The sequence below is a fragment of the Pelomonas sp. CA6 genome, assembly GCF_022549225.1.
Lineage (GTDB): Bacteria > Pseudomonadota > Gammaproteobacteria > Burkholderiales > Burkholderiaceae_C > Roseateles.
Map to the genome: position 1 here is coordinate 110,003 of NZ_JAKZFD010000008.1, position 171,726 is coordinate 281,728.

The following is a 171,726-nucleotide window of genomic DNA, read 5'->3' on the forward strand; positions in this document are numbered from 1 at the left end:
GCGCGTAGCCATTGCTGTCGGTGCGGTTGGCGTTGTCCATGCCGCTGTCGATGTCGTAGCGGCCGGTGGTGGCCGGTGTCTTGGCGGGATCGAAGGGATTGACCGCCATGCGCTGGAAGCCGCGCATGTGGGAGCGGTCGCGCGTGTCGTCGGCGCTGAACTGCAGCGTGAAGGGCATCGCGGTGGGGAAGAAGCCCAGGCTGACGCGGCCGGCCTTGGTGTCCTGGTCGGAGACGTCGGAGCCGTCGTTCAGGTTCTTGCCATAGCCGTCGCGTTTGAGCGCGGCCAGCGCGATACGGGCGCGCCACTGGCCGTCGGCGCTGGCGCCACCCAGCGAACCGCTGGCGTTGAGCTGGCCGTGGGTGCCGGCGGCCAGGGTGATCTGGCCTTCGGTCCGCGTGGACAGCGGGCGCGACACATACTTCACCGCGCCGCCTATCGTGTTCTTGCCGTACAGCGTGCCCTGGGGCCCGCGCAGCACCTCGATGCGCTGGGTGTCGAAGACCTCCAGCAGCGCGCCCTGCGGACGGGCGATGTACACATCGTCCAGGTAGATGCCCACGCCCGGGTCCACGCCCCACAGCGGATCGGCCTGGCCCACGCCGCGGATGAAGGTGGTCAGCGTGGTGTTGCTGCCGCGCGCGGCATAGATGGTCAGGCTGGGCACCTGGCCCTGCAGGTCACCCAGGTTCTTGACGTTGAGCGTCTCCAGCGCCGCGGCCCCCAGCGCGGTGACGGCCACCGGCACGTCGCGCAGGCTTTCCTCGCGGCGGCGCGCCGTCACCGTCACGGTGTCCAGCCGGGCCGTCTCGGCGCGCGGCTCGTCGCGGGGCGGCGTGGCCGGCTCGGCGGACTGGGCCTGCGCCGGCAGCGCGCAGCAGGCCAGCAGCGCGGCCAGGCTCAAGGGGGTGTGTGCGCGGCGCAGGCCGGCGCGCAAGGACGTCTGGTTCATGCTTGTCTCCTGTCTGCCGTCGGCCATGCATGGGCCGCGGCTTGCAGCAGCGGCTGGTTGCAAATGCCGTGCCGCCCGCACCGGGCTGCGGGCAAACCATGACTGCAGCGGCCACCAGGCGCCCCTGGCTTGGGCGACGCAGCCCGGTCAGGCCAGGCCAGCGTCCGAAAGGCAGACAGTCCGCCTGCGGGCATGGCGTCGGGCTGTCTGTATTCCGGTCGGTGTCTGCGGCGCGAACAGGCGAACCCGGCTACGCATCTGCCCGAGGTCCGGAGGCCGCGGCGCTGTGCACAATGGGCCCGCCCGCACCGGGTCCGACAGCACAACGACACGAGGAGAGCTTCCATGTCCCGCTTGTTCCCGAACGCCGCCCCCGCCTCGTCCACGCCACGAGGCGCGCCCCGGCGCCGTGACCTGGTGTGGCTGGCCCTGATGGCCGGCCTGGGCCTGGCGGCGCCGGCCGCGTCCGCGGACAGCTGGCCCAGCAAGCCGGTGACGGTGATCGTGCCCTTCCCGGCCGGCGGTGGCACCGACGCCTTCGCGCGGCCGCTCAGCGCGGTGCTCACCCGTCAGCTGGGCAAGCAAGTGCTGATCGACAACAAGGGCGGCGCCGGCGGCACGCTGGGCGCCACGCTGGCCGCCAAGGCGGCGCCGGACGGCCACAGCTTCTTCATGGGCGCGGTCCACCACGCGATCGCACCGGCCATGTACCCGCGGCTGGACTACAAGCTGGAGGACGACTTCGTGCCGGTGGCGCTGCTGGCCAGCGTGCCCCAGGTCATCGTCGTGAACCCCAAGAACCTGCCGGCGAAGGACTTGAAGGGTCTGCTGGAGCAGGTGCGCAAGAACCCGGCGCGGCTCAACTACGGCTCGGCGGGCAATGGCACCTCGCACCACCTGGCCGGGGAGCTGTTCAAGCAGCAGACCCAGACCTTCATCACCCACATCCCCTACCGCGGCGCCGGCCCCGCGCTGCAGGACCTGATCGCCGGTCAGGTGGACCTGATGTTCGACGGCCTGGGCTCGTCGGCCCAGCACATACGCGCGGGCCGCGTGAAGGCGCTGGCCGTCGCCGGCCCGCGCCGCGCGCCGGGCTTCCCCGACCTGCCCACCACGGTGGAGGCTGGCGTGCCCAGCTACCAGGTGGCCACCTGGTACGGCCTATGGGCCCCCAAGGGCACGCCCAAAGAGGTGGTCAGCGCGATGCAGGCCGAGCTGAAGAAAGCCTTCGCCACCGACGAGATCCGCCAGGCCTGGACGCAGCTGGGGGCCGAGACGCCCAACCTGTATGGCGAGGCCTTCGGCAAGTTCGTCGCCGCGGAGACTCGACGCTGGGCCGAGGTGGTCAAGACGTCCGGCGCGAAAATGGACTGAACATGAAGACCTCCACCTCCGCCAACCTCTTCGCCGCGCTGCGCGCGGGCTTCCCGGCCGACCTGGACCAATGCGCGATCGAATGCGCCGACGCGCCCGGCGACGAACCGCTGCGCTACAGCTGGCGCGACCTCGAACGCGGCACCGCGATGATGGCCAACCTGCTGCAGAGCCTGGACCTGCCGCCGGCCAGCCGCATCGCCGTGCAGACCGAGAAAAGCGTGGAGGCGCTGATGCTCTACCTGGCCGTGCTGCGCGCCGGCCACGTCTACCTGCCGCTGAACAACGCCTACCAGGCCGCCGAGCTGGCCTACTTCATCGACAACGCAGAGCCGGCCGTCTTCGTCTGCTCGGGCCGCCACCATGGCTGGGTCAGCAAGCTGGCTTTCCAGCGCGGCGTGGCCTGGGTCTTCACGCTGAACGAGGACCGCAGCGGCACGCTGCTGGACCGCGCCGCGCAAATGAGCGACCAGCACGAGCCCGCGCCCAAGGACGGGGACGAGCTCGCCGCCATCCTCTACACCAGCGGCACCACCGGGCGCAGCAAGGGCGCGATGCTGTCGCACCGCAACCTGCTTTCCAACGCCCAGGTGCTGAAGGATTACTGGGGCTGGCGCGGCGACGACGTGCTGATCCACGCGCTGCCCATCTTCCATGTGCACGGGCTCTTCGTCGCGTCGCATGGCGCGCTGCTGGCCGGCGCCCGCATGATCTGGTTCGCCAAGTTCGACGCGCGCGCGGTGATTGGCCGCCTGCCCGAGGCCACGGTGTTCATGGGCGTGCCCACGCTGTACGTGCGCATGCTCGCCGAACCGGCGCTGACCCGCGAGGCCTGTGCGCGCATGCGGCTGTTCATCAGCGGTTCCGCGCCGCTGCTGATCGAGACCTTCCAGGACTGGCAGCGGCGCACCGGCCACACCATCCTGGAGCGCTATGGCATGAGCGAGACCATCATGCTGAGCTCCAACCCCTACGAGCCGCCCGCCGGGCGTGTCGGCGGCACCGTGGGCCTGCCGCTGCCCGGCGTGGGCCTGCGCATCGTCGACGACGCGGGCCAACCCTGCGCCCGCGACGAGATCGGCCACATCCAGGTGCGCGGCCCGAATGTCTTCGCCGGCTACTGGCGCATGCCCGAGAAGACCGCCGAGGAGTTCAGCGCCGACGGCTGGTTCAAGACCGGCGATGTCGGCAAGATGGACGAGCACGGCTATGTCACCATCGTCGGCCGCAGCAAGGACCTGATCATCAGCGGCGGCTACAACGTCTATCCGGCCGAGGTGGAGGGCTTCCTCAACGAGCTGCCCGGCGTCGCCGAGTCCGCCGTGGTGGGCGTGCCGCACCCGGACCTGGGCGAGGGCGTGGTCGCCATCGTCGTCCCCCGCCCCGGCGGCACGCCGCCCGACGGCGACGCGCTGATCGCCGCGCTGAAGGGCCGCATCGCCGGCTTCAAGGTGCCCAAGAAACTGCTCGTCCTGCCCGAGCTGCCGCGCAACGCCATGGGCAAGGTGCAGAAGAACCTGCTGCGCGAGCGCTGCCAGGATTTGTTCGCATGAGCGCGCAAGGCCAGCCCCAGACGCCGGCGCCGACCACCGGCCTGGCGCCCAACAGCCACTGCCCGCGCTGCGGCGGCGACTTCCGCTGCGGCGCCGTGGGCGGCGACGCGCATTGCGACTGCTTCGGCACGCGGCTGACCGACGCGCTGCGCCAGCAGCTCGCGCGCGACTACCCGCAAGGCTGCCTGTGCATGGGCTGCCTGCGTGAGCTGATCCGGCTCAGCGCTTCTTCAGCTTGACGAACTGCGCCGCCACCATCTCCGACATGGTGCGCGCCACCGCCTCGGGGGGCTGGCTGGGGTCGTCGAACAGCAGTTCCTGCGCCGCGTAGAGCGCGTCGATCGACAGCCGTATGGTCAGGCGCGATTGCGCCGCGTCGGCCTGTGGATAGGCCTCGGCGAACGCCGCCATCACCAGGTCGGTGACCGCCTCGTGCGAGGCCATGCGCACATGCTGCAGCGACGGCACGGCGCGCAGCGCGCGCATCACCCAGACGCCGCCCGAGGTGTGCTCGGTCAGGTGCAGCGTGTCCAGGAAGACCTGGGCCACGCTGGCCGCGAAGCGGGCCTCGCCCAGCCGCATGGTCGCCGGGGTGGACCAGGGCGTCAGCAGCTCGTTCTGCTTCCACATCAAGCGCCGGCCCAGCTCATGCAGGATGGCGTACTTGTTCGGAAAGTACTGGTACAGCGCGGGCGGCGTGATGCCGGCGCGCTGGCACACCAGATTGGTGGACAGGCGCTCGATGCCCACCTCGCCCAGCAGATCCGCACAAGTGCTGAGGATGCGCTCGAAGGTCTCGACCGCACGCGGCTGCGTGGGCGCCTTCTTGGGCGCCAGCTCGGGCAGGTCCAAGCGCCGGACGGTGGATTCTGTCTCGCGACGATTGGAACGACGAGTGGGCATGGCGATGGTCATGGCCCGTGCAGTCTAGTCGAGCTCAGGCTCCGGGTATGCCCTGAACCTCCGATACCCACACCTGAATATAGTGATCGCTATATTCATAGCACCACACGAGGGTGCAGGAGGAGACCATGCCCCACCACCGCCTGGGCCGGAGCCACCGGCTGCTCGCATTGCCGGCGCTGCTGGCCTGCGCCGGACTGCATGCGCAGACCGCCACCAGCAGCAGCGCCGCAGCGCCCGCCGACGAAGCCAAGCCCAAGCTCGAGGCCGTCGTCGTCAGCGGCCAGGGCCGCCAGCAGCAGCTGCAGAGCGTGCCCATCGCGATCCAGGTGATGAGCGGCGAACAGATGCGCCAGATGGGGTCCTCCAACCTCGCCGACGCCGCGCCCCATGTGCCGGGACTGCAGATCGACGCCACCCAGGCCACCCAGCCCATCGTGATGCTGCGCGGCATCGGCACCAGCGACTTCGGCATCGGCACGGACTCGCCGGTGGGCATCTATGTGGACGGCGTCTACGCCGGCAAGACCGGCGGCGCGCTGCTGAACTTCAATGACCTCAAGCGCGTCGAGGTGCTCAAGGGCCCGCAGGGCACGCTGTTCGGCCGCAACAGCGCGGGCGGCGCGATCTCGCTGGTCAGCAACGACCCGGTCTTCGAGCGCCAGCTGATGACCCAGGTGCGACTCGGCACCGAGGGGCTGCGCCAGGGCCAGATCACCGCCAACACGCCGCTGGGGCAAGACCTGGCCCTGCGCGTCAACCTGGTCAGCCGCCACAGCAACGGCTGGCTGCGCGACCAGACCGGCGTGCGCGCCGGCGGCGACCAGAGCTGGGGCGCGCGCGCCTCGCTGCTGTGGCGCGCCAGCGAGGACACGCGCGTGATCCTCTCCGCCGAGCACGAGCGCCTGAACCAGCGTGCGCGGCCGGCATTGGGCCTGGTGAATCCGCTCGCCAGCGATCCGGGCGCTCCCTTCCCGGCCGACCCGGCGCGCTTCAGCGACCCGCGCCGCGCCAGCCGCTTCGCCACCGACGTCAGCGACGACCGCGAGACGCGCGACTACAACGGCGCCACGCTGCGCATCAGCCACGACCTGGGCTGGGCCGAGCTGCAGTCCACCACCGCCTACCGCGCCTTCGACTCGCGCAACCGCCAGGACAACGACGGCACGGCCCATCCGGGGCTGTACCTGTCCACCACCAACGCCGAGCACAACCGCAGCTGGCAGCAGGAGTTCCGCCTCGCCGGCAAGACCGGCATCGTGGACTGGCTGGGCGGCCTGAGCCTGTACCGCGAGGACGCGCGCCAGAGCGCCTATGTGGACAGCACGACCACCGCGCTGGACCTGATGTCGGCCAACCTCGCCGGGCTGCCGCTGTTCAGCACCGTCAACGCGCTGGCCGAAGGCGCCGGCGTGCCGGGCATCTCGCTGCTGGGCAAGCCCTGGAGCGAGGTGATGCACAACCGCGGCCGCTTCGAAGCCGCCGCGGTCTATGGCGACCTGATCTGGCAGCTGACGCCCGCCACCCGGCTCACCACCGGCCTGCGCATCACCCGCGACCGCAAGCGCTTCAGCTGGGAGCAGCCGCTGCGCAGCGCCGCGTCGCTGGACCAGGACCTGGCCGTGCTGGACGCCGCCCAGCTCTTCGACGGGCTGGTGGCGGCCGGCGCGATCAGCGCCGAGCAGGCCGCGCTGATGCAGGCCAAGCTGCGCGGCAACGCGCTGATCGCCACCAGCGGTGCCACGCCGGGCCCGCTGCAGATCAGCCGCAGCTGGAGCGACACCAGCCCGCGCCTGGTGCTGGATCACCGTCTCTCGCGCGAGCTGATGGTCTATGGCTCGCTGACGCGCGGCTACCAGGCCGGCGGCTTCAACACCCTGCAGGTCAACTCGGTCTATTCGCCCGAACGCGTCACCAGCCTGGAGATCGGCGCCAAGGGCCAGCAGCCCGAGCTGGGCCTGAGCTGGGCCGCGTCCTTCTTCGCCTACCGCTTCGACAACCTGCAGACGTTGCAACTGGTGCCCTCGGGCAGCGGCATCCCGGCCTACCAGGTGGTCGTCAGCGACCAGCGCGCCGAAGGCCTGGACCTGGAGGCGCGCTGGCAGGCCGCCTCGGCGCTGCAGTTCTTCGGCAACCTGGAATGGCTCAACCAGCGCTACCGGCGCGGCACCAGCAGCCTGGGCCAGGACCTCAAGGGACAGCCCGCCGGCGCACCGCGCCTGCAGCTGAGCCTGGGCGCCGAGGCGCACACCGCGCTGTGGGGCGGCCAGCTCAGCGCGCGCGTGCAGGCCAGCTACACCTCGGCCCAGCGTTGCAACGATGACTCGTACGTCATCGGCACCTGCCTGCAGACGCCGACGCTGCGTGTCGGCGAAGCGCGCAGCCGCGTCGACGCCCGCCTGGCCTGGGACAGCGCCGACCAGCTCTGGGGCCTGGCATTGATCGGCACCAACCTCGCCGACAAGCGCTACATCAACCGCATCGGCTACGAAGCGAGGCCGCTGGGCGGCGCCTACGCCACGCTGAGCCGCCCGCGCGCGGTGATGGTGGAAGCCAAGGCCAGGTTCTGATGCGCGCCATCCCTGCCTTCGCGCTGGGCGGCGCGCTGCTGCTGGCCGGCTGCGGCGCGCGCGAACCCGCCCCGCCGCCCGCGCTGGCGCGCATCGAGCAGGCCCGCCCCGCCGACGCACGCCTGGCCCAGGCCTATGAACGCAGCTGCCTGGCCTGCCACACCCGCCCCGAGTCCGGGGCGCCGCTGACCGGCCATGCCGCCGCCTGGGCGCCGCGCCTGGCCAAGGGCATGCCAGCGCTGCAGCGCAGCGTCGCGCAGGGCCTGGGCGGCATGCCCGCGCAGGGCCTGTGCCCCGACTGCACGCCGGCCGACGTCGAACAGCTGATCCTGTTCATGAGCCATGCTTTGTGAGATCCCGAGAATGACCCGACGCCGAGACTGGCTCAAATCCGGTGCCGCGCTGATCGCCGCCGGCAGCACCCCGCTGGGCGCGGCCGCGCAGGCCGCGCCCAGCAGCACACCCGCACCCACGTCCGCCCCCGCGGCCCCGCCACCGCCCACGGCGGCTCCCACCGCGCCGCGCACCTGGAGCAACTGGTCCGGCCTGCAGCGCTGCCAGCCGGCGCAGTGGCTGATCCCGGCGAGCGAGGACGAACTGCGCCGCGCGATACGCCAGGCCCCCGGCCCGCTGCGCTGCGTCGGCGCCGGCCACTCCTTCACGCCGCTGGTGCCCACCCAGGGCACGCTGATCTCGCTGGACCGGCTGTCCGGCCTCATCGCGGTGGACCGCGAGAAGCGCCAGGCCCGGGTGCGCGCCGGCACGCGCATCGGCCAGCTCGCGCGCGAGCTGGACGGCCACGGCCTGGCCCTGCTCAACCAGCCCGACATCGACGTGCAGACCCTCGCCGGCGCGATCGCCACCGGCACCCACGGCACCGGGCGCCAGCTGCCGGCGCTGCACGACCAGGTGATCGCGCTGCGCCTGCTGACGCCGGACGGCGAGCTGCTGGACTGCAGCGCGCAGCAGCAGCCCGAGCTGTTCCAGGCCGCCAAGGTCTCGCTGGGCAGCCTGGGCGTGATCACCGAGATGACGCTGCAGCTGCGCCCACGCCACATGCTGCAGCGCAAGGTCTGGCTGGAGCCGACCGAGAAGCTGCTGGCGCGTGCCGACGCGCTGTCGCAGCAGCACCGCCATTTCGAGCTCTATCTGCTGCCCTTCACCGGCTATGCGGCGGCGATCACGATGGACGAGGTCCCCGAGGCCGCCGTGGAACGCGCCGCCGCGGCCGACGAGCATGTGCTGCGCGACCTGCAGCGCCTGCGCGACTGGCTGGGCCGCTGGCCCGGCATGCGCCGCTGGGTGGCATCCAAGCTGATCGACCCCAGCCAGACCGAGCAATCGCGCGACTGGTCGCACCGCCTGCTCAGCACCGTGCGGCCGACGCGCTTCAACGAAACCGAATTCCACGTGCCGCGCGAGCAGGGGCTGGCGGCGCTGAAGGCGGCGCTGGCGCGGCTGGAGCAGCGCAACGAGGTCTTCTTCCCGATGGAGTTCCGCTGGGTGCGCGGCGACGAGGCCTGGCTGAGCCCCTTCCATCGCCGCGACAGCTGCTCCATCGCCGTGCATGCGCTGGCCGGCGAGGCGCACGACTACCTGCTCGGCGAAATCGCGCCGCTGCTGGCCGGCTTCGGCGGCCGCCCGCACTGGGGCAAGCTGCATGCGCTGGGTCCGGAGCGACTGGGCGCGCTGTACCCGCGCCTGCGCGACTTCCTGGCGCTGCGCGAACAGCTCGATCCGCGCCGCCGCCTGCTCAGCCCGGCGATGAGCCAGATGCTGCTGGGCCAGGCCTAGGAGGACACGATGAGCACGACCACCCCCCCCCGCCGCGCGTCGCGCCGCCGCCTGCTGCTCGCCGGCACCGGCGTGCTCGCGCTGGGCGCCTGGGCCGCCCGTCCGTCGGACCGTGGCGCGCCGCACGACGATTACTTCCAGGCCCTGTCGCGCGCGCTGCGCGAAGCCGGCCTGGCCCAGCCCGTGCTGGTGGTGGACCGCGCGCGGCTGCGCGGCAACCTCGCCGTCATCGCCGGCCACTGCCAGCGCAACGGCGTGGCCTTGCGCGCGGTGCTGAAGTCCCTGCCCAGCCTGGCCTTGATGGACGAACTCGCGAGCGCCTGGCACAGCGAACGCGTGATGGCTTTCAACGCCGAGCAGACGCGCCAGATGCTGGAGGCCCGGCCCCAGCGCCAGCTGCTGCTGGGCAAGCCATTGCCCGCCGCCGCCGCGGCGCGGCTGCTGCGCGAGCTGCCGGCCGAACGGCGCCAACGCGTCGAATGGCTGGTGGACACGCCCGAGCGCCTGGACCAGTACCGCCAGCTCGCGCAACAACAGGGTCAGGTCTTGCGCATCAACCTGGAGATCGACGTGGGCCTGCACCGCGGCGGCTTCGACCCCGAGGACGAGGCCAGGCTCGGCCCCGCACTGCAGGCCCTGCGCGCCGGCGACGGCCCCAGGCTCGCCTTCTCTGGCTTCATGGGTTACGACGCCCACCTGGCCGCGCTGCCCGAGGTGGCCGGCCTGCGCGAGCGCGCCCTGGCCGCGTCGCTGGCGCGCTACCGCCAGGCCTGGCTGCTCGCCCGGCACCGGCTGGGTCCGCTGGCGCGCGAGACGCTGACGCTGAACACCGCCGGCTCGCCCACCTACCGCTGGCACGACGCCAGCGGCACGGCCAACGAGGTGGCGGTGGGTTCGGCCGCGCTGCTGCCCAGCGATTTCGACAAGCCGCAGCTGGCCGATCTGCAGCCCGCCGCCTTCATCGCCACGCCGGTGCTCAAGACCTGGCCCCGCTTCTCGTTGCCCGATGGCCTGGGCGCCATCAGCGATCTGCAGGCGCTGTGGGATCCCAATGCGCGCCGCGGTGTCGCGATGCACGGCGGGCACTGGCTGGCCGACATCGTTTCGCCGGCGGGCCTGGCTCCCAGCGGTTTGTGGGGCCATTCGTCCAACCAGCAGATGCTGGCCGGCTCGGCCGCGACGGGCCTGAAGGCGGACGACTGGATCTTCCTGCGCCCGCGCCAGAGCGAGGCGCTGCTGCTGCAGTTCGGCGATCTGCAGGTGTACGACGGAGGACATATCGCGACGCGCTGGCCGGTACTGCCGGCCTCGGCCTGAAACACCGCCGCTTTTTTTCCAACAGGGCCGTCACGGCGGCCTCGATGGATGGGGGCTTGGCAACACCCGGATTCATCCGCCCATCCCACGACCACAACCACAACTGCATCGCATCCAAAACAAGCGAGAGACCGACCCGATTTCCACGACTTCATGGCAGCACTTTGAACAGGGAGGCCCTCCGCTGCCACTGTGTACGGCGCATTTTTCCTCAATGACGGCACCCGGGCCGGCAAGGCAGGGGCGCTGATTCGGTCTTGCGCGTCTCCCATTCGCATGGGATCCATGTCCCTTCCAGCGGAGCGTACGGCAAGGCTCACCACAAAGGAGAACTCCATGTGGATCGCTATCAGGAAGATCAGGAAGTTATGCCTGGCCGGGCTGTTCGGCCTCTGTCTCGCCGCCCCGGTGGCGGTCACCGTGGTTTCCGTGACCCCGCAGCACGCGCGGGCCGCGGCGGTCGTCAAACCGGTCGACCAGTTCCTGCAGATGGCCTACCAGCTGCTGACCACCCTTCCCCAGATCGGGCTGGAGCGCGCGCTGCAAGGCGTCCATTCCGCCTTCGAGATCGTCAACAGCCTGGTGTCCACGGAAGACGGCGACCATGATGTCTGGCAGACCTTGGTCAGCATCTTCGTCGCCCAGGCACCCGATGCACCGATGAGCCCGGCCGAGGCCGCCGGCACGGGCTATGGCAATCTGCCCTTCAAGCAGATTCCGCTGCAGATCAACCGCCTGGCCTATTTCCAGTGGCAGAAGGTCACGCTGCCGGCGGACGTCGCCACCTGCGCGGATGGCACCCCGTACAGCTTCTTCGTCAACCTGACGCCCGCCAGCACCAACCTCCAGATCACGCTGGAGCCGGGCGGCGTCTGCACCGACTGGGAGTCCTGCAGCGGCAACCAGCCGGTGCACAAGCCCGATGGAAGCCTGTCCAGGCCGGTTCAGTACCTCACCGACGGCCAGCGGTCGGGCCTGCAGGGGCCGATTCCCGAAGGCACGATGTGGTCGCTCAATGTCGCGGCGGCCATCCAGGGCAAGGAGCTGACGGGTTACGCCAAGATCACCCAGCCGCTGGCGTCCCGCTTCGGCGTGGGGCTGTTCGGCGCGGTGCTCACCGGCGCCACGCCGCTCGAAGGGCGGCGGCTGCGCACGCAGAACTGGAACATGGTCCATCTGCCCTATTGCACCGGCGACATCTACGTCGGCAACCAGACCCGCGTGCTCAGGCCGCTGGACGCCGAGGCCGCGAAGACGGCCAAGGATCCCCATGGCCAGGCCGTGCCCAACCCCATGGTCCGGCGCTTCCAGGGCCTGGTCGCGACACAGGCCGCGCTGGGTTGGATACGCGACTGGCTGCCGCGCCCCGCGCAGGTCTATGTCACCGGGCAGAGTGCCGGCGCCTCCGGCCTGGACATCCTGCGCCCGCTGTTCGCCGATTTCCTCAATCCGAGCTTGCGCAGCTACTTCGTCGTCGACGGCGGCCCGCTGACGCGCGGCCACCTGTATTTCAACGAGGCGATGTACGCCAACCCGGCCTATGCCGACTGGAAGGGCGCGTTGACCATCGCCAAGGCGCTGGAGGTGTTCACCGATCTGGACACGCAGAACCCGGAGAACAACTTCAAACCGGGCAGCAGGCATGTCCTGATGCTGCTGAACGAGGTGCTCGCGCGCAACGTCCCGGGCTACCAGCAGTCCGTCGTCGCGGGCGATTTCAACCAGTACCTGATCGACTCCTACAAGGTCAGGCCGGGCAACCGCACCCTGTATGTCGGCGCGTATGAAGACAAGATCCACTCCGCCTACATGTTCTCCAAGTACCCCCGGCTGATCCCCGATGGCGTGATGCAGGACGGCGACGCCAATCTGCGCTACGGCAAGCCCACGAGAATGCACTCGCCCTATGGCGTCTGGCTGCGCGACAGCTGGATGAAGGAGCTCCAGGCGATCCAGGCTCGCGTCGACGCGCAGGCCAACCCCAACGTCGGCTACTTCTTCATCAACGGCCGCACCTGGAATCTCTCCCACTGCCTCACGCTGGGGACCTATGACAACACGACCGACCCGGGCACCGGCGTCGACGCCTTCATGGCGCTGGAGCAGGTGCGCGGGGGATGGAGGGACGGCCAGGGCGTGATGCGCATGGCCGCGCCGCCCTCGCTGAGTTCGGGCAGTCTGTTCGCCCCCGAGACGCCGACGATCCAGCTGCTGCGCACCCTGCAGGGTTCCAACTCCGACTTTTTCATTCCGATCTGATCCGGAGACCCGGCGCGGGCGCCACGCGTGCCCGCGCCGGCCCCGGCCCCGGCCCAGACCCCGCACGGGAGGTGCCTCATGACTCTGAAGTCCCTGGCCGCGGTGGCGGCCTTGCTGGCCGGCGCCCTGGCCCTTTGGTGGTGGCAGGACGCGCCCGCGAATGGCGCCCTCCCGCCCCAGGCCGGTCGCGGTGGCGGCGCCTCCGCGACCGGCGCGGCGAGCGCCACCGCCTCTCCGCTCACGCCGCAGGAGCCCAGCGAAGACACCCAGAAGGCCCAGATGGCCTATCTGGCCCAGACGCTCAAGGACGCGGGCAAGAAGGCGCTGTCCCCCGAGGAGCTGCGCCAGGCCGACAAGACGCTGGCCTTCATGCAGTACCGCGCCACCCTCGAACCGCTGCTGGCCGGCGAGATCAAGAACCCGCGCCCCGAACAGCTGGCGGCGCTGTCAGAGCAGACCGGCGCGCTGCTCGACGACCACTACCTGCTGCCGCCGGAGGCCATCGCGATCAAGCAGCGGCTGCTGGAGATCCAGTACCAGGGCCAGGTCCCCAACGACAAGCGGGCTGAGCTCCAGCAGTGGGCGGCCGACACGATGCGGGCGCTCGCCGAGCGGGACGATCCACGGCGCAACCCGCAATACCTCGCCTGGCAACGCGCGCAGCAGGAGGTCACGCAGCGGGTGACCGGCATGAGCGTCTTCCCCGACGGCATGAGCCGCGACCAGTACCTGATCCAGGAAATGGACAAGGCCCACCGCCAGATCTACGGCACGGCCCCCAAGCCATGAGCACGCCACGAGCCCACCATGAGTACGATGACCTTCGCCCCCGACATGCCCTCCTTCCCCCAGGACTTTCTGTGGGGTGTCTCCACCTCGGCCTACCAGATCGAAGGCGCGCTGGACGCCGACGGGCGCGGCCCATCCATCTGGGACCGCTTCTGCCGTGAGCCCGGACACATCGCCCGCGGCGACACCGCCGAGCAGGCCTGCGACCATTACGCACGTCACGCGGAAGACGTCGAACTGCTGGCCGGGCTGGGCGTGGGGGCCTACCGCTTCTCGATCGGCTGGTCGCGCATCCAGCCCCAGGGCCATGGCGCCGCTCATGCGCGCGGGCTGGACTTCTACGAGCGCCTGGTCGACGCGCTGCTGGCGCGCGGCATCCGCCCCGTGCCGACGCTGTATCACTGGGACCTGCCGCAGGCACTGCAGGACGAAGGCGGCTGGCTGCGGCGCGAGACCTGCGCGCGCTTCGCCGACTTCGCGGCGCTGATGGCGCGTCGCCTGGGCGACCGGGTCACGCACTGGATCACGCACAACGAGACCTTCGAGCACAGCACCTTCGGCCATGCCCTGGGCACGCACGCGCCGGGCCTGACGCTGGGGCTGGATTCCTTCGCGGTCGCCCACCATCTGCTGCTGTCGCACGGGCTGGCGACGCAGGCGCTGCGCGCCGTGCTGCCACCCGGTGCGCAGGTCGGCATCGCGCAAAGCATGGCGCCGGTGCGCCCGGCCAGCGACAGCGCGGCGGACCGCGCCGCCGCGCAGCTGATGCAGCTGCTGCACCAGCGCCTGCACACCGACACCCTGCTGCTGGGCCGCTATCCACAAGAGTTGGAGACGCTCGGGCTGGACCTGTCGGCGCTGCGCGCGGGCGACCTGGAAACGCTCGCACAGCCGCTGGATTTTCTCGGCATCAACTACTACAACCCCAACCACATCCAGGCCACGCCCGCCGGCTCGCCGGTGCCGCTGATGGAGGCCGAGGCACCGGCCGGCTGCGAGCGCACGGAGATGGGCTGGCCGGTGATGCCGCAGGGCCTCACCGAGCTGCTGCTGGCGCTGCGCCGCACGCATGGCGACCGGCTGCCGCCGCTGGTCATCACCGAGAACGGCATGGCGCTCGCCGACACGGTCAGCGCCGACGGCCGCGTCGACGACCCGCGCCGCATCCGCTACCTCGACGCCCATCTGCGCGCGCTGCATGCCGCGATGGCCTCAGGCGTCGACGTGCGCGGCTACTTCGTCTGGTCGCTGCTGGACAACTTCGAATGGGCCGAGGGCTACCGGCCGCGCTTCGGCCTGGTCCACGTGGACTACGCGACGCAGCGGCGCCGGCCCAAATCCTCCTACCACTGGTACCGGGATCTGATCCGGGCACAGCCGGCCCCGAAGGCCCCGCAATGAACGAGCCCGGCCCCGCCCCGACCGAGCCGCAGCGCCCGGTCGGCAAGCGCTTCATGGGCTTGCTGGCGCTGTCCAACCTGGGCCTGTGGATGGCCTTCTTCGCGCCGATCCAGGTGCTGCTCGCGCAGCAGATGGAGCGGATCGCGCCGATGCACAAGGAAGAGGCGCTGGGCTGGGTCACCGGCGTGGGCGCGCTGCTGGCGCTGCTGGCCAACCCGCTGTTCGGCGCGCTGTCGGACCGCTGTGCCTCCCGCTGGGGGCGGCGCCGGCCCTGGAATCTGGGCGGCGCCGTGCTGGGCGCGGCCGCCCTGGTGATGCTGGGGCGCTCGCGCACGCTGGGCGAGGTGATGCTGGGCTGGTGCGCGGTGCAGATCACGCTCAACGCCATGCTGGCCGCGCTGAGCGCGGTGGTGCCCGACCAGGTGCCGGTGCCGCAGCGCGCGCTGTGCAGCGCCTGGTTCGGCGTGTCGCAACCGCTGGGCCTGGTGGTCGGCACGCTGGCCGTCACCACCGTGGCGGGCGGCATCGCGTCGGGCTATGCGCTGATCGCCGCGCTGCTGCTGCTGTGCGCGCTGCCCTTTGTGCTGGCGGTGCGCGACGTGCCCGGCGTGCCCGGCCCCGCGCGCGCGCGCGGGACGGCCTGGTTGGCAGGCTTCTGGATCAGCCCGCGCCGGCAGCCGGATTTCGCCTGGGCCTGGTTCACGCGCTTCCTGGTCAACCTGGGCAACGCGCTGGCCACGCTGTACCTGCTGTACTTCCTGCGCGACCAGCTGCATTACGAGGCGCTGCACCCCGGCGAGAGCGCCGAGGACGGGCTGATGGTGCTGGTGCTGATCTACACCGTGGGCGTCGTGCTGGCGGCCTTCGCGGGGGGCCTGCTGTCCGACCGCTCGGGCCGGCGCCGTATCCACGTGCTGCTGTCCGGTGTCGTGATGGCCGCCGGCTGCCTGCTGCTGGCCGGGCCGCCCCACTGGTCGGCGGTGCGCGTCGCCGCGGGCCTGATGGGGCTGGGCTATGGCCTGTACATCGCCGTCGACCAGGCGTTGGTCACGCAGGTGCTGCCGGCCGCGGCCGATCGCGGCAAGGACCTGGGCGTGCTCAACATCGCCAGCGCGCTGCCCCAGGTGCTGGCGCCCGCGCTGGCGGCGCTGCTCGTCACCCGGTTGGGCGGCTATGCGGCGCTGTATGTCGCCGCCGCGGCCGTCACGCTGCTGGGCGGCGGACTGGTGCTGCGCATCCGCGGCGTGCCCTGAGCGAGGTTCGCGCCGCGGTCGGCCTCAGCCCTTGCCCTGCTGCGCCAGCTGCGCGCGGACCGACGCGTTGACCACGCGCAGCTCCGCCAGCGTGGCCTCGATGGCGACGCGGCGCTGCTCCAGTTCGGCGATCATCTGATCGGTGCGTTCCAGCGTGTACTGCAGCTGGCGGGCGCGGCCTTCGCCGTGGTGGCCGTAGAGGTCGAGGTATTGCTTGATCTCCTCCAGGCTGGAGCCGATGGCCTTGCCGCGCAGAATGAGCTTGAGCCGCACGCGGTCGCGCTGCGAATACACGCGCGCGCCATTGATGCGCCGAGGCTCGATCAGCCCCTTGTCTTCGTAGAAGCGTATCGCGCGCGGCGAGAGATCGAACTCCCGGCACAGCTCGGTGATGCCATACAGCGGCTCCTGCGGTGCGCTGCTGCTGGCGGCCAGCACCTCCAGCGCCTCGGCCTTGCGTTTGCGATCCATGGTGACGGCCACGTCCAGTTCCAGTCCCCGCCTCGGCGGTATTGCCACGCCGTGCATCCTACGTCGCCCCGGCGACCTCGCAGCCATGGTAATCACCTATGGGTCATCATGGTGACGTTAACGGAACATTGCGTCCATTCTGGTCATGTTTCCAAAACGGGAGCAGAGGCATGGACGAGACAAGGACTGCGGCCTACCGCAGCGTGTTCAGACCCGGGCTGTTCGCCGACCGGCGCATCTGGGTCACGGGAGGAGGCTCGGGCATAGGCCGCTGCGTCGCACACGAGCTGGCCGCGCTGGGCGCCGAGGTGCTGATCTCGGGGCGCAGCGCCGACAAGCTGCAGCGCGTCGCCGCCGAGATCGCCGAGGACGGCGGCCGCTGCCGCTGGCGCGCCTTCGACATCCGCGACGAAGACGCGGTGCGGGGCCATGTCGGCGAGGCACTGGCCGAGGCCGGCCCGATCACGGGCCTGGTCAACAACGCGGGCGGCCAGTTCCCGGCGCCGCTGACGGCCATCTCCAAGCGCGGCTTCGAGGCGGTGCTGGCCAACAACCTCACCGGCGGCTTCCTGATGATGCGCGAGCTGTACGCGCAATGCCTGCGCCAGCACGGCGGCGCCATCGTCAACATGACGGCCGACTTCCGCAACGGCATGCCCGGCATGGCGCACAGCGGCGCGGCGCGCGCCGGCACGAGCAACCTGAGCATGAGCGCCGCGCTGGAATGGGCCGCGGCCGGCGTGCGCGTCAACGCGGTGGCGCCGGGCTGGGTGGCGTCCAGCGGCATGGACCGCTACGGGCCGGAGATGCGGCCGCTGATCCGGCGCCTGAAGGACCATGTGCCGCTGCGCCGCCTCGCCACCGAGGCCGAGATCAGCGCCGCCATCGTCTTCCTGCTGTCGCCAGCGGCCGCCTTCATCACCGGCGTCACGCTGCAGATCGACGGTGGCGCGTCGCTGAGCAGCCCCCTGCTGCCGGTGCAGGACGGCCGCCCCGGCGCCGCGTTCGAGGGCTTCCACCGCGCGGTCCTGCCGGAGGTCCTGAAATGAGCCGCCTGCGATCACGCCTGAATCCCGCGTCGGCCACTTTCGCCGCCAATGCGCAGGCCATGCACGCGCGGCTGTCGGCGCTGCGGGCGCTGGAGGCCCGTGTCGCGGCCGAATCCGAATCCAAGCGCGAAAAGTTCGAGCAGCGCGGCCAGCTGCCGCCGCGCGAGCGCGTGGCGCGCCTGATCGACCGCGGCTCCGACTTCCTGGAGCTGTCCACGCTGGCGGGCCTGGCCATGCACGACGACGACGGTCAGCAGTCGGTGCAGGGCGGCGGACTGATCGTGGGCATCGCCCAGGTCGCCGGCAAGCGCGTGCTGATCAGCGCCAACGACGCCGCGATCAAGGGCGGCACCATCGCGCCCATGGGGCTGAAGAAGACCCTGCGCGCGCAGCAGATCGCGCTGGAGAACCGCCTGCCACTGATCTACCTGGTGGAAAGCGGCGGCGCGAACCTGATGTACCAGAGCGAGATGTTCGTCGAAGGCGGGCGCAGCTTCGCCAACCAGGCGCGGCTGTCGGCGCTGGGCATTCCGCAGATCGCCATCGTGCACGGCTCGTCCACCGCCGGCGGCGCCTACCTGCCCGGGCTGTCGGACTATGTGCTGCTGGTGCGCGAGCGCTCCAGCATCTACCTGGCCGGCCCGCCGCTGGTCAAGGCGGCGATCGGCGAGGACGTCGACGACGAGGAGCTGGGCGGCGCCGACACCCACGCGCGCGTGACCGGCCTGGGCGAATACCTGTGCGAGGACGACGCGCATGCGATCGCCACCGCGCGCGAGCTGATGCAGCTGCTGCCCTGGGACGCCCGCGCCGCGCGCGCGCCGGCGCCGGCGCCGCTGTTCGCCGCCGAGGAGCTGATGGGCGTGGTGCCGGCCGACGAGCGCGAGCCCTATGACGTGCGCGAGGTGATCGCGCGGCTGGTCGACGCGTCGGAGTTCCTCGAGTTCAAAGCCCTGCTCGCGCCCGACACCGTCTGCGGCCATGCGCGCATCGAGGGCCACACGGTGGGCCTGATCGGCAACAACGGCCCCATCCAGCCCCAGGGCTCGACCAAGGCCGCCCAGTTCATGCAGCTGTGCGACCAGGCCGGCGTGCCGCTGGTCTTCCTGCAGAACACCACCGGCTACATGGTGGGCCGCGAGGCCGAGCGCGGCGGTGCGATCAAGCATGGGTCCAAGATGATCCAGGCGGTCGCCAACGCGCGCGTGCCCAAGTTCACCATCGTGCTGGGCGGCAGCTTCGGCGCCGGCAACTACGGCATGTGCGGTCGCGGCTTCGACCCGCGCTTCATCTTTAGCTGGCCCAGCGCGCGCACCGCGGTGATGGGCGGCGCGCAGGCGGCGCGGGTGATGGAGATCGTCCAGCGCGCCAAGCAGGAACGCACCGGGCGGCCAGTGGATGAGGCCGCGCTCGCCGCGATGAGCGCCCAGCTGCGCCAGCGCATCGAGCGCGAGTCCGGCGTGCTCTTCGGCACCGCGCGGCTGTGGGACGACGGCGTGATCGACCCGCGCGACACGCGCGCCGTGCTCGCGCTGTGCCTGGACCTCGCGGACCAGGCGCGCGCACGCGAACTGCGGCCCAACACCTTCGGCGTCGCGCGGCTCTGAACCTCGGCTCCGCGCCCCCGCGCCCCTCACTCAGGAGACTTCCGCCATGCCATGGACCCATGAACACCAGGCGCTGTACGACACCGTCACCCGCTTCGTCGAGAAGGAACTCAACCCCCATGTCGCCCAGTGGGAAAGGGACGAACAGTTCCCCGCGCACGAGGTCTTCAAGAAGCTGGGCGCGCTGGGCCTGCTGGGCCTGAAGTACCCCGAGGCCTACGGCGGCGCCGGCCTGGACTTTGGCTATTCCCTGGTGATGGCCGAGGCGCTGGGCAACTGCCATGTGGGCGGCGTGCCCATGGGCATCGGCGTGCACACCGACTTCTGCACGCCGGCGCTGGCGCGCCATGGCAGCGACGCGCTGCGGCGCGAGTTCCTCGCGCCGTCCATCGCCGGCGATCTGGTGGGCTGCATCGGCGTGTCCGAACCGGGCGGCGGCTCCGACGTCGCGGCGGTCCGCACGCACGCGCGCAAGGACGGCGGCGACTACGTGATCAACGGCAGCAAGATGTGGATCACCAACGGTCTGCAGGCCGACTGGTGCTGTCTGCTGGTCAACACCGGCGACGGCCCGGTGCACAAAAACAAGAGCCTCATCATCGTGCCGCTGGATCTGCCCGGCGTGACGCGGCAGAAGATCGACAAGATCGGCATGAAGTCCTCCGACACCGCGCTGCTGTTCTTCGACGAAGTGCGCGTGCCGCGGCGCCACCTGATCGGCCAGGAGGGCTCGGGCTTCGCGCTGCAGATGATGCAGTTCCAGGAGGAGCGGCTCTGGGGCGCGGCCTCGTCACTGCGCCTGATGGACCAGATGATCGACCAGACCATCGCCTACACGCGCCAGCGCCAGGCCTTCGGCCGCTCGCTGCTGGACAACCAGGTGATCCACTTCCGCCTCGCCGAGCTGCGCACCGAGGTCGAGGCGCTGCGCGCGCTGATCTACCGCGCCACCGAGCACTACGTCGCCGGCCAGGACGCCGCCCGGCTCGCCTCCATGAGCAAGCTCAAGTGCGGCCGGCTGATCCGCGAGGTCTCCGACGCCTGCCTGCAGTACTGGGGCGGCATGGGCTTCACCTGGGACAACCCCATCAGCCAGGTCTTCCGCGATGGCCGGCTGCTGTCCATCGGTGGCGGCGCCGACGAGGTGATGCTGGGCATCATCTGCAAGCTCGAGGGCACGCTGCCCAAGGCGGGTGCATGAACGGCGCGTTGCCCGACACCCCGTCGCTGCAGCTGCTGCCGCGCGGCGGCGGCGTGCTGGAGATCCGGCTCAACCGCGTCGAGGCGCGCAACGCGCTGTCGCTGGCCATGGTGGACGAGCTGCGCCGCGCGCTCGCCTGGGCCGAGCAGCAGGCCGACCTGCGCGCGCTGCTGCTGCGCGGCAATGGCGGGCATTTCTGCGCTGGCGGCGACCTGAAGGACATGGTGCGGGCGCGCGAGGCTGCGGCCGCGCAGGGGCCGGCCGCGCTGGAGCGGCTCAACGCCGCCTTCGGCGAGCTGTGCCTGGCCTTCAACGACACGCCGCTGGCCACTGTCGCGGTGCTGGAAGGCTCGGTGATGGGCGGCGGCTTCGGCCTGGCCTGCGTCGCCGACCTGGTGCTGGCCGCGCGCTCGGTGTGCTTCCAGCTGCCCGAGACCCAGCTGGGCCTGGTGCCGGCGCAGATCGCGCCCTTCCTGGTGCAGCGCCTGGGCTATGCGCAGGCGCGCCGCCTCGCGGTCGGCGCGGGCCGGCTGGATGGCGAGCAAGCGCTGCGCCTGGGCCTGGTGCACGAGCTGCACGACGCCGCCGCGCTGGACGCCGCCGTGCAGGCGCAGCTGCGCCAGATCGCGCGCTGCGCGCCGCGCGCGCTGGCCGCCACCAAGGCGCTGATGGCACGCGCGCAGCAGGTCGCGGCGCGGGACCTGGTGCCCGAGGCCGCGGCCGTGTTCGCGCGCGCCGCGCTGGGCGACGAAGGGCGCGAAGGCCTGGCCGCGTTCGCCGAGCGGCGCGCGCCGCGCTGGGCCACGGATCTGGGAGAAGCCGGTGTTTAGCAAGATCCTGATCGCCAACCGCGGCGAGATCGCCTGCCGCGTGATGCGCAGCGCGCGGCGCCTGGGCTATCGCTGCGTCGCGGTGTACGCCGAGGCCGACGCCGACGCGGCGCATGTGGCGCTGGCGGACGAGGCCGTCGCGCTGGGCGGACGCACGGCGGCCGAGTCCTATCTGCGCATGGACCTGCTGCTGGACGCCGCGCGACGCAGTGGCGCCGATGCCCTCCATCCCGGCTACGGCTTCCTGTCGGAGAACGCCGAGTTCGCGCGCGCCGTGGCCGAGGCCGGCCTGTGCTTCATCGGCCCACCGGCCGAGGCCATTGCGGCGATGGGCCACAAGGCCGGCGCCAAGCGGCGCATGATCGCGGCCGGCGTGCCCTGCCTGCCCGGCACGCTGGGCGAGGACCAGGACCCGGCCCGGCTGCGCCACGAGGCCAGCCAGCTGGGCTATCCGCTGCTGGTCAAGGCGGTGGCCGGCGGCGGCGGGCGCGGCATGCGCCAGGTCGACCGCGCCGAGGACCTGGAGGCCGCGCTGCACAGCGCGCGCCAGGAGGCGCAGAGCGCCTTCGGCGACGGCCGGCTGATGCTGGAGCGCCTGATCCGGCGCGGCCGCCACATCGAGATCCAGGTCTTCGCCGACCGCCAGGGCCAGGCCGTGCACCTGGGCGAGCGCGACTGCAGCACGCAGCGCCGCCGCCAGAAGCTGATCGAGGAAGCGCCCTCGCCCATCGTCGACGCGGCGCTGCGCGAGGCCATGGGCCGCGATGCCGTCGCCGCCGCGCTGGCCGTGGGCTATGTGGGCGCGGGCACGGTGGAGTTCATCGTTGACATGGACAGCGGCCGCCACCACTTCCTGGAGATGAACACGCGGCTGCAGGTGGAGCACCCGGTGACCGAATGCATCACCGGGCTGGACCTGGTGGAGTGGCAGCTGCGCATCGCCGCCGGCGAGCCGCTGCCGCTGAGCCAGGACCAGCTGGTGTTCAGCGGCCACGCCATCGAGGCCCGCCTTTATGCCGAAGATCCCTATGCGGGCTTCGCGCCGCAGACCGGGCGCATCGCCTGGTGGCGCCCGCAGCGGGCGATGCGCGCGGACGCCGGGCTGCGCGTCGACGACGGCATCCGCGAGGGCGGTGAGATCACGCCCTACTACGACGCGATGATGGCCAAGCTCATCGTCCACGGGCGCGACCGCGAGGACGCGCTGCGCCGCCTCGCCGCGGCGCTGGAGGACGCGCCCGTGCTGGGCCTGCCCACCAACGCCCGGCTGCTGCGCGACCTGCTGCGCGGCGAGGACTTTCGCGCCGCCCGGCTGCACACCACGCTGCTGGACGAATGGGCCGCGCAGGGCCACGCGCTGCTGCGCCGCCCCGAGCCCAACGACCAGGACTGGCTGCTCGCCGCCGCGCTGCGGGCCCAGCCGGAGTCGACACCCACCGGCCCCGCCGCCACGCTGGGCGGGCCGCGGGCCGGCTTCGAGCTGACGCTGCGCCAGCGCGACACGCGGCGCCGCTTCCGCGTGCGCCCGCAGCCCGACGGCTCGCTGCGGCTGGCGCGCCTGGACGGCCCGGCACCGGCCGCCGAACACCACGCCCGGCTGCTGGGCCGTGACGCCGACGGCCTCTGGCGGATCGAACTCGACGGCCTGCAGCGCGCCTGCGTCGCGTGGCGCGACGGCGCGCGGCTGCAGCTGGCCCGCGACGCGGCGGTGTTCGTCTTCGAGGAGCCCTCGCCGCAGCCCCAGGCCGCCGAGGCCGAGGACCCGCGGCGGGCCCTCGCGCCGGTGGCGGGGTTGGTCTCGCAGCTGCGCGTGCGGGTCGGCGACCGCGTGGACGCCGGCCAGCCGCTGCTCAGCGTCGAGGCGATGAAGATGGAAATGTGGCTGGCCGCCGGCTGCGCCGGCCGCGTCAAGGCCCTGCACGCGACCCCCGGGCAGGCCGTGGCTGCCGGCGCGCTGCTGGCCGAACTGGAACCGCTGCAAGAGGAACCCACGCCATGAGCGACCTCGCCATCCTGAGCTGCGCGCTGACCGGCGTGCTCACCGACCCGCGCCAGCACCCGGTGCCGGTCACGCCCGCGCAGATGGCGGCCGAAGCGCGCGACGCCTTCAACGCCGGCGCCAGCGTGATGCATGTCCACCTGCGCCAGCAGGACGAGGGCCGCCAGCACCTGCCCAGCTGGGACCCCGACCTGGCAGCGCAAGTGGTCGGCGCGATCCGCGCGGCCTGTCCCGGCGTGATCATCAACCTCAGCACCGGTGTGATCGGCAAGGACATCGCCGGCCCGGTGGCCTGCCTGCGCCGCCTGCGCCCCGAGATCGCCGCCTGCAACGCCGGCAGCCTGAACTACCTCAAGCTCAGGGACGACGGCCAGTGGGCCTGGCCGCCCATGGTCTTCGACAACCCGGTGTCCAAGGTCGCGGCCTTCCTGGACGTGATGGACGAATGCGGCACCCATCCGGAATTCGAGTGCTTCGACGTGGGCATCGTGCGCTCGGTCGGCATGTATGTGCGCAATGGCATGTTCCGCGCCCCGCGCATGGGCCGGCCCACCTACAACTTCGTGATGGGCGTGGCCTCCGGCATGCCGTGCGACGCCGACTTGCTGGCGCTGCTGCCACGCTATACCGAGGCCGGCGCGCGCTGGCAGACCACGCTGATCGGCCGCCGCGAGATCTGGCCGGTGCACCAGAAGACCGCCGAGCTCGGCGGCATGCTGCGCACGGGGCTGGAAGACAGCTTCTACCTGCCCGACGGCTCGCGTGCCTCGGGCAACGGCGCGCTGATCGAGGCACTGGCCCAATGCGCGCGGCGCGCCGGCCGCGCCATCGCATCGCCGGCCGAGGCGCGGGCGCTTCTCTGCCCCGCGAGCGAGCCGCCGCCCGAGCCGGCATGAGCCGCCATGGGGCGTCGCGCCGCCCCCCCCGCGCGCCCCCACGTCCCGCCCTTCCCGCCAACCCGCAACGCCCCTCAACCGCCCGCCCCGAGCCAGGAGTCCCCATGCAGCCTCACACGCCGCCCGCCTCCAGCCCCACAGGCCACCCGCCCTATCTGCTCGCGCCGGCACGCCTGCTCGCCACGGCGGCGGCACGGGCCGAGTGCCCGGCCTACCACGTGCGCACGGCAACGGGCTGGCACGCGACGAACTGGCGCGACTTCGCCGCCGAGGTGCAGCAGGCCGCCCGCGCGCTGGTGGACCTGGGCGTGCGGCCGGGCGACGCGGTCTGCATCCTCGGCTTCAACCGGCCCGAGTGGCTGGTGATGGACCATGCGGCCATGATGGTGGGCGCGGTGGCGGCCGGCATCTACTGGACCAGCGCGCCCGGCGAGGTCGAATACATCCTGGCGCACAGCGCCGCGCCGCTGCTGCTGGTGGAGGACGCCCAGCAGGCCGCCAAGCTGGCCGGCCGGCGCGCGGCCCTGCCCCACCTGCGCCAGGTGGTCGCGATGAAAGGCGCCCCAGCCGTGGACGGCGAACTGCTGGGCTGGGAGGCCTTCATGGCGCGCGGCACCGAAGCGCACCAGGCCGAGCTGGAGCGCCGCATGCGCCGAATCCGCGGCGGCGACGCCGGGACGCTGATCTACACCTCCGGCACCACCGGCCCGCCCAAGGCCGTGGTGCTGAGCCACGACAACCTGGCCTGGACGGCCGATGCGCTGGTGCGCGCCTTCCAGGCCTCGGGCCATGACCGCCTGATCTCCTACCTGCCCATGGCCCATGTGGCCGAGCAGATCAGTGCGGTGCACATGATGGCGCACGCCGGCGTCCAGGTGTTCTTCGCGCAGAGTTTGGAGGCGCTGTCCAGCCATCTGCCCGAGGTCCAACCCACCATCTTCGTCGGCGTGCCGCGTGTCTGGGAAAAGATGCAGGCCGCGCTGCAGGCCCGGCTGGCGGGGCTGAGCGGCACGAAGAAGCGCCTCGCCGACTGGGCCCAGCGCAGCGCGCGCGACTATCACGCGCGCCGGCTCGCCGGACAGGCCCCGGGGCTGCGCGCCGCGCTGCGCCTGGCGTTGGCGCGCCGGCTGGTGCTGAACAAGATCAAGCGCGCGCTGGGGCTGGACCAGGGCCGGGTGCTGATCTCCGCCGCCGCGCCGATCGCGCCCGAGTGCCTGCGCTTCTTCAGCGGGCTGGACCTGGTGATCGGGGAGGTCTACGGCCAGAGCGAGGTCAGCGGCCCCACCACCGTCAGCCTGCCCGGCGCGACCCTGCACGGCTCGGTGGGCCAGCCACTGGCGGGCGTCGAGGTGCGCATCGCCGAGGACGGCGAGATCCTGGTGCGCGGCCCCAATGTGTTCCAGGGCTATGCCGGCGCGCCCGAGGCCACGGCCGAGGCGCTGGTGGACGGCTGGCTGCACAGCGGCGACCTGGGTCGGCGCGACGAACAGGGCTATCTCTACATCACCGGACGCAAGAAGGACCTCATCATCACCTCGGGCGGCAAGAACGTTTCGCCGGCCAATCTGGAGGCGGCGCTGATGAACCTGCCGCTGGTGGAGCACGCGGTCGTGGTCGGCGATGGCCGCCACTTCCTCGCCGCGCTGCTGACGCTCAAGCCCGACGCGCTGGCCGCCTTCGCCGAGCGCCAGCAACTGCCCGTCGCCAGCGCGGCCCAGCTGTCCAATCACCCCGCGGTGCGGGCCGAGCTGCAGCGCGGCATCGACGCGCTGAACCAGGCGCAGTCGCGCGTGGCCGCGATACGCCGCTTCGTCGTGCTCGCCGAGCCGCTGTCCATCGCCGCCGGCGAGCTGACCGCGACCCTGAAGATACGCCGCAAGGCCGTGCTGGAGCGGCACGGCGCGCGGGTCGAGCAACTCTATGCCCAGGAGGCCCCGTCCCGATGAACCCCAATCAGCATTCCCATCCCGCCGCCGCCAGCCTGGCCGGCAAGACCCTGTTCATCACCGGCGCCTCGCGCGGCATCGGCCTGGCCATCGCCGAACGCGCGGCCCGCGACGGCGCCAACATCGCGCTGGTGGCCAAGACCGTGGACCCCAACCCGCGCCTGCCCGGCACCTTGGGCCAGGCCGCCGAGGCGGTGCGCGCGGCCGGCGGCCAGGCGCTGGTGCTGCCCACCGACATCCGCGACGAGGCGGCCGTCGCCGACGCGGTGGCGCGCACCGTGGCGCAGTTCGGCGGCATCGACATCCTGATCAACAACGCCAGCGCGATCAGCCTGACGCCCACGCCGGACACGCCGATGAAGCGCTTCGACCTGATGATGGGCGTCAACGCGCGCGGCACCTTCTGCTGCACCCAGGCCTGTCTGGCGGCGCTGCGCGACAGCGCCGCGCGGGGCCGCAATCCGCATGTGCTGAACATCTCGCCGCCGCTGAGCCTGCGCGACCACTGGTTCGCGCCGCACGTGGCCTACACCATGGCCAAGTACGGCATGAGCATGTGCACGCTGGGCCACGCGCGCGAGTTCAGGCCCTGGGGCATCGCGGTCAACAGCCTGTGGCCGCGCACCGCGATCGCCACCGCCGCGCTGCAGATGATTCCCGGCGTGGACCCGGCGCTGTGCCGCAAGCCCGAGATCATGGCCGACGCCGCCTGGCACCTGCTGCGCGAGGACGCGCGCGCCTCCACCGGCCAGTTCCTGATTGACGACGAGGTGCTGATGCGCCACGGCATCCAGGATCTCGACGGCTATGCGGTGACGCCGGGCAACCGGCGCCTGCTGCCGGACTACTTCATCGACTGAGCGTCGCGTCCCCGCGCCGCCGCGACACGGCCCTGCGAGTCGCGCCACACCAGGCCGGGCGCCATGCGGTAGAGCCAGGCCACCGCGCGCGACTTGCCCGGCAGGATCAGCGCGTCGTTGCGCGCCGTGCCGCGCAGGATGGCCTGCGCCACCTCGGCCGCGGGCGCGGGGCGGCCGGCGGCGGCGTCCAGGAAGCGGCGCAGCCAGGGCGCCTCGGGCAACTGCGGCAGATCGGCCGGCGCGCGCGTCGGATCAGCGGGCGTGTCCACCGCGGCCGGGCAGGCCACGCTGACGCGCACGCCGCGCTGCGCCGCCTCCAGCCGCAGGCTCAGGCTCAGGCCGACGACGCCGTGCTTGCACATCGCATAGCCGGCCAGTCCGGGCGTGGGCAGCAGGCCGGCCAGCGACGCGATGTTGACGATGTGGCCCCGGCCCTGCTCGTGCATCAGCGCATAGGCGGCGCTGCAGCCGTTCAGCACGCCCAGCAGGTTCACCTCCAGCATGCGCTGCAGGTGTTCGGCGCGCATCTGTTGGAACTCGCCGGCCAGTGTGAGTCCGGCGTTGTTGAACCAGAGGTCCAGCCGGCCATGGCGTTGCGCCAGGTCGCGCGCCAGCGAGCGCAGGCCGGCGGCGTCGCGCACGTCCAGCGCGTGGCATTCGCCGCGTCCGCCCAGCGTGGCGAGCGCCTGGCGCAGCCGCGTCGCGTCGCGCGCCACCAGCACCGGCAGCGCGCCGCGCTCGGCCAGCGCGGCGGCCAGCGCCAGCCCCAGGCCCGACGAGGCGCCGGTCACGACGGCCACGCGCCCCTGCCACGCGGGGTCGCCGCCAGTCTTCACGGACGGTGCAGCGGACTTCATCGGCCTGCCCTCCTGCCGCGGGCGCGCGGCCCGGCTGCGGCGTTTGACTACTTGTAGAAGGCCTCGACCTTGCCCTTGAGCTTGATCATCAGGGGTTGGCCGCGACGGTCCAGCGTACGCCCGGCGGGCACGCGGATCCAGCCCTCGCTGACGCAGTACTCCTCGACGTCGCCGCGCTCCTTGCCGTTGAACAGGATGCCGATGTCGTGCTCGAACACGGCGGGCACATGGTGGGGGCTGCGCGGGTCGATCGACAGGCGGTCGGGCAGCGCGGGCTTGGCGGTGGATTCGGTCATGACGGAAGCAAATTCGTTCGTTGGCAAACCCTGCATTGTCCAGGAGACGGCGCCCGCTCCGTGCGCGCTCAGCCCGGGGCCGGCGCGTCCTGCGCCACCGGCTGCGGCAGACGGGCTTCGATGCGGGTGCCCTGCCCCGGCGCGGACGCCAGCGTCAGCGTGCCGCCCAGGCTTTCCATGCGGTAGCGCATGCCCAGCAGGCCATGGTGCCCGGGCGGCACCGCCGCGGGATCGAAGCCGCGACCATCGTCGCGCACCTGCACCCGCATCCAGCCGCCTTCCAGCCGCAGCGTCAGCCAGATCTGCGTGGCCTGCGCATGCTGCAGTGCATTGCTCAGGCTCTCCTGCACCAGGCGGTAGACCGCGAGGCTGGCCTGCGCGTCGGCCCGCGCCTCGTCCAGCGCCAGGTGCAGCGTCCAGCCCGAACGCGCGGCGAACTCGCGCGCCAGGATCTCCAGCGCCGCGCACAGGCCCAGGTGCTCCAGCGCCGAGGGGCGCAGGTCCTCGATGATGCGGCGCTTCAGCGTGATGCCCTCATCGATCAGCGTGGCCATGTGGCCCAGGCGTTCGGCCAGCTCCTCGGGCTGGCCGCGCGCCAGCTGGCGGCGCGCGCGGCTGAGGTCCAGCTTGGCCGCGGTGAGCAGCGCGCCCAGCTCGTCATGCAACTCGCGCGCCAGGTGGGCGCGCTCGTGCTCGCGCACGCGGGTCAGGTGGTCGGCCAGGTCGGTCAGCTCGGCGGTGCGGCGGCGCACCTCGGCGTCCAGCCGGTCGCGCTCCTCGCCGAGCAGGCGCGCATGGTCGCGCCGCGCCTGGTGCAGGGCCTCGTTCTTCTTCAGGAAATAGAGCAGCCACAGCAGGCTCAGCACCGCCAGCGCATGCACGCCATAGCGGCCCAGCGCCAGCGCGCGGAAGATGGCGCGGCGCTCGTCGCCGATGCGGTCTTCCTCGTAGCGCGCCAGCCTCTCGGTGGCCTGGCGCACCGCGTCCATCTTCTCCTTGCCCATGTTGGTGGAGGTCACTGCGCGCCAGCCCTCGTGGGCGCCGCGCTGGTACATCTGCACCGTCTCGTCCAGTTCGGAGAGCTTCTCGTCGGTGCGCGCGCGCACGTCGCGCATCAGGTCGGCCCAGCCCGTGCTGGTGTACTGGCGCGACAGGCGCTTGAGCACTTCGGGAATCTGCGCCTGCGCGTTGCGCATGGGCTGCAGATAGTCCGTGTGACCGGTGATCAGATAGCCGCGCTGGGCCGTTTCGGCATCGGTCAGCAGGCTGCTCAGGCGCAGCGCGTCCAGTTTCGCGGCCTGGCGCACGCGCTCGGCCTGCAGCGCCTCGTCGGCCAGGCGGTAGGTGAACTCGGCCACGCCCATCACCGCCGCGCCGGCCACCATGGCCATCAGCACGGACAGCAGCCGATGACGGCTGGCACGCTGGAGCAGGGGGTCCAGCATGGGCCTCAGAGCGCCGCGGGCCGCGTGTCCGAGCCGCCCAGTTCGGCGCAGAAGCTCAGCAGATCGTCGAGCTGGTAGCTCTTGTCGAACACCCGCTCCGCCCCCAGCGCCAGGCAACGCTGGCGCATGTCCTCGGTGGCGTAATTGGTCAGCACCACGCAATGGGCCGGCATGCCCAGCTCACGCGCGGCGCGCAGCACCCCCAGGCCGGTGCCGGAGAGCAGGAACACATCGACGATGAACAGGTCCGCCTCGCCGATCGGATGCATGCGCATCCAGTTCACCGCCGAGACCTCGTCGCTCGCATGGCCGACCACCCGCACATGGCTCATTTCTTCCAGCGCCCCCACCAGGCTCTCAAGAATCACTGGATTGTCTTCAATGATGAATGCTCTGAGCGTGGGCATGGCGGTGCGGGGTCTGAAGGTCGCCCCGGCGCGATGCGCCCGGGGTGGCGGCAATGATCCCAGCAAAGGCCCCGCGACGGTGTAGGACGGCAGGCCTTTGCACGGAGAAAGGCAAAAAAAGGGGCGCCCCACCTGGGCGCCCCAACCGGGGGAAGACCCCCGTGGGGAGAAAAAGGTCAGCCGCGCACTTCGATGTTGTTGCGCACGTCCTTGACGCCGGAGACCGAGCGCGCCAGCTGCTCGACGCGGGTGCGCTCCTCGGCGTTCTTGGCCACGCCATTGAGCTGCACCACGCCCTGGCTGATCTCGACATTGATCGCCATCGCGCTGACCGTGGGGTCGGCGGCGATCTTGGTCTTCAGCAGGGTGGCCAGCGTCGCGTCATCGACCGCGGCGGCGCCCTGCTGGGCCTGCGGCTGCTGCGGCTGGGGTTCCTGCGGATTGGCGGCCATCACCGGGGCCGCGCTCAGCGAAGCCAGGGCCACGACCAGGGTCGACAACAGGGCGGGGGTCTTGGGGGTATGCATCGTTCACTCTCCTTCGGTTGATGAAACGGGGGGCGGGCCTCAGCCCTTGCTGACGGTCAGGCGGTTCTCGACAGAGCGCACACCGTCGACGGCCTGGGCCAGCGTGGTGGCGCGCTGCACGGCCGCGGCATCGGGCGCGGTGCCATTGAGCACGACGCGGCCCTCGCTGGTATCGACATCGATCTTTCGCGCCTTCAGTTGGTCATCCGCCATCAGCGCGGCGTTGACCTTGGTCGTGATCGTGGCGTCGCTCACCGCCGCGGAGGCTTTGTGCGCCGCGTCTTCCATGCCTTGCTCGGCCTTGTGCAGGGCCTGCTCGCTTTCCTTCTTGGCAACCTCGCCGGAGCGCTTGGCCGAGGCCATGCCTTCGTCCAGCTTCTGGCCCGGGGTCTGGCCTTCGTCGGGGCTGCAGGCCACCAGACCGCCCAGCAGGGCCAGCACGGCCACCAGGGCGGGACGGGAGATCGGGGTACGGAAACGCGTATGCATCTCGACTTTCCTTTCATGCTTTGAAACACCCCCGGCACCGCCGGACCGCGGTCCGGCGCCTCCCCGGGGAAGCCAAGGACGGAACATCCGAGGCCGTCCATGGAGCTAACTTTGAACCGCGGCGAACCGCGCCGACATCGGCCGGCACGCCGAGCGCATGTCGGACATGGCCGACACACCCTGCGCCCGTGTAGGACTTGTCCGACGGGTCCGGCCGGCCCCTGCTGTTAGGCTCGCCAGGTGTTCCATTGCAGCCGGCATGAACGCCCGGCCCCCGCCCATGATTCGCATCGGCATCGTCGACGACCACGCCATCGTGCGCACCGGCCTGCGCCAGTTGCTCAGCGAGAACGTGGACATGCGCGTCGCCGGCGAAGCCGCGAACGGACGCGAGGCGCTGGAGCTGGCGCGGGGTGGCGAGGTGGACGTGCTGCTGATGGACATCTCCATGCCCGACCAGAGCGGCGTGGACGCGCTGGCCGCGATCAAGGCGCGCTTCCCGGCGCTGCCGGTGCTCATCCTCAGCGGCTTTCCCGAAGCGACCTATGCGACCAGCCTGATGCGCCAGGGCGCCAGCGGCTATCTGAACAAGGAATGCGACCCCGACGAGATCGCCGCGGCGATACGCACGGTGGCGCGCGGCCGGCGCTATGTGAGCCCGGCGCTGGCCGAGCTGCTGGCCGACGATCTGGCCGGCGCCAGTTCGGACCGCCCCGCGCACGAAGCGCTGTCGGACCGCGAATTGCAGGTCTTCCTCCGCTTGGCGCGCGGCGAAACGGTGGGCGACATGGCCAAGGCCATGTTCCTCAGCGTGAAGACCGTCAGCACCTACCGCAGCCGCGTGATGGAAAAGCTCAAGCTGGAAACCAACAGCGACCTGACCTATTACGCGCTGAAGAACGGGCTCATCCAGTAGGAATGAACCCGCGGGGCCGCCGCGCCGGCGCCGCGGCGCGGGGTCAGGCCTTGCCCGGAGGCGGGCTCACTGGCAGCGCTTCGGGCAGCGGCGTTTCGGCCAGTAGCCAGGGCAGCGCCGATTCCAGGCCCAGCGCCTCGTCCTGCAAGCCATGCCGCCGTGCGCGCGCGGTCCAGCGCTGCCACAGGCTGAGCGGAGGCATTGCAGCCTCGGGATGGGCGGAGGGGACAGTGTCGGAAAGATAGGACATGGCAGCCTCGTCGTTCGCTTGCACCGCTGGACGGTGAGCCCACTGTGCCGCAAGCGCTCGCGCGGCGGCGTCGGCGAGGGCTGCCTGCGCGCGTAGGACAGGTCCTACACGGACACCGCCGCGGACCGCTGTCGGAGCCGTCCTACCGGTTCTTGCGGTGCCGGCCGGCCCCGACCTCGTGGACGCGGACCTATATTGGAGCCGTGGCCGTCATGGCCTCGCCCGTCTGAAAAGGAGCGTTCCATGCTGCACTACGCCGTGGTCTTTTTCGTCATCGCATTGCTGGCCGCCGTCTTCGGCTTCGGTGGCATTGCCGCCAGCGCGGCGGGCATCGCCCAACTCTTGTTTTATGGCTTCCTGATCCTGGCCGTGATCAGCCTGGTAGCCAGCTGGGTGCGCAAGAAGGGGTGAGACCGCGCCAGGCCTTGCGGCTCCGTCGGGCGCGGCTCGCGTGGAGCCTTCAGCGCAGCTGCGCGCAGGCCTGGGCAATGCGCCGCAGCGCTTCGTCCAGCGACTCATCCGACGCCGCGTAAGACAGGCGCAGATGGCCGGGCAGTTCGAACGCCGACCCCGGCACCAGGGCCACGCCGGCCTCGCGCAGCAAGTACAGCGCCAGGTCGGCGTCGGTGGCAAGCAGGCGGCCGGCCCCGTCGCGGCGCCCCAGCAGACCCTGACAGCCCGGGAAGGCGTAGAAGGCGCCGGGCGGCAGGTCGCAGCGCAGGCCCTCGATCCGGTTCAACCCCTCGACCACCCGGTCGCGGCGGCGGCGGAAGGCGGTGACGAAGCCGGGTAGGAAGTCCATCGGACCGTCCAGCGCGGCGATCGCGGCGGCCTGGCTGATCGAGCAGGCATGCGAGGTCGACTGCGACTGCACCAGATTCATCGCCTGGATCAGCGCCAGCGGCCCGGCGCCGAACCCAATGCGCCAGCCCGTCATCGCATAGGCCTTGGACACGCCGTTGATCGTCAGGGTGCGCGCGGCGATCTCCGGCGCCAAGGCGGCCGGCGTGGCGAAGGGCGCGTCGTCGTAGCGGATCTTCTCGTAGACATCGTCGGCCATCACCCAGACCTGAGGATGGCGTAGCAGCACCTCGGCCAGCGCGGCCAGCTCACGCGCCGAGTACACCGCGCCACTGGGATTGGCGGGCGAGTTGAGCATCAGCCACTTGGTGCGCGGCGTGATGGCCTCGTCCAGCTGCTGCGGCGTGAGCTTGAATCCGGCCGCCGCGCCGCAGCGCAGCAGCACGGGCGTGCCACCCGCCAGGCGCACCATCTCGGGATAAGACACCCAGGCGGGCACCGGCAGCACCACCTCGTCGCCCACGTTCAGCGTGGCCTGCAGCGCGTTGTAGAGGATTTGCTTGGCCCCGCCGCCGACCTGGATCTGATCGGGACTGAAGCGCAGGCCGTTGTCGCGCTCGAACTTGCGCGCGACGGCCTCGCGCAGCGCCAGCGTCCCGGCCACCTCGGTGTAGCGCGATTCGTGGCGGTCGATCGCCGCCTTCGCGGCCTGGCGGATGTGCGCCGGCGTCTCGAAGTCGGGCTCGCCCTGGCTCAGCGCGACGATGCTGCGCCCCTCGCGCTGCAGCTGGTTGGCCAGCCGCGTCATCTCCTTGGTCGCCGAGGGCCTGGCCCCCAGCACGCGCTCGGCGAAGAACGGATGCATACCCTGGTGTTCACTCATTCGACAGTCCCTACCCTCAACTTGAAAATCCATCGGGCGATCAGCAGCGGCACGAAGATGGTCGCCAGCAGCACCAGGCTGTAGGCGCAGGCCAGCGCCAGGCGGCCGCTGTCGATCTGCTGGAAGATTTCGATCGGCATGGTGTTCATGCCGCCGAAATACAGCACCACGGTGGCCGACAGCTCCGACAGCGTGGTGACCCACATCAGCACGCCGGCCGCCAGCACCGACGGCGCGATCACCGGCAGCACCACCTTGAAGAAGCTGCGCAGCGGCGCCACGCCCAGGCTCACCGAGGCCTCCTCGATGGCGTCCTTCAAGTTGTGCAAGGGCCCGGCGGCGGCCCGCACGCTGGCGGGCATGCGCCGCAGCACGTAGGCCAGGGCCATCACCGTCCAGCTGCCGGTCAGCACCAGCCAGCCGCTGTTGAACGCATTGACCAGCGCGATGCCCAGCACGGTGCCGGCAATGGTCAGCGGCAGCATCACCGCCAGATCCAGCGCCTGCGTCAGCAGCGAGGGCTTCTTGACGATCAGGTAGGCCAGCGCGACCGAGAACAGCAGCCCCACCGCCGTCGCGACGGAGGCGAGGAAGAGCGAGTTGTACAGCGGCTCCGGCGCGCGGACCAGCGCGACCTGCAGATGGGCCCAGGTGAAGTCGCCATAGCGCAGCACCGGCCCGACGGAGGGCGTGAACGCGGTGACCAGCACCACCAGCGCCGGCAGCAGCGACAGCGCGACGACGCCCAGCACCGCGCCACTGGCCAGCGCGGCCGGCGCGCCGCGTATGGGCACGGGCGCGGGGCTGCGCCCCGCCTCCATCTGGAAGCGCCGCCCTTGCACGCAGCGCTTCTGCAGCAGCAGCAGCGCCACCCCCAGCAGCACGAGCAGCGAGGCCATGGTGGTCTGCATCTGCGGGTTGCCGCCCATCTCGCTGACGAATTCGTTGTAGGCCTTGACCGCCAGCACCGGCGTGCGCGCCCCCAGCACCGCGGGCACGCCGAAGCTGCCGATCACATGGGTGAAGACCATCAGCGCGCCCGCCAGCAGCGAGGGCAGCAACAGCGGCAGCGTGACGCCCAGCAGCACCCGGCCCGGCGGCCGGCCCAGGCCAAGCGCCGCCTCCTCCAGATGGCGGTCCATGGACTTCAGCCCGGCCAGCACCGCAACGAAGGCATACACATAGTTGTTCAGCGTCATCACGAAGATGAGCCCCCACCACGAGTAGAGCGAGGGCAGCTCGACGCCCAGCGGCGCCAGCCACAGGTTCACCAGCCCCTGTTTGCCCAGCACGAGAAGCCAGGCGGCGGCCACCACCACGTCGGGGATCACCAGCGTGAGCAGCGGCAGCAGGGCCACCAGCCCGGCGCCTGGAAAGCGGAAGCGGGCCACGACCAGCGCCAGGCCGCCGCCCAGCAGCATGGCGCTCAGCGTGACCGCGGCACCCAGCCACAGCGTGTTGAACAGCACCGCGCGGTAGCTGGCGTCGCCGAAGAAGCGGCGGTAGCCGTCCAGGCCCAGGCTCCCGTCGGCATTGACGAAGGACTTGCCCAGCATGCCGGCCAGCGGCCAGACCAGGAAAATGCCCAGCAGTCCCAAAGCCACCAGGCCCAGCACCTGCCAGGCAGGATCGTGTCGCAGGGCCGCCCGCATCACGAGGCCCGCACGATGCGCGCCGGGCCGCGCGGCGCCAACACCACCGCGTCGCCGCGGGCCGGCGACGGCGCCCCCGCCTCGCTGCGCAGGTCCACGCGGATCAGGCCCGCGGCCGTCGCGACGAAGTAGCCGGTGACGCTGCCACGGAATTCGACGCGCTGCACCACGCCGCAGATCCGCCCCTCGCCGGCCTCGTCCGCGGGCGCGAACGCCAGCTCCTCGCTGCGCAGCGCCAGCAGCGCGCCCGGCGCGAGCGGAGCCTCACCGCGGGCCAGCAGCACGCCGGCCGGCGTCCGCACGCGGCACAGGCCGGCGTCGCTGGACAGCAGCGCGTCGATGCGAATGAGGTTGGCACTGCCGACGAAGTCCGCGGCAAAGGCGGTCGCGGGGCGGGCATAGACCTCCTGCGGCGTGCCCACCTGGACGATGCGGCCGCGGTCCATCACCGCGATCTGGTCGGACATGACCAGGGCCTCCTCCTGGTCGTGCGTGACGAACACCGTGGTGAGGCCCGCCTCCTTCTGCAGGTCGCGGATCAGGCCGCGCAGCTCGACGCGAAGCTTGACGTCCAGCGCCGACAAGGGTTCGTCCAACAGCAGCAGCCGGGGCTGGATGACCAGCGCGCGCGCCATCGCCACGCGCTGGCGCTGCCCGCCCGACAGCTCGGCCGGCGCGCGACCCGCCAGCGCCTGCAGGCCCACATGGTCCAGCATCGCCAGCGCCTGGGTCCGCGCCGCGGCGCGCGCCACGCCGCGCGCCTCCAGCCCGTAGGCGACGTTGGCCACGATGGAGCGGTCCGGGAAGAGCGCGTAATCCTGGAAGACCATCCCCACGCCGCGCCGGTGCGCGGGCACCGCCGTCACGTCCTCCGCGCCGAAGCAGATGCGGCCGGCCGTCGGCCGCACGAAGCCGGCCAGCATGCGCAGCAGCGTGGTCTTGCCGCAGCCCGACGGGCCCAGCAGGGTGAAGAAGCTGCCGCTGGGAATGCTCAGGTCCAGCTGCTCGAACAAGGCCTGCCCGCCATAACTCTGCACGATGGATTCGAACGACACCTGCATCTGCGCGCTCCGCGACACCCGGCCCGCGCTCAGCGGCCGCCCAGCAGCTGGCGCCACTGGGCGAGGAAGGCGGCGCGCTCCGCACCCATCCGCGCCTCGTCCAGCGCCACCACCTTGATCGCCGACAGCGACGGCAGATCGGCCAGCCGCGCGGCGTCGATGTCGCCGCGCAGCGGGCGCCGGTAGGCGCTCTTGAAGATCTCGATCTGCGTCTTGCGCGCGGCCAGGAACTCGTAGAGCCGGCGCGCTTCCTGCGGATGTTTGCCGCCCTTGATCAGCGCCATGCCCTCCGGAGACAGGAAGGTGCCCTCGGCGGGATAGACCAGGCGGATTTCCTTCAGCCCGCCGGCCACGTATTCGTAGGCGGCGTACTCCATCGTCACCGCGACGGCGAACTCGCCCTTGGCCACGCCTTCGTAGGCGGCCGAGGTGCTGCCCACGATCACCGCATTGCGCGCCACCTTGGCCAGCATCTCGCTGCCCAGCAGCTTTTGCAGCCCATACAGCGCCGCATAGGAAGCACTGCCCCGCTCGGGGTCGGGGATCACGATCTTGCCCTTCCACTTGGGGTCGGCGAGGTCCGCCCAGCCCTTGGGTGGCTGGCCGCCGGGCGTCTGGCGCAGATTGGCCATCAGCACCGCCACATGGGTGTTCGTGCCCAGCCACAGCCCGCTCGGCTCGCGGTAGGCCGCGGGCACCGCCGCGGCCTGCGGCGAGCGGTAGGGCTCGAGGAACTCGCGGAACTCGCCCAGCGTCGCCAGTCCGCCGGACCAGAAGAGATCACCCAGCGGATTGGCCGCCTCGGCCTTGATGCGCTGCATCAGCGCGCCGGTGCCGGCGCGGACCACGGAGACCTTGATGTCAGGGTTCTCCTTGCTGAATTGGTCGATCACGCGGTTCACCGTCTCGACATTGTTCGACGAGTACAGGACCAGCTCGCCGGCCTGCGCAGCGCGGCCGGCGGCTGCGGCGAGAATGAGTAAAGCACATATCTTCACCAGATTGCGGGACATAGAATCGCACCTCGTCGAATCAGCAAACCCAACGAGTTTTCATGCTATCCAGCGACTGGTTGTGCTTGATTGTGGATTCATGACAGTATTCCGGAGCCCACCAAACCCATGAGTTCAACTCATAGCACCCCGGCCGGCATGCCGCTGGTCGCCCTGCGCGCCTTCGTCGCGGCGGGTCGGCAGGGGAATTTCACGCGAGCCGCGGAGGCCCTGGGCGTGACCCAGGGCGCCGTCAGCCGCCACGTCGCGGCGCTGGAGGCCTTTGCCAACACCCGACTCTTCGTCCGCCGCGGCTCGTCCATCGAGTTCACGCCGTCCGGCCTGCAGCTCTTCGAGGCGGTCAAGGACGCGATGGCCACGCTGGAGCTGACCATGCAGCTGTTGGCCCAGCGCGGACACACGCATGACCGGCTGAAGGTGCGCACCTCCATGCCCAGCTTCGCGATGACGGTGGTGGTGCCCGCGCTGGGCGGCTATACGGCGCGCCATGGGGTCCAGATCGACCTGATCACCTCGCTGTCGGCGCCCCAGCCCGCGGACGACTTCGACGTGCTCATCAGCCGGGACCTCAGCCTGCCCGGCGCCGAGAGCTGGGAGCTGACCCGCGAGGAACTGATCTGCGTGGCCACACCGGCGCTGCTGGCCCAGCACGGCGCCCGCGCGAAGAGCCAGTGGCCCATGGTGGCGGCCCGCTCGCGGCCGGACGCGATGGCCACCTGGGCCGTCGCCGCCGACATGGCACCCGACAGCCTGCACGTGGTCGCCACCTACGACCATCTTTTCCTTGCGGTGACCGCCGCCATCGCGGGCACCGGCTTCCTGGTCGTCCCGCGGCTGGTGGTGCGCGACCAGTTGCGCGACGGCAGCCTGGTGCCGGCCAGCGAACTGTGCGTCGACTCCGGTGCCCGCTACGTGGCCTATGTGAACACCCACAGCGCCCATGCACAGAGCGCGCGCGAGTTCTGCCGCTGGCTCAAGGGCATGCTCAGGGAGCGCACGTAGCGCCGGCGTCGGCCAGCGTCAGCCGCGCCACCAGCGCCTGGAGCGTCTGCAGGTGCTCGGCCTCCTGCTGCACGGCGATGGCGAAGCGATCGGCGATCGCGTCATGGCCCGCGGCCCGCGCCAGCTGGACGAGCAGCTCCCAGCCCGCGTTGTCGAGCAGCTCGGCGTCCAGCACCACATGCAGCGCCTGCAGCACGGAGCTGCGCGGATCGTTGAGCGCCTGCACCAGGCCCTGGCTTTCCACGCCTACCAGGTCGGCGCAGGGGGTCTGCGCCGTCGGGTCGCCGCCCAGCGACTCGATGGCCTGGACCACCAGGGCGAAGTGCTGGGCCTCCTCGTCGCGAAAGCGCCGGATCGCCGCGACGTCCTCGGCCGACAGATCGCCGCCATCGGCCTGGCACTTCGCCAGCAAGCCGTCATACAGCCGCACGCCACCGCGCTCAAAGGCCAGGCGTTCGCCCAGCTTGTCCATCAGCACCTGCGGACGGCGGCCGGTCAACAAGTCGGCCCCCGTGTGAGCCAGGCCCGACAGGGTCCCGGGCAGAGGCACCGAGCCCAGCTTGTCGGCCTCGCGGGCATAGCGACGGCGCAGCTGGGCGTCGGCGAGGCCCGCGCGGGACTCGGCGGCCAGCGCCCCCGCGTCGATCGCGTTCGGCGCGATCGCATCGGCGATGGCATTGGCGCCCGACAGCATCTCGGCCGTATGCACCGGCGACATCTGGATGCCGGTCCGGTTGTGGCCCAGTTCGGTTCTTGCTTCCATGGTGATTCCTTTCGATGCTGCTCAAGCGGCGCGCTTGAGTTCGGTGCCGGGGCGCCAGCGGTAGCCGTCGGCGACCTGCTCGGTGGGCGAGCCCTCGGCGTTGAGTTGCTCGCGATAGTCGATGGATCGCCTTGGCTCCTGCGCCTTGTCGACGAAGCGGCTGCCGTCGGCACGCAGATCGACCTCGTCGGCCAGCACCTGGCGCACGAACTCGCGCTGCGATTCGATGGGGATGGGGTCGGGCAGTTCGTCGGGCAGGATCTCGGCCACGTCGCGGCCGTCCAGACGCTGGAAATGCTCGATGGCCAGGTGCAGCTGGCCCAGCTCGTAATCGAGGAAGCGCTCCCACAGCGCCCTTAGGCGCGGGTTGCTTTCCTGCTGCGCGCAGCCGTGATAGTTGTAGACCTCGGCGGCCTCGTGCAGCACCCATTTCTCCAGCCAGGTCTCATCGGGATCCATCAGGCATTCGTACTGCGTTGTGTGCTGCTCCTCGATGGAGGCGATCTCGGCATAGAGCAGCCGCGCCATCGGGTCGCTGAACAGCGGGCCGACGTTCATGTAGTAGTTGTGGGTCTGCTGCTCGGCCGCCATGATGGTCAGCGCATGCAGCTTGGACAGTGGCTGCGCGGCGCGGCGGTCATAGGACTGACGCAGGTCGTCCAGCGGGTCGCGATGCTCCACCACGGTGGGACGGCCCGGCAGGATGTCGGTGTAGCTCTGCAGGATGTTGTTGGCGTCCTTGCCCTCCAGCCGGTCCAGCAGCGCCGAGTAGCGGTACATGTGATCGAAGTCCTCCAGCAGGCCGAAGCGATAGACCTGGGCTAGGCCGGCATCGGGCTCGCGCAAGGCGACGCCGGCCGTCACGTCGATGGCCACCTGCTCGTAGGCGATGGTGGTCTCCAGCGGCGAGTGGTCCGCGCCGATCAGCCAGTTCACCGTCGTCGCCTGGTGCTGCTCGACGCGGCGCAGCTGCGCCAGCACCGGCTGCAAGTCCAGGTTCATGCGTGCGCAGGCATGCGAGAAGTTCAGCGCCTCCAGCTCCAGACCATTCAGCAAGATGATGTGGACACGCGAGTAGGCGTCGTCGTCGAGCTTGCTGATCGGCTTCTGGACCATGTCGCGCCAGGTGAAGCGCTGGCGGTCCAGCGCCACGCCTCGGTTGTCTCGGATGTTGAGTCCCATGGGCCTGCTCCTTGATGTGAAGGGCGGAATGCCGCCCGGCGCCCGGCTCAGGCAACGGGCGTTCCGGACCGTCGAGGGACAGGTACCGGGCCGCTCCCCCCACGCATTGCCGCGGATCGTTCACACCCGGCGTGCCCGGCGGCCACTTCAAATTCGTCGAAGCAGCAAGCCTTGCGGCAAGCGCGCGGCAGCGGACATCGGCCGATGGACCGCCCCCGAGCGACCGCTGACGCGGGCCTCGATGGCACCGGATTTGCCTTGACCGGTCGTCGGCAGGTGCCGATCAATTCTTAGGAGTTCACCATGACCCAGCAAAACCGCAACGAAGGCCAACGCAACGAGCAACAGGCCCAGGAAGAAACCCAGCGCAACCAGCAAGGCGGCCAGCGCGAGGAAGCTTCGAATCGCAACGAAGGCGCGAACCGAAACGAGGGCGGCCAGCGCAACGAGGGTGGTCAGCGCAACGAGCGCAACGAGGGCACCAACCGCGAGGAAGGCGGCCAGCGTCGTTGATCATGGATCAATGACCCACGGCCCGGCCTCAAGCCGGGCCGTTTCTTTGCCGGCCGCAGAACAGAGTCGCCGCACCGGCGCGGCCGTGGACGCTGCGAAGCGCAGGCTGAAGTCATGGCCTCGCGACAACGGGGTGACTCGGAGCTTGCGGCTCAACAGCCTGGAGGTCTACACCCTGCAAGGCTATGGCGCCATCCAGATGGGTCGGCATGTCTTTGCGCTGCTGGGCTTCGATCATCGGCCGGCAGAGAAGCCTTGCGGCCCCGGTGGCCGGAGCGTCAGCCACGGCCATCGGCATGGGGGGACCGCTCATTCACTCTGACCCGATGCCGCGTCCGGACTCGCCGGGGCCCCGTCGAGCGGGGTCAGCGGCTGTGTCTGCGGCGTGCGGCGGAAGGCCTGCGCGTCGAAGCCCAGCGACTGAGCTTTCTGCAGCAAGGCCTGCAGCCGCGGTTCGGGAAGATCGGGCCGGCGCGCCAGCACCCAGGCGTAGCGACGGTCCGGCGCTCCAACCAACACCTCGCTGTAGGCGGGGTCCAGCGCCAGGATCCAGTAGTCGCCATAGAACGGCCAAAAGAAGCTCACGCGCAGCTTGGCATTGCCGCTGCCGGGCACCACCTTGGCGCGACCCCGGGCCTGATCGACACGGCCATCGGCGATGCGGCAGCGGTTGGTGACCCGGACCACGCCGTCGTCCTGACGGTAGTGCGCCTGGGTGTCGGCGACGCACTGCTTCTGGAAGCGATTCGGCAACGAGGCGATCTCATACCAGGTGCCGGCATAGCGCCCCAGATCGACGGACGCCACCGTGGGCAAGTCCGGCGCTTCGACGGCCGCGGCGGGCAGACCGGCGAGCGCGCAGCAGCCCGTCACCACCAGCCGGGCACAGGCCCGATGGGGGCGCCGCAGGAGGCGGCCAAGGGCGGAGCCCGGGAGGAAGGCGGCGCGGCGATCAGACATGGTGAGACGGATGGGGAATGCGGCATAACACACGGCCGACGGCACCGCGGCAAGCCCCGCGCCCGACCGGCCTACGCATGCTTGTACGCCGGAGAACCGCGCTTGGATCACTGACGGCGGGGAACGCCACCGTTTCCGCGATGCGTCCGGGCCTGCCCGTCACCGGCTGTGCCAGGCCTGCAGCGCCCAGCCCTGCTCGGAGGCGACCAGGGCGTCGGTGAGGGCCAGCCGGTGCAGAAAGCTCTCGTCGTGCGACACGACGACCAGGGTGCCGCGGTAGTGGCACAGCAGGGTCTCCAGCGCCTCCAGCGAGGGCAGGTCCAGGTGGTTGCTGGGCTCGTCGAGCAGGAGCAGCTGGGGCGGCACCTGCGCATAGAGCACGCAGGCCAGCGCGGCCTTGAGGCGCTCGCCGCCGCTCAGCGCTCCGGCGGGCACCATGGCCTTGCGCGCATCCAGGCCCAGCTGCGCGAGCCGCATGCGCAGCTCGCCGTCGCTGGCCGTGCGATGGACCGCCCGCAATTGTTCGAACGCGGACGAGGTGGCGGACAGCTGCGTCAGCTGCTGGTCCAGATAGACCCGCGCCGGCGTGATCCGGCAGGTCCCGGCCAGCGGCGCCATCCGGCCCGCCAGCAGCTGGAGCAAGGTGGACTTGCCGCAGCCATTGGGCCCGAGCACGCCCACGCGCTGCGCGCCGCCCAGGCTGAGGCTGATGTGTCGGGTGGGCGCCGCCACCCAGGGCAGTGCCACCGCGTCCAGCTCCACACAGCGATGGGGCATGGCCGCTGGCGGCGGCAGCGCATGCAGCACGATGGGCATGGCGTCTTCCACCTGCTGGGCCGCGTCGCGCACGCGCTGGGCATGCTGCTGCTGCAGCTGGGCCTGCACCAGGCGCAGCCGGCCGGCCGAGGCTTCGCTGCGCTCCTTCTGGCGGCCCAAAAGGATCTTGGCCTGGTTGGCCTGCTTGCCCTGCCGATCGCCGCGCGCCTGCCTGCGCGAGCAGCGCTCGCGCTGCTCGCGCAGCGCGTCTTCGTGCTGCCGCCGTTCGAGCTTGCACTGCTGCAGCTGCGCCTGCGCGCTCTGCTGGGCCTGGGCCTTGCTATGCGCATAGAACGAGTAGTTGCCGCCATAGCTGCGCAAACCCTGAGGCGACAGCTCCACGATGCGCTCCAGGCCCTGCAGCAGATCGCGGTCGTGGCTGACCACCAGCAGGCCGCGTGGCCAGGCGCGCAGCAGATCGACCAGAGCCCGCCGGCCGGGCCGGTCCAGATGGTTGCTCGGCTCGTCCAGGATCAGAAAGCCGGCCTCCGACAGCAGCGCGCCGACCAGCGCGACCCGCATGGCTTCACCGCCGCTGAGCCGCTGCGCCGGCGTGTCCGGCGCCAAATGCGCCAGCCCCTGGTCCTGCAGCGCATGCTCAAGCCGCTGCCGGATGTCCCAACGCTCCCCCACCGCCTCGAAATCGGCCACGGCCGCACTGCCGCCCTCGATGCGCGCCAGCGCCTCGATCGTGGGCTGAACGCCGGCCAGCGCTGCCACCGTGGCACCGGGCCGGGGCCCGGCCTGCTGCGCGAGGTAGTGGACCCGCCCGGAACGCAGGCAGCGTCCGCTGGAGGGCTGCAGCTGGCCGGCCAGAATGCGCGACAGCACGGATTTGCCCACGCCATTGCGCCCGACCAGGCCGGTGCGGCGCAGGTCAAAGCTCTCGTTCAGCGAGGAGAACAGCGTCCTGCCGTCCGGCAGAACATAGGACACGCCATCCAGCGTGAGAAAGGCATTCGCCATGCGTGATTCCAAAGATGCCAAGAGCCCCCCAAAAGCCGTTTGGGGGTACTGCAGACGGCCGTCATTGCGACGGCGGCATCAATGGCGCATGGGACGACACCTCGGATCAGCGATTCAATGGCACCGGATTATAGGAAGCCGGCGGCGTGATGGCCCCGGCGCTGGCCGGGACCTCTTGCTCAACCGCACTGCCCCACAAACCCGCAGCTGGTGCAGAACTCGCAGCCGTCCTTGTGGATCAGCGTGGCGTTGCCGCACTCGGGGCACGGCTTGCCGCCTTGGGGCTGGAGCTGGTTGACGCGCGCGGCGCCGGCGTCGCGGCCCTGGGTGGGCGACTGCAGCAGGCCCATGTCGACCAGCGGGTAGCCCTGCTCGTCCAGCACGCCCAGCATCGCGTAGCGGTGGATGATCAGGCGCGCCACATAGGCCACGGTGGAGGGCCAGATCTGCTGGCGGCGTTCGCCGGTCAGACTGGGCACCGGGGCCATGAAGTGGCCCAGCGGTTCGCCGACGTTGAGCAGCTTGCGCAGCTTCATGCCGATCCAGCCCGGATCGAGCACGCGCATGTCCAGCGACAGCAGGCGCGCCAACCCGTCCAGCGCCTTGGGATAGTTGCCCGAGAAGCCCATCGCGCAGGGCCGCGTGACCCGGCCTTCGCCGCCCGGCATGGGCAGGCTGACCTCCTTGAGCGTCAGCGTGAATTGCTCGCCGCTGGCCGGGTTGTCCACGTCCACCGCCCAGGCCAGCGTGCCCTGGGTGCCGGTGCGCGGTTCTTCGAGCGCGAAGACGGCATCCAGCACCGGCGTCGCGCCGCCCTCCTGCAACGCGCCCAGCTGTTCGCAGCGCCAGCGGATCGCGGCCGCCGTGGCGGCCACCACGCCGGGGAAGAGGCGCGGCTCGCCGTTGGGCGGCATGGGCATCTCGAAGCTGCGCTCCTCGGCCACGGTGGCCAGCGCGTCCAGCTTGAGCTTGAGCCAGGCGGCATCGTTGCTGCGCATGTCCAGCGACAGGGTCTTGGCCAGCGCCGACAGGCCGCGCGGCTGCTCCGCGCCGTTGACCCACACCTCGAACGGCAAGGTGCGGCCGAACAGCCCGGCGTCGGGGCCCTCGGCCGGCAGTTCGCCCACGAAGAGCGCGAAGTCGCCATGCGGGTAGCGGATCATGGTGCTCCAGGCCGGGTTGCCCGCGGGCAGCTCGGGCCGGCTGGGCCAGCGCAGCGAGGCCAGCACCGGCTTGGGCAGGCGGTCCAGGCGCAGGCGTTCGTTGCCGCCCTGGCCACCAGACTGCTCGGCCTTCAGCGGCTGGGGCTGGACCTCGGGCGCGACCGACAGCACCGAACCCAACACGCTGTTGGGCCGGTAGGTGGCCAGGCCCTTGAGCCCGCTCTTCCAGGCCAGCAGGTAGAGGTCCTGGAAGTCGTCATAGGGATAGTCCGCCGGCACGTTGACGGTCTTGGAGATGGAGGTATCGACGCAGGGCGCCACCGCCGCCACCATGGCCTCGTGGTCGGCCGCCTGCAGCTCCAGCGCGGTGACGAAGGCCTCGGTCAGCGGCGCGTCGGGGCCGAACATGTGGCGGTACAAGCGCCAGGCGTGGTCCTCGACCGCGTACTCCTTGGTGCTGCCATCGGCCATGCGCTTCTTGCGCGTGTAGCTCCACGAGAAGGCCGGCTCGATGCCGTTGCTGGCGTTGTCGGCGAAGGCCAGGCTGATGGTGCCGGTGGGCGCGATGGACAGCAGATGCGAGTTGCGCAGGCCCTGGCCGCGGATCTTGTCCTTCAGCCAGGCCGGCAGGCGCGACGCGAAATTGCCGCCGGACAGATAGAGGTCGGCGTTGAACAGCGGGAAGGCGCCGCGCTCCAGCGCCAGGTCGCTGCTCGCCTCGTAGGCGGCGTCGCGCATGATCTCGCTGATGCGCCGCGCCATCTGGCGCGCCGCCTCGCTGTCGTAGCGCAGGTTCAGCATCACCAGGGTGTCGCCCAGGCCGGTGAAGCCCAGCCCCACGCGGCGCTTGTTGGCCGCTTCCTGGGCCTGCGCGGGCAGGGGCCAGGGGGTGATCTCCAGCACGTTGTCCAGCATGCGCACCGCGGTCTTGCAGACCTCGGCGAAACCCTGCTCGTCGAAGCTGGCGCGCGCCACGAAGGGGTCGCGCACGAACAGGCTCAGGTTGATCGAGCCCAGGCAGCAGCAGCCATAGGGCGGCAGCGGCTGTTCGGCGCAGGGGTTGGTCGCCGAGATGGTCTCGCAGTAGTGCAGGTTGTTGTCGTTGTTGATGCGGTCCAGGAAGAGCACGCCGGGCTCGGCGTGGTCGTAGGTGGAGCGCATGATCTGGTCCCACAGGCTGCGCGCGCGCAGGCGGCGATAGACCCACAGCCCGTCGCCGCGCTGGTAGGCCCCGGCGGCGCGCAGCTTGGTGCCCGGTTCGGCCTTGTGCACCAGCTCGATCTGCGCGTCGTCCTCGACGGCCTGCATGAAGGCGTCGGTCACGCCCACCGAGATGTTGAAGTTGCTCAGGTCGCCCTGGTCCTTGGCGTGGATGAACTCCTCGATGTCCGGATGGTCGCAACGCAGCACGCCCATCTGCGCGCCGCGCCGGCTGCCGGCGGATTCGACGGTCTCGCAGCTGCGGTCGAACACGCGCATGTAGCTGACCGGGCCGGAGGCATGGGACTGGGTGGAGCCCACCCACGCGCCTTTGGGCCGGATGCGCGAGAAGTCGTAGCCCACGCCGCCGCCGCGGCGCATGGTTTCGGCGGCCTCGGTCAGCGCGGTGTAGATGCCGGGGACGCCGTCCTCCGGCGTGGCGATGGAATCGCCAACCGGCTGCACGAAGCAGTTGATCAGCGTGGCGTGCAACTCGGTGCCCGCCGCCGACGCGATGCGCCCGGCCGGCACGAAGCCGCGCTCCTGCGCTTCGAGGAAGCGCTGGGCCCAGTGCTCGCGGGCCTCCGGCGATTCGGCCTCGGCCAGCGCGCGGGCGATGCGGCCGCGGACCTGCTGCAGGGTCTGCTCGTTGCCCTTGGCGTACTTCTCCAGCAGCACCTCGGCGCTGATGTCCTGCGCCGGCAGGGTCTCGGCGCTGTTGTGCAGCGCGACCGGGCCGGACGCGGGGGAATGATCGGTGGACGAGGCGGGGGTCATGCGTTTCTCCGGAACAAATGCGAGGCGCGAAGATCCACCCGGACCTTCGCGCCACAAAGCCTGCGGCCATGTTATCGCCCGGGTTTTACCGCCGACTTGAGCGGCCGCAGAGCCCACGGCCGGCGCGCGGTCCGCTTCGCTCTTGTGAGCGCACACTTGCCAGCGGCACCGCGCCTTTCTTTGCCCAGGGTCAGTCCTGGGACATTCCCTAGTTGCGCCCCGCCCCTCCAGGCGAGGGCGGGACCGGGCCTCAGAACGGGTTCAGCGACTTCTCGCGCCGGTAGTGCAGATAGCCCACGCTGGCCCCGGCACGCAGGCCCACGCCCAGGCGGATGGGCGCCAGCGTGATGCCCTTCAGACGCTGGTAGTTGATGCCCGCGCCGCCCACGTAGTACAGGCTGCCGTCCACGCCCGGGAAGCGCTGGTAGATGGCCGAGGCCTTGGGCAGGTGGTAGACCAGCGTGAAGACCTTGGACGCATTGGCGCCGGCGTCGAAGCCGATCGACGGGCCGGCCCAGTAGACCGGCGCGGTGACGCCGCTCTTCATGATCAGCTGCCCGTCACCGTAGCGCAGCCCCACGGTGAGCGCGGCGCCGGCCTCCTCGCCCTTGATGTAGGCATTGGGCCGGCCCTGCTCCTTGAAGGCCTTCTCGATCACCTTGGCCAGACCCTCGGTGGTCTGGCCGAAGAAATCGGTGGCGGCCTTCAGGATGGAATCCTGGTCATAGGTGCTGTCGTCCTGGCTCTCGGCGGCCAGCGCCGGCAGGCCTGGGAGCAGCAAGCCCGCCGCCGTCATCCGGCCGAGTCGGCCCAGGTAGTCGCGGCGCTGCAGATCGTCGGGAGAAATCTCAGGCATGGTCGGCTCCTTGTGGTGTTGTCGGAAACCCATAGGCTAGCGCGCCTGCGGCCGTCATGGTGCAAACGATGTACCGGGCTGTACGCGAACGCGGCCCGGCGGCGCTTCCCCTGCCCACGGGCCCTGCGCCATCGCCCGCAGCGCCCCGCGACCGGCTATGCTTCGGCTTCCGGACACAAGAAGCAACAAGACGCACCCAGGACGGAACGGCGCACGAGGTTCCGATGGAGGGGGCGGCCGCGCGGCGGCCGGTGCGCACCAGGGCCTGCGCGCTTGCGGGCGACAACAAGGAGATCCGACGGTGAGCGGTGATTTGTCCAGGCTGGCGCGAGGCCTCGAGTACATCGACATGGCTGCGGCGCTGTATCTGGCGGGCGGTGCCGACCACTCGGCCCTGCTGCTGGCGACCGCGGGCGAACGCCTGCTGGGCGAGGTGGCGCGCCTCGCGCAATCGGCGGCCGACGAGGAACTCGAAGCCATGATGGCCAACCTGCCCCACTATGAACCCGCCCCGGTGGAGGTGGCCGGGCATGCGCGCAACCGCCAGCTGCAGTCGGCGATGAGCCTGTCCGGCAGCAGTGCGCCCGACACCACCGCGGTGCGCCAGAACACCGCCGCGCTGCTGCGCGCCGCCTGGTACACGCTCGAAAGCACCGGGCTCGAATCCCTGGGCCCGCCGCGGCTGCAGGACGCCATCGAGCGCAGCACCATCTACGCCGACCTGACCGGTTGAGGAGCCGCCCATGAGCGCCGAACGTCGCCACTTCGCCCGTGTCGCCTTCAACACGCCGGCGACGCTGACCACCACCGACGACCGCATCCAGGTCCATGTGCTGGACCTGTCGCTGAAGGGCGCGCTGCTGCAGCTGCCGGCGGCCGACCAGGTGCAAGGCGGCCAGCCCTGCCTGCTGGAGGTGCGCCTGGCCGAGGGCGTGCGGGTCACGATGGCGGCGGAGATCGCCTTCGCGCAAGACCACCGTGCCGGTGTGCTGTGTCGTGCGATCGACATCGAAAGCGTCACCCACCTGCGCCGGCTGATCGAGGTGAACCTCGGCGAACAGGGGCTGCTGGAGCGCGAACTGAAGGCCCTGGTCTCGGCCTGATCGCGCGCCGGCCGGCTGGCGCGCTTGCTCAGCGCAGGATGAAGTCGCGCAGCAGCGCCAGCCCTTCGACCGGACGGTCGCGCCACACGCCATGCCCGGCACCGGGCAGCACCGTCAGGTGGCGCCAGGGCTCGGGAATGGCCGCGGCGATCTCGCGCGCGTCGTCCACCGGGCAGACCGGATCCTCCTCGCCGGCCAGCACCAGCACCGGGCATTGCGCCCGCGCCAGCCCGGGCAGCAGCTGCAGGTCTTGCTTCTCGTGGGCGACGAAATGCAGCAGGATGTCTTCACGCAGCAGGGTGCGCTCGCCGGCCTGCGGGTCCTGCGGCGGCCGCGTGTTGTAGAGGTGGCGGCACTGCACCCAGTAGCGCGCCCAGGTCTGCGCGGAGGGACGCGCCCAGAAGTCCTCGGCCGCCGCGCGCGCATCCGGGCCGCCCAGGCGCTCGAACATCGCCAGCTTGCGCGACAGCCCCATGTGGTGCGAGGTGCTGGACAACACCACCTTGGCCGCATGCGCGGGATGGCGCGCGATATAGCGTTGCGCGACGAAGCCGCCGAAGCTCTGGCCCAGCACGATGGGCTTGACGATGCCCAGTGCGTCGCACAGCCGCACGATGTCGTCGGCCCAGGTGTCCAGGGTCCACTCGGCGCTGGGGCGCTCGTCGCTGCGGCCGTGGCCGCGATGGTCGTAGTAGACGACCTGCGCGATGTCGGCGAAGCGGCCGAACAGCGGCTTGAAGGCGCTGTGGTCGAAGCCCGGCCCGCCATGCATGCAGATCAGCGTGGGCTTTTCGCGCATGCGCGGCCCGTCGGGCACCAGGCCCGGCCCCTCGACGTCGACGAACAGCCGCACGCCTTTTTCGATCTCGATCCGCATCGCCGCCCTCTCCTGCACGCAAAGACGGCCAGTATGCCGGCTGCCGCGCGGCTCGCGGCGCTACCAGTGTCCGCCGTGCCGCTCCAGCACGGCGCGCCACAGCGCCAGCGCGTCGTCGGACAGCGTCGTCTGGCCCCATTGCGGCAGGCGATCCACCGCGGTCTGCACCATCACCAGACGCAGCTGCGGGTCGACAAAGATGAGCTGACCGAACACGCCCAGCAGCGCGAAGCGGCGCGTCGCGCCGGGGAAGATCCAGAAGTGGTAGCCATAGCCCCAGAAGGGGTGGGCACGCCCGGGCTGAAAGGGTGCCGGATGGTGCTGCCAGCGCGTCGCCGCGTTGACGTAGAGCTCCGGCAGCACCGCCTCGCCGGTGTCGGGCCGGCGGCCGTCGTGGGCCAGCAGCAGGCCCAGCCGGCCATAGTCGCGCAGCGTGGCGCTGAAGCTGCCGCCGCCCAACTCCAGTCCCTCGCGGTCGGTGAGCCAGCTGGCCTCGTCCTCGGCCCCCATGGGCTGCCACAGATGCAGGGCCAGGTAGTGCGCCAGGCCCTGGCCGGTCGCGCCCTGCAGCACGGCAGCCAGCACGCTGGTCTCGGCGCTGGCGTACTGGAAGCGCTCGCCCTGCGCCACATCGCGCGGCCCCAGCTCCTTCAAGGCCGCCACCTGGCCGACGGCCCGCACCCGCGCCGCGAAGCGCGCCAGGTCGTCATGGCCGTCATAGCGTTCGCGAAAGCCCAGGCCGGAGGCCATGCGCAGCAGGTTGCGCAGCCGGGTCTGGCCGTAGACGCTGTCCGCCAGCGCCGGCACATAGCGCTGCGCCTCGTCATCCAGCGAGGCGATGCGCCCCTCGAACAGCGCCAGGCCCACGGCCAGCGATACCAGCGACTTGGCCATGGAATGGGCGACGAAGCGGTGCTCCGGGCCGCGCTGGTACTGGTAGCGCTCGAGCAGGATCTCGCGGTCCTTCAGGATCAGCAAGCCGGTGACGCGCTGGCGCTCGAGATAGGCATCGACATCCAGCGCCTGCCCCTGGGCCGAGGTCCAGCGATAGTCCGGCGGCTGCGGCGCGCGCTGCAGCGCCAGCACACGCCGGCCCGGCCTCAGCCAGCGCACCTGCCCGCCCAGGATGCCGGAGATCCCGTCCAGATGGCTGAACGAGCCCACCCGAACCCGTTCGTCGACGAACCAATTTGCGGCCGTGCCCACCGGGTAGCCCTGGTCGCGGCCCAGGCGCTCCTCGTCCGGCGCCGCATCGGCACCGGTCGACAGGGCCAGCGCCAGGCACAGGCCCAGCGCGCAGGACAGCAAAGCGTTCACGGGACCCCTGGCATGAAAAGGAGGCGGGAGCATGCCTCAGCGCCGTGACGAGAGCAAGAACCCGGCGCCCCGCACGGTCCCGGTGCGAATGCGCGCGCGTCGAACGCCGTGTGCGATTCGCTGACACCAAACTTGCGCTGAAGCAAGACCGCGCCCCCGCCCACGGCCGACGATGCGAAATTCAGGGTTTCATTCAACAAACAGGGAGTGCCCATGAGCAAGGCATATCTGATCGGCGGCGGCATCGCGTCGCTGACGGCGGCCGCCCACCTGATCCGCGACGGCGGCTGGCGCGGCGAGGACATCCAGATCCTCGAGGCCGGCGAGATCAACGGCGGCGCGATGGACGGCAGCGGCAATGCGCAGGACGGCTACGTGATCCGTGGCGGCCGCATGTTCAACTTCAGCTATCTGTGCACCTACGAGTTGCTGGGCTTCATCCCCTCGCTGACCGACCCGGCACGCACGGTGCTGCAGGAGTTCCAGGACTTCAACGAGCAGAACAAGACCCACGCGCAGGCACGCCTGGTGCGCGGCGGCGCCATCGTGCCCGACGTGGAGCGCATGGGCTTCTCGGCGCGCGACCGCCTGGACCTGATCCACATCGCCGGCGTCGACGAGTCCACGCTGGGCCGCAAGCGCATCGACGAGTGCTTCCAGCCCGAGTTCTTCCAGACCAAGTTCTGGCTGATGTGGGCGACGATGTTCGCCTTCCAGCCCTGGCACAGCGCGGTGGAGTTCAAGCGCTACCTGCACCGCTTCGTGCATGAGTTCCCGCGCATCCACACGCTGGCCGGCGTGGACCGCTCGCCCTACAACCAGTACGACTCGGTGATCCTGCCGATCGAGACCTGGCTGCGCGGTCGCGGCGTGCAGTTCCGCAACCAGTGCACGGTGCTGGACATCGCGTTCAAGCCTGGCCGCGAGGAGGTCACGGCGCAGCGCCTGTACCTGCTGGAAAGCGGCGGACCGCGCACCGTGGAGCTGCAGGCGGGCGACCTGGTCTTCATGACCAACGGCTCGATGACGGCCGCCGCCACGCTGGGCAGCCACACCGAGGCGCCGCCGCTGTCGGTGGCCAAGACGGCGGAATGGCTGCTGTGGGAGAAGATCGCGCGCAACCGGCGCGACTTCGGCAACCCCTCGGCCTTCTGCGACCACGTGGACGAGTCCTTCTGGGAGTCCTTCACCGTGACCTGCCGCGACCCGCTGCTGCTGCGCCTGATCGAGGAGTTCAGCGGCAACACGCCGGGCACCGGGGCGCTGGTGACGCTGTGCGACTCCAACTGGCTGATGAGCTTCGTGATCGCCAAGCAGCCGCACTTCCGCAACCAGCCGGAGGACGTTCAGGTGTTCTGGGGCTACGGGCTCTTCCCCAACCGGCCCGGCAACTTCGTCGCCAAGCCCATGGGCGAGTGCAGCGGCGCCGAGATCCTGCAGGAGCTGCTGGGCCATCTGCGCCTGCGCGAGCATGAGGCCCAGGTGCTGGCCGGCTGCAGCTGCGTGCCGGTCAAGCTGCCCTACATCACCTCGCAGTTCCTGCTGCGCGAGGCCGGCGACCGGCCCGCGGTGGTCCCGGCCGGCTCGACCAACTTCGCCTTCATCAGCCAGTTCTGCGAACTGCCCGAGGACGTGGTGTTCACCGTCGAATACTCGGTGCGCGCGGCGCAGACCGCGGTCTACCAACTGCTCAAGCTCGGCAAGACCCCGCCGCCGGTGTACAACGGCCAGTCCAGGCCCCAGGTGCTGATCGACGCGATCCGCACGCTGCTGACCTGAGCCCGGCGCGCGCCGCCCGCGGGATCGCAGCGCGGCGCATGAAGAAAAAAGGGCGCCCTCCACGGGCGCCCTTCTCGTTGGTGGGGACGGCTCGCGCCGCCCGGGGAGGGTCAGGTCTTGTCCAGACCGCCGCCCAGCACCTTGTACAGCTGCACCTGATTCTGCAGCTGGGCCAGGCGCACCTGCAGCGCCGCCTGCTCGGCCGCGAAGCTGGCGCGCTGGGCGTCCAGCAGGTCCAGCGACGACGCCGCGCCATTGCGGAAGCGCAGGTCCACCAGCGACAGGCGGCGCGTCTCGGCGTCGGCCTGGGCTTGCTGGGCGCGCAGCTGCTCGTCCAGCGTGGCGCGGCCGGCCAGCGCGTCGGCCACCTCGCGGAAGGCGGTCTGCACCGTCTTCTCGTACTGCGCCACCGCGATCTCGCGCTGGGCCTTGGCCGCGTCCAGGTTGGCGCGGTTGCGCCCGGCGTCGAAGATGGGCATGAGCGCCTGCCCCACCACGCTCCAGGCCGTCTTCTTGAACAGCTCGGACAGCTCGGAGCTCGCGCTGCCGAAGTTGGTGGTCAGCGTGATGCTGGGGAAGAAGGCGGCACGCGCGGCCCCGATGTTGGCCGCGGCGGCAACCAGCTGCTGCTCCGCCTGCAGCACATCGGGGCGCTGCACCAGCACCTCGGACGGCAGCCCGGCCAGCACCGGCGCGAGCTGCTGCGCCGTCAGCGGCTGGCCCGGCGGCAGGTCCTGCGGCAGCGCCTGGCCGACCAGCAGGACCAGCGCGTTCAGGTCCTGCGCGCGGGCGCGCTGGGCCTGGGCCAGCGCGGCGCGCGCGGTTTCCAGCGAGGACTGCGCGCTGGCAAGGTCCAGGCTGGAGGCGGCGCCGTTGTCGAACTTCAGCTGCATCAGCTTCAGCGCGTCGTCGCGCGTCGCGGTGGTGCGCTGCGCCAGCTGCACCAACTCCTCGTCCGCCTGCCAGGCCAGGTAGCTGCTGGCGACCGCGGCGATCAGGCTGATGCGCGCCGCGCGGGCCCCTTCGACGCTGGCCAGCGTGCGTGCCACGGCCGCATCGCTGGTGTTGCGCAGCTTGCCGAACAGGTCCAGCTCGTAGGCGGTCACCTGCAGGCCGGCCTGGTAGGTGGTCTTCTGCTCGCCGCTGCTGTCGGGCTGGCGCGTGCCGTTCAGGCCCACGCCGACCGTGGGCCAGCGGTTCGCGGCCGCGACGCCCGCCTGGGCGCGGGCGACGTCGACATTGAGCAGCGCGACGCGCAGGTCGCGGTTGTTCTTCAGCGCCAGTTCGATCAGCGCGGCGAGCCGCGCATCATTGAAGAAGCGCTGCCATTGCAGCTGGGTCGCGGCCTGCGCGCCGGGGACTTCGGCCCCCTGCAGCGCGGGCCATTGCGGGGCCACCGGTGCGGCCGGCCGCTGGTGCTCGGGGGCCAGGTTCACGCAGCCCGCGAGCCCCAGGGACAGCGCCAGTGCGGAAATCGTCCACTTGGTCATTCTTCAGATCTCCTTGGGCAGTTCGTCGCTGTGCGTTTCGTGGGCATAGAGCTTGCGCTGCCGCTCGCTGCCCTTGAACAGGCGCCGCACCACCAGGAAGAACACAGGCACGAAGATCACCGCGAGCACGGTGGCCGTGACCATGCCGGACATCACGCCGGTCCCGATGGCGCGCTGGCTGGCGGAGCCGGCGCCGCTGGCAAAGAACAGCGGCATCACGCCCAGGATGAAGGCCACCGAGGTCATGATGATGGGCCGGAAGCGCAGGTGGCAGGCCTCCAGGATGGCCTCGACCAGCCCCTTGCCCTGCGCCTGCAGGTCCTTCGCGAACTCGATGATCAGGATCGCGTTCTTCGCCGACAGGCCGATGATGGTGATCAGGCCGACCTTGAAGTACACGTCGTTGGGCATGCCACGCAGCGTCGCGCCGGCGACGGCGCCCAGGATGCCCAGCGGCACGACCAGCATCACCGACAGCGGGATGGACCAGCTCTCATAGAGCGCCGCCAGGCACAGGAAGACCGCCAGCAGCGAGAACGCCAGCAGCACCGTGGCCTGCGAGCCCGACAGGCGCTCCTCGCGCGACATGCCGGTCCACTCGTGGCCGATGCCCGCGGGCAGCTTCTCCATCATCTTCTCCAGCTCGGCCATGGCTTCGCCGGTGGAATGGCCGGGCGTCGCGTCGCCGGCCAGGCGCATCGCCGGATAGCCGTTGTAGCGCGTGGCCTGCATCTGACCGGTGATCCACTGGGTGGTCGCGATCGCCGACAGCGGCACGGTCTTGCCGCCCGCGCCATTGACGTTCAGGCGGAGCAAGTCCGCGGGCTGCATGCGCGCCGCGGCATCGGCCTGCACCACCACGCGCTGCAGACGGCCCTGGTTGGGGAAGTCGTTCACGTAGGTGGAGCCGAGCTGGGTGGACAGCACGGCGGCGACGGCGTCGTAGCTGACGCCCAGCGCCTGCGCCTTGTCCCGATCAATGTCGATCTGGATCTGCGGCGCGTCCTCCAGGCCGTCGGGGCGCATGCCGGTGATGATCTTGCTCTGCGAGACCATGCCCATCAGCTGGTTGCGCGCCGCCAGCAGGGCCTCGTGGCCCAGGCCGGCGCGGTCCTGCAGACGCAGCGCGAAGCCGGTGGCCGTGCCCAGCTCGGGGATGGGCGGCGGGCTCAGCGGATAGATGAAGGCATCGCGCACGCCCATCATCATCGCGCCGAAGGCCCGCTGCGCCAGCGCGCCGGCGCTGTGCTCCTGGCCCTTGCGCTCTTCCCAGGACTTCAGCGGCACGAACACCAGCGCCGCGTTCTGGCCCTGGCCCGAGAACGAGAAGCCGATCACGCCCACGGTCGATTGCACCTCGGGCTGCTTGAGCATGAAGTCCTCGACCGCCTTGACCGCGGCCTCGGTCCGCGTGGCCGTGGCGCCCGGGGGCAATTGCACGTTGACGATCAGGTAGCCCTGGTCTTCATTGGGCAGGAAGGACGAGGGCATGCGCACATACAGCCAGCCGACCACCGCGACGATGGCCGCGAAGGCCACCAGCATGCTGGGGCTGCGCTTGAGCAGGCGCGCCACCCAGCCTTCATAGCCCTTGGCGGTGCGCGCGAAGCCGCGGTTGAACCAGCCGAAGAAGCCGCTCTTGGCGTGATGGTGGCCGGCCTCGACCGGCTTGAGCAACGTGGCGCACAGCGCCGGCGTCAGGCTCAGGGCCATCAGCGCCGACAGCAGCATGGAGGCCACCATCGCCAGCGAGAACTGGCGGTAGATGTTGCCCACCGAGCCGGAGAAGAAGGCCATCGGCACGAAGACCGAGACCAGCACCACGGTGATGCCGATGATGGCGCCCGAGATCTGGCCCATGGCCTTGCGCGTGGCGTCCCGGGGCGAGAGTCCCTCCTCGCTCATGATGCGCTCGACGTTCTCGACCACGACGATGGCATCGTCGACGAGGATGCCGATCGCCAGCACCATGCCGAACAGCGTCAGCACGTTGATCGAGTAGCCCATGCCCAGCATGATCCCGAAGGTGCCCAGCAGCGCCACCGGCACCACCAGCGTGGGGATCAGGGTGTAGCGCCAGTTCTGCAGGAACAGGAACATCACCAGGAACACCAGCACCACGGCCTCGACCAGGGTCTCGACGACCTGGCTGATCGAGATCTTCACGAACTTCGACGAGTCGTAGGGGATCTCGTAGATCACGCCATCGGGGAAGTAGCGCTTGAGTTCGACCATGCGCTCCTTCACCGCGGTGGCGGTGGCCAGCGCGTTGCCGCTGGGCGAGAGCTGCACGCCGATGCCGGTGGAGGGCTTGCCGTTCAGGCGCGCATAGGTGCCATAGCTCTGGCCGCCCAGCTCGATGCGGGCCACGTCCTTCAGGCGCACCGTCGAACCGTCGGCGTTGGCGCGCAGGGTGATGTTGCCGAACTGCTGGGTGTTCTCCAGCTGGCCCTTGACCACGATGGTCGCGGACATGGTCTGGCTGCTCAGATTGGGCAGGTCACCCATGGTGCCCGCGGGCACCAGCGTGTTCTGCGCGCGGATCGCGGCATTGACCTCGGCCGGGCTGATGTTGAAGGACAGCATCTTGGCCGGGTCCAGCCAGATGCGCATCGCGCGCTCGGTGCCGAAGAGCTGGGCCTGGCCGACGCCGGGCAGGCGCTGGATCTCGGGCACGATGTTGCGCGCGGCGTAGTCGCCCAGCGCCACCGGGTCCATCGAGCCGTTGCTGGAGGACAGGGTCACGAACAACAGGAAGTTGTTGCGCGCCTTGTCCACCCGCACGCCCTGCTGCGTCACCGCCGCCGGCAGGCGGGGCGTGGCGCGCGACAGGCGGTTCTGCACCTCGACCTGCGCGAGGTCGATGTTGGTGCCGGGCTCGAAGGTCACGGTGATCGCGCCGGTGCCGTTGGCCTGGCTGACCGATTCCATGTAGGCCAGGCCGGGGGCGCCGTTGAGCTCCTGCTCGATCACGGAGATGACGCTCTCGTCCAGGGTCTTGGCCGAGGCGCCGGGATAGACGGCGTTGATCACCAGCGAGGGCGGCGCCACCGTCGGGTACTGCGCCACGGGCAGCTGAGTGACCGCGACCCCGCCGAAGACGAGGATGAACAGCGCGATCACCCAGGCGAACACCGGGCGGTCAATGAAGAAACGTGCCATGTCAGGACATCCTTTCCAGACGGGTCACGCTCAGCGGCTGGCGGCGCTGGCGGGCGCGGCGGCGGCCGCGGGCGCGGAGCCCGCAGGGGTCCAGGGCACCGGCGTGACCGGCGCGCCCGGGACAAACATCTTCTGGAAACCGTCGGCGATGACTTGCTCGCCCGGCTTCAGCCCGTCCAGCACCACCCACTGGTTGCCCTGGGCGCTGCCCAGCTTGACCGGGCGCGGCTGCGGCTTGTTGTCGGCGCCGACCACCAGCACGGTGTCGCCCGCGCTGCCGCGCGTGACGGCCTGCTGCGGCAGCAGCATCGCCGCCGGCAGCTCGGCCTGCGCCAGGCGCACGCGCACATACTGGCCAGGCAGCAGCGTGCCGTCGGCATTGGGCACCTCGGCGCGCAGCGTCACCTGGCCGGAGCTGGGATCCACGCTCAGGTCGGTGAACAGCAGCTTGCCGGGCTTGGCCAGCACCGTGCCGTCGTCCAGCACGATCTGCACCTGGGCCGCATTGGCGCCCGCGGAGCGCAGCTGGCCGGCGGCGAGCTGACGGCGCAGCTGCTGGACCTCGGTGGCCGACTGCGTGAAGTTGACGTACACCGCGCCGACTTGCTGGATCAGCGCCAGCTGGGTGGCCTCGGCGGCGCTGACCAGCGCGCCCTCGGTGACCAGCGCGCGGCCGATGCGGCCCGAGATGGGCGCGGTGACGCGGGCGTAGTCCAGGTTCAACCGGGCGGTCTGCACCTGGGCCTTGGCGGCGGCGACCTCGGCCTCGGCGGACTTGGCGGCCGCCACCGAGTTGATGTAGTCCTGCTGGCTGATCGCCTTGGCGTCCACCAGCGGCTTGTTGCGCTCGGCCTGGGCCGAGGCCTGGGCCAGGTTGGCCTGGGCCTTGGCCAGCGCGGCCTGGGCGCTGTCGAACTGCGCCTGGTAGGGCGCGGGGTCGATCTGGAACAGCGATTGCCCGGCTTTGACCTCGGAGCCTTCGGTGAACAGACGCTTCAGCACCACGCCATTGACACGGGCGCGCACCTGGGCGGTGCGCTGGGCCTCGACGCGGCCGGGCAGTTCGGTCTGCAGCGCCACCGGCTGCAGCGCCACCTTGACCACCCCGACCTGCGGCGGCGGCATGCCGCCGGGGCCGCCATGGCCGCCGGCATCCTTGCCGCCTCCACAACCGGACAACGCGGCGGCCAGCGCCACGGCCAGCGGAAGCAGGTACAGCACACGGGCTCCGGTGCTCAGCGCGGGGGCTTGTCCCGCGCAGGCGGACGACTTGGAAGATGGAGTCACTGACATCACAGCTTGCTTCCTCTCATGACAACAGGGTTGTTTTTATGACCTTTGCACTCCAGCGACGGCTAGTCACACCTCGCGGGCAGCGAACGCGCAACGATACGTCTGGCTCATGACGAGCCATGGCAGCAGATTTCGACACTGGGGTTGAGGGACGCGAGTATATACATACATGCACGAATGTATGTAAAGAAGCATAAAATGCCCTCATGGCCCGAAAGACCAAACAGGAAGCCCAGGAGACACGCAACCGGTTGCTGGACGCCGCCGAGGCGCTCTTCCATGCCCGGGGCGTGGCCCGCACCTCGCTGCAGGACATCGCGCAGGCCGCCGGCGTGACCCGCGGCGCGGTGTACTGGCACTTCGAGGACAAGGTGCAGCTGTTCAACGCGATGATGGAGCGCGCGACGCTGCCGTTGGAAGAAGGGTTCGACCCGGCGCCCGGCACGCCTTCGCTGGCCGACCAGCCGCTGGAGGAACTGCGACTGGGCCTGCTCAACGTGCTCTACAGCGCCGCGAACAACGCGCGCACGCGGCGCGTGTTCGAGATCTCCAACCTGCGCATGGAATTCGTCGGCGAGATGGCGGCGGTGCAGGCGCGCAAGGTCGCCGCCCACCGCGAATGGACCGGCCACAACCGCGAAAGCTTCGAGCGCGCCGTCGCACTGGGCCAGTTGCCCAAGGGGCTGGACTGCGAGCAGGCGGCGATCGGGCTGATGGCGCTGGTCGGCGGGCTGTTGCACCACTGGATCCTGGACCCGGAGTCCTTCGACCTGCTGGAGATGGGCCAGTCGCTGCTGGAAGGCTATCTGTCCACGCTGCGCCAGCCGATCCGCTCCACCTTTGCGCCGCTCACCGAGGCGCAGCGCGCGCGCCTGGGGCGCGGCGCGCTGTGCTCCCGAGGCATGCAGCCGTCCGAGCCCCTGGCGAGCCCGTCCGAGGCACCCCCTGCCCCGCCCCGGCGCACGCCCAAGAAGCCCTAAACCCCCGGGTTGACCCGAAGACAGCGACAATTGCGGGTTGCCCACGACCCGAGCCGCCGCCGTGTCCACCCCCATCACCCCACCGTCCGCCCCCGCGGCCAAGACCAAGCCCAAAGCCAGCAGCGCCCCCAAGGCGCTGACCGCCTACCGGCCGTTCTGGGCCAAGCGCTTCGGCCCCGCGCCCTTCCTGCCGATGAGCCGGGAGGAAATGACGCAATTGGGCTGGGACAGCTGCGACATCATCATCGTCAGCGGCGATGCCTATGTGGACCACCCCAGCTTCGGCATGGCGGTGATCGGCCGCACGCTGGAGGCGCAGGGCTTTCGCGTGGGCATCATCGCGCAGCCCGACTGGCAATCGGCCGAGCCCTTCAAGGCCCTGGGCCGGCCCAACCTGTTCTTCGGCGTGGCGGCGGGGAACATGGACTCCATGATCAACCACTACACGGCCGACCGGAAGATCCGCTCCGAGGACGCCTACACGCCCGGCGGCGCGGCGGGCAAGCGGCCGGACCGGGCCACGCTGGTCTACACCCAGCGTTGCAAGGAAGCCTACAAGGACGTGCCAGTGGTGATCGGCGGCATCGAGGCCTCGCTGCGCCGCATCGCCCACTACGACTACTGGCAGGACAAGGTGCGCCGCTCCATCCTGGTGGACTCCAAGGCCGATTTGCTGGTCTTCGGCAATGCCGAGCGCGCCATCGTCGAGGTCGCCCACCGGCTGGCCCAGCGCAAGCCCATCGAGAGCATCACCGACGTGCGCGGCACCGCCTTCATGCGCCGCCCCGACGACCCGCAGCTGGACGGCTGGTTCGAAATCGACTCCACCGAGGTGGACGTGCCGGGCCGCATCGACGCGCTGCTGAATCCTTACATGACGACGGAGGACGCCGCCGCCGAGCAGGGCACGGACTGCGCCCAGCAGCAGGAATCCGGCGCGCAGGCCGCCGCCGACCCCGCGGCGCCGCAGCCCATACGCATCGTGCGCCGCACGCTGCCCGGCACCACCGACGACGGCCGCGCCACCACCACGCCGCGCGATCGCACCGTGATCCGGCTGCCGGCCTATGAGCAGGTCAAGAGCGACCCGGTGCTCTACGCCCATGCCAACCGCGTGCTGCACCTGGAGACCAACCCCGGCAATGCCCGCGCGCTGGTGCAGCGCCACTCGTCGGGCGGCGTGGACCGCGACGTCTGGCTGAACCCGCCGCCGCTGCCGCTGTCCACCACGGAGATGGACCACGTCTTCGACCTGCCCTACGCGCGCTCGCCCCACCCCGTCTATGCCGACGAGAACGGTGGCCATGACGGCAGCACCAAGATCCCGGCCTGGGAGATGATCCGCTTCAGCGTCAACATCATGCGCGGCTGCTTCGGCGGCTGCACCTTCTGCTCCATCACCGAGCACGAGGGCCGCGTGATCCAGAGCCGCAGCGAGGACTCCATCCTGCGCGAGATCGAGGACATCCGCGACAAGGTCAAGGGCTTCACCGGCGTGATCTCCGACCTGGGCGGCCCCACGGCCAACATGTGGCACATCGGCTGCAAGAGCAAGACCATCGAGGCCGCCTGCCGCAAGCCCAGCTGCGTCTACCCCGGCATTTGCCCCAACCTGCACACCGACCACGGCCCGCTGGTCCAGCTGTACCGCAAGGCGCGCGCGATCCGCGGCGTGAAGAAGATCCTGATCGGCTCGGGCCTGCGCTACGACCTGGCGATCGAATCGCCCGAGTACATCCAGGAACTGGTCACCCACCACGTCGGCGGCTACCTGAAGATCGCGCCCGAGCACACCGAGGGCGGACCGCTGTCCAAGATGATGAAGCCGGGCATCGGCACCTACGACCGCTTCAAGCAGCTGTTCGAGGCGGCCAGCGCCGCGGCGGGCAAGAAGCAGTACCTGATCCCCTACTTCATCGCCGCGCACCCGGGCACCTCGGACGAGGACATGATGAACCTGGCCGTCTGGCTGAAGCGCAACGGCTTCCGCGCCGACCAGGTGCAGACCTTCTATCCCAGCCCCATGGCCAGCGCGACCGCGATGTACCACTCGGGCCGCAATCCGCTGAAGAAGGTCGGCCGCGACAGCGAGGCGGTGGACGTCGTCAAGGGCGAGCGCCGGCGCCGGCTGCACAAGGCCTTCTTGCGCTACCACGACCCGAACAACTGGCCGTTGCTGCGCGACGCGCTCAAGGCCATGGGCCGCGCCGACCTGATCGGCAATGGCAAGCACCACCTGATCCCGACCTACCAGCCCAGCTGCGACGGCGGCTACCAGTCGGCGCGGCGCAAGAACTCCACCCCCGCGGGCGCCAAGACCGCGCCGAACCGGCCGGCCGCGAAGGCCGCCGTGGGTGGCGCGCCGCGGCCCGGACAGATCCTCACCCAGCACACCGGGCTGCCGCCGCGCGAAACCGGCGCCCGGCCGGCCGCCGGTACCCGGCGACCCAAGCGCTGAGGCGCGTCCGCTCCGTCGAGGGTCAGGCCTTGCCTCGCCACCAGCGCCACAGCCGGCGCCCGGTGGTGAACAGCGCCCAGGCGCGCGCCCAGCGACCCGGGCGGCGCAGCAGCGAGAGCGTCGCCCACAGCCCGGCCAGGCCGGCGCCGCCCTGCAGCAGCGGCGGCGACTCGCGCAGCCGCCGCAGCAAGGCCCAGCCGCGATCCACCCAGCCCACGGCCGGCGCGAGCTGGCGGTATTCGGCCGCCATCCCGGCGCGCAGCTCGGCGCTGCGCAGCTGCAACTCCAGCTGACGCAGCCGCAGCTGCTGCAGGCGCTCGCGCGCGTTCATGGGCCGGCATCCTCGCGCTCGACCGGCCCCAGCGCGGCGCGGTCGCGGCGCAGCTCGGCCAGGCTGGCGGCAAAGGGCTGGCCCGAGCGCAGCATGGCCAGTGCGCCACGCATCAGCCACACGCCTCCGGCGGCAAAGCCCAGCCCCAGTCCCAGCGCGCACAGCCAGCGCCACGGCGGCGGCGTCAGCAGCACGGCGGTCAGGCACAGCAGCACCAGCGCCACGGCGCACAGCAGCACGCCCATCAGCAGCCCCAGCAGGGCCGCGCCGGCCTTGATTTTTTCCTGCTCCAGCTCGGTGCCCAGCAGCTCCAGGCGCAACTGCAGCAGGTCCAGGCCCTGGGCCGCCAGGCGGCGCAGGCTGGCGCTCAGGCCCTTGTTCGTGTCCGTCATCCCGAATCTCCCTCGGCGATCATGCCCCAAGGCTTGATCCGTGGAAACGCGCGCACACAAGGGCTGCGCGCGCTGTTGGGCTTGGGCTACAGTCACTCCATTCATGTCCAAGGTTGTGTCCATGTCCGATCCGCAGCTGCTCTCCGCACCCCCCGCTGGCGAAGACGATCTGCTGGAGTTTCTGGACGATTCCGAACACCCGCAGCCCGATCCGGCGCACAGCCGGCCCTGGCGCATCCTGATCGTCGACGACGACACCGATGTGCACAAGGCCACCGAGCTGGCGATGCAGGGCCTGCAGGTCGAGGGCCAGCCGCTGAGCTTTCTGCATGCCAAATCCGCCGCCGAGGCGCGCAGCGTGCTGGCGACCGAGCCCGACCTCGCCGTCGTGCTGCTGGACGTGGTGATGGAGTCCGAGGACGCCGGCCTGCAGCTGGTGCGCTTCATGCGCGAGGAGCTGCGCCTGCGCGCGATCCGCATCGTGCTGCGCACCGGCCAGCCCGGCTATGCGCCGGAGATCGAGACCGTCCAGGCCTACGACATCAACGACTACAAGACCAAGTCCGAGCTGACGCGCACGCGGCTGTACACGGTGCTGACGGCGGCCATCCGCTCCTACCGGCAGATCCGCGCGCTGGAGGCGAATCGCCAGGGCCTGGAGATGATCGTCGAGGCCAGCACCGAGCTGAGTCGCCAGCGCGGCCTGCAGCGCTTCTCGGAAGGCGTGGTCACGCAGCTGTGCGCGCTGCTGGGCACGCTGCCCGAGGGCCTGGTCTGCGCCCAGTCGCATGGCGACGGCACCGACAAGGCGCGCGTGATCGCCGCCGCCGGACAGTACAGCGGGCTGATCAACCATCCGCTGGGGGCCGTGCAGGTGGGCAAGGTGCGCGACCTGCTGTCGCGCTGTCTGGCGCTGGGACGCAACATCTCCGAGGACGGCTGCACCTGTTTGCACTTCATGCTCAGCAACGGGCGCTCGATGGCGGCGCTGGTGGAAGTGCGGCGCGAGTTGGACGAAATGGACCTGCAGCTGCTGCGCGCCTTCTGCTCCAACATCGCGGTGGGCTTCGAGAACGTGCTGCTGTACGGCCAATTGCTGGACCAGGCCTACAGCGACCCGCTGCTGCAGATGCCCAACCGCACGCGCTTCATCGAACTGCTGGAGCAGAACCTGAAGTCGCCGCAGGGCATCACGCTGGCGCTGATCGACCTGGACGACTTCGCGGACATCAACGACGCCTTCGGCCACCGCTTCGGCGACCAGGTGCTGCAGGCGGTGGCGATGCGCCTGGCCGAGCAGCTGGGCTTCAACACGGCGATGGCGCGCATCACCTCGGACGCCTTCGGCCTGGTTGGCCCGGATGAGCTGGTCAACGGCGAGCGCGTGCGCGCCGTCTTCGTCGAGCCTTTCCTGGTGGCGGGTGAACGCCTGCAGCTGTCCGCGACCACCGGCCTGGTGCGCCTGGTCGATTCACGCTCGCTGGGCTCGGAACTGCTGCTGGACGCGCAGATCGCGCTCAAGCGCGCCAAGCAGCAGCACCGCGGCGGCGCCCAGTACTTCTCGCCGGAGATGGGCGTGGATGCGCGCGAGCGCTTCAAGCTGCTCAAGGGCCTGCGCGCCAGCTTCGAGGAGCGGCGGCTGTTCGTCGTCTATCAACCCCAGGTGGAGTTGAAGGACCAGCGCGTCATCGGCGCCGAGGCCTTGCTGCGCTGGCGCACGCCGGAAGGCAAGTTCGTGCCGCCGGACCAGTTCATCCCGCTGGCCGAACAATCCGGACTGATCGTGGCGATCGGCGAATTCGTGCTGCGCACCGCCTGCTTCCAGTTGCGGCGCATCCTCGACCAGGGGCAGGACGGCTTCCGCATGGCGGTGAACATCTCGCTGGCCCAGTTCCGCCACCCCAACTTCATTCAGGTGCTGCGCCGCGCCATGGCCGATGCCGAGGTCGACGGCTGCAACCTGGAGCTGGAGATCACCGAATCCATGGCCATGGAGGACATCTCCACGGTGCTGGCCGTGCTGGAGCAGATACGCGCCACCGGCGCGTCGGTCGCGATCGATGATTTCGGCACCGGCTTCTCGTCGCTGAGCCAGCTGCGCCGGCTGGATGTGGAGCGGCTCAAGATCGACCGCGCTTTCGTGCGCGAGGCGCAATCCTCCACCGCAGGCGCCACCATCGCGCAGATGGTGGTCAACCTGGGCCTCAGCCTGGGCATGCGCGTGATCGCCGAAGGCATCGAAACCGAGGAGCAGCGCCTGCATCTGCTGAACCTCGGCTGCCACGAAGGCCAGGGCTATTTGTTCGCCAAACCCATGCCGGCTGACGAACTGGAGCCCTGGTTGAAGGCGCGCCCGGCCCTGGCGGGCTGAGCTCCTGCGCCGGCGGGCCAGCCGCCGGCATCGCCCGCGTTCTGGACCAACCCCGGGAAGCCCGGGGCGGGCGCGTCAGGTCAGCGACGGCCGATCAGCAGCCCCAGCAACAGGCCGACACCGGCGGCCACGCCGATGGACTGCCAGGGGTTGTCGTGGACATAGGCGTCAGTGGCGCGGCCGGCGGCCTTGGCCTTCTCGACGGCCGCGGTCTGCACTTCTCCGACGCTGCGCTTGGCGCGGTCCAGCGCCGCCTGCACGCGCGCGCGCAGCTCGACGGCGCCTTCGCCGGTCTGGTCGGCGGTGGCACGCAGCAGGGACTCGGCTTCGGACACCACATGGTGCAGGTCGTTCAGCAGACGGTCGGCTTGGGTGGACATGGTGTGACTCCCGTGGTTGAAAAAGCGGCAACTGCCATTGGACTTGTACGCCTATTAGGCGTAGCGGCATGGATCTGCGTCAAGTCACAGAAGGTGTCCTGTGCGTAATCCGGGTTTTTCGAACCGTGACGCGCCCGTCCGGCGCCGCCTGCGGGCAAGGCCTGGCACGCGCCGGGGTTGTCATCAAGCTCTCATCACCGCGGCCCACCATGGCGGCGCCATGCATGCGCCGCGCAAGACCGAAGACGCCCGAAAGATGCTGGCCGCCGCCTCCGAGCGGCGGCTCGCGCCGGCCCTGCGCGCGCTGCTGATCACCGTCGACGGTAAGCGCTCGCGCGCAGAGCTGGTGCAGTTGGCGCGCAACCTGGGCTTGGGCGGCGCGGCGCTGGACGAGCTGACGCGGCTGGGCCTGATCGAATGCCCGGACCCCGACGCGGCGCAGCTGCAGGCTCAGCGCTCGCGCCGGCTGGTGGCGGCCAAGTTCTTCGCGCTGGACCTGGTCACGCGCATGACCGCCGGGCGCGAGGGCTCGCTGCGCGAAGCCGCGCGCGAGGCCAACACCGAAAGCCGCTTCATGCTCTGGCTGGAGCAGTGCTGCACGCACATCGCCGAACAGTCGGACGCCGAGCGCGCCGCGATGTTCCGCGCCCGGGTCCAGGCGACGCTGGACGCGCCGCAGTGAGGCCGCGGATCAGCCGCGCTTGGCCAGCAGCGCGCGCGCCACGCGCGACGCGGGCGGACGCCCCAGCACGCCGGAGATGAAGGCGCCGGCATCGACCAGCCGGTCCAGGTCCAGGCCGGTCGCTATGCCCAGGCCGTTGAGCAGGAAGACCACGTCCTCGGTCGCGACATTGCCGGTCGCGCCCTTGGCATAAGGACAGCCGCCCAGGCCGGCGATGCTGGTGTCGAAGCGATGGACGCCCAGTTCCAGGCTGGCGTAGACATTGCTGATTGCCTGGCCGTAGGTGTCATGGAAATGGCCGCTGACCTCGTGCAGCGGGTAGTGCTTGAGCGCGCGCTCCAGCGCGGCCTGCACCTTGCGCGGCGTGCCCACGCCGATGGTGTCGGCCACGCCCAGGTGGTCCACGCCGATCTCGCGCAGCATCTTCGCGACGCGCTCCACCTCGTCCGGCCTGACCTCGCCCTGGTAAGGGCAGCCCACCGCGCAGGACAGCGCACCGCGCACCTTGAAGCCCGCCGCATGCGCGGCCTGCACCACCGGCACGAAGCGCTCGACGGATTCCGCGATGGAGCAGTTGATGTTCTTCTGGCTGAAGGCCTCGGACGCGGCGGCGAACACCACCACCTCGTCCGGCCGGCTCGCGACGGCACCCTCGAAGCCCTTCATGTTGGGCACCAGCACGCTGTAGCGCACCCCGGGCCGGCGCTCGATCGCGGCCATCACCGCGCTGTTGTCGCCCATCTGCGGCACCCACTTGGGGCTGACGAAGCTGGTGACCTCGATCTCCGTCAGGCCGGCGTCCTGCAACAGCGCGACCAGGCGCGCCTTGTCCTCGGTGCTGACGGTCTGCTTTTCGTTCTGCAGCCCGTCGCGCGGGCCGACGTCGACCAGGGTGACCTGGGTGGGCAAATTGCTCATGGCTGGGCTCCGGGTTGGGTCATGAAGGGCATCAGGCCTGCGCCGCCGGCTGCAGCTTCAGCAGCTCGGCGCCGTCGCCCACCTGGTCGCCCACGGCGAACAGCAACTCGGCCACCACGCCATCGCGCGGCGCGGAGATGGTGTGCTCCATCTTCATCGCCTCCATCACGGCCAGCGGCTGGCCCTGGCTGACCGCGTCGCCCGGCTGTGCCAGAAAGGCGACCAGCTTGCCCGGCATGGGCGCGGTCAGGCGGCCGCCCTCGGCGCCGCCCTCGCCCGCATGGGCGATCACGTCCACCTCGGTCAGCAGCGCCGAGCCGGCATCGGCGAACACCGCGACCTGCTCGCCGCGCTTGTAGGTCCGCACGCGGACCCGGGACTGGGCCAGGCCCGACCCCAGCAGCAGCTCATGCGACTCCAGCCCGTCGGACTTGAGGGCAAAGAGCATCGCCTCGCCCGCCACCGTCAGCGCCATGCCGCCCTGGTGGTGGCGCGCGAGCAGCACCTCGTGGTGCGCGCCGTCCAGCGCCAGGTCGAAGCGCCGGGTGGAGGCGCCGAACATGCGCCAGCCATCGCGCCGGCTCCAGGGGTCGGCGCCTTCGCCGGTCGCCTCCTCGGCCAGCGTGTGCGCCACCACCGCGGCGGCGGCCACCGCCAGCGGCAGGCCCGGCTGGCCGAACAGCGCCGCCTTTTCGCGCTCGATCAGCGCCGTGTCCAGGTCCGCCTGCGCGAAGGACCGCGTCGCCGCGCAGCGGCGCAGAAAGGCCACGTTGGTCTGCAGCCCGACGATGTGGGTGTCGCGCAGCGCGGCATCCAGCCGCGCCAGCGCCTGCTCGCGCGTCTCGCCCCAGACGATCAGCTTGGCCACCATGGAGTCGTAGTAGGGACTGATCTCGTCGCCCTCGCCCACGCCTGCATCCAGGCGCACGTCGCCGCGCGTGAAGCTCACGTGCGCGGGCCAGCGCGCGACGTCCAGCCGGCCCGTCGCGGGCAGGAAGCCGGCCTCGGGGTTCTCGGCGCAGATGCGCGCCTCGATCGCATGGCCCTGCATGCGCAGCTCGTGCTGGCGCAGCGGCAGCGGCTCGCCCGCGGCCACGCGCAGCTGCCACTCCACCAGGTCCAGCCCGGTGATGGCTTCGGTCACCGGGTGCTCGACCTGCAGCCGGGTGTTCATCTCCATGAAGTAGAAGCGGCCATCCTGCTCGGCGATGAACTCCACCGTGCCCGCACCCTGGTAGCCCACGGCCTTGGCCGCGGCCACCGCGGCCTCGCCCATCTCGCGGCGGCGGGCTTCGGTCATGCCCGGCGCGGGGGCCTCTTCCAGCACCTTCTGGTGGCGGCGCTGCACCGAGCAGTCACGCTCGAACAGGTAGACGCAGGCGCCGTGCGCATCGCCAAACACCTGGATTTCGATGTGCCGCGGGCGCTGCACATAGCGCTCGATCAGCACCGCGTCGTCGCCGAAGCTGTTGATCGCCTCGCGCTTGCAGGAGGCCAGCGCGGCGTCGAACTCCTCGGCCGAGTAGACCGCGCGCATGCCCTTGCCGCCGCCGCCGGCGCTGGCCTTGATCAGCACCGGGAAGCCGATGCGCTGGGCCTCGCGCTTGAGCAGCGCGGGGTCCTGGTCGGCGCCGTGGTAGCCCGGCACCAGCGGCACGCCGGCCTGTTCCATCAGGCGCTTGGATTCGGCCTTCAGGCCCATGGCCTGGATCGCCGCAGGCGGCGGGCCGATGAAGACCAGGCCCGCGTCGGCGCAGGCCTGCGCGAACTCCTCGTTCTCGCTCAGAAAGCCGTAGCCCGGATGCACCGCCTGCGCGCCGGTCGCCTTCGCCGCGTCGAGGATGCGCTGCCATTGCAGATAGGAATCCTTGGGCGCCGGGCCGCCGATCAGCACCGCCTCGTCGCAGGCCTGCACATGGCGCGCCGCGGCGTCCGCCTCGGAATACACCGCGACGGTCTTCACGCCCATGCGGCGCGCGGTGGCCGCCACGCGGCAGGCGATTTCGCCGCGGTTGGCGATCAGGATTTTCTTGAACATGGACCAGTCTCCTCGCTTCTCGGCCCTGGCGCGCACGCGGGCGCGCCGGGCGGTGTGCTTGTCAGTGCTTGGCGCAGCCGCAGCCGCCGGTGTCGGGCGCGCTCAGCTCGGCCTCGCTCGCGCAGTGCATGCCCAGGCGGTCCAGCAGCGCGCGGTCCTTTTCGGCCTGCGGGTTGCTGGTGGTGAGCAGCTTGTCGCCGTAGAACATGCTGTTGGCGCCGGCCAGGAAGCACAGGGCCTGCATGGCCTCGGGCATCTCCTCGCGGCCGGCCGACAGGCGCACCATCGCGCGCGGCATGCAGATGCGCGCCACCGCGACGGTGCGGATGAACTCGAACGGATCGAGCTGCGCGGTGCCGGCCAGCGGCGTGCCTTCGACCTGCACCAGGTTGTTGATGGGCACCGACTCCGGATAGGGCTCCAGATTGGCCAGCTGCACGATCAGGCCGGCGCGCTCGCGGCGCGATTCGCCCATGCCGACGATGCCGCCGGAGCAGACCTTCATGCCCACGTTGCGCACGCGGTCCAGGGTGTCCAGACGGTCCTGATAGGTGCGGGTGGTGATGATCTGGCCGTAGAACTCGGGCGAGGTGTCCAGGTTGTGGTTGTAGTAGTCCAGGCCCGCGTCGCGCAGCTGCTCGGCCTGGCCGTCGGCCAGCATGCCGGCGGTCAGGCAGGTCTCCAGGCCCAGGGCCTTGACCTCGCTGATCATCTCGCCGATGGCCTCCAGGTGGCGCTCCTTGGGCGCGCGCCAGGCCGCGCCCATGCAGAAGCGGGTGGCGCCATTGGCCTTGGCGGCGCGCGCGGCCTCCAGCACCTCGTCCAGCGGCAGCAGCTTCTCGGCCTTCAGTCCGGTGTCGAAGTGGGCCGACTGCGGGCAGTACTTGCAGTCCTCTTCGCAGCCGCCGGTCTTGATGGACAAGAGCGTGGAGAGCTGGATCGCATTCGGGTCGAAATTCTCGCGGTGCACCTGCTGGGCGCGGAAGATCAGGTCGTTGAACGGCAGCTCGAACAGCGCCGCGACCTCGTTCACCGTCCAGGGCTTGGCATTGCGGCGCTCGGCATCGGTGGTGGGCGTGAGCGACTGGATTTGGTTGGCGGTCTGCTTCATGGGGCTTCCAGGGCGTTCAGCAGCAAGGGCTGCAACAGATGGGCGGCCACGGCCGCCGGGGAGGGACAGAACAGCGCCCCCGCACCTGCCGCTTGCGCGTCAGGCCCCCCGAAGGGGTCCAGAGAACCCGGGGCGGCCCAGCGTTCTCTCGGGAGTCGGGGCACATGGCCCCAGTGGGGCAGGCCCAAGGCCTGCTCCAGCGCATGCAGATTGTCGGCGACGTGGGGCTGGTGGGGGTCCACGGTGTTGGCCACCCAGCCGGCCAGGCGCAGGCCGCGCGCGCGGATGGCCTCGGCGGTCAGCAGCGCGTGGTTGATGCAGCCCAGGCGCAGGCCCACGACCATCAGCACCGGCAGGCCCAGGTCCACGGCCAGATCGGCGGTATCCCAGCCTGGGGGCTCCGTGATCAGGGGCACGCGGAACCCGCCCACCCCTTCAACCAGCGCGAAGTCGCCGCGCGCGGCCGAGCGGCGTATCGCCGCCAACAGCGCGGCGCGGTCGATGGTCCGCCCCTCCATCCGCGCCGCGATATGCGGCGCGCAAGGTGCGCGGAACTGCAGCGGACCGACCTCGTCCATCGTCATCCCCCGCAGCTGCGCGGCATGCAGCTGGGCCACGTCCTCGTTGACCCAGACCCCGTCGGCCCGCTGCGTCTGCCCGGCGGCCAGCGACTTGATCGGGGTGACCTGGCGGCCCAGCGCCTCGTAGGCCTGCGTCAGCCCCGCCGTGATGCAGGTCTTGCCGATCTCGGTGTCGGTGCCGGTGATGAACAGGCCCTTCATCATGCGGCGGCGCGCTCCATGTCGGTGGCCGCCGCGTCCAGCGCCGCGAGCAGCCGCTCCACGTCGGCCTCGGTGTGCGTCGCGCACAGCGTGATGCGCAGCCGGGCCTCGCCCTTGGCCACGGTGGGCGGGCGGATGCCGGGCACGCGCAGGCCCTCGCGCTCCAGCCGTGCGGCGAGCTCCATGACCTCGGCATTGCCGCCGATGATCAGCGGCCGCACCGGCGTCTGCGAAGGCGCGAGCCGCCAGGGCAGCGCCGGATGGCGCGCCAGCAGCGCGCCGATGCCCGCCTCCAGGCGCGCCTGCAGCGCGACCAGGTGCCGGCGGCGCGCGCGGCCGGTCTCGCTGGCGATCAGCTCCAGGCTGGTCAGCAGCGCATGCTCCACCGCCGCCGGCGACGCGGTGGAAAAGATGAAGTTGCGCGCCGCCTGCAGCAGGTATTCCGTGATGGTTTCGTGCGCGACGACGAAGGCACCGGCCAGCCCCGCGGCCTTGCCCAGCGTGCCGATCAGGATCAGCCGTTCGCTGCGCAGGCCGAAGTGTTCCAGCGAGCCGCGTCCCTGCTCGCCCAGCACGCCAAAGCCATGGGCATCGTCGACCACCAGCCAGGCGTCGAATTCGTCGGCCAGCGCCAGCAGCTGCGGCAGCGGCGCGATGTCGCCGTCCATGCTGAAGACCGCGTCGGTGACGATCAGTTTCACCTTGGCGCGGCTCTGGGCCAGCAGCGCGCGCAGCTGTTCGACGTCGCCATGCCCATAGCGCGTCACCTGGGCGCGCGCCAGCCGGGTGCCGTCGATCAGCGAGGCGTGGTTCAGCGCCTCGGAGAAGATCTCGGTGTCGGCGTCGCCCAGCGCGGTGATCACGCCCAGGTTGGCCATGTAGCCGGTGCAAAAGCCCAGCGAGCGCGCGCGCGGGATGTGGGGCGCGAACCAGTCGGCCAGGGTCTGCGAAACGCGCGCATGGGCCACCGAGTGACCGCTGACCAGCGGCGACGCGCCGGAGCCGCCGCCATAGAGACGCGCGCCTTCGGCCAGCGCCTCGGCCACGCGCGGATGGGCGGCCAGGCCCAGGTAGTCATTGCTGCAGAACATCAGCAGCTCGCGTGCGACGCCATCGGCCCCGCGCACGCGCTGGTGCGGCGCGGTGGGGGTCTCGGCCTCGCGCAGGAAGCGGGTCAGGTCTTGCGCGGCAATGGCGCGCAGCTTGGAATTCAGGTGCTCAAGAAGCATGGGGGAACAACTCGGCAAGGGTGGCGCGCACCGCATCAGCCAGCCAGCCGGCGGTGGCCGCGTCCACCACGTAGGGCGGCATCAGGTAGACCGTGCGGCCTATCGGGCGGATCAGCAGCTCGTGCCGGCGCGCGGCGACATGGAAAGCCTCGGCCAGGCCGGCCGGCGCATCCACCACGTCAAAAGCCAGGATCATGCCGCGCTGGCGCAGGTGCTCGACGCGCCCATGCTTCGCCAGCGGTGCGAAGGCCTCGCGCAGATGCGAAGCCTGTGCCGCGAGCTCGTCCAGCAGCCCGGCATCGAAGCGGTCCAGCACCGCGTTGGCCGCCGCGCAGGCCAGCGCATTGCCGGTGTAGGAGTGCGAATGCAGGAAGCCGCGCCCGACCTCCTCGGACCAGAAGGCCTGGTAGACCGCGTCGCTGCACAGCACCAGCGACAGCGGCAGCGTGCCGCCGGTGATGCCCTTGGACAGCAGCAGGAAGTCGGGCCAGCGGTCCTGCGGCACGGCGCCGGCGGGGTCGCCCAGGGCCAGCGCATGCTCCCACGCGAAGAAACGCCCGCTGCGTCCGCAGCCCACCGCGATCTCGTCGGCGATGAGGTGGACGCCGAACTCGCGCGTCAGCGCGCGCAGCCCGCGCAGATACTCCGGCGCGTACATCACCATGCCGGCTGCGCCCTGCACCAGCGGCTCGACGATCACCGCGGCGACCCGCCCCGCGCGTTCGGCCAGCAGGGCCCGCATCGCGGCCAACGCCTGCGCCTCGTTGCCCTGCCGCGCGTCGGGCGACTCGACGATGTGGGCGCGCATCAGCAGCGGGTCGTAGGCATCGCGGAAGATGGCCACGTCGGTCACCGCCAGCGCGCCGATGGTCTCCCCGTGATAGCCGTTCCTCAGGCAGACGAACTCGCGCTTGTCCGGCTGCCCGAGGTTGCGCCAGCTGTGGAAGCTCTGCTTCAGCGCGATCTCCACCGCGCTCGCGCCGTCGCTGCCGAAGAAGCAGTGGCCCAGCGCGCCGCCGGTGCGCGCCGACAGACGCTCGGCCAGCCGCACCGCGGGTTCGTGCGTGCAGCCGGCCAGCATCACGTGGGGCAACGTCTCGAGCTGGCGCGTGATGGCCGCGCGCAGCCCGGCATCGCTGTGGCCGAACAGATTGACCCACCACGAACTGTTGGCGTCGAAGTAGCGCCGGCCCTGGTCGTCGAACAGCCAGGGGCCCTCGCCGCGCACGATGGGCAGCGGCGGCGATTTCTGCGCCCGCGCCATCTGCGTGCACGGATGCCAGACCGCCTGCAGGCTGCGCGACTGCAAGGAGGCCAGCGGCGCGGCGGCGCTCACAGCAGCCACCCCGGCTTGCCCTTGTTCAGAAAGCTCTGTACGCCGTCGCGCCCTTCGCCGCTGGCGCGGATGTCGGCGATGCGGCGCGCGGTGTCGTCGCGCAGCTCGGGCGAGATCTCGCGATGGGCCACGTCCTGCACCAGGCGCTTGCAGGCCCGCACCGCCGCCGGCCCGTTGGCCAGCAGCGCGGCCGTGAGCGCGTCGACCCGAGCGTCCAGCGTTTCCGCGGTGGCCAGCTCATGGACCAGGCCCAGGCGGTGGGCCTCCGCGGCGCTGAAGCGCTCGGCCGTGACGAAATAGCGTCGCGAGGCCTGCTCGCCCAGCGCGCGCACCACATAGGGGGCGATGGTCGCCGGCAGCAGGCCCAGCTTGGCTTCGGACAGGCAGAAGCCCGCCGACTCGACCGCGACGACGATGTCGCACACCGACACCAGACCCACGCCACCGGCATAGACGTCGCCCTGCACCCGGGCGATCACCGGCACGGGGCAGCGGTACAGGGTCCACAGCATCTGCGCGAGCTTGCTCGCGTCGGCATGGTTTTCCTCCCAGCTGTAGCCGGCCATGGCCTTCATCCAGTTCAGGTCCGCGCCGGCGCAGAAGGCCTTGCCTTCGGCGGCCAGCACGATGGCGCGCACGGCGGGGTCCTGCCCCAGCGTGGTGAAGGTCTCGGTCAGCTCGGCGATGACGGCGTCGTTGAAGGCATTGCGCACTTCGGGACGGTTCAGCGTGACGCGGGCCACGGCGCCGTGGCGTTGGACGGTCAGGGTGTTCATGCTCATGGGCGGCACATCCATTCGGCAAGGGGACGCGGGGCGATCGATGCGGACACCGCGATCGTGCTCACATGCGGAACACGCCGAAGCGGGTGTCGGGAATCGGCGCGTTGAGCGCGGCCGACAGGCCCAGCGCGAGCACGCGGCGGGTGTCGGCAGGGTCGATCACGCCGTCGTCCCACAGCCGCGCGCTGGCGTAATAGGGGTGGCCCTGGTCTTCGTACTGCTGGCGGATGGGCGCCTTGAAGGCTTCTTCTTCCTCGGCACTCCACTGCCCGCCCTTGGACTCGATGCCATCGCGCTTGACGGTGGCCAGCACGCTGGCGGCCTGCTCGCCGCCCATCACGCTGATGCGCGCGTTGGGCCACATCCAGAGGAAGCGCGGCGAGTAGGCGCGGCCGCACATGCCGTAGTTCCCCGCCCCGAAGCTGCCGCCGATGATGACGGTGAACTTGGGCACCTGGGCGCAGGCCACGGCGGTCACCATCTTGGCGCCGGCGCGGGCAATGCCCTCGTTCTCGTACTTGCGCCCGACCATGAAGCCGGTGATGTTCTGCAGGAAGACCAGCGGGATCTTGCGCTGGCAGCACAGTTCGATGAAGTGCGCGCCCTTGTTGGCGCTCTCGGCGAACAGGATACCGTTGTTGGCGACGATGCCCACCGGCATGCCTTCGATATGGGCGAAGCCGCAGACCAGGGTGTTGCCGTAGCGCGCCTTGAACTCGTCGAATTCGCTGCCGTCGACGATGCGGGCGATGACCTCGCGCACGTCGAAGGGCTTGCGGGTGTCGGTCGGGATCACGCCATGCAGCTCGGCCGGGTCGTAGGCCGGCGCTCTGGGGGGCTGCAGGCGCAGCGGCTGCGGCTTGGTCCAGTTCAGGCCGGCGACGACGTTGCGCGCCAGCGCGAGCGCATGGGTGTCGTTCTCGGCCAGGTGGTCGGCCACGCCCGAAAGCCGGGTGTGCACATCGCCGCCGCCCAGATCCTCGGCGCTGACCACCTCGCCAGTGGCCGCCTTCACCAGCGGCGGGCCGCCGAGGAAGATGGTGCCCTGGTTCTTCACGATGATGGTTTCGTCGCTCATCGCCGGCACATAGGCGCCGCCGGCGGTGCAGGATCCCATCACGACGGCGATCTGCGGGATGCCCCGGGCGGACAGATTGGCCTGGTTGTAGAAGATGCGGCCGAAGTGGTCGCGGTCGGGGAAGACCTCGTCCTGGTTGGGCAGGTTGGCGCCGCCGGAATCGACGAGATAGATGCAGGGCAGCCGGTTGGCCTCGGCGATCTCCTGCGCGCGCAGGTGCTTCTTCACCGTGACCGGATAGTAGGTGCCGCCCTTCACGGTGGCGTCGTTGCACACGATCATGCATTCGACGCCGTTGACGCGGCCGATGCCGGCGACGATGCCGCCGCCCGGCGCGGCGTTGTCATACATGTTCAGGCCCGCCAGCGGCGCCAGCTCCAGGAAGGGCGTGCCGGGGTCCAGCAGCATCTCCACGCGGTCGCGCGGCAGCAGCTTGCCGCGCGCGGTGTGCTTGGCCCGGGCCGCCTCGCCGCCGCCTTCGGCGATCTTCTGCAGGCGCGCGTTCAGGTCGTCGATCAGGCCGCGCATTGCGTCGGCATTGGTCTTGAAGTCCGCCGAACGGGCGTTCAGCTTGCTGCTCAGAATGGGCATTCGGTCGTCTCCTGGCGCCGGCGCAAGCTCCTGCAAGAGCCAATCATGAGCCGGACTCAATTCATCGTTCACCCCGACTCGATGGCCGGATGAGGCGCGAAGCATACGCCAGAAGCACATCACCGCCAAGCCGGCAGCGGCCATACTTGAGCCAAGCTCAAAATTTGCGCAGAATCGGCCCATGCCCGCCCAAGCCCTGCCCGCCCAGCGCCGCGCGCCCCTGCGCGCCAAGTCCGAACAGCGGGTGCGCGACATCCTGCGCGTGGGCCGCGAGGTCTTCACCGAGCGCGGCTACGAGCGCGCCACCACCACCGAGATCGCGCAGCGCCTGGGCGTCTCCGAGGCCACGGTCTTCACCTATTTCCGCGGCAAGCGTGAGCTGTGCATGCGCGTGATCGCCGACTGGTACGACGAGATCATCGCGGTGATCGAATCCGGCCTGCCGCGCGAGGCCGGCACGCGCGAGCAGCTGCAGTTCGTCGTCCACACCCATCTACGCCTGTTCCTGATCCAGGGCACGGGCCTGTGCGAGCTGGTGCTGTCCGAAGGCCGCAAGCGCGACTCCAGCATGATCGGCGAAGGCCGCGCGGCCGGCGGCACGGGCTTCGGCGAAGCCTTCGTGGAGCTGCAGCGCCGCTACACGCGGCCGCTGATGGAGCTGTTGTCGCGCGGGCAGGCACGCGGCGAGGTGCGGCGCGACATCCCGCTGCGCCTGCTGCGCTCGCTGGTCTTCGGCCCCATGGAACACATGCTGTGGGAAGTCATCATCGCCGGCCGTCAGATCGACGTCGACCAGGCCTCGCGCGACCTCGTCGCGCTGCTATGGCCCGCGCTGCAGGCGCCCGACGCCGAGCTGCAGCGGCTGCGCCAGATGCGCGAGCGGGTGGAGGCGGCGCTGAGGGTTTGAGCCGGGCCTGCGCCCGACGGCGCCGCAAAGCCCCATGACCGCAACGAAAAAGGGCCCGGATTGCTCCGGGCCCTTGCTCTGCGCGCACACCCGGCAGGGCCGGGCGGCGGCGATCAGAAGCGGTATTCCGCGCCGATCTTGTAGCTGCGCGGACGCAGCTTGTAGCCTTCGCGCAGGTTCACCGGATGCTCTTCGCCGGTCAGGTTGATGATGTTGAGCGACAGGCGCAGGTTCTTGAAACCGGTGTAGGCCAGGTTGAAGTCGGTACGCAGATCGCTGTCGATGAAACACGGCAGGCCGCCCACCTTCTTCAGAGCCAGCGACGTCATGCACGCGGCTTCGCCTTGCGTATCCAGATCCGCCTCGTCCCGGTTCAGCTGAGTCTTCGACGTGTAGTTGAAGCGCAGACCGGTGGCCCAAGGTCCCTTGCTCCAGGCGGTCGACAGCACAGCCTTCAGGCGCGGGTTCTGGTAGTTGCCGACCTGGTTGGGGCGCCACTTGTTCAGATCAACGTCCCACGGCTTGTAGGCCAGCATGTAGGTGGCTGCCAGGCCGATGTTCAGCGTGCCGAAGTTCGCATTGCCGACGCTGCCGCGCACATCGAAGTCGATACCCGAGGTGCGGGTCTTGCCGAAGTTCTCATAGGCCAGCAGCAGCGAGGCCAGCGAACCACGCGACCAGCTCAGGTTGGCACCCGGCGACATGGCGTTGGCGCGATCGATCCAGTCCTGCTCGTCCCTCGTCACGGCACCGCGGCTGATCATCTTCTCGTAACCGGGCTGACCTTCCTTGGACAACACGTAGGACAGGTCGCGGGTCGCGATCTCGTCGCGGCGCTCGATCACGAAGTAGTCCATCGCCACCGTCAGGTTGCGCGACGGCTCCAGCACAAAGCCCAGCGTGATGCTCTTGGAGGTTTCCGGCTTCAGGTTGGGGTTGGCCGAGATCATCGCCGGCACCGAGGTGTTGCAACCGCTGTTGTAGGCGCGGGTTGCATCTGCCTTGTCCGTGGCGTTGCCGTTGTTCAGGATAGCCTGGACTTTGCGAGCGGTATCGCAGCGAGCCGGATCGACGGTGTTGTTGTAGAAGCCGGTGATACCGACCGTACCCAGGGTTTCGGGGATGTTGGGGGCGCGGAAGCCGCCCGCCACCGTGCCGCGCAGCATGAACTGCGGGCTCAGCTCCCAGCGCGCGCCCAGCTTGGGCGAGACGCGGCCGGCAAAGCCGGAGGCCTTGTCATAGCGCAGCGCGCCGTTCAGCTCCAGGCCCTTCAGCACCGGGGCGTTCAGCTCGAAGAAGGCGGCGTCCATGTTGCGCTTGCCTTCGATCAGCACCGAGCCGCGACCGATGATCTCGGCCTTGAGCACGTTGTCCGTCGAGCGGATGGAGACATTCTCCGCACGGTGCTCGGCACCGACCGCGAAGGCCAGCGGGCCGCCCGGCAGCGCCATCAGCTCGCCCGACAGCTTGGCGTCGATGAAGTTCTGGTGGTTCTTGCCCTTCATGCCCTGCATGGGGAACCAAGCATCCAGCTTGGCGGGGTCGTTGACCTGACCGATCTTGTACGTGCCGTCCGCCACCGCCGTGTACAGGTCACGATGGGCCCAGCGGCTCAGCTTGTCGGCACTGGCGCCGGTGCGACCGACGGCCACTTCCCAGTCCATGTCACGGAACACGCCTTGCAGGCCCGCGAGCACGCGGTACTGGTTGGCATCGTTGTCGTACTTGAACAGATCGGGGTTGTCCATGAACCGGTAGTCGATGCCGACGCGGCCGGTGATGGGATCCTTGTACGAAGCCGTCACTGCCGGATTGTTCGCCGCCAGCGTCGGATGGTCCACGGACTGGAGCTTGTTCTGGTAGCCGTCATACCAACGCGACACGGCGCCGGCCGTGATGGACGGCGGCAGATTGCGGTACTCGGTCGTGGTCTTGGAGTACGAAACCTCGGCGAAGGCTTGCAGGTCGTTGCCCAGCTTGGCGCGGCCGGCGGTGTACAGGTTCAGGCGCTTGGCGGGATCAGAGACCTGGTTCAGGCCATTGATGTCCATCACGCATTGGCCCGAAGCCTGCACCGTGGTGCAGCCGGCCACCGGAACGCGCTTGCCGGCGAAGCGCAGCGTGCCCGGCGACGAGAGGGTGCTGGGGTCACCGAAGGCCTGGTTGTACGCGGCCTTGTGCCAGGGCGCGTAGTCGTCCTTGACCTTGTCCAGCGTGTAGCCCTCGCGGCGATAGGCCTCGAGGTTGGCGAAGACGTTGAAGCCGTCCTTCTCCAAGCTGCCGTAACCGGCGACGAGGCCGGCCTGGGTCTGGGCGCCGGCGTTGGGGCGCTCGTTGAAGGTGTAGCTGGCCGACATGCCGACGCCGTTGTATTCGCGGCGGGTGATGATGTTGATCACGCCGGCCATCGCGTCCGAACCGTAGACGGCGGAAGCGCCGTCCTTCACGATTTCGACGCGCTCAACCACATCGGAGGGGATGGAGTCGACGTTGACGAAGGTGTCCTTGGCGCCATCAGCCAGACCGTAGTTGGCGACGCGGCGGCCGTTCAGCAGCACCAGCGTGGCGCCCTTGCCCAGGCCGCGCATGGACACGCCGGACGCGCCCGACGCGAAGCTGGAGTTGTTGCCGTCGTCACGGATTTCGGTGCCGACGGTGGCCGTCAGGGTGTCCAGGATCTGGCGCACGGTGTTGGCGCCGGTCTTGCGGATGTCGTCGCGGCTGTACACCTGCACCGGCGACGCGGTTTCCGCGGCCAGGCGCTTGATGTTGGAGCCGGTGACTTCGACGCGTTGCAGTTGCTGGGTTTCTTGTGCCTGAGCCTGAGCCTGGGCGCAGAACACCGCCGCGGCCAGGGCGCTCAGCGTCAGCGAAAGCTTGGAGTGAGTTCTCATATTGCAGTTCCAGTGTTGATTGGCCGGTGGGGCCCTGTGGCCGGCGTGGCTGTTGCTCGCCGAAAGACAACGGTCCCGCGGTGACTCGGGTCCGCTGCCGAAAGACGCGCATTCTGAACATCTGGATACGGGTGCTCATGACGGAAGCGATGCGGCTCCACAACACCCTGTGTGCAGCGGCCCGCCATGGGGCTTGCTCCCCATACAGACCGGGCGAAATACGAACAAACGAGCTTGGTGTGTGCGAGATCGGCCGATTAGTCATCGCCCCGTCATGGATAACCCGAAGTCACATGAGTGCGCGGCATTCGCCCAGTCGTTTGCGCAAAGACAGGGCCCATCACCCCGGGTGCGGCTGGCGTCCAGGCGATCAGCCCCTCGTCCCCGTCCCCGGTTCCGCGATCAAGGCCTGCACCCGCGCCAGCGCCTCGTCGCCCAGCAGGCCGGCGCGCAGCAGGCAGGCGCGCTCCACCTCGCGCAGGCGCCAGCCGAATTCGCCCAGCAGCGCCAGCAGCTCCTGCTGCAGGCGGCGGTCGTCGCGGACCTCGGGGGCGTCGGGCCAATGCGGCGGCGCGACGTCCAGCCCGGCACTGGAGAAGGCCAGCTGCAGCCGGCGCACGCGCTGCTCGCCCTGCGCCAGCACCGGGGCCAGCGCCAGGTCGGTCGGCGCCTCCGGGCCCTGGCCCAGCGCGGCGAAGCGTGCCAGCCCGAGGCGCAATTCCTGCAGCCCGGGCGCCCCCGCCGCTGGCGCGGCAGCCGGCATGCCTCGCGTGGCGGCTGCCTCGCGCAGCAACTCAGGCAGGCGCGGATCAAACTCGCCCGGCACCAGCTTGGTCGCCACGACCGCGCGCACCGTGGAGGCTGGCTGCGCCTCGACCAGGCCCATCAGCCATTCGGAGAAGGCGAGGATCTGGCCGGGCAGGCTCAGCTCGTCGCCCGCGAGGCCGCGCGGATAGCCGAAGCCGTCCTGGCGCTCGTGGTGCTCCAGCACGGCCTGCGCGACGCGCGGCCCCGCGCCGGGCAGCGTGAACAGCACCCGGTGCGCGGTGACGGGATGGCTGGCGATCTGGCGCCAGCGCTCCGGGCTCATCACACTGCCGGGGCGGAAGAAGGCGGGGTCGATGTAGAGCTCGCCCACGTCATGGAGCAGCCCGGCCAGCGCGAGTTCACGCTGCGTCGCCGCGCGCTGCGGCACCAGCCGGCGCGCCAGCGCCACCGACAGCATCGCCACGCCCAGCGCATGCTCCAGGCGCCCGGGCGGCGCATCGGGATTCTCGGCATACAGCGTCAGCAGTGCCTGCACCGGGCCGGTAAGGCGCAAGCCGCCCAGCCAGTCGGGGATGGGCATGGCCTCGCGGCTCTCGCACAGCGCGGCCACCAGCGGATGGCGCTGCAGCAGGGCCTGGGCCGGCGCCACCAGGCTGGCCGGCTTGAGCCCGTCCTGCATCTCCACGCAGTCTTCCAGCGGCCGCTCCAGCTTGTGCTGCATCAGCCGCTCGCGCAGCTTCTCGTCGATGGCCGCCCCGCGCGGCACCAGCCGCACCCCGCTGCGGCTGACGATGTCCTCGCTGGCGCGCAGCGCGTGGCGTCCCGCGCCCTCCAGCAGGTGGGCCAGGAAGTTCAGGTTGGTCAGCGGGCTCGCGTCCTCGCCCTGGATGGCCACGGCCGCCCCGGCCGCCGGTCCCTCGCCTGCGGATTGCATGGTTGTTGCGTCACCATGTCGTTCTGGAATCCGAACATTGTCGGCATGGCGCGTGTCAATCTGAACTCCAGACATGCCGACCGGGCGAAACGCGGACGCCGCGCGCGCTGGGCGCGCGGCCTGTGGCGAATTTCAGGACGCTGGCGGATAACCCGCTTCGGTCAGCGCCGCCGCCAGCGCCGCGCGGTCCAGCTGCGTGTCGACCACCAGCTTCTTCTGCGCCAGCTGGATGTCCAGCCGGGCCTGGTCGTCCTGTTCCTTGACCGCCTCGGTGATGTGGGCGACGCAGCGGCCGCAGCTCATGTCGGGCAGGGTGAATTCATGGTGTTGCATGGATGGCTCCGATTCCCCGGGCCCCGGATGCGGGGCCCTCGTTCAGGTGATGCAAGGCTAAACCTTGCCATGGAGGCAAGGTCAAGCCGCGTGGACGGCAGCGCCGATTTCCGTGCAAGACGCTTGACCTTACCATCATGGCAAGGATGAAACTGGCGCCATGAACACCTCAAACACCCCCTCCACGGCCGCTCAGGACTCTATGGGCGAACTGGTGCTGCCGGTCGAGGGCATGACCTGCGCCTCCTGCGTCGCACGGGTCGAAAAACGCCTGGCCGGCGTGCCCGGCGTGCAGCGCGCCGAGGTCAACCTCGCCACCGAATCGGCCCGCGTGCTGCTGGCGCCGGGCCAGAGCGCCAGCGCGCTGCTGGACCCCTTGCGCGACGCGGTGGCGCGCGCCGGCTACCAGGTGCCCGAGCGCGAATGGCGGCTGCGCGTCAGCGGCATGACCTGCGCGTCCTGCGTCAACCGCGTCGAGCGGGCGCTGAAGAAACTGCCCGGCGTGCGCGCGGCCGAGGTCAACCTGGCGAGCGAGACCGCGACGGTGCGGGCACTCGCCAGCGTCGAGGTGGACGCCCTGATCGCCGCCGTGGCACAGGCGGGCTACCAGGCCGCGCCGCTGGACGACGAGGACGGCGGCGCGCCACCCGCGGCCCTGCCCTGGCAGGCCAGCGGCTGGCCGGTTCTCCTCGCGGCCCTGCTGAGCCTGCCGCTGGCCCTGCCCATGGTGGGCCTGCTGTGGGGTGAGCACTGGATGCTGGACGGCTGGTGGCAGCTGCTGCTGGCCACGCCGGTGCAGTTCTGGCTGGGCGGGCGCTTCTACCGCGCGGGCTGGGCGGCGCTGAAGGACCGCAGCGGCAACATGGACCTGCTGGTGGCGCTGGGCACCTCGGCCGCCTATGGCCTGAGCGTCTACGAGCTGCTGCGCGAAGGCGGCATGAGCCATGCGCTGTACTTTGAATCCGCGGCCGTCGTGATCACGCTGGTGCTGCTGGGCAAATGGCTGGAGGCACGCGCCAAGCGCCAGACGCTCAGCGCCATCCAGGCCCTCAAGGCCCTGCGCCCCGAGACCGCCCGCGTGCTGCGCGACGGCCAGGAGCTGGAGCTGCCGCTGGCCCAGTTGCGCCTGCGCGACCGGCTCCTCGTGCGCCCCGGCGAGCGCATCCCGGCCGACGCCCGCGTGCTGGAAGGCAGCAGCCAGGTGGACGAATCGCTGATCAGCGGTGAAAGCCTGCCGGTGGCCAAGAACCCGGGCGACCTCGTCATTGGCGGCGCCGTCAATGGCGAAGGCCTGCTGACGCTGGAGGTGCGGGCGCTGGGCGCCGAGTCCACGCTGTCGCGCATTGTCCGCCTGGTCGAGTCGGCGCAGGCGCAGAAGGCGCCCATCCAGCGCCTGGTGGACCAGGTCAGCGCGGTGTTCGTGCCGGTGGTGCTGGTGATCGCGCTCGCCACGCTGCTGGCCTGGGGGCTGATGAGCGGCGACTGGGAGCGCGCGCTGATCCACGCGGTGGCGGTGCTGGTCATCGCCTGCCCCTGCGCGCTGGGCCTGGCCACGCCCGCCGCCATCATGGTGGGCACCGGCGTGGCGGCGCGCCGCGGCCTGCTGATCAAGGACGCACAGGCGCTGGAGCTGGCGCGCCAGGTGGACCTGGTGGTGTTCGACAAGACCGGCACGCTCACCGAGGGCAAGCCCACGCTGCAGCACTTCTCGGCGGCGCCCGGCGTCGACGCGGGCGAGGCGCTGGCGCACTGCGCCGCGCTGCAGGCCGGCAGCGAGCACCCGCTGGCGCGCGCGGTGCGCGACGAGGCCGCGAAGCGCGGGGTTCAGGCCCTGCCCGCGCTGGCCGATGCCCGGGCCCTGGCCGGCCGCGGCGTGCAGGCGCGGCGGCCCGCCGCAGAGGCCCAGGCCGCTGCCAGCTCCGCGCCGCAGCAGGCCTTGCAAGACCTGACCCTGATGCTCGGCAGCAGCCGCTGGATGGCCGAGCTGGGCGTGGATCTCGCGCCGCTGCAGGCGCGCGCCGATGCGCTGCAGGCCGAAGGCCATACGGTGTCGTGGCTGGCCGCCGCCGAAGCCGGCGCCGTGCCGCGCGTGCAGGCGCTGCTGGCCTTCGGCGACCGCGCCAAGCCGCAGTCGGCCGAGGCCGTGGCCGCGCTGAAACACATGGGCGTGCGCACGCTGATGCTGTCCGGCGACAACGCCCGTGCCGCCGCCGCGGTCGCCACCCAGCTGGGGCTGGACGAGGTGCGCGCCGAGCTGCTGCCCGAGGACAAGGCGCGCATCGTCGCCGAATTGCGCGCAGAGGGCCGGCGCGTGGCGATGGTGGGCGACGGCATCAACGACGCTCCCGCGCTGGCCGCCGCGGACGTGGGCATGGCCATGGGCGGCGGCACCGACGTCGCGATGGAAGCGGCCGGCATCACGCTGATGCACGGCGACCCGCGCCTGGTCGCCGAGGCCATCGCGCTGTCGCGCGCGACCGTGCGCAAGATACGCCAGAACCTGTTCTGGGCCTTCTTCTACAACCTGCTGGGCGTGCCGGCGGCGGCGCTGGGCCTGCTGAGCCCGGTGATCGCGGGCGCCGCGATGGCGCTGTCCAGCGTCTCGGTGCTGGGCAACGCCCTGCTGCTCAAGCGCTGGAGGGCGCCGCGATGAATGACAGCGCGCACTACACGATAGGCCAGGCCGCGCAACGCTCCGGCGTCTCGGCCAAGATGCTGCGTCACTACGAAAGCCTCGGACTGCTGCCGCGCGTCGCGCGCACCGACTCGGGCTACCGCCTCTACGGCGACAAGGAGGTGCACACGCTGCGCTTCATCCGCCGCTGCCGCGACCTCGGCTTCTCCATGGCCGAGATCGCCGAGCTGGTGCAGCTGTGGCAGAACCGGCGCCGCCAGAGCGCCCAGGTCAAGCGCATCGCGCAGCAGCACATCGACGACCTGGACCGCCGCCTGGCCGAGATGCAGGCCATGCGCCGCACGCTGCAGCAGCTGGTGAGCTGCTGCCATGGCGACGAACGGCCCGATTGCCCTATCCTGGACGATCTGGCCCAGCAGGCGGCGCCCGCCGCAGGAGAACCGCATGAGCACTGACACCCCGCAAGACAACGCCGCGTCCGCCCCGCGCTGGGAGCGCCTGCGCGCGCACCAGGCCGAGGTGGGCGGACTGCCGATACGCCGCGCGCTGCCCACCGCGCGGCGCCGCATGGTCGGCGCCTGGTGCTTTCTGGACCACGCCGGCCCGGCCTCGCTGCCCGAGGGGCGGCAGATGCGCGTGGGGCCGCATCCGCACACCGGGCTGCAGACCTTCAGCTGGCTGATCGACGGCGAGATCCTGCACCGCGACAGCCTGGGCAGCGAGCAATGGCTGCGCCCCGGCCAGGTCAATCTGATGAGCGCCGGCCGCGGCATCAGCCATTCCGAAGAGGCCCGCGCCGGCGCGATCCAGCTCGCCCAGCTGTGGATCGCGCTGCCCGAGGCGCATCGCTTCGACCCGCCCGCCTTCAGCCATCACCCGGAGCCGCCCCGCCTGACCTGCGGCGACTGGCAGGGCACGCTGCTGGTCGGCGACTGGGCAGGCCAGCGCTCGCCGGTGCCGGTACACACGCCGCTGCTGGGACTGGACCTGGCCTGCGACGCCGCGGCACAGGGCCGGGCCGCGCTGCGCGCGGACTTCGAATACGGGCTGATGGTGCTGGAAGGCGAGCTCGCGCTGGACCTGGACGGCGAGCCGCTGGGCTCAGCGCAGCCCGGCGAGCTGATCTATCTCGCGCCGGGCGCGCAAGACCTGACCCTGGACGCCCGCGCGCCGGCGCGCGCGCTGCTGCTGGGCGGGCCGCCCTTCCCCGAGCCGGTGCTGCTGTGGTGGAACTTCGTCGGCCGCAGCGGCGAGGAAATCCAGCGCTACGCCGCCGAATGGAATGCCCGCGAAGACGGCGGCATCTTCGGCCAGGTGCGGGGCTACGACGGCCCGCGCCTGCCGGCTCCCGACGCCAGCGCGCTGCGCCTGCGCACGCCCGGGGCCTAGCGCCCGGGCCGGCCGCGCAGCGGCCGCAGCAGCTCGCGCAGCCCGTTGTGGTCGATCTCTTGCATCAGCGCGAGCAGCCGGCCGATTTCGCCCTTGGGAAAGCCCTCGCGCGCGAACCAGTTCAGGTAGTGGCCCGGCAGGTCGGCGAGCAGCAGGCCCTTGTGCTTGCCAAACGGCATCTCGGTGGTGGCGAGTTTCTGCAGGTCTTCGGGGTGCATGGGGATGGCGCGGACGGGCCTGCGAGCATACCCGCCGCGGCGCGGCGCGGCGCGGCGCGCGGGCTTACTTCAGCGCGACCTTGAGCGTCTGGCTGGGCGACTCGCCGAACACGCGCAGATAGTCCTGGCCGAAGCGGCCCAGGTGGCAGAAGCCCCAGCGCAGCGCCACGTCGGTGACACGCAGCCCCGCGGTGCCGGCCAGCAGCTCCTCGTGCACCTTGCGCAGGCGCACCTCGCGCAGCAGCCGCATGGGGCTGACGCCGCGATAGCGCTGGAATCCCAGGAACAGGCTGCGCACGCTGACGCCCGCCAGCGCCGCCAGTTGCTCGGGCGTCAGCGCCTCGCCGCAATGGGCCAGCAGGTATTCCTCCACCAGGCGCACGCTGCGCGGCGCCACCGGCGGGCTGCTGCCTTCCAGCAGCGGGCGCGCGTCGTGGCCCAGCCGCCCCAGCAGCAGCGCCAGCAGCCGGTACTGCAGCTGGGCCATCGGCAGCTCCGTCCCGGCTTCCCGGTCGGCCACCTGGATCAAGGTCAGCAGCAGGTCCTGCAGCAGCGGCTGCTGCGCCAGCGGCACGCGCGGGTCGAAGCGCGGCAGCTGTGGCGCGCGCTGGCCGGTCCAGGCCTGCAGGAAGCGGCCCATCACCTCGGTGTCGATGCGCACGCACAGCTGGGTGTTGTCGCCCTCCCAGCGCATGCGCAGGTCCTGGTCGGGCGAGACCAGGCTGGCGCAATGCGGGTCCGAGTGGAAACCCTGGCCCGCGGTCTCGATCCAGGCGCTGCCGCTGAGCGGCACCTGCAAGAGATAAAAGCGCTGTAGCGGCCCGGGCAGGATGTCCACGCTGCCGCCGTAGCGCAGCAGGCTCAGGCCCAGCAGCCCGGCCTCCATGTGCTCCATGCGCGCCTGCAGCTGCTGGCCACGGCCCGGCTCCAGCCGGTGCGAACAGAACACCCGCCCGACCACCGCCTGCGCGCAATCGCGCTCGCTGGTCGAGAACAGCTGGCGGCGGCGCTGCGCGCCGGTCCAGGCCTGCGCCAGCGTCTGCGCCGCCGTGGACGGAGCGGCGGGCGCGGCGAGATCGGCGGCGGCGGGCGGCGACATGATGCGGCTCAATGTAATGACTCGCCGATGAGCGCGCCAGATGAGCAACCTCAGGCCCGCGACGCTTTCTTGCGCTGAACGGATAAGGCCTGCGCCGCGCGGATAGTGCGCCTCCCGCGGTGCGCCGGACCATGGCCGCAAGAACAAGACCCGCACAACCAGGAGACAGACATGAAGGGTTTATCCGGCAAGGTGGCCATCGTCACGGGCGGCGCCACCCTGATCGGCGCCGCCGTCGTCGAGCGCCTCACGGCCTACGGCGCCCGCGTCGCGGTGCTGGACATCGACGCCGAGGGTGCGCAGCGCGTCGCGGCGGTCGATGCGCGCCAGCGCCTGGCGCTGGCCTGCGACATCACCGACGATGCCCAGCTGGCCGAATGCGTTGCTGCAGTGCAGCAGCAGTTCGGTGGCGTGGACCTGCTGGTCAACCTGGCCTGCAGCTACCTGGACCAGGGGCTGGCCTCGCCGCGCTCGGAATGGCAGGCCGCGCTGGATGTCAACGTGATCAGCGCGGTGATGGCGGCGCGCGCGGTGCATGACGCGATGAAGCAGCGCGGCGGCGGCGCGATCGTCAACTTCACCAGCATCTCGTCCAAGGTGGCGCAGACCGGCCGCTGGCTCTACCCGGTCAGCAAGGCCGCGCTGGTGCAGCTGACGCGCAACATGGCCATGGACCTGGCCCCCGACGGCATCCGCGTGAACTCGGTCTCGCCGGGCTGGACCTGGTGCCGGCTGATGGACCAGCTCTCCGGTGGCGACCGCGCCAAGACCGACCGCGTGGCCGCGCCCTTCCATCTGCTGGGCCGTGTCGGCGACGCCGCCGAGGTGGCCGAAGTGGTGGCCTTTCTGTGCTCGGAGCATGCCAGCTTCGTGACCGGCGCCGACTACGCGGTGGACGGCGGCTACTCGGCCATGGGGCCGGAGCAGAACCAGCCCGCCATCCCGCAGCTGGCGCGCTAGCCGGCCCGCCCTTTCCTTCCGCACAACCCGCATCCCGCCGCCGGGCCAGGGCCCGGCGCGTCCGACCACGCCCCCAGGAGACCGCCCATGAGCACAACGAAGAGAAAAGTCGCCATCGTCGGCGCCGGACAGTCCGGCCTGCCGCTGGCCCTGGCGCTGCAAGCCCGCGGCGACGAGGTGACCCTGCTGAGCAACCGCAGCCCCGACGAGATCCGCCGCGGCAAGGTGATGTCCAGCCAGTGCATGTTCGACGCCGCGCTGCAGATCGAACGCCAGCATGGCCTCAACCAGTGGGAACACCTGTGCCCGCCGGTGCAGGGCATCGGTCTGACCGTGCCGCATCCCGAGCAGCGCGGCGCGCGGCTGATCGACTGGGCCGCGCGCCTGGACCGCGACGCGCAGGCGGTGGACCAGCGCATCAAGATGCCCGCGTGGATGGAGTTGTTCGTGCAGCGCGGCGGCAAGCTGGTGCTGAAGGACGCCGGCATCGAGGACCTGGAGCAACTGGCCGAGCAGCACGAGCTGACCGTGGTCTCGGCCGGCAAGGGCGAGATCGTCAAGCTGTTCGAACGCGACCCGGTGCGCAGCGCCTTCGCCCAGCCCATGCGCGCGCTGGCGTTGACCTATGTGAAGGGCATGACGCCGCGCACGCCCTTCTCGCGCGTGTGCTTCAACCTGATTCCCGGCGTCGGCGAGTACTTCGTCTTCCCGGCGCTGACCACCAGCGGGCCCTGCGAGATCATGGTTTTCGAGGGCGTGCCCGGCGGCCCCATGGACTGCTGGGGCGAGGTGAAGACACCCGAGCAGCACCTGAAGCAAAGCCTGGCCATCCTCGACACCTACCTGCCCTGGGAGGCCGAGCGCTGCCGCCACGTCGAGCTCAGCGACGACAACGGCATCCTCGCCGGCCGCTTCGCGCCCACCATCCGTCGTCCGGTGGGACGCCTGCCATCCGGCCGCATCGTGCTGGGCCTGGGCGACGCGGTCTGCGTCAACGACCCCATCACCGGCCAGGGCTCCAACAACGCCACCAAGGCCTTCCAGGTGCTGTTCAACAGCATCGTCGCGCGCGGCGCGGCGCCCTTCGACGAGGCCTGGATGAACGCCAGCTTCGAGCTGTTCTGGGACTACGCCCAGCACGTGGTGCGCTGGACCAACAGCCTGCTCACCCCGCCGCCGCCGCATCTGCTGAACCTGCTCGGCGCGGCCGGCCAGTGCCCCAGCCTGGCCGGCGTCATCGCCAACAACTTCAACCACCCGCCCGCCTACTTCCCCTGGTGGACCGACCCCGAGGCCTGCGACCGGCTGATCGGCGACCACATGGCGCGCCAGGCGGCCGCGGGCGTCGCGGCATGAGCGGGGCCGTCGCCATGAGCACCTGCGCCTCCGCCGGCGCGGCCGGCCCCGACGAGGACGGCGCACGCGCGCTGCGCCGCGCGCTGGGCCGCTACCCGACCGGCGTCACCATTGTCACCACGCGCAGCGCCGACGGCCGCGCGGTGGGACTGACGGTGAACTCCTTCGCGTCGCTGTCGCTGGCGCCGCCGCTGCTGCTGTGGAGTCTGGCCAACCGCTCGCCCAATCTGCGCGCCTTCCGCGGCGCCACGCACTTCGCCATCCACGTGCTGGCGGCCGGCCAGGAGGCGCTGGCGCGGCGCTTCGCCGATCCGCGCGTGGCCGACAAGTTCGACGGCGTCGCGCTGCGCCGCGATGGCGCGGTGGAGGCCGTGCCGCTGATCGAGGGCGCGATCGCCGGCTTCGTCTGCGCCAGCCGCGACGCCATCGAGGCGGGCGACCACACGCTCTTCATCGGCCGCGTCGAGCAGCATTGGTCCGACGACGGCGCGCCACTGGTCTTCCACGGCGGCGGCTTCGGCCGCATCGCCACGGAGGCCCACCATGGCTAGCCGCAACCGGGACGAGGTGCTGATCGTCGGCAGCGGCATCAACTCCCTGGTGTGCGCCGCGCTGCTCGCGCGCGCCGGCCGTGCGGTGCGCGTGCTGGAGCGCGAGGCGGTGCTGGGGGGCTGCGTGCGCAGCGACGCGCTGACGCTGCCGGGCTTCGTGCACGACACCCTGTCCACCGCGCATCCGCTCTTCATGGTGGGCCCGGCCTATGCGGCGCTGGGTCCGGCGCTGCACGAGGCCGGCCTGCAGTACTGCAACACCGACAGCCCCACCGGCGTGCTGCTGCCGGACGGCCGCCACCTGGTGCTGGCGACCGCGCGCGACGCCAACGTCGCGCGCTTCGAGGCCTGCGCCGCCGGCGACGGACAGGCCTATGCCGCGATGCTGGGCGAGGTCGGCGCGCAGGCGCCGCTGCTGTTCTCGCTGCTGGGCAACGAGCTGTGGCGCTTCGGCACCGGCAAGGCCCTGGCCAGCCTGGCCTGGCAGCAGGGACCGCAGGCCTTGAGCGACTTCTTCGGCGCCGCCCTGGTGCCGGCGCGCCCCTGGCTGGCGCAGCAGTTCGCGTCGGAGCTGCCGGCCGCGCTGCTGGCGCCCTGGGTGCTGCATTGCGGCCTGGGGCCGGACGCACCGCTGTCGGCGCTGATGGCGCGCGTCGTCGCCTTCACGCTGGAGGCGGTGGGCATGCCGCTGGTGCGGGGCGGCAATGCCAACACGGTGAAGGCCTTCGAGCGCCTGATCCGCGCGGCGGGCGGCCAGCTCGAGACCGGCGCCGACGTGCAGCAGGTGCTGGTCGAGCGCGACCGCGCCGTGGGCGTGCGCCTGGCCGACGGGCGCGAGCTGCGCGCCGCCGAGGTGGTCTGCAACGTCACACCCACCCAGCTTTACGGCCGGCTGCTGCAGGGCGTGGCGCTGCCGCCGGAGGTGAGCGCGCAGGCCCGCCAATGGCGCTACGGCAAGGGCAATCTGCAGATCCACCTGGCGCTGTCCGAAGCGCCGCAATGGCCCGCGCCCGAGCTGGCGCGCGTGGCCTATCTGCACCTGAGCGGCGGCGCGGCGGCCGTCTCGCGCGCCGTCAACGAGGCCGAGCGCGGCCTGCTGCCGGCCGAGCCGACGATCTGCGTGGCCCAGCCCACCGCGCTGGACCCCAGCCGCGCACCGGCCGGACAGCACATCCTGTGGATCCAGCTGCCCGAATGCCCGCGCGAACCGCTGGGCGACGCGGCGGGCGAGATCGCCGTCGACCCGGCCCAGGGCTGGAGCCCGGCGCTGCGCGAGGCCTATGCCGACCGCGTGATCGAGCGCATCGCGCGCCAGGTGCCCAATCTGCGCCGCAGCCTCCTCGGCCGCGCGGTGCTGTCGCCGGCCGATCTGCAGCGCCTCAACATCAACCTGGTCGGCGGCGACCCCTACGGCGGCGACTGCAGCCTGGACCAGAGCTTTCTGTGGCGGCCCTCGCGCGCCACGCGCAACCACGCCACGCCGCTGCGCCACCTGTGGCACATCGGCGCCTCCACCCATCCCGGCCCCGGCCTGGGCGCCGGTTCGGGCGTCCATGTGGCGCGGCTGCTGGGCGCCTGAGCGACAACGACCCACGAGGAGACCGACATGAATGCAAGCAATGCCGCGCTGCTGGCGCAGCTGGCCGACGCGCTGGCCCAGGGACAGCTGCGCGTGGTCGACCTGACCCAGACCCTGTCCAGCGACTTCCCCGCGCTGGTGCTGCCGCCGCAGTTCGGCCAGGTCTGGGCCTTCAAACAGGAGCGCATCAGCCAGTACGACGAGCAGGGCCCGGGCTGGTACTGGAACAACTTCTCCTGTGGCGAGCACACCGGCACGCACTTCGACGCGCCGGTGCATTGGATCAGCGGCAAAGACCATCCCAACAACAGCGTGGACACCATAGACCCGCGCCAGTTCATCGGCCCGGCCTGCGTGGTCGACGCCAGCCGCGAGGTGGCCGGCAACGAGGACTGGCTGCTGGACGTGGACCACCTCGAGCGCTGGGAGGCCCGGCATGGCCGCATCCCGGCGGGAGCCTGGCTGCTGCTGCGCACCGACTGGAGCAAGCGCCTGGCCGATCCCGCGGCCTTCGTGAACCTGCGCGAGGACGGCGCCCACACCCCCGGGCCGACGCAGGCCGCCGTGGAATGGCTGGTGGCGCGCGGCGTGCGCGGCTTCGGCGTGGAGACCATCAACACCGACGCCGGCCAGTCCTACGCCTGGCCGCTGCCCTATCCCTGCCACACGCTGATGCACGGCGCCAACCGCTACGGGCTGCAATGCCTCACCCACCTCGACCAGCTGCCGCCCACCGGCGCGCTGATCGTCGCCGCGCCGCTGAAGATCCAGAACGGCTCGGGCTCGCCCTTGCGCGTGCTGGCGCTGCTGCCCTGAGGCCGGCGCGCCGCGGTCCGTCCCTCCCCCGCCCCCACCACCCGCCAACGCGGCCCCGCGCCGACGTTTCAGGAGACATGCCATGTCCACCCTCCCCCGCGCCGCACGGCGCCTGGCCACGCTGACCCTTCTCGCCGCCGCCAGCGCGGCCCACGCCACCGAAGGCGGCGGCCTGGGCACTTATCCCGACGGCCTGGAGAACTACCTGTCCGGCGCGCTGCCGCCACCCGGCGTGCACGCGCTGCTCTATGCCGGCCTGATGAAGTACGACAAGCTGCGCGACACGAACGGCCACGCGCTGCCCGTGCCCGGCTTCGGTGTCGACGTGGCCGTGCTGGCGCCGCGCATCGTCTGGGTCACGCCGCACAAGGTGCTGGGCGGCGACCTCGCCTTCCACACCGTGCTGCCGCTGCTGAACGTGAGCTTCAAGGCCGCAGGCACGCGCTGGCGCAGCACCGGGCTGGGCGACATCACCTTCGGTCCGGCCCTGGGCTTTCACCCCTCTCCCTCGCTGCACTACGTGCTGGCGCTGGACCTGATCGCGCCGACCGGGCGCTACAGCAGCGGCGACCCCTCCAGCCCCGGCAAGAACCACTGGACCGTGCAGCCGGTCTTCGCGATCAGCACGATGGAGGCGGCGGGACTGAACGCTGACCTCAAGCTGATGTATGACATCAATCAACGCAACGGCGCCACCCAGACCCGCTCCGGCCAGGCCCTGCACGCCGACTACGCGCTGGGCTGGGGGCTGGGCAACGGCTGGGTGGCGGGCCTCGGCGGCCACGTCTTCCTGCAGACCACCGCCGACAGCGGGCCCGCGTCGGCGCAGGGCAAGGCGCGCGCCATCGGCCTGGGGCCCTCGCTGCGCTATGCCGACGGCCGGGGCGTGCTGGTGACGCTGAAGCTGCAAAAGGAGTTCAGCGTGCGCAACCGCCCCGAAGGCACGCAGTTCTTCGTCAAGGCGGCGTTGCCGTTCTGACCCCGGCAGCGACATATGGCTGAACGTTCCTTTGCTCGCGAGGTCGAGCAGCTGCGCGTGCCCGCGGGCAGCGAGTTCCGTGGCGAGGGCATCCTCGCCGTCACCAAGGCCCTGCTGGAGGCGGGCGTCGGCTACGTCACCGGCTACCAGGGCTCGCCCATCTCACACCTGATGGACGTGCTGGCCGACGCCCAGCCCATCCTGCAGGAGCTGGGCGTGTACTTCGAGCCGGCGGCCAGCGAGGCCGCGGCGGCCGCGGCGCTGGCCGCCTCGGTCAACTACCCGGTGCGCGGCGCGGTGACCTGGAAGTCCACCGTGGGCACGAATGTCGCGTCCGACGCGCTTGCCAACCTGGCCTCCGGCGGCGTGACCGGCGGCGCGCTGGTCATCGTCGGCGAGGACTATGGCGAAGGCAGCTCCATCATGCAGGAGCGCAGCCACGCCTTCGCGATGAAGTCGCAGATGTGGCTGCTGGACCCACGCCCGCAGCTGCCCGCCATCGTGAAGGCCGTGCACGACGGCTTCGCGCTGTCCGAGGCCAGCCGCACGCCGGTGATGCTGGAGCTGCGCATCCGCTCCTGCCATCTGCATGGCCGCTTCATCACGCGCGAGAACCGCCGCCCGGACTTCACGCTGAAGGACGCGCTGGAGCATCCGCGCCGCGACCTCAGCCGCATCGTGCTGCCGCCCGCCTCCTTCGCGCACGAGCGCGAGAAGCTGGAGCAGCGCTGGCCGGCGGCGCAGCGCTTCATCCTCGAACACCAGCTCAACGAGCTGCTGCCCGGCGAGCTGGAGCACCTCGGCGTCGTGATGCTGGGCGGGCTCTACAACAACACGCTGCGCGCGCTGGAGCTGCTGGACCTGGCCGACATGTTCGGCGCCAGCCGCGTGCCGCTGTACGTGCTCAACGTCGCCTATCCGCTGGTGGAAGCCGAGGTGCTGCGCTTCTGCCAGGGCAAGCGCGCGGTGCTGGTGGTCGAGGAAGGCCAGCCCGACTACCACGAGCAGCACCTGCATGCCATCCTGCGCCGCGCCGGGCTGGCGACGGCCGTGCACGGCAAGGACCTGCTGCCCAAGGGCGGCGACTACACGGTGGACGCGCTGCGCCGCGGGCTGGAGGGCTTTCTGCGCCAGCACCATCCGGCCGCGTTCGCGCCGGCGGTCTCGCTGCCCATGCCGCGCCCGGCGGCCAAGCCCGCGGTGCCCGAGCCGGCGCCAAGCGCGACGCCCGCCGCGGCCGCGCCCCCGCTGCCGCCACGCCCGCCGGGCCTGTGCGTGGGCTGCCCCGAGCGGCCCATCTTCTCGTCGCTGAAGCTGGTCGAACGCGAGCTGGGGCCGCACCATGTCGCCGCCGACATCGGCTGCCACCTGTTCTCCATCATGCCGCCCTTCAACCTGGGCGCCACGACCATGGGCTACGGCCTGGGCGCCTCCAGCGCGTCGGCCTTCAACGCCGGCGCGATGCTGGGCGCCCGCCGGCGCGCGATCGCCTTCATGGGCGACGGCGGCTTCTGGCACAACGGCCTCAGCTCGGGCATCGCCAACGCGGTCTTCAACAAGCACGACAACGTGTTCGTGATCGTCGACAACCACTACACCTCGGCCACCGGCGGGCAGGACATCCCGTCCTCGCGCGCCGCCAACGCGCAGCGCTCCACCCAGCACCCCATCGAACGCGCGGTGCGCGGCGTCGGCGTCGAGTGGGTGCGCACGATCACGCGCACCTACGACGTCAAGGCCATGCAGGGCGCGCTGCGCGAAGCACTGAGCAGCCGCGAGCCCGGCCCCAAGGTCGTGATCGCGCAGAGCGAATGCATGCTCAACCGCCAGCGCCGCGAAAAGCCGCAGCGCCGTGCCGCGCTGCAGGCCGGCGCGCGCCAGGTTCAGGAGCGCTTCGGCGTGGACGCCGCCGTCTGCTCCGGCGACCATGCCTGCATGCGCGTCTCCGGCTGCCCCAGCCTCACGCTGGCGCCCAGCGGCGACGCGCTCAAGCCCGACCCGGTGGCCCATGTGGACGAGCACTGCGTGGCCTGCGGCCATTGCGGCGAGGTCGCCGACGCCGCCGTGCTGTGCCCGTCCTTCTACAAGGTCCACAAGGTCGCCAACGCCGGGCGCTGGGAACGCTGGCGCCATGCCCTGTCGCGCCGCGTGCTGGGCGCGCTGCAGCGCGCGCAGTGGCGCCGCCGCGCCGCCCGCGCCCTCTACCCGCTGGAGGCCCAGCCATGAAGCCGCAGCGCCTTCATCTGGCCATCCTGGCGCTGGGCGGCCAGGGCGGCGGCGTGCTGGTGGACTGGATCGTCGCGCTGGCCGAGCGCGCCGGCTGGACCGCGCAGGCCACCTCGGTCGCTGGCGTGGCGCAGCGCACCGGCGCCACCATCTACTACCTGGAGCTGGTCGAGCCCACGCCGGGCCGCGAACCGGTGCTGGCGCTGATGCCGGTGCCCGGCGAGGTGGACGTGCTGATCGCCGCGGAGCTGATGGAGGCCGGGCGCGCGGTCGAACGCGGCCTGGTCACGCCGACGCGCACCACGCTGATCGCCAGCAGCCACCGCACCTACGCCGTGCAGGAGAAGCTGGCGCCCGGCAATGGCATCGCCGACAGCGCCGCGGTGCTGGCCCATGTGCAGCGCCAGGCGCGGCGCAGCGTCATCGCCGACATGCAGACCCTGGCCCAGCAGCAGGGCAGCGTGATCTCGGCCAGCCTGTTCGGCGCGCTGGCCGGCAGCGGCGCGCTGCCCTTCGCGCTGCAGGACTACGAGGCCGTGGTGCAGGCCAGCGGCGTGGGCGTGCAGCCAAGCCTGGCGGCGCTGCGCGCCGCCGCCACCCTGGCCCGCGAGATGGGCGCCAGCGCCGCGCCGGTGCAGCCGCCGGCCCATGAAACTGTGGAGACCGCGCCGCGCCCGCTGCCCGCGCAGGCCGCCGCGCCGGCCCTGCAGCCGCTGCTGCAGCGTGTGCGCGCCGAGTTCCCCGCGCCGGCCTGGAACTGGCTGGGCGAGGGCCTGGCGCGCGTGGTGGACTGGCAAGACCTGGACTACGGCCACGACTACCTGGACCGGGTGGCCGCGCTGGCGCGCCGCGACGACGGCGCCCAGGGCCATGCGCTGAGCGTGGAGGCGGCGCGCTGGATCGCCGTGGCGATGAGCTACGACGACGTGATCCGCGTCGCCGAGCTGAAGAGCCGCGGCGAGCGCAGCGCGCGGCTGCGCCGCGAGATCGGCGCGCGCGCCGACGAGCCACTGGGCAGCGAGGAGTTCTTCCACCCGCGCCTGGAGGAGGCCCTGGCGACGCTGCCGCGCCGGCTGGCCGACTGGCTGGACGGCTCGCCGCGCCTGCGCGCCTGGCTGGCGCCGCGCCTGGACCGCGGCCGGCGCATCCGCAGCCAGGGCCTGGCCGGCCACCTGCAGCTGCGCCTCGTGGCCGGGCTGCGGCGCTGGCGCCGCGGCAGCCGCCGCCACGCGCAGGAGGGCGCGCTGCTACGGCGCTGGCTGGACGAGGTGGACCAGGCGCTGGACGCTGGCGATGGCGCGCTGGCCATCGAACTGCTGCGCTGCCGCCGCCTGGTCAAAGGCTACAGCGACACCCATGAGCGCGGCAACGGGCGCTTCATGCTGCTGCTGCGCGCGGCCGCCCAGCTGCGCGGCCGCGACGGGGGTGCCGCGGCGCTGGCGCGCCTGCGCGACGCGGCGCTGCGCGATGCCGAAGGCCAGGCGCTGTCGGCCGAGCTCGCGGCGCAGGGCCTGGGCTGACGCGCGGCCGGCGCGGCGCTACTGGTTGGTCGCCGCCAGCACCTCCGGCAGGTCGGTCAGACCGGCCAGCAGCTTCTCGATACCGTCCTGGCGCAGCGTGCTCATGCCGCTGCGCTGTGCGGCGGCGAACATCTCGATGGCCGGCGCGCGGTGGCGGATCAGCTCGCGCAGCGCCTCGTCGGCGATCACCAGCTCGTGGATGCCCAGGCGGCCGTGGTAGCCGGTGCCGCCGCAGGCGTCGCAGCCGTGACGGCGGTACTGCACCAGCTGTCCATTGACCGCATGGCGCGCGCGCCAGCGCGCCAGCAACTCGTCGTCGCCCATCTGCGCGGCCGGCCCACCCGACTGCTGGTACAGGCGCAGCAGCGAGCGCGTGGCGCGCTCGTCCAGCGGCTCGACCACGCGGCAGTCGGTGCACAGCCGCCGCACCAGGCGCTGCGCCAGCACGCCCAGCAGCGAGTCGGAGAACATGAAGGGGTCCAGCCCGATCTCCAGCAGCCGCGTCACGCTCTCCGGCGCCGAATTGGTGTGCAGCGTGGACATCACCAGGTGGCCGGTCAGCGAGGCCTCCACCGCGATGGAGGCGGTCTCCTCGTCGCGCATCTCGCCGATCATGATGACGTCCGGGTCGGCGCGCAGAAAGGTGCGCATCGCCGCGGCGAAGGTCCAGCCGATGCGGCTGTTGATCTGCACCTGGCGCAGCCCGTCCTGGCTGATCTCGATCGGGTCCTCGGCGGTCCAGATCTTGCGCTTGTCCTCGTTGAGCTCGCGCATCACCGAATGCAGCGTGGTGGTCTTGCCGCAGCCCGTGGGACCGCAGATCAGCAACAGGCCATAGGGTTTGGCCATCAGGCGCCGCAGCCCAGCCAGGTTGTCGTCGGACAGGCCGATGCCGTCCAGCGGCAGCGGCTTCATGCCGCCCAGCAGGCGCAGCACCACATCCTCCAGCCCGGCGCTGGTGGGCACGGTCACCATGCGCAGCTCCATGGCCTGGCCGCCGAAACGGCTGAAGTCGATCTTGCCGTCCTGCGGACGGCGGTGCTCGGAGATGTCCAGCTCGGCCATGATCTTCAGCCGCGCGACCAGCGCGAAGCGCACCCGCGCCGGCAGGTCCAGGTAGCGCACCAGATCGCCGTCCACGCGCAGCCTCACCCGAACCGGCTTGGGCGCGTCGAAGGTCTCAACGTGGATGTCCGAGGCGCGCAGCTCGATCGCATCGGCGATCAGCCGGTTGACCAGGCGCACCAGCGCGTTGTCGGACTCGGAGACGATGCTGGCATCGGGATCGGCGGACTCCGCCTCGCCCTCCGACAGCGCGCGCGCCAGATCCTGGATGCTCTGCTGGCGCGGGTCGGCCGGCGCGCCGCAGAAGCCCTCGGCCGCGGCCCCGGCCGGCTCGGCCGCGAGCTCCCGGCCGCTCAGCTGGTAGGCGCGCGCGATGCCCGGCAGCAGCGTGCCCGGCGCCGCCAGCACCGGCAGCACACGCAGCTCGGTGGCGAAGCGCAGCACATCCAGCAGCCGGTGATCCCAGGGATCCGTCACCGCCACCACCAGGGTCTCTTCCCGCAGCATCAGCGGCAGCAGCGATTCGCGCTGGGCCAGCGCGCGCGGCACGCGCGCCAGCGCCTCGGGGTCGGGGCTGAGCTGGGCCACGTCCACCGTGGGCACGCCCAGCCAGGCGGCCAGCGTCATGCGCAGCTGGGCCGGCGAGATCAGGCCCTCCTGCACCAGCAGCTCGCCGATGGGCACGTGCTGGCTGCGCGCCGCCTGGCGACGCAGCGCCAGCTGCAGCTGGGCGGCGCTGATCATGCCCGCCTCGACCAGCGCATCGCCCAAGTGCGGCGCACGCTGCTCCGGACCATGGTCCAGCGCGGCCCAGATCGCGTCCCGGTCCGCCACCGGCTCGCGTCGGCGGCTGGACGGGCGGGCCGCGGGTTCGCTCAGCGCATCCAGCGCGGCGGGGACGGTGTCGTGTTCATAGCTCGGGCTCATGCGCCCAGGCTAAGCGCTCACGCGTCCAGCGCACAAGGCGCAACCGGCCGGCGGGCCGCGGCCCGTCGACGCGGCTTGACCTGGATCATGTCGACCGCAGGCCGCGCGTTGCATCGCCGCCGACGGCGGACCGCCCCCGCCGGCCCTTCAGGCGAAGCGTCCGGCCTGGTAGTCCCGCACCGCCTGCAGCAGCTCGCCTTCGGTGTTCATCACGAAGGGTCCGTATTGCGCGATGGGCTCGCCCAGCGGCTTGCCGGCGATCAGCAGGACGCGCGCGCCCTCGTCGCCGGCGCGCAGCCGGACGCCGTCGCTGTCTGCCGTGTTCGCGAACAGCGCCATGCGCTGCTGCGACACCATGCAGCCGGTCTCGAAGCGCAGCGCGCCGCGGTAGACATAGACGAAGGCATTGCGGTCCGGGGGCAGCGCCTGCTCGAACTCCGCGCCGGGCTGCAGCTGCAGGTCCAGGTACAGCGGCTGCGTGGCTTCGCGCTGCACCGCACCCGCCACGCCATGGCTTTCGCCGGCGATCACGCGCGCCTGCACGCCGGGCAGCTCGAGCTGCGGGATCTCGGCGGCGCCGATGTCGCGGTACCAGGGGTCGCACATCTTGTCGCGACCGGGCAGGTTCAGCCACAGCTGGAAGCCTTCCATGCGGCCTTCCTGCTGCTCTGGCAGCTCGGAATGGATCACGCCGCGGCCGGCGGTCATCCACTGCACGCCGCCGGAGCCCAGCAGGCCCTCGTGACCGGCCGAATCGCGATGGCGCATACGGCCTTCCAGCATGTAGGTCACGGTCTCGAAGCCGCGGTGCGGGTGGTCGGGAAAGCCGGCGATGTAGTCGTCCGCCTGGTCCGAGCCGAAGGCGTCCAGCATCAGGAAGGGATCCAGGCGGCGCTGCAGGTCCTGCGTCAACACGCGGGTGAGCTTGACGCCGGCGCCGTCGCGGGTGGGCTGGCCCGCCACCAGGCGCTCGACCGCGCGGGGGGATTGAAGCCGGGTTGCAGACATCGTCGTTCTCCTGTTTGCAGGAAGCGCGGCCCCGGGGGGCCAGGCCCGCGCTTCATGGGCGGGTGCGCGACACCCGCGATTCAAGACTGGGGCGCGTGGCCCCCCCCACCTCAGGCCGTGACCGCCTCGCCGGCCAGCGCGGCGATCCGCTCGCGCGCCGCCGCCAGGCCCTGCGCCTGGGCCTCCGGCCCCATGTTCAGGCCCTCGGCATAGACCACCTCGATGTCGTCCATGCCCAGGAAACCCAGCGCGGTGCGCAGATAGGGCACGACATTGTCGGTGGGTTGGTCGCGGTGCACGCCGCCGCGCGCGGTCACGACATAGACCTTCTTGCCCTTCACCAGGCCCTCGGGGCCCTCGGCGGTGTAGCGGAAGGTCACGCCGGCGCGCGCCACCGCGTCGATCCAGTTCTTCAGCTGCGCGCTGACGCCGAAGTTGATCATGGGCGCGCCCAGCACTACCACGTCGGCCGCCATCAGCTCGGCCACCAGCGCGTCGGAGCGCGCCACCCAGGCGGCCTGCTGCGCATCGCGCTGCTCGGCGGGGGTGAAGAGCGCGCCCAGCGCGAATTCGTCCATCACCGGCAGCGGCTGGGCGGCCAGGTCGTGCACCACGCGCTGCACCACGCCCGGGGCACGCTGCGTCAGCGCGTCCACCAGCTCATTGGCCAGCAGCGTGGAAAACGAACCCTGGCCTTCTTGCAGGCGGCGGGCGCTGGAATTGATTTGCAGGATGTTCATCAGGGGCTCCAATCGGTTCAGTGGGGAGGAGGGATTCGATGACTGAACTTTAGGAAGCATCATTCGATCGGAGAAGCCGCCGGAATGGATAAGATTGTTCCACCCGAGGAACAATCCCCCACCCTCACCCAACGCCCACCATGAGCCTGGACGCCGACGACCTGCTGGTCTTTGCCCGTGTGATGGAGGCGGGCAGCTTCAGCCGCGCGGCGCAGCGGCTGCAGCTGCCCAAGTCCACCGTGTCGCGTCGCATCGCGGCGCTGGAGCAGCGCCTGGGCGAAAAGCTGCTGCTGCGCAGCACGCGGCGCCTGGCGCTGACCGAGTTTGGCCAGGGCGTGCTGGAGCATGCGCGCGTGCTGGCCGGCGAGGTCGACGGCGCACTGGCACTGGCGCTGCACCGCCAGCAGCGGCCCACCGGGCGGCTGCGCGTGTCCATGCCCGCCGACTTCGCCAACCAGATGCTGGCCGAGATGCTCGCCCGCTTCGTCGCCGACTATCCGGAGGTGCAGCTGGAGCTGGACCTGTCACCGCGGCGCGTGGACCTGATCGCCGAAGGCTTCGACCTCGCGGTGCGCATGGGCGAGCTGCCGCCGGACAGCCAGCTGGCGGCGCGTCGGCTGGCGGTGTTCAGCAATGCGCTCTATGCCGCCCCGGCCTACCTGGCGCGCCACGGCGAACCGCAGCTGCCCGAGGCCCTGCTGAGCATGCACGGGCTGACCATCCTGAGCCGCAGCGGCGAACCCATGCCCTGGCGCCTGCGCCGCGAGCAGGACGACGGCACGCTCGCCGCCTGGGCGGGCGTGCCCGAGCGGCGCTGTTTGATCAACTCCCCCGACATGCTGCTGAAGCTGGCCTGCCAGGGGCTGGGCATCACCTCGGTGGGCCAGTCCTATGCCGCCCCCTTTGTCGCGCGCGGCGAGCTGCTGCGCGTGCTGCCGGACTGGTGCGCCGAACCGGCGTCCTGCTGGGCCGTGTTTCCCGAGCGGCGCCTGATGCCGCTGCGCACCCGGCTCTTCCTGGAGGCGATGAGCGAGGCGCTGCGGCCGCACGACAACGCGGCGCTGTACGAGCCCGCCGCGGCGGCGCTCACTCCACCATGAAGCCCACGTCCACGCTGACCTGGCGCGGCTTGCCGATGGGCGCGAAGCGCCACTGCTTCACCGCGTCGATCGCCGCGGCGCTGAGGCGCCGGTGCGGGCTCTTCAGCGCCTCCGGGTCCTGCACGCTGCCGTCCGGCAGCACGGTGAAGCGCAGCGTCACCGTGCCGGTGCGCTGCGACGCGAGCAGCTGGCGCGGATAGTCGGGGTCCACCTTCTTGATCAGCGCGAGCGGCACCTCCTCCTCGGGCTCGGCCTGGCGCGCGACCGCCACCGGCACCGTGGGCGGGGCGGCGCTGGGGCTGGCGAGCGCCAGCGCGCGCGGCTCGGGCTGCGCGCCCGGCGCGGGCGTGGTGCCGGCCGGCGCCATGGCCGGCGCCGGCGCCGTGTCCCTGGCGGCGACGGCCTGGGCGGGCTCGGGCGCCGAGGCCGGGCGCGACTGCTGATGCGCCAGCGCGCGGGCGCGCGCCTCGCGCGCGGCGAGCTCGTCGGACTCGTTGCCACGCGCCGGCCGCGCCACCGCACGGCCCTCGGCCTTGGGCTCGGGCTTGGCGTCCGCTTTGGCATCGGCCTTGGCATCGGCCTTGTGGCTGTCCGCCCGTGCCTTGCTCGCGTCGCCACGCTCGGCGTGGAACTTGATCCACTGGAAGACCTTGTCGGCGTCGCGTTTGGCGCGCTCGCTCTCGTTGAGCTTGGTCTTGCTCTCCAGGTCGCCCAGCGCCTGAGCCCGGGCCGGGGCGCAGACAGCGGCCAGCAACAGCGTCGCCAGCAGCACGGAAGCACTGCGATTCATCGGATCCACCCTCTCTCCTCTCTCACAAGGAAACGCCGGGCCGCCCAGGTCCCGCGGCCTCGCGGCGGGCCGCACCTGATGCATCTTCGTTGTCTGTCGGGCCATCAGCGCCGCGCGCAGTGTAGGAAGTCGCCTGGATGACAAAGCCCTGGGGTTTGCACTGAATCGCGCGGGGCGGATGCGGCAGGCGCACAGGATTTCACGCTTTGACGGGGGCAAGCCTATACTGCGCGCTTGCTCCGGGGAGCCCTGACATGCGCCATGCGCATCGGGCTGAGACGTGGTGGAAGCCATGGACCCGCTGAACTTGATCCGGTTCGTACCGGCGTAAGAAGAGCCTGCCCCGACTTTCCGGGAGCGGGCCCTGGTGTTCCAGGGTCCATCGCCTGCCTGCCATCGCGCGCGGCACGCCAGACCCCCGCACCCGGGCCCATCCGCCAGAAAGCCGCCCTCGCGTCTCCCGGGACGCGGCCGCAGCCCCTCTTGTGCCCAGCGCCGCATCAGGCCCAGGCCTCCGGAGCCCAACCGGAGACCCTGATGAGCACCGACGCCGCGCAAGACCCGACCCCCGCCACCCCGACGGCCCCCACGCCCGAGTCGCTCGCCGAGCGCCTGCGGGCCAGCCGCCAGCCGCTGCCCGCCTCGCGCAAGACCTACGAGCCCGGCCGGCTGCACGCGCAGCTGCGCGTGCCGCTGCGCGAGATCCAGCTCAGCAACGGCGAGTGCATCGGCGTCTACGACAGCTCCGGCCCCTACACCGACCCACGGGCGCAGATCGACGTGCGGCGCGGCCTGCCCACGCCACGCGCCGACTGGCTGGCGGCTCGCGGCGATACCGAAAGCTACCCCGGCCGCGCCGTCCAGCTGCAGGACGATGGGCTGCGCGAGGCCGCGCAGCAGGCGCAGCTGCGCGCCCAGAGCGAGGCCCTGCAGCGCACGCCGCGCCGCGCCCGCGCCGGCGCCAACGTGACGCAGCTGCACTACGCCCGCCGCGGCCTCGTCACCGCCGAGATGGAATACGTGGCGATCCGCGAGAACGGCCGGCGCGCCTGGATGGCCGAATACCAGCGGGACGCCGAACGCGAGCAGCGCCTCGCCGGCCAGGGCCTGGGGGCGCAGATCCCGGCGCAGATCACGCCCGAGTTCGTGCGCGACGAGATCGCGCGCGGCCGCGCCATCATCCCGGCCAACATCAATCATCCCGAGCTGGAGCCGATGATCATCGGGCGCAACTTCCTCGTGAAGGTCAACGCCAACATCGGCAACTCGGCCGTCACCTCCTCCATCGAGGAAGAGGTGGAGAAACTGGTCTGGGCCACGCGCTGGGGCGCGGACACGGTGATGGACCTCTCCACCGGCCGCAACATCCACACCACGCGCGACTGGATCCTGCGCAACAGCCCCGTGCCCATCGGCACGGTGCCCATCTACCAGGCGCTGGAAAAGGTCGGCGGCGTGGCCGAGGAGCTGAGCTGGGAGCTCTTCCGCGACACCCTGATCGAGCAGGCCGAACAGGGCGTGGACTACTTCACCATCCATGCCGGCGTGCGCCTGCCCTTCATCCCGATGACGGTGCGGCGGCGCACGGGCATCGTCTCGCGCGGCGGCTCCATCCTCGCCAAGTGGTGCATCGCCCACCATCGCGAGAACTTCCTCTACACGCACTTCGAAGAGATCTGCGAAATCATGAAGGCCTACGACGTCAGCTTCTCGCTGGGCGACGGCCTGCGCCCCGGCTCGCTGGCCGACGCCAACGACGAGGCCCAGTTCGCCGAGCTGCGCACGCTGGGCGAGCTGACCCGGATCGCATGGAAGCACGACGTGCAGACCATGATCGAAGGCCCCGGCCATGTGCCCATGCACATGATCCAAGCCAACATGACCGAGCAGCTGAAGCACTGCGACGAGGCGCCCTTCTACACGCTGGGCCCGCTGACCACCGACATCGCGCCCGGCTACGACCACATCACCTCGGGCATCGGCGCGGCGATGATCGGCTGGTTCGGCTGCGCGATGCTGTGCTACGTCACGCCCAAGGAGCACCTGGGCCTGCCCGACCGCGAGGACGTGCGCCAGGGCCTGATGGCCTACAAGATCGCCGCCCACGCCGCCGACCTGGCCAAGGGCCACCCCGGTGCGCGGGCGCGCGACGACGCGCTGTCCAAGGCGCGCTTCGAGTTCCGCTGGGAAGACCAGTTCAACCTGGGGCTGGACCCGGAGACCGCGCGCGCCTTCCACGACGAGACCCTGCCCAAGGACAGCGCCAAAGTCGCCCACTTCTGCTCCATGTGCGGGCCCAAGTTCTGCTCGATGAAGATCACGCAGGAGGTGCATGCCTACGCGGCGCAGCAGGGCATGGCGGACAAGAGCGCGGAGTTCCGCGCGTCCGGGGCCCAGCTCTACGTACCGATACAGCCCGCCCCGTCCGAGGCGCGGTAAGCGCATGGCCCGCATCGCCATCGCCGGCGCCGGACTGGCCGGCCGCCTGATGGCCTGGGCGCTGCTGCGCGCCGGCCATGAGGTGCTGCTCGCCGATCCGGCGCCCGGCCCCGAACCCGCTTTCGACGGCCACGGCGCCGCCGCCTTCAGCGCCGCCGGCATGCTCAGCCCGCTGGCCGAGCAGGAGTGCGGCGGCGAAGCCGTGGCGCGACTGGGCTGGCGCTCGCTCGCGCTGTGGCCGCGCATCGTCGATCGCCTCAGCGCGGCGCCACGCTTTGCCGCGCTGGGCAGCCTGCTGCTGGCCCACCCGGGCGACCGTGGCGCCGCGCAGCGCGCGTTGGCCCGCATGCCCGGCGCGCAGCCGCTGGCGCGCGAGGCGCTCTCGGCGCTCGAGCCGGCACTGGCCGCCCACCGCGGCCTGCTCGCCTGGCAGTTGCCCGGCGAAGGCCTGATCGACACCGTCGCGACCCTGGCCGCACTGCACCGCGACAGCGGCGCGGCGCGCTGGCTGTGGGGCCAGGAGGTGCTCGAGGTCGGCCCCGGCCGGCTGCGCCTGCGCGACGGCCGCGGCCTGGAGGCCGACTGGGCGGTGGACACGCGCGGGCTGGGCGGCCGCCCCCAGCTGCCGCTGCGCGGCGTGCGCGGCGAGACCGTCTGGCTGGACCTGCCCAGCCACGGCCTGCGGCGTCCGCTGCGCCTGCTGCACCCGCGCCACCGCGTCTACCTCGTGCCCCGCGACGAGCGCCGCCTCATCGTCGGCGCCACCGAGATCGAGAGCGAGGACCGCAGCGAAGCCAGCCTGAAGAGCGCGGTGGAGCTGATGAGCGCGGCGCACAGCCTGCTGCCCGCGCTCGCCGAGGCGCGCATCCTGCGCCTGGACCGCAATCTGCGCCCCGCGCTGCCCGACAACCTGCCCCATGCCCATGCCGAACCCGGCCTGCTGCGCCTGAACGGCCTGTACCGCCACGGCTGGCTGCTCGCGCCAGCCCTGGTCGATCAGCTGCTGCGCCAGTCCGGCCTCGCCACCCTGGAAGACCCCCACCATGCAGATCCGACTCGATGACCAGCCCCTGTCCGTGGACGAGGGCTGCACCCTCGCGCAGCTGCTCGCGCAGCTGCAGCGCGCGCCCGACAGCGTCGCCACGGCGCTGAACGGGCGCTTCGTCGCCCGCGACGCAAGACCTGGCACCGTGCTTGAGGACGGCGACCAGGTGCTGCTGTTCCAGCCCATCGTCGGAGGATGAGCCCATGCAGGACGTTCTGCGCATTGACGGCGTCGACCTGGACAGCCGCTTCTTCCTCGGCACCGCCGGCTACGAGAGCCCGACCGTGCTGCAGCAAGCCATCCAGGCCGCCGACACGCGGCTGATCACCGTGGGGCTCAAGCGCACGCTGCAGGCAGGCGACAACGGCTTCGTCGCCCAGGCGCTGGCCTGCGCGCGCGCGCAGGGCGCGCGCCTGCTGCCCAACACCGCCGGCTGCCACAGCGCGGCCGAGGCGGTGGCGCTGGCGCAGATGGCCCGCGAGCTCTACGGCACGCACTGGATCAAGCTCGAGGTGATCGGCGACGAGCATACGCTGCAGCCCGACCCGCTGGAGCTGCTCGCCGCGGCGCGCACCCTGGTGCGCGAAGGCTTCACCGTTTTCCCCTACTGCACCGAGGACCTGGTGCTGGGCCGCCGCCTGCTCGAGGACGCCGGCTGCGCGCTGCTGATGCCCTGGGGTGCGCCCATCGGCTCGGGCCAGGGCCTGCTGAATCTGCACGGGCTGCGCAGCCTGCGCGAGCGCCTGCCCGACGCGGTGCTGGTGGTCGACGCCGGCCTGGGCGCGCCCTCGCAGGCGGCGCAGGCGCTGGAGCTGGGCTTCGACGCGGTGCTGCTCAACAGCGCGGTCGCCCAGGCGCGCGATCCGGTGCGCATGGCCGCCGCCTTCCGCGACGCCGTGCGCGCCGGCCGCCAGGCCTACCGGGCCGGGCTGATGGCGCCGCAGGACTTCGCCGTGCCCAGCACGCCGGTCGGCGGCCATGCGCTGCTGCTGGGCGAGCCTGGAGACGCGTGATGCGACGCCCCCACCCCAGCCTGCCCCATCCCTGGGCCGAGACGCCGGATCCGGACGCCGAAACGCTGCCGGATTGGCAGGCCGACCCGGCGCCGCCGGTGATCTGGTCGGTCGCCGGCACCGACAGCGGCGGCGGCGCCGGCCTCAGCGCCGACACCCGCGCCGCACCGCTGCTGGGCGTGCACCTGTGCCCGGTGGTCGCGGCGGTCACGGCGCAGAACTCCTGCGGCGTGCGCTCGGTGCACGCGCAGCCCGCGGAGCTGCTGTCGGCCCAGTTCGCGGCGCTGGAGCAAGACCTGACCCCGCGCGCGATCAAGACCGGCCTGCTGGGCTCGGTGGAGGCGGTGCGGGCGTTGGTCGCGGTGCTGGAGCGGCTGCGCCAGCGCGCGCCGGCCGCGCCCGTGGCCCTGGTGGTCGACCCGGTGCTGGGCGCCAGCGCCGGCGGCGCCGCCTTCGCCGACGCGGCCCTGCTGCAGGCCTACCGCGAGCTGCTGCTGCCGCGCTGCGACCTGCTCACGCCCAACCGGCGCGAGGCCGAGCGGCTGTGCGGCGTCGCGCCCGGCGCGCTGTCCGTGCCGGCGCTGGCCGAACGCCTGCGCGCGCTGGGCGCCCGCGCGGTCTGCATCACCGGCGGCGACGATCTGCAGACGCCCGGCGCGGACCGCCTGGCGCTGGACTGGCTCAGCGGCCGTGGCGCGGAGCCCAGCGGGCAGGCGCCGGCGGCCCCCGCCGTGGAAGGCTGGCTGGCGCTGCCGCGCCTGCGCGCCGAGGGGCTGCACCAGCATGGCAGCGGCTGCACCTTCGCAACGGCCGCCGCCGCGGCGCTGGCGCGCGGCTTCGCGCTGGCGGACGCGGTGATCCTGGCCAAGATGCTGGCCTGGTGCGGGCTGCGCGATGGCCACGCGGCGGGCGCGGGGCCCGGGCCTTTGCGTCCGCGGGCGGGCTTCATCGACGACCCGGCGGCCATGCCGGTGCTGGGGAGCGCGCTGGACGCCCGGCCCTCGGCCGCCACACTGGCGCGCTGGGCCTCGGTGCTGCGGCAACCGGCGGCACCGCCGACGCAGGCCGGCGCGCTGTACGGCATCAGCGCCGATCCGGCCCAGTTGGCCCGGCTGGCCCGCGGCGGGCGCTTCGCCCACCTGCAGCTGCGCATCAAGGGCGGCGCGGACGAGGCCCATGACCGGCGGCGCCTGCAGGACGCGATCGCCGCCGCGGTGCAGGGCTGCCGCGGCCAGGGCGTGCAGCTGTGGATCAACGACCACTGGGAACTGGCGCTGCGGGCCGGCGCGGAGGCGCTGCATCTGGGCCAGGAAGACTGGGCCCGGCTGGGCCCGGCGGCGCAGGAAGAACTGCTCGCCCTGCAGGCCGAGGGCCGGCTGCGCCTGGGCCTCTCCAGCCACAGCCTGTGGGAGCTGGCGCGCGCCCGCGCGCTGGCGCCAGCGCTGATCGCCTGCGGCCCCATCTGGCCCACCCAGACCAAGGACATGCCCTGGCTGCCCCAGGGCCTGGCCCAGCTGCGCTGGTGGGTGCGCATGGCCGGGCGACCGGTGGTCGCCATCGGCGGCGTCACCGACGCCGCGCGGCTGGCCGCGGTGCGCCGCAGCGGCGCCGCGGCGGTATGCCTGGTGCGCGGCCTGGCGCTGGCGGAATCCGCGCCTCCTCAGGGTTGAGCAGCGCGGGGGCCTCGATGCACCGGCGGCGTCAGTCCTCCGGCAGGAAGATCCACAGCAGCAGGTAGAGCAGCACGCCGGTGCCGGCGCACAGCACCAGCAGCGTGAAAGCCAAACGCCAGAACCAGGACGCCATGCCGGTGATCTGCGCCAGGCCGCCGCAGACCCCGCCCACCCAGCGGTCGTCGCGGCTGCGACGCAGCGAGTTCAGCACCGAACCGGCATCGCCACCGCCACTGCGGCCGCCGCTGGTGCCATTCAACACCCGGGCCTTGGCCTGGGCGAACTCCTCGTCGCTGAGGACACCGCGCTGGTGCAGGTCGGCCAGGCGGTTGAGTTCTTCGCTGTCGCTCATGAGGACTCCTTCTCGAATCGATCCATGGGGCGCAGCCTAGCCCAGCCGCGCGGGCGACGCGGGGCTTCTTGCGACCGGCCGCAAGGACGGTGGGATGGACGAGCGCCGCAAGGGAACAGGCGCGGTCGGCACGCGCACAAACCGGGGGAAGCGCCCGAGGACGGGCAGGCCGCGCTCTTGCTATAACGTCGGCCTCCTTTCCCTGAGTCCCGTCCATGTCCGTCCCGGTTTCCCTGCCCCGTCTCGCGGGCGCCCTGATCGCCACCCATCTCGCCCTTCACGCCCCGGCCTTCGCCGCCACGCCCACGCCGCCGCAAGCGGCCACGCCGCTGGCCGCGGCCGCGGCCGTGCTGAGCGCGAAGAAGCCCATCACCCACGATGTCTACGCCGAATGGCGCAGCATCCAGGGCACCCAGCTGAGCCGCGACGGCCAGTGGCTGGCCTATGCGCTGGTGGCGCAAGAGGCCGATGGCGAGCTGGTGCTGCGCCGCCTCGCCGACGGTCAGGAATGGCGCGTGCCGCGCGGCACGGCCCCGCAGTTCAGCCCCGACGGCCGCCATGTGGCCTTCGCGGTCCAGCCCACGCGCGCCGAGCTGGACAAGGCCAAGAAGGACAAGAAGAAGGGCGACGACGCGCCCAAGCCCGGCGCCGGCTGGATGGAGCTCGCCACCGGCAAGGTGGAACAGCTGGCGCGCGTGAAGCGCTTTGCGTGGGCCGAGGAAGGCAGCGGCCATCTGGCCCTTCTGCTGGAGCCGCCCGCGGCACGCGGCGGTGCTGCCGGCGCCAAGGCGGAAGCCGCGAAGGCGGACACGTTCGAGCCCGCGCTGGAGGACCAGGAGGCTCCGCCTCCCGGCACCCAGGCCGGGCTGTTCCCGGGCTCGTCGGCCGAAGGCGCCGCCGCGGGCAAGAAGCAGCCCGGCAGCGAGCTGGTGCTGGTGGACCTGGCCTCCGGCCTGCGCCAGTCCATCAAGGACGTGGCCGAGTTCCAGTGGGCCCGAGACGGACAGCGCCTGGCCTATGTGGTGGCGCTGAAGGACGCGAAGGACAGCGCCAAGGACGGCAGCAAGGACAGCGGCAAGGAGGCCAAGGAAGGCGCGGCCTCGCCGCCCGCGCGCGGCGACGAAACGAACGCCCGCGAGGGCGTCTACCTGCTGGCCCCCGCGGGCGGCGCGGTGCAGGCGCTGTTGACCGGCGCCGGCCACTACCGCCAGCTGCGCTTCGACCGCGAAGGCCGCCAGCTGGCCTTCGTGAGCAACCGCGACCATCTGGCCGAGAAGGCAGCGGAACGGGCCACCGAGAAGGCCGCCGGCAAGCCCACCGAGAAGGCGCAGGACAAGGCCGACGCCAAGCCCGAGCCCACGCCCTTCAAGCTCTATTTGTGGCGCCAGGGCGAGGCGCAGGCGCGGTCCCTGGTCGCCGCCGGCCAGCCGGGCCTGCCCGAGGGCTGGGGCCCCAGCGAGCACGCGGCGCTGAATTTCAGCAAGGACGGCCGGCGCCTCTTCCTGGGCACGGCCAAGCTGCCCGCCGCCGAGCCCAAGGACGCGCCCGAGCCGCTGAAGGTGGACCTCTGGCACTGGAAAGACCCCGAGCTGCAGTCGGTGCAGAAGGTCAAGGCCGAGCGTGAGAAGCAGCGCAGCTACCGCGCCGTCGTCCACCTGGACGGCGAGGCCGCGCGCTTCGTGCAGCTGGCGACGCCGGAGATTCCGCATGTGGTCGTCAACGAGAACGCCGGCAGCGCGCTGGGGCTCAGCGAACTGCCGTACCGCCAGCTCATGTCCTGGGAAGGCGTGTACATGGACGCCTACGCGCTGGACCTGCAGACCGGCCAGAGCCGGCTGCTGGCCAAGAAGCTGCGTCACACGCCGCGGCTCTCGCCGGGCGGCCGCTATGTGCTGGGATTCGACGCGCAGGCGCTCCGCTGGCTGGCCTGGAGCACCGACGGCGCGCGCCGCCTGGACCTGACGGGTTCGATCAAGGCGCGCTTCGACAACATCGAGCGCGATGTGCCGGACCTGCCCGCGCCCTATGGCGTGGCCGGCTGGACCGCGGACGACGACGCCGTCGTGCTCTACGACCAGTTCGACCTCTGGGCCGTGCGGCCCCAGGACGGCAGCGCCCGCAACCTCACGCAGGGCTATGGCCGCCAGCACCAGCTGCAGCTGCGCCACGTGCCGCTGGACCCCGAGGACGCCGACGCCAAGCCGCTGCCCGCCGACACGCTGATGCTCAGCGCGGTGCACGAGGTGCAGCGCGACAGCGGCTATTTCCGCGTCGCCGCGGGCGGCGGCCAGCCGCAGAAGCTGATCCTCGCGCCCAAGATGATCGGCGGACTGATCAAGGCCAAGAACGCCGACCGCGTGGTCTTCACGCAGCAGAGCTTCACCGAGTTCCCCGACCTGTGGACCGACACGCTGCAGCTGTCGGCGCCGCAGCAGCTCAGCGCCGCCAACCCGCAGCAGGCCGCGCTGCGCTGGGGCACGCAGGAACTGATCAGCTACAAGACCGCGGCCGGCAAGACCCTGCGTGCGCTGCTGGCCAAGCCCGAGGACTTCGACCCGGCCAAGAAGTACCCGCTGATGGTGTACATCTACGAGAAGATGACGGACAACCGCTATCGCTTCGTCGCGCCGGCGCCCGGCCAGAACATCAACGTCACGCGCTACGTCAGCAACGGCTATCTGGTGCTGCGTCCCGACCTGGAATACACCACCGGCCACCCCGGCCGCAGCGCGCTGGAGGCTGTCGTGCCGGCGGTGCGCCAGCTGATCGCCAAGGGCTTCGTCGATCCCAAGCGCGTGGGCATCCAGGGCCACAGCTGGGGCGCCTACCAGATCAACTACCTGATCACGCAGACCGACCTGTTCGCCGCCGCCGAGGCGGGCGCCTCCATGGCCAACATGACCAGCGGCTATGGCGGCATCCGCTGGGGCACCGGCCTGTCGCGCGCCTTCCAGTACGAGCACGGCCAGAGCCGCATGGGCACCACGCCCTGGCAGCGGCCCGACCTCTATCTGCAGAACTCGCCCCTCTTCCACATCGACAAGGTGCGCACGCCCTACCTCACCGTGCACAACGACGAGGACGACGCCGTGCCCTGGTATCAGGGCATCGAGATGTTCACGGCGCTGCGCCGCCTGGGCAAGGAAGCCTACTGGTTCAACTACAACGGCGAGAAGCACGGGCTGCGCGACCGCGACAACATCAAGCACTTCACCGTGCACATGGCGGAGTTCTTCGACCACTACCTGCTGGGCAGCCCGCGCCCGGCGTGGATGGACCAGCCCGTGCCCTATCTGGAACGTGGCCGGCGCGATGTGATGCCGCTGTTCCGGCCGCAGCCTCAGAAGTAAAGGCGGGACGGGCGGCCAGTGGCCGCCCGTTTCTCCAGAAAACGAAGCCGTGTCAGGGCCGGCGCCGCTGCAGCGCCTGCTCGTGGACGCGCTGCGCGCCGAACATCGCCACCAGCGCGGTCATCAGCACGCGTGCCTTCGCCGAGTTGTCCTCGCCGTAGTTGCAGACATAGACGTCCAGCGTCACGCCGGCCAGCTCCGGCCAGGTGTGCAGCGCCACATGCGATTCGGCCAGCAGCAGCATGCCGGTCATGCCCCCGGGCTGGCCCGGGGCCAGGTCGGGAAAGCGATGCCAGTGCTCGCCGACCACGCGCAGCCCGGCCGCCTCGGTATGTTCGCGGCAACGGCGCGCCAGCGCCAAAGAATCCGTGAGCAGCTCGATGGCCCGGCAGCCGGCCAGGTCGGCGGTGAGGTGTAGACCCTGCATGCGCGGCAGTGTAGGCGCGGTACCCGCGCCTCAGCGCGGTGCCGCCTGCCCCTGCGCCTCCGCGAGCAGCGCATGGCAGCGCTCCTCGTGCTGCGCGATCTCGGCCAGGGTCACCTGGATGTCATCCAGCTGCTGCTGCAGCTGGCGACGGTGCTGGGCCAGCACTTCCAGAAAAGCCTTGAGCTGGGGCACGGTGTCGGAGTGCGTGTCGTACATGTCGACCAGCTGCTTGATCTCCTGCAGCGCCAGGCCCAGGCGCTTGCCGCGCAGGGTCAGCTTCAGCCGGGTGCGGTCGCGGTAGGTATAGACGCGGTTGCGGCCGGCGCGCGCCGGGGTCAGCAGCCCCATGTCCTCGTAGAAACGGATCGCGCGCGGCGTGATGTCGAATTCCGCCGCCAGCTCGGTGATGGTGTACAGCCGGCCGCCGCCCTGCGGCTCCGCGTCCGCCAGCGCTTCGTCCGGGCCGGCCTCCTGAGCCTGCAGGGCGGTGTCCGGCAGGGACTTGGCGGCGAGGGAGGCGTCGGAATCGGGGCTCATGGCTACACTGAGGACAGTGACGTTAACGTAAACGTAAGTCTAAAGCCATGGCCAATGCTCGTGAATCGGAATTGAACTACCCCTTGGGCGACACGCTGCCGGCCGTGGGGCAGGCGCTGGAGCTGCAGCCCGGCGTGCACTGGGTGCGCATGGGGCTGCCCTTCGCGTTGGACCACATCAACCTGTGGCTGCTGCGTGACCGCCTGGACGGGCGCGAGGGCTGGACGGTGGTGGACTGCGGCATCCACAGCGAGGCCACGCAAGCGGCCTGGGAGCAGGTGTTCGCGACCCAGCTGGACGGGCTGCCGGTGCTGCGCGTCGTCGTCACCCACTTCCATCCCGACCACATGGGACTGGCGCACTGGCTGACCCAGCGCTGGAGCACGCCGGAACAGGCCTGCCGGCTCTGGATGAGCGCGACCGACTACAACCTGGCGCGCGTCGCGTCCTCGTCCACCGTGGGCATGGGCGGCGAGGCGGCCGCGGACTTCTTCGCTAGCCACGGACTGACCGACCCGGACTCGCAGGCCAAGATCCGCGCCCGCGCCAGCTACTACCCCGGCATGGTGCCGGCGATACCGGCGAGCTACCGCCGCCTGATGGACGGTCAGCGCCTGCGCATCGGCGCGCACGACTGGCACTGCATCGTCGGCTACGGCCACGCGCCGGAGCACATCAGCCTGTTCAGCGAGAGCCTGGGCCTGCTGATCTCCGGTGACATGCTGCTGCCGCGGATCTCGACCAATGTCTCGGTGGTGGACGTGGAGCCCGAGGCCGATCCGCTGACGCTCTACCTGGATTCGCTGCAGCGCCTCGCGGAGCTTCCCGAGCAGACCCTGGTGCTGCCCTCGCACGGCAAGCCCTTCCGCGGCCTGCAGGCGCGGCTGGCGCAGCTGCGCGAGCACCACGACGAGCGCCTGGACGAGGTGCTGCAGGCCTGCCGTGCCAAGCCCTGCCATGCGGCCGAGCTGCTGGCGCTGATGTTCAAGCGCCCGCTGGATCTGCACCAGACCACCTTCGCGATGGGCGAGGCGGTGGCGCATCTGAATGCGCTGTGGCTGGGGGGGCGGCTGGTGCGCGAGCGCGCGGCCGATGGCATCTACCGCTTCTCGGCGGTGCAGACGGCCTGAAGAAGACAAATCCCGCCGCCCGGTACCGGGACGGCGGGTTTGTGCCTTGTATCGCAGAGGCCCGGTCGCTGGGCTGGGCCACGGGCCATGCCGGGCGGCCGAACTCCAAAAAACTGCTTGAGTCGGGGGCGCTACTGCTTTGTGATGACAGCGTGCGGCGTCAAGTGTCCTCCTAGGAGGCATGCGCGACAAATCCCCCCAAAGGGGGTGTGCCCATGGGCGGCGGATCAGGGGCCCAGATGGGGCAGCACCGCATGGCGCAGGCGCTCGCGGGCCGACTCGTAGTCGGGATAGACCGACTGCACCACGGCCCAGAAGCGCGGGCTGTGGTTCATCTCGCGCAGATGGGCCAGTTCGTGCGCCACCACGTAGTCGATCAGCCCGGGCGGGAAGTGGATCAGGCGCCAGTTGAGGCGGATCATGCCCTTCGCGCTGGCGCTGCCCCAGCGCGTCTGCGCCGACGACAGGCGCAGCCCCGCCATCACCACGCCCAGCTGCGGCGCGAAATGCCGGCACCGTGCCTCGAACAGCGCGCGCGCGCGCGCCTGCAGCCACAGGAGCACGGCCTCGCGGATCTGCTCGGGCCCGGCTTGCTGGCTCAGGCCGAGATAGAGCGTGCGCCGCGCCACGCTGTCCAGGGTGGCCTGGACATGGCTCTCGCCATCGTCCAGCCGGGCGCCGCCCGGCGCCAGCTTGGGGTCCAGCACCACGATCAGCGGCTCCCCCAGATAGGGCAGGCTGCAGCCGTCGCCCCAGGCGATGTTCAGCGCCTCGCTGCGGCGCGCACGCTCGCGCTGCTCGTGCAGCTTGCGCAGGATCCAGTCGCCCTTTTGCTGCAGCGCGCGGTCGATCTCGGCGATGCTGACCCATTTGGGCGCCGACACGCGCAAGCCCTGCTCGCTGACGGTAAAGCCGATGGAGCGGCGGCGCGCGCGGCGCAGCTCGTAGCCCACCGCCTGTCCCTGCAGCAGCACCTGGCGGCCCGGGCAGGATGGCGACGGCGGCCGCGCGGGCGCCGGGGTCGGCTCGGGGGCCGGTTCAGGGTCGAACAACGACAGCTGGGCCTTCCTGAACAGTCCGGCCAGCCCTCGCAGCTTGGGGGTGAGCATGGGGCCGCAGTGTAATCAAGCGGCCCCAGCGCCGGGCTGGTTTCACAGAGGCGCGGGAGCCGGCGCCGCGCGCGGCGCCGGGGCCGCGCCGGCCGGATAGGCCTCCGGGTCCAGGCGGCGCATCTCGGCCTCGATCCAGGACTCGACCTCGCGCATCAGCCCGGCCGCGTCGCGCCCGGTGCTGGGGATGGGCCGGCCGATGGAGACGTCGATCGTGCCGGGCCGCAGCAGAAAGCTCTTGCGCGGCCAGCAGCGCGCCGAACTGACGGCAATGGGCACGACCGGCTGGCCGGTGGCGACCGCGAGCCGGGTGCCCCCGGTCTTGTAGTCGCCCTGGCTGCCGCGCGCGACCCGGGTGCCCTCGGGGAACATGATCACCCAGTTGCCCTGGCGGGCCAGGCGCTTGCCCTGCGCGGCGACCAGGTTCCAGGCCTCGGAGCGCTTGCGCCGGTCGATGTGCACCATGTCCAGCCGCGCCATGGCCCAGCCGAAGAAGGGGATGTAGATCAGCTCGCGCTTGAACACATAGGCCAGCGGGTGGCTCATCAGCGTCGGGAAGGCGAAGGTCTCCCAGGTGCTCTGGTGCTTGGACAGCAGAATCACCGCGGAACGATGGTCCTCGCGCGTGGGCAGGTGCTCCATGCCCTGCACGCGCCAGTGCACGCCGCAGATCGCGCGCGCGCCCCAGATCGCCAGGCGCAACCAGCCCACGCACATCCAGTACAGCCGCGTCGCGTCGAGGAAGAGCGAGGCCAGCACCACGGCCGTGCCCCAGGGAATCACGGTGACGGTAAGAAAGACGACGTAGACGGCGGAACGCAGCGCGGCAAACAACATCAGGCCAGGTCTCCGGGACCGGTATCGGGGGGCAAGGCGGTGCCGCGCGCGTCGGCGCGCGCGCGGCGGTCCAGCTGGATCACATGTTCGGCGAAGGCGGCCAGGTCGGCATGCAGCCGGGCCCCGGGAACCTGGGCGATGGCGGCCTGCAGCTGCGCCTCGTCCACCGTGCCCAGCCGCTCGCTGCGCAGCAGGTGGGGGATGCAGCCGGCGGCCTGCGCGGTCTGCAGGTCCTTCACGCTGGCGCCCACCATGTGCACCTGGGCCAGTTCGACACCGAAGCGCTCGCCGATCTGTTCGATCAGCCCGGGCAGCGGCTTGCGGCAGCTGCAGTTTTCCTCGGGCGCATGGGGGCAGAAGAAGGCGGCGTCCAGGCGCCCGCCCTTCTCGGCCAGCAGCTGGTTCAGGCGCAGGTGCACCGCGTTCAGGCCGGCCATGTCCAGCAGGCCGCGGCCGATGCCGGGCTGGTTGGTGGCCATCACCGTGTGCCAGCCGGCATGGTTGAGCCGGGCGACGGCCTCCAGCGCCCCGGGCAGCGGCTCCAGCTCCTCCGGCGACTTCACATGGTCGTCGCGGTAGCGGTTGAGCGTGCCGTCGCGGCCAAGAATGACCAGCTTCATGCCATGGCTGTGGTCGGAACGCGCGGGCATGGCGTCAGCGACCTCAGGCGGCCAGGCGGGCCAGGTCGGCGACGCGGTTCATCGCCGCATGCAACCGGTTCAGCAGCGCCTGGCGGTTGGCGCGCAGCGCGGCGTCGTCGGCATTGACCATCACGCCATCGAAGAAGGCGTCGACCGGCGCCTTCAGCTGCGCCAGCGCCTTCAGCGAGCCGGCGTAGTCGTGTTGCTCGAACAGCGCATCGGCCTGTGGCTGCACCTGCTCGATCGCGGCGGCCAGCGCCTGCTCGGCCGGCTCCTTCAGCAGCGCGGCGTCAATGGCGGTGGGCAGCGTGCCCTCGATCTTCTTCAGGATGTTGGCCACACGCTTGTTCGCCGCGGCCAGCGACGCGGCCTCGGGCAGCGCGGCGAAGGAGCGCACGGCCTCCAGCCGGCGCGGCACATCGCCCAGGCGCACCGGGTTCAGGCCCAGCACCGCGTCGACCTCCTGCGCGCTGTAGCCCTGGTCGCGCAGGCTGACCGCCAGGCGGTCGGCGAAGAAGGTGAGCAGGGCCTCGCCCGGATCCGTGATCAGCTCGCCGAAAGCCGGCAGCGCGGCCTGGATCAGCGCCGGCAGGTCCAGCGGCAGGTTCTTTTCGACCAGGATGCGGATCACACCCAGCGCATGGCGGCGCAGCGCGAAGGGGTCCTTGTCGCCGGTGGGCAGCTGGCCGATGCCGAACAGGCCGACCAGGGTCTCCAGCTTGTCGGCCAGCGCGACCACGGTGCCGGTGTGGTTGCGCGGCAGCGCGTCGCCGGCGAAGCGGGGCTTGTAGTGGTCCTCGATGGCGATCGCGACGCCGTCGCGCAGGCCCTCATGGCGGGCGTAATAAGCGCCCATGATGCCTTGCAGCTCGGGGAATTCGCCCACCATGTCGGTCAGCAGGTCGGCCTTGGCCAGCAGCGCGGCCTGCTGCACCTTGCTGTCCAGCACCTCGAACTCGTCCTTGGCGTCCACCGTGTAGGGCACGGTGGCCATGCGCAGCAGATTGACGATGGCATGGGCGATGGCGCGCACGCGCTCGGTGCGCTCGCCCTGGGTGCCCAGCTTGCCGTGGTAGACCACCTTGGCAAGACCTGGCACGCGCTCGGCCAGGGTCTTCTTGCGGTCCTGGTCGAAGAAGAACTTGGCGTCGGCCAGGCGCGGGCGCACAACGCGCTCGTTGCCCTGGATCACCGCGCTGGCATCGGCCGGGCGGATGTTGCTGACCACCAGGAAGCGGTGCGTCAGCTTGCCCTGCGCGTCCAGCAGCGGGAAGTACTTCTGGTTGGCCTTCATCGTCAGGATCAGGCACTCCTGCGGCACGGCCAGGAACTCGGGCTCGAACTGGCAGCTCAGCACCTGGGGCTGCTCGACCAGCGCGGTCACCTCGTCCAGCAGCTCCGGTGCGTCGATGGGCTGCAGCCCCAGCGGCGCGGCCGCGGCCTGCAGCTGACGCTGGATCTCGGCGCGGCGCTCGTCGAAGGACGCGATCACCGCGCCCTGCTCGCGCAGCTGCGTCGCATAGGCGTCGGCATCGGTCAGCTCAATGGTCGCGGACCTGGCCTCGAAGCGATGGCCCAGCGTCGTGCGGCCGGCCTCCAGGCCCAGCGCGGTCACCGGCACCACGTCGGCGCCATGCAGCGCGACCAGGCGGTGCGCGGGGCGGACGAACTTCACGTCGGTCCAGCCGTCGGCCAGCTGGTAGCTCATCACCTTGGGAATGGGCAGCTTGGCCAGGGTCTCGTCCAAGGCCTTTTGCAGGCCTTGCGCCAGCGTCGCGCCGGGGACCACGGAGTCCAGGAACAGCGCCTCGGCCTTGCCATCCATCGCGCGCTTGAGCTGCGCCACGGCGGAGGCGTCGGCGCCCACCGCGGCCAGCTTCTTCAGCAGCGCGGGCGTGGGCTGGCCGGCGGCGTCCAGCGCCACGGCCACCGGCATCAGCTTCTGCTGCAGCGCGCGGTCGGCCGCCTTGGCCGCCACGGCGCTGAGGTGCACCGCCAGGCGGCGCGGCGACGCAAAAGGCGTGACCACGGCATCGGCGGGGGCCAGGCCTTGCGCCTTCAGGCTGTCGGCCAGCACCGCGGCGAAGGACTCGCCCAGCTTCTTGAGCGCCTTGGGCGGCAGCTCTTCGACGAACAGTTCAACCAGCAGGTTCTTGGCACTCATGCTTGGGCCGCCTTCTTCTTTTCGTTGTCCTTCTCGATGCGGGCGAGCACCTCGTCCGCCCAGGCCTTGGGCGCCATCGGGAAGCCCAGGCGCGCCCGGCTGTCCACATAGCCTTGCGCCACCGCGCGCGCCAGGTTGCGGATGCGGCCGATATAGGCGGCGCGCTCGGTCACGCTGATCGCGCCACGCGCGTCCAGCAGGTTGAAGGTGTGCGCGGCTTTGAGCAGCTGCTCGTAGGCGGGCAGCGCCAGCTGCTGCTCCATCAGGTGCTTGGACTGTTTCTCATGCGCGGAGAAGGCGCCGAGCAGGAATTCCACGTCGCTGTGCTCGAAGTTGTAGGTCGATTGTTCGACCTCGTTCTGGTGGAACACATCGCCATAGGTGATGTCGGGCGCGCCGTTGCGGCCCTCGACATAGACCAGGTCGTACACCGATTCTTTGCCCTGCAGATACATCGCCAGGCGTTCCAGGCCATAGGTGATCTCGCCGGTGATGGGCTTGCAGTCGATGCCGCCGACCTGCTGGAAGTAGGTGAACTGGGTCACTTCCATGCCATTGAGCCAGACCTCCCAGCCCAGACCCCAGCAGCCCAGCGTGGGGTTCTCCCAGTCGTCCTCGACGAAGCGCACGTCGTTCTTCTTCAGGTCGAAGCCCAGCGCCTCCAGCGAGCCCAGGTAGAGCTCCAGGATGTTGGCCGGCGCGGGCTTGAGCACCACCTGGAATTGGTAGTAGTGCTGCAGTCGGTTGGGGTTCTCGCCGTAGCGGCCGTCCTTGGGGCGGCGGCTGGGCTGGACATAGGCGGCATTCCAGGGCTCGGGACCCAGGGCGCGCAGGAAGGTGGCGGTATGGCTGGTGCCGGCACCGACCTCCATGTCATAGGGCTGCAGCAGGGCGCAGCCTTGCTTGGACCAGTATTCCTGCAGGCGAAGAATCAGTTGCTGGAAGCTCAGCATGGGCATCAGGCGTTGGCCTCGGACATTGAGGAAGCGCCCGATTCTACGGGCCGCCCGCCCACCCTCAGCCCTGGAAGGGCCCCCTCTTGCGGGCTTGCAACAGCCCGCACGCCAGCCCCAGCAGCGCCAGGCCCCACAGCGGCCACAGCTGCAGGCGCGACAGCCAGCGCGCATAAGGCGTCTCGCCGCGCCGGCCGCGCACCTCGACCTCCAGCACGCCTTGCTGCTCGACCGGCAGCCGGGCCAGCACCTGGCCACGGTGATCCACCAGCGCGGTCGCGCCGGTGTTGGTGGAGCGCACCACCGGGCGCTGGAACTCCAGCGCGCGCATCTGCGAGAACTGCAGATGCTGGTCCTGCACCATGCGCGGGCCGAACCAGGCCAGGTTGCTGGCGTTGACGAAGACGGTGGCGGCCGCCTCGCCCTGGTCCAGCGCGCTGGCGACCACGTCCTCGCCGAACAGGTCCTCATAGCAGATCAGCGGCCGCAGCCGCTGGCCGCCCAGCGCCAGCGCGCGCTGGTGCTGGCCGCGGGCCTGGTCGTCCATCGGGATGCGCATCATGCGCACGAACCAGCCGAAGCCCGGCGGGATGAACTCACCAAAGGGCAGCAGGTGGCGCTTGCCATAGACATAGGGCGTTTGCGCGCCCAGCGCCACCATGGAGTTGACATAGCCCTGCTGCTCATCGCCGACGAAGCTGCCCAGCAGCAGCGGCCGTTGCGCCGCCGCGCGCTGCAGTCGTTCGAGGTAGTCCGTATCGAGGTAGGCCAGCGGGATGGGCACCACCGATTCCGGCGTGATCACCAGCTCGCCGCGCGCGGATTCGATCTGCCGCGCCAGCAGGTCCAGGTTGCGGTCCCACAGCGCGCGGTCGAACTTCTGCCCTTGCGGCACATTGGGCTGGACCAGCGAGACGCGCAGCCCGCCGGCGTCCTCGCTGAAGTCCTGCGGCAGCAGCCACAGCGCCAGGGCCAGCGCCCCCAGCAGCGCGGCGAGGCCGGCCGGCGGAGGCACCGCGGCCCGCGCGGCGCGGCGGCGCGGCTCGCGCCCCCCGACGAGCGCCCAGGCCAGCGCCGCCGCCAGCAGCGCGGCGACGAAGGCGATGCCGTACACCCCCACCCAGGGCGCCAGCCGCGCCAGCGGGCCGGCCGCATGGGCATAGCCGCTGGACAGCCATGGGAAACCGGAGAAGAGCTGGGCACGCAGCAGTTCCGCGCCCAGCCAGGCGGCGGCCAGCTGCGGCACCCGCCAGCCGCCCCGCGCCGGCCGGAGCGCCGCCAGCCCCAGCGCCAGCGCGTAGTACAGCGACAGAAACGCCGCCAGCAGCCCCACGGCCAGCGCCGCCAGCGGCGCCGGGATATGGCCGAAGTCGTGCATGCTGATGTACAGCCACCACAGCCCCGAGGCCAGCCAGCCCAGGCCGAAGGCAAAGCCGCGCCCGGCCGCCGCGCGCACCGGCGCGCGCCAGACGGCCGCGAACAACCAGGCCAGCGCCAGCGGCTGCAGCCACCAGGCCGGGCTTGGAGAAAAGGACGCGGTGTGCAGGACGCCGGCCAGCAGCAAGGCCCAGGGCGAGGCCAGCCAGCGCGGCAGGCCCGGCTCAGGGCCGGCGCCCAGGGAGAGAGCGCCGCGCATCAGGCGCTGGCGTCGCCGTCGTGGTCGGCGTGCTCGTCGGCCGGCTCGCGCGTGACCTTGAACCAGCGCACCGCGCCGCCTCGGGTCAGCATCACGGCAAAGCGCAGGCCGGCCAGCGAGACGCTCTCGCCGCGGCGCGGCACGCGGCCGTGCTCCTGCGCGACCAGGCCGCCTATGGTGTCGAACTCGTCCTGGGGCAGCGCCAGCCCGAAGGCCTGGTTGACCGCCGCGATGGCCGCGTCGCCGGCGACGCGATGGCTGCCGTCGGCCAGCGTATAGATGCCGGCATCGCCCTCGCCGTTGTCGAATTCGTCCTCGATCTCGCCGACGATTTCCTCCAGCACATCCTCGATGGTTAGCAGCCCGGCGGTATTGCCGAACTCGTCGATCACGATCGCGAGGTGGTTGCGGTTGGAGCGGAAATCGCGCAGCAGGTCGTTCAGGCCCTTGCTCTCGGGCACGAAAACTGCCGGGCGCAGCAACGTGCGCAGGTTCAGGCCCGGCGCGCGCTGCAGCTTGAGCAGGTCCTTGGCGAGCAGGATGCCGATGATGTTGTCGCGTTCGCCGTCGTAGACGGGGAAGCGCGAATGCGCGGTGGAGATCACGGTGGCCAGCAGGTCCTCGTAGCTGGCGTTGATGTCCAGCAGGTCCATGCGTGGCGCGGCCACCATCACGTCGCCGGCGCTGAGTTCGGCCATGCGCAGCACGCCTTCCAGCATCTGGCGCGACTCGGGCGCGATCAGTTCGCGCTCCTCCGCTTCAGCCAGGGTGGCGATCAGCTCACTGGTGGAATCCGGCCCCGGATGCAGGAATTCAAGGACGCGGTCCAGAAGACCACGGGTTTCGGGGCTGCGCCCGCCCGGTTTGGCGGGCGGCCGACTAGGCTGAGGTTCGGACACAGCAATCGTGCCATCGTTGAGAAGCTACCAGAATAACCGATTGACATTGCCGGGCGCTTGAAAGACAGTCAGCCGCCCTCATCTACTGGGGCTCTTCGCTAGCTTCGTCGTACCGCCATGAATCAAGGCCTCATCCCCGCCACCATCCTGACCGGCTTCCTCGGTTCGGGCAAAACCACCCTGCTCAAACGCGTGCTGACCGAGGCGCACGGCCAGAAGATCGCCGTGATCGAGAACGAGTTCGGCGAGGAGAACATCGACAACGACATCCTGGTCAGCGACACCCAGGAACAGATCATCCAGCTCTCCAACGGCTGCGTCTGCTGCACCATCCGCGAGGACCTGCGCACCACGCTGGCCGAACTGGCGGCCAAGAAGCGCAAGGGCGAACTGGACTTCGAGCGCGTGGTCATCGAGACCACCGGCCTGGCCGACCCCGGCCCGGTGGCGCAGACCTTTTTCATGGACGACGAGGTCGCCGAGACCTATCTGCTGGACTCCATCCTGACCCTGGTCGACGCCAAGCACGCCGACGAACAGCTGGACAGCCGCCAGGAGGCGCGCCGCCAGGTGGGCTTCGCGGACCAGATCTTCATCAGCAAGACCGATCTGGTGGATGCCGCGGCGGTCGACGCGCTGAGCCACCGCCTCAAGCACATGAACCCGCGCGCGCCGCAGCAGCGCGTCCACTTCGGCGAGGTGGAGATCGCGCGCGTGTTCGACCTGCGTGGCTTCAACCTCAACGCCAAGCTGGAGATCGACCCCGAGTTCCTGAACGCGGACCCGCACGAGCACCACGACCATGGGCACGACCATGACCACGAGCACGGCGAGCACTGCGACCATCCGCACCACCATCACCACGATGACGACGTGAAGTCCTTCGTGTTCCGCTCGGACAAGCCCTTCAACCCGGCCAAGCTGGAGGACTTCCTGGGCGCCATCGTGCAGGTCTACGGGCCCAAGATGCTGCGCTACAAGGGCGTGCTGTTCATGAAGGGCACCGACAAGAAGGTGATCTTCCAGGGCGTGCACCAGCTGATGGGATCCGACCTGGGGCCGAAATGGATGCCCGGCGAGAAGAAACAGAGCAAGATGGTGTTCATCGGCATCGACCTGCCCAAGGACATCTTGTTGCAGGGGCTGGAAGGCTGTCTGGCTTAGTGCCAAACTCGTCAGCTTGCTGAAGTGGCAAGCTGGCTACAATCCGCCGCGCCCGCCAGTCCGGGGTACGTCCCGGGACCCAAGGCGCCGCGATGTCCGACGCTGCGAAGCAGGTATAAAGCCGCTAGGAGAGCGAATGAGCAAGACCACGGCCACCAAGACGGCCCCCGCTGCCAGCGAGGCGGCCGGCAAGCCTTCTTCGCGCAACCGGAGCGCGGCAGGCACGTCGGCTGCCGAGCCGGCCGACGCCGCCCATCCCCGGACCGACACCGCCCGCAGCGCCACGCGCTCCGCCACCACCAACGAGACAGAAACGCCCCGCACTGCCGTGAAGACCGATCCCAAACTCGCCAATGCCTGGAAGACCAAACCCGGAAAGGACCTGACCGATGCCGAGGTGATGGCCATGCCCGACAGCGAGTACATGAATGACAAGCAAGTCGAGTTCTTCCGCACCAAGCTGAACCAGCTCAAGGAAGACCTGCTCTCCAACGCGGGCGAGACCACCGAGCATCTGCGCGAGGACACCTCCATCGTCCCCGATCCCGCCGACCGCGCGACCATCGAGGAAGAGCATGCGCTGGAGCTGCGCACCCGCGACCGCGAACGCAAGCTGCTGAAGAAGATCATGCAGTCGCTGGCACGCCTGGATTCGGGCGAGTACGGCTACTGCGACGAGACCGGCGAGCCGATCGGCCTCGGCCGTCTGATCGCCCGGCCGACCGCGACGCTGTCGCTGGAAGCCCAGCAGCGCCGCGAGCTCAAGCAGAAGATGTTCGGCGACTGAGCGGTTTGACCGACCGCTCTCCCCGCAAGCCCAGAAGGCCACAGCGCGCATGACGGAACCCAAGGACGGCGAGAGCTTTTTCCGCAAGGTCGCGCGCTTCGTCGCCAACCCGACCACGGACTGGGCGGAGATCAATTCCCGCCATGACGACCCGGAGGCCGACGCCGCGAAGGCCGAGTTGCGCGCGATGGTGGAGCGCAAGCGCCGCAACGATTTCGTCCGCAAGCGCGAATTCGACATGCTGCGGCGCATACGCCGCGAAGGCCTGACGCCCGAGCAACTGGCCGCGCTGAGCAATGCCAGCTCGCGCATCGATTCCTCGGTGGGCCGCGCCAGCGAAACCCATGCGCGCCAGGGCGAGGCCGGCGTCAAGGCCAAGATCGACCAGATCGAACAGCAAATGGTGGGCGAAGGCTTCGCCCCCACCCAGGTCCAGGCGAACACGACGGCCGCGCCGCCGCCCGGATTCTTCGAGACCAGCACCCGCCCGGTGAATTTCGCCACGACGATGGCGGCCACCGACGCGATCGCGGCCCGCGTGACCGATTTCGCGCCACCGTCCGAAGTCGAACGACTGGAGACCCGGCCCGCGCCCGCTTCCGCGGTGGTCAGCGCCGCGCTGCCGCCGCTGTCCGCGGCGCCGGCGAGCCGCATTCCCGACCTCAGTCCCCTGCCCTTCGCGCCGTCGGCGCCCATTCCCGCCCTCAGCGGCCTGGACATGGCGCTGGGCAGCGAGGACGTGGTCGAGGTCAACGAGGTGGTGCACGACGCCGAACTGGACGAGGCCGTGATCGCCTTCGCCAACGGCGACTACCAGCATTGCGAGCGCTGCCTGGTCGAACTGACCGGCGCTGGGGGCCGCCGCCATGGCCATCCCGAAACCTGGCTGGTCTTGTTCGACCTCTACCGAGCCACCGGCCAGCAGGCTCAGTTCGAGCAACTGGCCACCGACTATGCCCAGCAGTTCGGGCTCTCGTCGCCGCAATGGTTCTCGCTGCCCAAGTGGGTGGCCGAGGCCGCGCGCCAGGAGCGCCGGCCCAGCGGCCCGGCCCAGGCCGGAGGCGTGTCCTGGACCTGCCCGGAGATCCTGGATCGCGATGCCGTGGCCCAGATCCGCGGCCGCTGCGAAACCCTGCCCCTGCCCTGGGTGCTGGACTGGCAGGCACTGCAGCAGATCGAGCCGGAGGCCTGCGAGCCGCTGCGCCAGCTGTTCCGCGACTGGGCCGGCCGTCCGCTGGACCTGCGCTGGCTGGCCGGCGACCATTTCCTGCAGCTGCTTGCGGCGCAGGCGCCGCTGAACCTGCGCGAGGTGTCGCCGGCCTACTGGATGCTGCGCCTGGAGGCCCTGCACCTGGCGAACCGGCCCGACCAGTTCGACGAAGTCGCGATCGATTACTGCGTCACCTACGAGGTCTCGCCGCCGTCCTGGGAAAAGCCGGTCTGCCGGCTGCGCATCAGCGGCAATGGACTGAGCGCCGGCACCGCCTCCGGCGCCACCATCGGCCCGATGACCGAAGCCGGTGGCAGCACCTTCATGGAATCCACCATCACCGAGCTGCTCAGCAGCGCGGTGCAGCTGGAGCTGTCCGGCCAGCTCAGCGGCGACATCGGCGAGACGCTGAAGCTGATGAACGGCGAGCTGGGCGCGGCCACGCTGATCAGCATCAGCTGCGCCAAGCTGATCCGGCTGGACTTCGTCGCGGCCGGCGACCTGCTGAACTGGGTGCTGAGCCGGCGCAGCGAGAACCGCGCGGTGCAGTTCACCGATGCCCACCGGCTGGTGGCGCTGTTCTTCGGCGCGATGGGCATCAATGAGCATGCCAAGATCAAGGTCAGGATGAACTGAGGGCGAAGGGACGCGGTCCACTATGGGGACGGCGGCGCTCGGCTCATGGGTCGCATCCTGGAGCGCTGGGTTCCCAGCTCTTGCAGTCCTCCGGGGTGCCCCCATCTGGAGCGTTTATGCAGCAAGATTCTTCCCCTCCGCAATTCCACGGCACGACCATCGTCAGCGTGCGCCGTGGCAACCAGGTCGCGATCGGCGGCGATGGCCAGGTCACGCTGGGCCATATCGTCGTGAAGTCCAGCGCACGCAAGGTGCGCAAGCTCTACCGCGATCAGGTGCTGGCCGGCTTCGCCGGCGCCACGGCCGACGCCTTCACGCTGTTCGAACGCTTTGAATCCAAGCTGGAGAAACACCAGGGCCATCTGGTGCGCGCCGCGGTGGAGCTGACGCGCGACTGGCGCACCGACCGCGTGCTGCGCCGCCTGGAGGCCATGCTGGCGGTCGCCGACCGCACCGCCTCGCTGATCATCACCGGCAATGGCGACGTGCTGGAGCCCGAGCAAGGCATCGTCGCAATCGGCTCCGGCGGCGCCTATGCGCAGGCCGCCGCGCGCGCGCTGCTCAACCACAGCGAGCTGTCCGCGGCCGACATCGTCAAGCAGTCGCTGGTGATCGCCGGCGAGATCTGCATCTACACCAACGGCAACCATACGATCGAGACGCTGGAATGAGCAGCACCATGACCCCGCAGGAAATCGTCTCCGAGCTGGACCGCCACATCGTCGGCCAGGGCGAGGCCAAGCGCGCCGTCGCGATCGCGCTGCGCAACCGCTGGCGCCGCCAGCAGGTCGACGAGAAGCTGCGCGCCGAGATCACGCCCAAGAACATCCTGATGATCGGCCCCACCGGCGTGGGCAAGACCGAGATCGCGCGCCGCCTGGCCAAGCTTGCCGACGCACCCTTCATCAAGGTGGAGGCGACCAAGTTCACCGAGGTGGGCTATGTCGGCAAGGACGTGGACAGCATCATCCGCGACCTGGTCGACATCGCCGTCAAGCAGGAACGCGAACGCCAGATGCGCCTGCAGCGCGCCCGCGCCGAAGACGCCGCCGAGGAACGCATCCTCGACGTGCTGGTGCCGCCGCCACGCGCCACCGGCTTCGCCGCCGAACCGAGCGGGGCCGACAACACCGCGCGCCAGGTGATGCGCAAGCGCCTGCGCGAAGGGGCGATGGACGACAAGGAGATCGAGATCGAGCTGGCCGACGCCAAGCCGACCATGGAGGTGCTGGGCCCCATGGGCCAGCCCGGCATGGAGGAGATGGCCGAGCAGCTCAAGGGCCTGTTCTCGCAGATGGGCGCGGGCCGGCGCAAGGCGCGCAAGCTGCGCATCAAGGAAGCGCTGAAGCTGCTGATCGACGAGGAGGCCGCCAAGCTGGTCAACGAGGACGAGATCAAAACCGCCGCGCTGGCCCATGCGCAGGACAACGGCATCGTCTTCATCGACGAGATCGACAAGGTGGCCAGCCGCGCCGAGCACGGCGGCGCCGACGTCTCGCGCCAGGGCGTGCAGCGCGACCTGCTGCCGCTGGTCGAAGGCACGACGGTCAACACCAAGTACGGCATGGTCAAGACCGACCACATCCTGTTCATCGCATCCGGCGCCTTCCACCTGAGCAAGCCCAGCGACCTGATCCCCGAGCTGCAGGGCCGCTTCCCGATCCGCGTCGAGCTGGGCTCGCTGTCGGTGGAGGACTTCGAGGCCATCCTGACCAGCACCCATGCCAGCCTGGTCAAGCAGTACCAGGCCCTGCTCGCCACCGAGGGCGTGAACCTGGAGCTGACGCCCGACGGCATACGCCGCCTGGCGCAGATCGCCTATGAGGTCAACGAGCGCACCGAGAACATCGGCGCGCGCCGCCTCTCCACGGTGATGGAACGCCTGCTCGACGAGATCAGCTTCGACGCCCACAAGCTCGCCGGCCAGACCGTCGCGCTGGACGGCGCCGCGGTGGACGCCAAGCTGGGCGCGCTGGCCAGCAACGAAGACCTGAGCCGCTTCATCCTCTGAACCGCCTGGGTGGTCGCTTGATGCTTATCAAGACGCCGGCGCCAGCCTGACCCTAGGCTGGCGGCATGAGCCGCACCATCAGCACCCGGGCCTGGGGCCTGACCCTGCCCTCGCCCCAGAACCCCGCGGCCACCCGGGCCGAGCGCCGCTGGCGCTGGCCCGTGCTGCTGAGCCTGCTGGCCACCATTCCGGCTTTCTACATCGAGCTGCTGGAGAACCTGCCTACGCCGCTGGCCGTGGCCATCTATGTGGGCGCGGCCGCGGTGCTCACGCTGTCGCTGTGGCGTGTGTCCCGGCACCTGATCCGGCCCCGCCTGTATCTGCTGGGCAATCTGGTGGATCTGCTGCTGATCGCCGGGCTGCTCGCCGCCGCGTTGCTACCGCCCAGCCTGCATTCCTCCGGCGCGCTCGCGCTGCGCCTGGCGGTGGCCTTCCTGACCCTGCTGCGCATGGTGTGGGCGATCCGCCACTGGGTCAGCCGCGGCGGGCTGGCCTATCTGCTGCTGCTCGCGCTGATGGTGCTGCTGTTCTGCGGCGTGGGCTTCTGGGCGCTGGAACCGCGCGCCCGCACGCTGGCCGACGGCCTCTGGCTCGCCTTCACGACCGCCGCCACCGTGGGCTATGGCGACATCGTGCCGACCACCGCCGCCTCCAAGATCTTCGCCGTCTTCGTCGTGCTGCTGGGCTATGCGGTGCTGTCGCTGGTCACCGCGGCCATCGCCGCGATGTGGGTCGAAAGCACCGAGCGCCGCGTCGAGCAGGACATCCTGCGCGAGCTGCACGCCGAGGTGCAGCAGCTGCGCGAGGAACTGCGCGCGATGCGCGCCGAGCGCCCTTGAAGACGGCCACGAGGGCCGCGCCCGTAGCGCCTACAGCGCCAACCGGTGCGACTGCAGCGCGAGCAGCCCATCGAAGATCAGCGATTCGACCAGCTCGTGCGGGATGTCCAGCGCCGGCGAGACCTTCCAGCCCGCGCCCCCCGTCATCAGCGTGACCGGCTCCTGCCCGCTGCGGCGCGCCAGGTGGCGGTGCATGCGCTCGATCGCGCCGGTGATGGCGTAATTGCCGCCGCTGGTCAGCGCGTCGGAGGTGTTGGTGGGGAACTCGCGGACCTCGCCGGTGGGCACGCGCAAGCCCGCGGTGCCGCCTTCCAGCGCGCGCAGCATGATGCCGTGACCGGGCAGGATCAGGCCGCCCAGGAAGCGCCCGTCGGCGTCCAGCGCGTCCACCGTCACCGCCGTGCCCACCATCACGACCAGGCAGGGCCGCGCCGGCCCGCGCGCCAGCACATGGTGGCGCGCGCCGATCAATGCGACGAAGCGGTCCGCGCCCAGCCGCCCCGGATGGTCGTAGCCGTTGACCACGCCCCCCGCCGCCGGCCCGGACACCACCCAGCGCGGCTCCAGGTCCCACAGCTCCAGCTGCTCCTCGACGCGGCGGCGCACCGCGTCGCCGGCCACGTTGCAGCCCAGGATGCTGCCCGGCACCGGCAGCCTCGACCAGTCGCCTTCGGCCAGCTGATCGATGTTCTCCAGGAACTGCGCCCCATGCGCCAGCACCGCGGCACCAGGCTGGGGCGAGGCGTAAAGAGCCCACTTCAGACGTGTGTTTCCGACATCAATGGCCAAAAAGCTCATAAGTTCGCGCGAAAGTGCCGCAACATCCGGCAGGGTAGCAGCAGTCGGGCGTCAAGTTACTGCACAGTCCGACCGATGAGGCATGGGGACCGTGCGCCCATGCCCTGCCCTGGGGACAAGAAAAGAGCCAAGCCGCCATGAAAACATTTTCCATCGCCACCCGCCTGTGGATCCCTGTGATCGTGATGGCGCTGATGACCCTCGCGATGAGCGTGGGCGCTTCGTTGCGCACCCGCCACTTGCAAGCCATCGCGCAAGCCACGCAGGAGGCCCAGCAGAAGAAGTTCGAGCTGGCGCTGCGCTGGCGCGGCCTCACCGAGGCCAATGCGAGCCGCGTGAAGGCCGGGCTGTCCGGCAGCGACATGAGCGTGGCCGAGGCCATGAAGGCCGACATCGCGAAGACCACCGAGCAAATCTCCGAGGTCCAGAAGGCGCTGGAGGCGCTGGCCGTGGCCGACGACGAGAAGGCCGCGATGGCGCGCGTGGCCGACAAGCGCAAGGCCTACATCGACACGCGCAACGAGGCCACCAAGGCCAAGGCAGCCGGCCAGCATGACGAAGGCCGCCGCGTGCTGGAACAGAAGGTGGTGCCGGCGATCGAGGCCTACCTGGGCGCGCAGCAGGACTTCGTCACGCTGCAGCAGGCCAAATCCGCCGAGCTGCGCGAAGCCGCGGGCGCGGAGCGCATGCGCACCGTCTGGGGCGTCGCCGCGGTGATGGCCGCCATCGTCGCGCTGCTGGGGCTGGCCACCGGCTACTTCGTGCGCACCATCTCGCAGCCGCTGCGCCAGCTGGTCAAGGAGGCCGAGCGCATCGGCGCCGGCGACCTGCGCGACGAAGCCACGCAAACGCGCGGCGACGAGGTGGGCGATGTGCAGCGCGCGCTGGCGCAGATGAAACAGTCGCTGCGCCGCGTGATCGGCGAGTTGCGCGCCAGCTCGGACAGCATGCAGACCGCCAGCCAGGAAATCGCCAGCGGCAACACCGACCTCAGCCACCGCACCGAGCAGACCGCGTCCAACCTGCAGCAGGCGGCCTCGTCGCTGGCCCAGCTCACCACCACCGTGCAGCAGAGCGCCGACAGCGCGCGCACCGCCAACCAGTTGGCCGGCAGCGCGGCCGAGGTGGCGCAGCGCGGCGGCCAGGTGGTCAGCCAGGTGGTCAGCACCATGGACGAGATCGATGCCAGCGCCAAGAAGATCAACGACATCATCGGCGTGATCGACGGCATTGCCTTCCAGACCAACATCCTCGCGCTGAACGCGGCCGTGGAAGCGGCCCGCGCGGGCGAGCAGGGCCGCGGCTTCGCGGTCGTGGCCGGCGAGGTGCGCGCGCTGGCGCAGCGCAGCGCCGAGGCGGCCAAGGAGATCAAGAGCCTGATCGGCAACAGCGTCGCCAAGGTCGAGGCCGGCGCCCAGCTGGTGCAGGACGCCGGACGCACCATGGGCGAGATCGTCGCCAGCGTGCAGCGCGTCTCCGACATCATCGGCGAGATCAGCGCCAGCACCGTCGAGCAGAGCCAGGGCATCGCCAGCGTCAACGGCTCGGTTTCGCAGCTGGACCAGATGACGCAGCAGAACGCGGCGCTGGTGGAGGAGTCCGCGGCCGCGGCCGAATCGCTCAGCGAGCAGGCGGGCAAGCTCTCCCACTTGGTGTCGCAGTTCCAGCTGGACCGCGAGGCGGCGGTGCGTGCTGCCGCCCCCGCGCCGCGCGCGACGCCTGCGTCGCCGCGGCCCACCCAGGCCGCCCCGATACCGGCCTCCGCTGCGGTCAAGGCGCCCAAGGCCGCGACCGCCCCCCGCCCCGCGACGGCCCGGCCTCAGGCGGCGGCCCCCAAACCCGTGCCCGCCGCAAGGCCGGCGCCGACCCCCAAGCCCGCGGCGGCGGCCGCCGCTGACGGCGATTGGGAGACCTTCTGAAGCCCCCTGCCGGGACCCCTGCCGCCACGGGCGAAGGCGGGCTGCAGGCCTGGCAGGTGGTCGCCGGCGGCATCGCCGGGCTGATGCTGAGCGTGGGCCTGGCGCGCTTCGCCTACACCCCGCTGCTGCCGCTGATGCAGGCCCAGGCCGGCCTGTCCGACGCGCTGGGCGGGCTGCTGGCCTCGATCAACTACGCCGGCTATATCAGCGGCGCGCTGCTCGCCGCCTGGATCGACGACCCGCGCTGGCGCCACCGCCTCTACGGCCTCGGCCTCGCGCTGGGCCTGCTGGCCACGCTGTTGATGCCACTGTCCACCCAGCCCTGGCTGTGGGCGCTGTCGCGCTACCTGGGCGGGCTCAGCGGCGCCGCGGGCATGCTGCTGGGCTCCGGCCTGGTGCTGGGCTGGCTGATACGCGCCGGACGCCGGCCCGAACTGGGCCTGCATTTCACCGGGCTGGGCGGCGGCATCGTGCTGTCGGCCCTGGGCGCGATGCTGATGGGCGCGCTGCACTGGGACTGGGCCGGGCACTGGTGGGGCTTTGCCGCCTGCGGCCTGCTGCTGCTGGTCCTGGCCTGGCGCTGGCGCCCGCCGGCGCCGCCGCCGGTGGGTTCGCACGCGGTGGCCGGAGCACCGTCGCGCCAATGGATGCGCTGGATGATGGCCGGCTACTTCTGCGCCGGCTGGGGCTTCGTGATCAGCGCCACCTTCACCGTGGCCATCGTCGAGCGCCAGCCGCTGCTGGCCGGCCAGGGGCCCTGGGCCTGGCTGCTGGTGGGGCTGGCCGCGACGCCGGCGGTGTTCCTGTGGGACCGCGCGGCGCGCCGCGCGGGCGACCTCAACGCGCTGCTGCTGGCCTTCGCGCTGCAGGTGGTTTCGGTGCTGCTGCCGGCGCTGGGGTCCAGCCTGTGGGCCGCGCTGCTGGGCGCGTTGCTCTATGGCGCCACCTTCATCGGCATCGTCAGCCTGACCTTGGCCATGGTGGGGCGCCGCTCGCCGGGCAATCCCGGCAAGGCCATGGCGCGGCTGACGCTGAGCTATGGCCTGGCCCAAGTCGGCGCGCCGGCGCTCACCGGGCTGATGGTGCAGGCCAGCGGCAGCTACCAGAGCGCGCTGTGGATCACCGCGGCCGTGCTGACGCTGGGCATCGCGGTACTGCTGCGGCTGCGCGCGCTGGACCGGCCGTCGGGCGCCTGACGCCGCGGTGCCGCCCTCACGGCGGCGAGGTCGCGTCCAGCGCCTGGTTCAGGCGCCGCAGCGCCGGCAGGCAGGAGCCGCACTGGGTGCCGCAGCGCAACTCGCGCTGCAAGGCCTGCAGGCGCGGCGCTGGCGCCAGCGCGGCGTGCGAAGACAGGCAGGCGCGGATGCGGTCCTCGCGTACCGCGAAGCATTGGCAGACTTGGGGGCTGGCCGGCGAGGCGGGGGGCGCATCGGCCAGATCCGGCGCCAGCAGGCGCGATCCCAGCGGCGCCACCGGCGCCCGTTCGAGCCACAACGCGTCCAGCCAGTCACCGTCGCAGCGCCCGCCGCGCCGTTCGCCCACGCGCAGCAAGGCCTGCAGCCAGGCCTGCGCCTCGCCGCCGGACAGGCGCAGCAAGCGCCGCTGCCCCCGTCGCGGATCGGCATAGCGCAACGCGCCCACGGCCTGCAGGCCCAGCGCGGCCACCAGCGTGGCCAGCCATTCGGGCGCGGGCGGCGCATCGAACGCGGCCTCGATCTGCCAGCCCTGCAGCGCTCCGTCCTCCGCGGGCACCGGCAGCACGCAGCCATAGGGGGCCTGTGCCATCAGCCCGCGCAGCGCGTCGCGCAGCGCCTCCGCCCGGGCGGCAACCACCCAGGCGCCGCCGAACACACGCCAGGGCAGCGCCACCGGCTCCACCGCCACCGCGGCGAACTTCAGTTCCGGCTGGCGCGACTGGGCGCAGGCCACCGGCTGCGTCAGCGCGTTCACGCCCGGCAAGACCTGACCCCGTGCATCCACCCCGGACAGGTATTCGCTGCCCCAGTGCATGGGCAGCGAGGCCTGCTGCGGCCCCAACGTCGCATCCTCCTCCAGCGGCACGACGAGCTCGCCGCGCCGCGAGCGCACGCGCACCAGCTCGCCCGCCTTCAGCCCGCGCCGCGCGATGTCCTGCGGCGCCAGGCCCAGCCGCGGCGCGCCCACATGGCCGAACAGCGCCGCGACGCGGCCGCTGCGGCTCATGCCATGCCACTGGTCGCGCAACCGCCCGCTGTTCAGCGCGAAGGGATGGCGCGCGTCCAGCGCCTCGGCGGGCGCGACATCCGGCACCGCGATGAAGCGCGCGCGCCCATCGGCGGTGGCGAAGACGCCGTCCTCGTAGAGCCGCGCCTGCCCCGAACCCCGCCCCTGGGGGCAGGGCCATTGCCGCGGCGCCTGCTCCAGCAGCGCATAGCTCAGGCCGGTGATGTCCAGATCGCGGCCGCGCGTGGCCTCGCGGTGCTCGCGCCACAAGGCCTCGGGACTCTCCCAGGCCAGCAGGCTGGCCTGTCCCGGGCGCAGCCGCGCCTCCAGGCGGCGGCCGATGTCGCGCGCGATGCGCCAGTCCGCGCGCGCCTCGCCGGGCGGGGCCACGGCGGCGCGCACGCGGCTGATGCGACGCTCGCTGTTGGTCACCGTGCCCTCCTTCTCGCCCCAGGTGGACGCCGGCAGCAGCACATCGGCGAACGCGGCCGTCGCGGTGCCGGCGAAGGCCTCCTGCAGCACGACCAGCTCACAGCGCCGCAAGGCCTCGCGCACCAGGGCCTGGTCGGGCATGGAATGCGCGGGGTTGGTGCAGACGATCCACAAGGCCTTGATCTCGCCGCGCGCGGCGGCCTCGAACAAGGCCACCGCCGTGTGCCCCGGCCCCGGCAGCGCCGGCACGCCCCACAGCCGCGCGACTGCCTCGCGGTCGGCCGGGTCGGCCGGATCGCGATGGCCGGGCAGCAGCGTGGCCATGCCGCCGGTCTCTCGTCCACCCATGGCGTTGGGCTGGCCGGTCAGCGAGAACGGGCCGGCACCGGGGCGGCCGATCTGGCCCGTGGCCAGGTGCAGGTTGATCAGCGCGCTGTTCTTGGCCGTGCCCTGGCTGCTCTGGTTCAGGCCCATGCAGTACAGCGACAGCGTGGCGCCGGCGCGGGCGAACCACTGCGCAGCCTGCAGGATCTGCGACTCGGGCACGCCGCAGGCGTGCGCGGCGCGCCGCGGCGTGTGTTCGCGCACCAGCGCCTTCAGGGCCTCGAAGCCGCGCGTGTGGCGGGCGATGAAGCCCTCGTTCACCCAGCCCTCCCAGATGCAAGCGTGCAGCAGCCCATGGAACAACGCGACGTCGCTGCCCGGCCGTATCGCCAGATGCAGGTCGGCAAGTTCCGCGCTTTCGCTGCGCCGCGGGTCGACGACGATGAGCTTGCTGGCCGGCCGCGCCGCCCGCGCCGCCTCGATGCGGCGGAACAGGACGGGATGGGCCCAGGCGGGGTTGGCGCCGGCGATGAACAGGCAGTCGGCCAGCTCCAGGTCCTCATAGCAGGTCGGCGGCGCGTCCGCGCCCAGCGACTGCTTGTAGCCGGCCACCGCCGAACTCATGCACAGGCGCGAGTTGCTGTCGATATGCGGCGTGCCGATCACGCCGCGTGCCAGCTTGTTGAAGGCCTGGTAATCCTCGGTGAGCAGTTGCCCGGAAAGGTAGAACCCGATCGCCTGCGGCCCATGCTCGGCGCGGATGCGCAGCAGCTGTTGCGCCACCCGGGCCTCGGCCTCGTCCCAGCCCAGCGACTGCAGCGCGGCGCCGCGCTCGGCGCGCCCTTGCGGCTGGCGCAGCCGCTGGGTCTGCAGCACCACCGGGCTGGCCGTCAGGTGCAGCGTGCTGCCCTTGCTGCACAGCCGCCCGCGGTTGGCGGGATGCTCGGGGTCGCCGCGCACGCCGGTGATGCGCTCCCCGTCGCTGGCGATGATCACGCCACAGCCGACGCCGCAGTAGGGGCAGGTGCTGCGCGTCTCGGTCATAGGGGGCGCTGGGGACACACCCATGTCAACGCGTGGCGGCACAGGGGCCGGCGCGCAGCGGTTCCAGGTCCAGTGCCAGGGTGTCCAGCTCCTGCGCGTCGAGCTGCACCTGGCCATGCTCCACGCGCACACTGAAGCGCGGCGTGCCGCCCTCGTCCGGTTCGCGCGCGCAGCCGCTGGCAAGCTCGATGGTCCAGTTGTGCAGCGGGCAGGCCACGGAACGGCCGAAGACCAGGCCCTGGCTCAGCGGGCCGCCCTTGTGCGGGCAGCGGTCCAGCAGCGCGAAGACCTGGTTGTCCAGCGTGCGGAACAGCGCCACCTCCGGCCCGCGCGCGCGCTGCACGCGGCGCGCGCCCAGTACCGGGATGTCGTCCAGGCGGCAGATCGTCTTCCACTGGGGCATCGTGTCCTCCTCACAAGGTTTCAAACTGGCGCACATCGACGCGGGCACGCTCGAACTCGAACCAGGGGTCGGGCTCGCCGTCCAGCGCGAACTGCAGCTCGGCCCAAAGCGCGCGCCGGCCCTGCTCGTCGTCCAGGATCTTTTGCTTCACATGGGGCAGGCCCACGCGGGCGACGTAGTGGCAGGTGCGCTCCAGGTACCAGCCTTCCTTGCGGTAGAGCTGCAGGAAGGCGCCCGAGACCTCCAGCACCTCCTCGGCGGTCTTCACCTTGCACAGGAACTGCGCGACCTCGGTCTTGATGCCGCCGTTGCCCGCCACATAGATCTCCCAGCCGCTGTCCACGCCGATCACGCCGATGTCCTTGATGCCGGCCTCGGCGCAGTTGCGCGGGCAGCCCGAGACGGCCAGCTTGACCTTGTGCGGCGCCTGCATGCGCCACAGCGCGCGCTCCAGGTCCTTGCCCATGCGTGTGCTGTCCTGCGTGCCCATGCGGCACCATTCGCTGCCCACGCAGGTCTTCACCGTGCGCAAGGCCTTGGCGTAGGCATGGCCACTGGGCATGCCGATGTCGCGCCAGACGTCCACCAGGTCTTCCTTCCTCACGCCCAGCAGGTCGATGCGCTGGCCGCCGGTGACCTTGACGGTGGGGATGCGGTATTTGTCCACCACGTCGGCGATACGGCGCAGCTCCGCGGCCGAGGTCTCGCCGCCCCACATGCGCGGCACCACGCTGTAGCTGCCGTCCTTCTGGATGTTGGCGTGGCTGCGTTCATTGATGAGGCGCGATTGCGGATCGTCCAGGGCTTCCTTGGGCCAGCTGGAGATCAGGTAGTAGTTCAGCGCCGGGCGGCAGCTGGGGCAGCCGTCCGGGCTTTTCCAGTCCAACGCGCGCATGACCTGGTCCAGAGACACCAGGTGGCGGTCGAAGATCGCGTCGCGCACCTCCTGATGGCCCAGATCGGTGCAGCCGCACAGGGCCTTCTTCTTCGGCGCGGCCGAGTAGTCGCCGCCGGCGGTGAACATGATCAGCTGCTCCACCAGCCCGGTGCAGGAGCCGCAGGAGGCGCTCGCCTTGGTGTGCTTGCGCACCTCGTCCAGCGTGAACAGGCCCTTGTCCTTGATGGCCTTGCAGATCGCGCCCTTGGTGACGCCGTTGCAGCCGCAGACCTCGTCGGTGTCGGCCATGGCCGCGGCCTTGTGATGGCCCTGGTGGCCGACGTCGCCGATGTTGCTTTCGCCAAACATCAGGCGGTCGCGGATGTCGGCGATCTTGCGCCCCTCGCGCAGCAGCTTGAAGTACCAGCCGCCATCCACCGTGTCGCCGTACAGGCAGGCGCCCACCAGGCGGTCGTCGCGGATCACCAGCTTTTTGTAGACACCGGCGAAGGGATCGCTCATCACGATCTCCTCGCAGCCCTCGCCGCCCATGAAGTCGCCGGCGGAGAACAGGTCGATGCCGGTGACCTTGAGCTTGGTGCTGGTCTGCGAACCCTGGTAGCGCCCGATGCCGAACTGCGCGAGGTGGGTCGCGCAGACCTTGCCCTGCTCGAACAGCGGGGCCACCAGGCCGTAGGCCACGCCGCGGTGGGCCGCGCATTCGCCCACCGCGTAGATGCGCGGATCGGTGACCGTCTGCAGCGTGTCGGTGACCACGATGCCGCGCTGGCAGTGCAGGCCCGCCGCCTCGGCGAGCCGCGTGTTGGGGCGGATGCCGGCGGCCATCACGACCAGGTCGGCGGGGATCTCGCGCCCGTCCTTGAAGCGCACCGCGCCGACACGCTCCGCGCCGGCCCGCGCGCTGGGCAGCAAAGCCTCGGTCTGCACGCCGAGCTCAAAGCGCAGCCCGCGCGCCGACAGCTGCTGGCACAGCAGGCTGCCCGCCTGGTCGTCCAGCTGGCGCTCCATCAGCCAGTCGCCCAGGTGCACGACGGTGACCTGCATGCCGCGCAGCATCAGCCCATTGGCCGCCTCCAGACCCAGCAGCCCGCCGCCGATGACCACCGCATGCCGGTAGCGTGCCGCGGCGGCGATCATGGCCTCGGTGTCGGCGATGTCGCGGTAGGCGATCACGCCGGCCAGCTCGCGCCCGGGCACCGGCAGCATGAAGGGCGTGGAGCCGGTGGCGATCAGCAGCCGGTCGTAGTCGGCCGTGATTTCGCGCCCGGCCGCGTCCACGGCCACCACCTGGCGGCGCACGCGGTCGATGCGTTGCACCGGACAGCCCAGGTGCAGCGTGATGCCATGGCTCTCGTACCAGGACAGCGGGTTGAGGATGATCTCGTCCAGCGTCTGCTCGCCGGCCAGCACCGGGCTGAGCAGGATGCGGTTGTAGTTGGGGTGCGGCTCGGCGCCGAACACGGTGATCTCGTAGAGATCGGGCGCGATGCGCAGCAGCTCCTCCAGCGTGCGCACGCCGGCCATGCCATTGCCCACCATCACGAGTTTGAGTTTCTTCATGGTCTGCGTCTCCAGGACTGGGCAGAGCGGCGCGCGACGGCGACGGCGCGTCAGGCTGCGTGCTTGTGCCGGGTGTAGAGGAAGTCGATCACCGCCTTGCGCGCCAGCAGGTAGCGCGGGTCCTCGGCCAGCTGCACGCGATCGCGCGGGCGCGGCAGGTCCACCGCATGGATCTCGCCGATGGTGGCCGCGGGGCCGTTGGTCATCATCACGATGCGGTCCGACAGCAGCACCGCCTCGTCCACGTCGTGCGTGACCATGACCACCGTGCTCTGGGTCTGCGCGACGATGCGCAGCAGCTCGTCCTGCAGGTGGGCGCGGGTCAGCGCGTCCAGCGCGCCGAAAGGCTCGTCCATCAGCAGCACCTTGGGCTCCATCGCCAGCGCGCGCGCGATGCCCACGCGCTGCTTCATGCCGCCGGACACCTCCTGCGGTCGCTTGTGCGCCGCATGCGCCATGCCCACCAGCGCCAGCGCCGCCTCGGCACGGCGGACCAGGCTGGAGCGGCTCTCGCGCGCCGCGAAGACCGACTCCACCGCGAGCAGCACGTTGTCCAGGCAAGACAGCCAGGGCAGCAGCGAGTGGTTCTGGAACACCACTGCGCGCTCCGGGCCGGGCCCGGCGATCTCGCGCTGGTCGCACAGCAGCGCGCCGCTGCTGGGCCGGGCCAGGCCGGCGATGAGGTTCAACAGCGTGGACTTGCCGCAGCCCGAATGGCCGATCAGCGTGATGAATTCGCCGCGCTGGATCTCCAGCCGGATGTCGCGCAGCGCATGGAAGCGGCCCTTGCGCGTGTGGAACACCATTTCGGCGTCCTGCACCTGGATGAAGGGGGTGGACCGGGTCGTGCTCATCGTCAAATCCTCCGCATCACTCGTCGAAAGAGAAACGCCGGGCCACGGCCATCAGCAGCTGTTCCAGCAGCAGGCCCACGATGCCGATCACGAAGATGGCCACGATGATGTGCTGGACATTGAGGTTGTTCCACTCGTCCCAGACCCAGAAGCCGATGCCCACGCCGCCGGTCAACATCTCCGCCGCGACGATGACCAGCCATGCCGTGCCCACCGACAGACGCACGCCGGTCAGCATGTAGGGCAGCACCGCGGGGAAAAGGATGCGCGTGACCAGCTTCCACTCCGACAGCCGCAGCACGCGCGCCACGTTGAGGTAGTCCACCGGCACCCGCTGCACGCCCACCGCGGTGTTGACCACCATGGGCCAGATCGAGCAGATGAAAATGGTCCAGATCGCCGCCGGGTCGGCGCTCTTGAAGGCCAGCAGTCCTATGGGCAGCCAGGCCAGCGGCGACACCGGCTTGAGCAGGCTGATCAGCGGCGACAGCATGCGGCTGGCGAACTCGAAGCGCCCGATCACGAAACCCAGCGGGATGCCCACCAGCGCCGCCAGCCCGAAGCCCAGCGCCACGCGTTGCAGCGAGTTCAGCACGTTCCAGCCGATGCCCTGGTCGTTGGGGCCGTTGCGGTAGAAGGGATCGGCGAACAGCCGGGCCGCCGCATCCCAGGTCGCGCCGGGGCTTGGGAAGGCGCCGCCCTTGAGCGTGGCCAGGGTCCAGACCAGCCACAGCAGCGCCAGGCCGGCCAGCGGCGGCAGCACGCGCAGCCACAGGCCGCGCCAGTCGACGGGCTCGCGCGGCGCGCGGGCCGGGGCGCCCGACACCGCGGGCGGCGCGGCCGCGGCGATCGGGACGGCGCAGACGGGCTCGGCCTGCTCGCGCGGCGAATGGAAGACAGCGCTGACCATGGGCACTCCTTCAGGACTTGACCTTGAAACCGTCGGCGTACTTGCGCGGGTCCTTGCCATCCCAGACCACGCCGTCGATCAGCTTGGCGCTGCGCAGCGGTTCCTTGGGCACGCTGACCTTGAGCTGCGTCGCCGCCTGCGTGTAGAGCTCGATCTGGTTGACCTGCCGGGCCACCGCCAGGTAGTCCGGATGCTCCTTCAGCAGCCCCCAGCGCTTGTGCTGGGTGAGGAACCACATGCCATCGGACAGGTAGGGGAAGTTCACCGCGCCGTCGTTGAAGAACTTCATGTGGTTGGCGTCGTCCCAGCTCTTGCCCAGGCCGTTCTGGTAGCGGCCCAGGATGCGCTGGTTGATCGCGTCGACGCTGGTGTTGACATAGGCCTTGTCGGCGATGGTCTCGGCCATCTTCTGCTTGTTGGACAGGCTGGCGTCTATCCAGCGGCCCGCCTCCAGCACGGCCATGATCACGGCACGCGCGGTATTCGGGTACTTGCGGGCAAAGTCCGCGGTCGTGCCCAGCACCTTCTCGGGATGGTCCTTCCAGATGTCCTGCGTGGTGGCGGCGGTGATGCCGATGCCGTCGATGATGGCGCGGTGGTTCCAGGGCTCGCCGACACAGAAGCCGTCCATGTTGCCCACGCGCATGTTGGCCACCATCTGCGGCGGCGGCACCGTGATCACCTTGGCTTCCTTCAGCGGGTTCACGCCCGCCGCGGCCAGCCAGTAGTACAGCCACATCGCATGCGTGCCGGTGGGAAAGGTCTGCGCGAAGGTGTAGTCGCGCCGCTCGCGCGCCATCACGCGGGCCAGTGAGGCGGTGTCGGTCGCACCGGCCTCGGCCAGCTTCCTGGACAGCGTGATCGCCTGCCCGTTGTGGTTCAGCGTCATCAGCACGGCCATGTCCTTCTTCGGACCGGCGATGCCCAACTGCACGCCATAGACCAGCCCGTAGAGCACATGGGCCATGTCCAGCTCGCCGTTGACCAGCTTGTCGCGCACGCCGGCCCAGGAGGCCTCCTTGGTCGGCACGATCTTGATGCCGTACTTCTTGTCGAAGCCCAGCGCCGCGGCCATCACGATGGAGGCGCAGTCGGTGAGCGGAATGAAGCCGATGCGGACCTCCTCCTTCTCCGGCTTGTCCGAGCCCGCCGCCCAGGCCCCCGGCACCGTGGCTAGGCCGGACAGCGCCGCGCCGGTGGCGAGCAGCTTGCGTCGTTCGGTACTCATCAATCCCTCCCCGTGCTTGGCTTCCAGGCTGTGACCCATGTGCCCCATTGCGGCCTCCGACAAGATGCGATGGTGAAAAGCGAAAAGGCGTCGCGACCCCGCCACGCCATCGCGCGACACGGGTCGGACGCCTTTGTCCAACTCTTGCGGGCCTGCGCCGTTGCAGGCCCGCGATGTCCATCCAGCAGGAAGCGTGCCAGGCGGATGAGGGGCCCTGGCGGCCCTCCGGCGCACATTTCCGAGGCATGACTGCGCCAACGCGGTGCAGCCGCGCGCGCGCCCTCAGTCCGGGCGCAGCAATTCGTGCGCGGCGATCACGCGCTGCGCCACGGTCGCCAGCGGCTCGCCGCGGTCCATCGCCAGCTTGCGCAGGCGCTGGAAGGCGCGCTCCTCGTCCAGGCCCAGCTCGTTCATCAGAATGCCCTTGGCACGCTCCACCTCCTTGCGCGACGCGAGCTGGCGCTGCGTGCGGCTGAGCTCCTCGCGCAGGGCCAGGTCTTGCTCGAAGCGGGCGATGGCCACCTGCAGCACCGACGCCAGCCGCGCCGGCTGCAGGCCGGCGACGACATAGGCGCTGACGCCGGCCTTCAGCGCGCGGCGCATCGGGTCCTCGTCCGCGTCCTCGGCAAACACCACCACCGGACGCGGCATCGCGGCGGACAGCGCGGCCAGGTTCTCCAGCGTGTCGCGCGTCGGCGACTCGGCGTCGACGATGACCACGTCCGGCTGCAGGCGCAGCACGCAGTCATGGATCAGCGCCGCCTGCGCCAGCACGCCCACCACTTCGCAGCCCTGGCGCGCGAGCGCATCGCGCAGCAGGTCGGCCCGGTGGGCGCCATCGTCGATCAGCAGCACCCGCAGGCCAGCGCCGGGCTGCGGTCGGTCGGGCTTCCTGGTAGCGTGCATGGCTGCTACCGTGCAATAAGCGTGCCCCGCCCATGCGGCGGCTCGCACACCCAATGAAACAGGGAGGGACCCCATGGACCGCAGAGACTGCCACCGCACCCTGCTGGCGCTGGCGACGATGGCACTGGGCGCGCGCCACGCGCAGGCCCAGGCCGGCCCCCAGGCTTCGCAGCCGCTGGCGCGCATCGCCGAGGCGCATTTCCTCGCCACGCTGGAGCTGGACCCGCTGATGGGCAGCATGCTGCTCGGCGATCCTCGCTACGAGGGGCGGCTGGCCATCACCATCGCGCCCGAGGCGCGGGCACGGGACCGGGCGCTGCAGCAGCGCCTGCTGCGCCAGATCGCGCCGCTGCAGAAGCAGGCCGACACGCTGCCCGAAAGCGACCGGCTGACGCTGCAGTTCCTGGCGCTGCAGGCGCGCGACCGCCTCGCCCTGCTCGCGCTGCCCGAACACCTGCTGCCCATCAACCAGTACGGCGGCCTGCCGGTGCAGCTGGCCGAGCTGGCCTCGGGCCAGGGCGCGCAGACCTTCGCCGGCGCGCTGCAGTACGAGGGCTTCCTGCGCCGGCTGCAGCAGTTGCCGGCCTGGAACCGCCAGGCCATCGTCAATCTGCGCAGCGGCGTGGCGCAGGGCATCGTCGCCAACCGCGACCTGGTGGAGCGCGCGCTGCCCAAGCTGCGCGAGCTGGCCGACGCGGACGACGAGCGCCATCCCTATCTGCAGCCGCTGCGCGCCTTCCCCGCGACGCAGGACGAGACACAGCGCCGCCGCTGGACGCGCGACTACGCCGGCGTGCTGAAGACACAGCTGCGCCCCTCGCTGCGAGCGCTGCTGCGCTACCTGGAGCAGGACTACCTGCCCCACACGCGCGACACGGCCGGCCTGGGCGCGCTGCCCGGCGGCGCCGCCTGGTATGCGGAGTTGGTGCACCAATACACCGGCACCGAGATGAGCCCGGCGCAGATCCACGCGCTGGGCCGGCAGGAGGTGGCCCGCCTGCAGGCGGCGCTGGAGACGCTGCGCCAGCAGGCCGGCTTCCGCGGCTCGCTGGCGGAATTCCTGCGCAGCCGCGACTGGCGTCCCGACCTGCGCCCCTTCACGACGGAGGCCGAGGTGCTCGCGGCCTACGCCGAGCTGGGCGCCCGCGTGGAGCAGGCCCTGCCCCGGCTGTTCGAACGCCGTCCGCGCGCACCGCTGGTGGTGCGGCCGGAGCCCGAGATCAGCCGCAACACCGCGTCCGACCACTACGTGCCGCCGGCCGCCGATGGCTCCCGCCCCGGCGTCTTCTTCGCGGTGATCCCCGACCCGCGCGCCTATGAACGCAGCGGCATGCTCTCGCTGCTGCTGCACGAGGGCCAGCCCGGGCATCACTTCCACATCGCGCGGCAGATGGAGCTGCCGCTGCCGCGCGTGCGCCGGCATGGCTGGCTGGATGTCTTCGGCGAAGGCTGGGCCCTCTATGCCGAGACCCTGGGCTACGACATGGGGCTGTACCAGGACGACCCGGTGTCCCACCTGGGCCATCTGCGCGCAGACCTGCACCGGGCGGTCCGCCTGGTCACCGACACCGGCCTGCACGCGCTGGGCTGGAGCCGCGCCCAGAGCATGCGCTACATGAGGGACATCGAGGGTCTGGACGAGGCCGAGGCCCGCCGCTCCACCGAGCGCTACATGGCCTGGCCGGGCCAGGCCCTGGCCTACAAGATCGGCCAGCTGCGCCTGCGCCAGTTGCGCGATCAGGCCCAGGCGGCGCTGGGCGCGGGCTTCAGCCTGCCCGCCTTCCACGAGCAGGTGCTGGGCGAAGGCTGCCTGCCGCTGCCGCTGCTGGAGGCGCGCGTGCGCGCCTGGGTGGCGGGCCAGGGCGGGACATGGTCGTCCAGTTGACGTTTACGTAAACGTCAACCAGCCCCTAGAATGCCGGTCAAGAATCACCCCTGTGCAAAAGACGCAGGGGCACGACGGACCGCACGCAGGAGACAAGCCATGACCCAGATGTCCGCCGAGTACCAGGCCCTGGCCGAGTACCGCCCCGCGCACAAGGTGCGCTTCGTGACTGCCGCCAGCCTGTTCGACGGGCATGACGCGGCGATCAACATCATGCGCCGCATCCTGCAGAGCATGGGCGCCGAGGTCATCCACCTGGGCCACAACCGCTCGGTCGACGAGGTGGTCACGGCCGCGCTGCAGGAAGACGTGCAGGGCATCGCGGTCAGCTCCTACCAGGGCGGCCACGTCGAGTACTTCAAGTACATGGTCGAGCTGCTGCGCAGCCGTGGCGGTGACTCGGTGCAGGTCTTCGGCGGCGGCGGCGGCGTGATCGTGCCGGCCGAGATCCGCGACCTGCAGGACCATGGCGTGCGCATCTACAGCCCCGAGGACGGGCAGCGCATGGGCCTGGCCGGCATGATCGGCGAGATGGTGATGCGCTGCGACAAGGACCTGTCCGCCGCCGCGCCCTCCTCGATCGACGCGCTGCAGGGCCACACCGAGGCGGCCTGGCGCGCGCTCGCCCAGGCCATCACCGCGCTGGAGAACCAGAAGGCCGACACCGGCTTCACGCAGCGGCTGCGCGAGGCCGCCGCCACGATCAAGACACCGGTGCTGGGCATCACCGGCACCGGCGGCGCCGGCAAGTCCAGCCTGACCGACGAGTTGATCCGCCGGCTGCGCCTGGACCAGGACGACCGCCTGCGCATCGCGGTGATCTCCATCGACCCCTCGCGGCGCAAGAGCGGCGGCGCGCTGCTGGGCGACCGCATCCGCATGAACGCGATCGGCCCCTGGCAGCAAGGCCACCGGGTCTTCATGCGCAGCCTGGCCACGCGCGACTTCGGCAGCGAGATCTCGCAGGCCCTGCCCGACGTGGTCGCCGCGGCCAAGGTGGCCGGCTTCGACCTGGTGATCGTCGAGACCTCGGGCATCGGCCAGGGCGACGCGGCCATCGTGCCGCACGTGGACCTGCCGATGTATGTGATGACGCCCGAGTTCGGCGCCGCCAGCCAGCTCGAGAAGATCGACATGCTGGACTTCGCCGAGTTCGTCGCGATCAACAAGTTCGACCGCAAGGGCGCGCAGGACGCCTGGCGCGATGTCGCCAAACAGGTCCAGCGCAACAAGGAAGCCTGGGGCAAGAAGCCCGAGGAGATGCCGGTCTTCGGCACCATGGCCAGCCGCTTCAACGACGACGGCGTCACCGCGCTGTACCAGGCGCTGAAGCTCCGCCTGGCCGAGCTGGGCCTGTCGCTCGCCGAAGGCCGGCTGCCGCAGGTGTCCACGCGCTACAGCACGCACCAGACGCCCATCGTGCCGCCGCCGCGCGCGCGCTACCTGGCCGAAATTTCCGACAGCGTGCGCGCCTACAAGAAGCGCGCGCGCCAGCAGGCCCGGCTGGCGCGCGAGATCCAGCAGCTGGAGGCGAGCAGCCGCATGCTGCTGGAGGCCAACCCCGACAAGCAGAACGCGCGCGACGCGCTGGTCGAGCTGGCCCAGGCCCGCCAGACGCGCCTGGACGCCGATGCGCGCCAGCTGCTGGCCCAGTGGCCCGACATGCAGCAGGCCTATGGCGGCGACGAGTACGTGGTGAAGATCCGCGACAAAGAGATCCGCACCGCGCTGGTCCACACCACGCTGTCAGGCAACAAGATCCGCAAGGTCGTGCTGCCCGGCTACGAATGCCAGGGCGAGCTGCTGAAATGGCTGATGCTGGAGAACGTGCCCGGCAGCTTCCCCTACACGGCGGGCGTGTTCGCATTCAAGCGCGAGGGCGAGGACCCCACCCGCATGTTCGCCGGCGAGGGTGATGCCTTCCGTACCAACCGTCGCTTCAAGCTCGTGTCCGAGGGCATGCCGGCCAAGCGCCTGTCCACCGCCTTCGACTCGGTCACGCTGTACGGCGCCGACCCCGCGCCGCGGCCCGACATCTATGGCAAGGTGGGCAATTCCGGCGTCAGCATCGCGACGCTGGACGACATGAAGGTGCTGTACGACGGCTTCGACCTGTGCAACCCCAGCACCTCGGTCTCGATGACCATCAACGGCCCGGCGCCCACCATCCTGGCCATGTTCATGAACACCGCGATCGACCAGCAGATCGCCAAGTTCAAGACCGACAACCACCGCGACCCCACCGCCGACGAGGCCGCGAAGATCAAGGCCTGGGTGCTGGCCAATGTGCGCGGCACCGTGCAGGCCGACATCCTGAAGGAAGACCAGGGCCAGAACACCTGCATCTTCTCCACCGAGTTCAGCCTCAAGGTCATGGGCGACATCGCCCAGTACTTCGTGCACCACAACGTGCGCAACTTCTACTCGGTCTCCATCAGCGGCTATCACATCGCCGAGGCCGGCGCCAACCCGATCAGCCAGCTCGCGTTCACGCTGTCCAACGGCTTCACCTTCGTCGAAGCCTATCTGGCGCGCGGCATGCACATCGACGACTTCGCGCCCAACCTGTCCTTCTTCTTCAGCAACGGCATGGACCCCGAGTACACCGTGCTGGGCCGCGTCGCGCGGCGCATCTGGGCCGTGGCCATGCGCGACAAGTACGGCGCCAACGAGCGGAGCCAGAAGCTCAAGTACCACATCCAGACCTCGGGCCGCAGCCTGCATGCCCAGGAGATCGCGTTCAACGACATCCGCACCACGCTGCAGGCGCTGATCGCGATCTACGACAACTGCAACTCGCTGCACACCAACGCCTACGACGAGGCGATCACCACGCCCACCGAGGAGTCGGTGCGCCGTGCGATGGCCATCCAGCTCATCATCAACCGCGAGTGGGGCCTGGCGAAGAACGAGAACCCCAGCCAGGGCGCTTTCATCATCGAGGAGCTGACCGAGCTGGTCGAGGAAGCGGTGCTGTCCGAGTTCGAGCGCATCGCCGAACGCGGCGGCGTGCTCGGCGCCATGGAGACCGGCTACCAGCGCAGCAAGATCCAGGAGGAATCGCTGCACTACGAGATGCTCAAGCACACCGGCGAGTACCCCATCATCGGCGTCAACACCTTCCGCAACCCGCATGGCGACCCGGTGCCCGAGCACATCGAGCTGGCGCGCTCGACCGAGGAAGAGAAGCAGAGCCAGCTCTCGCGCCTGGCCGCCTTCCACGAGCGCCATGCCGCCGAGGCGCCCGCCCTGCTGCAGCGCCTGCAGCAGGCGGTGATCGCTAACCAGAACGTCTTCGAGGTGCTGATGGACGCGGTGCGCGTCTGCTCGCTGGGTCAGATCACCAGCGCGCTGTTCGAGGTCGGCGGGCAGTACCGGCGCAGCATGTGAGCCAGCCGGCGCCGCGGACTCAGTCCGCGCGCTGGCGCGCCTGCGCGCGCAGCCGGCTTAGGCTCACCGGCGTGATGCCCAGGTAGCTGGCCAGATGGTGCTGGGCCACGACGTCCGGCAGCCCGGGCTGCTCGGCCAGCAGCGCCGCCAGGCGCTCCCGTGCCGGCTGCGTCGCCAGCGCCAGCTCGCGGTCCATGCGCCGCACCAGCTCCTGCGTCAGCACCGCGTCGCCCCAGCGCGCCATCGCCGGCTGCGCGATCATCTGCGCGCTCAGCGCGTCGGCAGCAAAGATCACCACGCGCGCAGCGCTCAGCGCCTCGCAATGGATGCGCGAGCGACCCGCCTTGCTGCGCGCCACAGCCGGCGTGAGCACGCCGGGGCCGGTGTGGAAGTCCAGTGTCACGGTGCGCCCCTGCGCGTCGCCGATCCAGCTGCGCAGAATGCCCTCCAGCACGAAGCACTCGGTCGGCGGCGCGTCGCCGACCGCCAGCAGCGCCTGACGGGGCGCCAGCGTGACCGCCCGCATGGCCGGCCATAGCGCGGCGAAGTTCGGCTCGTCGATGGGCGCCAGGGCCTGCGCGATGCGCAGCACCCGCAGGCGATCGTCGGCCGTCAGTGGCTCGCGGTTCAGCATCGTCTCCCCCGGTTCCTCGCGCCGCCGGTGCCCAGGCGCCATGACGCGCCGGCCTCCGCGTTATCCGATGTTATCGACGCCGGAACCGGCCTCCGGCGAGCATGGCGTCTCACCCCGAACGGAACACCCCGCCATGCCCCGCTCCACCGTCACCTCACGTCCCCCATGGCTGCAACGACTGGCCGGCCTGGGCCTGCTGTGCCTGCTGCCCGGCTGCATGCAGCTGCCCGCCACCGTCGACCAGGACCCACAGCTGCCCCAGCTCCAGCTGCGCGGCCACCGCTTCCATGTACGCAGCTTCGGCGACCCGGCGGCGCCGGTGCTGGTCGTGCTGCACGGCGGGCCGGGAGCCGACTCGCGCTATCTGCTGGGCCTGGCGGCGCTCGCCGACCGCTACCGCGTCGTGTTCTACGACCAGCTGGGCAGCGGCCTGTCCGAGCGCGTGCCGCCGGCGCAGATCAGCGTCGACAGCTTCATCGCCGACCTGGACGCGATCGTCGATCACCACAGCCCCGGCCGCCCGGTGCATCTGCTGGGCCACTCCTGGGGCGCGATGCTGGCCAGCGCCTATGCGGGCCGGCATCCGCAACGGGTCGCGCGCCTGGTGCTGGCCGAGCCCGGCTTCCTCGACGCCGACACCCTGGCCGCCTTCGATGGCGGCCGGCCCGGCTGGCGCGCGATGCTGGGCTTTGCCACCGCCTGGCTGGGCAAATGGCGTGTCGCCAGTGCGGGCGATCCCTATGCGCGCGACGACTGGTTTCTGCAGGCTGTCTTCCCGCTCACCCAGCCCGAGAACACGCGCTGCAGTCGTGCGCAGCCGCCGCTGCAGGCCTGGCGCTTCGGCAGCCCGGCCTTCCAGGCCACGGTGGGCCGCATGATGGACGACCCGGCCTGGGGCCGCACGCTCGACTTCGCGCGCGGGCTGGAGCACTTCCATGGCCCGGTGCTCTTCCTGCATGGTGCCTGCAACCGCGCACAGGACGAGGCCTACCAACGGCGCCTGATGCAGCGCTTCAGCGCCCAGTCGCACGCCAGGCTGCAGACCCTTGCCGATGCCGGCCACTTCATGTTCAACGACCAGCCGCAGGCCAGCCTCGCCGCGGTGCGGGGCTTTCTGGCCGAGGCCGATTGAGCGACTCGGCGACCCGCCCTGTGCTACGGTAGCTCGCGGCTAAGCCCCATCGCGGCAAGGAGAAGCAATGCAAGCGTTCTGGCGCACGCTGCGGCAGCGCAACTGGCAGCAGCACATCGGCCACACCCTGGGCATGGCCTGGCTTCTGGTCTTTGCCAGCCTTCTGCTGCCGCGCGAATGGCGCGCGGGCCTGGGGGGATGGTTGTTCGGGGCTGTCGTGCTCGCGCTGGGCGTCAAGGAAGCCGCCGAAGCGCCGGAGAACTGGGAACGGGCGCGCCGGCGATGGCGCGCCGGCGCGAAACCATTGCGCGTGCTGGTCGCCGCCACGCCCCCCGAAGTGGTGGGCTGGTTCAAGACCCTGGGCTGCTGGGGTGCCGGAGCCTGGGCCGGCCTGCGCCGCCAGCCGCCTCCCCGGCGTTCCGCGACGCAGGCCGCCGCGATGCCGCTGGACTATCTGCGGCGCAGCGGCTATCGCAATCTGATGCCCATGCTGCTGGCCTGCACGGTCGCCGACATGCTGGTGGTCCACTTCCTGATCGGGCTGGTCTGGCCGGGCGTCCTGGCGCGTGCACTGGGACACGCGGGTTTCGGTCTGCTGCACCTGGGCCTGGTCATGGCGCTGCTGGGCGACCGGTACTGGATGGGGCAAGGACGGCACGCACTCGATCAGCGCTTCCTGTATCTGCGCCTGGGCTGCCGGGGCCATGGCCGGATTGCCCGCGCAGACATTCTCAAAGCAGGCGTGTGGCGAGGCCGCCTGCCCAAACATCGCCTGACGCGACAGGACGCCGTGATCACGCCGTGGGCACCGCCCAACGTGAGACTGTTGCTGCGGCCGCAGTCGACCCGCCTGCGTCTGCTCGGCTCAAGCCGCAGCGATCTGCGCTGCCTCTACCTCTACGTGGACGAACCTCAGTCCCTGCTGGCGGCGCTGCGCCCGCAGGACGAGGCGGCCTGAAGCTAAGGCGCGCCGCGCTCCGTGCGCCCCGCCAGCGGCTTGCGCCAGGCCTCCAGCGCGCTCGACGGCGGCGTGATGCTGGCGTCGAAGGGGTGGCTGCGCTGGTCGTTGATCGCCGCGAGGATGCGCTGCACATAGTTGCGCGTCTCCGCATAGGGCGGCACGCCGCGGTAGCGGTCCACCGCGCCCTCGCCGGCGTTGTAGGCGGCCAGCACCAGCGGCAGGTCGCCCTGGAAGTAGGCCAGCAGCCAGCGCAGGTAGGCCATGCCGCCGCGGATGTTCTGCACCGGGTCAGTGATCTTGCCGACCTTGAAGCGCTGCGCGGTGGCGGGGATCAGCTGCATCAGGCCCTGGGCATTGCGCGGCGACTGCGCCAGCGGATCGAAGTTGGATTCCTGCGCCATCACCGCCAGCACCAGGTGCGGCTCCAGCTTGTACAGCGGCGCCTCCAGGCGGACGAACTTGACGATGACTTCGGGCGCGTTGCGCGGCAGCGGAGGCGGCAGCGCCCGGCCTCCGGGCGGGCGCGCCGCCTGCGCATTCAGCAGCGGGTCGGCCGGCGGCGGGCGCAGGCAGTCGGGCACCGCGCCGCGCGGTTCGCCCAGGCGCTCGGCCATGTTGCGCGCCTGCGCCAGCCCCTGCTCGGCCGCGGCGGCGAAGAGATGCGCGGCCTGGGCATCGTCGCGCGCGATGCCGCGCGCGTTCACCAGCATCCAGGCCAGGTTGTACTGGGCGACGGCATCACCATGGCGGGCGGCACGGCAGTAGAGCTGGGCGGCCTGCACCGGATCGCGCACCATGCCGGCATCGCCGTGCTCCAGTGCCTCGGCCTCGCGGCGCCAGCCTTCCACCTGCGCCGGCAGCACCGGGCCGCGCTCAGCGGGCGGGGTGCTGGGGCGGGGCAAGTCGTCCAGGCTCAGCGGCGTGGCGAACTGCGCCTGTGCCACCAGCGCGCACGGGCCCAGCAGCAGGCCCGCGGCCGCGCGCCGCAGCCGCATGGACATCATCGATCGCCCGGCTGTCGTCATGGCTGGACAGTGTAGGCGCGCGGCATGTCGCTGCCGCCCCCGCGCCCTCGGGGGGCCGAGCCCGCGCCACGGCGACGGCAAACGTCGCAGCATGGCGAGCTCATGTAAAGCGGCTGTTTCGCCATATCCGTCTCGTGAGATGGGTCGGCCGCGCTGGCGGCGCGGCGGCGATGGGTGTAGAACGAACACCGGGCGACCCGAAGCCGCGCTGGCGCGGGCGCCGCCCGGAGGAGTACGCGATGGTCTGGATGAGCTCCCTGCTACCCGACAACGCACCGCCGCCGCCCGCGGCGCCGGCGACGATGGACGCCCCACCCGCCGGCCCGCAAGCGCAGCCCGCCTTTCTGCTGGACGTGCGCTCGTTCGCCGAGTTCATGAGCGGCCATCTGCCCGGGGCCCATTGCCTGCCGTTGCCGCAACTGGAGGCGCGCATGCGCGAGCTCTGCCCGGATCTGGCGCGCGAGATCGTCGTCTATTGCTCCAGCGGCGCGCGCGCCGAACTCGCGCTCGCCACGCTGCGTCGGCTGGGCTACGACCGCGCCCGCTATGGCGGCGCCGCGCGCGAGCTGGCGCATTCGCTGCATGTCACGCTGATTCCCGGCATGTGAGCCGCGCGCCGACATCCCGGCCTCAGCACGGGGCAATCGCGTGCTGCTAGCCTTGTGGCTCCACGGGGAGGATCGCTGGCGAACCTCCCGTTGACTCCGGGAGCCCGCACGCATGATCACCCTGTTCCACTGTGTTGGAGCCCGCTCCTTCCGCCCGCTGTGGGCGCTGGAGGAGCTGGGGCAGGCCTACCACCTGCAGCTGCTGCCTTTCCCGCCACGCCAGCACCAGCGGGGCTATCTGGAGCACAACCCGCTGGGTACGGTGCCGCTGCTGATTGACGGCGCCGTGCGCCTGACCGAGTCGGCCGCCATCTGCCAGTACCTGGCGGCAAGACATGACCCCGGCGGCCTGGACGTGGGGGCGGCCGAGGCAGACCACGGCGCCTATCTGAACTTCCTGCACTTCGGCGAGGCCACCCTGACCTTTCCGCAGACCCTGGTGCTGCGCTACCGCCACTTTGAGCCACGGGAGCGCCGCCTGCCCCAGGTGGCGGAGGACTATGCGAAGTGGTTCGCCGCGCGGTTGCGCACGCTGGAGCCGCGCCTGGCGGAACGGCCCTGGCTGTGCGCCGACCGCTTCACCGCGGCCGACATCTCGGTGGGCTACGCGCTGCTGCTGGCCGAGCATCTGGAACTGGCGCCGCTGTTCACGCCCGCGGTCGCCGCCTACTGGGCCCGGCTGCGCGAACGCCCGGCCTACCGGCGCGCGCTGCAGACCGAGCTGGACGGCGCCCAGGCGCTGGGACTGGACCCCACGCCAGCGCCGCTGCTGCGCCCCTGAGGGCGGGTCGGCGCGGCCAGGGCGCCTCAGGGCACGATGGCCAGGAACAGGAAGACGGCGAACAACACCAGGTGCACCGCGCCCTGCAACACGGTGGCGCGGCCGCCGCCCAGGGTCAGGCCGCCGACCACGAAGGTCAGTGTCAGCAGCACCAGGCTCACCGGCGTGAGCCCCAGCACCAGCGCATGCGGGAACAGCGGCGACAGCACCGCCACCGTCGGAATGGTCAGGCCTATGCTGGCCAGGCCCGAGCCCAGCGCCAGGTTCAGGCTGGTCTGCAGCCGGTTGTGCAGCGCCGCCCGCAGTGCCGCGACGGTCTCGGGCAGCAGCACCAGCAGCGCGACGATCACGCCCACCAGGGTCTGCGGCGCGCCGATCGCGGCCACGGCGCGTTCGATCGTTGGTGCCAGCAGCTTGGCCAGCCCCACCACCCCCACCAGGCAGACCAGCAGCAGCACGAGGGCGAAGCCGGCCACGCCCCAGCTGGGCGGCGCCGCATGGGCCTCGCTGTCGTCGGCGTCGTCGACGGGCAGAAAGTAGTCCCGGTGGCGCACCGCCTGCACGAAGACGAAGGCGCAGTACAGCACCAGCGACACCGCACCCGCGAACAGCAGCTGCGAGCGCGAGAAAGTAGGCCCGGGCGTGCTGGTCGTGAACGCCGGCAGCACCAGGGTCAGCGTGGACAGCGCAGCCAGCACCGCGAGCGCCGAACTCGTGCCCTCGACGCGAAAGGCCAACACCTTGTGACGCCAGCCGCCGACCAGGATGCACAGGCCCAGCACGCCGTTGCAGACGATCATGATCGCGGAGAACACCGTGTCGCGCGCCAGCGCGTTGGTGGACTCGCCGCCGGCCAGCATCAGCGAAACGATCAGCGCCACCTCGATCACCGTGACCGCGACGGCCAGCACCAGCGAGCCATAGGGTTCGCCGACGCGGTGCGCGACCACCTCGGCATGGTGAACCGCCGCGAGCACCGCCGCCATCAGCAGCAGGCTGATCACGATCAGCGCCGCGGCCGACTGCGCGCCGGCGAGGGCGAGCAGGGCCAGCACGGCGGCGACGGGCGCCACAACAGTCCACAGCGGCAGGGCAGGCGGCAGACGCTTGAGCAGGGCAAAGGGGGATGAACGCATCTGCCCAAGCATAGTGCAGGCCGGCGACACCCTCGCCGGCGCGGGCACCGGATCAGCGCTGCAGGCGCTCGATCAGCCCCATCGCGGCGGCCGGCGCGCGCTCCTTGGCGCCGCTGATGAAGAACAGGAAGACCTCACGCGGCTGGTGCGGCGGCACCGGCTCCGGCACGACCAGCGGCAGGCCCGGCGGTTGATCGCCGGCACGCCAGCACCGCGCGCATTGCGCCAGCGCGTCCAGGGCCTCGGGCGCCAGGCCCTGCGGCAATTCGGGCCGTGTGCGCATGATGCGCGCGTACACGAAATCACTGCTCAGATCGGCAATCGCCGGGTAGTCGTCCGACTCGGTCAGCACCGTGGCCAGGCCATGGCGGCGCGCCAGCTGCACATACTCGGCACAGCGGAAGCTGTCGTGGCGCACATCCAGCGCATGGCGCAGCGGCAGCCCGGCCACCTGGCGCGGCAGGCTCTGCACAAAGGCCTCGAAGTCCACCGGATCGAACTTCTTGGTCGGCGCGAATTGCCAGACGATGGGGCCCAGCTTCTCGCCCAGCTCGGCGATACCGCTGTCGACGAAGCGCTGCACCGACTCCCCGGCCTCAGCCAGCACGCGCCGGTTGGTCGCGAAACGCGAGGCCTTGAGCGAGAACACAAAGCCCTCGGGCGTGGCCTCGCGCCATTTCGCGAAGGTGGCGGGCTTCTGCGAGCTGTAGTAGGTGCTGTTGATCTCGATGGCGGAGAGCCGCCGGCTCGCATACGCCAGCTCGCGCGCGGCCGGCCAGCCCTTGGGATAGAAGTTGTCGCGCCAGGGCTCGAAGTTCCAGCCGCCGATGCCCACGCGGATGCCACTGCCCAGATCCACCGTCAGGTCCACACCGCTCATGTCCGCCATGCCGTCCTCCTTCGCAGGGCCTACCGTCCGCGGCCCGCAGACGGCGATCGTAGGCGAGCCTGCGGGCATTGCCATCCACCCCGACGCGCCAGCTGCCAGCGGCTGTCAGCAGCCCGCCCCTGGGGGACGTCCCGCATCGCCGCCGCGCGCGAGCACCGCGAGAATGGCGGATCCGCCGACCGCTCCCCCCATGCCCCACGCCGACTCCGCCCGTCTCCACGGCCTCGACAGCCTGCGCGCGCTGGCCATCCTGCTGGTGTTCGCGCACCACTACCAGCTCTTCGTCAGCCGCGAGCCCACCTTCGGCTGGATGAGCGTGCTGGGCTGGACCGGCGTGGATCTGTTCTTCGTGCTCAGCGGTTACCTGATCGCCAACCCGCTGCTCAAGGGCCTGACCGGCGGACAGACCTTGTCCTTCGGGCGCTTTTACGCGCGCCGCCTGATGCGCACCCTGCCTTGTTTCTACGTGGTGCTGGCCGCCTACGTCCTGCTGCCGGGCCAGTTGGGCGGGCGCGAGCCGCCGCCGCTGTGGCGCTTTCTCAGCTTCACGCAGAACATCGGGCTGCAGCCCGGCACGGCCTTCTCGCACGCCTGGTCGCTGTGCGTGGAGGAGCAGTTCTATTTGCTGCTGCCGCTGACACTGTGGGCGCTGCTGCGCCTGCGCCGCTGGCAGACCTGGGCCTGGCTGGGCATCGCCGGCCTGACCGCGGCGGCGGTGGCGTGGCGCTCCTGGCTGTGGCAGCGTCACGGCCTGGAGGCCGGCAACGCGGTGGCCGACTATCACCCCAATCTCTACTACGCCAGCCTGGCGCGCATGGACGAGTTCCTGCCCGGCGTCGCGCTGGCACTGTTGAAGAACACCCGGCCGCAGGCCTGGGCCGCGCTGATGCGCCGGGGTCAGGTCTTGCTGCTGGCCGGGCTGGCCGCCTGCGCGCTGATGGGCTTCGCGCTGCTGCGCAGCTACTACATCGAGGGCTATGGCTATGGTCACGCGATGACGGCCTGGGGCTACAGCGCCGTGGCCTGGAGCTTCGCGCTGCTGGTGGCCGCCGCGCTGAGCCCGCGCTGCGGGCTGCACCGGCTGCGCATCCCGGGCGCGGCCTCGCTGGCGCTGTGGTCCTATGCCATCTACCTGTCTCACAAGGCGGTGGGCTTTGTCTGGCTCAAGCCGCTGCACACCCTGGGCATCGCGCCGGGTTCCGCGGCCGCGCTGGTGCTGGTCGGTGGCAGCTGCCTGCTGCTGGGCTGGGCCCTGTACCGCTTCGTCGAGCGGCCGATGCTGGTGCTGCGCGACCGGCTGTGGCCGGACCACTTCGCTCCGGGGTGCCCGCGCGCGCCCGGACATGCTACAAGTCCGGCCTGAACCGTTTCCCGGAGAAATCCATGCCTCTGCCCTGCCGCCGCCCCCTCTGTGCCCTGCTGCTGGGCCTGTTGCCCGCCGCGCTGCCGCATGCGGAGCCGGTGGGCGAGGTCGACACGGTGTTCAAGTTCATCGGTCCGGACCACAAGATCGTCGTCGAGGCCTATGACGACCCCAAGGTGCAGGGCGTAAGTTGCTATGTGTCGCGCGCCAAGACCGGCGGCATCAAGGGCGCGCTGGGCCTGGCCGAGGACAAGAGCGAGGCCTCCATCGCCTGCCGCCAGACCGGCCCCATCGTCATCCCGCAGCCGCTGAAGAAGCAGGAGGAGGTGTTCAACGAACGCATCTCGCTGGTCTTCAAAAAACTGCGCATCGTCCGCATGGTCGACCCGGGCCGCAACACCCTGGTCTATCTGACCTATGCCGACCGACTGATCGAAGGCTCGCCACAGAACAGCGTGACGGCGGTGCCGGTCGACCGCGCCACCCCCATCCCGCTGCGCTGAGCCCGCGCCCGCGTCGCCCCTGGCCATGCACTACGACATCGCGACACTGTTCAGCCTGCTGCTGATCCAGGCCCTGGCGCTGGCCCTGATGCTGCCGCTGCTGCTGGGCTGGCGCGACAGCCGCGGCGCCCGGCTGGCCCAGCTGAGCGCCGCCGCGCAGGCCCTGGGCTGGGGGCTGCTGATGCTGCTGCCCGAGGGCTCGCGCTGGGGCGCGACGCTGGCGCTGGGCAGCCTGAGCCTCAGCCTGAGCCTGCTGTGGACGGCGGTGGCCTGCTGGCTGCCGCAGCGCTGGGGCCGGCTGCTGAGCTGGGCCGCGCCGGCCGCGCTGGTGCTGGGCTATGGCGCCGGCTTCGGCAACTATGCGTTCCGCCTGGCCTGGTCCAACGGCTGGCTGGGGCTGCAGCTGCTGACCCTCACGCTGGCCCTGCTGCAGCCGGCGCCGCGCGTGCCGGCGCACAGCTGGCGCTGGCGCAGCCTGCTGGGCCTGAGCTGCCTGCTGCTGGGGCTGCTGACGCTGGCGCGCGGCTATCTGGCCGGCTTCGCGACCGACACGCTGCCCAGCTTCACCAGCGCCCACCCGCTCAACACCGCTTTCGCGGTGATGACCCATGTGAGCCTGCTGGCCATGACGGTGGCCGTGCTCGCGGCCTGGCGCGGCGAAACCGAGGACCACCTCAAGCGGCTGGCGCAGAGCGACGCCCAGACCGGGCTGTGCAACCGCCGCGCCTTCACGCAGCGCGCGGTGGACATGATCTCCATGGCGCGGCGCTACGACGAGCCGCTGATGCTGCTGATGATGGACATCGACGGGCTGAAGGCGATCAACGACCAGCACGGCGAGGCGGTGGGCGACCGCGCGATCGCACTGTTCGCCGCCTGTCTGGACGACCAGAAGCGCCTGGGCGACCTGGTGGCGCGCGTGGGCGGCGAGGAGTTCGCGGTGCTGATGGCGCGCTCCGACCAGCAAGGCCCGACCGCGCTGGACCAGCGCGTGCGCAAGGCGCTGGCCGAGCGGGCGCCCGCGGAGCTGGGCTTCGCGCTGGACTTCTCGTCGGGCTGGGCGCGGCTGCGCGGCGGCGACCGCAACATCGACGATCTGATGCGCCGCGCCGAGGCGGCGCTGTACACCGCCAAGTCGCTGGGCCGCGGCCGCCTTTATGCCGAACCGGGTCTGGAAAGCGAGGGCCCCGGCACCCCGACGGCGTCCGCCTGAAGAAATGCGCGCAATGCGCCCACCGACCAGGCTCTGGCATGGGGGTTGCTAAGGGTTAACCATGTCCCACGAGGATGTCGTTCACCCAGGAGTCCGCCCGACCATGCACGCCGCCACACGCCCCCCGTTGGCCGACGCCCGCGCCCCGCGCGGCCTGTCCTCCACCGCCGCGCCCCTCGCCTCCGCCGGCGCCGCCACGATCACGCTGCAGCAGCTGCAGCCGTCCGACCTGCAGTGGCTGCCCGCCCTCACCCATCTGCTGATCGACAACGTGCACCAGGGCGCCTGCCTGGGCTTTGTCGCGCCGATGTCGCGCTATGCCGCGATGGACTACTGGCAGGGCGTCTTCGCCCGCCTGGGTCCGCAGCAACGCCTGTGGATCGCCTGCGACGCCGAAGGCCCCGGCCGGTTGCTCGGCGCGGTGCAGCTGGCCTTCAACACCCAGCCCGCCGCGCACCACCGCGGGGAGGTGCAGCGCCTGATGGTGCACAGCCAGGAACGCGGACGCGGCATCGCGGGCCGGCTGCTGGCGCGCGCGGAAAGCGTGGCGGCCACCCAGGGCCGCCATCTGCTGGAGCTGCAAGCCCCCGCCCAGACCCAGGCCGAAGCGGTCTTCGCCCACCTGGGCTGGCAGCGCGCCGGCGAGATCCCCGAGCACAGCCGCTGCGGCGACGGCCGGCTGCTGCCCACCGCGCTGTACTACAAGCGCCTGCCGCATCGGGTCTGAGCCCGCCCCGTTCCGGGGCCTGACCCGGGGCTCTTGTGCCGGCCCTGCGCTTGGCCTACGCTGGGCTCCAACGGTCCGCCACACGGACCGGTCGAGGAGCACACCATGGCCAGCGCGACAACGCCCGATGGAGACACCCTCAACGGCAGCCCAGGCGGCGCCGACCCCGACCGCGGAGGCGGGGCCGGCGGTGCGCATGACAGGCGGCTGCAGCGCCTCCGCACCCTCGCGCTGGTCGGGCCGGCCGGCAGCGGCAAGACCACGCTGGCCGAAGCCTTGCTGGTGCAGGCCGGCGCGCTGAAGCAGGCCGGCTCGATCGAGAAGGGCAACACCGTCAGCGATGCCGACCCGTTGGAGCGCCGCATGCAGCATTCGCTGCAGACCAGCGCGATGCACCTGGACTGGCAGGGCCTGCGCATCCATCTGCTGGACACCCCCGGCGCGCCGGACTTCATCGGCCAGTCCCTGCCCGCGCTGGAGGCGGTGGAAAGCGCCGTCGTCGTGATCAGCGCCCAGGGCGGCATCGAACTGATGGCCCAGCGCATGATGGAGGTGGCGGCACAGCGCGAGCGCGCGCGCCTCATCGTGATCAACAAGATCGACGCGCCCGAGGTGGACCTGCCCGGGCTGCTCGAGCAGCTGCAACAGGTCTTCGGCCGCGAATGCCTGCCGCTGAACCTGCCGGCGGCCGGGGCCTCGCGCGTCGCCGACTGCTTCTTCCAGCGCGAGGCGGCGGCGGACCTGACGGTCGACTTCGGATCGCTGGAGAACGCCCATCGTGCGCTGGTGGAGCAGGTCGTGGAGGTGGACGCGGGCTTCGTCGAGCGCTACCTCAACGACGGCGACGTACCCGCGACCGAGCTGCATGCGCCGCTGGAGCAGGCGCTGCGCGAGGGCCACCTGATCCCGGTGTGCTTCGCGTCGGCGCGCAGCGGCGTCGGCGTGCCCGAGCTGCTGGACGTCATCGCGCGCCTGCTGCCCCATCCCGGCGAAGCCAATCCGCCGCAGTTCCTGGACGGCGAAGGCGAGGACGCGCGCCCCTTGCGCCCGCGGCCCGACGCCGACCGCCATGTGCTGGCCCATGTGTTCAAGGTGCAGTCCGACCCCTACCTGGGCAAGCTGGCGCTGCTGCGCGTGCACCAGGGGGTGCTCAGGCGCAACAGCCAGCTCTACGTGGGCCATGCGCGCAAGCCGATACGCGCCAGCCACCTCTTCCTGCTGCAGGGCAAGGAGCATGTCGAGATCGACGAGGCCCTGCCCGGCGATATCTGCGCGCTCTCGCGCATCGACGAGCTGCACTACGACGCGGTGCTGCACGACGCGCAGGAGGACGAGCACCTGCATCTGGCGCCGCTGGACTTCCCCGCGCCCGTGCACGGCCTGGCGATCAGCCCGGCGCGCCATGGCGACGAACAGCGCCTGTGGGACCTGCTGCGCCGACTGGTCGACGAAGACCCCTGCCTGCGCCTGGAACATGCCGCCCAGACCAACGAGACCCTGGTCTACGGCCTGGGCGAGCTGCACCTGCGCGTGCTGCTGGAGCGGCTGCAGGAGGTCTACAAGTTCGAGCTGAAGATCCAGCCGCCGCGCATCGCCTACCGCGAGACCGTCGCCGCGCCAGCCGAAGGCCACCATCGCCACAAAAAACAGAGCGGCGGCGCCGGCCAGTTCGGCGAGGTCTGGCTGCGCATCGAACCGCTGCCGCGCGGCGGCGGCTTCGAGTTCATCGACCAGGTCAAGGGCGGCACCATCCCGGGCCAGTTCATGCCCGCGGTCGAGAAGGGCGTGCGCCAGGCGCTGGAACAGGGCGTCATCGCCGGTTATCCGGTGGTGGACCTGCGCGTGGTGGTGTTCGACGGCAAACACCACTCGGTGGACTCCAAGGAGATCGCCTTCGTGACCGCCGGACGCAAGGCGTTGATGGCCGCGGTGCGCGAGGCCCATCCCATGGTGCTGGAGCCCATCGTGCAGGTGGAGATCAGCGCGCCCGACCATGCGATGGGCGACATCACCGGCGACCTCGCCGCCCGGCGCGGCCAGGTCAACGGCACGCGCAGCCTGGTGCCCGGCGTGATGACCGTGCTGGGCCTGGCACCGCTGGCCGAGCTGGCCAGCTACCAGAACCGGCTCAATGCGATGACCAGCGGCCAGGGTCGCTACACCGTCGCGCTGTCGCACTACGAGGCCGTGCCGCCCAACCTGCAGAGCCAGCTGATGGCGGCTTACAAGCACCTGGACGACGACGAGTGACCCCGCTCGCCTGGGCATCGTTCCTTGCTCAGGCAGGCAATGGCGCACGGATTCCTCCAGGGGCGCAACGCGGGGTCGGGGTGCGATTGGCAAGCAGGCTTTATCATTGAGGCCTATGTGTTCCGCTATCCGGGACGTCGCGCAGATCCGCCTGGACAACGCGATGATCCTGTTCGAAGAGTTCGTCGCCTCCACCGTCAAGCACCCCGACGCCGCCACCCTGCGCGGCCTGGAGCGGCGTTTCGCGGAGCGTTTGCAGATCCAGCCCAGCTATTGGAGCCAGATCAAGAGCCGTTCGCGCCAGATCGGCGAGCGGCTCGCGCGCCAGTTCGAACAGCTCTGCCACAAGCCCTCGGGCTGGATGGACCAGGAGCATGCGAGCGGCCCCGCCCCCGCGGCCGAGGAGCCGGCCCACGGGCTGCCACAGGACGATGACGAACGTTTCATCGTCGGGCTGGTGCTCACCTACTACCGGCGCCATCCGCAGCGCGCGCGCACGCGCCTGCTCGATCTGCTGGGCGAGGTGCTGACGCCGGACAGCGACCCGACGGCTCGCGCGCCAGCCGCGTCCGGCCCCCGATCCACGCCGGCTACCACTTCGGGTGGCCGCCCCGCGGCCACGTCCGGCGACATGGACGAGTGGCGCCGGCTGCAACAGGGCATCGCGCCGCTCAAGCCCAAGAAGCGCTGATCCGCGCGACAGCGCCGCGCGCCCTTTTCCTCGCGCCCGTTCCTCTGGCGCGCCACCGCCTTCGCGGCCCCACGTTTCCGCCATGCCCAAGCCCCGCTCAGTGCCGGGGCACGGGGCCGCGCCTGACCGTCGCCCTGCCAGTGCAACCTCTCTCTTGCGTTGCGGCAAAGATAAAAAGCACTTGCGCAAGATAATCAATCGTTTATCATTTGCGCAAGTCATGCCGGTAGCCCCCGGCGTGGCGACGCCCGATTCCCTACCGTCTTCGTCGGCCCGCGCCGGCGGAGCGCGGCCGGCCTGAATCGCACGCCACTCTCAACCGCGCTCAAGAGCGCCGCGGCACCACCCCCGCCTCCGGCCTCAAGGCCAGGCATGTCGGGCCCGCCCCGGTTTCCCGCTCTTGGGACGCATGTCATGTCGGCAGCCGCCGCGCCGTCGCCCCACCGGGCGGCCGGTCTGGCTCCGTTGCCGGCGAGGACGACGCTTGTTGATGTTCGTTTCCCACATTCGTTGACACGCGGGGCCGGTGGCCTCCGTGTGCAAAGGAGGCCCCATGACTCAGTTCACATCCCCCCGTGCCCAGCGAGTGGCTTCGCTGCGCAAGCCGCGCAATCCCCTGGTGGTCCCGGCGCTCAAGCGCAAGGCCGGCCGCCACCAGCTGGGCAGCGCCAGCCGACGCCAGCGCGCCAGGCAAGACCTGGCCCTGGAGCTCCGCCAGCTGCGCGAAGACACGCGCAGCCCCTGAAGCGATCGCCTTGCCCCATCCGCCGAGCGGCACCCGGGGGCGAGGCCTTGGGAGACAGACATGCATACGACAAGAATCGGAACGCCCGGCGTTTCCACCCTGCAGCAAACCCTGCCGCTGAGCCGCGGTCCGTTGCAACGCCTGAGCGCCCGGCTGCTGCTGAGCCTGGCGCGCGCACTGCGCGCCGCCGCCCACCGCATCGCCCGCTCGCCCCTGGTTCGCCAGGAACTGCCTGCGGTCAGCCCCGAAAGCGCCATTAGTGCACGCGTCGACGCGCCGCTGGAGTTCCGCCGCCTGCCCGGCGAGCCCGCCGGTGTGCTGTACTTCGATGGTGAACGCCTGGGGCAATTGCCTGGGGTGACGCGGCTGTGATCCCGGCGTGGATAGCGCTGGCGGTGCTGGCTGTGGGGCTCAAGGCCTCGGAGCCGGCGCCGATATACGATCCAGCCAACTCTTGCGTTCCAGCCCATGACCGCCGCGCCTCACGAACCGCTCATGCGCCCGCTGCCCAGCATGGCCGCGTGGACGCGGCATTTCCAGGGCGTGGAGATCCCGGTCCTCGCTGCCACCGCGGAACAGCTTGAGTTCTGGCGCGCCAACGAGGACGCCGTCGACGCGCACAGCCTGGCCGAGGTCATCGTCAAGGACCCGCTGATGACCTTGAAGGTGCTGGCCTTCGCGTCCAGCCAGCGCTCCAGCCGCCTGCTGGCGGATGCCGAGACCGTGACCGCCGCGTTGGTGCTGATGGGCATCACGCCCTTCTTCGCGGCCTTCGGCGCCCAGCCCACGCTGGAGGAGCGCATGATGGGCCGCCCCGACGCGCTGGCGGGCATCCAGCGGGTGCTGCGCCGCGCCGAGCGCGCCTCGCGCTTCGCGCTGGGCTTTGCGGTGCACCGCACCGACCCGGACGCCGCGGTGATCCACAGCGCGGCGCTGCTGCACGATTTCGCCGAGATGCTGCTGTGGTGCGAGGCCCCCGACCTGGCGCTGGATGTCGCGCGTCAACTGATGGCCCGCCCGGGCACGCGCAGCGCCGCGGCCCAGCGTGCGGTGCTGGGCATCGAGCTCGGCGATCTGGAGCAGTCGCTGATGAAGGCCTGGCACCTGCCCGAACTGCTGGCCCACATCACCGATGACAAGAAGGTGCACGACCCGCAGGTGCGCTGCGTGATGCTGGCCGTGCGCCTGGCGCGCCATACGGCGGACAGCTGGCAGAACCCGGCCGTCCCCGACGACTTGAAGGAGATCGGCGACTTGCTCAACCTGTCTCAGGCCCACACCCAGCGCCTGCTGGCCGAACTGGACCGCGACTACTGATGGCCGGCCCGGATCGCCAATTCTGGCAACAGCGCTTCGAGTCCGGCCAGACGCCCTGGGACCGCGGCGGCCCGCATCCCCAGCTGCAGGCCTGGCGAGACGCCGGGCTGATGCCAACAGGAAGCCATGTGCTGGTGCCCGGTTGCGGTCGCGGCCATGAGCTGACGGTGCTGGCCCGCGCGGGGCTGACGGTGACTGGGCTGGACTACGCGCCGGCCGCCGTCGAACAGGCACGCGAACGACTGCAGGCCGAGGCGCCGGGATTGAACGCCAGCGTCCAGCAGGCCGACGTGCTGAACTGGCAGCCCCAGGCGCCGGTGGACCTGGTCTACGAACAGACCTGCCTGTGCGCGCTGCATCCCGATCACTGGCGCGCCTACGCCGACCAGCTGCAGCGCTGGATACGGCCTGGCGGCCGGCTGCTTGCGCTGTTCATGCAGGCGCGGCGTGACAGCGTGGAACAGGGCCGCATCGAAGGGCCGCCCTATCACTGCGACATCCATGCGATGCGCGCGCTGTTTCCCGAACCGTTGTGGGCCTGGCCCGCGCCGCCCTATGGCGCGCTGGCCCATCCGCGCGCGGGCTGGTTCGAGCTGGCGGTGGCGCTGGTCCGCCGCTGAGCGGGCACGCCCCCATGCCGGGGGGCGGGTTCAGACGGGCAGGGCCGTCGTGTTCTTCAGGTGGTCCAGCACGAAGCTGGTCTTGCAATCCTGCACGCTGGGATGCTTGAGCAGGGTGTCGGTGATGAAGCGCGCGTAGTGCGCCATGTCCTCCACCATCACCCGCAGCAGATAGTCCATCTCCCCCGTCAGCGCCGAGCACTCGACCACCTCGGGCCAGGTCTGCACCGCGGCGCGGAAGAGATCCATGGGGTTGCGCTTGTGACTCTCGGTGTGCTTTTCCAGCCGCACGTTGATGTAGGCGGTCAGCCCCAGGCCCAGGCGCTGCGGGCTCAGCAATGCCACATAGGCGGCGATCACCCCGCCCTCTTCCAGCCGGCGTACACGGCGCAGCACGGCCGAAGAGGAGAGGTTGACCTCCGCCGCCAGCGCGTCATAGGTCATGCGCCCGTCCTGCTGCAGCGCCCTCAAGATGCGCTTGTCGATCGCATCGAGCTCGATCTGCTTGTCCATGCCAGGATTCTTGCAGGAATCCTGCATCACCCCCAGGTGTCCGCGCACGAATCGCAGGAATCCTGCGGTCCGCTGCGCCTACAGTCTTGAGCCACCTCAAGAGAACAGCGGCCCCCAGCGGACGCGTTCTCGCACCACACTTTTTCAGTTCGGAGACAGACACATGGCCGGTTTCATCCCCTGGGACAACCCGATGGGCACCGATGGTTTCGAGTTCATCGAGTACGCCGCGCCCGATCCCGTCGCGCTGGGTCAGCTGTTCGAGTCCATGGGCTTCACCGCCGTGGCCAAGCATCGCCACAAGGACGTCACGCTGTACCGTCAGGGCGACGTGAACTTCATCATCAACGCCGAGAAGGACGCCTTCGCGCAGCGCTTCGCGCGCCTGCACGGCCCGTCGATCTGCGCCATTGCCTTCCGCGTCAAGGACGCCGGCTATGCCTACCAGCGCGCGCTGGAGCTGGGTGCCTGGGGCTTCGACAACAAGGCCGGCCCGATGGAGCTGAACATCCCGGCCATCAAGGGCATCGGCGACTCGCTGATCTACTTCGTCGACCGCTGGCAGGGCAAGAATGGCGCTCAACCGGGCGAGATCGGCAACATCAGCATCTATGACGTCGACTTCGTGCCCATCCTGGACGCCCAGGGCAAGCCGGTGAATGCCCGTCCCGCGGGCCATGGCCTGACCTACATCGACCACCTGACGCACAACGTCTTCCGCGGTCGCATGAAGGAATGGGCGGACTTCTACGAGCGCCTGTTCAACTTCAAGGAAGTGCGCTACTTCGACATCGAAGGCAAGCTGACCGGACTGAAGTCCAAGGCCATGACCAGCCCCTGCGGCAAGATCCGCATCCCCATCAACGAAAGCAGCGACGACAAGAGCCAGATCGCCGAGTACCTGGACCTCTACCACGGCGAAGGTATCCAGCACGTGGCGCTGGGCACCGACCAGATCTACGCCACCGTGCAGGGCATGAAGAGCACCGGCGTGGCCTTCCAGGACACGATAGAGACCTACTACGACCTGGTCGAGAAGCGCCTGCCGCAGCACGGCGAGAACCTGGCCGAGCTCAAGCGCCTGCGCATCCTGATCGACGGCGCCACCCACCAGGGCGCGCCCAACGAGCTGCTGCTGCAGATCTTCACCAAGGAAGTGATCGGCCCGATCTTCTTCGAGATCATCCAGCGCAAGGGCAACGAGGGCTTCGGCGAAGGCAACTTCAAGGCCTTGTTCGAGAGCATCGAGCTCGACCAGATCCGCCGCGGCGTGCTCAAGGCCGAGGCCTGATCCCGACTCCGCCGGCCCCCGCGGGAGCTAGGGGCCGGCGAGCGCCGCCTTGGGGTGCGGCCCCTCGTCGCCCGCCTCGGCGGCCATCAGCGCCCGCATCGCCGCCCGGCTCTGCGGGGCGAAGATCAGCTGCAGATGGCCGGTGGCCGCGACATGGGTCGCCGGCGCGCCCGGATAGCGGCCGCTGCCCGCGGGCAGCACGATCTGATCGCAGTGCCCGAACAGGCAGTGCATGCGCTCGCGCAGCAGCGGCGGTTCGGCCGCCGCCAGCGCGCGCAGCCAGTCGGAATGGCGGCGCATCTGCCGCCCATTGGTCCCCAGCCCCCAGCGCGCCAACAGCGAACCCTGGTGCGGTGAGCCCAGCGTGATCAGTCGCCACAGCCGCGCCGGATCATGCCCGGTATGGCGCCACCAGGCCCGGGCAGCCAGCCCGCCCATGCTGTGTCCGACGATCAGCGGCGGGCGCCCGCTGAGCGCCTGCAGGCGCTGCATGGCGGCGTCGATCGCCGGCGCATAGGCGTCGATGGAGCCAAAGGCCGGCTCCAGCGTCAGCGCGATGAAGGGTCGGCCCTGCGCGCGCAACTCGACCATCCAGTCATGCCACAGCCCGCGGTTGCAGGTGTAGCCATGCAGCAGCAGCACACCGCGCGGCAGGGCCCGGCCGGGCTCGGGCGCCGGCAGATGATCGGGCTGGGCCTGTTCGCGCCAGGGCTGCAGCCAGCCGAAGATGCGCAACACCGCCCAGGTCTCCAGCCACCAGGCCCGCAAGGCCTCACGCAGGCGCGGGCGAGGCAGCCCCGGCTCCGCCGCTTGCCGGGTCAGCCACAGGAAACCGGGCAGCAGCAGCAGCGGCGATCCGGCCAGCACGAGCAGCAGCACCGCGACCGCGCCCGACGTCGACCCACGCCACCACAGCCAGCCCGCCAGCCCTCCGCCCCCCAGCCATCGCAGCAGCGAGATCACCCGCTGCAACCGTCCATTCATGCATGCTCCTTGCCGGTTCTCGCAGCCCGGCCCCTGGCGGACAGTGTAGGCCGGGCCACAATGGGGACCGGCGCCAACCCCGGCCAGCTCACCCGATGGATCAAGCGATCGCACAATTCCTGCAGGACGTCGAAACCCAGCGCCTCGCGCGCCTGCGCGATGCCCGGCTGGGCACCCGCGTGCTGGCGCTCAAGCACTACCAGCAACGGCGCTTCGCGCGCAGCTATGCGGACCTGCTCGCCACGCCGCGCTACGCCGACACCGCGCGCTTCTTCCTGGAAGAGCTGTATGGCCCGCGCGACTACAGCGAGCGCGACGCCCAGTTCGCCCGCGTGGTGCCCACGCTGGTGCGCCTCTTCCCGCGCGACGTGGTGGGCACGGTGCACGACCTGGCCGAACTGCACGCGCTGTCGGAGCGGCTGGACACGGCCATGGCGGCGAACCTGGGGCAGGACTCGGTGGACGCCGCCGCCTATGCGCGCGCCTGGCAAACGGTCGGCGAGCCGCAGGCCCGCGCCCGCCAGATCGAACTGACCCTGGCCGTGGGCCGCGCGCTGGAGCACTACACGCGCAAGCCGCTGCTGCGTCAGGCGCTGCGCATGATGCGCGGCCCGGCCGCGGCGGCCGGCATGGGCGAGCTGCAGCGCTTCCTCGAAACGGGTTTCGACACCTTCCGGGCCATGAAGGGGGCCGACGAGTTTCTCGCCTGCGTGAGCGAGCGCGAGCAGGCGCTCGCGGCGGCGCTGTTCGCTCCCGGCGCGCCCGCGCGTGCCGCGGGCTGTCCCGCAGGTGACGATCCCTTAGGGCAACTCCCCTAGGCGCGCCGAGGACGGAACCGCGAGCATCCCAGGCTCGAACTGTGCAGAGCTCCCACCCGGAGGGAGCCACGAGGAGACATGGCCGCAACCCCCGCCGACAAGCCCTGGCTGGCAAGCTATCCGCCAGGCGTTCCCGCAGAAATCGACACCCAGGTCTACCCTTCGCTGGTGGCCCTGCTGGAGGAAGCCTTCCGCAGGCATGCGCACCGCGATGCGGCCACCTGCATGGACCAGCGCATCAGCTTCGCGCAGGTGGACCGCATGTCCGCATCGCTGGGCGCCTATCTGCAGTCCAAGGGACTGGCGCGCGGCGCTCGCGTCGCGCTGATGATGCCCAATGTGCTGCAGTACATGGTGGCGATCGCCGCCGTGCTGCGCGCCGGCTATGTGGTGGTCAACGTCAACCCGCTGTACACCCCGCGCGAACTGGAGCACCAGCTGAAGGACTCGGGCGCCGAGGCCATCATCGTGCTGGAGAACTTCGCGAAGACGCTGGAAGAGGTCATCGCCCACACCCAGGTCCGCCACGTGGTGCTGGCCTCGCTGGGCGACCTGTTGAGCTGGTGGCGTGGCCCGCTGATCAACTTCGCGGTGCGCCACCTGAAGAAGATGGTCCCTGAGTTCCGCCTGCCGCTGGGCGAAGGACGCAGCGTGCGGCGCTTCAACCAGGCGCTCGCCGAAGGCGAACGCCAGAGCCTGCGCCCGGTGAACCTGGGCCCTGATGATCCGGCCTTCCTGCAATACACCGGGGGCACCACCGGCCTGTCCAAGGGCGCCACGCTGCTGCATCGCAACGTGGTGGCCAACATCCTGCAGAGCGAGGCCTGGTTCGGCCCCATGCTGCAGAAGATCGGCGACAAGCCGCTCACCATCGTCTGCGCGCTGCCGCTGTATCACATCTTCGCGCTGACGGCCTGCTACATGCTGGGCGCCCGCATGGGCATGATGAACCTGCTGATCCCGAACCCGCGCGACATCCCCGGCTTCATCGCCACGCTGCGCAACTACCGCATCCACATGTTCCCGGCCGTGAACACGCTGTTCAACGCGCTGGCCAACGAGCCGGCCTTCGCGCGCCTGGACTTCAGCGAACTGGTGATCTCCAATGGTGGTGGCATGGCCGTCCAACAGGCCACGGCCGAGAAATGGCAGAAGATCACACGCTGCCCCGTCGTGGAGGGCTATGGCTTGTCCGAGACCTCGCCGGTGGCCACGATCAACCGGCTGGACCTGGACGGCTTCAATGGCTCCATCGGCCTGCCGGTGCCCAACACCGAGATTGCGATCCGCGACGACAACGGCCGCGACCTCCCGCTGGGCGAACGCGGCGAAATCTGCATCCGCGGACCGCAGGTGATGGCCGGCTACTGGAACCGGCCCGAAGAGACCGCGCAGGCCATCGGACCCGACGGCTTCTTCAAGACCGGTGACATCGGCGTGATGGATGCCCAGGGCTACACCCGCATCGTCGACCGCAAGAAGGACATGATCCTGGTCTCGGGATTCAACGTCTACCCGACCGAAATCGAGCAAGTCGTCAACCTCCACCCCGGTGTGCTGGAGTGCGCGGCGGTGGGCGTGCCCGATGCGCACTCGGGTGAAACCGTGAAGCTCTTCGTCATCAAGAAGGACCCGGTGCTGACCGAGGAAGACCTGGCGGCCTACTGCCATTTCCAACTGACCGGCTACAAGAGGCCCAAGTACATCGAGTTCCGCGACGAGCTGCCCAAGACCAACGTCGGCAAGATCCTGCGCCGCGAACTGCGCGCCTGAGGCGGAGAGTCCCGCCATGTCTCACGCGGCGCTGCCGGCAGGAATCCAGCTGATCGAGCGCGGCTGGCTGTCGTCCAACTCAGTGCTGCTGCACGGCCACGCGCCCGACGTCGGCGCCGTGCTCGTCGACACCGGCTACGTCAGCCACTTGGCGCAAACCGTGGCGCTGGTCGATGCCGCGCTGTCGGGCGCGCCGCTACGCCTCATCGTCAACACCCACCTTCACTCCGACCATTGCGGCGGCAATGCCGCCCTGGCCGCCCGGCATGGCTGCCCGGTGCACATCCCGCCCGGCCTTTTCGATGCCGTTCAGGACTGGGACGAGGCCCGGCTGAGCTACCTCGCCACCGGCCAGCAGTGCCCGCCCTTCCATCCCGACGCCATGCTGCGCCCCGGCGAGCTGTTGACCCAGGGCGGCTGCGAATGGCAGATCCATGCCGCGCCAGGGCATGACCCAGACGCGGTCCTTCTCTTCGAACCACACCATCGCGTGCTGCTCTCGGCCGATGCGTTGTGGGGCAATGGCTTCGGCATCGTCTTCCCGGAGCTGGACGGCGCCTCCGCCTTCGACGAGGTCCAGGCCTCGTTGGACTTGATCGAGCGCTTGGCCCCCGCCATCGTCGTGCCCGGCCACGGCCCGGCGTTCAGCGACGTGGGCGCGGCCTTGTCCAGGGCCAGGAACCGGCTGGCCTACTTCCGCGCCCAGCCGCTCAGCCATGCCCGCCATGCAGCCAAGGCCTTGAGCATGTTCCACATGCTGGAGGTCCAACGCTGCACGCGTGCCGAACTGCTGAACTGGCTCGCCACCACGCCCGTCCAGCGGCAGATGTGGACGCGCTTCTTCCAAGACCAGCCCTTTGCGGACTGGAACACAGGCTTGGTCGATGAATTGGTGGACAGCGGACTGCTATTGACGCGCGAACAGGCCGGCGGCGGAGCGCTGCTGAGCCTGCCAGCCGCGGCGCGCGCCTGACGCGCTCATCTCAGATACGCCCCAGTTCATACATCGAGCCACTGGGTGCTCACGCGCACCGGATGCGCAGGCCACGTCGAC

The 171,726-nt window shown here is 70.8% G+C and carries 146 protein-coding genes, 1 pseudogene and 1 riboswitch (1 of these 148 running past the window's edge); of the genes and pseudogenes, 78 read left to right on the forward strand and 69 right to left on the reverse strand.

From position 1 onward, the window contains the following. Window positions 1-952: the 5' portion of a TonB-dependent receptor gene (locus tag LZ017_RS14455; protein ID WP_241397578.1), read on the reverse strand. Its footprint begins 1,277 nt before the window's first position; 952 of the gene's 2,229 nt are visible here — the first part of the coding sequence; it begins with the start codon at window positions 950-952; its stop codon lies beyond the left edge, outside the window. Between the two features lie 345 nt (window positions 953-1,297). On the opposite strand from LZ017_RS14455, the gene LZ017_RS14460 reads away from it, so the two are divergent. Genes LZ017_RS14460 through LZ017_RS14470 form a run of 3 tightly spaced genes read left to right on the forward strand, consistent with a single transcriptional unit; the run spans window position 1,298 to window position 4,118 of the window. Beyond that, the gene (locus LZ017_RS14460; RefSeq protein ID WP_374109928.1) at window positions 1,298-2,326 is read left to right on the forward strand and encodes a Bug family tripartite tricarboxylate transporter substrate binding protein; all 1,029 of its coding nucleotides are present in this window, start codon (window positions 1,298-1,300) and stop codon (window positions 2,324-2,326) included. A gap of 2 nt (window positions 2,327-2,328) precedes the next feature. Beyond that, a complete protein-coding gene (locus LZ017_RS14465) occupies window positions 2,329-3,879 on the forward strand; it encodes a malonyl-CoA synthase (RefSeq protein WP_241397579.1) in 1,551 nt (516 codons plus the stop codon). Further along, window positions 3,876-4,118, forward strand: coding sequence for a cysteine-rich CWC family protein (locus LZ017_RS14470; RefSeq protein WP_241397580.1), 243 nt, complete (start codon window positions 3,876-3,878; stop codon window positions 4,116-4,118). The genes LZ017_RS14465 and LZ017_RS14470 overlap by 4 nt, the downstream gene beginning before the upstream one ends. Here the strand turns inward: LZ017_RS14470 and LZ017_RS14475 are convergent. Next, window positions 4,099-4,731, reverse strand: a complete 633-nt coding sequence (locus LZ017_RS14475; protein WP_241397581.1) for a TetR/AcrR family transcriptional regulator — start codon at window positions 4,729-4,731, stop codon at window positions 4,099-4,101. The genes LZ017_RS14470 and LZ017_RS14475 overlap by 20 nt on opposite strands. Window positions 4,732-4,910: 179 nt before the next feature. On the opposite strand from LZ017_RS14475, the gene LZ017_RS14480 reads away from it, so the two are divergent. From LZ017_RS14480 to LZ017_RS14515, 8 genes are all read left to right on the forward strand, one after another. Next, window positions 4,911-7,352 (forward strand): TonB-dependent receptor, encoded by a 2,442-nt coding sequence (locus LZ017_RS14480; RefSeq protein WP_241397582.1) that lies wholly within the window; start codon window positions 4,911-4,913, stop codon window positions 7,350-7,352. Then, window positions 7,352-7,705, forward strand: a complete 354-nt coding sequence (locus tag LZ017_RS14485; RefSeq protein ID WP_241397583.1) for a cytochrome c5 family protein — start codon at window positions 7,352-7,354, stop codon at window positions 7,703-7,705. The genes LZ017_RS14480 and LZ017_RS14485 overlap by 1 nt, the downstream gene beginning before the upstream one ends. Window positions 7,706-7,715: 10 nt before the next feature. After that, entirely contained in the window at window positions 7,716-9,146 is a 1,431-nt protein-coding gene (locus tag LZ017_RS14490) for a D-arabinono-1,4-lactone oxidase (protein ID WP_241397584.1), read from the forward strand. Between the two features lie 9 nt (window positions 9,147-9,155). After that, window positions 9,156-10,463: an alanine racemase gene (locus LZ017_RS14495; protein ID WP_241397586.1), complete on the forward strand. Its 1,308-nt coding sequence runs from the start codon at window positions 9,156-9,158 to the stop codon at window positions 10,461-10,463. Between the two features lie 336 nt (window positions 10,464-10,799). Continuing rightward, the gene (locus tag LZ017_RS14500) at window positions 10,800-12,722 is read left to right on the forward strand and encodes a hypothetical protein (protein WP_241397587.1); all 1,923 of its coding nucleotides are present in this window, start codon (window positions 10,800-10,802) and stop codon (window positions 12,720-12,722) included. A 78-nt stretch (window positions 12,723-12,800) separates the two neighbouring features. Further along, window positions 12,801-13,511 (forward strand): hypothetical protein, encoded by a 711-nt coding sequence (locus LZ017_RS14505; protein ID WP_241397588.1) that lies wholly within the window; start codon window positions 12,801-12,803, stop codon window positions 13,509-13,511. Window positions 13,512-13,529: 18 nt separating this feature from the next. Further along, window positions 13,530-14,912, forward strand: a complete 1,383-nt coding sequence (locus tag LZ017_RS14510; protein WP_241397589.1) for a GH1 family beta-glucosidase — start codon at window positions 13,530-13,532, stop codon at window positions 14,910-14,912. Next, on the forward strand, window positions 14,909-16,165 hold the full coding sequence (locus LZ017_RS14515; RefSeq protein ID WP_241397590.1) for an MFS transporter: 1,257 nt from the start codon (window positions 14,909-14,911) through the stop codon (window positions 16,163-16,165). The genes LZ017_RS14510 and LZ017_RS14515 overlap by 4 nt, the downstream gene beginning before the upstream one ends. A 24-nt stretch (window positions 16,166-16,189) precedes the next feature. Here the strand turns inward: LZ017_RS14515 and LZ017_RS14520 are convergent, their stop codons facing one another. Then, window positions 16,190-16,636, reverse strand: coding sequence for a MerR family DNA-binding transcriptional regulator (locus LZ017_RS14520; RefSeq protein ID WP_241397591.1), 447 nt, complete (start codon window positions 16,634-16,636; stop codon window positions 16,190-16,192). 170 nt (window positions 16,637-16,806) lie between these two features. Between LZ017_RS14520 and LZ017_RS14525 the strand changes: the two genes are divergently transcribed. The 8 genes from LZ017_RS14525 (at window position 16,807) to LZ017_RS14560 (ending at window position 27,024) form a co-directional block, all read left to right on the forward strand. Next, complete coding sequence (locus LZ017_RS14525) at window positions 16,807-17,685, forward strand: SDR family oxidoreductase (protein WP_241397592.1); 879 nt, start codon at window positions 16,807-16,809, stop codon at window positions 17,683-17,685. Further along, a complete protein-coding gene (locus LZ017_RS14530) occupies window positions 17,682-19,292 on the forward strand; it encodes an acyl-CoA carboxylase subunit beta (RefSeq protein ID WP_241397593.1) in 1,611 nt (536 codons plus the stop codon). Before LZ017_RS14525 ends, LZ017_RS14530 begins: the two co-directional genes overlap by 4 nt. Before the next feature lie 46 nt (window positions 19,293-19,338). Then, entirely contained in the window at window positions 19,339-20,493 is a 1,155-nt protein-coding gene (locus LZ017_RS14535; protein WP_241397594.1) for an acyl-CoA dehydrogenase family protein, read from the forward strand. Next, on the forward strand, window positions 20,490-21,323 hold the full coding sequence (locus LZ017_RS14540; protein WP_241397596.1) for an enoyl-CoA hydratase/isomerase family protein: 834 nt from the start codon (window positions 20,490-20,492) through the stop codon (window positions 21,321-21,323). The genes LZ017_RS14535 and LZ017_RS14540 overlap by 4 nt, the downstream gene beginning before the upstream one ends. Next, window positions 21,316-23,322, forward strand: a complete 2,007-nt coding sequence (locus LZ017_RS14545; RefSeq protein WP_308194077.1) for a biotin carboxylase N-terminal domain-containing protein — start codon at window positions 21,316-21,318, stop codon at window positions 23,320-23,322. The genes LZ017_RS14540 and LZ017_RS14545 overlap by 8 nt, the downstream gene beginning before the upstream one ends. Continuing rightward, complete coding sequence (locus tag LZ017_RS14550) at window positions 23,319-24,218, forward strand: 3-keto-5-aminohexanoate cleavage protein (RefSeq protein WP_241397597.1); 900 nt, start codon at window positions 23,319-23,321, stop codon at window positions 24,216-24,218. Before LZ017_RS14545 ends, LZ017_RS14550 begins: the two co-directional genes overlap by 4 nt. A 104-nt stretch (window positions 24,219-24,322) precedes the next feature. Next, window positions 24,323-26,164 carry a long-chain fatty acid--CoA ligase gene (locus LZ017_RS14555; RefSeq protein ID WP_241397599.1) on the forward strand — a complete coding sequence of 614 codons (1,842 nt, stop codon included), beginning with the start codon at window positions 24,323-24,325 and terminating at the stop codon, window positions 26,162-26,164. Then, window positions 26,161-27,024: an NAD(P)-dependent oxidoreductase gene (locus LZ017_RS14560; protein WP_241397600.1), complete on the forward strand. Its 864-nt coding sequence runs from the start codon at window positions 26,161-26,163 to the stop codon at window positions 27,022-27,024. The genes LZ017_RS14555 and LZ017_RS14560 overlap by 4 nt, the downstream gene beginning before the upstream one ends. On the opposite strand, the gene LZ017_RS14565 is transcribed toward LZ017_RS14560, so the two are convergent. The 6 genes from LZ017_RS14565 to LZ017_RS14590 form a co-directional block, all read right to left on the reverse strand. Next, entirely contained in the window at window positions 27,009-27,881 is an 873-nt protein-coding gene (locus LZ017_RS14565) for an SDR family oxidoreductase (RefSeq protein WP_241397601.1), read from the reverse strand. The two genes, LZ017_RS14560 and LZ017_RS14565, sit on opposite strands and share 16 nt — an antisense overlap. A 47-nt stretch (window positions 27,882-27,928) precedes the next feature. Beyond that, complete coding sequence (locus LZ017_RS14570) at window positions 27,929-28,177, reverse strand: DUF3297 family protein (protein WP_241397602.1); 249 nt, start codon at window positions 28,175-28,177, stop codon at window positions 27,929-27,931. Window positions 28,178-28,245: 68 nt separating this feature from the next. Further along, window positions 28,246-29,622, reverse strand: coding sequence for a CHASE3 domain-containing protein (locus LZ017_RS14575; protein WP_241397603.1), 1,377 nt, complete (start codon window positions 29,620-29,622; stop codon window positions 28,246-28,248). Window positions 29,623-29,627: 5 nt separating this feature from the next. Then, window positions 29,628-30,029: a response regulator gene (locus tag LZ017_RS14580; RefSeq protein WP_241397604.1), complete on the reverse strand. Its 402-nt coding sequence runs from the start codon at window positions 30,027-30,029 to the stop codon at window positions 29,628-29,630. Between the two features lie 176 nt (window positions 30,030-30,205). Next, complete coding sequence (locus LZ017_RS14585) at window positions 30,206-30,556, reverse strand: BON domain-containing protein (RefSeq protein ID WP_241397605.1); 351 nt, start codon at window positions 30,554-30,556, stop codon at window positions 30,206-30,208. Between the two features lie 39 nt (window positions 30,557-30,595). Beyond that, entirely contained in the window at window positions 30,596-31,045 is a 450-nt protein-coding gene (locus tag LZ017_RS14590) for a BON domain-containing protein (protein ID WP_241397606.1), read from the reverse strand. Between the two features lie 280 nt (window positions 31,046-31,325). Here LZ017_RS14590 and LZ017_RS14595 point away from each other — a divergent pair, with 280 nt between their 5' ends. Next, window positions 31,326-31,961, forward strand: a complete 636-nt coding sequence (locus tag LZ017_RS14595; protein ID WP_241397731.1) for a response regulator transcription factor — start codon at window positions 31,326-31,328, stop codon at window positions 31,959-31,961. A gap of 43 nt (window positions 31,962-32,004) precedes the next feature. Here the strand turns inward: LZ017_RS14595 and LZ017_RS14600 are convergent, their stop codons facing one another. After that, window positions 32,005-32,163 carry a hypothetical protein gene (locus tag LZ017_RS14600; RefSeq protein WP_241397607.1) on the reverse strand — a complete coding sequence of 53 codons (159 nt, stop codon included), beginning with the start codon at window positions 32,161-32,163 and terminating at the stop codon, window positions 32,005-32,007. 291 nt (window positions 32,164-32,454) lie between these two features. Here LZ017_RS14600 and LZ017_RS14605 point away from each other — a divergent pair, with 291 nt between their 5' ends. Continuing rightward, a complete protein-coding gene (locus LZ017_RS14605) occupies window positions 32,455-32,622 on the forward strand; it encodes a DUF1328 domain-containing protein (protein ID WP_241397609.1) in 168 nt (55 codons plus the stop codon). A 49-nt stretch (window positions 32,623-32,671) separates the two neighbouring features. Here the strand turns inward: LZ017_RS14605 and LZ017_RS14610 are convergent, their stop codons facing one another. Genes LZ017_RS14610 through LZ017_RS14625 form a run of 4 tightly spaced genes read right to left on the reverse strand, consistent with a single transcriptional unit; the run spans window position 32,672 to window position 37,621 of the window. Beyond that, entirely contained in the window at window positions 32,672-33,895 is a 1,224-nt protein-coding gene (locus LZ017_RS14610) for a pyridoxal phosphate-dependent aminotransferase (RefSeq protein ID WP_241397611.1), read from the reverse strand. Next, on the reverse strand, window positions 33,892-35,547 hold the full coding sequence (locus tag LZ017_RS14615) for an iron ABC transporter permease (protein WP_241397612.1): 1,656 nt from the start codon (window positions 35,545-35,547) through the stop codon (window positions 33,892-33,894). The genes LZ017_RS14610 and LZ017_RS14615 overlap by 4 nt, the downstream gene beginning before the upstream one ends. Beyond that, window positions 35,547-36,608, reverse strand: a complete 1,062-nt coding sequence (locus LZ017_RS14620; protein ID WP_241397613.1) for an ABC transporter ATP-binding protein — start codon at window positions 36,606-36,608, stop codon at window positions 35,547-35,549. Before LZ017_RS14620 ends, LZ017_RS14615 begins: the two co-directional genes overlap by 1 nt. A gap of 29 nt (window positions 36,609-36,637) precedes the next feature. Continuing rightward, window positions 36,638-37,621, reverse strand: coding sequence for an ABC transporter substrate-binding protein (locus LZ017_RS14625; RefSeq protein WP_241397614.1), 984 nt, complete (start codon window positions 37,619-37,621; stop codon window positions 36,638-36,640). 108 nt (window positions 37,622-37,729) lie between these two features. Between LZ017_RS14625 and LZ017_RS14630 the strand changes: the two genes are divergently transcribed. Next, the gene (locus LZ017_RS14630) at window positions 37,730-38,623 is read left to right on the forward strand and encodes a LysR family transcriptional regulator (protein WP_241397615.1); all 894 of its coding nucleotides are present in this window, start codon (window positions 37,730-37,732) and stop codon (window positions 38,621-38,623) included. Here LZ017_RS14630 and LZ017_RS14635 read toward each other — a convergent pair. Next, complete coding sequence (locus LZ017_RS14635) at window positions 38,607-39,386, reverse strand: ferritin-like domain-containing protein (protein WP_241397616.1); 780 nt, start codon at window positions 39,384-39,386, stop codon at window positions 38,607-38,609. The two genes, LZ017_RS14630 and LZ017_RS14635, sit on opposite strands and share 17 nt — an antisense overlap. Window positions 39,387-39,407: 21 nt before the next feature. Beyond that, window positions 39,408-40,568, reverse strand: a complete 1,161-nt coding sequence (locus LZ017_RS14640; protein ID WP_241397617.1) for a hypothetical protein — start codon at window positions 40,566-40,568, stop codon at window positions 39,408-39,410. Between the two features lie 303 nt (window positions 40,569-40,871). On the opposite strand from LZ017_RS14640, the gene LZ017_RS14645 reads away from it, so the two are divergent. Beyond that, complete coding sequence (locus LZ017_RS14645; RefSeq protein ID WP_241397618.1) at window positions 40,872-41,081, forward strand: hypothetical protein; 210 nt, start codon at window positions 40,872-40,874, stop codon at window positions 41,079-41,081. A 309-nt stretch (window positions 41,082-41,390) separates the two neighbouring features. On the opposite strand, the gene LZ017_RS14650 is transcribed toward LZ017_RS14645, so the two are convergent. The 4 genes from LZ017_RS14650 to LZ017_RS14665 form a co-directional block, all read right to left on the reverse strand. Continuing rightward, on the reverse strand, window positions 41,391-41,888 hold the full coding sequence (locus tag LZ017_RS14650) for a lipocalin family protein (protein WP_241397619.1): 498 nt from the start codon (window positions 41,886-41,888) through the stop codon (window positions 41,391-41,393). A 312-nt stretch (window positions 41,889-42,200) separates the two neighbouring features. Further along, complete coding sequence (locus LZ017_RS14655) at window positions 42,201-43,823, reverse strand: ABC-F family ATP-binding cassette domain-containing protein (protein WP_241397620.1); 1,623 nt, start codon at window positions 43,821-43,823, stop codon at window positions 42,201-42,203. A 179-nt stretch (window positions 43,824-44,002) separates the two neighbouring features. Continuing rightward, the gene (locus tag LZ017_RS14660; protein WP_241397621.1) at window positions 44,003-46,963 is read right to left on the reverse strand and encodes an adenosylcobalamin-dependent ribonucleoside-diphosphate reductase; all 2,961 of its coding nucleotides are present in this window, start codon (window positions 46,961-46,963) and stop codon (window positions 44,003-44,005) included. 250 nt (window positions 46,964-47,213) lie between these two features. After that, a complete protein-coding gene (locus tag LZ017_RS14665) occupies window positions 47,214-47,819 on the reverse strand; it encodes a DUF1134 domain-containing protein (RefSeq protein WP_241397622.1) in 606 nt (201 codons plus the stop codon). Between the two features lie 349 nt (window positions 47,820-48,168). Between LZ017_RS14665 and LZ017_RS14670 the strand changes: the two genes are divergently transcribed. Together LZ017_RS14670 and LZ017_RS14675 are read left to right on the forward strand one after the other, a co-directional pair. Then, the gene (locus LZ017_RS14670; RefSeq protein WP_241397623.1) at window positions 48,169-48,552 is read left to right on the forward strand and encodes a hypothetical protein; all 384 of its coding nucleotides are present in this window, start codon (window positions 48,169-48,171) and stop codon (window positions 48,550-48,552) included. Window positions 48,553-48,562: 10 nt separating this feature from the next. Beyond that, on the forward strand, window positions 48,563-48,922 hold the full coding sequence (locus tag LZ017_RS14675) for a PilZ domain-containing protein (RefSeq protein ID WP_241397624.1): 360 nt from the start codon (window positions 48,563-48,565) through the stop codon (window positions 48,920-48,922). Window positions 48,923-48,950: 28 nt separating this feature from the next. Here LZ017_RS14675 and LZ017_RS14680 read toward each other — a convergent pair whose 3' ends face one another. Beyond that, window positions 48,951-49,799, reverse strand: a complete 849-nt coding sequence (locus LZ017_RS14680; RefSeq protein ID WP_241397625.1) for an alpha/beta fold hydrolase — start codon at window positions 49,797-49,799, stop codon at window positions 48,951-48,953. A 60-nt stretch (window positions 49,800-49,859) separates the two neighbouring features. Then, window positions 49,860-51,116 carry a serine hydrolase gene (locus LZ017_RS14685; RefSeq protein WP_241397626.1) on the reverse strand — a complete coding sequence of 419 codons (1,257 nt, stop codon included), beginning with the start codon at window positions 51,114-51,116 and terminating at the stop codon, window positions 49,860-49,862. A 204-nt stretch (window positions 51,117-51,320) separates the two neighbouring features. On the opposite strand from LZ017_RS14685, the pseudogene LZ017_RS14690 reads away from it, so the two are divergent. Beyond that, window positions 51,321-52,895, forward strand: a pseudogene (locus tag LZ017_RS14690) (oleate hydratase); the annotation flags it as partial. A 110-nt stretch (window positions 52,896-53,005) separates the two neighbouring features. Here LZ017_RS14690 and LZ017_RS14695 read toward each other — a convergent pair. The 3 genes from LZ017_RS14695 to LZ017_RS14705 are packed head-to-tail and all read right to left on the reverse strand — an operon-like array spanning window position 53,006 to window position 58,840. Next, on the reverse strand, window positions 53,006-54,385 hold the full coding sequence (locus tag LZ017_RS14695) for an efflux transporter outer membrane subunit (RefSeq protein ID WP_241397628.1): 1,380 nt from the start codon (window positions 54,383-54,385) through the stop codon (window positions 53,006-53,008). A gap of 3 nt (window positions 54,386-54,388) precedes the next feature. Next, a complete protein-coding gene (locus LZ017_RS14700) occupies window positions 54,389-57,547 on the reverse strand; it encodes an efflux RND transporter permease subunit (RefSeq protein WP_241397629.1) in 3,159 nt (1,052 codons plus the stop codon). Window positions 57,548-57,577: 30 nt separating this feature from the next. Beyond that, window positions 57,578-58,840, reverse strand: coding sequence for an efflux RND transporter periplasmic adaptor subunit (locus LZ017_RS14705; RefSeq protein ID WP_374109929.1), 1,263 nt, complete (start codon window positions 58,838-58,840; stop codon window positions 57,578-57,580). 206 nt (window positions 58,841-59,046) lie between these two features. Here LZ017_RS14705 and LZ017_RS14710 point away from each other — a divergent pair, with 206 nt between their 5' ends. Continuing rightward, window positions 59,047-59,820: a TetR family transcriptional regulator gene (locus LZ017_RS14710; RefSeq protein WP_241397631.1), complete on the forward strand. Its 774-nt coding sequence runs from the start codon at window positions 59,047-59,049 to the stop codon at window positions 59,818-59,820. A 73-nt stretch (window positions 59,821-59,893) separates the two neighbouring features. Next, window positions 59,894-62,278 (forward strand): YgiQ family radical SAM protein, encoded by a 2,385-nt coding sequence (locus LZ017_RS14715; RefSeq protein ID WP_374109932.1) that lies wholly within the window; start codon window positions 59,894-59,896, stop codon window positions 62,276-62,278. Window positions 62,279-62,300: 22 nt separating this feature from the next. Here the strand turns inward: LZ017_RS14715 and LZ017_RS14720 are convergent, their stop codons facing one another. Further along, entirely contained in the window at window positions 62,301-62,609 is a 309-nt protein-coding gene (locus LZ017_RS14720) for a hypothetical protein (protein ID WP_241397632.1), read from the reverse strand. Then, on the reverse strand, window positions 62,606-63,001 hold the full coding sequence (locus LZ017_RS14725) for a phage holin family protein (protein ID WP_241397633.1): 396 nt from the start codon (window positions 62,999-63,001) through the stop codon (window positions 62,606-62,608). The genes LZ017_RS14720 and LZ017_RS14725 overlap by 4 nt, the downstream gene beginning before the upstream one ends. Before the next feature lie 103 nt (window positions 63,002-63,104). Between LZ017_RS14725 and LZ017_RS14730 the strand changes: the two genes are divergently transcribed. Then, on the forward strand, window positions 63,105-65,372 hold the full coding sequence (locus LZ017_RS14730) for a bifunctional diguanylate cyclase/phosphodiesterase (RefSeq protein ID WP_241397634.1): 2,268 nt from the start codon (window positions 63,105-63,107) through the stop codon (window positions 65,370-65,372). An 80-nt stretch (window positions 65,373-65,452) separates the two neighbouring features. On the opposite strand, the gene LZ017_RS14735 is transcribed toward LZ017_RS14730, so the two are convergent. Then, window positions 65,453-65,752, reverse strand: a complete 300-nt coding sequence (locus tag LZ017_RS14735; RefSeq protein ID WP_241397635.1) for a YqjD family protein — start codon at window positions 65,750-65,752, stop codon at window positions 65,453-65,455. 220 nt (window positions 65,753-65,972) lie between these two features. Here LZ017_RS14735 and LZ017_RS14740 point away from each other — a divergent pair, with 220 nt between their 5' ends. Continuing rightward, complete coding sequence (locus LZ017_RS14740) at window positions 65,973-66,434, forward strand: hypothetical protein (protein WP_241397636.1); 462 nt, start codon at window positions 65,973-65,975, stop codon at window positions 66,432-66,434. A 9-nt stretch (window positions 66,435-66,443) separates the two neighbouring features. Here the strand turns inward: LZ017_RS14740 and LZ017_RS14745 are convergent, their stop codons facing one another. The 8 genes from LZ017_RS14745 to LZ017_RS14780 form a co-directional block, all read right to left on the reverse strand. Continuing rightward, window positions 66,444-67,352, reverse strand: a complete 909-nt coding sequence (locus LZ017_RS14745) for a hydroxymethylglutaryl-CoA lyase (RefSeq protein WP_241397637.1) — start codon at window positions 67,350-67,352, stop codon at window positions 66,444-66,446. Between the two features lie 31 nt (window positions 67,353-67,383). Then, window positions 67,384-69,390 (reverse strand): acetyl/propionyl/methylcrotonyl-CoA carboxylase subunit alpha, encoded by a 2,007-nt coding sequence (locus LZ017_RS14750; RefSeq protein WP_241397638.1) that lies wholly within the window; start codon window positions 69,388-69,390, stop codon window positions 67,384-67,386. A 61-nt stretch (window positions 69,391-69,451) separates the two neighbouring features. Beyond that, window positions 69,452-70,501 carry a biotin synthase BioB gene (gene bioB, locus LZ017_RS14755; protein WP_241397639.1) on the reverse strand — a complete coding sequence of 350 codons (1,050 nt, stop codon included), beginning with the start codon at window positions 70,499-70,501 and terminating at the stop codon, window positions 69,452-69,454. After that, window positions 70,498-71,286: a dethiobiotin synthase gene (gene bioD, locus LZ017_RS14760; RefSeq protein WP_308194078.1), complete on the reverse strand. Its 789-nt coding sequence runs from the start codon at window positions 71,284-71,286 to the stop codon at window positions 70,498-70,500. The genes bioB and bioD overlap by 4 nt, the downstream gene beginning before the upstream one ends. Further along, window positions 71,283-72,512, reverse strand: a complete 1,230-nt coding sequence (bioF, locus tag LZ017_RS14765; RefSeq protein WP_241397640.1) for an 8-amino-7-oxononanoate synthase — start codon at window positions 72,510-72,512, stop codon at window positions 71,283-71,285. The genes bioD and bioF overlap by 4 nt, the downstream gene beginning before the upstream one ends. After that, the gene (gene bioA / locus LZ017_RS14770) at window positions 72,502-73,857 is read right to left on the reverse strand and encodes an adenosylmethionine--8-amino-7-oxononanoate transaminase (RefSeq protein ID WP_374109930.1); all 1,356 of its coding nucleotides are present in this window, start codon (window positions 73,855-73,857) and stop codon (window positions 72,502-72,504) included. The genes bioF and bioA overlap by 11 nt, the downstream gene beginning before the upstream one ends. Then, window positions 73,845-74,624, reverse strand: a complete 780-nt coding sequence (locus tag LZ017_RS14775) for an enoyl-CoA hydratase/isomerase family protein (protein WP_241397735.1) — start codon at window positions 74,622-74,624, stop codon at window positions 73,845-73,847. The genes bioA and LZ017_RS14775 overlap by 13 nt, the downstream gene beginning before the upstream one ends. 67 nt (window positions 74,625-74,691) lie before the next feature. Then, window positions 74,692-76,299, reverse strand: coding sequence for a carboxyl transferase domain-containing protein (locus tag LZ017_RS14780; protein ID WP_241397641.1), 1,608 nt, complete (start codon window positions 76,297-76,299; stop codon window positions 74,692-74,694). A 181-nt stretch (window positions 76,300-76,480) separates the two neighbouring features. Between LZ017_RS14780 and LZ017_RS14785 the strand changes: the two genes are divergently transcribed. Beyond that, entirely contained in the window at window positions 76,481-77,206 is a 726-nt protein-coding gene (locus LZ017_RS14785) for a TetR/AcrR family transcriptional regulator (protein WP_241397642.1), read from the forward strand. A gap of 113 nt (window positions 77,207-77,319) precedes the next feature. Here LZ017_RS14785 and LZ017_RS14790 read toward each other — a convergent pair whose 3' ends face one another. From LZ017_RS14790 to LZ017_RS14800, 3 genes are all read right to left on the reverse strand, one after another. Next, window positions 77,320-80,100, reverse strand: a complete 2,781-nt coding sequence (locus LZ017_RS14790) for a TonB-dependent receptor domain-containing protein (RefSeq protein WP_241397643.1) — start codon at window positions 80,098-80,100, stop codon at window positions 77,320-77,322. A 370-nt stretch (window positions 80,101-80,470) separates the two neighbouring features. Beyond that, window positions 80,471-81,802, reverse strand: a complete 1,332-nt coding sequence (locus tag LZ017_RS14795) for an HD-GYP domain-containing protein (protein ID WP_241397644.1) — start codon at window positions 81,800-81,802, stop codon at window positions 80,471-80,473. Window positions 81,803-81,934: 132 nt separating this feature from the next. Continuing rightward, window positions 81,935-82,135 (reverse strand): heavy-metal-associated domain-containing protein, encoded by a 201-nt coding sequence (locus LZ017_RS14800; protein ID WP_241397645.1) that lies wholly within the window; start codon window positions 82,133-82,135, stop codon window positions 81,935-81,937. 160 nt (window positions 82,136-82,295) lie between these two features. On the opposite strand from LZ017_RS14800, the gene LZ017_RS14805 reads away from it, so the two are divergent. From LZ017_RS14805 to LZ017_RS14815, 3 genes are read left to right on the forward strand one after another with little or no spacing between them, the layout of a single operon-like run. Continuing rightward, window positions 82,296-84,788, forward strand: coding sequence for a heavy metal translocating P-type ATPase (locus LZ017_RS14805; protein WP_241397646.1), 2,493 nt, complete (start codon window positions 82,296-82,298; stop codon window positions 84,786-84,788). Then, a complete protein-coding gene (cueR, locus tag LZ017_RS14810) occupies window positions 84,785-85,225 on the forward strand; it encodes a Cu(I)-responsive transcriptional regulator (protein WP_241397647.1) in 441 nt (146 codons plus the stop codon). Before LZ017_RS14805 ends, cueR begins: the two co-directional genes overlap by 4 nt. Then, the gene (locus tag LZ017_RS14815) at window positions 85,215-86,159 is read left to right on the forward strand and encodes a pirin family protein (RefSeq protein WP_241397648.1); all 945 of its coding nucleotides are present in this window, start codon (window positions 85,215-85,217) and stop codon (window positions 86,157-86,159) included. Before cueR ends, LZ017_RS14815 begins: the two co-directional genes overlap by 11 nt. Here LZ017_RS14815 and LZ017_RS14820 read toward each other — a convergent pair. Then, window positions 86,156-86,377 (reverse strand): DUF3820 family protein, encoded by a 222-nt coding sequence (locus LZ017_RS14820; protein ID WP_241397649.1) that lies wholly within the window; start codon window positions 86,375-86,377, stop codon window positions 86,156-86,158. The genes LZ017_RS14815 and LZ017_RS14820 overlap by 4 nt on opposite strands. Before the next feature lie 64 nt (window positions 86,378-86,441). Beyond that, window positions 86,442-87,476 carry an AraC family transcriptional regulator gene (locus tag LZ017_RS14825; protein ID WP_241397650.1) on the reverse strand — a complete coding sequence of 345 codons (1,035 nt, stop codon included), beginning with the start codon at window positions 87,474-87,476 and terminating at the stop codon, window positions 86,442-86,444. A gap of 171 nt (window positions 87,477-87,647) precedes the next feature. On the opposite strand from LZ017_RS14825, the gene LZ017_RS14830 reads away from it, so the two are divergent. From LZ017_RS14830 to LZ017_RS14865, 8 genes are all read left to right on the forward strand, one after another. Next, complete coding sequence (locus LZ017_RS14830) at window positions 87,648-88,436, forward strand: SDR family oxidoreductase (protein WP_241397651.1); 789 nt, start codon at window positions 87,648-87,650, stop codon at window positions 88,434-88,436. An 87-nt stretch (window positions 88,437-88,523) separates the two neighbouring features. Beyond that, window positions 88,524-89,792, forward strand: coding sequence for a styrene monooxygenase/indole monooxygenase family protein (locus LZ017_RS14835; protein ID WP_241397652.1), 1,269 nt, complete (start codon window positions 88,524-88,526; stop codon window positions 89,790-89,792). Window positions 89,793-89,806: 14 nt separating this feature from the next. Further along, window positions 89,807-90,343 (forward strand): flavin reductase family protein, encoded by a 537-nt coding sequence (locus LZ017_RS14840; RefSeq protein WP_241397736.1) that lies wholly within the window; start codon window positions 89,807-89,809, stop codon window positions 90,341-90,343. After that, a complete protein-coding gene (locus tag LZ017_RS14845; RefSeq protein ID WP_241397653.1) occupies window positions 90,336-91,922 on the forward strand; it encodes an NAD(P)/FAD-dependent oxidoreductase in 1,587 nt (528 codons plus the stop codon). Before LZ017_RS14840 ends, LZ017_RS14845 begins: the two co-directional genes overlap by 8 nt. A gap of 27 nt (window positions 91,923-91,949) precedes the next feature. Next, on the forward strand, window positions 91,950-92,738 hold the full coding sequence (locus LZ017_RS14850) for a cyclase family protein (RefSeq protein ID WP_241397654.1): 789 nt from the start codon (window positions 91,950-91,952) through the stop codon (window positions 92,736-92,738). Between the two features lie 82 nt (window positions 92,739-92,820). Then, on the forward strand, window positions 92,821-93,717 hold the full coding sequence (locus LZ017_RS14855) for a transporter (protein ID WP_241397655.1): 897 nt from the start codon (window positions 92,821-92,823) through the stop codon (window positions 93,715-93,717). 15 nt (window positions 93,718-93,732) lie between these two features. After that, complete coding sequence (locus LZ017_RS14860) at window positions 93,733-95,943, forward strand: indolepyruvate ferredoxin oxidoreductase subunit alpha (protein ID WP_241397656.1); 2,211 nt, start codon at window positions 93,733-93,735, stop codon at window positions 95,941-95,943. Next, entirely contained in the window at window positions 95,940-97,463 is a 1,524-nt protein-coding gene (locus LZ017_RS14865) for an indolepyruvate oxidoreductase subunit beta family protein (protein ID WP_241397657.1), read from the forward strand. The genes LZ017_RS14860 and LZ017_RS14865 overlap by 4 nt, the downstream gene beginning before the upstream one ends. 18 nt (window positions 97,464-97,481) lie before the next feature. On the opposite strand, the gene LZ017_RS14870 is transcribed toward LZ017_RS14865, so the two are convergent. The 3 genes from LZ017_RS14870 to LZ017_RS14880 form a co-directional block, all read right to left on the reverse strand. Then, window positions 97,482-99,455 (reverse strand): GspE/PulE family protein, encoded by a 1,974-nt coding sequence (locus tag LZ017_RS14870; RefSeq protein ID WP_241397658.1) that lies wholly within the window; start codon window positions 99,453-99,455, stop codon window positions 97,482-97,484. Window positions 99,456-99,602: 147 nt separating this feature from the next. Further along, complete coding sequence (locus tag LZ017_RS14875; protein ID WP_241397659.1) at window positions 99,603-100,463, reverse strand: pirin family protein; 861 nt, start codon at window positions 100,461-100,463, stop codon at window positions 99,603-99,605. 110 nt (window positions 100,464-100,573) lie between these two features. After that, window positions 100,574-101,206: an FMN-dependent NADH-azoreductase gene (locus LZ017_RS14880; RefSeq protein ID WP_241397737.1), complete on the reverse strand. Its 633-nt coding sequence runs from the start codon at window positions 101,204-101,206 to the stop codon at window positions 100,574-100,576. Between the two features lie 137 nt (window positions 101,207-101,343). Between LZ017_RS14880 and LZ017_RS14885 the strand changes: the two genes are divergently transcribed. Continuing rightward, complete coding sequence (locus LZ017_RS14885; protein WP_241397660.1) at window positions 101,344-102,303, forward strand: LysR family transcriptional regulator; 960 nt, start codon at window positions 101,344-101,346, stop codon at window positions 102,301-102,303. Here LZ017_RS14885 and LZ017_RS14890 read toward each other — a convergent pair. Beyond that, window positions 102,290-103,093, reverse strand: coding sequence for a TonB family protein (locus LZ017_RS14890; protein ID WP_241397661.1), 804 nt, complete (start codon window positions 103,091-103,093; stop codon window positions 102,290-102,292). The genes LZ017_RS14885 and LZ017_RS14890 overlap by 14 nt on opposite strands. A gap of 230 nt (window positions 103,094-103,323) precedes the next feature. Further along, window positions 103,324-103,444: riboswitch (TPP riboswitch) on the forward strand. Between the two features lie 186 nt (window positions 103,445-103,630). On the opposite strand from LZ017_RS14890, the gene thiC reads away from it, so the two are divergent. The 5 genes from thiC to LZ017_RS14915 are packed head-to-tail and all read left to right on the forward strand — an operon-like array spanning window position 103,631 to window position 109,260. Beyond that, on the forward strand, window positions 103,631-105,532 hold the full coding sequence (thiC, locus tag LZ017_RS14895; protein ID WP_241397662.1) for a phosphomethylpyrimidine synthase ThiC: 1,902 nt from the start codon (window positions 103,631-103,633) through the stop codon (window positions 105,530-105,532). A gap of 4 nt (window positions 105,533-105,536) precedes the next feature. Continuing rightward, window positions 105,537-106,595, forward strand: a complete 1,059-nt coding sequence (locus LZ017_RS14900) for an FAD-dependent oxidoreductase (protein ID WP_241397663.1) — start codon at window positions 105,537-105,539, stop codon at window positions 106,593-106,595. Continuing rightward, window positions 106,576-106,776 carry a sulfur carrier protein ThiS gene (gene thiS / locus LZ017_RS14905; RefSeq protein ID WP_241397664.1) on the forward strand — a complete coding sequence of 67 codons (201 nt, stop codon included), beginning with the start codon at window positions 106,576-106,578 and terminating at the stop codon, window positions 106,774-106,776. Before LZ017_RS14900 ends, thiS begins: the two co-directional genes overlap by 20 nt. A gap of 4 nt (window positions 106,777-106,780) precedes the next feature. Then, a complete protein-coding gene (locus tag LZ017_RS14910; RefSeq protein WP_241397665.1) occupies window positions 106,781-107,590 on the forward strand; it encodes a thiazole synthase in 810 nt (269 codons plus the stop codon). Continuing rightward, the gene (locus LZ017_RS14915) at window positions 107,590-109,260 is read left to right on the forward strand and encodes a bifunctional hydroxymethylpyrimidine kinase/phosphomethylpyrimidine kinase (RefSeq protein ID WP_241397666.1); all 1,671 of its coding nucleotides are present in this window, start codon (window positions 107,590-107,592) and stop codon (window positions 109,258-109,260) included. The genes LZ017_RS14910 and LZ017_RS14915 overlap by 1 nt, the downstream gene beginning before the upstream one ends. 31 nt (window positions 109,261-109,291) lie before the next feature. Here the strand turns inward: LZ017_RS14915 and LZ017_RS14920 are convergent, their stop codons facing one another. Continuing rightward, on the reverse strand, window positions 109,292-109,615 hold the full coding sequence (locus LZ017_RS14920; protein ID WP_241397667.1) for a PspC domain-containing protein: 324 nt from the start codon (window positions 109,613-109,615) through the stop codon (window positions 109,292-109,294). A 215-nt stretch (window positions 109,616-109,830) separates the two neighbouring features. Here LZ017_RS14920 and LZ017_RS14925 point away from each other — a divergent pair, with 215 nt between their 5' ends. Next, window positions 109,831-112,965, forward strand: a complete 3,135-nt coding sequence (locus tag LZ017_RS14925; RefSeq protein WP_241397668.1) for a prolyl oligopeptidase family serine peptidase — start codon at window positions 109,831-109,833, stop codon at window positions 112,963-112,965. A gap of 52 nt (window positions 112,966-113,017) precedes the next feature. On the opposite strand, the gene LZ017_RS14930 is transcribed toward LZ017_RS14925, so the two are convergent. Next, window positions 113,018-113,392, reverse strand: a complete 375-nt coding sequence (locus LZ017_RS14930) for an S-adenosylmethionine decarboxylase family protein (RefSeq protein WP_241397669.1) — start codon at window positions 113,390-113,392, stop codon at window positions 113,018-113,020. A gap of 30 nt (window positions 113,393-113,422) precedes the next feature. Then, entirely contained in the window at window positions 113,423-113,929 is a 507-nt protein-coding gene (locus LZ017_RS14935) for a MerR family DNA-binding transcriptional regulator (protein WP_241397670.1), read from the reverse strand. Between the two features lie 47 nt (window positions 113,930-113,976). On the opposite strand from LZ017_RS14935, the gene LZ017_RS14940 reads away from it, so the two are divergent. Continuing rightward, complete coding sequence (locus LZ017_RS14940; protein WP_241397671.1) at window positions 113,977-115,059, forward strand: MBL fold metallo-hydrolase; 1,083 nt, start codon at window positions 113,977-113,979, stop codon at window positions 115,057-115,059. A gap of 227 nt (window positions 115,060-115,286) precedes the next feature. Here LZ017_RS14940 and LZ017_RS14945 read toward each other — a convergent pair whose 3' ends face one another. The 7 genes from LZ017_RS14945 to LZ017_RS14975 form a co-directional block, all read right to left on the reverse strand. Next, on the reverse strand, window positions 115,287-116,168 hold the full coding sequence (locus LZ017_RS14945) for a M48 family metallopeptidase (RefSeq protein ID WP_241397672.1): 882 nt from the start codon (window positions 116,166-116,168) through the stop codon (window positions 115,287-115,289). 42 nt (window positions 116,169-116,210) lie between these two features. Further along, window positions 116,211-117,005 (reverse strand): 1-acyl-sn-glycerol-3-phosphate acyltransferase, encoded by a 795-nt coding sequence (locus LZ017_RS14950; RefSeq protein ID WP_241397673.1) that lies wholly within the window; start codon window positions 117,003-117,005, stop codon window positions 116,211-116,213. Further along, window positions 117,005-117,655 carry a D-glycero-beta-D-manno-heptose 1,7-bisphosphate 7-phosphatase gene (gene gmhB / locus LZ017_RS14955; protein ID WP_241397674.1) on the reverse strand — a complete coding sequence of 217 codons (651 nt, stop codon included), beginning with the start codon at window positions 117,653-117,655 and terminating at the stop codon, window positions 117,005-117,007. The genes LZ017_RS14950 and gmhB overlap by 1 nt, the downstream gene beginning before the upstream one ends. Before the next feature lie 13 nt (window positions 117,656-117,668). Further along, a complete protein-coding gene (glyS, locus tag LZ017_RS14960; RefSeq protein WP_241397675.1) occupies window positions 117,669-119,810 on the reverse strand; it encodes a glycine--tRNA ligase subunit beta in 2,142 nt (713 codons plus the stop codon). Then, window positions 119,807-120,763, reverse strand: coding sequence for a glycine--tRNA ligase subunit alpha (gene glyQ, locus LZ017_RS14965; protein WP_241397738.1), 957 nt, complete (start codon window positions 120,761-120,763; stop codon window positions 119,807-119,809). The genes glyS and glyQ overlap by 4 nt, the downstream gene beginning before the upstream one ends. A 64-nt stretch (window positions 120,764-120,827) precedes the next feature. Then, complete coding sequence (lnt, locus tag LZ017_RS14970; protein ID WP_241397676.1) at window positions 120,828-122,399, reverse strand: apolipoprotein N-acyltransferase; 1,572 nt, start codon at window positions 122,397-122,399, stop codon at window positions 120,828-120,830. Beyond that, a complete protein-coding gene (locus LZ017_RS14975; RefSeq protein WP_374109931.1) occupies window positions 122,399-123,298 on the reverse strand; it encodes an HlyC/CorC family transporter in 900 nt (299 codons plus the stop codon). The genes lnt and LZ017_RS14975 overlap by 1 nt, the downstream gene beginning before the upstream one ends. A gap of 117 nt (window positions 123,299-123,415) precedes the next feature. On the opposite strand from LZ017_RS14975, the gene LZ017_RS14980 reads away from it, so the two are divergent. The 6 genes from LZ017_RS14980 (at window position 123,416) to LZ017_RS15005 (ending at window position 129,945) form a co-directional block, all read left to right on the forward strand. After that, entirely contained in the window at window positions 123,416-124,462 is a 1,047-nt protein-coding gene (locus LZ017_RS14980; protein WP_241397677.1) for a GTP-binding protein, read from the forward strand. A 136-nt stretch (window positions 124,463-124,598) separates the two neighbouring features. Further along, a complete protein-coding gene (dksA, locus tag LZ017_RS14985; RefSeq protein WP_241397678.1) occupies window positions 124,599-125,249 on the forward strand; it encodes an RNA polymerase-binding protein DksA in 651 nt (216 codons plus the stop codon). A gap of 49 nt (window positions 125,250-125,298) precedes the next feature. After that, window positions 125,299-127,095 carry an STAS domain-containing protein gene (locus tag LZ017_RS14990; RefSeq protein WP_241397679.1) on the forward strand — a complete coding sequence of 599 codons (1,797 nt, stop codon included), beginning with the start codon at window positions 125,299-125,301 and terminating at the stop codon, window positions 127,093-127,095. Between the two features lie 116 nt (window positions 127,096-127,211). Continuing rightward, window positions 127,212-127,766, forward strand: a complete 555-nt coding sequence (gene hslV / locus LZ017_RS14995; RefSeq protein ID WP_241397680.1) for an ATP-dependent protease subunit HslV — start codon at window positions 127,212-127,214, stop codon at window positions 127,764-127,766. Then, complete coding sequence (hslU, locus tag LZ017_RS15000; RefSeq protein ID WP_241397681.1) at window positions 127,763-129,106, forward strand: ATP-dependent protease ATPase subunit HslU; 1,344 nt, start codon at window positions 127,763-127,765, stop codon at window positions 129,104-129,106. Before hslV ends, hslU begins: the two co-directional genes overlap by 4 nt. A 65-nt stretch (window positions 129,107-129,171) precedes the next feature. Beyond that, window positions 129,172-129,945: a potassium channel family protein gene (locus LZ017_RS15005; RefSeq protein ID WP_241397682.1), complete on the forward strand. Its 774-nt coding sequence runs from the start codon at window positions 129,172-129,174 to the stop codon at window positions 129,943-129,945. Between the two features lie 30 nt (window positions 129,946-129,975). Here the strand turns inward: LZ017_RS15005 and LZ017_RS15010 are convergent, their stop codons facing one another. Next, complete coding sequence (locus LZ017_RS15010) at window positions 129,976-130,743, reverse strand: type III pantothenate kinase (RefSeq protein WP_241397683.1); 768 nt, start codon at window positions 130,741-130,743, stop codon at window positions 129,976-129,978. A gap of 137 nt (window positions 130,744-130,880) precedes the next feature. Between LZ017_RS15010 and LZ017_RS15015 the strand changes: the two genes are divergently transcribed. Then, window positions 130,881-132,662, forward strand: coding sequence for a methyl-accepting chemotaxis protein (locus tag LZ017_RS15015; RefSeq protein WP_241397684.1), 1,782 nt, complete (start codon window positions 130,881-130,883; stop codon window positions 132,660-132,662). Further along, entirely contained in the window at window positions 132,647-133,858 is a 1,212-nt protein-coding gene (locus LZ017_RS15020; protein WP_241397685.1) for a YbfB/YjiJ family MFS transporter, read from the forward strand. Before LZ017_RS15015 ends, LZ017_RS15020 begins: the two co-directional genes overlap by 16 nt. 16 nt (window positions 133,859-133,874) lie before the next feature. Here LZ017_RS15020 and LZ017_RS15025 read toward each other — a convergent pair whose 3' ends face one another. The 7 genes from LZ017_RS15025 to LZ017_RS15055 form a co-directional block, all read right to left on the reverse strand. Further along, entirely contained in the window at window positions 133,875-136,664 is a 2,790-nt protein-coding gene (locus LZ017_RS15025; protein WP_241397686.1) for a nitrate reductase, read from the reverse strand. A 25-nt stretch (window positions 136,665-136,689) separates the two neighbouring features. Beyond that, window positions 136,690-137,067, reverse strand: a complete 378-nt coding sequence (gene nirD, locus LZ017_RS15030; RefSeq protein WP_241397687.1) for a nitrite reductase small subunit NirD — start codon at window positions 137,065-137,067, stop codon at window positions 136,690-136,692. 10 nt (window positions 137,068-137,077) lie between these two features. After that, window positions 137,078-139,525 carry a nitrite reductase large subunit NirB gene (gene nirB / locus LZ017_RS15035; protein WP_241397688.1) on the reverse strand — a complete coding sequence of 816 codons (2,448 nt, stop codon included), beginning with the start codon at window positions 139,523-139,525 and terminating at the stop codon, window positions 137,078-137,080. Window positions 139,526-139,575: 50 nt separating this feature from the next. Further along, window positions 139,576-140,379: an ABC transporter ATP-binding protein gene (locus LZ017_RS15040; protein WP_241397689.1), complete on the reverse strand. Its 804-nt coding sequence runs from the start codon at window positions 140,377-140,379 to the stop codon at window positions 139,576-139,578. Window positions 140,380-140,395: 16 nt separating this feature from the next. Further along, complete coding sequence (ntrB, locus tag LZ017_RS15045; RefSeq protein WP_241397690.1) at window positions 140,396-141,289, reverse strand: nitrate ABC transporter permease; 894 nt, start codon at window positions 141,287-141,289, stop codon at window positions 140,396-140,398. 10 nt (window positions 141,290-141,299) lie between these two features. Beyond that, entirely contained in the window at window positions 141,300-142,517 is a 1,218-nt protein-coding gene (locus LZ017_RS15050) for a CmpA/NrtA family ABC transporter substrate-binding protein (RefSeq protein WP_241397691.1), read from the reverse strand. A gap of 282 nt (window positions 142,518-142,799) precedes the next feature. Continuing rightward, the gene (locus tag LZ017_RS15055) at window positions 142,800-143,423 is read right to left on the reverse strand and encodes an ANTAR domain-containing response regulator (RefSeq protein WP_241397692.1); all 624 of its coding nucleotides are present in this window, start codon (window positions 143,421-143,423) and stop codon (window positions 142,800-142,802) included. A 73-nt stretch (window positions 143,424-143,496) separates the two neighbouring features. Between LZ017_RS15055 and LZ017_RS15060 the strand changes: the two genes are divergently transcribed. Both LZ017_RS15060 and icmF read left to right on the forward strand, forming a co-directional pair. Continuing rightward, complete coding sequence (locus LZ017_RS15060; RefSeq protein WP_241397693.1) at window positions 143,497-145,308, forward strand: DUF885 family protein; 1,812 nt, start codon at window positions 143,497-143,499, stop codon at window positions 145,306-145,308. 99 nt (window positions 145,309-145,407) lie between these two features. Continuing rightward, window positions 145,408-148,698 carry a fused isobutyryl-CoA mutase/GTPase IcmF gene (gene icmF, locus LZ017_RS15065; RefSeq protein ID WP_241397694.1) on the forward strand — a complete coding sequence of 1,097 codons (3,291 nt, stop codon included), beginning with the start codon at window positions 145,408-145,410 and terminating at the stop codon, window positions 148,696-148,698. A gap of 19 nt (window positions 148,699-148,717) precedes the next feature. Here the strand turns inward: icmF and LZ017_RS15070 are convergent, their stop codons facing one another. Next, complete coding sequence (locus LZ017_RS15070) at window positions 148,718-149,332, reverse strand: Crp/Fnr family transcriptional regulator (protein ID WP_241397695.1); 615 nt, start codon at window positions 149,330-149,332, stop codon at window positions 148,718-148,720. 133 nt (window positions 149,333-149,465) lie between these two features. Here LZ017_RS15070 and LZ017_RS15075 point away from each other — a divergent pair, with 133 nt between their 5' ends. Further along, the gene (locus tag LZ017_RS15075; RefSeq protein WP_241397696.1) at window positions 149,466-150,464 is read left to right on the forward strand and encodes an alpha/beta hydrolase; all 999 of its coding nucleotides are present in this window, start codon (window positions 149,466-149,468) and stop codon (window positions 150,462-150,464) included. 67 nt (window positions 150,465-150,531) lie between these two features. Next, window positions 150,532-151,422, forward strand: coding sequence for a hypothetical protein (locus LZ017_RS15080; RefSeq protein ID WP_241397697.1), 891 nt, complete (start codon window positions 150,532-150,534; stop codon window positions 151,420-151,422). Between the two features lie 2 nt (window positions 151,423-151,424). Here LZ017_RS15080 and LZ017_RS15085 read toward each other — a convergent pair whose 3' ends face one another. Beyond that, on the reverse strand, window positions 151,425-152,426 hold the full coding sequence (locus LZ017_RS15085; protein WP_241397698.1) for a transglycosylase SLT domain-containing protein: 1,002 nt from the start codon (window positions 152,424-152,426) through the stop codon (window positions 151,425-151,427). 272 nt (window positions 152,427-152,698) lie between these two features. Between LZ017_RS15085 and LZ017_RS15090 the strand changes: the two genes are divergently transcribed. Both LZ017_RS15090 and LZ017_RS15095 read left to right on the forward strand, forming a co-directional pair. After that, entirely contained in the window at window positions 152,699-153,058 is a 360-nt protein-coding gene (locus LZ017_RS15090; RefSeq protein ID WP_241397699.1) for a rhodanese-like domain-containing protein, read from the forward strand. Between the two features lie 112 nt (window positions 153,059-153,170). Beyond that, window positions 153,171-153,839, forward strand: coding sequence for a glutathione S-transferase family protein (locus LZ017_RS15095; protein WP_241397700.1), 669 nt, complete (start codon window positions 153,171-153,173; stop codon window positions 153,837-153,839). 26 nt (window positions 153,840-153,865) lie between these two features. Here LZ017_RS15095 and LZ017_RS15100 read toward each other — a convergent pair whose 3' ends face one another. Both LZ017_RS15100 and LZ017_RS15105 read right to left on the reverse strand, forming a co-directional pair. Beyond that, window positions 153,866-154,975, reverse strand: coding sequence for an ionic transporter y4hA (locus LZ017_RS15100; protein WP_241397701.1), 1,110 nt, complete (start codon window positions 154,973-154,975; stop codon window positions 153,866-153,868). A gap of 52 nt (window positions 154,976-155,027) precedes the next feature. Continuing rightward, window positions 155,028-155,864 carry a DUF72 domain-containing protein gene (locus LZ017_RS15105; RefSeq protein ID WP_241397702.1) on the reverse strand — a complete coding sequence of 279 codons (837 nt, stop codon included), beginning with the start codon at window positions 155,862-155,864 and terminating at the stop codon, window positions 155,028-155,030. 190 nt (window positions 155,865-156,054) lie between these two features. Here LZ017_RS15105 and LZ017_RS15110 point away from each other — a divergent pair, with 190 nt between their 5' ends. The 10 genes from LZ017_RS15110 to LZ017_RS15155 all read left to right on the forward strand — a co-directional run bounded on the left by LZ017_RS15110 (window position 156,055) and on the right by LZ017_RS15155 (window position 165,293). Continuing rightward, window positions 156,055-157,227 (forward strand): acyltransferase, encoded by a 1,173-nt coding sequence (locus LZ017_RS15110; RefSeq protein ID WP_241397703.1) that lies wholly within the window; start codon window positions 156,055-156,057, stop codon window positions 157,225-157,227. Between the two features lie 20 nt (window positions 157,228-157,247). After that, on the forward strand, window positions 157,248-157,730 hold the full coding sequence (locus LZ017_RS15115; RefSeq protein WP_241397704.1) for a CreA family protein: 483 nt from the start codon (window positions 157,248-157,250) through the stop codon (window positions 157,728-157,730). 25 nt (window positions 157,731-157,755) lie between these two features. Continuing rightward, window positions 157,756-158,943, forward strand: coding sequence for a GGDEF domain-containing protein (locus LZ017_RS15120; protein WP_241397705.1), 1,188 nt, complete (start codon window positions 157,756-157,758; stop codon window positions 158,941-158,943). Between the two features lie 103 nt (window positions 158,944-159,046). Continuing rightward, window positions 159,047-159,670, forward strand: coding sequence for a GNAT family N-acetyltransferase (locus tag LZ017_RS15125; protein WP_241397706.1), 624 nt, complete (start codon window positions 159,047-159,049; stop codon window positions 159,668-159,670). 105 nt (window positions 159,671-159,775) lie between these two features. Further along, a complete protein-coding gene (gene fusA, locus LZ017_RS15130) occupies window positions 159,776-161,920 on the forward strand; it encodes an elongation factor G (protein ID WP_241397707.1) in 2,145 nt (714 codons plus the stop codon). A 115-nt stretch (window positions 161,921-162,035) separates the two neighbouring features. Then, window positions 162,036-162,611: a hypothetical protein gene (locus LZ017_RS15135; protein WP_241397708.1), complete on the forward strand. Its 576-nt coding sequence runs from the start codon at window positions 162,036-162,038 to the stop codon at window positions 162,609-162,611. Window positions 162,612-163,164: 553 nt separating this feature from the next. Then, window positions 163,165-163,356 carry a hypothetical protein gene (locus LZ017_RS15140; protein ID WP_241397709.1) on the forward strand — a complete coding sequence of 64 codons (192 nt, stop codon included), beginning with the start codon at window positions 163,165-163,167 and terminating at the stop codon, window positions 163,354-163,356. 60 nt (window positions 163,357-163,416) lie between these two features. Continuing rightward, a complete protein-coding gene (locus LZ017_RS15145) occupies window positions 163,417-163,728 on the forward strand; it encodes a hypothetical protein (protein WP_241397710.1) in 312 nt (103 codons plus the stop codon). A 123-nt stretch (window positions 163,729-163,851) separates the two neighbouring features. Then, window positions 163,852-164,673 (forward strand): HDOD domain-containing protein, encoded by an 822-nt coding sequence (locus LZ017_RS15150; protein WP_241397711.1) that lies wholly within the window; start codon window positions 163,852-163,854, stop codon window positions 164,671-164,673. Continuing rightward, window positions 164,673-165,293: a methyltransferase domain-containing protein gene (locus tag LZ017_RS15155; protein WP_241397712.1), complete on the forward strand. Its 621-nt coding sequence runs from the start codon at window positions 164,673-164,675 to the stop codon at window positions 165,291-165,293. The genes LZ017_RS15150 and LZ017_RS15155 overlap by 1 nt, the downstream gene beginning before the upstream one ends. 30 nt (window positions 165,294-165,323) lie before the next feature. Here the strand turns inward: LZ017_RS15155 and LZ017_RS15160 are convergent, their stop codons facing one another. After that, window positions 165,324-165,806, reverse strand: a complete 483-nt coding sequence (locus LZ017_RS15160) for an Lrp/AsnC family transcriptional regulator (protein WP_241397713.1) — start codon at window positions 165,804-165,806, stop codon at window positions 165,324-165,326. Window positions 165,807-165,969: 163 nt separating this feature from the next. Between LZ017_RS15160 and hppD the strand changes: the two genes are divergently transcribed. Beyond that, entirely contained in the window at window positions 165,970-167,097 is a 1,128-nt protein-coding gene (gene hppD, locus LZ017_RS15165; RefSeq protein ID WP_241397714.1) for a 4-hydroxyphenylpyruvate dioxygenase, read from the forward strand. 27 nt (window positions 167,098-167,124) lie between these two features. Here the strand turns inward: hppD and LZ017_RS15170 are convergent, their stop codons facing one another. Next, complete coding sequence (locus LZ017_RS15170) at window positions 167,125-168,081, reverse strand: triacylglycerol lipase (RefSeq protein WP_241397715.1); 957 nt, start codon at window positions 168,079-168,081, stop codon at window positions 167,125-167,127. Between the two features lie 95 nt (window positions 168,082-168,176). Here LZ017_RS15170 and LZ017_RS15175 point away from each other — a divergent pair, with 95 nt between their 5' ends. The 3 genes from LZ017_RS15175 (at window position 168,177) to LZ017_RS15185 (ending at window position 171,645) form a co-directional block, all read left to right on the forward strand. Next, complete coding sequence (locus LZ017_RS15175) at window positions 168,177-168,899, forward strand: hypothetical protein (RefSeq protein WP_241397716.1); 723 nt, start codon at window positions 168,177-168,179, stop codon at window positions 168,897-168,899. Between the two features lie 78 nt (window positions 168,900-168,977). Further along, window positions 168,978-170,672 (forward strand): long-chain-fatty-acid--CoA ligase, encoded by a 1,695-nt coding sequence (locus LZ017_RS15180; protein WP_241397717.1) that lies wholly within the window; start codon window positions 168,978-168,980, stop codon window positions 170,670-170,672. 16 nt (window positions 170,673-170,688) lie between these two features. Continuing rightward, complete coding sequence (locus tag LZ017_RS15185; protein WP_241397718.1) at window positions 170,689-171,645, forward strand: MBL fold metallo-hydrolase; 957 nt, start codon at window positions 170,689-170,691, stop codon at window positions 171,643-171,645. The last annotated feature ends 81 nt before the right edge of the window (window positions 171,646-171,726 follow it).

Bases quoted from the DNA above. Each gene is read 5' to 3' on its own strand.
- icmF (WP_241397694.1), top strand. From the start codon at position 145,408: ATGACCCAGATGTCCGCCGAGTACCAGGCCCTGGCCGAGTACCGCCCC.
- LZ017_RS14490 (WP_241397584.1), top strand. From the start codon at position 7,716: ATGACCCGACGCCGAGACTGGCTCAAATCCGGTGCCGCGCTGATCGCC.
- glyS (WP_241397675.1), bottom strand. From the start codon at position 119,810: ATGAGTGCCAAGAACCTGCTGGTTGAACTGTTCGTCGAAGAGCTGCCG.
- LZ017_RS15150 (WP_241397711.1), top strand. From the start codon at position 163,852: ATGCGCCCGCTGCCCAGCATGGCCGCGTGGACGCGGCATTTCCAGGGC.
- bioB (WP_241397639.1), bottom strand. From the start codon at position 70,501: ATGAAGCAGACCGCCAACCAAATCCAGTCGCTCACGCCCACCACCGAT.
- LZ017_RS15060 (WP_241397693.1), top strand. From the start codon at position 143,497: ATGGACCGCAGAGACTGCCACCGCACCCTGCTGGCGCTGGCGACGATG.
- LZ017_RS15110 (WP_241397703.1), top strand. From the start codon at position 156,055: ATGCCCCACGCCGACTCCGCCCGTCTCCACGGCCTCGACAGCCTGCGC.
- dksA (WP_241397678.1), top strand. From the start codon at position 124,599: ATGAGCAAGACCACGGCCACCAAGACGGCCCCCGCTGCCAGCGAGGCG.
- LZ017_RS15075 (WP_241397696.1), top strand. From the start codon at position 149,466: ATGCCCCGCTCCACCGTCACCTCACGTCCCCCATGGCTGCAACGACTG.
- LZ017_RS14565 (WP_241397601.1), bottom strand. From the start codon at position 27,881: ATGAAGTCCGCTGCACCGTCCGTGAAGACTGGCGGCGACCCCGCGTGG.
- LZ017_RS14530 (WP_241397593.1), top strand. From the start codon at position 17,682: ATGAGCCGCCTGCGATCACGCCTGAATCCCGCGTCGGCCACTTTCGCC.
- bioD (WP_308194078.1), bottom strand. From the start codon at position 71,286: ATGATGAAGGGCCTGTTCATCACCGGCACCGACACCGAGATCGGCAAG.
- LZ017_RS15170 (WP_241397715.1), bottom strand. From the start codon at position 168,081: ATGAATGGACGGTTGCAGCGGGTGATCTCGCTGCTGCGATGGCTGGGG.
- LZ017_RS15125 (WP_241397706.1), top strand. From the start codon at position 159,047: ATGCACGCCGCCACACGCCCCCCGTTGGCCGACGCCCGCGCCCCGCGC.
- ntrB (WP_241397690.1), bottom strand. From the start codon at position 141,289: ATGGTCAGCGCTGTCTTCCATTCGCCGCGCGAGCAGGCCGAGCCCGTC.
- LZ017_RS14525 (WP_241397592.1), top strand. From the start codon at position 16,807: ATGGACGAGACAAGGACTGCGGCCTACCGCAGCGTGTTCAGACCCGGG.
- LZ017_RS14830 (WP_241397651.1), top strand. From the start codon at position 87,648: ATGAAGGGTTTATCCGGCAAGGTGGCCATCGTCACGGGCGGCGCCACC.
- LZ017_RS15135 (WP_241397708.1), top strand. From the start codon at position 162,036: ATGTGTTCCGCTATCCGGGACGTCGCGCAGATCCGCCTGGACAACGCG.
- LZ017_RS14495 (WP_241397586.1), top strand. From the start codon at position 9,156: ATGAGCACGACCACCCCCCCCCGCCGCGCGTCGCGCCGCCGCCTGCTG.
- LZ017_RS14850 (WP_241397654.1), top strand. From the start codon at position 91,950: ATGAATGCAAGCAATGCCGCGCTGCTGGCGCAGCTGGCCGACGCGCTG.
- LZ017_RS14620 (WP_241397613.1), bottom strand. From the start codon at position 36,608: ATGCAGGTGTCGTTCGAATCCATCGTGCAGAGTTATGGCGGGCAGGCC.
- LZ017_RS14865 (WP_241397657.1), top strand. From the start codon at position 95,940: ATGAAGCCGCAGCGCCTTCATCTGGCCATCCTGGCGCTGGGCGGCCAG.
- LZ017_RS15070 (WP_241397695.1), bottom strand. From the start codon at position 149,332: ATGCTGAACCGCGAGCCACTGACGGCCGACGATCGCCTGCGGGTGCTG.
- LZ017_RS15040 (WP_241397689.1), bottom strand. From the start codon at position 140,379: ATGAGCACGACCCGGTCCACCCCCTTCATCCAGGTGCAGGACGCCGAA.
- LZ017_RS14815 (WP_241397648.1), top strand. From the start codon at position 85,215: ATGAGCACTGACACCCCGCAAGACAACGCCGCGTCCGCCCCGCGCTGG.
- LZ017_RS14555 (WP_241397599.1), top strand. From the start codon at position 24,323: ATGCAGCCTCACACGCCGCCCGCCTCCAGCCCCACAGGCCACCCGCCC.
- LZ017_RS14665 (WP_241397622.1), bottom strand. From the start codon at position 47,819: ATGCCTGAGATTTCTCCCGACGATCTGCAGCGCCGCGACTACCTGGGC.
- LZ017_RS15115 (WP_241397704.1), top strand. From the start codon at position 157,248: ATGCCTCTGCCCTGCCGCCGCCCCCTCTGTGCCCTGCTGCTGGGCCTG.
- LZ017_RS14485 (WP_241397583.1), top strand. From the start codon at position 7,352: ATGCGCGCCATCCCTGCCTTCGCGCTGGGCGGCGCGCTGCTGCTGGCC.
- thiC (WP_241397662.1), top strand. From the start codon at position 103,631: ATGAGCACCGACGCCGCGCAAGACCCGACCCCCGCCACCCCGACGGCC.
- LZ017_RS14920 (WP_241397667.1), bottom strand. From the start codon at position 109,615: ATGAGCGACAGCGAAGAACTCAACCGCCTGGCCGACCTGCACCAGCGC.
- LZ017_RS14885 (WP_241397660.1), top strand. From the start codon at position 101,344: ATGAGCCTGGACGCCGACGACCTGCTGGTCTTTGCCCGTGTGATGGAG.
- LZ017_RS14600 (WP_241397607.1), bottom strand. From the start codon at position 32,163: ATGCCTCCGCTCAGCCTGTGGCAGCGCTGGACCGCGCGCGCACGGCGG.
- LZ017_RS14930 (WP_241397669.1), bottom strand. From the start codon at position 113,392: ATGCAGGGTCTACACCTCACCGCCGACCTGGCCGGCTGCCGGGCCATC.
- LZ017_RS14500 (WP_241397587.1), top strand. From the start codon at position 10,800: ATGTGGATCGCTATCAGGAAGATCAGGAAGTTATGCCTGGCCGGGCTG.
- LZ017_RS14910 (WP_241397665.1), top strand. From the start codon at position 106,781: ATGCAGGACGTTCTGCGCATTGACGGCGTCGACCTGGACAGCCGCTTC.
- LZ017_RS14700 (WP_241397629.1), bottom strand. From the start codon at position 57,547: ATGGCACGTTTCTTCATTGACCGCCCGGTGTTCGCCTGGGTGATCGCG.
- LZ017_RS14540 (WP_241397596.1), top strand. From the start codon at position 20,490: ATGAACGGCGCGTTGCCCGACACCCCGTCGCTGCAGCTGCTGCCGCGC.
- LZ017_RS14870 (WP_241397658.1), bottom strand. From the start codon at position 99,455: ATGAGCCCGAGCTATGAACACGACACCGTCCCCGCCGCGCTGGATGCG.
- LZ017_RS14630 (WP_241397615.1), top strand. From the start codon at position 37,730: ATGAGTTCAACTCATAGCACCCCGGCCGGCATGCCGCTGGTCGCCCTG.
- LZ017_RS14915 (WP_241397666.1), top strand. From the start codon at position 107,590: ATGCGACGCCCCCACCCCAGCCTGCCCCATCCCTGGGCCGAGACGCCG.
- LZ017_RS14775 (WP_241397735.1), bottom strand. From the start codon at position 74,624: ATGAACACCCTGACCGTCCAACGCCACGGCGCCGTGGCCCGCGTCACG.
- LZ017_RS15095 (WP_241397700.1), top strand. From the start codon at position 153,171: ATGATCACCCTGTTCCACTGTGTTGGAGCCCGCTCCTTCCGCCCGCTG.
- LZ017_RS14750 (WP_241397638.1), bottom strand. From the start codon at position 69,390: ATGTTCAAGAAAATCCTGATCGCCAACCGCGGCGAAATCGCCTGCCGC.
- LZ017_RS14635 (WP_241397616.1), bottom strand. From the start codon at position 39,386: ATGGAAGCAAGAACCGAACTGGGCCACAACCGGACCGGCATCCAGATG.
- LZ017_RS14705 (WP_374109929.1), bottom strand. From the start codon at position 58,840: ATGTCAGTGACTCCATCTTCCAAGTCGTCCGCCTGCGCGGGACAAGCC.
- LZ017_RS14625 (WP_241397614.1), bottom strand. From the start codon at position 37,621: ATGTCCCGCAATCTGGTGAAGATATGTGCTTTACTCATTCTCGCCGCA.
- LZ017_RS14515 (WP_241397590.1), top strand. From the start codon at position 14,909: ATGAACGAGCCCGGCCCCGCCCCGACCGAGCCGCAGCGCCCGGTCGGC.
- LZ017_RS15080 (WP_241397697.1), top strand. From the start codon at position 150,532: ATGCAAGCGTTCTGGCGCACGCTGCGGCAGCGCAACTGGCAGCAGCAC.
- LZ017_RS14670 (WP_241397623.1), top strand. From the start codon at position 48,169: ATGGCTGCGGCGCTGTATCTGGCGGGCGGTGCCGACCACTCGGCCCTG.
- LZ017_RS14585 (WP_241397605.1), bottom strand. From the start codon at position 30,556: ATGCATACCCCCAAGACCCCCGCCCTGTTGTCGACCCTGGTCGTGGCC.
- LZ017_RS14980 (WP_241397677.1), top strand. From the start codon at position 123,416: ATGAATCAAGGCCTCATCCCCGCCACCATCCTGACCGGCTTCCTCGGT.
- fusA (WP_241397707.1), top strand. From the start codon at position 159,776: ATGGCCAGCGCGACAACGCCCGATGGAGACACCCTCAACGGCAGCCCA.
- LZ017_RS15090 (WP_241397699.1), top strand. From the start codon at position 152,699: ATGAGCTCCCTGCTACCCGACAACGCACCGCCGCCGCCCGCGGCGCCG.
- LZ017_RS14590 (WP_241397606.1), bottom strand. From the start codon at position 31,045: ATGCATACGCGTTTCCGTACCCCGATCTCCCGTCCCGCCCTGGTGGCC.
- LZ017_RS14855 (WP_241397655.1), top strand. From the start codon at position 92,821: ATGTCCACCCTCCCCCGCGCCGCACGGCGCCTGGCCACGCTGACCCTT.
- LZ017_RS14520 (WP_241397591.1), bottom strand. From the start codon at position 16,636: ATGGATCGCAAACGCAAGGCCGAGGCGCTGGAGGTGCTGGCCGCCAGC.
- LZ017_RS14465 (WP_241397579.1), top strand. From the start codon at position 2,329: ATGAAGACCTCCACCTCCGCCAACCTCTTCGCCGCGCTGCGCGCGGGC.
- LZ017_RS14730 (WP_241397634.1), top strand. From the start codon at position 63,105: ATGTCCAAGGTTGTGTCCATGTCCGATCCGCAGCTGCTCTCCGCACCC.
- LZ017_RS14820 (WP_241397649.1), bottom strand. From the start codon at position 86,377: ATGCACCCCGAAGACCTGCAGAAACTCGCCACCACCGAGATGCCGTTT.
- LZ017_RS14790 (WP_241397643.1), bottom strand. From the start codon at position 80,100: ATGAGAACTCACTCCAAGCTTTCGCTGACGCTGAGCGCCCTGGCCGCG.
- LZ017_RS15005 (WP_241397682.1), top strand. From the start codon at position 129,172: ATGAGCCGCACCATCAGCACCCGGGCCTGGGGCCTGACCCTGCCCTCG.
- LZ017_RS14835 (WP_241397652.1), top strand. From the start codon at position 88,524: ATGAGCACAACGAAGAGAAAAGTCGCCATCGTCGGCGCCGGACAGTCC.
- LZ017_RS15140 (WP_241397709.1), top strand. From the start codon at position 163,165: ATGACTCAGTTCACATCCCCCCGTGCCCAGCGAGTGGCTTCGCTGCGC.
- LZ017_RS15160 (WP_241397713.1), bottom strand. From the start codon at position 165,806: ATGGACAAGCAGATCGAGCTCGATGCGATCGACAAGCGCATCTTGAGG.
- LZ017_RS14940 (WP_241397671.1), top strand. From the start codon at position 113,977: ATGGCCAATGCTCGTGAATCGGAATTGAACTACCCCTTGGGCGACACG.
- LZ017_RS14675 (WP_241397624.1), top strand. From the start codon at position 48,563: ATGAGCGCCGAACGTCGCCACTTCGCCCGTGTCGCCTTCAACACGCCG.
- LZ017_RS14990 (WP_241397679.1), top strand. From the start codon at position 125,299: ATGACGGAACCCAAGGACGGCGAGAGCTTTTTCCGCAAGGTCGCGCGC.
- LZ017_RS14615 (WP_241397612.1), bottom strand. From the start codon at position 35,547: ATGCGGGCGGCCCTGCGACACGATCCTGCCTGGCAGGTGCTGGGCCTG.
- hppD (WP_241397714.1), top strand. From the start codon at position 165,970: ATGGCCGGTTTCATCCCCTGGGACAACCCGATGGGCACCGATGGTTTC.
- LZ017_RS15175 (WP_241397716.1), top strand. From the start codon at position 168,177: ATGGATCAAGCGATCGCACAATTCCTGCAGGACGTCGAAACCCAGCGC.
- LZ017_RS14660 (WP_241397621.1), bottom strand. From the start codon at position 46,963: ATGACCCCCGCCTCGTCCACCGATCATTCCCCCGCGTCCGGCCCGGTC.
- LZ017_RS14480 (WP_241397582.1), top strand. From the start codon at position 4,911: ATGCCCCACCACCGCCTGGGCCGGAGCCACCGGCTGCTCGCATTGCCG.
- LZ017_RS14875 (WP_241397659.1), bottom strand. From the start codon at position 100,463: ATGTCTGCAACCCGGCTTCAATCCCCCCGCGCGGTCGAGCGCCTGGTG.
- glyQ (WP_241397738.1), bottom strand. From the start codon at position 120,763: ATGCTGAGCTTCCAGCAACTGATTCTTCGCCTGCAGGAATACTGGTCC.
- LZ017_RS15055 (WP_241397692.1), bottom strand. From the start codon at position 143,423: ATGCACGCTACCAGGAAGCCCGACCGACCGCAGCCCGGCGCTGGCCTG.
- LZ017_RS14735 (WP_241397635.1), bottom strand. From the start codon at position 65,752: ATGTCCACCCAAGCCGACCGTCTGCTGAACGACCTGCACCATGTGGTG.
- LZ017_RS14575 (WP_241397603.1), bottom strand. From the start codon at position 29,622: ATGCTGGACCCCCTGCTCCAGCGTGCCAGCCGTCATCGGCTGCTGTCC.
- LZ017_RS14655 (WP_241397620.1), bottom strand. From the start codon at position 43,823: ATGGCGAATGCCTTTCTCACGCTGGATGGCGTGTCCTATGTTCTGCCG.
- cueR (WP_241397647.1), top strand. From the start codon at position 84,785: ATGAATGACAGCGCGCACTACACGATAGGCCAGGCCGCGCAACGCTCC.
- LZ017_RS14860 (WP_241397656.1), top strand. From the start codon at position 93,733: ATGGCTGAACGTTCCTTTGCTCGCGAGGTCGAGCAGCTGCGCGTGCCC.
- LZ017_RS14900 (WP_241397663.1), top strand. From the start codon at position 105,537: ATGGCCCGCATCGCCATCGCCGGCGCCGGACTGGCCGGCCGCCTGATG.
- LZ017_RS14645 (WP_241397618.1), top strand. From the start codon at position 40,872: ATGACCCAGCAAAACCGCAACGAAGGCCAACGCAACGAGCAACAGGCC.
- LZ017_RS15015 (WP_241397684.1), top strand. From the start codon at position 130,881: ATGAAAACATTTTCCATCGCCACCCGCCTGTGGATCCCTGTGATCGTG.
- LZ017_RS14505 (WP_241397588.1), top strand. From the start codon at position 12,801: ATGACTCTGAAGTCCCTGGCCGCGGTGGCGGCCTTGCTGGCCGGCGCC.
- LZ017_RS15145 (WP_241397710.1), top strand. From the start codon at position 163,417: ATGCATACGACAAGAATCGGAACGCCCGGCGTTTCCACCCTGCAGCAA.
- LZ017_RS14695 (WP_241397628.1), bottom strand. From the start codon at position 54,385: ATGACCAAGTGGACGATTTCCGCACTGGCGCTGTCCCTGGGGCTCGCG.
- LZ017_RS14740 (WP_241397636.1), top strand. From the start codon at position 65,973: ATGCATGCGCCGCGCAAGACCGAAGACGCCCGAAAGATGCTGGCCGCC.
- LZ017_RS15120 (WP_241397705.1), top strand. From the start codon at position 157,756: ATGCACTACGACATCGCGACACTGTTCAGCCTGCTGCTGATCCAGGCC.
- LZ017_RS14725 (WP_241397633.1), bottom strand. From the start codon at position 63,001: ATGACGGACACGAACAAGGGCCTGAGCGCCAGCCTGCGCCGCCTGGCG.
- LZ017_RS15100 (WP_241397701.1), bottom strand. From the start codon at position 154,975: ATGCGTTCATCCCCCTTTGCCCTGCTCAAGCGTCTGCCGCCTGCCCTG.
- LZ017_RS14610 (WP_241397611.1), bottom strand. From the start codon at position 33,895: ATGAGTGAACACCAGGGTATGCATCCGTTCTTCGCCGAGCGCGTGCTG.
- LZ017_RS14595 (WP_241397731.1), top strand. From the start codon at position 31,326: ATGATTCGCATCGGCATCGTCGACGACCACGCCATCGTGCGCACCGGC.
- hslU (WP_241397681.1), top strand. From the start codon at position 127,763: ATGAGCAGCACCATGACCCCGCAGGAAATCGTCTCCGAGCTGGACCGC.
- LZ017_RS14605 (WP_241397609.1), top strand. From the start codon at position 32,455: ATGCTGCACTACGCCGTGGTCTTTTTCGTCATCGCATTGCTGGCCGCC.
- LZ017_RS14570 (WP_241397602.1), bottom strand. From the start codon at position 28,177: ATGACCGAATCCACCGCCAAGCCCGCGCTGCCCGACCGCCTGTCGATC.
- LZ017_RS14745 (WP_241397637.1), bottom strand. From the start codon at position 67,352: ATGAGCAATTTGCCCACCCAGGTCACCCTGGTCGACGTCGGCCCGCGC.
- LZ017_RS14825 (WP_241397650.1), bottom strand. From the start codon at position 87,476: ATGTCGCCGCCCGCCGCCGCCGATCTCGCCGCGCCCGCCGCTCCGTCC.
- LZ017_RS14780 (WP_241397641.1), bottom strand. From the start codon at position 76,299: ATGCCCATTCTGAGCAGCAAGCTGAACGCCCGTTCGGCGGACTTCAAG.
- LZ017_RS14580 (WP_241397604.1), bottom strand. From the start codon at position 30,029: ATGCCCACGCTCAGAGCATTCATCATTGAAGACAATCCAGTGATTCTT.
- nirB (WP_241397688.1), bottom strand. From the start codon at position 139,525: ATGAAGAAACTCAAACTCGTGATGGTGGGCAATGGCATGGCCGGCGTG.
- LZ017_RS14795 (WP_241397644.1), bottom strand. From the start codon at position 81,802: ATGCAATCCGCAGGCGAGGGACCGGCGGCCGGGGCGGCCGTGGCCATC.
- LZ017_RS14805 (WP_241397646.1), top strand. From the start codon at position 82,296: ATGAACACCTCAAACACCCCCTCCACGGCCGCTCAGGACTCTATGGGC.
- LZ017_RS15155 (WP_241397712.1), top strand. From the start codon at position 164,673: ATGGCCGGCCCGGATCGCCAATTCTGGCAACAGCGCTTCGAGTCCGGC.
- LZ017_RS14800 (WP_241397645.1), bottom strand. From the start codon at position 82,135: ATGCAACACCATGAATTCACCCTGCCCGACATGAGCTGCGGCCGCTGC.
- gmhB (WP_241397674.1), bottom strand. From the start codon at position 117,655: ATGCCCGCGCGTTCCGACCACAGCCATGGCATGAAGCTGGTCATTCTT.
- LZ017_RS14935 (WP_241397670.1), bottom strand. From the start codon at position 113,929: ATGAGCCCCGATTCCGACGCCTCCCTCGCCGCCAAGTCCCTGCCGGAC.
- nirD (WP_241397687.1), bottom strand. From the start codon at position 137,067: ATGCCCCAGTGGAAGACGATCTGCCGCCTGGACGACATCCCGGTACTG.
- LZ017_RS15025 (WP_241397686.1), bottom strand. From the start codon at position 136,664: ATGACCGAGACGCGCAGCACCTGCCCCTACTGCGGCGTCGGCTGTGGC.
- LZ017_RS14470 (WP_241397580.1), top strand. From the start codon at position 3,876: ATGAGCGCGCAAGGCCAGCCCCAGACGCCGGCGCCGACCACCGGCCTG.
- LZ017_RS14535 (WP_241397594.1), top strand. From the start codon at position 19,339: ATGCCATGGACCCATGAACACCAGGCGCTGTACGACACCGTCACCCGC.
- LZ017_RS14785 (WP_241397642.1), top strand. From the start codon at position 76,481: ATGCCCGCCCAAGCCCTGCCCGCCCAGCGCCGCGCGCCCCTGCGCGCC.
- LZ017_RS14640 (WP_241397617.1), bottom strand. From the start codon at position 40,568: ATGGGACTCAACATCCGAGACAACCGAGGCGTGGCGCTGGACCGCCAG.
- thiS (WP_241397664.1), top strand. From the start codon at position 106,576: ATGCAGATCCGACTCGATGACCAGCCCCTGTCCGTGGACGAGGGCTGC.
- LZ017_RS15050 (WP_241397691.1), bottom strand. From the start codon at position 142,517: ATGAGTACCGAACGACGCAAGCTGCTCGCCACCGGCGCGGCGCTGTCC.
- LZ017_RS15085 (WP_241397698.1), bottom strand. From the start codon at position 152,426: ATGTCCATGCGGCTGCGGCGCGCGGCCGCGGGCCTGCTGCTGGGCCCG.
- LZ017_RS14945 (WP_241397672.1), bottom strand. From the start codon at position 116,168: ATGCTCACCCCCAAGCTGCGAGGGCTGGCCGGACTGTTCAGGAAGGCC.
- lnt (WP_241397676.1), bottom strand. From the start codon at position 122,399: ATGCGCGGCGCTCTCTCCCTGGGCGCCGGCCCTGAGCCGGGCCTGCCG.
- LZ017_RS14710 (WP_241397631.1), top strand. From the start codon at position 59,047: ATGGCCCGAAAGACCAAACAGGAAGCCCAGGAGACACGCAACCGGTTG.
- LZ017_RS14680 (WP_241397625.1), bottom strand. From the start codon at position 49,799: ATGCGGATCGAGATCGAAAAAGGCGTGCGGCTGTTCGTCGACGTCGAG.
- LZ017_RS14460 (WP_374109928.1), top strand. From the start codon at position 1,298: ATGTCCCGCTTGTTCCCGAACGCCGCCCCCGCCTCGTCCACGCCACGA.
- LZ017_RS14550 (WP_241397597.1), top strand. From the start codon at position 23,319: ATGAGCGACCTCGCCATCCTGAGCTGCGCGCTGACCGGCGTGCTCACC.
- LZ017_RS15105 (WP_241397702.1), bottom strand. From the start codon at position 155,864: ATGGCGGACATGAGCGGTGTGGACCTGACGGTGGATCTGGGCAGTGGC.
- hslV (WP_241397680.1), top strand. From the start codon at position 127,212: ATGCAGCAAGATTCTTCCCCTCCGCAATTCCACGGCACGACCATCGTC.
- LZ017_RS14925 (WP_241397668.1), top strand. From the start codon at position 109,831: ATGTCCGTCCCGGTTTCCCTGCCCCGTCTCGCGGGCGCCCTGATCGCC.
- LZ017_RS14560 (WP_241397600.1), top strand. From the start codon at position 26,161: ATGAACCCCAATCAGCATTCCCATCCCGCCGCCGCCAGCCTGGCCGGC.
- LZ017_RS15180 (WP_241397717.1), top strand. From the start codon at position 168,978: ATGGCCGCAACCCCCGCCGACAAGCCCTGGCTGGCAAGCTATCCGCCA.
- LZ017_RS15185 (WP_241397718.1), top strand. From the start codon at position 170,689: ATGTCTCACGCGGCGCTGCCGGCAGGAATCCAGCTGATCGAGCGCGGC.
- bioF (WP_241397640.1), bottom strand. From the start codon at position 72,512: ATGCTTCTTGAGCACCTGAATTCCAAGCTGCGCGCCATTGCCGCGCAA.
- LZ017_RS14845 (WP_241397653.1), top strand. From the start codon at position 90,336: ATGGCTAGCCGCAACCGGGACGAGGTGCTGATCGTCGGCAGCGGCATC.
- LZ017_RS14890 (WP_241397661.1), bottom strand. From the start codon at position 103,093: ATGAATCGCAGTGCTTCCGTGCTGCTGGCGACGCTGTTGCTGGCCGCT.
- LZ017_RS14950 (WP_241397673.1), bottom strand. From the start codon at position 117,005: ATGTTGTTTGCCGCGCTGCGTTCCGCCGTCTACGTCGTCTTTCTTACC.
- LZ017_RS14510 (WP_241397589.1), top strand. From the start codon at position 13,530: ATGAGTACGATGACCTTCGCCCCCGACATGCCCTCCTTCCCCCAGGAC.
- LZ017_RS15010 (WP_241397683.1), bottom strand. From the start codon at position 130,743: ATGAGCTTTTTGGCCATTGATGTCGGAAACACACGTCTGAAGTGGGCT.
- LZ017_RS14720 (WP_241397632.1), bottom strand. From the start codon at position 62,609: ATGAACGCGCGCGAGCGCCTGCAGCAGCTGCGGCTGCGTCAGCTGGAG.
- LZ017_RS14840 (WP_241397736.1), top strand. From the start codon at position 89,807: ATGAGCACCTGCGCCTCCGCCGGCGCGGCCGGCCCCGACGAGGACGGC.